This window comes from Pantoea sp. ABR1s, from assembly GCF_057812235.1.
Genome location: NZ_CM173823.1, coordinates 3,029,975 through 3,253,244, shown reverse-complemented (window position 1 = coordinate 3,253,244; position 223,270 = coordinate 3,029,975). Strand labels below are relative to the sequence as shown.

At 56.2% G+C, this 223,270-nt stretch carries 223 protein-coding genes, 2 tRNA genes, 1 other RNA gene, 1 pseudogene and 1 other annotated feature (2 of these 228 cut by a window edge); of the genes and pseudogenes, 133 read left to right on the top strand and 94 right to left on the bottom strand.

Annotated elements, in window-relative coordinates; all coding sequences use genetic code 11:
• Positions 1-472: the 5' portion of a hydroxyacylglutathione hydrolase gene (gloB, locus tag ACXKZD_RS15450; RefSeq protein WP_052272058.1), read on the bottom strand. It extends 284 nt beyond the left edge of the window; 472 of the gene's 756 nt are visible here — the first part of the coding sequence; its start codon is at positions 470-472; the stop codon falls past the left edge of the window.
• A gap of 42 nt (positions 473-514) precedes the next feature.
• Between gloB and ACXKZD_RS15445 the strand changes: the two genes are divergently transcribed.
• Complete coding sequence (locus ACXKZD_RS15445; RefSeq protein WP_010671138.1) at positions 515-1,252, top strand: class I SAM-dependent methyltransferase; 738 nt, start codon at positions 515-517, stop codon at positions 1,250-1,252.
• On the opposite strand, the gene rnhA is transcribed toward ACXKZD_RS15445, so the two are convergent.
• A complete protein-coding gene (rnhA, locus tag ACXKZD_RS15440) occupies positions 1,234-1,701 on the bottom strand; it encodes a ribonuclease HI (protein WP_010255125.1) in 468 nt (155 codons plus the stop codon). The two genes, ACXKZD_RS15445 and rnhA, sit on opposite strands and share 19 nt — an antisense overlap.
• A gap of 51 nt (positions 1,702-1,752) precedes the next feature.
• Here rnhA and dnaQ point away from each other — a divergent pair, with 51 nt between their 5' ends.
• Both dnaQ and ACXKZD_RS15430 read left to right on the top strand, forming a co-directional pair.
• Complete coding sequence (dnaQ, locus tag ACXKZD_RS15435) at positions 1,753-2,484, top strand: DNA polymerase III subunit epsilon (protein ID WP_010255127.1); 732 nt, start codon at positions 1,753-1,755, stop codon at positions 2,482-2,484.
• 134 nt (positions 2,485-2,618) lie between these two features.
• Positions 2,619-2,695: transfer RNA gene (locus ACXKZD_RS15430), tRNA-Asp, on the top strand.
• A gap of 49 nt (positions 2,696-2,744) precedes the next feature.
• On the opposite strand, the gene ACXKZD_RS15425 is transcribed toward ACXKZD_RS15430, so the two are convergent.
• Positions 2,745-4,253, bottom strand: coding sequence for an NCS1 family nucleobase:cation symporter-1 (locus ACXKZD_RS15425; RefSeq protein ID WP_111533462.1), 1,509 nt, complete (start codon positions 4,251-4,253; stop codon positions 2,745-2,747).
• A 144-nt stretch (positions 4,254-4,397) separates the two neighbouring features.
• Between ACXKZD_RS15425 and ACXKZD_RS15420 the strand changes: the two genes are divergently transcribed.
• The 3 genes from ACXKZD_RS15420 to puuE are packed head-to-tail and all read left to right on the top strand — an operon-like array spanning position 4,398 to position 6,834.
• Positions 4,398-5,120: a GntR family transcriptional regulator gene (locus ACXKZD_RS15420; protein WP_010671140.1), complete on the top strand. Its 723-nt coding sequence runs from the start codon at positions 4,398-4,400 to the stop codon at positions 5,118-5,120.
• A complete protein-coding gene (gene hpxA, locus ACXKZD_RS15415; RefSeq protein ID WP_010671141.1) occupies positions 5,117-5,848 on the top strand; it encodes an allantoin racemase in 732 nt (243 codons plus the stop codon). The genes ACXKZD_RS15420 and hpxA overlap by 4 nt, the downstream gene beginning before the upstream one ends.
• A 32-nt stretch (positions 5,849-5,880) precedes the next feature.
• Positions 5,881-6,834, top strand: a complete 954-nt coding sequence (gene puuE / locus ACXKZD_RS15410) for an allantoinase PuuE (RefSeq protein WP_010255138.1) — start codon at positions 5,881-5,883, stop codon at positions 6,832-6,834.
• Between the two features lie 50 nt (positions 6,835-6,884).
• Here the strand turns inward: puuE and hpxZ are convergent, their stop codons facing one another.
• Genes hpxZ through ACXKZD_RS15390 form a run of 4 tightly spaced genes read right to left on the bottom strand, consistent with a single transcriptional unit; the run spans position 6,885 to position 10,440 of the window.
• Positions 6,885-7,265, bottom strand: coding sequence for an oxalurate catabolism protein HpxZ (gene hpxZ, locus ACXKZD_RS15405; RefSeq protein ID WP_010255141.1), 381 nt, complete (start codon positions 7,263-7,265; stop codon positions 6,885-6,887).
• Positions 7,265-8,662, bottom strand: a complete 1,398-nt coding sequence (locus ACXKZD_RS15400) for an AtzE family amidohydrolase (RefSeq protein ID WP_488981715.1) — start codon at positions 8,660-8,662, stop codon at positions 7,265-7,267. The genes hpxZ and ACXKZD_RS15400 overlap by 1 nt, the downstream gene beginning before the upstream one ends.
• Positions 8,659-8,841 (bottom strand): oxalurate catabolism protein HpxX, encoded by a 183-nt coding sequence (gene hpxX, locus ACXKZD_RS15395; protein ID WP_033785390.1) that lies wholly within the window; start codon positions 8,839-8,841, stop codon positions 8,659-8,661. The genes ACXKZD_RS15400 and hpxX overlap by 4 nt, the downstream gene beginning before the upstream one ends.
• Before the next feature lie 12 nt (positions 8,842-8,853).
• On the bottom strand, positions 8,854-10,440 hold the full coding sequence (locus ACXKZD_RS15390; protein ID WP_033766591.1) for a gamma-glutamyltransferase family protein: 1,587 nt from the start codon (positions 10,438-10,440) through the stop codon (positions 8,854-8,856).
• Positions 10,441-10,578: 138 nt separating this feature from the next.
• Between ACXKZD_RS15390 and hpxU the strand changes: the two genes are divergently transcribed.
• The 9 genes from hpxU (at position 10,579) to uraH (ending at position 17,778) form a co-directional block, all read left to right on the top strand.
• On the top strand, positions 10,579-11,418 hold the full coding sequence (hpxU, locus tag ACXKZD_RS15385; protein ID WP_033771018.1) for a MurR/RpiR family transcriptional regulator HpxU: 840 nt from the start codon (positions 10,579-10,581) through the stop codon (positions 11,416-11,418).
• Positions 11,419-11,610: 192 nt separating this feature from the next.
• Positions 11,611-12,396, top strand: coding sequence for a transporter substrate-binding domain-containing protein (locus ACXKZD_RS15380; RefSeq protein ID WP_010255154.1), 786 nt, complete (start codon positions 11,611-11,613; stop codon positions 12,394-12,396).
• 10 nt (positions 12,397-12,406) lie between these two features.
• Positions 12,407-13,075 (top strand): amino acid ABC transporter permease, encoded by a 669-nt coding sequence (locus ACXKZD_RS15375; protein WP_010255155.1) that lies wholly within the window; start codon positions 12,407-12,409, stop codon positions 13,073-13,075.
• Entirely contained in the window at positions 13,075-13,731 is a 657-nt protein-coding gene (locus tag ACXKZD_RS15370; RefSeq protein ID WP_010255156.1) for an amino acid ABC transporter permease, read from the top strand. The genes ACXKZD_RS15375 and ACXKZD_RS15370 overlap by 1 nt, the downstream gene beginning before the upstream one ends.
• Entirely contained in the window at positions 13,712-14,443 is a 732-nt protein-coding gene (locus ACXKZD_RS15365; protein WP_010671147.1) for an amino acid ABC transporter ATP-binding protein, read from the top strand. Before ACXKZD_RS15370 ends, ACXKZD_RS15365 begins: the two co-directional genes overlap by 20 nt.
• A gap of 20 nt (positions 14,444-14,463) precedes the next feature.
• On the top strand, positions 14,464-15,699 hold the full coding sequence (locus ACXKZD_RS15360) for a pyridoxal-phosphate-dependent aminotransferase family protein (protein ID WP_346437982.1): 1,236 nt from the start codon (positions 14,464-14,466) through the stop codon (positions 15,697-15,699).
• Entirely contained in the window at positions 15,696-16,949 is a 1,254-nt protein-coding gene (hpxK, locus tag ACXKZD_RS15355) for an allantoate amidohydrolase (RefSeq protein WP_488981714.1), read from the top strand. Before ACXKZD_RS15360 ends, hpxK begins: the two co-directional genes overlap by 4 nt.
• A gap of 2 nt (positions 16,950-16,951) precedes the next feature.
• Positions 16,952-17,446, top strand: a complete 495-nt coding sequence (uraD, locus tag ACXKZD_RS15350) for a 2-oxo-4-hydroxy-4-carboxy-5-ureidoimidazoline decarboxylase (RefSeq protein WP_033756683.1) — start codon at positions 16,952-16,954, stop codon at positions 17,444-17,446.
• Positions 17,443-17,778: a hydroxyisourate hydrolase gene (gene uraH, locus ACXKZD_RS15345; protein WP_010671151.1), complete on the top strand. Its 336-nt coding sequence runs from the start codon at positions 17,443-17,445 to the stop codon at positions 17,776-17,778. Before uraD ends, uraH begins: the two co-directional genes overlap by 4 nt.
• 27 nt (positions 17,779-17,805) lie before the next feature.
• Here the strand turns inward: uraH and ACXKZD_RS15340 are convergent, their stop codons facing one another.
• Together ACXKZD_RS15340 and ACXKZD_RS15335 are read right to left on the bottom strand one after the other, a co-directional pair.
• Positions 17,806-18,573 carry an amidohydrolase gene (locus ACXKZD_RS15340; RefSeq protein ID WP_010255163.1) on the bottom strand — a complete coding sequence of 256 codons (768 nt, stop codon included), beginning with the start codon at positions 18,571-18,573 and terminating at the stop codon, positions 17,806-17,808.
• On the bottom strand, positions 18,561-19,721 hold the full coding sequence (locus ACXKZD_RS15335; RefSeq protein ID WP_033756685.1) for a pyridoxal phosphate-dependent aminotransferase: 1,161 nt from the start codon (positions 19,719-19,721) through the stop codon (positions 18,561-18,563). Before ACXKZD_RS15335 ends, ACXKZD_RS15340 begins: the two co-directional genes overlap by 13 nt.
• A gap of 298 nt (positions 19,722-20,019) precedes the next feature.
• On the opposite strand from ACXKZD_RS15335, the gene ACXKZD_RS15330 reads away from it, so the two are divergent.
• The 3 genes from ACXKZD_RS15330 to ACXKZD_RS15320 are packed head-to-tail and all read left to right on the top strand — an operon-like array spanning position 20,020 to position 21,858.
• Positions 20,020-20,634, top strand: a complete 615-nt coding sequence (locus ACXKZD_RS15330; RefSeq protein WP_010255165.1) for a methylthioribulose 1-phosphate dehydratase — start codon at positions 20,020-20,022, stop codon at positions 20,632-20,634.
• Positions 20,631-21,314 (top strand): acireductone synthase, encoded by a 684-nt coding sequence (gene mtnC / locus ACXKZD_RS15325; protein ID WP_425031882.1) that lies wholly within the window; start codon positions 20,631-20,633, stop codon positions 21,312-21,314. Before ACXKZD_RS15330 ends, mtnC begins: the two co-directional genes overlap by 4 nt.
• Before the next feature lies 1 nt (position 21,315).
• Positions 21,316-21,858 (top strand): 1,2-dihydroxy-3-keto-5-methylthiopentene dioxygenase, encoded by a 543-nt coding sequence (locus ACXKZD_RS15320; RefSeq protein WP_064690614.1) that lies wholly within the window; start codon positions 21,316-21,318, stop codon positions 21,856-21,858.
• 56 nt (positions 21,859-21,914) lie between these two features.
• Here the strand turns inward: ACXKZD_RS15320 and mtnA are convergent, their stop codons facing one another.
• Positions 21,915-22,937 carry an S-methyl-5-thioribose-1-phosphate isomerase gene (gene mtnA / locus ACXKZD_RS15315; protein WP_488981713.1) on the bottom strand — a complete coding sequence of 341 codons (1,023 nt, stop codon included), beginning with the start codon at positions 22,935-22,937 and terminating at the stop codon, positions 21,915-21,917.
• Between the two features lie 122 nt (positions 22,938-23,059).
• On the opposite strand from mtnA, the gene mtnK reads away from it, so the two are divergent.
• Positions 23,060-24,259, top strand: coding sequence for an S-methyl-5-thioribose kinase (gene mtnK, locus ACXKZD_RS15310; RefSeq protein ID WP_154209603.1), 1,200 nt, complete (start codon positions 23,060-23,062; stop codon positions 24,257-24,259).
• A gap of 192 nt (positions 24,260-24,451) precedes the next feature.
• Here mtnK and fadE read toward each other — a convergent pair whose 3' ends face one another.
• On the bottom strand, positions 24,452-26,902 hold the full coding sequence (gene fadE / locus ACXKZD_RS15305) for an acyl-CoA dehydrogenase FadE (protein WP_488981712.1): 2,451 nt from the start codon (positions 26,900-26,902) through the stop codon (positions 24,452-24,454).
• A gap of 253 nt (positions 26,903-27,155) precedes the next feature.
• On the opposite strand from fadE, the gene lpcA reads away from it, so the two are divergent.
• Positions 27,156-27,734: a D-sedoheptulose 7-phosphate isomerase gene (gene lpcA, locus ACXKZD_RS15300; RefSeq protein WP_010255178.1), complete on the top strand. Its 579-nt coding sequence runs from the start codon at positions 27,156-27,158 to the stop codon at positions 27,732-27,734.
• A 51-nt stretch (positions 27,735-27,785) separates the two neighbouring features.
• Positions 27,786-28,553, top strand: coding sequence for a class II glutamine amidotransferase (locus tag ACXKZD_RS15295; RefSeq protein ID WP_010255181.1), 768 nt, complete (start codon positions 27,786-27,788; stop codon positions 28,551-28,553).
• Here ACXKZD_RS15295 and dpaA read toward each other — a convergent pair.
• The gene (dpaA, locus tag ACXKZD_RS15290) at positions 28,524-29,267 is read right to left on the bottom strand and encodes a peptidoglycan meso-diaminopimelic acid protein amidase (RefSeq protein ID WP_010255183.1); all 744 of its coding nucleotides are present in this window, start codon (positions 29,265-29,267) and stop codon (positions 28,524-28,526) included. The two genes, ACXKZD_RS15295 and dpaA, sit on opposite strands and share 30 nt — an antisense overlap.
• Positions 29,268-29,511: 244 nt before the next feature.
• Here dpaA and dinB point away from each other — a divergent pair, with 244 nt between their 5' ends.
• A complete protein-coding gene (gene dinB, locus ACXKZD_RS15285) occupies positions 29,512-30,567 on the top strand; it encodes a DNA polymerase IV (protein WP_010255185.1) in 1,056 nt (351 codons plus the stop codon).
• Between the two features lie 36 nt (positions 30,568-30,603).
• On the opposite strand, the gene ACXKZD_RS15280 is transcribed toward dinB, so the two are convergent.
• From ACXKZD_RS15280 to pepD, 4 genes are all read right to left on the bottom strand, one after another.
• The gene (locus ACXKZD_RS15280) at positions 30,604-31,671 is read right to left on the bottom strand and encodes a sugar ABC transporter substrate-binding protein (protein ID WP_010255186.1); all 1,068 of its coding nucleotides are present in this window, start codon (positions 31,669-31,671) and stop codon (positions 30,604-30,606) included.
• A gap of 25 nt (positions 31,672-31,696) precedes the next feature.
• Complete coding sequence (locus tag ACXKZD_RS15275) at positions 31,697-32,698, bottom strand: ABC transporter permease (protein WP_010671160.1); 1,002 nt, start codon at positions 32,696-32,698, stop codon at positions 31,697-31,699.
• Entirely contained in the window at positions 32,695-34,200 is a 1,506-nt protein-coding gene (locus ACXKZD_RS15270) for a sugar ABC transporter ATP-binding protein (RefSeq protein WP_031292786.1), read from the bottom strand. Before ACXKZD_RS15270 ends, ACXKZD_RS15275 begins: the two co-directional genes overlap by 4 nt.
• A gap of 260 nt (positions 34,201-34,460) precedes the next feature.
• Positions 34,461-35,918, bottom strand: a complete 1,458-nt coding sequence (gene pepD, locus ACXKZD_RS15265) for a beta-Ala-His dipeptidase (protein ID WP_115758901.1) — start codon at positions 35,916-35,918, stop codon at positions 34,461-34,463.
• Positions 35,919-36,172: 254 nt separating this feature from the next.
• Between pepD and gpt the strand changes: the two genes are divergently transcribed.
• The 3 genes from gpt (at position 36,173) to crl (ending at position 38,529) form a co-directional block, all read left to right on the top strand.
• Positions 36,173-36,631, top strand: coding sequence for a xanthine phosphoribosyltransferase (gene gpt / locus ACXKZD_RS15260; protein WP_009091894.1), 459 nt, complete (start codon positions 36,173-36,175; stop codon positions 36,629-36,631).
• 116 nt (positions 36,632-36,747) lie between these two features.
• A complete protein-coding gene (gene frsA, locus ACXKZD_RS15255) occupies positions 36,748-37,995 on the top strand; it encodes an esterase FrsA (RefSeq protein WP_324700396.1) in 1,248 nt (415 codons plus the stop codon).
• A gap of 132 nt (positions 37,996-38,127) precedes the next feature.
• Positions 38,128-38,529, top strand: coding sequence for a sigma factor-binding protein Crl (gene crl, locus ACXKZD_RS15250; RefSeq protein ID WP_003851176.1), 402 nt, complete (start codon positions 38,128-38,130; stop codon positions 38,527-38,529).
• Between the two features lie 332 nt (positions 38,530-38,861).
• Here the strand turns inward: crl and ompC are convergent, their stop codons facing one another.
• Positions 38,862-39,974, bottom strand: a complete 1,113-nt coding sequence (gene ompC / locus ACXKZD_RS15245; protein WP_010255197.1) for a porin OmpC — start codon at positions 39,972-39,974, stop codon at positions 38,862-38,864.
• Between the two features lie 238 nt (positions 39,975-40,212).
• On the opposite strand from ompC, the gene proB reads away from it, so the two are divergent.
• The 10 genes from proB (at position 40,213) to ymcF (ending at position 48,406) form a co-directional block, all read left to right on the top strand.
• Positions 40,213-41,316 (top strand): glutamate 5-kinase, encoded by a 1,104-nt coding sequence (gene proB / locus ACXKZD_RS15240; protein WP_010255198.1) that lies wholly within the window; start codon positions 40,213-40,215, stop codon positions 41,314-41,316.
• Between the two features lie 10 nt (positions 41,317-41,326).
• The gene (gene proA / locus ACXKZD_RS15235; RefSeq protein WP_223566347.1) at positions 41,327-42,580 is read left to right on the top strand and encodes a glutamate-5-semialdehyde dehydrogenase; all 1,254 of its coding nucleotides are present in this window, start codon (positions 41,327-41,329) and stop codon (positions 42,578-42,580) included.
• A 360-nt stretch (positions 42,581-42,940) separates the two neighbouring features.
• Entirely contained in the window at positions 42,941-43,672 is a 732-nt protein-coding gene (locus tag ACXKZD_RS15230) for a S24 family peptidase (protein ID WP_010255201.1), read from the top strand.
• A 423-nt stretch (positions 43,673-44,095) separates the two neighbouring features.
• On the top strand, positions 44,096-44,374 hold the full coding sequence (locus tag ACXKZD_RS15225) for a transcriptional antitermination N peptide (protein ID WP_071785064.1): 279 nt from the start codon (positions 44,096-44,098) through the stop codon (positions 44,372-44,374).
• 204 nt (positions 44,375-44,578) lie between these two features.
• Complete coding sequence (locus ACXKZD_RS15220) at positions 44,579-45,046, top strand: glycoside hydrolase family protein (protein WP_010255203.1); 468 nt, start codon at positions 44,579-44,581, stop codon at positions 45,044-45,046.
• A complete protein-coding gene (locus ACXKZD_RS15215) occupies positions 45,043-45,390 on the top strand; it encodes a DUF7940 domain-containing protein (protein WP_010255205.1) in 348 nt (115 codons plus the stop codon). Before ACXKZD_RS15220 ends, ACXKZD_RS15215 begins: the two co-directional genes overlap by 4 nt.
• Entirely contained in the window at positions 45,387-45,680 is a 294-nt protein-coding gene (locus ACXKZD_RS15210; protein ID WP_010255207.1) for a hypothetical protein, read from the top strand. Before ACXKZD_RS15215 ends, ACXKZD_RS15210 begins: the two co-directional genes overlap by 4 nt.
• Positions 45,681-45,883: 203 nt before the next feature.
• Positions 45,884-47,638, top strand: a complete 1,755-nt coding sequence (locus ACXKZD_RS15205) for a glycosyl hydrolase family 28-related protein (protein ID WP_061704291.1) — start codon at positions 45,884-45,886, stop codon at positions 47,636-47,638.
• 381 nt (positions 47,639-48,019) lie between these two features.
• Positions 48,020-48,232, top strand: coding sequence for a transcription antiterminator/RNA stability regulator CspE (gene cspE / locus ACXKZD_RS15200; RefSeq protein WP_003854408.1), 213 nt, complete (start codon positions 48,020-48,022; stop codon positions 48,230-48,232).
• A 3-nt stretch (positions 48,233-48,235) separates the two neighbouring features.
• The gene (ymcF, locus tag ACXKZD_RS15195) at positions 48,236-48,406 is read left to right on the top strand and encodes a cold shock small protein YmcF (protein ID WP_085978710.1); all 171 of its coding nucleotides are present in this window, start codon (positions 48,236-48,238) and stop codon (positions 48,404-48,406) included.
• A 267-nt stretch (positions 48,407-48,673) separates the two neighbouring features.
• Here the strand turns inward: ymcF and ACXKZD_RS15190 are convergent, their stop codons facing one another.
• The 3 genes from ACXKZD_RS15190 to ACXKZD_RS15180 all read right to left on the bottom strand — a co-directional run bounded on the left by ACXKZD_RS15190 (position 48,674) and on the right by ACXKZD_RS15180 (position 51,743).
• Complete coding sequence (locus ACXKZD_RS15190; protein ID WP_010255214.1) at positions 48,674-50,251, bottom strand: methyl-accepting chemotaxis protein; 1,578 nt, start codon at positions 50,249-50,251, stop codon at positions 48,674-48,676.
• 299 nt (positions 50,252-50,550) lie between these two features.
• Positions 50,551-50,700 (bottom strand): hypothetical protein, encoded by a 150-nt coding sequence (locus tag ACXKZD_RS15185; protein WP_022625169.1) that lies wholly within the window; start codon positions 50,698-50,700, stop codon positions 50,551-50,553.
• Positions 50,701-50,780: 80 nt separating this feature from the next.
• Positions 50,781-51,743, bottom strand: coding sequence for a chemotaxis protein (locus ACXKZD_RS15180; RefSeq protein WP_488981711.1), 963 nt, complete (start codon positions 51,741-51,743; stop codon positions 50,781-50,783).
• 167 nt (positions 51,744-51,910) lie between these two features.
• On the opposite strand from ACXKZD_RS15180, the gene ACXKZD_RS15175 reads away from it, so the two are divergent.
• Positions 51,911-52,303: a YgiW/YdeI family stress tolerance OB fold protein gene (locus tag ACXKZD_RS15175; protein WP_033785405.1), complete on the top strand. Its 393-nt coding sequence runs from the start codon at positions 51,911-51,913 to the stop codon at positions 52,301-52,303.
• Positions 52,304-52,338: 35 nt separating this feature from the next.
• Here ACXKZD_RS15175 and dbpA read toward each other — a convergent pair whose 3' ends face one another.
• The 3 genes from dbpA to ACXKZD_RS15160 all read right to left on the bottom strand — a co-directional run bounded on the left by dbpA (position 52,339) and on the right by ACXKZD_RS15160 (position 57,336).
• On the bottom strand, positions 52,339-53,721 hold the full coding sequence (gene dbpA / locus ACXKZD_RS15170; protein WP_010255222.1) for an ATP-dependent RNA helicase DbpA: 1,383 nt from the start codon (positions 53,719-53,721) through the stop codon (positions 52,339-52,341).
• Between the two features lie 1,275 nt (positions 53,722-54,996).
• Positions 54,997-56,385 (bottom strand): amidohydrolase, encoded by a 1,389-nt coding sequence (locus ACXKZD_RS15165; RefSeq protein WP_033779690.1) that lies wholly within the window; start codon positions 56,383-56,385, stop codon positions 54,997-54,999.
• A 90-nt stretch (positions 56,386-56,475) separates the two neighbouring features.
• Positions 56,476-57,336, bottom strand: coding sequence for a LysR family transcriptional regulator (locus ACXKZD_RS15160; RefSeq protein ID WP_010255227.1), 861 nt, complete (start codon positions 57,334-57,336; stop codon positions 56,476-56,478).
• Between the two features lie 87 nt (positions 57,337-57,423).
• Between ACXKZD_RS15160 and ACXKZD_RS15155 the strand changes: the two genes are divergently transcribed.
• The 6 genes from ACXKZD_RS15155 to yniD all read left to right on the top strand — a co-directional run bounded on the left by ACXKZD_RS15155 (position 57,424) and on the right by yniD (position 63,127).
• Complete coding sequence (locus ACXKZD_RS15155) at positions 57,424-58,593, top strand: cyanate transporter (RefSeq protein ID WP_033771037.1); 1,170 nt, start codon at positions 57,424-57,426, stop codon at positions 58,591-58,593.
• Between the two features lie 205 nt (positions 58,594-58,798).
• Complete coding sequence (gene lldP / locus ACXKZD_RS15150; protein ID WP_488981710.1) at positions 58,799-60,454, top strand: L-lactate permease; 1,656 nt, start codon at positions 58,799-58,801, stop codon at positions 60,452-60,454.
• Positions 60,451-61,224 carry a transcriptional regulator LldR gene (lldR, locus tag ACXKZD_RS15145; RefSeq protein ID WP_010255231.1) on the top strand — a complete coding sequence of 258 codons (774 nt, stop codon included), beginning with the start codon at positions 60,451-60,453 and terminating at the stop codon, positions 61,222-61,224. Before lldP ends, lldR begins: the two co-directional genes overlap by 4 nt.
• Entirely contained in the window at positions 61,224-62,411 is a 1,188-nt protein-coding gene (gene lldD, locus ACXKZD_RS15140) for an FMN-dependent L-lactate dehydrogenase LldD (protein WP_022625165.1), read from the top strand. Before lldR ends, lldD begins: the two co-directional genes overlap by 1 nt.
• A 58-nt stretch (positions 62,412-62,469) precedes the next feature.
• Positions 62,470-62,898, top strand: coding sequence for an OsmC family protein (locus ACXKZD_RS15135; protein ID WP_010255233.1), 429 nt, complete (start codon positions 62,470-62,472; stop codon positions 62,896-62,898).
• Between the two features lie 121 nt (positions 62,899-63,019).
• Positions 63,020-63,127 (top strand): small membrane protein YniD, encoded by a 108-nt coding sequence (gene yniD, locus ACXKZD_RS15130; protein ID WP_022625163.1) that lies wholly within the window; start codon positions 63,020-63,022, stop codon positions 63,125-63,127.
• Between the two features lie 115 nt (positions 63,128-63,242).
• Here the strand turns inward: yniD and ACXKZD_RS15125 are convergent, their stop codons facing one another.
• From ACXKZD_RS15125 to ACXKZD_RS15115, 3 genes are all read right to left on the bottom strand, one after another.
• Positions 63,243-63,473 carry a hypothetical protein gene (locus ACXKZD_RS15125; RefSeq protein WP_029519422.1) on the bottom strand — a complete coding sequence of 77 codons (231 nt, stop codon included), beginning with the start codon at positions 63,471-63,473 and terminating at the stop codon, positions 63,243-63,245.
• Positions 63,474-63,572: 99 nt separating this feature from the next.
• Positions 63,573-63,743, bottom strand: a complete 171-nt coding sequence (locus tag ACXKZD_RS15120; RefSeq protein WP_003850083.1) for a hypothetical protein — start codon at positions 63,741-63,743, stop codon at positions 63,573-63,575.
• A 172-nt stretch (positions 63,744-63,915) separates the two neighbouring features.
• Positions 63,916-64,566, bottom strand: a complete 651-nt coding sequence (locus ACXKZD_RS15115) for a CPBP family intramembrane glutamic endopeptidase (protein ID WP_010255238.1) — start codon at positions 64,564-64,566, stop codon at positions 63,916-63,918.
• Between the two features lie 213 nt (positions 64,567-64,779).
• Between ACXKZD_RS15115 and ACXKZD_RS15110 the strand changes: the two genes are divergently transcribed.
• The 3 genes from ACXKZD_RS15110 to ACXKZD_RS15100 all read left to right on the top strand — a co-directional run bounded on the left by ACXKZD_RS15110 (position 64,780) and on the right by ACXKZD_RS15100 (position 68,428).
• On the top strand, positions 64,780-67,383 hold the full coding sequence (locus ACXKZD_RS15110) for a bifunctional diguanylate cyclase/phosphodiesterase (protein WP_400368534.1): 2,604 nt from the start codon (positions 64,780-64,782) through the stop codon (positions 67,381-67,383).
• 272 nt (positions 67,384-67,655) lie between these two features.
• Positions 67,656-67,952 (top strand): I78 family peptidase inhibitor, encoded by a 297-nt coding sequence (locus tag ACXKZD_RS15105; protein WP_010255242.1) that lies wholly within the window; start codon positions 67,656-67,658, stop codon positions 67,950-67,952.
• Between the two features lie 155 nt (positions 67,953-68,107).
• The gene (locus ACXKZD_RS15100; RefSeq protein WP_033756735.1) at positions 68,108-68,428 is read left to right on the top strand and encodes a hypothetical protein; all 321 of its coding nucleotides are present in this window, start codon (positions 68,108-68,110) and stop codon (positions 68,426-68,428) included.
• A 9-nt stretch (positions 68,429-68,437) separates the two neighbouring features.
• Here ACXKZD_RS15100 and ACXKZD_RS15095 read toward each other — a convergent pair whose 3' ends face one another.
• Positions 68,438-68,689: a biofilm development regulator YmgB/AriR family protein gene (locus tag ACXKZD_RS15095; protein WP_010255246.1), complete on the bottom strand. Its 252-nt coding sequence runs from the start codon at positions 68,687-68,689 to the stop codon at positions 68,438-68,440.
• Positions 68,690-69,123: 434 nt separating this feature from the next.
• Between ACXKZD_RS15095 and ACXKZD_RS15090 the strand changes: the two genes are divergently transcribed.
• Positions 69,124-70,398, top strand: coding sequence for a multidrug efflux MFS transporter (locus ACXKZD_RS15090; RefSeq protein ID WP_488981709.1), 1,275 nt, complete (start codon positions 69,124-69,126; stop codon positions 70,396-70,398).
• Here the strand turns inward: ACXKZD_RS15090 and ACXKZD_RS15085 are convergent.
• A complete protein-coding gene (locus ACXKZD_RS15085; protein ID WP_488981708.1) occupies positions 70,295-73,417 on the bottom strand; it encodes a beta-galactosidase in 3,123 nt (1,040 codons plus the stop codon). The two genes, ACXKZD_RS15090 and ACXKZD_RS15085, sit on opposite strands and share 104 nt — an antisense overlap.
• A gap of 253 nt (positions 73,418-73,670) precedes the next feature.
• On the opposite strand from ACXKZD_RS15085, the gene ACXKZD_RS15080 reads away from it, so the two are divergent.
• The 4 genes from ACXKZD_RS15080 to ACXKZD_RS15065 all read left to right on the top strand — a co-directional run bounded on the left by ACXKZD_RS15080 (position 73,671) and on the right by ACXKZD_RS15065 (position 76,420).
• Positions 73,671-73,814: a hypothetical protein gene (locus ACXKZD_RS15080; protein ID WP_164480391.1), complete on the top strand. Its 144-nt coding sequence runs from the start codon at positions 73,671-73,673 to the stop codon at positions 73,812-73,814.
• A 204-nt stretch (positions 73,815-74,018) separates the two neighbouring features.
• Positions 74,019-74,270: an anti-adapter protein IraP gene (iraP, locus tag ACXKZD_RS15075; protein WP_010255252.1), complete on the top strand. Its 252-nt coding sequence runs from the start codon at positions 74,019-74,021 to the stop codon at positions 74,268-74,270.
• Between the two features lie 115 nt (positions 74,271-74,385).
• Entirely contained in the window at positions 74,386-74,688 is a 303-nt protein-coding gene (locus ACXKZD_RS15070; protein WP_010255256.1) for a PsiF family protein, read from the top strand.
• A 205-nt stretch (positions 74,689-74,893) separates the two neighbouring features.
• Entirely contained in the window at positions 74,894-76,420 is a 1,527-nt protein-coding gene (locus ACXKZD_RS15065) for an FAD-dependent oxidoreductase (protein ID WP_488981707.1), read from the top strand.
• A gap of 67 nt (positions 76,421-76,487) precedes the next feature.
• Here the strand turns inward: ACXKZD_RS15065 and proC are convergent, their stop codons facing one another.
• Positions 76,488-77,300: a pyrroline-5-carboxylate reductase gene (gene proC / locus ACXKZD_RS15060; RefSeq protein ID WP_031590347.1), complete on the bottom strand. Its 813-nt coding sequence runs from the start codon at positions 77,298-77,300 to the stop codon at positions 76,488-76,490.
• A 168-nt stretch (positions 77,301-77,468) separates the two neighbouring features.
• Between proC and ACXKZD_RS15055 the strand changes: the two genes are divergently transcribed.
• Entirely contained in the window at positions 77,469-77,918 is a 450-nt protein-coding gene (locus ACXKZD_RS15055; RefSeq protein ID WP_010255266.1) for a YaiI/YqxD family protein, read from the top strand.
• A 2-nt stretch (positions 77,919-77,920) separates the two neighbouring features.
• Here the strand turns inward: ACXKZD_RS15055 and ACXKZD_RS15050 are convergent, their stop codons facing one another.
• Positions 77,921-78,637: a DUF2076 domain-containing protein gene (locus ACXKZD_RS15050; protein ID WP_033766611.1), complete on the bottom strand. Its 717-nt coding sequence runs from the start codon at positions 78,635-78,637 to the stop codon at positions 77,921-77,923.
• A 315-nt stretch (positions 78,638-78,952) separates the two neighbouring features.
• Here ACXKZD_RS15050 and aroL point away from each other — a divergent pair, with 315 nt between their 5' ends.
• The 7 genes from aroL (at position 78,953) to ppnP (ending at position 84,739) form a co-directional block, all read left to right on the top strand.
• A complete protein-coding gene (aroL, locus tag ACXKZD_RS15045) occupies positions 78,953-79,477 on the top strand; it encodes a shikimate kinase AroL (RefSeq protein ID WP_010255270.1) in 525 nt (174 codons plus the stop codon).
• A 111-nt stretch (positions 79,478-79,588) separates the two neighbouring features.
• Positions 79,589-79,780, top strand: a complete 192-nt coding sequence (locus ACXKZD_RS15040) for a YaiA family protein (RefSeq protein WP_010255272.1) — start codon at positions 79,589-79,591, stop codon at positions 79,778-79,780.
• 349 nt (positions 79,781-80,129) lie between these two features.
• Positions 80,130-80,882 (top strand): IclR family transcriptional regulator, encoded by a 753-nt coding sequence (locus ACXKZD_RS15035; RefSeq protein WP_033766612.1) that lies wholly within the window; start codon positions 80,130-80,132, stop codon positions 80,880-80,882.
• 288 nt (positions 80,883-81,170) lie between these two features.
• Positions 81,171-82,730: an OPT/YSL family transporter gene (locus tag ACXKZD_RS15030; protein WP_010671176.1), complete on the top strand. Its 1,560-nt coding sequence runs from the start codon at positions 81,171-81,173 to the stop codon at positions 82,728-82,730.
• A gap of 11 nt (positions 82,731-82,741) precedes the next feature.
• Entirely contained in the window at positions 82,742-83,674 is a 933-nt protein-coding gene (locus ACXKZD_RS15025) for a DUF1177 domain-containing protein (RefSeq protein ID WP_010671177.1), read from the top strand.
• Position 83,675: 1 nt separating this feature from the next.
• Positions 83,676-84,353: an AroM family protein gene (locus ACXKZD_RS15020; protein WP_010671178.1), complete on the top strand. Its 678-nt coding sequence runs from the start codon at positions 83,676-83,678 to the stop codon at positions 84,351-84,353.
• Positions 84,354-84,448: 95 nt separating this feature from the next.
• Positions 84,449-84,739: a pyrimidine/purine nucleoside phosphorylase gene (ppnP, locus tag ACXKZD_RS15015; protein ID WP_009091800.1), complete on the top strand. Its 291-nt coding sequence runs from the start codon at positions 84,449-84,451 to the stop codon at positions 84,737-84,739.
• A 644-nt stretch (positions 84,740-85,383) separates the two neighbouring features.
• Here the strand turns inward: ppnP and rdgC are convergent.
• Positions 85,384-86,295, bottom strand: a complete 912-nt coding sequence (gene rdgC, locus ACXKZD_RS15010; protein WP_124889734.1) for a recombination-associated protein RdgC — start codon at positions 86,293-86,295, stop codon at positions 85,384-85,386.
• Between the two features lie 146 nt (positions 86,296-86,441).
• On the opposite strand from rdgC, the gene mak reads away from it, so the two are divergent.
• Positions 86,442-87,353 carry a fructokinase gene (mak, locus tag ACXKZD_RS15005; protein ID WP_010671180.1) on the top strand — a complete coding sequence of 304 codons (912 nt, stop codon included), beginning with the start codon at positions 86,442-86,444 and terminating at the stop codon, positions 87,351-87,353.
• An 83-nt stretch (positions 87,354-87,436) separates the two neighbouring features.
• Here mak and eat read toward each other — a convergent pair whose 3' ends face one another.
• Complete coding sequence (gene eat, locus ACXKZD_RS15000) at positions 87,437-88,801, bottom strand: ethanolamine permease (RefSeq protein WP_010671181.1); 1,365 nt, start codon at positions 88,799-88,801, stop codon at positions 87,437-87,439.
• A 249-nt stretch (positions 88,802-89,050) separates the two neighbouring features.
• On the opposite strand from eat, the gene ACXKZD_RS14995 reads away from it, so the two are divergent.
• Both ACXKZD_RS14995 and qhpR read left to right on the top strand, forming a co-directional pair.
• Positions 89,051-90,055, top strand: coding sequence for a phosphotransferase enzyme family protein (locus tag ACXKZD_RS14995; protein WP_033785416.1), 1,005 nt, complete (start codon positions 89,051-89,053; stop codon positions 90,053-90,055).
• Positions 90,056-90,217: 162 nt separating this feature from the next.
• Complete coding sequence (qhpR, locus tag ACXKZD_RS14990; RefSeq protein ID WP_010671183.1) at positions 90,218-91,285, top strand: AraC-like transcriptional regulator QhpR; 1,068 nt, start codon at positions 90,218-90,220, stop codon at positions 91,283-91,285.
• Here qhpR and ACXKZD_RS14985 read toward each other — a convergent pair.
• Positions 91,282-91,674 carry a cell envelope integrity TolA C-terminal domain-containing protein gene (locus ACXKZD_RS14985; RefSeq protein ID WP_029519669.1) on the bottom strand — a complete coding sequence of 131 codons (393 nt, stop codon included), beginning with the start codon at positions 91,672-91,674 and terminating at the stop codon, positions 91,282-91,284. The two genes, qhpR and ACXKZD_RS14985, sit on opposite strands and share 4 nt — an antisense overlap.
• A 153-nt stretch (positions 91,675-91,827) precedes the next feature.
• On the opposite strand from ACXKZD_RS14985, the gene ACXKZD_RS14980 reads away from it, so the two are divergent.
• The 3 genes from ACXKZD_RS14980 to ACXKZD_RS14970 are packed head-to-tail and all read left to right on the top strand — an operon-like array spanning position 91,828 to position 93,526.
• Positions 91,828-92,505 (top strand): CsgG/HfaB family protein, encoded by a 678-nt coding sequence (locus ACXKZD_RS14980; RefSeq protein WP_033756751.1) that lies wholly within the window; start codon positions 91,828-91,830, stop codon positions 92,503-92,505.
• 11 nt (positions 92,506-92,516) lie between these two features.
• Positions 92,517-92,876 carry a DUF4810 domain-containing protein gene (locus ACXKZD_RS14975; protein ID WP_089414524.1) on the top strand — a complete coding sequence of 120 codons (360 nt, stop codon included), beginning with the start codon at positions 92,517-92,519 and terminating at the stop codon, positions 92,874-92,876.
• Positions 92,873-93,526, top strand: a complete 654-nt coding sequence (locus tag ACXKZD_RS14970; protein WP_488981706.1) for a DUF799 domain-containing protein — start codon at positions 92,873-92,875, stop codon at positions 93,524-93,526. Before ACXKZD_RS14975 ends, ACXKZD_RS14970 begins: the two co-directional genes overlap by 4 nt.
• A 29-nt stretch (positions 93,527-93,555) precedes the next feature.
• Here ACXKZD_RS14970 and ACXKZD_RS14965 read toward each other — a convergent pair whose 3' ends face one another.
• The gene (locus ACXKZD_RS14965) at positions 93,556-97,230 is read right to left on the bottom strand and encodes an AAA family ATPase (RefSeq protein ID WP_488981705.1); all 3,675 of its coding nucleotides are present in this window, start codon (positions 97,228-97,230) and stop codon (positions 93,556-93,558) included.
• Positions 97,227-98,426, bottom strand: coding sequence for an exonuclease subunit SbcD (sbcD, locus tag ACXKZD_RS14960; protein WP_010255305.1), 1,200 nt, complete (start codon positions 98,424-98,426; stop codon positions 97,227-97,229). The genes ACXKZD_RS14965 and sbcD overlap by 4 nt, the downstream gene beginning before the upstream one ends.
• Before the next feature lie 197 nt (positions 98,427-98,623).
• Between sbcD and phoB the strand changes: the two genes are divergently transcribed.
• The 6 genes from phoB to proY all read left to right on the top strand — a co-directional run bounded on the left by phoB (position 98,624) and on the right by proY (position 105,987).
• Positions 98,624-99,313, top strand: a complete 690-nt coding sequence (gene phoB / locus ACXKZD_RS14955; RefSeq protein ID WP_003852491.1) for a phosphate response regulator transcription factor PhoB — start codon at positions 98,624-98,626, stop codon at positions 99,311-99,313.
• 14 nt (positions 99,314-99,327) lie between these two features.
• Positions 99,328-100,641, top strand: a complete 1,314-nt coding sequence (phoR, locus tag ACXKZD_RS14950; protein ID WP_010255313.1) for a phosphate regulon sensor histidine kinase PhoR — start codon at positions 99,328-99,330, stop codon at positions 100,639-100,641.
• A 19-nt stretch (positions 100,642-100,660) separates the two neighbouring features.
• Complete coding sequence (locus tag ACXKZD_RS14945; protein ID WP_031293116.1) at positions 100,661-101,581, top strand: PstS family phosphate ABC transporter substrate-binding protein; 921 nt, start codon at positions 100,661-100,663, stop codon at positions 101,579-101,581.
• Between the two features lie 165 nt (positions 101,582-101,746).
• Positions 101,747-102,853, top strand: a complete 1,107-nt coding sequence (locus ACXKZD_RS14940) for a cobalamin-independent methionine synthase II family protein (protein WP_089414522.1) — start codon at positions 101,747-101,749, stop codon at positions 102,851-102,853.
• A gap of 391 nt (positions 102,854-103,244) precedes the next feature.
• Positions 103,245-104,564, top strand: a complete 1,320-nt coding sequence (gene brnQ / locus ACXKZD_RS14935) for a branched-chain amino acid transporter carrier protein BrnQ (RefSeq protein WP_157351629.1) — start codon at positions 103,245-103,247, stop codon at positions 104,562-104,564.
• Between the two features lie 70 nt (positions 104,565-104,634).
• Positions 104,635-105,987 carry a proline-specific permease ProY gene (gene proY / locus ACXKZD_RS14930; RefSeq protein ID WP_346451370.1) on the top strand — a complete coding sequence of 451 codons (1,353 nt, stop codon included), beginning with the start codon at positions 104,635-104,637 and terminating at the stop codon, positions 105,985-105,987.
• A gap of 513 nt (positions 105,988-106,500) precedes the next feature.
• Here proY and ACXKZD_RS14925 read toward each other — a convergent pair.
• The 3 genes from ACXKZD_RS14925 to ACXKZD_RS14915 all read right to left on the bottom strand — a co-directional run bounded on the left by ACXKZD_RS14925 (position 106,501) and on the right by ACXKZD_RS14915 (position 109,358).
• A complete protein-coding gene (locus ACXKZD_RS14925) occupies positions 106,501-107,757 on the bottom strand; it encodes a histidine-type phosphatase (RefSeq protein WP_346451368.1) in 1,257 nt (418 codons plus the stop codon).
• On the bottom strand, positions 107,758-108,570 hold the full coding sequence (locus ACXKZD_RS14920; protein ID WP_022626128.1) for an inositol monophosphatase family protein: 813 nt from the start codon (positions 108,568-108,570) through the stop codon (positions 107,758-107,760). It abuts the gene before it with no gap.
• Positions 108,571-108,776: 206 nt separating this feature from the next.
• A complete protein-coding gene (locus ACXKZD_RS14915; RefSeq protein ID WP_022626127.1) occupies positions 108,777-109,358 on the bottom strand; it encodes an ACP phosphodiesterase in 582 nt (193 codons plus the stop codon).
• 103 nt (positions 109,359-109,461) lie between these two features.
• On the opposite strand from ACXKZD_RS14915, the gene queA reads away from it, so the two are divergent.
• The 5 genes from queA to secF all read left to right on the top strand — a co-directional run bounded on the left by queA (position 109,462) and on the right by secF (position 114,943).
• On the top strand, positions 109,462-110,532 hold the full coding sequence (gene queA / locus ACXKZD_RS14910) for a tRNA preQ1(34) S-adenosylmethionine ribosyltransferase-isomerase QueA (RefSeq protein ID WP_488981704.1): 1,071 nt from the start codon (positions 109,462-109,464) through the stop codon (positions 110,530-110,532).
• Positions 110,533-110,610: 78 nt separating this feature from the next.
• Positions 110,611-111,759 carry a tRNA guanosine(34) transglycosylase Tgt gene (gene tgt, locus ACXKZD_RS14905; protein WP_010255351.1) on the top strand — a complete coding sequence of 383 codons (1,149 nt, stop codon included), beginning with the start codon at positions 110,611-110,613 and terminating at the stop codon, positions 111,757-111,759.
• Positions 111,759-112,091, top strand: coding sequence for a preprotein translocase subunit YajC (gene yajC / locus ACXKZD_RS14900; protein WP_010255353.1), 333 nt, complete (start codon positions 111,759-111,761; stop codon positions 112,089-112,091). Before tgt ends, yajC begins: the two co-directional genes overlap by 1 nt.
• A gap of 25 nt (positions 112,092-112,116) precedes the next feature.
• Positions 112,117-113,964: a protein translocase subunit SecD gene (gene secD / locus ACXKZD_RS14895; RefSeq protein ID WP_010255355.1), complete on the top strand. Its 1,848-nt coding sequence runs from the start codon at positions 112,117-112,119 to the stop codon at positions 113,962-113,964.
• 10 nt (positions 113,965-113,974) lie between these two features.
• Positions 113,975-114,943 (top strand): protein translocase subunit SecF, encoded by a 969-nt coding sequence (secF, locus tag ACXKZD_RS14890; RefSeq protein ID WP_010255357.1) that lies wholly within the window; start codon positions 113,975-113,977, stop codon positions 114,941-114,943.
• A gap of 61 nt (positions 114,944-115,004) precedes the next feature.
• Here secF and ACXKZD_RS14885 read toward each other — a convergent pair whose 3' ends face one another.
• Both ACXKZD_RS14885 and lysM read right to left on the bottom strand, forming a co-directional pair.
• Positions 115,005-115,574 (bottom strand): SadB/YajI family lipoprotein, encoded by a 570-nt coding sequence (locus ACXKZD_RS14885; RefSeq protein WP_022626125.1) that lies wholly within the window; start codon positions 115,572-115,574, stop codon positions 115,005-115,007.
• Between the two features lie 16 nt (positions 115,575-115,590).
• Positions 115,591-116,028, bottom strand: a complete 438-nt coding sequence (lysM, locus tag ACXKZD_RS14880; protein WP_010671197.1) for a peptidoglycan-binding protein LysM — start codon at positions 116,026-116,028, stop codon at positions 115,591-115,593.
• Between the two features lie 188 nt (positions 116,029-116,216).
• Here lysM and nrdR point away from each other — a divergent pair, with 188 nt between their 5' ends.
• The 6 genes from nrdR to pgpA all read left to right on the top strand — a co-directional run bounded on the left by nrdR (position 116,217) and on the right by pgpA (position 120,287).
• Positions 116,217-116,666, top strand: coding sequence for a transcriptional regulator NrdR (nrdR, locus tag ACXKZD_RS14875; RefSeq protein ID WP_009091750.1), 450 nt, complete (start codon positions 116,217-116,219; stop codon positions 116,664-116,666).
• A gap of 3 nt (positions 116,667-116,669) precedes the next feature.
• Positions 116,670-117,770 carry a bifunctional diaminohydroxyphosphoribosylaminopyrimidine deaminase/5-amino-6-(5-phosphoribosylamino)uracil reductase RibD gene (gene ribD / locus ACXKZD_RS14870; RefSeq protein WP_488981703.1) on the top strand — a complete coding sequence of 367 codons (1,101 nt, stop codon included), beginning with the start codon at positions 116,670-116,672 and terminating at the stop codon, positions 117,768-117,770.
• A 90-nt stretch (positions 117,771-117,860) separates the two neighbouring features.
• On the top strand, positions 117,861-118,331 hold the full coding sequence (gene ribH, locus ACXKZD_RS14865) for a 6,7-dimethyl-8-ribityllumazine synthase (RefSeq protein ID WP_010255369.1): 471 nt from the start codon (positions 117,861-117,863) through the stop codon (positions 118,329-118,331).
• A 19-nt stretch (positions 118,332-118,350) separates the two neighbouring features.
• A complete protein-coding gene (gene nusB, locus ACXKZD_RS14860; protein ID WP_010255372.1) occupies positions 118,351-118,770 on the top strand; it encodes a transcription antitermination factor NusB in 420 nt (139 codons plus the stop codon).
• 55 nt (positions 118,771-118,825) lie between these two features.
• Positions 118,826-119,803, top strand: a complete 978-nt coding sequence (thiL, locus tag ACXKZD_RS14855; protein WP_010255374.1) for a thiamine-phosphate kinase — start codon at positions 118,826-118,828, stop codon at positions 119,801-119,803.
• Positions 119,793-120,287, top strand: coding sequence for a phosphatidylglycerophosphatase A (gene pgpA / locus ACXKZD_RS14850; RefSeq protein ID WP_031293112.1), 495 nt, complete (start codon positions 119,793-119,795; stop codon positions 120,285-120,287). Before thiL ends, pgpA begins: the two co-directional genes overlap by 11 nt.
• 64 nt (positions 120,288-120,351) lie before the next feature.
• On the opposite strand, the gene ACXKZD_RS14845 is transcribed toward pgpA, so the two are convergent.
• The 4 genes from ACXKZD_RS14845 to xseB form a co-directional block, all read right to left on the bottom strand.
• Positions 120,352-121,326, bottom strand: a complete 975-nt coding sequence (locus tag ACXKZD_RS14845) for an aldo/keto reductase (protein ID WP_301249670.1) — start codon at positions 121,324-121,326, stop codon at positions 120,352-120,354.
• 81 nt (positions 121,327-121,407) lie between these two features.
• Positions 121,408-123,273 (bottom strand): 1-deoxy-D-xylulose-5-phosphate synthase, encoded by a 1,866-nt coding sequence (dxs, locus tag ACXKZD_RS14840; protein ID WP_346451363.1) that lies wholly within the window; start codon positions 123,271-123,273, stop codon positions 121,408-121,410.
• Between the two features lie 19 nt (positions 123,274-123,292).
• The gene (gene ispA, locus ACXKZD_RS14835; RefSeq protein WP_488981702.1) at positions 123,293-124,189 is read right to left on the bottom strand and encodes a (2E,6E)-farnesyl diphosphate synthase; all 897 of its coding nucleotides are present in this window, start codon (positions 124,187-124,189) and stop codon (positions 123,293-123,295) included.
• Positions 124,189-124,431: an exodeoxyribonuclease VII small subunit gene (gene xseB, locus ACXKZD_RS14830; RefSeq protein ID WP_010255382.1), complete on the bottom strand. Its 243-nt coding sequence runs from the start codon at positions 124,429-124,431 to the stop codon at positions 124,189-124,191. The genes ispA and xseB overlap by 1 nt, the downstream gene beginning before the upstream one ends.
• Before the next feature lie 235 nt (positions 124,432-124,666).
• Here xseB and thiI point away from each other — a divergent pair, with 235 nt between their 5' ends.
• Complete coding sequence (gene thiI / locus ACXKZD_RS14825; RefSeq protein ID WP_033766637.1) at positions 124,667-126,115, top strand: tRNA uracil 4-sulfurtransferase ThiI; 1,449 nt, start codon at positions 124,667-124,669, stop codon at positions 126,113-126,115.
• An 80-nt stretch (positions 126,116-126,195) separates the two neighbouring features.
• On the opposite strand, the gene yajL is transcribed toward thiI, so the two are convergent.
• Together yajL and panE are read right to left on the bottom strand one after the other, a co-directional pair.
• The gene (yajL, locus tag ACXKZD_RS14820; protein WP_010671202.1) at positions 126,196-126,792 is read right to left on the bottom strand and encodes a protein deglycase YajL; all 597 of its coding nucleotides are present in this window, start codon (positions 126,790-126,792) and stop codon (positions 126,196-126,198) included.
• Positions 126,746-127,666: a 2-dehydropantoate 2-reductase gene (gene panE / locus ACXKZD_RS14815; protein ID WP_488981701.1), complete on the bottom strand. Its 921-nt coding sequence runs from the start codon at positions 127,664-127,666 to the stop codon at positions 126,746-126,748. Before panE ends, yajL begins: the two co-directional genes overlap by 47 nt.
• Before the next feature lie 135 nt (positions 127,667-127,801).
• On the opposite strand from panE, the gene ACXKZD_RS14810 reads away from it, so the two are divergent.
• The gene (locus ACXKZD_RS14810; protein ID WP_003852530.1) at positions 127,802-128,293 is read left to right on the top strand and encodes a YajQ family cyclic di-GMP-binding protein; all 492 of its coding nucleotides are present in this window, start codon (positions 127,802-127,804) and stop codon (positions 128,291-128,293) included.
• Positions 128,294-128,817: 524 nt separating this feature from the next.
• Here ACXKZD_RS14810 and ACXKZD_RS14805 read toward each other — a convergent pair.
• The 8 genes from ACXKZD_RS14805 to ACXKZD_RS14770 all read right to left on the bottom strand — a co-directional run bounded on the left by ACXKZD_RS14805 (position 128,818) and on the right by ACXKZD_RS14770 (position 137,646).
• Positions 128,818-130,182 (bottom strand): MFS transporter, encoded by a 1,365-nt coding sequence (locus ACXKZD_RS14805; protein ID WP_010255391.1) that lies wholly within the window; start codon positions 130,180-130,182, stop codon positions 128,818-128,820.
• A 132-nt stretch (positions 130,183-130,314) separates the two neighbouring features.
• Positions 130,315-131,202, bottom strand: a complete 888-nt coding sequence (gene cyoE / locus ACXKZD_RS14800) for a heme o synthase (RefSeq protein ID WP_010255394.1) — start codon at positions 131,200-131,202, stop codon at positions 130,315-130,317.
• A 13-nt stretch (positions 131,203-131,215) separates the two neighbouring features.
• Positions 131,216-131,545 (bottom strand): cytochrome o ubiquinol oxidase subunit IV, encoded by a 330-nt coding sequence (locus ACXKZD_RS14795; RefSeq protein ID WP_008924889.1) that lies wholly within the window; start codon positions 131,543-131,545, stop codon positions 131,216-131,218.
• Entirely contained in the window at positions 131,545-132,162 is a 618-nt protein-coding gene (locus tag ACXKZD_RS14790; protein ID WP_009091720.1) for a cytochrome o ubiquinol oxidase subunit III, read from the bottom strand. The genes ACXKZD_RS14795 and ACXKZD_RS14790 overlap by 1 nt, the downstream gene beginning before the upstream one ends.
• Positions 132,162-134,144, bottom strand: coding sequence for a cytochrome o ubiquinol oxidase subunit I (gene cyoB / locus ACXKZD_RS14785; RefSeq protein ID WP_010255400.1), 1,983 nt, complete (start codon positions 134,142-134,144; stop codon positions 132,162-132,164). Before cyoB ends, ACXKZD_RS14790 begins: the two co-directional genes overlap by 1 nt.
• A gap of 4 nt (positions 134,145-134,148) precedes the next feature.
• A complete protein-coding gene (gene cyoA, locus ACXKZD_RS14780) occupies positions 134,149-135,075 on the bottom strand; it encodes a cytochrome o ubiquinol oxidase subunit II (protein ID WP_010255402.1) in 927 nt (308 codons plus the stop codon).
• A gap of 444 nt (positions 135,076-135,519) precedes the next feature.
• Complete coding sequence (ampG, locus tag ACXKZD_RS14775; RefSeq protein WP_163851329.1) at positions 135,520-137,010, bottom strand: muropeptide MFS transporter AmpG; 1,491 nt, start codon at positions 137,008-137,010, stop codon at positions 135,520-135,522.
• A 57-nt stretch (positions 137,011-137,067) separates the two neighbouring features.
• The gene (locus ACXKZD_RS14770; RefSeq protein ID WP_010255406.1) at positions 137,068-137,646 is read right to left on the bottom strand and encodes a lipoprotein; all 579 of its coding nucleotides are present in this window, start codon (positions 137,644-137,646) and stop codon (positions 137,068-137,070) included.
• A 286-nt stretch (positions 137,647-137,932) separates the two neighbouring features.
• Between ACXKZD_RS14770 and bolA the strand changes: the two genes are divergently transcribed.
• The 9 genes from bolA to ACXKZD_RS14725 all read left to right on the top strand — a co-directional run bounded on the left by bolA (position 137,933) and on the right by ACXKZD_RS14725 (position 148,348).
• Complete coding sequence (bolA, locus tag ACXKZD_RS14765; RefSeq protein ID WP_008924895.1) at positions 137,933-138,247, top strand: transcriptional regulator BolA; 315 nt, start codon at positions 137,933-137,935, stop codon at positions 138,245-138,247.
• A 293-nt stretch (positions 138,248-138,540) separates the two neighbouring features.
• Positions 138,541-139,845, top strand: coding sequence for a trigger factor (tig, locus tag ACXKZD_RS14760; RefSeq protein WP_010255408.1), 1,305 nt, complete (start codon positions 138,541-138,543; stop codon positions 139,843-139,845).
• A 336-nt stretch (positions 139,846-140,181) separates the two neighbouring features.
• Positions 140,182-140,805 carry an ATP-dependent Clp endopeptidase proteolytic subunit ClpP gene (gene clpP, locus ACXKZD_RS14755; RefSeq protein ID WP_010255410.1) on the top strand — a complete coding sequence of 208 codons (624 nt, stop codon included), beginning with the start codon at positions 140,182-140,184 and terminating at the stop codon, positions 140,803-140,805.
• Positions 140,806-140,939: 134 nt separating this feature from the next.
• Positions 140,940-142,211, top strand: a complete 1,272-nt coding sequence (gene clpX, locus ACXKZD_RS14750; protein WP_010671205.1) for an ATP-dependent protease ATP-binding subunit ClpX — start codon at positions 140,940-140,942, stop codon at positions 142,209-142,211.
• Positions 142,212-142,397: 186 nt separating this feature from the next.
• Positions 142,398-144,752, top strand: coding sequence for an endopeptidase La (gene lon, locus ACXKZD_RS14745; protein ID WP_010255415.1), 2,355 nt, complete (start codon positions 142,398-142,400; stop codon positions 144,750-144,752).
• Positions 144,753-144,966: 214 nt separating this feature from the next.
• Positions 144,967-145,239 carry a nucleoid-associated protein HU-beta gene (gene hupB / locus ACXKZD_RS14740; RefSeq protein WP_009091701.1) on the top strand — a complete coding sequence of 91 codons (273 nt, stop codon included), beginning with the start codon at positions 144,967-144,969 and terminating at the stop codon, positions 145,237-145,239.
• 247 nt (positions 145,240-145,486) lie between these two features.
• Positions 145,487-147,355, top strand: a complete 1,869-nt coding sequence (gene ppiD / locus ACXKZD_RS14735; RefSeq protein WP_010255421.1) for a peptidylprolyl isomerase — start codon at positions 145,487-145,489, stop codon at positions 147,353-147,355.
• Between the two features lie 140 nt (positions 147,356-147,495).
• On the top strand, positions 147,496-147,849 hold the full coding sequence (locus ACXKZD_RS14730) for a ComEA family DNA-binding protein (RefSeq protein WP_010255849.1): 354 nt from the start codon (positions 147,496-147,498) through the stop codon (positions 147,847-147,849).
• 100 nt (positions 147,850-147,949) lie between these two features.
• Positions 147,950-148,348, top strand: coding sequence for a YbgC/FadM family acyl-CoA thioesterase (locus tag ACXKZD_RS14725; protein ID WP_010671209.1), 399 nt, complete (start codon positions 147,950-147,952; stop codon positions 148,346-148,348).
• 50 nt (positions 148,349-148,398) lie between these two features.
• On the opposite strand, the gene queC is transcribed toward ACXKZD_RS14725, so the two are convergent.
• Positions 148,399-149,094, bottom strand: coding sequence for a 7-cyano-7-deazaguanine synthase QueC (queC, locus tag ACXKZD_RS14720; RefSeq protein WP_031592184.1), 696 nt, complete (start codon positions 149,092-149,094; stop codon positions 148,399-148,401).
• Between the two features lie 41 nt (positions 149,095-149,135).
• A complete protein-coding gene (locus tag ACXKZD_RS14715) occupies positions 149,136-150,854 on the bottom strand; it encodes an SgrR family transcriptional regulator (RefSeq protein ID WP_488981700.1) in 1,719 nt (572 codons plus the stop codon).
• A 92-nt stretch (positions 150,855-150,946) separates the two neighbouring features.
• Between ACXKZD_RS14715 and cof the strand changes: the two genes are divergently transcribed.
• Positions 150,947-151,768 carry an HMP-PP phosphatase gene (gene cof, locus ACXKZD_RS14710; protein WP_033779652.1) on the top strand — a complete coding sequence of 274 codons (822 nt, stop codon included), beginning with the start codon at positions 150,947-150,949 and terminating at the stop codon, positions 151,766-151,768.
• Between the two features lie 34 nt (positions 151,769-151,802).
• On the opposite strand, the gene ACXKZD_RS14705 is transcribed toward cof, so the two are convergent.
• Entirely contained in the window at positions 151,803-152,837 is a 1,035-nt protein-coding gene (locus ACXKZD_RS14705; RefSeq protein WP_010255863.1) for a PLP-dependent cysteine synthase family protein, read from the bottom strand.
• A gap of 117 nt (positions 152,838-152,954) precedes the next feature.
• Here ACXKZD_RS14705 and ACXKZD_RS14700 point away from each other — a divergent pair, with 117 nt between their 5' ends.
• The 5 genes from ACXKZD_RS14700 to amtB all read left to right on the top strand — a co-directional run bounded on the left by ACXKZD_RS14700 (position 152,955) and on the right by amtB (position 158,895).
• Positions 152,955-153,416 carry an Lrp/AsnC family transcriptional regulator gene (locus tag ACXKZD_RS14700; RefSeq protein WP_010671213.1) on the top strand — a complete coding sequence of 154 codons (462 nt, stop codon included), beginning with the start codon at positions 152,955-152,957 and terminating at the stop codon, positions 153,414-153,416.
• Positions 153,417-153,440: 24 nt separating this feature from the next.
• A complete protein-coding gene (locus ACXKZD_RS14695; protein WP_010255867.1) occupies positions 153,441-155,210 on the top strand; it encodes a SmdA family multidrug ABC transporter permease/ATP-binding protein in 1,770 nt (589 codons plus the stop codon).
• Positions 155,203-156,978 (top strand): SmdB family multidrug efflux ABC transporter permease/ATP-binding protein, encoded by a 1,776-nt coding sequence (locus ACXKZD_RS14690; protein ID WP_010671215.1) that lies wholly within the window; start codon positions 155,203-155,205, stop codon positions 156,976-156,978. Before ACXKZD_RS14695 ends, ACXKZD_RS14690 begins: the two co-directional genes overlap by 8 nt.
• Before the next feature lie 257 nt (positions 156,979-157,235).
• Positions 157,236-157,574: a P-II family nitrogen regulator gene (glnK, locus tag ACXKZD_RS14685; RefSeq protein WP_003850469.1), complete on the top strand. Its 339-nt coding sequence runs from the start codon at positions 157,236-157,238 to the stop codon at positions 157,572-157,574.
• Positions 157,575-157,608: 34 nt separating this feature from the next.
• Positions 157,609-158,895 carry an ammonium transporter AmtB gene (amtB, locus tag ACXKZD_RS14680; protein ID WP_010255877.1) on the top strand — a complete coding sequence of 429 codons (1,287 nt, stop codon included), beginning with the start codon at positions 157,609-157,611 and terminating at the stop codon, positions 158,893-158,895.
• Positions 158,896-158,947: 52 nt separating this feature from the next.
• Here the strand turns inward: amtB and tesB are convergent, their stop codons facing one another.
• Positions 158,948-159,811 (bottom strand): acyl-CoA thioesterase II, encoded by an 864-nt coding sequence (gene tesB / locus ACXKZD_RS14675; protein WP_010255880.1) that lies wholly within the window; start codon positions 159,809-159,811, stop codon positions 158,948-158,950.
• Between the two features lie 190 nt (positions 159,812-160,001).
• On the opposite strand from tesB, the gene ACXKZD_RS14670 reads away from it, so the two are divergent.
• Positions 160,002-160,559: a YbaY family lipoprotein gene (locus tag ACXKZD_RS14670; RefSeq protein ID WP_010255881.1), complete on the top strand. Its 558-nt coding sequence runs from the start codon at positions 160,002-160,004 to the stop codon at positions 160,557-160,559.
• Positions 160,560-160,598: 39 nt separating this feature from the next.
• Here ACXKZD_RS14670 and ACXKZD_RS14665 read toward each other — a convergent pair whose 3' ends face one another.
• Entirely contained in the window at positions 160,599-160,910 is a 312-nt protein-coding gene (locus tag ACXKZD_RS14665; RefSeq protein ID WP_031293095.1) for an MGMT family protein, read from the bottom strand.
• A gap of 175 nt (positions 160,911-161,085) precedes the next feature.
• On the opposite strand from ACXKZD_RS14665, the gene ffs reads away from it, so the two are divergent.
• Positions 161,086-161,182, top strand: an RNA gene (ffs, locus tag ACXKZD_RS14660) — signal recognition particle sRNA small type.
• Positions 161,183-161,316: 134 nt separating this feature from the next.
• On the opposite strand, the gene ACXKZD_RS14655 is transcribed toward ffs, so the two are convergent.
• The 3 genes from ACXKZD_RS14655 to ACXKZD_RS14645 form a co-directional block, all read right to left on the bottom strand.
• Complete coding sequence (locus ACXKZD_RS14655; RefSeq protein WP_003850458.1) at positions 161,317-161,532, bottom strand: HHA domain-containing protein; 216 nt, start codon at positions 161,530-161,532, stop codon at positions 161,317-161,319.
• A 24-nt stretch (positions 161,533-161,556) separates the two neighbouring features.
• Complete coding sequence (gene tomB, locus ACXKZD_RS14650) at positions 161,557-161,934, bottom strand: Hha toxicity modulator TomB (protein WP_003850455.1); 378 nt, start codon at positions 161,932-161,934, stop codon at positions 161,557-161,559.
• Positions 161,935-162,081: 147 nt separating this feature from the next.
• Entirely contained in the window at positions 162,082-162,435 is a 354-nt protein-coding gene (locus ACXKZD_RS14645) for a hypothetical protein (protein WP_010255885.1), read from the bottom strand.
• Positions 162,436-162,776: 341 nt separating this feature from the next.
• Between ACXKZD_RS14645 and ACXKZD_RS14640 the strand changes: the two genes are divergently transcribed.
• The 3 genes from ACXKZD_RS14640 to ACXKZD_RS14630 are packed head-to-tail and all read left to right on the top strand — an operon-like array spanning position 162,777 to position 165,175.
• The gene (locus ACXKZD_RS14640; RefSeq protein ID WP_488981699.1) at positions 162,777-163,445 is read left to right on the top strand and encodes a metal ABC transporter ATP-binding protein; all 669 of its coding nucleotides are present in this window, start codon (positions 162,777-162,779) and stop codon (positions 163,443-163,445) included.
• Positions 163,442-164,281 (top strand): metal ABC transporter permease, encoded by an 840-nt coding sequence (locus tag ACXKZD_RS14635; protein WP_010671217.1) that lies wholly within the window; start codon positions 163,442-163,444, stop codon positions 164,279-164,281. Before ACXKZD_RS14640 ends, ACXKZD_RS14635 begins: the two co-directional genes overlap by 4 nt.
• 15 nt (positions 164,282-164,296) lie before the next feature.
• Positions 164,297-165,175 (top strand): metal ABC transporter substrate-binding protein, encoded by an 879-nt coding sequence (locus tag ACXKZD_RS14630; RefSeq protein WP_022626109.1) that lies wholly within the window; start codon positions 164,297-164,299, stop codon positions 165,173-165,175.
• A gap of 45 nt (positions 165,176-165,220) precedes the next feature.
• On the opposite strand, the gene ykgO is transcribed toward ACXKZD_RS14630, so the two are convergent.
• The 4 genes from ykgO to ACXKZD_RS14610 form a co-directional block, all read right to left on the bottom strand.
• Positions 165,221-165,361 carry a type B 50S ribosomal protein L36 gene (gene ykgO, locus ACXKZD_RS14625; RefSeq protein ID WP_010255896.1) on the bottom strand — a complete coding sequence of 47 codons (141 nt, stop codon included), beginning with the start codon at positions 165,359-165,361 and terminating at the stop codon, positions 165,221-165,223.
• Positions 165,362-165,372: 11 nt separating this feature from the next.
• Complete coding sequence (locus ACXKZD_RS14620) at positions 165,373-165,627, bottom strand: type B 50S ribosomal protein L31 (protein ID WP_010671219.1); 255 nt, start codon at positions 165,625-165,627, stop codon at positions 165,373-165,375.
• 162 nt (positions 165,628-165,789) lie between these two features.
• The gene (locus ACXKZD_RS14615) at positions 165,790-168,945 is read right to left on the bottom strand and encodes a multidrug efflux RND transporter permease subunit AcrB (protein WP_010255902.1); all 3,156 of its coding nucleotides are present in this window, start codon (positions 168,943-168,945) and stop codon (positions 165,790-165,792) included.
• Between the two features lie 16 nt (positions 168,946-168,961).
• On the bottom strand, positions 168,962-170,155 hold the full coding sequence (locus tag ACXKZD_RS14610) for an efflux RND transporter periplasmic adaptor subunit (RefSeq protein WP_010255904.1): 1,194 nt from the start codon (positions 170,153-170,155) through the stop codon (positions 168,962-168,964).
• A 142-nt stretch (positions 170,156-170,297) separates the two neighbouring features.
• Here ACXKZD_RS14610 and acrR point away from each other — a divergent pair, with 142 nt between their 5' ends.
• Positions 170,298-170,936, top strand: a complete 639-nt coding sequence (acrR, locus tag ACXKZD_RS14605) for a multidrug efflux transporter transcriptional repressor AcrR (RefSeq protein ID WP_010255906.1) — start codon at positions 170,298-170,300, stop codon at positions 170,934-170,936.
• On the opposite strand, the gene rsmS is transcribed toward acrR, so the two are convergent.
• Genes rsmS through priC form a run of 3 tightly spaced genes read right to left on the bottom strand, consistent with a single transcriptional unit; the run spans position 170,933 to position 171,918 of the window.
• Positions 170,933-171,085, bottom strand: a complete 153-nt coding sequence (gene rsmS, locus ACXKZD_RS14600) for a pleiotropic regulatory protein RsmS (protein WP_010255907.1) — start codon at positions 171,083-171,085, stop codon at positions 170,933-170,935. The two genes, acrR and rsmS, sit on opposite strands and share 4 nt — an antisense overlap.
• Positions 171,086-171,093: 8 nt before the next feature.
• Positions 171,094-171,339 (bottom strand): GlsB/YeaQ/YmgE family stress response membrane protein, encoded by a 246-nt coding sequence (locus ACXKZD_RS14595; RefSeq protein ID WP_010255909.1) that lies wholly within the window; start codon positions 171,337-171,339, stop codon positions 171,094-171,096.
• A gap of 57 nt (positions 171,340-171,396) precedes the next feature.
• Positions 171,397-171,918, bottom strand: coding sequence for a primosomal replication protein PriC (gene priC / locus ACXKZD_RS14590; RefSeq protein ID WP_010671220.1), 522 nt, complete (start codon positions 171,916-171,918; stop codon positions 171,397-171,399).
• Between the two features lie 57 nt (positions 171,919-171,975).
• On the opposite strand from priC, the gene ACXKZD_RS14585 reads away from it, so the two are divergent.
• From ACXKZD_RS14585 to htpG, 6 genes are all read left to right on the top strand, one after another.
• Positions 171,976-172,365: a DUF454 family protein gene (locus ACXKZD_RS14585; RefSeq protein WP_010255914.1), complete on the top strand. Its 390-nt coding sequence runs from the start codon at positions 171,976-171,978 to the stop codon at positions 172,363-172,365.
• Positions 172,366-172,509: 144 nt separating this feature from the next.
• A complete protein-coding gene (gene apt / locus ACXKZD_RS14580; protein WP_010671221.1) occupies positions 172,510-173,061 on the top strand; it encodes an adenine phosphoribosyltransferase in 552 nt (183 codons plus the stop codon).
• A 158-nt stretch (positions 173,062-173,219) separates the two neighbouring features.
• The gene (gene dnaX / locus ACXKZD_RS14575; RefSeq protein ID WP_050680166.1) at positions 173,220-175,316 is read left to right on the top strand and encodes a DNA polymerase III subunit gamma/tau; all 2,097 of its coding nucleotides are present in this window, start codon (positions 173,220-173,222) and stop codon (positions 175,314-175,316) included.
• Positions 174,658-174,719 (top strand) — a sequence feature (DnaX frameshifting element). It overlaps the preceding gene by 62 nt.
• A gap of 55 nt (positions 175,317-175,371) precedes the next feature.
• On the top strand, positions 175,372-175,704 hold the full coding sequence (locus tag ACXKZD_RS14570; protein ID WP_003850423.1) for a YbaB/EbfC family nucleoid-associated protein: 333 nt from the start codon (positions 175,372-175,374) through the stop codon (positions 175,702-175,704).
• Positions 175,704-176,309, top strand: a complete 606-nt coding sequence (gene recR / locus ACXKZD_RS14565; protein WP_003850420.1) for a recombination mediator RecR — start codon at positions 175,704-175,706, stop codon at positions 176,307-176,309. Before ACXKZD_RS14570 ends, recR begins: the two co-directional genes overlap by 1 nt.
• Positions 176,310-176,406: 97 nt before the next feature.
• On the top strand, positions 176,407-178,281 hold the full coding sequence (gene htpG, locus ACXKZD_RS14560) for a molecular chaperone HtpG (RefSeq protein WP_488981698.1): 1,875 nt from the start codon (positions 176,407-176,409) through the stop codon (positions 178,279-178,281).
• Positions 178,282-178,363: 82 nt separating this feature from the next.
• Here htpG and ACXKZD_RS14555 read toward each other — a convergent pair whose 3' ends face one another.
• Positions 178,364-179,233 carry a LysR substrate-binding domain-containing protein gene (locus tag ACXKZD_RS14555; RefSeq protein WP_064689925.1) on the bottom strand — a complete coding sequence of 290 codons (870 nt, stop codon included), beginning with the start codon at positions 179,231-179,233 and terminating at the stop codon, positions 178,364-178,366.
• A 186-nt stretch (positions 179,234-179,419) separates the two neighbouring features.
• Here ACXKZD_RS14555 and ACXKZD_RS14550 point away from each other — a divergent pair, with 186 nt between their 5' ends.
• The 4 genes from ACXKZD_RS14550 to ACXKZD_RS14535 all read left to right on the top strand — a co-directional run bounded on the left by ACXKZD_RS14550 (position 179,420) and on the right by ACXKZD_RS14535 (position 183,487).
• Positions 179,420-180,280 carry a DUF6024 family protein gene (locus tag ACXKZD_RS14550; RefSeq protein ID WP_010255933.1) on the top strand — a complete coding sequence of 287 codons (861 nt, stop codon included), beginning with the start codon at positions 179,420-179,422 and terminating at the stop codon, positions 180,278-180,280.
• A gap of 129 nt (positions 180,281-180,409) precedes the next feature.
• Positions 180,410-181,054, top strand: a complete 645-nt coding sequence (gene adk / locus ACXKZD_RS14545; RefSeq protein ID WP_010255934.1) for an adenylate kinase — start codon at positions 180,410-180,412, stop codon at positions 181,052-181,054.
• A gap of 113 nt (positions 181,055-181,167) precedes the next feature.
• A complete protein-coding gene (gene hemH, locus ACXKZD_RS14540; RefSeq protein WP_060679599.1) occupies positions 181,168-182,127 on the top strand; it encodes a ferrochelatase in 960 nt (319 codons plus the stop codon).
• 58 nt (positions 182,128-182,185) lie between these two features.
• The gene (locus ACXKZD_RS14535; protein WP_010255936.1) at positions 182,186-183,487 is read left to right on the top strand and encodes an inosine/guanosine kinase; all 1,302 of its coding nucleotides are present in this window, start codon (positions 182,186-182,188) and stop codon (positions 183,485-183,487) included.
• Positions 183,488-183,792: 305 nt separating this feature from the next.
• On the opposite strand, the gene ybaL is transcribed toward ACXKZD_RS14535, so the two are convergent.
• Positions 183,793-185,487: a YbaL family putative K(+) efflux transporter gene (gene ybaL, locus ACXKZD_RS14530; protein WP_010259074.1), complete on the bottom strand. Its 1,695-nt coding sequence runs from the start codon at positions 185,485-185,487 to the stop codon at positions 183,793-183,795.
• Positions 185,488-186,017: 530 nt separating this feature from the next.
• Between ybaL and ushA the strand changes: the two genes are divergently transcribed.
• Complete coding sequence (ushA, locus tag ACXKZD_RS14525) at positions 186,018-187,784, top strand: bifunctional UDP-sugar hydrolase/5'-nucleotidase UshA (protein ID WP_187484277.1); 1,767 nt, start codon at positions 186,018-186,020, stop codon at positions 187,782-187,784.
• Between the two features lie 34 nt (positions 187,785-187,818).
• On the opposite strand, the gene ACXKZD_RS14520 is transcribed toward ushA, so the two are convergent.
• Entirely contained in the window at positions 187,819-188,250 is a 432-nt protein-coding gene (locus ACXKZD_RS14520) for a multidrug/biocide efflux PACE transporter (RefSeq protein WP_010671229.1), read from the bottom strand.
• 89 nt (positions 188,251-188,339) lie between these two features.
• On the opposite strand from ACXKZD_RS14520, the gene ACXKZD_RS14515 reads away from it, so the two are divergent.
• Positions 188,340-189,209, top strand: a complete 870-nt coding sequence (locus ACXKZD_RS14515) for a LysR family transcriptional regulator (RefSeq protein ID WP_010671230.1) — start codon at positions 188,340-188,342, stop codon at positions 189,207-189,209.
• Here the strand turns inward: ACXKZD_RS14515 and ybaK are convergent.
• From ybaK to copA, 3 genes are all read right to left on the bottom strand, one after another.
• Positions 189,206-189,685, bottom strand: coding sequence for a Cys-tRNA(Pro)/Cys-tRNA(Cys) deacylase YbaK (ybaK, locus tag ACXKZD_RS14510; protein WP_022626098.1), 480 nt, complete (start codon positions 189,683-189,685; stop codon positions 189,206-189,208). The two genes, ACXKZD_RS14515 and ybaK, sit on opposite strands and share 4 nt — an antisense overlap.
• Positions 189,686-189,859: 174 nt before the next feature.
• Positions 189,860-190,663 carry a TraB/GumN family protein gene (locus ACXKZD_RS14505; protein ID WP_010259069.1) on the bottom strand — a complete coding sequence of 268 codons (804 nt, stop codon included), beginning with the start codon at positions 190,661-190,663 and terminating at the stop codon, positions 189,860-189,862.
• A 71-nt stretch (positions 190,664-190,734) separates the two neighbouring features.
• Positions 190,735-193,248, bottom strand: coding sequence for a copper-exporting P-type ATPase CopA (gene copA, locus ACXKZD_RS14500; RefSeq protein WP_488981697.1), 2,514 nt, complete (start codon positions 193,246-193,248; stop codon positions 190,735-190,737).
• Between the two features lie 97 nt (positions 193,249-193,345).
• Between copA and cueR the strand changes: the two genes are divergently transcribed.
• Entirely contained in the window at positions 193,346-193,750 is a 405-nt protein-coding gene (gene cueR, locus ACXKZD_RS14495; protein ID WP_010671233.1) for a Cu(I)-responsive transcriptional regulator, read from the top strand.
• On the opposite strand, the gene ACXKZD_RS14490 is transcribed toward cueR, so the two are convergent.
• The 6 genes from ACXKZD_RS14490 to tesA form a co-directional block, all read right to left on the bottom strand.
• Positions 193,738-194,184: an NfeD family protein gene (locus ACXKZD_RS14490; RefSeq protein ID WP_010671234.1), complete on the bottom strand. Its 447-nt coding sequence runs from the start codon at positions 194,182-194,184 to the stop codon at positions 193,738-193,740. The two genes, cueR and ACXKZD_RS14490, sit on opposite strands and share 13 nt — an antisense overlap.
• Entirely contained in the window at positions 194,184-195,098 is a 915-nt protein-coding gene (locus ACXKZD_RS14485; RefSeq protein ID WP_010259065.1) for an SPFH domain-containing protein, read from the bottom strand. Before ACXKZD_RS14485 ends, ACXKZD_RS14490 begins: the two co-directional genes overlap by 1 nt.
• Before the next feature lie 58 nt (positions 195,099-195,156).
• Positions 195,157-196,014, bottom strand: coding sequence for a thioredoxin family protein (locus tag ACXKZD_RS14480; RefSeq protein ID WP_010259064.1), 858 nt, complete (start codon positions 196,012-196,014; stop codon positions 195,157-195,159).
• Between the two features lie 79 nt (positions 196,015-196,093).
• A complete protein-coding gene (locus tag ACXKZD_RS14475; protein ID WP_022626095.1) occupies positions 196,094-196,867 on the bottom strand; it encodes an SDR family oxidoreductase in 774 nt (257 codons plus the stop codon).
• 185 nt (positions 196,868-197,052) lie between these two features.
• Positions 197,053-197,502 carry a lysozyme inhibitor LprI family protein gene (locus ACXKZD_RS14470; protein ID WP_022626094.1) on the bottom strand — a complete coding sequence of 150 codons (450 nt, stop codon included), beginning with the start codon at positions 197,500-197,502 and terminating at the stop codon, positions 197,053-197,055.
• Positions 197,503-197,835: 333 nt separating this feature from the next.
• Positions 197,836-198,462 carry a multifunctional acyl-CoA thioesterase I/protease I/lysophospholipase L1 gene (gene tesA / locus ACXKZD_RS14465; RefSeq protein WP_010671236.1) on the bottom strand — a complete coding sequence of 209 codons (627 nt, stop codon included), beginning with the start codon at positions 198,460-198,462 and terminating at the stop codon, positions 197,836-197,838.
• Here tesA and ybbA point away from each other — a divergent pair.
• Together ybbA and ybbP are read left to right on the top strand one after the other, a co-directional pair.
• Positions 198,430-199,116 carry a putative ABC transporter ATP-binding protein YbbA gene (ybbA, locus tag ACXKZD_RS14460; protein WP_010259059.1) on the top strand — a complete coding sequence of 229 codons (687 nt, stop codon included), beginning with the start codon at positions 198,430-198,432 and terminating at the stop codon, positions 199,114-199,116. The two genes, tesA and ybbA, sit on opposite strands and share 33 nt — an antisense overlap.
• The gene (gene ybbP / locus ACXKZD_RS14455; protein ID WP_031592139.1) at positions 199,113-201,530 is read left to right on the top strand and encodes a putative ABC transporter permease subunit YbbP; all 2,418 of its coding nucleotides are present in this window, start codon (positions 199,113-199,115) and stop codon (positions 201,528-201,530) included. The genes ybbA and ybbP overlap by 4 nt, the downstream gene beginning before the upstream one ends.
• Before the next feature lie 275 nt (positions 201,531-201,805).
• On the opposite strand, the gene purK is transcribed toward ybbP, so the two are convergent.
• The 4 genes from purK to ppiB all read right to left on the bottom strand — a co-directional run bounded on the left by purK (position 201,806) and on the right by ppiB (position 204,715).
• Positions 201,806-202,870: a 5-(carboxyamino)imidazole ribonucleotide synthase gene (gene purK, locus ACXKZD_RS14450; protein WP_488981696.1), complete on the bottom strand. Its 1,065-nt coding sequence runs from the start codon at positions 202,868-202,870 to the stop codon at positions 201,806-201,808.
• A complete protein-coding gene (gene purE / locus ACXKZD_RS14445) occupies positions 202,867-203,373 on the bottom strand; it encodes a 5-(carboxyamino)imidazole ribonucleotide mutase (RefSeq protein ID WP_010259054.1) in 507 nt (168 codons plus the stop codon). Before purE ends, purK begins: the two co-directional genes overlap by 4 nt.
• A 131-nt stretch (positions 203,374-203,504) precedes the next feature.
• On the bottom strand, positions 203,505-204,221 hold the full coding sequence (lpxH, locus tag ACXKZD_RS14440) for a UDP-2,3-diacylglucosamine diphosphatase (protein WP_033766656.1): 717 nt from the start codon (positions 204,219-204,221) through the stop codon (positions 203,505-203,507).
• Positions 204,221-204,715, bottom strand: a complete 495-nt coding sequence (gene ppiB, locus ACXKZD_RS14435; RefSeq protein ID WP_022626088.1) for a peptidylprolyl isomerase B — start codon at positions 204,713-204,715, stop codon at positions 204,221-204,223. Before ppiB ends, lpxH begins: the two co-directional genes overlap by 1 nt.
• 212 nt (positions 204,716-204,927) lie before the next feature.
• On the opposite strand from ppiB, the gene cysS reads away from it, so the two are divergent.
• On the top strand, positions 204,928-206,313 hold the full coding sequence (gene cysS, locus ACXKZD_RS14430; RefSeq protein WP_033756820.1) for a cysteine--tRNA ligase: 1,386 nt from the start codon (positions 204,928-204,930) through the stop codon (positions 206,311-206,313).
• Positions 206,314-206,346: 33 nt separating this feature from the next.
• A complete protein-coding gene (locus ACXKZD_RS14425; protein WP_167429855.1) occupies positions 206,347-207,453 on the top strand; it encodes an AAA family ATPase in 1,107 nt (368 codons plus the stop codon).
• Positions 207,454-207,480: 27 nt separating this feature from the next.
• Here the strand turns inward: ACXKZD_RS14425 and ybcJ are convergent, their stop codons facing one another.
• Both ybcJ and folD read right to left on the bottom strand, forming a co-directional pair.
• Positions 207,481-207,693 (bottom strand): ribosome-associated protein YbcJ, encoded by a 213-nt coding sequence (ybcJ, locus tag ACXKZD_RS14420; protein WP_003849455.1) that lies wholly within the window; start codon positions 207,691-207,693, stop codon positions 207,481-207,483.
• Positions 207,694-208,560 carry a bifunctional methylenetetrahydrofolate dehydrogenase/methenyltetrahydrofolate cyclohydrolase FolD gene (folD, locus tag ACXKZD_RS14415; RefSeq protein WP_115387825.1) on the bottom strand — a complete coding sequence of 289 codons (867 nt, stop codon included), beginning with the start codon at positions 208,558-208,560 and terminating at the stop codon, positions 207,694-207,696.
• Positions 208,561-208,733: 173 nt separating this feature from the next.
• Here folD and ACXKZD_RS14410 point away from each other — a divergent pair, with 173 nt between their 5' ends.
• A complete protein-coding gene (locus ACXKZD_RS14410) occupies positions 208,734-209,237 on the top strand; it encodes a DUF1198 family protein (RefSeq protein ID WP_050680172.1) in 504 nt (167 codons plus the stop codon).
• Between the two features lie 94 nt (positions 209,238-209,331).
• Positions 209,332-209,408: transfer RNA gene (locus ACXKZD_RS14405), tRNA-Arg, on the top strand.
• 15 nt (positions 209,409-209,423) lie between these two features.
• Here ACXKZD_RS14405 and ACXKZD_RS14400 read toward each other — a convergent pair.
• Positions 209,424-210,127 (bottom strand): annotated as a pseudogene (locus tag ACXKZD_RS14400) (site-specific integrase); the annotation flags it as partial.
• 143 nt (positions 210,128-210,270) lie between these two features.
• On the opposite strand from ACXKZD_RS14400, the gene ACXKZD_RS14395 reads away from it, so the two are divergent.
• A complete protein-coding gene (locus tag ACXKZD_RS14395; RefSeq protein WP_033766659.1) occupies positions 210,271-210,564 on the top strand; it encodes a DUF2542 family protein in 294 nt (97 codons plus the stop codon).
• 1,029 nt (positions 210,565-211,593) lie between these two features.
• Here the strand turns inward: ACXKZD_RS14395 and ACXKZD_RS14390 are convergent.
• Together ACXKZD_RS14390 and ACXKZD_RS14385 are read right to left on the bottom strand one after the other, a co-directional pair.
• Positions 211,594-211,806, bottom strand: coding sequence for a hypothetical protein (locus ACXKZD_RS14390; protein WP_033766660.1), 213 nt, complete (start codon positions 211,804-211,806; stop codon positions 211,594-211,596).
• Between the two features lie 129 nt (positions 211,807-211,935).
• A complete protein-coding gene (locus ACXKZD_RS14385) occupies positions 211,936-212,163 on the bottom strand; it encodes a putative hemolysin (protein ID WP_488982089.1) in 228 nt (75 codons plus the stop codon).
• Positions 212,164-212,671: 508 nt separating this feature from the next.
• On the opposite strand from ACXKZD_RS14385, the gene ACXKZD_RS14380 reads away from it, so the two are divergent.
• Complete coding sequence (locus tag ACXKZD_RS14380; RefSeq protein ID WP_488981695.1) at positions 212,672-212,995, top strand: hypothetical protein; 324 nt, start codon at positions 212,672-212,674, stop codon at positions 212,993-212,995.
• On the opposite strand, the gene ACXKZD_RS14375 is transcribed toward ACXKZD_RS14380, so the two are convergent.
• The 3 genes from ACXKZD_RS14375 to ACXKZD_RS14365 form a co-directional block, all read right to left on the bottom strand.
• Positions 212,992-213,810, bottom strand: coding sequence for a DUF4225 domain-containing protein (locus tag ACXKZD_RS14375; protein ID WP_122889119.1), 819 nt, complete (start codon positions 213,808-213,810; stop codon positions 212,992-212,994). The genes ACXKZD_RS14380 and ACXKZD_RS14375 overlap by 4 nt on opposite strands.
• 971 nt (positions 213,811-214,781) lie before the next feature.
• Positions 214,782-215,108, bottom strand: coding sequence for a SymE family type I addiction module toxin (locus ACXKZD_RS14370; protein WP_488981694.1), 327 nt, complete (start codon positions 215,106-215,108; stop codon positions 214,782-214,784).
• A 302-nt stretch (positions 215,109-215,410) separates the two neighbouring features.
• Entirely contained in the window at positions 215,411-216,310 is a 900-nt protein-coding gene (locus tag ACXKZD_RS14365) for a LysR substrate-binding domain-containing protein (RefSeq protein ID WP_122889118.1), read from the bottom strand.
• A gap of 141 nt (positions 216,311-216,451) precedes the next feature.
• Here ACXKZD_RS14365 and ACXKZD_RS14360 point away from each other — a divergent pair, with 141 nt between their 5' ends.
• From ACXKZD_RS14360 to ACXKZD_RS14345, 4 genes are all read left to right on the top strand, one after another.
• Positions 216,452-216,775, top strand: a complete 324-nt coding sequence (locus ACXKZD_RS14360; protein ID WP_488981693.1) for a YciI family protein — start codon at positions 216,452-216,454, stop codon at positions 216,773-216,775.
• Between the two features lie 218 nt (positions 216,776-216,993).
• The gene (locus tag ACXKZD_RS14355) at positions 216,994-217,557 is read left to right on the top strand and encodes an NAD(P)H-dependent oxidoreductase (RefSeq protein WP_052272109.1); all 564 of its coding nucleotides are present in this window, start codon (positions 216,994-216,996) and stop codon (positions 217,555-217,557) included.
• Positions 217,558-217,637: 80 nt separating this feature from the next.
• Complete coding sequence (locus ACXKZD_RS14350; RefSeq protein ID WP_443485159.1) at positions 217,638-218,360, top strand: putative quinol monooxygenase; 723 nt, start codon at positions 217,638-217,640, stop codon at positions 218,358-218,360.
• A gap of 25 nt (positions 218,361-218,385) precedes the next feature.
• Entirely contained in the window at positions 218,386-219,189 is an 804-nt protein-coding gene (locus tag ACXKZD_RS14345) for a carboxymuconolactone decarboxylase family protein (protein WP_122459084.1), read from the top strand.
• Between the two features lie 347 nt (positions 219,190-219,536).
• Here the strand turns inward: ACXKZD_RS14345 and ACXKZD_RS14340 are convergent, their stop codons facing one another.
• Positions 219,537-219,773: a DUF2171 domain-containing protein gene (locus ACXKZD_RS14340; protein ID WP_003854080.1), complete on the bottom strand. Its 237-nt coding sequence runs from the start codon at positions 219,771-219,773 to the stop codon at positions 219,537-219,539.
• A gap of 355 nt (positions 219,774-220,128) precedes the next feature.
• Between ACXKZD_RS14340 and ACXKZD_RS14335 the strand changes: the two genes are divergently transcribed.
• The 4 genes from ACXKZD_RS14335 to ACXKZD_RS14320 form a co-directional block, all read left to right on the top strand.
• Positions 220,129-220,725 carry a DUF1349 domain-containing protein gene (locus ACXKZD_RS14335; RefSeq protein WP_022626070.1) on the top strand — a complete coding sequence of 199 codons (597 nt, stop codon included), beginning with the start codon at positions 220,129-220,131 and terminating at the stop codon, positions 220,723-220,725.
• Positions 220,726-220,829: 104 nt separating this feature from the next.
• Complete coding sequence (locus tag ACXKZD_RS14330) at positions 220,830-221,849, top strand: DUF481 domain-containing protein (protein ID WP_010259026.1); 1,020 nt, start codon at positions 220,830-220,832, stop codon at positions 221,847-221,849.
• 103 nt (positions 221,850-221,952) lie between these two features.
• Positions 221,953-222,918 carry a magnesium and cobalt transport protein CorA gene (locus ACXKZD_RS14325; protein ID WP_010259025.1) on the top strand — a complete coding sequence of 322 codons (966 nt, stop codon included), beginning with the start codon at positions 221,953-221,955 and terminating at the stop codon, positions 222,916-222,918.
• A 131-nt stretch (positions 222,919-223,049) separates the two neighbouring features.
• Positions 223,050-223,270 carry the 5' end (the start) of a hypothetical protein gene (locus ACXKZD_RS14320; protein WP_228379703.1) on the top strand. 289 nt of this gene lie beyond the right edge of the window, so 221 of the gene's 510 nt are visible here — the first part of the coding sequence; the start codon lies at positions 223,050-223,052; the stop codon falls past the right edge of the window.

The following is a 223,270-nucleotide window of genomic DNA, read 5'->3' as shown; positions in this document are numbered from 1 at the left end:
CACCTGGAAGCTGGTTAAGCTTTTGAAAAGAATCATACATCTGCTCTGCCGTGCCCTCAAAAAGGCGTCCGCAGCCGCCCGAAAAGAGTGTGTCACCGCAGAAAAGATAAGGTGAGCTGTAATATGAGATATGTCCTAAAGTGTGACCAGGGGTATGGATCACCTCAAACGTCAGGCCCAGTACCGTGACCTTATCGCCTTCGCTGACTATGGTTCTGGCCCCTTTAGCCGCAGTTTCCTGGGGACCATAGACCTCAAGCTGAGGGAAATGCTCGCACAGTGTTTTCACTCCGCCCGTATGGTCGTTATGGTGGTGAGTCAGCAGAATAGCGACCGGCTGCCAGCCGTTGGAGGCCATTTTTTCTAACACCGGTTGGGCTTCGCCGGGATCGACAATCAGGCATTTACCCTCATCATCAGTCAGCGTCCAGATGTAGTTGTCCTGCAACGCAGGAATACTGGTAAGATTCATCATCACCTCTCGCAGGTCGTAGGAAAAGGAAGAGCGTAAAGCATGAAGCCCGCTAAATCACGCCAGATTCTGAACGCACCGCTGTCATGGCGCGATATGCCGTGGGGAGATTATTTCCGCGATGCGCTAACGCAGCAGCTTCAGCCTTACCTTGGAAAGCTTTATGGCTTTCATATGCTTAAGCTTGGCAACCTCAGCGCAGAAATCAACACCGAAAACTGTGCTATTTCACATCAGGTCAATGTTGGCAGGGAAGGTGAGCTGTTACAGGTGCTGGCTGACCCGATGCAACTGCCGTTTGAGTCGAAGTCGATCGATGCCTGTTTGCTGGCCCATACGCTCGCCTGGAGCCAGGATCCTCACCGGGTGTTACGTGAAGTAGATAGGGTGTTAATTGATGATGGCTGGATGATTATCAGCGGCTTCAATCCATTCAGCCTGCTCGGCGTGAGTAAGATGGTGCCGGGCCTGAACCGCAAAGCCCCCTGGAGCGGACGGATGTTCAGCCAGGTGCGGTTAGTCGACTGGCTGGGACTGTTGAATTATGAGGTAGTCTATCGCACCCGCTTTCAGGTGCTGCCGTGGCATCGGCAGGGCGGAAAACTGATCAGCGCCCACTTACCGGCGCTGGGCTGTCTGAATATTGTGGTGGCACGTAAACGCACCTTCCCGCTGCTGCCGACCCGGGCTAAGAAGAGTATGAGCACCAGCAAGATCCGCCAGACGGTCAATGCCACACGCCAGTTCCGGCAGGCAGAGGATCAGGATTCGGTTTTATAACCGATATCCTCAAAAGCGGGATTTTCAGCCGCGCTGCGGGCCAGCACGTCGCAGCGCTCATTTTCCGGATGTCCGGCATGGCCTTTAACCCACTCCCACTGAATCTTATGGGTGCTGAGTGCTAAGTCGAGACGCTGCCAGAGATCGACATTCTTCACCGGCTTTTTGTCGGCGGTTTTCCAGCCACGCTTTTTCCAGTTATGGATCCAGCTGGTAATTCCCTGACGCACATACTGACTGTCGGTACTGAGCACCACATCGCACGGCTGGGTCAGCGCTTCCAGTGAGACAATCGCCGCCATCAGCTCCATCCGGTTATTGGTGGTAAGGTGATAGCCCGCGCTGAAGGTTTTCTCATGCTGACCGTAGCGTAAAATCGCCCCATAACCGCCGGGACCGGGATTTCCAAGACAGGATCCATCGGTGAATATTTCTACCTGTTTGCGCATCTCTGGTAGACTTCCTCTCAAAAACGCTAAGTCTGACATAAAACGGGTCTTATGAGCACTGCAAATAACCGCCAGATCGTTCTCGATACTGAAACCACCGGCATGAACATGATCGGGGTACATTATGAGGGGCACCGCATCATTGAGATTGGTGCGGTAGAGGTGATTAACCGTCGCCTGACCGGTAACAATTTCCATATGTATCTTAAGCCCGATCGGCTGGTCGATCCCGAAGCCTTTGGCGTACACGGCATTGCCGATGAGTTCCTGGCCGACAAGCCTGCCTTCAGCGAGATTGCCGATGAGTTTCTCGACTACATTCGCGGTGCTGAATTAGTGATCCATAACGCCCCGTTTGATATCGGCTTTATGGACTACGAGTTTGCAAAGCTGAACCGCGGCATTGAGAAAACCGAAACCTTCTGCAAAATCACCGACAGTCTGGCGCTGGCGCGCCGTATGTTTCCCGGCAAGCGCAACAGCCTTGATGCGCTTTGCTCGCGTTACGAAATAGACAACAGCAAACGAACCCTGCACGGCGCACTGCTCGATGCCGAGATTCTGGCTGAAGTCTTCCTGACGATGACCGGCGGACAGACTTCACTCTCCTTTTTATCGGAAAGTGAAAGCGCCCGACAGGCGCAGGGAGAGAGCATCCAGCGCATCGTGCGTCCCACCTCTGCACTGCGAGTGGTCACGGCCAGCGATGAAGAAGTGGTTGCCCATGAGTCACGTCTGGATCTGGTGATGAAAAAGGGTGGCAGCTGCCTGTGGCGCGGCTGAATTACGCATTTTTGTGGATAAAATCAACGGCAAGCTGAAAAAAACAGCAAACGATTTGTTCGCCTGGAAAAAGCGTTGACGTCGCAACAGGCTGCCATTACTATGCGCCTCGTTCCCGACGGGGAACAAAGCGCGGAGCGGTAGTTCAGTTGGTTAGAATACCTGCCTGTCACGCAGGGGGTCGCGGGTTCGAGCCCCGTCCGTTCCGCCAATCTCTTTAAAAAAGCCGATTCAGAAATGAATCGGCTTTTTGCTGTCTGCTATTCAGCGGCGGCCTGGTTCTTCTGCGGCATCACCTCGCCTTGCCAGCGGGCACCATCCTCCGCCTCACGATCTTCACGGGCAATAAAGCGATAGCAGCCTGCCGCCAGACCGGCACCAATAAACCAGCTGAAGTTCGCCACCTGATGCAGGGAAGGGATAAAGCTAATCACCAGGCAAATCGCCACCGATGGCAGCAGCGCGCCAATCGCTTTAGGGTTAAAGCCACCGCGATACCAGTAACGGCCTGCTGGCGTATCGTTAAACAGATCGTCGACCGAGATACGTCCACGTTTAATCAGATAGAAATCGGTCAGCAAAATCCCGAACAGCGGCCCGATAAACGATCCCAGCACATCCAGCGTGTAGTGAATCAGCTCTGGAGACTGGAACAGATTCCACGGCGTTAACAGCACCGACCCCACCGCAGCGATCATCCCGCCGGTACGGAAACTGATTTTCTGCGGTGAACAGTTAGAGAAGTCAAAAGCGGGTGAGACGAAGTTCGCCACGATATTGATACCGATGGTGGCGGTAATCATGGTCAGCAATCCAATCGCGACCGCCAGATCGTTGCCGACCATGCTTACGGTTTCGATGGGATCGGTAATCATTTTGCCAAACAGCGACTGGGTGCCCGACACAATCACTACGGTCACCACCGAGAACAGCAGAAAGTTAAACGGCAGTCCCCAGCGGTTGCCGCGACGGATCTCTGACATGCTTTTGCCGTAGCGTGAGAAGTCACCGAAGTTCAGCAGCGGCCCGGAGAAGTAAGAGACCACCAGCGCCGTCGCCGTAATCATCTGCCACGTCTGCTCGCCTGCGGTAAGCGATTTGCTGGCGAGGGTAAACGAGATCCCATCGAAGCCGGTCTTGTATACAATCCAGCCCGCCAGCGCGACCATCACCACATAGACCGCCGGTCCGGCGACATCAATAAACCGTTTGATGGCGTTCATGCCATGCCAGAACACCATCGCCTGCAATAACCACATAATGCCGAAGCAGCACCAGCCCAGCAGCGACAGACCAAGCCAGTGCGGCACGGTCATCGACGTCAGCGACGGCGCGAACTTCAGCAGCACCAGCATCAGCGCATTCGCCGCCAGATAGGTCTGGATGCCATACCAGGCGAACGCGATCAGGCCGCGTATCACCGCCGGGATATTGGCACCAAACACCCCAAATGCCTGACGGCAGATCACCGCATAGGGGACGCCCGCCATCTGGCTCGGTTTCGCCACCAGATTCGCACAGATCTGCACGATGCAGATCCCCGCCAGCAGGCAGAGCAGCACCTGCCAGCTGGCTAATCCCAGCGTGAAGAAGCTGGCCGCCACCACATAGCCGCCCATGCTGTGCACATCCGACATCCAGAAAGAAAAAATGTTGTACCACGACCAGTTCTGATCGCGAGTCGGTGCCAGGTCGTCGTTACAGAGTCGTGGGCTGTAACGGGCGTTGGCTTCAGAGGCCGTGCTGGCCACCGTTGATTGATTTGGCATGAAACCTGCTCCTCTACCCGAGAGTGGAATGAATAATCTGGTAAAGCGGTATTGCAGGATCCAGGCCAGATCTCTTTTCTTGTATACAATATTTATTTTTCACGTATACGATATGTGGCGTACAGCAAGCGACCGGAGCGGGTAATGACGAGTAAAACAGGACAGCGAGACGCCACCAGGCTGCAGGATAAAGATGAAGGGATTTACCAGGCATTGATGAACGCCATTGTTGAGCATCAGCTGCCGCCGGGCAGTAAATTGCCGGAAGAGGCGCTTTCCGGGGTCTTTGGCGTGAGCCGCACCGGCATCCGCAAAGTGCTGCAACGCCTCGCGGCGGTGCAAATGGTCACTCTGACGCCCAAACGTGGTGCGCAGGTCTCCACGCCCGGCGTTGAAGAGGCGCGGGATATCTTCTCAACCCGCAGTTTAATGGAGTGCGCTAATCTGCCAGTGGTCCTGGCCCATTTGCAGCCCCCGCATCTGGTGGCGCTGGAGCAGCTCATCGCGCAGGAGAATCAGGCGCACGCCGATCATGATGGCCCGGCAGCCATCCGGCTGTCAGCGGCCTTTCATATTCAGTTACAGGCGATCTCCGGGAATCAGGTGCTCACCGGCATGGTGACCAGTCTGACGCAGCGATCATCGCTGGTGATCGCCGCCTATGGCGCACCCTGGCAGCGTGGCTGCCGCTGTGACGATCATGCGAATCTGCTTCAGTTACTGCGCGCGCGTGCGCTGCAGCCGCTGACGCAGGCGCTACAGCATCACTTCGAGCACATCGTCTCCAGCCTGCACTTTGAGCGCAGCGGGGAAACGCTGCCCGACTTTTCCCGACTGTTTGCCGCAGGCTCTGGAGCGGCCTCATGAGCCTGATTCAGGTTATTAACCCTAATACCAGCCTGGCGATGACCGAAACTATCGGTCAGGCCGCGCGTGCGGTCGCCGCACCGGGCACCGAAATTCTGGCTGTTTCGCCGTCGCAGGGCGTGCCTTCCATTGAAGGGCACTTCGATGAGGCGATCGCCGCCATCGGCGTACTGGAGCAGATTAAACTGGGCAGAGCGCAGGGCGTCAGCGGCCACGTCATTGCCTGCTTTGGCGATCCGGGTTTGCTGGCGGCACGCGAGCTGGCCAGCGGACCGGTGATCGGCATCGCGGAAGCGGCGATGCATACCGCCACGCTGCTGGCGACGCGTTTCTCCATTGTCACCACGCTGCCGCGCACCCTGGTGATTGCGCGTCATCTGCTGCAGCAGTATGGCTTTACCCATCACTGTGCCGCGCTGCATGCCATCGATCTGCCGGTACTGGCGCTGGAGGATGGCAGCGGCCTGGCGCAGGAAAAAGTGCGGCAGCGCTGCATTCAGGCGAAGCGGGAAGATGGCAGCGGGGCGATTGTGCTGGGCTGTGGCGGAATGGCGACGCTGGCCGGGGAGCTGACCCGGGAGCTGGGACTGCCAGTCATCGATGGCGTCAGCGCGGCGGTGAAGATGGTGGAGTCGCTGGTGGCGCTTGGTTTTGGCACCAGCAAACATGGTGATCTGGCCTGGCCTTTGCAGAAACCTCTCTCAGGTGCGTTTCAGCATCTAAACTAACGGAACTTTCCCGAATCAAAACAGGTGGAGTGATGACTGACGCTGCAGAGAAGAAAGAGTACAGCTTTAACAAAAACTATCCGCGCGATTTAATCGGTTATGGCGCTCATCCGCCGCACGCCGCCTGGCCCAACAACGCCCGTGTGGCGGTGCAGTTTGTTCTGAACTACGAAGAGGGCGCAGAAAACAGCGTGCTGCACGGCGACACCGGCTCAGAGCAGTTCCTCTCCGACATCATCGGGGCAGCGAGCTATCCCGATCGCCACATGTCGATGGAGTCGCTGTATGAGTACGGCTCACGCGCCGGTTTCTGGCGTATCCACAACGAATTCCAGAAACGCGGTCTGCCGTTAACGGTTTTCGGCGTGGCGATGGCGCTGGCGCGTCATCCGGAAGTCGTCGAGGCGATTAAACAGGCTGACTACGATGTGGTCAGTCACGGCTGGCGCTGGATCCACTATCAGGGCATGGATGCAAAAACCGAACGCCAGCATATGCAGCAGGCGGTCGATGTGCTGGTTGATCTGTTTGGTAAAGCGCCGACCGGCTGGTACACCGGCCGCGACAGCCCGAATACCCGGCGGCTGGTGGTGGAGCAGGGCGGTTTTAGCTATGACAGTGACTACTACGGCGACGATCTGCCTTTCTGGACCCAGGTCACCTGTCAGGATGGAACGGTTAAACCGCACCTGATTATCCCCTATACCCTGGAGTGCAATGACATGCGCTTTGCCTCGCCGCAGGGATTTAATACCGCGGAACAGTTCTTTACCTATCTGCGCGACAGCTTCGATGTGCTGTATGAAGAGGGCGAAACCGCACCGAAGATGATGTCGATCGGTATGCATTGCCGCCTGCTGGGTCGTCCTGGCAAATTCCGCGCGCTGCAGAATTTTCTCGATCACATCCAGCAGCATGAGGATGTCTGGATCTGTACCCGTCAGCAGATCGCTGACCACTGGATCAACACGCACCCGGCACCTTAAGCCGGTTCCGGCGCTCGGCCCGCGTTGATCGGGCGAAGCGCCGGACGATGTCAGCTCATCAGGCTGACCTGCGCCGCCACGATGCACCAGCCGTGGGGCATGCGTACCCAGGTCTGCTGCTGACGGCCAATTTTATCGCTGCCGGTGCGGGTAAATTCGGTGCTGCAGACCGCATAATCCTCGCCAAAGGTGGTGATCACGGTGTTTCGCAGCGTCCGGTTCAGCCCGGCTGAAGGACGCGCGGCGCGGAAGGCCCGAATCTCATCAATGCCATACAGATTCTCACCTGCGCCGAGGCGCACGGTTCGCGGGTCGTGCCAGAACAACGCATCCAGTTCGGCCACGTCATTGCTGACCAGCGCCTGCTCGTAGCGGTAAAACTGCGCCGTCACCTCGGTGACCACCTGCGGTAAATTAATCTCTCTGTTCATCAGGCTCCAGCCATATTGATTTGCGGTATCGTGATGCCGCGTTGTTCCAGTGCCCAGGCGGCACGTAACACCGCCTCTTCATTAAATGGACGGGCGATAAGCTGTAATCCAATCGGCAGACCGCTTCGGGTCGCCAGCGGCACGGTACAGACCGGCAATCCCAGGAAGGAGATCGGCTGCGTCAGCATACCCATGCTCGCCTTAGCGGGCAGCGATTCCCCCTGAATCGACAGGGTCTGCTGACCGATGGTGATCGCGCTGCAGGGTGTCGCCGGCGCTATCAGCACATCAAACCGATCAAAAAGCGGCAACACCTGCTGCTGGAAATGGCGGCGGAAACGCTGCGCCTGCACGTACCAGGCACCTGGCATCATGGCACCGGCCAGCAGACGCTCGCGTGAATTAGGTTCAAACTGCTCAGGCGTCTGGCGCAGGGCGGGCAGATAGTGATTGCCGCCTTCTGCCGCGGTCATGATAAATGCCGCCGAGCGTGCCAGCTCAGCGTCCGGCATCAGCACCTCTTCCTGTGCATCAAGTGCTGCCGCGATCACCGCGACGGCAGCGCGGGCATCCTCATCGCACCAGCGGGCAAAAAAGCCACCCAGTACGCCGCAGCGCAAGCCTTCGCTGCTCTGTGACAGCCCCGGTAGCGTCGCGGCCAGCGGGCGATCGGCCTGAAACGCATCGGTGTGGTCTGCGCCCTGCAACAGATCATATACCAGCGCCAGGTCTTCAACCCGCCGCGCCAGAGGACCGATGTGATCGAGGCTGGCGACAAACGGATGGCTGCCGCTGCGTGATAACCGGCCAAAGGTCGGCTTAAGACCAAAAATACCGCACAGCGACGCGGGCACCCGAATCGAGCCGTTGGTGTCGGTCCCCAGCGAAAAGTGGACCAGACCGGCGGCCACGGCAGCCGCCGAACCGCCTGACGAGCCGCCAGCCACGCGGCTGAGATCGCGCGGATTGTGCGTCGCGCCGTAGTGGCTGTTTTCGGTGGTAAAACCATACGCGTAGGCATCCATGTTCAGCATGCCAGACAGCAGCGCACCAGAGCGACGCAGTTTATCGACAGCAAACGCATCTGCACGTGCCGCCGGCCGGTCGCTGAACAGGCTGGCACCGGCCAGGGTAGTGTGACCCGCCACATCAAACAGGTTTTTTACCGCATACGGGATGCCCGCCAGCGGTGGCAGGGTTTCGCCGCGCTGCCGCTGCGCATCAATCGCACGGGCTTCTTTTAACATGCGCGGCCCGGTCACTTCCGTCCAGGCATTCAGCGCCGGATTGTGCTGCTCAACCGCCTGCAGCGTGCGCTTTGCCACTTCCAGCGCACTGATTTCACCCTGCTGAATCGCCCGCTGCAGGGTCTGAATCGAAACGTCACCTAATCTCATGCCTGGTATACTCCTGCCACTTCAAGCCGGTCATCCAGCGGAAACGTCATCAGCGGCACGGCCATCTCCGCGATACGCGACAGCTGGATCAGCAGTTCAGCGCGGCGGGCGTCATCCAGTTCCAGTTGCAGTATCTGCTCCATATGGCCGATGTAGCTGGCCCAGTCGTGTTGATTCATGATTCGCTCCTGTTAAAAACCGGCGGCGCTGCCGTTACTGCGTGGATCGCTTGCGCCCTCAAACATGCCGTTGCTGTGGCGCACAATGGCGCCCGCATGGCCCACGGATTCGCTGAAGTCCGGCAGCAGCTCCACCTCATGTCCCCACAGACGCAGCATCAATACCGTTTCGTCGTCAAAACGGCCTTCCAGTTTCAGCGAGTCTGATGATTGCCCCCAGGTCCGGCCCAGCAGCCAGCGCGGCGCACTGACCGCCTGTTGTAACGGCAAGCCCTGAATCACATGGCGGGTAAAAATCGCCGCCTGAGTCTGCGGCTGTCCATCCCCACCCATCGCGCCATACACCAGCGTCCGGCCATCTTTCAGCCGTGCGGCGGCGGGATTCAGGGTATGAAACGGTTGCTTACCGGGTGCCAGGGCCAGCAGATGGTCAGGATCGAGGCTGAAAGCGGCGCCGCGGTTCTGCCAGGTGATACCCGTGCCGGGCAGCACCACACCACTGCCAAATTCGTGATAAATGCTCTGAATAAAGGAGACGGCCAGGCCGCTGCTGTCCATCACGCCCATCCAGACCGTATCGCCCGGCCCGCGTCCGTTTCCCCAGGCTGCCGCCTCTCCATCGGTGATCTGGCTGGCGAGTGTGGCAAGGTGATCGCTGTCCAGCAGCGCCTGCAAATCTTCCGTGACGTGACGCGGATCGGTGATGTGTTTGTCGCGCAGTGCAAACGCTTTTTTGGTGGCTTCCACGATACGGTGCACCGTCTGCGCATCGTCAGCCTCCGCCATCTCCAGCCGATCGGTGATGCCCAGGATCGCCAGCGACACCATGCCCTGCGTTGGCGGGGTGATATTCCAGATGTCACCTTCGCTGTGGGAGAGATGCAGCGGCGTCGTGCGGCGGGCGCGATGCTGCTGCAGATCGGCCAGCGTCACCGGCATGCCCAGCGTGGCCATCTCATCGGCCATATGGTGAGCCAGCGGGCCGCGATAAAAGCTGTCGAGCCCCTCTTCAGTAAGCTGGCTCAGGGTGTTAGCCAGTGCGGGCTGGGTAAAACGGCTGCCTGGCTGCGGCACGTTGCCGTCAGGCATAAAGGTGGCGCTGAAGCCGGGCTGATGCTGCAATTCACTGCGGAACGTCGCGGTGGCGGCGCTCTGTGAGGCAGTCACCGGAATACCGTCGGCGGCGTAGCGAATCGCATCGCGCAGCAGACGTGCCAGCGGCAGCGGTGGGGTGCCCATCTCAGCCGAGAGATTCAGTGCCTCCTGCCAGCCGCTGACCGTACCGGCCACGGTCAGCGCCGCTTTCGGCCCGCGATGCGGAATCTTAGGGTGATCGGCGTAGAAATCGTGATGAGCCAGCGAACCGGCTGCGCCGCTGGCGTCGATAGCGACAGGATCGCCGCCGGGCGGCAGAATCAGCCAGAAACCATCACCGCCCAGTCCATTCATATGCGGGTAGACCACGGCGATGGTCGCGGCAGCGGCCACCATCGCTTCAATGGCATTACCGCCATCACGCAGTACCGCGAGCGCGCTTTCACTCGCCAGATGGTGTGGCGTCACCGCCATCCCCTGCGGGGCCATATTGCTTTGAATCATCTTTTTCTCGTTATCCGGGGGACAGAACCGATAACAAAGCAAGAGCTGTTCCAGTTTTCACCCTGAGCTGACAATGCGCCGCTTAACCTGGCGCAAATTGTGCTAGCTTCTGCTGAAACAAAAGTTACAGGACGGGTTATGAAACAGCTTGATGAACGACTCAGGAGTCACTATTCCCAGCTCTCTCCGCAGGAGCAGCGCATTGCCGACTTCGTGTTTGACCACTTCGATGACCTGATCAGCTACAACAGTGCCGAGCTGGCGCGGCTCAGTGGCGTGTCGAAAGCCACGGTCAGCCGGCTGTTTAAGCGTCTGGGCTATGAAAAATACAAGGATATGCGTGATGAGTTACGCATCCTGCGCCAGAGCGGCATGCCGCTGACCGACAACCGGGATGCGGTGCAGGGCAATACACTGCTGGCGCGACACTACAAGCAGGAGATGGCTAACCTGACGCAGTGGGTGAACAGTCTGGATGCCCGGCACTTTAATGAGGTTATCCAGCAGCTGGCGCAGGCAAAACGCGTCTTTATCATCGGCATGCGCAACGCCTATCCGGTGGCACTGCATCTGCGACAGCAGCTGGTGCAGGCGCGTTCGCAGGTACATATCCTGCCGCAGCCGGGCCAGACGCTGGCTGAGGAGCTGGTGGATATTACGCCGGAGGATATGGTGGTCGTGATGGCCTTCCGTCGTCGTCCCCGCATCATTCGCCCGCTGATGCAGCAGTTGCAGGCGGCCGGTATCCCGCTGCTGGCGCTGTGTGAGCCGCAGGCGCAGACGGTGATTGCGCTGGCGCGCTGGCAGCTCTGTACGCCGCTGGACAGCGTTTCCGCCTTCGACAGTTATGGCTCCGCCATGAGTCTGGTTAACCTGATTGCCAATGCACTGCTGCATGAAATGCTGGCACAGGGACGCCAGCGCATTCATCAGATCGCCGACCTTTACCAGCAGTTTGACGAGCTGGAGCACCGCTAAAAGGCACCGTTTTGGTGCTTTGCCCCATTTCAGAACAGACCTTCCCCCGGCGTAGTCGTCCCGATTACGCCAGATTTCAGCTGAATGCTTTGCCGCTTAACCCTTTTTCTGTGGCCGTCCGGATTGGCACATTAGTTGCAGATTGCATCTCAAAGAATCTTTTGTTTCACGTTAATCTCACCGGGGTGCATAATGAAAAAAGTTTTGATGGCGGTTGCGACAGCGGCATTACTGATGGCACAAGCGGGAAGCGCGCTGGCCGATCAACTGCAGGACATCCAGAAACGCGGCGTCATTCGCATCGCCGTGCCGCAGGATTTCCCGCCGTTTGGCTCGGTTGGCACCGATCTGCAGCCGCAGGGGTATGACATCGACACGGCCAGATACCTGGCAAAGCAGATGAAACTTAAGTTGCAGCTGGTGCCGGTCAGCAGTGCCAACCGCGTGCCTTATCTGCAAACCGACAAGGTCGACCTGGTCATCTCCAGCATGGGTAAAAATGCCGAGCGGGAAAAAGTGATCGACTTCACCCGCGCCTATGCGCCGTTCTTCCTGGGTGTATTCGGGCCGAAAGGCGATGAAATCAAAGCGGCGTCTGCCCTGAGCGGCAAATCGATTGGCGTAACACGTGGTGCAGTAGAGGACATGGTGCTCAGTGACGTTGCGCCGAAAGATGCACAGGTGAAACGCTACGAAGATAACAACACTACCTTGTCTGCGTATCTCTCCGGTCAGGTGCAGTATGTGGCGACCGGCAACCTGGTGGTCGCCGCCATTGCCCGTCAGAATCCGGCTAAAGCGCCGGTGGCGCAGTTTATGCTGAAAGATTCTCCCTGCTATATCGGCCTGAAGAAAGATCAGCCGGCACTGAAAGCGAAAGTGAATGCGCTGATTGAGCAGGGCATCAAAGATGGCACCCTGAATAAACTGTCAGAAGAGTGGCTGAAAGCGCCGCTGCCCGCCAACCTCGGCGCCTGAGGAAAGATTCATGACCGGGCAACTTAACTTTCCCGCCCTGTGGCCCTACTGGCCGGAGCTGCTCTCCGGTCTTTGGGTCACCATTCAGCTGACGGTGCTGGCGACTACCGGTGGTGTGGCGCTCGGCATTGCGGGCGCGGCGCTGCGCAGTGGCAGACCCAGCTGGATGAGCCGCCTGTGGGGCATCTATGTCGAGCTGATCCGCAACACGCCGTTTGTGGTGCAACTGTTCTTTATCGTTTTCGGTCTGCCTGCGCTGGGGCTGAAACTCACTGCTGGCGAGGCGGCGCTGTTGGCGATGCTGATCAACCTTGGGGCATATAGCACCGAGATTATTCGTGCCGGAATACAGGTAACACCCAAAGGGCAGTGGGAAGCGGGACGGGTGCTGGGATTAACCCGCAGCCAGACGTTTTTGCGGGTGGTCTTGCCGCCCGCGCTGCAGCGCATTTATCCGGCGCTGGTGAGTCAGTGCATCATCGTGATGCTGGGTTCGTCGGTGGTGTCGCAGGTCTCCTACGAGGAGCTGACCTTTGCCGCCAACCTGATCCAGTCGCGCACCTTCTTAAGTTTTGAGGTCTATCTGGTGACCACGCTGATCTACCTGGCGTTGTCGATTGCAATGCGCCATCTGCTGCTGGCGATTGGCCGTAAATGGTTTGGAGTGCAGCCATCATGATGACGACCTTTACCGACTGGGACATCCTGCGCAACCTGCTGCTGGCGGCACGCTGGACCCTGTTGCTGTCGCTGGTGGCCTTTGTCGGCGGCACACTGGTGACGCTGCCGCTGCTGTTTATGCGCCTGCTGCAACGCAAATGGTTAACGCGGCTGGTACGCGGTTACACCGCGCTGTTTCAGGGCACGCCGCTGCTGATGCAGCTGTTCCTGGCGTTTTTCGGCGTCGGCCTGTTCGGCATTGATGTTGCACCCTGGACGGCAGCCTCGCTGGCGCTGACCTTCTACACCAGCGCCTTTCTGGTCGATATCTGGTACGGCAGCATCCGCGCCCTGCCAAAAGGCCAGTGGGAAGCGTCGCGCTGTCTCGGCCTGACCTTTGGTCAGACGCTGTGGCGGGTCATTGCGCCGCAGGCGATCCGCATCGGTATTGCCCCGACTGTGGGGTTTGCTGTCCAGGTGATCAAGGGCACCGCGCTGGCGTCAATTATCGGTTTTATCGAGCTGACCAAAGCGGGCACCATTCTGAACAACGTGACCTATCAGCCGTTTAAAGTCTTTGGGCTGGTGGCGCTGGGCTACTTCCTGATGTGTTATCCGCTGTCTCGCTACAGCCAGTATCTGGAGAAAAAATTCAATGCCGCTCATCACCATTAATCAGGTGCAAAAATATTACGGCGACAACCATGTGTTGAAAGGCGTGGATCTGGATATCGACATGGGCGAGGTGATCTCAATCATCGGTCGCAGCGGATCGGGCAAAAGCACGCTGCTGCGCTGCATGAACGGGCTGGAAGGCTATCAGGAGGGCAGCATCAAGCTCGGCGGTATGACGATTACCGATCGCGACTCGCAGGCGCGTGAAATCAGCCGCTCGGTCGGGATGGTGTTTCAGAGCTTCAATCTGTTCCCGCACATGACGGCACTGGAGAACGTGATGCTGGCGCCGCGCCGGGTGCTGAAAAAAAGCGAGGCCGAGTGCCGGGCGCTGGCGGCGCAGATGCTGGAGAAGGTCGGGCTGGGCGAGCGTCTCAACTACTATCCTGCCAGCCTCTCCGGCGGTCAGCAGCAGCGCGTAGCGATCGCCCGTGCACTGGCGATGACGCCGAAAGTTTTACTCTGTGATGAGATCACCTCCGCGCTCGATCCCGAGCTGGTGGGCGAAGTGCTCAAAGTTCTGGAGCAGCTGGCATCAGAAGGGATGACGCTGATCCTCGTCACGCATGAAATGAGCTTCGCCCGCGACGTGGGCGATCGTGTGGTCTTTATGCATCAGGGGCGCGTATGGGAGCAGGGCGACAGTAAGACGCTGTTTGCTCAGCCGCAGTCACCGGAGCTGAAGCAGTTTATCTCTTCGGTTCGCCTCTGATTCTGAAAAAGGAAATTACGATGGATATCAATCAATACCCGCAACTTAACCCGCCACAGCGTCTGCTGATGGGGCCTGGACCGATCAATGCCGATCCACGGGTGCTGCGCGCCATGTCGAGTCAGCTGCTGGGGCAGTACGATCCCGCGATGACCCACTACATGAATGAAGTGATGGCGCTCTATCGCGGCGTGTTTCGCACAGAGAACCGCTGGACACTGCTGATTGACGGCACCTCCCGCGCCGGTATCGAATCGATTCTGCTGTCGTCGATCCGGCCTGGCGACAAAGTGCTGGTACCGGTGTTTGGCCGCTTTGGTCATCTGCTGTGCGAAATTGCCCGCCGCTGTCGGGCGGAAGTGCACACCATTGAAGTGCCGTGGGGCGAAGTCTTTACTCCCGACCAGATCGAAGATGCGATCAAAAAAGTGCGGCCGCGCCTGCTGCTGACCGTACAGGGCGACACCTCAACCACCATGCTGCAGCCGCTTGAGCAGCTGGGGGCGATCTGCAAACAGTATGGCGTGCTGTTCTACACCGATGCCACCGCGTCGCTGGCGGGTAACGCGCTGGAAACGGACGCCTGGGGGCTTGATGCCGTATCCGCGGGGATGCAGAAATGCCTGGGCGGTCCATCGGGTACCTCGCCGATCACGCTGAGCGCAGAGATGGAAGCGGTGATCCGCAAACGCAAATGCGTAGAGCAGGGGATCCGCACCGAGGCGCATCAGGATGGCGAAGAGGAGATGATCTACTCCAACTATTTTGATCTCGGCATGATCATGGATTACTGGGGGCCGGAGCGGCTCAACCACCATACCGAAGCGACCAGTGCGCTGTTTGGCGCGCGCGAGTGCGCCCGTCTGATCCTGCAGGAGGGGCTGGACAACGGCATCGCCCGCCACAAGCTGCACGGTGAAGCATTGCTGAAAGGCATTCAGGGGATGGAGCTGGAGACCTTCGGCGACCTGAAACACAAAATGAACAACGTGCTGGGCGTGATGATCCCGTCTGGCGTAAACGGCGATCAGGTGCGCAAGCTGATGCTGGAAGATTTCGGCATTGAGATTGGCACCTCGTTTGGCCCGCTGCATGGCAAGGTGTGGCGCATCGGCACCATGGGCTACAACGCGCGTAAAGATTGCGTGATGCAGACTCTCTCCGCGCTGGAAACGGTGCTGACCTATGTCGGCTATCGCACGCCGCAGGGTGCCGCGGCGCAGGCCGCCTGGGATCACTACGGGAGCCACGCATGATGATGAGCGCCAGCGAAGCCCAGGCCGCTGCACAGCGCGTTATGGCGCGCTGCGATGCGCTGGCGGCGATCAGCGAAACGGCCGAGGGGCTGACCCGCGTCTACCTCTCACCCGAACATCTGCGCGCCAACGCCTGTGTCGGTGAATGGATGCAGGCGGCGGGGATGCAGGTGTGGCAGGATGAAGTCGGCAATATCTGTGGGCGCTACGAGGCGGCAGAAGCGGGTGCACCCGCTTTACTGCTTGGCTCGCATCTCGACACGGTGCGCAACGCCGGTCGCTACGACGGCATGCTGGGCGTGCTCAGCGCGATTGAAACCGTGCAGTGGCTTAACGAACATCAGCGCCGCTTACCACTGGCGATTGAAGTCATTGGCTTTGGCGACGAAGAGGGCACCCGTTTTGGCATTACGCTGCTCGGCAGTCGTGGCATTACCTGCAGCTGGCCGCAAAGCTGGGTGACGCATCCTGACGGCAACGGCATTACCGTGGCGCAGGCGATGGCGGATGTCGGGCTCGACAGCAGCCAGATCCAGGCAGCTACGCGTCGGGTTGAGGATATCGTCGGTTATCTTGAGCTGCACATCGAGCAGGGCCCCTGCCTGGAGCAGGAGGATCTGGCGCTCGGTGTGGTCACGGCCATCAACGGTGCGCGCCGCCTCAACTGCCGTTTCACCGGTGAAGCGGGCCATGCGGGCACGGTGCCGATGACCCACCGCAAAGATGCGCTGGCTGCCGCTGCCGAGTGGATGGTGTTTATTGAGCAGACCACCCGTGAGCAGGATCCGCAACTGGTGGCTACCGTCGGTACGATTAACTGCGCGCCGGGAGCGGTAAATGTAATCCCTGGCGAGGTATCGCTGTCGCTGGACGTGCGCGGTCCGCTGGATAACCCACTGGAGACACTGCTCTCCAGTCTGTTAACCCAGGCGGAGGCGATTGCGCTGCGGCGTGGACTCCGCTTTGAGTCGAACGAATATTATCGCATCGGTGCCACCGCCTGTGACTCCGCGCTGCAGCAGGCGCTGAGTCATGCGGTGGAAACGGTGCAGGGTCGCAGCCTGTCACTGCCGAGCGGCGCCGGGCACGACGCCATCGCTATCGCTGAACGCTGGCCGGTCGGCATGCTATTTGTGCGTAACCATCGTGGTATCAGCCACCATCCGGCAGAGTCCGTGGCGGTGGCTGATGTGGCGCCCGCGCTGCAGGCTTATTTACAGGCGGTCTCGCTGATTGCTGAACGGAGCTGAACATGGAATTAGCCGCATTTAATCAGCTGACAGCTGATGAGGCGCAGGCGGCCATCCGGCATTGTGTTGCCATCCCGCACTGGCAGCAGTCGCTGGTGGCAGCCCGGCCTTTTGACACCCTGGATGCGCTACGGGAAACCGCCGATGCGCTGGCCCGCCAGTGGCAGCAGCCTGAGCTGGAGGCAGCACTGTCGGCGCATCCCCGCATTGGCGAACACGCTAACGGTGCGGATAAAGAGGCGGCCCTGTCGCGTGGAGAGCAGTCTGCGATGCAGCAGGCCGACAGCGCTTTGCAGCAGGCGATGCAGCAGGGGAATCAGGCTTATGAAGCCCGTTTTGGCCGGGTGTTTCTGATTCGCGCTAAAGGGCGCAGCGGCGAGCAGATGCTGGCAGAGTTGCAGCGTCGGTTGCAGAATAGCGATCCTGCCGAGCAGCAGGAGGTGCTGGATCAGCTGCGTGAAATTACCCTGTTACGCCTGAAGGAGACGATTCAATGAGTACTGTTACCACCCATATTCTGGACACGGCGCTGGGCAAACCGGCCAGCGGTGTAGCGATTTCACTTGAGCAGAACAGCCCGGAAGGGTGGTTTCCGATTTCACAGGGTGAAACCGACAGCGACGGGCGTCTGAAAGATCTCACGCCCGAGCCGCTGACGCCGGGCCACTACCGTTTAACGGCAGAAATCGGCGACTATTTTGCCGCCGCCGGTCGGGATGCACTCTACGTCAGCGCGCAGATCGATTTTATGATTGCCGAAGCGGGCAGCCATTTTCATCTGCCGTTTCTGATTTCGCCCTGGTCCTGGTCAACCTATCGCGGCAGTTAATGGGCGGGCTGACTGCCCGCCCGCCATTCACAGCGAAAAGCGATCCGCATCCTGCCAGGCCGGGAAGCGCTCGCGATAAGCATTCAGTGCGTCCAGCGACAGCTCTGCGTCCAGCCTGGCGCGCTGGTGCGGCTCAGCCGCGCTGAGGATCTCACCCTGCGGTGAAATAATCTGGCTGTCGCCGCTGTATTCATGCTGATTGCCATCACTGCCGACGCGGTTACAGCCTGCTACATAAGCCTGATTTTCAATTGCCCGCGCCAGCAGCAGCGCCTGCCAGTGCAGTGCACGCGGTGCAGGCCAGTTGGCGACATAGAGCGCCAGATCGTAATCGTTGCGGTTGCGCGAGAAGACCGGGAAACGCAGGTCGTAACAGATTTGCGGCAGGATGCGCCAGCCGCGCCACTCAAACACCTGACGCTGTTCGCCTGGCAGATAGTGGTGATGCTCGTCCGCCATGCGGAACAGGTGGCGCTTGTCATACTGATGCAGCGTGCCGTCCGGCTCCACCAGCAGGAAGCGGTTTACCGCGCCGTGTTCGGTCTGAATCGCCGCGCTACCGCCGACCAGGGCATCGTTGCGACGGGCATGCTGATGCAGCCACTCCACCACCTGCGCCTGAGGCAGCGAGCTTTTCGCCGCTTCCATTGCAAAGCCGGTGGTAAACATCTCCGGCAGTAAAATCAGATCGCGCCCGTTGAGTCCATCCAGCTGCTCGTCAAAATGGCGCAGGTTGGCCTCGCCATCCATCCAGCTCAGCGTCTCCTGCAGTAACGTGATTTTTAAAGCTGACATAAGCGCTCCGCGGCGGCATCTAATGTCGCCGGTTGTTTGGCAAAACAGAGGCGGATCAGTTTATGAGGAAAGGGATCGGCGCAGAACACCGACAGAGGAATCGCGGCAACGCCCACTTCGCGGGTCAGCCACTGGCAGAAACTGACATCATCCAGATCGGAGATGGCGCTGTAATCGACCAGCAAAAAGTAGGTACCTTCGCAGGGAAGCACCTTAAAGCGGCTGCTGCTTAGCGCCGTTGCCAGCCGATCGCGGCGGTCGCGATAAAACGCCGGCAGTTCAAGATAGTGCTCCGGATGCTCACGCAGCATATCGGCAATCGCCAGCTGCGCCGGCGTATTCACCGAGAAGGTCAGATACTGATGCACCTTGCGCAGTTCCGCGCTGATCGCGGCAGGGGCAATGCAGTAGCCCACTTTCCAGCCGGTCATATGGAAGGTCTTACCAAACGACGACACCGCGATAGCGCGCTGGCGCAGTTCGGGATGTGCCAGCACGCTGGCGTGGCCTGCCTGATCGAAGCAGATGTGCTCATAGACTTCGTCGCTCAGTACATAGACCGGTCGCGCAGCAATCGCCTGCCATAGCGCGGTGAAATCCTGCTGCTGCCAGACGGTGGCGGAAGGATTGTGCGGCGTATTCAGGATCACCAGCCGGGTTTTATCACTCAGCAGCGCAGCAAACGCCTGCCAGTCCACCCGGAAAGCGGGCGGCTGCAGCGTAATGCGTTTCATCACGCCGCCCGACAACTCTACCGCAGGCGCATAGCTGTCGTAGCTGGGATCAAAGCAGATCACCTCATCGCCTGGCCGCACCAGCGCGGTAATCGCCGCATAGAGCGCTTCGGTTGCGCCCGCCGTCACCGTAATCTCCGTTTCGACATCAGGACGATAGTCATAGAGCCGCGCGGTTTTCTCTGCAATCGCCTCACGTAACGGCAGCGCACCGGTCATCGGCGCATACTGGTTCGCGCCCTGGCTGACGTGATACGCCAGACGCTGCTGCAGATAGTCCGGGCCGCTAAAATCAGGAAAGCCCTGAGAGAGATTGATAGCGTTATGCTGCTGCGCCAGCGCACTCATCTGGCTGAAAATGGTGGTGCCGAGCAAAGGGAGTTTACTCTCGGGGATCAGGTTGTGCTGCGTCATGATGTCAGGCCTTAAGCGCGAAGATTGATGCGGTGTCACCCGGTGTTTGTGCCACTATAAACAGGATGGTAGTATTTGGCAATCAAGACGCTTAGATGGCTAAATGCGTCATGCTCCGGGCGATAAGCGCTTGCCGCCTTGCTGAGATGCGGATCATCTGGCAGGACCCGGAGAGTATGGTTCAGCAGTCGGGCACGTTTGCTAACTGTTTAAGATTTTCAACCTGTTGTAATTTTATAGCCATTATCGTTATCTGGGCTGAGCCACCCGAGATCATATTTCACCGCAAGGAAATTTTATGTCGCAGAGTCTTCCATTAGATCAGCTGGTCGCCGCCTGTCACTGGATTGGCGCGAAAGGCTGGGCACCGGCCACCGGCGGGAATATGTCGGTGCGCCGCGATGAACATGTCTGCCTGCTGAGTGAATCGGGCAAAGATAAAGGCACGCTGACGCGGGATGACTTTATTGAGGTCGATATTGCTACCAGCCAGTCGCTCTCAGGCCGTAAGCCGTCGGCAGAAACCGGTCTGCACACGATGATCTATCGACTCTTTCCCGAGGCGGGCGCGGTGCTGCATACCCACACCGTAAATGCGACGGTGCTGTCGCGAGTGGAGCAGGGCGCGGCGCTGCTGCTGCACGGCTATGAGATGCAAAAATCGTTAAGTGGACAGCACACCCATCTGGATACGCTGGCCATTCCTGTGTTCGACAACAGCCAGGACATTGCGGCGCTGGCGTCAGAAATTGAAGATTACGCCGCCCGCTTTCCGCTGCGTTACGGCTTTCTGCTGCGCGGCCACGGCTTGACCTGCTGGGGCCGGGATGTCAGCGAAGCACGCCGTCATCTGGAAGGTCTGGAATTTTTATTTGAATGTGAACGTCAACGTCGCCTGCTGGAGAGAGCATGATTCGCGCCATTGTTACTGATATCGAAGGTACCACCAGCGATATCCGTTTTGTACATAACATCCTGTTTCCCTACGCCCGTCAGCATCTGGCGAGTTTCCTGCGTGAAAATGCGCATCAGCCCGATGTCGCTGCAGCACTGCAGTCGGTGCGTGAGGAGGCCGGTCAGCCGCAGGCCGACCTGAATGCGGTCACGGAGATTCTGTTAGGGTTTATGGACCAGGATCGCAAATCAACCGGCCTGAAAGCGCTGCAGGGCATGATCTGGCGCGAGGGTTATGTTAGCGGCAGTTTTACCGGTCATCTCTACCCCGACGTCCTGCCTGCGCTGAACCGCTGGAAGACGCAGGGCATTGAACTGTATGTATATTCCTCCGGCTCGGTTGCGGCGCAGAAATTGTTATTTGGCTACAGCGACGAAGGTGATATTACTGACCTCTTCAGCGGCTATTTTGATACGCACGTGGGTGCCAAACGCGAAGTCGCAGCCTATCGCGCTATCGCCGCTGAAATTGATCAGCCAGCGGAGCAGCTGCTGTTTCTCTCCGATATTCATCAGGAGCTGGATGCCGCCGCTGAGGCGGGCTGGCAGACGCTGCAACTACTGCGTGGCGATGCAGACGGCGAGAGCCGCCATCGTCAGGTGACCGATTTTTCCCAGATTAACCCGGAGTCGATTTAGGATGAGCGCACTGACTATTTTTACCGACCGCGAAGCCAGCCAGCCGGTGTGGCACAGTACCGACGCGGAAGAGATTCGTGAACGCCTGAGCGCCAAAGGCGTCCGTTTTGAGCGCTGGGAAGCCGATCGCGATCTGGGTGAAAATCCGGATCCCGAAACAGTGATCAACGCCTATCAGCATGCGATCGATCGGCTGGTGGCAGAGAAGGGCTATCAGAGCTGGGATGTGATCAGCATGCGCGCCGATAATCCGCAGAAAACCGTGCTGCGCGAGAAGTTCCTCTCTGAACATACACACGGCGAAGATGAGGTGCGTTTCTTTGTTGAGGGTGCCGGACTCTTTTGTCTGCACCTGGATGGCGAGATCCTGCAGATCCTCTGCGAAAAAAACGATCTGATCTCGGTACCAGCGGGAACACCACACTGGTTTGATATGGGATCGTCACCGCACTTCACGGCTATCCGTATTTTCGATAATCAGGAAGGCTGGGTAGCGAACTTTACCGGCGATAAGATTGCGGATGCCTATCCGCGTCTGGCGTAAACCGCCCGTCGTTTTCGCAAGGCGTTTGCCGCTCACGGTAAACGCCTTGCAGACCGTTATTGTGGCTGGAAAATGCCACCCTGAACCTGGTCAGGCGTAACTACCCCGGTGTCCAGTACCCAGCCGCTGATCAGGCTGGCGGGCGTGACATCAAACGCCGGGTTATAGACCTTCGCCGCTTCCGGCGCCCACTGCACGCTGCCAAAACTGCCGGCAACGCCCGTTACTTCACTGGCGGCGCGCTGTTCAATAGGAATCGCTGCGCCGTCCGGACAGCTGCGATCCAGCGTGGTATGCGGGGCCGCCACGTAAAACGGAATCTGATGATAATGGGCCAGCACCGCCAGGCTGTAGGTGCCGATTTTATTCGCCACATCGCCGTTGGCGGCAATGCGGTCAGCGCCTACCCATACGGCATCGACCTCTCCACGGGCCATCAGGCTGGCGGCCATGGAATCGGTAATCAGGGTGTAAGGAATCGCCAGCTCGCCCAGCTCCCAGGCGGTTAACCGGCCGCCCTGTAACAGCGGACGGGTTTCATCAACCCAGACATTCTTAATCAGCCCCTGCTGATGGGCGCGGGCAATCACGCCAAGGGCGGTGCCTACACCGGCGGTGGCGAGTCCGCCGGTATTACAGTGGGTCAGCAGCTGGCTGCCGGGTTTCACCCGCGTACAACCCGCGTCAGCAATGGCGTCACACAGCTGCTTATCTTCCTGCACCAGTCGCCAGGCTTCTTCTGCCAGCGCGGGGGCAAAGTCCGGCTGCGCCAGCGCCAGTTTCATCCGGTCCAGATTGTTCATCAGATTGACCGCGGTAGGGCGGGCGGCGCGCAGGGTCTCCAGTGCCTGCGCCAGTTCAGCGCGCGTCTGCCCCTGTTCTGCCAGCAACGCCAGCAGCAGCGAGGCGGAAAGGCCGATCAGCGGCGCACCGCGCACCCGCAGCGCATGAATATGTTCAATCAGCTGGGGCACGCTGTGCGCGGACAGCCAGTTCTTTTGCTGCGGCAGTGCCTGCTGATCCAGAATCCAGAGCTGATTGTCACGAACCTGTAAGCTGGTGGTTTGAAGTGTCTGCATTGTGGGTGAAATCCATGTTGCGTTAATGATACCTATTGTGCCAACATGCTGAACGGATGTATAGACGTCTGAACGGCTTATTACACCCAGGTTATCCCCCTTCGATTGATGAGGAACAGGCAATGTCGCAATACCGTACCTTTACTGCTGCTGATGCTGTGGAATATGCCCGACAATTTGGCGGCGTGGACAATCCTGCCGCGCTGAGCAGCGCAGAAGAGATTGGTGATGGCAACCTCAACCTGGTGTTTAAAATTTATGACGATCAGGGCAACAGCCGGGTGGTGGTCAAGCAGGCGCTGCCCTATGTGCGCTGTGTGGGTGAGTCCTGGCCGTTGACGCTGGATCGGGCGCGGCTGGAAGCGCAGACCCTGGTCGAACACTACAAATATTGTCCGCAGCACACGGTGAAGATCACCCATTACGATGCGGAGCTGGCGGTGATGGTAATGGAAGATCTCTCCAGTCATCGCATCTGGCGCGGCGAGCTGGTGAAGGGCGCTTACTACCCGGAAGCGGCTCAGCAGTTAGGCGACTATCTGGCACAAACCCTGTTTCATACCTCCGATTTCATCCTGCATCCGCACCAGAAAAAAGCGGAAGTGGCGCGTTTTATTAATCCGGAAATGTGTGAAATCACCGAAGATCTTTTCTTTAACGATCCCTATACCGACCATGAGCGCAATAGCTATCCCGAAGCGCTTGAACCGCTGGTCGCCAGCCTGCGTAATGACGATGCACTGCGCATTGCGGTAGGCGGTCTCAAGCATCGTTTCTTTGCCCACGCTGAAGCGCTGCTGCATGGTGATATTCACAGCGGCTCGATTTTCGTTGCTGATGGCAGCCTGAAAGCGATTGATGCGGAATTTGGTTATTTTGGCCCTATCGGTTTTGATGTCGGCACCGCCATTGGCAACCTGCTGATTAACTACTGCGGCGTGCCGGGTCTGCTGCCACCGCGTGAGGCCGCCGATGCACGCGAGCAGCGTCTCAGCGATGTACACACCCTCTGGACCACCTTTGCCGCGGGCTTTCTGGCACTGGCGGCAGAGAAAACCCGCGATGAGGCACTGGCTTATCCAGGCTATGCAGAGGCGTTTCTGCGTAAAGTATGGGCCGATACCATCGGTTACTGCGGCACCGAACTGATTCGCCGCACGGTGGGGATGTCACACGTGGCGGATATGAAGCTGATTGCCGATCCGGCGATGCGTACCGACTGCATCCGTAATGCAATTAATCTGGGACGCACGCTGATTCTGGCGGCCGATCATGTAGAAGATGTGGATGCGCTGATTGCCCGCATCCGTCAGGCGGGATAAAAAAAGCCGACGTGATGTCGGCTTTCAGGTAAATCAAAGGCTGGCTGTAAGAGTGTGCCCGCGCCGGAAACAGGGGCAGATCGGAAAGTCGCTAAAGCCATCCCTGGCTCGCTCGGCTCGCGTTGTCCTGACGCGGGACGCTTTCCTCTTCTGACCCTGTTCCTGCGCCGGTGATGCAGGCTAACGCTAACCCTATGCTGCCTCACTCGCCCGCGACGCAGCCTGAGGGGCTTTCTCTGGCACCGGCACTGCCAGCGCATCCGCCTCAAACTCATCGACGTTAATCGAACGCAGGCGGCTGGCCTCAGCACGCTGCAACACTTCAGCCTCTTTAGCATCAATCCAGCCCTGCTCCAGCGCGCGCTTCGCCAGCGCATCCAGCCGGGTAAAGGAGAGGTGCTGCTTCGTCTGTTTGCACAGCCTGTCATGGATCACTTCTGCCGCCATCACATCCTGCAACGCCTGTTCCAGCTGACCGGCAGGGTTGTGCTCGCTGGGCGTCAGGTACATGCCACGGCCCAGACGGCTGCGGGTAGCTGACGGCTGTTGCAGCAGTTTTGCCAGCTGATGGTCCAGACGGTCAGACGGAGCAGGGCAGTGATGACCGCCTGCAAAAATAGTCATCCGCAATGCGCCCGCGACCAGACGGTTCGGGAAGTTACGCAGCAGATCGTCCATCGCGACTTCCGCCTGATGTAACGCATCCTGCACGCCCCAGTGCACCAGCGGCAGATCGGCTTCGTTGCGGCCTTCATCGTCATAGCGTTTCAGCGTCGCCGAAGCGAGATAGAGCTGGCTCAGCACATCGCCCAGACGCGCCGAAATACGCTCACGACGTTTCAGGCTGCCGCCCAGCACCGCCATCGACACATCAGAGAGCAACGCCAGGTTGGCACTGATGCGGTTCAGATGCTGATAGTAACGACGGGTGCCATCGCGGGTCGGGGTGGCGCTGGTGCGTCCGGCGGTTAAGCCCAGCCACAGGCTGCGGATGGTGCTGCTGCCGACATGACCGATGTGGCTGAACAGCGCCTGATCAAACGCGTTAACATCGTTGCTGGCTGCTGCCGCCATCTCCTGCAGTACATAAGGATGGCAGCGAATCGCACCCTGTCCGAAGATAATCATGCTGCGGGTCAGAATATTAGCGCCTTCTACCGTGATGGCGATAGGCGCACCCTGATAGGCGCGGGCCAGGAAGTTGCTGTTACCCAGCATAATGCCTTTACCGCCGGCAATATCCATGGCGTCGATGATGGCGCGCTGACCGCGATGGGTGCAGTGATATTTCACAATCGCCGACAGCACTGCCGGTTTTTCACCCTGCATAATACCGGCGGTAATCAGCGTAGCCGCCGCATCCATCACGTAGGCGTTACCGGCAATGCGCGCCAGCGGCTCTTCAATCCCTTCCATCTTACCGATTGAGACGCGGAACTGACGACGGATATGGGCATAGGCGCCTGTCGCCAGCGCCACACTTTTCAGGCTGCCGGTTGAGTTCGATGGCAGCGTAATGCCGCGACCCACAGACAGACACTCCACCAGCATCCGCCAGCCCTGACCGGCCATTTGTGGGCCGCCAATAATATAGTCAATCGGCACAAAGATATTGTTGCCGCGTGTCGGCCCGTTCTGGAACGGCACGTTAAGCGGGAAGTGGCGATGACCAATCTCCACGCCGGGCGTGTTGGTCGGGATCAGCGCACAGGTAATGCCAGGATTTTCGTTATCGCTGAGCAGATGATCCGGGTCGGAGAGTTTAAATGCCAGCCCCAGCACGGTGGCGATCGGCGCCAGCGTAATATAGCGCTTGTTCCAGGTCAGCCGCATGCCCAGCACCTGCTGACCCTGCCACTCGCCCATGCAGACCACGCCGGTATCGGGGATGGCTCCGGCATCTGAGCCCGCTTCCGGACTGGTCAGCGCAAAGCAGGGGATCTCATCGCCGCGTGCCAGCCGGGGTAAATAGTGATTTTTCTGCTCTTCAGTGCCGTAGTGTTGCAGCAGTTCGCCCGGACCTAATGAGTTAGGCACGCCTACGGTAATCGCCAGAATCCCGGAGACGCCCGACAGTTTTTGCAGCACGCAGGCCTGCGCATAGGCGGAGAAATCGAGTCCGCCATACTCTTTTTTGATAATCATCGCGAAGAAACGATGCTCTTTCAGATAAGCCCACAGTTCCGGCGGCATATCGGCCAGCTCATGGGTGATCTGGAAATCGTTGGCCATGCGGCATGCTTCTTCAACCGGACCATTGAGAAAAGCCTGCTCGTCGGCAGTCAGGCGCGGCTGCGGATAGTTGTGCAGCTTCTGCCAGTCTGGTTTGCCCTGAAACAGATCGCCTTCCCACCAGGTGGTGCCCGCATCGATCGCTTCTTTTTCGGTGCGTGACATCGGCGGCATCACCTGCTGGAAGCGCTGAAACATCGGCTTTGAAAACAGGCTGCGGCGCAGTGACGGCAGGTTGAACGGCAGCAGGATGATCGCCAGCGGCAACAGTAACCATGGCGTCCAGAGGTGAGCAAAAGCCATCGCAGCAGTCCACAGCAGCAGAATCGCGCTGCTGAGCCGCAACGACAGGCGGTGATAGAACAGGGCGCCAATCAGCGCCACCGTGGCAAGTATCGAGACAACCATCATAATGAACCGCTCCAAGTAGTAAGAGGTCTGACCTGTTATGTAGAGAGGTTTAGAGCAGTTGGGTTGATTTATCAATTTGTTTACATCGCAATTACAACCTGCCTCACAAAAACCGATTTCTGTCCATTTTTGCATCACCCGCTGCAGTGATAATCGCCGCCACTGCCTGGCCAGCCATGGCATGACGCTTTGCGCTGACCGGCCATTCCGTTAAACTTGCTGCGATTAACCTCTCCTAAAAAAGGACATCCCTATGTACCAGGACATTATCCGCTCTGAGCTTAATGAAGCTGCTGATACGCTGAATAAATTCCTCAGCGACGAGGCCAATATCCATGCGATCCAGCGTGCGGCGGTGCTGCTGGCTGACAGCTTTAAGGCGGGCGGCAAGGTGCTTTCCTGCGGTAACGGCGGTTCACATTGCGATGCGATGCATTTCGCTGAAGAGCTGACCGGTCGCTACCGCGAAAATCGTCCTGGCTATCCGGCGATTGCCATCTCTGATGTCAGCCATCTCTCCTGCGTCAGTAATGATTTTGGTTATGACTATGTCTTTTCACGCTATGTGGAAGCGGTAGGGCGTCCGGGCGATGTGCTGCTGGGCCTCTCAACTTCCGGTAACTCTGCCAATATCATTAAAGCGATTGAAGCTGCCCGTGCGCAGGGGATGAAAGTGATCACCCTGACCGGTAAAGATGGCGGTAAGATGGCAGGCAGTGCCGACATTGAAATCCGGGTGCCACACTTTGGTTATGCCGATCGCATCCAGGAGATCCACATTAAAGTGATCCACATCCTGATGCTGCTGATCGAAAAAGAGATGGTGAAGTAACTGCGCTGGCCTCCCGCCTGACGGGAGGCCGCTTACTCTAAGGCGGTGGCTATGTGCGAATTGCTCGGGATGAGCGCCAATGTTCCCACGGATATCTGTTTCAGCTTTACCGGTCTGGTTCAGCGTGGCGGTGGAACCGGGCCTCACAAAGATGGCTGGGGCATTACCTTCTACGAAGATAAAGGTTGTCGTACGTTTAAAGATCCGCTGCCGAGCTTTAACTCGCCGATTGCGCGTCTGGTGCAGGAGTATCCGATCAAATCGCATTCGGTGGTGGCGCACATCCGCCAGGCGAATCGCGGGCAGGTGTCGCTGGAAAATACCCACCCGTTTACCCGTGAGTTGTGGGGCCGTAACTGGACCTATGCGCACAACGGGCAGCTCAGGGGCTATCGGCAGCTGGAGACCGGCACATTCCGGCCGGTGGGCGAAACGGACAGCGAGAAGGCGTTCTGCTGGATCCTGCATCAGCTGGCGACGCGCTATCCACGTACGCCAGGCAACTGGCCTGCGGTATTCCGTTTTATCGGGGAGCTTGCCGGCACGTTGCGGCAGAAGGGCGTGTTTAACATGCTGCTGTCAGACGGCCGTTATCTGATGGCCTTTTGCTCCACCAATCTTTACTGGATCACCCGTCGCGCACCCTTTGGCCGGGCGCAGTTACTGGATCAGGATGTGGAGGTCGATTTTCAGCAGCACACCACGCCGCATGACGTGGTGACGGTGATTGCTACGCAGCCACTGACGGCCAATGAAACCTGGCAGCGGATCGTGCCAGGTGAATGGGCGTTATTCTGCCTTGGAGAGCGCCAGGAATGAACGTGAAGCCGCTTCGGGACTGGCTAAAACCGGTGCCGGGCTGCTGTTCATCACATATTTACCGCTGGCGACATTAACCATCGGCGGCTGATGATATTTAGCAAAGTAAGCGTATCCCGGCTGCAGCTGCTGCCAGAAACTGGCATAGGTGGAGTAGCGGTGACGCTGCATATTGCTGTCGGTCATGCGGAATGGATAGATGCTGATGCTGATATCCTGCTGGCCGTTACGCAGCGCGGCATTCACATAGGTAAAAATCTCATCCATATAGGCGTTAGTCATGGCATAGCAGCCAATCGACTTACAGTCGCCATGAATCATCAGGTAATTGCCGCTGTAGCCCTGATTACGATCGTACTGATTCGGAAAGCCGATGTTGATCGCGCGATAAAACCGGCTATCCGGCTTCAGCTGATTCAGCTTCACGTTGTAAAAACCTTCCGGGCTTTTGAAATCGCCTTCACGGCGTTTCGGGCCGAGGCCGCCAGAAAAGTTACAGATGCGGTAGGTGTCCAGCAGGCGGTATTCGTTACCGATTTTGCCGTAGAGTTCGAGCGTGCGTTCTTCCTTGAAGATCTGGATATAGACCGGGGTGCCAAGTAACTGCTTCTTTAATTCTTTGCTGACCGGTGCCGTTGAGACGGGTTCGGGTGTCATTGCCATGCTGAGGGCTGGCAGTAAAATCATCGCAAACAGGAGTGCGATTTTGCCCATGCTGTGTGTACCTTGAGGTGAAGAGAACATGACGCAAAATGTGCGTCTCTGTTTGCATTATCGGAACTGTCCGCTACCGCAGCGCAACATTAAACATTGTCTGTTTTTTTAGCAAGACGGCGTCAGCCAAATTCGCGATTTACTGAAAGATATTCGGCCAGAAATTTGTAAACTTTAATCGTCAGCGCGACAAATATTGCAGTTACCCCTGCCAACTGTATACTTATCCAGTGCCGGAGGGGGTATGCGTAAAATCATTCATGTCGATATGGACTGCTTCTATGCCGCGGTGGAGATGCGTGATAATCCCCAGCTGCGCGACATCCCGATCGCCATTGGTGGCAGCCGCGAGCGTCGCGGCGTGATCAGCACCGCCAACTATCCGGCGCGCAAATTTGGCGTGCGCAGCGCGATGCCAACCGGCATGGCCCTCAAGTTATGCCCGCATCTGCGTCTGCTGCCAGGACGCTTCGACGCCTATAAAGAAGCCTCCGCGCAGATCCGCGACATCTTTACCCGCTATACGCCGCTGATTGAACCGCTCTCCCTTGATGAAGCTTACCTGGATGTCACCGACAGCCCCCACTGTCACGGCTCTGCCACGCTGATGGCGCAGGCGATCCGTGCCACCATCTACCGTGAAACCGGGCTTACCGCCTCAGCGGGCATCGCCCCGATTAAATTTCTGGCGAAGATCGCCTCTGACCTCAATAAGCCGGACGGCCAGTTCGTGATTACCCCGCCGGAGATGTCCGGTTTTCTGCTGACCCTGCCGCTGGCGAAGATCCCTGGCGTCGGCAAGGTCTCGGCCAAAAAGCTGGAAGAGATGGGGCTGGTAACCTGTGGCGACGTGCAGAAGGCAGACTTAGCGCTGCTGTTAAAGCGCTTTGGCAAGTTTGGCCGGGTGCTGTGGGAGCGCAGCAATGGCATTGATGACCGTAGCGTGATCGTTGAGCGCGAGCGTAAATCGCTGGGGGTTGAACGGACGCTGGCGGAAGATATCAGCGACTGGGATGCCTGCCTGGAAATTATTGATTTTCTCTACGCCGAACTGGAACGCCGGCTGACGCAGATCCGACCTGACAAGCAGGTGGCGCGTCAGGGCGTCAAACTGAAGTTCAGTGATTTTCAGCAGACGACCCAGGAGCATATCTGGCCGGTGCTGAACAAAGAGGACATGATTGCCATCGCCCGTAAAACCTGGGATGAGCGTCGTGCCGGGCGCGGCGTGCGGCTGGTGGGATTACATGTGACTATGGTGGATCCCCAGCTGGAGCGTCAGCTGCTGCTGGGTCTGTAACCGTCAGCCTCACCGACCGGCAAGGCTGACATCCGATTACTTCTTATATTTCGCCGCCAGGGTCGCAAACCACGGGGCAACGAAATCCTCATTGCTGCCCCAGCCCGGAATGATCTTGTTCAGTGACGCGACGTTCACCGCGCCAGGCTGGCTGTTAAGCTGCTGCTGAGAGATCGATGCCGCTTTAAACTGATAAGTCGCTGGCGTCTCTTCACCGGCAATTTTCTTCGCCACCAGACGCATATTCACCGCGCCAATAGTTTTAGGATCCACCGCTACCGTCTGCACCCACGGGCTGTTTTTCTCGCGCATCAGCTGCAAATCCTGGTTCGAAACATCAATGCTGTAGAGTTTGATCTCGGTACGGCCATTCTCCTGCAGCGCTTTGTAAGCGCCCTGGCTGAAGGCGTCCCAGGCACCCCAGATGGCGTCGATTTTGCCTTTCGGGTATTTCGCCAGAATCGCGCCAATTTTATTGGCGGTGTCGCCCTGAACGTCAGTTGAAACCGCACCAATCGACTCAAGCTGATGAATGCCCGGATTCTCTTTCAGCAGTTTTTCATACACCACCTGACGGCGTTCCATCGGCGGGAAACCGGCAACCCATAGCTTGACGATGTTCGCCTTGCCGTTGAAATCATGGATGAGCTGGCCCAGCGACAACTGCGCCAGTGAAGCGTCATCCTGCGCGGTGACGGTGACGCCCGGGATCGGGCTATCCACCGGCGTATCAAACACCGACAGCTTAATGCCTGCATCGGCAATGCGCTTCACCAGTCCGCTGGCGTAGGGCGCTTTACCGTGCGACAGCACGATGCCGTCATATTTCTGGCTGATCGCCTGATTCACGAAATCCTGGAAGCGCGCATCGTCGCCGTTGCTGAGAAAGGTGCTGACCTTGAAGCCAAGCTGGCGACCCTGCTGAATGGCACCGGCAACAAACTGGGTGGTGTTGTCATCGGAGCCGAGATTGCGGATCACCGCAATGCGGATCGGGCCATCATGACTGGCGATAGCCGCAGGCACCGGCGTGACCGTATCCGCGAAGGCGGCGCTGGCGTTCAGCAGGCTCAGGGCCAGCAGCGAGAGTGTTATTTTTTGCATTGTTATCAACTCCGGTAAACGCGCCTCAGCGGCGCTGGATATAGGTGATCGCCAGTGCTAAAGCCAGCACCAGCCCTTTAATAATGTCCATGGCGTAGTAGGGAACAGAGAGCATCACCAGACCGTTCTGCAGCACGCCGAGGATCACCGCACCGACCAGCGTGCCCAGCGCATTCGGCTTGCCGGAGCCCGCCAGTGAGAAGCCAATCCACGCCGCCGCGACCGCGTCCATCAGGTAGCCGCTACCGGCGTTCACCTGCGAGGAGCCGATACGCGAGGCGAGCAGAATGCCGCCCAGACCGGCCAGCAGTGAGGCGATCACATAAGCCAGCACCCGATAGCGGGTGGTGCGGATGCCGGAGAGGCGCGCCGCTTCCGGATTGCCGCCCAGCGCATACATCCGGCGACCATGTTTAGTCAGTGAGAGCGCCAGCTGCGCGGCGACGGTGACGACCAGCATGATGATGACGATGGTGGGCACCTGGCCGAGCAGGCCAAACGCCGCCGGAATGGTGCCTTCCGCCATATCACCGCTCGGCAGCACCATGTTCTCGGTGATCGATCCGCCAAAGCTGTAGGTCATCGCCACCCCCTGAATCACAAACAGTGTCGCCAGCGTTGCCAGCATGTCGGGGATGCGCAGGATCACAATCAGAAAGGCGTTAAACAGCCCGACCAGGGTGCAGAGCGCCAGGGTGAGCAGGATGGCGGTAGTAGTGCCGAAGCCGTACCAGACAAACAGTGAAATCACCAGTGCATTGGCCAGCGAGGCGGTCGATCCGACCGACAGATCAAAGCCGCCAACGGTCAGCGAGATCGAGACGCCGATCGCAATCACCGTGACAATGGCAATTGAGCGCAGAATATTGATGATGTTGTTGGGTTCAAGGAAGCTGTCGGAGGCGAGACCAAAAGCGGCGATCAGGATCACCACCGTGAGCAACATGCCCCATTTATAGAGAAAGTCGAACAACTGGTGACGCCACGGCGAGGCTGTCAGATTCAGGCTGGTTTCTTTGCTGCTCACGCAGGGGTTCCTCCGGTGGAATAGAGCAAAAGCGTCTCTTCGGTGACGTCGCGTGCAGCCAGCTCGGCCACAATGCGTCCATCCCAGAGCACGCAAATCCGGTCGCATAAACCGACCAGTTCAGAAAACTCTCCCGACGCGTAAATGATGCCTTTCCCCTCGCGCGCCAGGTTATCGATCAGGGTGAAGAGTTCGGTTTTGGCTTTGATATCGACGCCTTTCGTCGGCTCATCGAAAATCAGCACGTCGGCGTTGTTGCGCAGCCATTTGCCTATCGCCACTTTCTGCTGATTGCCGCCGGAGAGACGGCGCAGCGTCTGTGCCGGACCGGTGGTGCGCACCTGCAATTGCTGGATAACCTGCTCCGCCCAGCGCCACGCCTGGCGATGACCAAACAGGCTCCAGCGCGAAAAGCTGTCGTCTGCGCTGACGCTGAGGTTCATTGCCACCGACTCATCAATAAAGATCCCCTCTTTGCGCCGCTCCTCCGGCACCAGCGCCATGCGGCGACTGACGGAGTCATGCGGCGAACGGGGCTGCCACGGCTGGCCATGCAGTTCACCGCGACTGACGCGGCTTTTGCTGGCACCAAACAGCGCCTTACAGAGTTCGGTTTTACCGGCACCGGCCAGGCCTGCAATGCCCAGAATTTCCCCTTTGTGCAATCGTAGCGAGATATCCTGCAGCAGTTGCTCATCATGAAGACCGTCAATCGCCAGCAGCAGCGGCTGAGTCTGCTGCGCACGACGGGCCGGGAAGATATCGGTGAGCTGATGCCCCAGCATCTTCTCCACGATCTGCTCACCGCTCAGTGCCGCCATCGGGCCGGTTTCGATCAACCGGCCATCACGCAGCACCGTCAGCTGGTCACAGATTGCTTTCAGTTCATGGATGCGGTGAGAGATAAACACCACACCGATGCCGCTGGCCTGCAGGCGACGCACCACAGCAAACAGCCGCTCACTTTCATGCTGATCCAGCGGGGCAGTGGGTTCATCCAGAATCAGAAAGCGGCAGTGGTGCGACAGCGCGCGCGCCAGCAGAATTTGCTGCTTTTCAGCCAGGGTACAGCGCTCCACCAGCCGGTTGACGTCCAGCGCCACGTCGAGCTGAGCCAGCAGCGCCCGCGCCTGACGCCGAACCTCGCCCCAGCGATAGCGGTGGCCAGGCTCTGCCAGCCGATCCAGCAGAATGTTTTCCGCGACGCTGAGCTGCGGCACCAGCGCCACGTCCACTTCCTGCTGAACCAGATGGATACCCAGCCGTTTCGCATCACGCGGCGTACGGATGGAGACCGGCTCACCATCCAGCAGGATCTCGCCGCTGTAGTGGCTGTGCGCACCGGAAAGGATCGCCATCAGTGTTGACTTACCCGCGCCGTTAGCGCCGGTCAGTGCATGTACTGAATGGCCGTCACTGCGGAAATCCACCGACGATAGCGCGGCAAACCCGCCAAAAGCGATGGAGATGTTACGCATCTCAAGGCAGTTTAACCCTGGCATGTCATTACTCTCCTGAAGAAACACTGGCCGCATTTTTTCCTGAACCTTCAGGCGCGGCAACAGCCGAAAGCGCATAAGCTAGCACGAAATCTTATTAGCCATCCAGACATCTGGACATAATGGCGGCTACAACCAGCGAAGCGCGGGAAAGCGGCGGAATAGCGGGGGAAAGGGCGGAAAAGGCAGCGAATTATGCTGGGGGAAAGTCACAGGCATAAAAAAACCAGGCCGGAGCCTGGTTTACTTTTTTTGTGACAGAATTACTTTTCTGGCACCACATTCAGCAGGGTGGTCAGCAGTTTCCAGTAAAGGCCAACGCTTTCGATGTGAACCTGCTCATCCGGCGAGTGCGGCCCGGTGATGGTCGGCCCAATCGATACCATATCCATCTCCGGATACGGTTTTTTGAACAGACCACACTCCAGACCGGCGTGGATCACCTGAATGTTCGGGGTCTTATCAAACAGCGCGATATAGGTCTGACGGGTCAGCGCCATAATGGCGGAGTCCGCATCAGGCTGCCAGCCTGGGTAGCCGCCTTTCGCTTTGGTCTGTGCACCGGCCAGCTGGCCCAGTGAGGTCAGCATCTGCACCACATAATCGCGGCCGGTGTCGATCAGCGAACGGATCAGGCAGTTGATCTCTGCATGATCGGCTTCCATGGTCACCACACCGATATTCAGTGAGGTTTCTACTACGCCTTTCGCCACGTCGGAGTTGCGGATCACACCGTTTGGCATGCTGTTGAGCAGGTTCAGGAAGCGATCGCGGCTGTCAGCGTTCAGAGCATCACCCTGATGCGCCAGCGGCTCAGTGACCAGGGCGATGTTCGGCTCTTTGATGCCGTGCTCATTTTTGATGGCGCTCAGGAAGTGCGCCGCCGCTGATTTCAGCGCATCCGCTTTGTGGCTCTCGACCGCCACGGTAGCGAAGGCTTCACGCGGGATCGCGTTGCGCAGCGTACCGCCACTGAAGGCCAGCAGACGCAGATCCAGTTCAGCAGCGTGTGCCGCCAGGAAGCGCGCCAGCAGTTTGTTGGCGTTGCCGAGGCCCATATGAATATCGGCACCGGAGTGACCGCCACGCAGGCCTTTCAGCGTCAGCTTCAGGGTCTGGAATTCAGCAGGCACCGCTTCACGGGTCAGTGGCAGGGTGGTGACGAAGTCGATACCGCCCGCGCAGCCCATGTAGATCTCACCTTCTTCTTCGGAGTCGGTGTTGATCAGGATTTCTGCCTGCAGCCAGTTGGGTTGCAGACCGAATGCGCCATCCATACCGGTCTCTTCAGTCATGGTCAGCAGCACTTCCAGCGGGCCATGTGTCAGGCTGCTGTCAGCCAGTACTGCCAGCGCAGAAGCCATACCGATGCCGTTGTCCGCGCCCAGCGTGGTGCCGCGCGCTTTCACCCACTCGCCGTCAACCCAGGGCTGAATCGGATCTTTGGTGAAGTCATGAACGGTGTCATTATTTTTCTGCGGCACCATATCCAGATGCGCCTGCAGCGCAACCGGGGTACGGTTTTCCATGCCTGCGGTGGCGGGCTTACGAATCAGGATGTTGCCGACCTGATCGCGCTCACACCAGAAGCCTTGCTCTTTGGCCCAGCCGACGATGTAACTCGCCAGCGCTTCTTCGTGAAAAGAGGGATGGGGAATAGAGCAGATCTTAGCGAAAATATCCCACAGCGGCTGTGGAGAGAGTTGAGACAATTCAGACACGACAGGTCTCCTGTGTCAGTGTACCGGCGAGGCCGGACATCGCGAGTTTCCAGTGAAAAATCGCCGTCAGAGAATCTGACGAGCCAGGCCCGAGAATATCACTGTTTTCTACCGGGTGCGCTCTCAGACGCGCTAAAAAGCCGCAACCAGTGCGCGGGTGCTGGTTTTTAGTGCGTCAACTCCTTATAATCTCGCGCAACCTTTTCCCCGTTGCACATTTTTACGCCACCTCGGTTGGCTGGGATTTCTATTCTATGAGCGAAAAATACGTCGTTACCTGGGACATGCTTCAGATTCATGCCCGTAAACTGGCCCAGCGCCTGCTTCCTGTTGAACAGTGGAAAGGCATTATCGCGGTGAGCCGCGGCGGTCTGGTACCGGCTTCGCTGCTGGCACGTGAACTGGGTATCCGCTACGTCGATACCGTCTGCATCTCCAGCTATGACCACGATCATCAGCGCGAAATGAAAGTTCTGAAGCGCGCAGAAGGCGACGGTGAAGGCTTTATCGTGATCGATGACCTGGTGGATACCGGCGGCACCGCCCAGGCGATTCGCGAGATGTACCCGAAAGCGCGTTTCTGCACCATTTTCGCTAAACCGGCCGGTCGCTCACTGGTTGATGATTATATTGTCGATATTCCGCAGGATACCTGGATCGAGCAGCCGTGGGATATGGGCGTGGTCTACATCCCGCCGATTGTTAAAAGCTGATTGATATGCATCAGACAACGCCCGGTTTTCCGGGCGTTGTGCTTTCTGTGCCTCGCACCCCGAATTGCCGTACAGTACACTTAGCCATCGCCGTTTCTGTTGCAGGAGAAGTGAGTATGTCGAGCAAAAATCTCAGCGAGGAGTTGTTCAAACCGCGCTTTAAACATCCTGAAACCTCAACCCTGGTTCGCCGCCACCATCATGCTACTTCGGATGTCCACTCAGCCCTGGATGGTGACAGCCAGCGTGGCTGGTATCGTATGCTGAATAAGCTGATGTGGACATGGCGTGGCCTGTCGCCGCAGGAGATCAGCGAAGTACTGGCACGTATTGCCATCAGCAATGTTGAACATACGGATGAGACGCTGCTCGACACTGTAATCGGTTTTCGCGGCGGCAACTGGCATTTCGAATGGTGTAAACAGGCGGGTATCTGGCAGCAGAAAGCGCTGGAGGCCACCGACGACAGCGAGGCGGGCGACTACTGGCTACACGCGGCGCATCTCTACAGCGTTGCGGCCTATCCCTATATAAAAGGGGATGAGCTGGCCGACCAGGCGCAGACGCTGGCGAACCGCGCCTATGAAGAGGCGACTCAACGCCTGCCGGGCGAGCTGAAACCGCTGACGTTCGCCATTCAGGGTGGCAGCCCGGTTAACGGCTTTCTGCACATGCCGCCTGACGTTGAAGCGCCTTATCCCACCGTGCTGTTCTGTGGCGCGCTCGACTCATTACAGAGCGATCACTATCGCCTGTTCCATGATTACCTTGCCCCGCGCGGCATCGCCATGCTGACCATTGATGTGCCGTCGGTAGGCAACTCGGTGAAATGGACGCTGAGTCAGGACACCAGCTTTTTGCATCAGCAGGTGCTGCGCGATCTGAAAAACGTGCCCTGGATCGACCATACCCGCGTGGCGGCGTTTGGTTATCGCTTTGGCGCTAACGTGGCCGTACGACTGGCCTATCTGGAATCGCAGCGGCTGCGTGGGGTCGCCTGTCTTGGCCCGATTGTGCATGCGCTGCTGACGCAGACAGCGTTGCAGGATGAGATCCCGGATATGTATATGGATATGCTGGCGAGCCGGCTGGGCATGGCAACCGCCTCTGACAGTGCGCTGCGTACCGAACTCAATCGATATTCGCTGAAAACTCAGGGATTGCTGGGCCGCCGGACGCCGACACCCATGCTGTCGGGCTACTGGCAAAACGATCTTTTCAGCCCGGAAGAGGAGAGCAAGCTGATCGCTAACTCTTCGTCAGATGGCAAAGCGTTGCTGATTCCGGTGAAGCCGATGATGGCCAGTTTCGACAAGGCGCTGAATGAAATTTGCGACTGGCTGGAGAAGCGTTTAAAAAGGTAACTGGCAAAATTTACAGTATTTGCTACAACTAGTAGCGGAATTCTTCCGGGCTGCCGTTAAGCGAAACATGACATTCCCTGGCCGTCCGGAAAATCAAGGCTGTATAGCGGTCAAAATCTATGGAGATTCAGCATGACGTTACCAAGTGGTCATCCCCGCAGTCGCCTGCTTAAGCGCTTTACGGAGCTTGGGCCTTATATTCGCGATGGGAAATGTGGCGAAACCCGGTTCTTTTTCGACTGCCTGGCTGCCTGCGTTAATGTGAAACCGGCACCGGAACTGCGTGAGTTCTGGGGCTGGTGGATGGAGCTGGAAGCGCAGGCTGACCACTTTACCTATGTCTACCATATCGGTCTGTTCGATAAAGAGGGTGACTGGTCGGTGGCAACCATCAAAGGCAAAGAGAATACGGCGCGCGTGGAAGAGACCTTACGGAATTTCCATACCCGTCTGAAAGCGATGCTGAAAGAGTTCGAGCTGGATCTGATTCCGGCCAGCGATTTCGATGAGAAACCGGTAAAGCTGAGCGCCTGATTGGGTGTTTAGAGATTAAAGGGTGAGTTAAAACGCTTGCCCACAAACTGCTGACAAATCTCAAGTAGGGTGAATCTGGCAGCAACGAATAAGCTCAACGCGCAGGGAACACGGGCAGAAGAGGAAAGCGTCCCGCGCCAGGGACGGCGCGGGTCGAGCGTGTCAGGGATGACGTCTTTTGCGTCTTTCCGATCTGACCGTGTTCCCTGCGCAGCTCGATCTCATAGCAGAGCGGGCCAGATGTTGTTAACAAGCAAAGGGCGCGTTGAAAAACGCGCCCTTTTTCATGCTCATACATTCTGTAGCTTATGCTGTGCGGCATTAGCCTGAAATCAGAACTGGTAAGTCACACCCATCGCGACCACGTCATCGTTGTTAATCGACAGCGCGTTGTCATCATCCAGCTGGTTGATTTTGTAATCAACGAAGGCGGACATATTTTTGTTGAAGTAGTAGGTCGCGCCCACGTCGATATATTTCACCAGATCCGCATCGCCGATACCGTTTTCGATATCTTTGCCTTTTGTCTGTACATAGCCAATAGAAGGACGCAGGCCGAAATCAAACTGATACTGCGCCACCAGTTCGATGTTCTGCGCTTTGTTGGCTGCGCCCGCGACGGTAGCACCGGTGTTACGGTTGGTGCCGCTGATTGGTGTCATGTTGCGGGTATCGGTATAGATCGCCGCCAGGTAGACGCTGTTGGCATCATACTTCACGCCTGCGCCCCAGGAATCCGCACGGTCACCGCCGCCATAGGCACGTGCCTGCTGCTGGTTGGTACGGTCAGAAGAGGTGATGGCACTCATCAGGCTCACACCGGAATCACCCAGGGCATAGCCCAGTGAGGCACCGTAGCCGTCGCCATTCTGACGGTTGATGTCGGTGCGGGTGTTGGCGCTGGTGGCGTCGTTTTTACCCTGATACTGCAACGCAAACTTCAGCCCATCGACCAGACCAAAGAAGTTGTTGTTACGGTAAGTCGCCACACCGGTTGCACGCTGAGTCATAAAGTTATCGGAACGGGCTGTACCGTCACCGCCGAATTCCGGGAACACGTCGGTCCAGGCCTCAACGTCATACAGCACACCGTAGTTACGACCGTAATCGACCGAACCATACTGCGAGAATTTCAGACCAGCAAACCCAAGGCGGGTTTTGTTGCCATTGTTGGCGTCGCTGCCTTCGGAGTTATTGACGTTGTACTGATATTCCCACTGACCATAACCGGTCATCAGGTCGTTAATCTGTGTCTGACCCTTAAAACCGATACGGGTATAGGACTTGTCTCCATCCTGGCTGGCATTATCGCTGATGTAGTGCTCAGCTTTAACTTTGCCGTATAAGTCCAGTTTGTTGCCATCTTTGTTATAGATTTCGGCAGCCTGCGCGGCAGATGCCAGCGTCAGCGTGGAGAGGATCATGGCCAGTGTGCTTTTCTTCATTTGCTATCAATCCCAATGTGAACGCCGTAAAAAAATGAAAGTTTTTGTAAAGCACGGACTTTTTACCCGTCAGCGATGAACTTTTTATGACACTTTTCATGATTTCTTGTTAACCCTGAACTTTTGGTCTACGTCCTTGTCCGCGTAAATTCGTGCTTTTCCCCCGCTGGCTGTTGGCTTCCTTATCGACTCCTGTTAAAACGTCCTTTCGTAAAAATTTTTCACTACGGCAGGAAATATGAGTGGCAGTCAGACCTTAGTGGTCAAGTTGGGTACCAGCGTTCTCACCGGCGGCTCCCGTCGGCTGAATCGGGCGCACATGGTGGAACTGGTTCGTCAGTGTGCGCAGCAGCACGCGGCGGGCCACCGCATTGTGATTGTGACCTCTGGCGCGATGGCCGCCGGACGCGAACATCTGGGTTACCCCGAACTGCCACCCACCATCGCCTCAAAGCAGCTGCTGGCTGCGGTGGGGCAGAGCCGTCTGATTCAGCTGTGGGAACAGCTGTTCTCAATCTACGGTATCCATATTGGTCAGATGTTGCTGACCCGTGCCGACATGGAAGATCGCGAGCGCTTCCTTAATGCCCGCGACACGCTGCGCGCGCTGCTGGATAACCACATAGTGCCGGTGATCAATGAGAACGATGCCGTCGCCACCGCTGAAATCAAAGTGGGCGATAATGACAATCTCTCAGCGCTGGCGGCGATGCTCGGCGGTGCCGACAAGCTGCTGCTGCTGACCGACCAGCAGGGACTGTTCACCGCCGATCCGCGTAACAATCCTGAGGCTGAGCTGATCAGTGATGTCCATGTGATCGATGATGCGTTGCGTGCCCTGGCGGGCGACAGCGTATCGGGTCTCGGCACTGGCGGCATGTCGACCAAGCTTCAGGCGGCGGATGTCGCCTGCCGCGCCGGTATCGATGTGATCATCGCCTCAGGCAGTCGCAGCGGTGTGATCAGCGATGTCATTGACGGTAAGCCGGTCGGTACGCGCTTTCATGCGCAGCAATCGCCGCTGGAAAATCGTAAACGCTGGATTTTCGGTGCGCCTCCGGCAGGTGAACTCACCGTCGATGATGGTGCACTGGCGGCAATTATTGAACGCGGCAGTTCGCTGCTGCCGAAAGGGATCCGTGCTATTCAGGGGAATTTCTCACGTGGGGAAGTGATCCGTATCCGCAGTTTGCAGGGCAGGGATATCGCGCATGGTGTTTCACGCTACAACAGCGACGCGATGCGGATGATTGCCGGTCATCACAGCCAGCAGATCAGCGAAATCCTGGGCTATGAATATGGCCCGGTGGCGGTTCACCGCGACGACATGATCGTCAGTTAAGGAGCGGACAATGCTTGAAGAGATGGGAAAAGCGGCGCGCGCCGCAGCTTACACCGTGGCCGATCTGTCGACGGCAGAGAAAAATCAGGTTCTGATGACCATTGCCGACCGTCTGGAGGCGGAAAGCGCACACATTCTGGCGGCCAATGAGCTGGATTTAGCCGATGCGCGTCAGAACGGCATGAGCGCCGCGCTGCTGGACCGGCTGACACTCAATCCGCAACGCCTCGGCAGCATCGCCAGCGATGTGCGCCAGGTCTGTCAGCTGGCCGATCCGGTGGGGCAGTTAATTGACGGCGGTCAGCTCGACAGCGGGCTGCGCATTGAGCGTCGTCGCGTGCCGCTGGGCGTGGTGGCTGTGATCTACGAGGCGCGTCCCAACGTCACGGTGGACGTCGCCACTCTGTGCCTGAAAACCGGTAACGCCGCCATTCTGCGCGGTGGTAAAGAGACCTGGCGCACCAATGCGGCCACCGTCCGGGTGATCCAGAACGCGCTGAAACAGCACGGTCTGCCTGCGGCGATCGTTCAGGCGATCGAAAATCCGGATCGCGAGCTGGTGAATCAGCTACTGAAGCTGGATCGCTACGTCGATATGCTGATCCCGCGTGGCGGAGCCGGGCTGCATAAGCTGTGCCGGGAAAACTCCACTATTCCGGTGATCACCGGCGGCATCGGCGTTTGTCATATCTATATTGATGAGACGATGGAGATCGAACCTGCACTTGATCTGATCGTCAACGCCAAGAAACAGCGTCCCAGCGCTTGTAACTCACTGGAGACGCTGCTGGTGGATCAGGCGATTGCCGATCGTTTCCTGCCCGCCTTCAGCGCGCGTATGGCACAGGAAGCGATTGCGCTGCATGCTGACAGCAACGTGCTGGCGCAGCTGCAGCAAGGCCCGGCATCGGTCACGCAGGTGAATCCGCAGCAGTACAATGATGAGTGGCTGTCGCTGGATCTTAACGTCAAATTAGTGGCGGATATGGATGAGGCGATCGATCATATTCGTACGCATGGCACGCAGCACTCGGATGCCATCCTGACCCGTAATACCCGTAACGCCGCGCGTTTTGTCCGTCAGGTCGACTCCTCAGCGGTCTATGTCAACGCAAGCACCCGCTTCACCGATGGCGGACAGTTTGGCCTGGGTGCCGAAGTGGCGGTCAGTACCCAGAAACTGCATGCTCGTGGCCCGATGGGATTAGAGGCGCTGACGACCTATAAATGGATAGCATGGGGCGACGATACGCTCCGGCCATAACTGCCATAATTTTTAACAAAGCGGGAGTCTTTCAGAGACTCCCGTTTTTTTTAGCTCCATTTTCCGGTCCAGTGAAAGATAGAGTTTTCTGCGCATCAGCTTAATTTCCGTTCCGGTCTCGTCACTACTGGCCATTATTCTGGCTGATATTCACGCAATTTTTTACGGAACATTCCTGAAAGCCGGGGCTGTACGCGGCCTGAGGCAATATTTTTTGTCCAGCCGCGGGCTGAAGCGGATAATGATTATCAGGAATGCTTGATAAAGCGGTTAGGTAGTAAACGAGCGGTAATATAAAATGAACTGGTAGCAATAATGAAAATAACATCCAGTATCTCTTCTATGGCTGATTATTAACTAATGGTTAAAAAAGAAAGTACAAGACAAGCTTTCACCGCCAGGCTGATAGCGGCCTGTGAGAGTGCCGGCATTGCCGGACATGGACGAAACAAACAGGTTGCCAGGGCTCTGCAGCAGCAAGGCTGTAAGATTTCAACGCCGGGAGTGTGGAAGTGGTTTAACGCGCAGTCAGTGCCGGATGGCGGCAATTTACTGGCTCTCAGCCAGCTGCTGGGCGTCAGGGTTGAGTGGCTGCAATACGGTATGGAACAACCTGCTGAACCGGTGACGCTAAGTGCGCTCACCGGTCAGAAGAATGTGTTTCGGATTGATAGCCTCGACATTGGTCAGCGAAGTGCTGCAGGCCTGCCTGCGCGTGATGAGTTTGTCGAGACTATCCAGGCGATCGAATATGGTCTGGATGAGGCGCGGGTGCTGTTCAACGGGCGCCCGGCGGAAAACATCCGGTTAATCGCTATCAACAGTGACTCCATGGCTGACACCTTTGCGCCGCGCGATCAGCTGTTTGTGGATATCAGCGTGCGGATGTTCGACGGCGACGGCATCTATATTTTCACCCTCGATGAGCAGCTCTATCTCAAGCGCCTGCAGCTGCAGCATAAGAAAATCGCTGTGATATCAGACAATAAGCGCTATGAAACCTGGTATCTCAATCATGATGACGTCACCAGCCTGAAGGTACTGGCCAAAGTGATCATGAGCCAGGCGCGACATTATCAAATCCTCGGTTAAGGCCACTTCTGCCGGTTTTTTCAGGAAGGCTGAAAAAAAAATAATCGGCATAAATTCATAAATTTAACCAGCGGTAAATAAAAAATTAACCAACAGTGTTTGATAAAGCATAAGAACCTGTTAATAATTTGGATATGGATGAACGAAGCAGTTCTTTCAGGGACGAGCCGCTCTTAAACAATTGAGGCGCTGCACAAGCGCGAATCATACCACCCCAAAGTTAGTGAACTTTGGGATGGGGTGGATGCGCAAAATGCAGCGTCGTCAGATGCCGTTTATTTCCCCTCGCTTACTTTCCACCTGACTGCTAATGCAGCCGGGCGGTAAGCGTGCGACCGTGATACGCGACATTCGGGCCCGTTCGGTTCGCCGAAAGCTCGCGCCTGCCACCCCATCGCCAAAGACTCATTCACAGGAGGAGTTATGGCGATAATTCACTATGGCAAAAGCGTTTTTATAGGCAACGCACGTACTCGTCGCCACCGGCGGCGCCAACCTCTCAGCAGCCTGACACAGAGCATCGACGAGGCCCTGAACTTCCCAACTGAAACACCCACCCTGAGACGTGCAGAGCAAATCTGCCAGCGTCAGGTCGCCCCGCGCGTTGACCGCGCAATTACTGCACCCCGCGTCACCAGTCAGGAAACACCCAGCTTCGACAATTGCTGTCTTCCGCACGTTCATCTCTACGCCGTGAGCTGAAACGCGCAGAAAACGCATTTTTCCGTTCCGGCTAACTCTTCGCTTTCTCCAGTTCTCACTGGGCGCAATTTGCTGAATTACTGTTCAGTTTTGCTGCAGGGTCAGTAAGGCCTTCTGCTGCGCCGTGCTGAGTAATGATCAGCGAGCGTTATGTATTTCTTTTCACAAGGCTGAGTTGCTTTAACCCGTCATTGAGGAGTCGTTATGAGCCAGATAATCGCAGTACTGAATTTTGAAGAGGGGTATGTCGACACGCCCTATCTCGACACGCTGGGCTTTCCCACGGTGGCCGGCGGCATTCGCATTGGACCCAAGGGGGCGTCTCTGAGTAATTACGCTTTCCGCGTGCCACGGCGCGTCGGTGATGTCTGGAAGCAGTGCATTCTTGAAAACAAAATTCAGGAGATGCAGGGCAGGGAGCTGCTGCGTAATGCGCTGGCGAAGTGCAACGACGCCCGCACCGACGTGCTGCTGAGCATGGCTTATCAGCTGGGCGTCGAGGGCGTCCTGCAGTTCAAAAACATGCTCAGCGCGATCGTGGCTGAACAGTTTAATGATGCGGCTGACGCGATGATGAACAGCCTCTGGGCCCGTCAGACGCCGGGCCGCGCCAGACGTCACGCGGAGATGATGCGCAGCGGAACCTATGCGGTTTACAGGGGGTTGCTATGAGATGGCTCATGTTTCTCACCGCCGTGCTGACGGCAATCATCATTCTGCTGCTGCTGCAGCGCTTTACCACCCTCCAGTTTGTCTCTCATGCCCGTCTGCTTTTCAAAACCTGGTCTGTCTGGCTTGCGTCGCTGGGTTCCATGCTCAGCGCCTGGGCGCAGTCGTTTCCTTCGGCCGCCGTTGATGCCTGGAGCGCACTGCCCGAAGACGTTAAAGCGATTCTGCCGCACAACTACCTCGGGCTGGTGGGCGCCTTCATGGTGGCGATGGGGGTGATTGCACAATTTGTTCGTCAGAAAAACCTGCTCAATGCGAAGGAGCAGTCTGAAGGAGCGAAGCCATGACTCTGATTACCACCTTACTGGGCGGCAGCTGGCACTGGATCGCCGCGCTGGCTGCGGTCATCGCGGCGCTGGGCGCCAGTTATTTCGGCGGCAAGAAAATCGGCAAAGTGCAGCAAAAAGCGCGTTCTGACGTCGATAACGCGCAACAGGAGGCGTCCCGCGTCACCGCGGTAGCGCAACAGCAACAACATAATCGCGAGGAGGCTAACCGTGTGGCGACTGACAACCATAGCCTTGATGACGCTGCTGCTCGCGACAAGCTGCAGCAGTCGAAATACCACAAACCCTGAGCCGGTGGCGATCACCGACTCTGCCTGCGTACTTTTTTCCCCTCTTTATACCTACGGCGATGACGCGCAAAAAATGGACGTTCGTACGGTGCGCGCCATCAACACCCACAACGACATGTGGGACTCCCTTTGCGGCCATCCGGCTGCGGCTAAGTAGTGCGCTGATTTCAGCGCGATATCTCTATGATCCTGAGGAGGATTCTATGATCGAAGTTAACTCTTTTGCTGAACTGCGTACCACTGTTCCACCAAAATCAGGTGAAGTCGCGAGCCTTAAACGCTATTACGATAAGGACTCCAGCTTCCGTGGCGGCGCAGACTTTGTCGGTTTTCTCAGCACCACTCCGCTGAAAGATGATGGCGGTACGGTGGCGGTGGGTAACGGTTTCTACTGGAAGCGCACCATCAACGATCCCGCCGAAGTGAACATTCTGCACTTTGGCGCGAAAGGGGATGGCGTGACCGATGACACTGAAGCCTTTAAGCGGATGCTGGCATGGACACAATCCTACAACGCCTACGCGAAAGCGATTCCGGTGCGTTTTCCGGGGGGCCGCTTCCTGATTTCACCCATCGATATCAGCGATACGGAGTTGTCGTTTTTTGGTCTGGCAGGCGATGATATGGAGCTCGGGTCGGCACCGCGCACCACCATTGTTTCTGATAAAAGCGCGAATACCGTGTTTAAGGTTAATGCGCGTCGAATCGTTATTAAAGGTATCTGCTGGCATGGACAGGCTAACGCCGGGACTGTCGACACCGCGGCCAAAGTCACCGTCACGCCTGAACAGTGTAGTAACACGCAGCCGTTCTTTGAAAATACTATTGTCGGAGGCCAGATCGTCAATATCTTCTGCTTCAAGGCGCAAAGTACCGGGGGAACCGTCTTTAAGCTGCAAGATACGCTCGACAGTAAGTTCGATCAGATTTACAGCTCCAATACCTTTTCACGGGTGTTTGATGTCGGCTGGTCAAACACACCGAAGGGGAACTGGGACCACTCAACCGCCATTGAGCTGTGTAATGCCAACTTCCAGTCGGGCTATGGCGACGCCACGCTCTATATGCCACGCGTCACACAGGGAGTGATGCGCAACGTCTGGATTGAGCACACGACTAACCCAGGGGATCTGTCGGATGGTGGCTGGAACATCGAAACGCTCAACATTGAAGATTGCGCCACGCCGCTCAATCTCAATAATGCCCGCGTGGTGATGCGCCATATCAACCTGCAGGCGGGGGCGAAAATCACCAATGATCTGGCCGGAAGTAAGTGGTTATCGACCTTCGAATATGGCTATCGTCGGGATGAGAACTACGGCACGTTCATGACCGGTTCGCTGCGTGCCGGCTACTACAGCGGCTATAAAGTGGTGAACAACACCGATACCGACAACTGGTATCGGCTGGGGCAGCTCTATTTCCCGGCGCCTAACCAGCAATGGGTAATGGAGCTGATCGGGAAAGCGGATGCGACCACGCCCTCCGGCACTGCCGGTTCACCGGTAAATATGCCGGCTACAGGTAAAACCCTGATCAACCTCCAGCGACTGGAGACGGTCTGGGCGGATGCTTACCATATGGGTCAGCCTTCCGTGCTGGACATTCGTTATGGCCGGGTAGGGACCACCTATGCCGTAATCTGGGTCAAGCTGAGAGCGAACAGCGGCGAGACCATGTTCAACCTGAAGACGACCGGTCCGACCCGCTTCGATACCGGTTCCTGCTCGCTGTTCCAGGCTGATATGTCGGTGGTTACGGACATCACCAAAATCAGCAACCTGAAACCCGCTGCACGTTTTGGCATGCACAACGGGCTGGCGGGCATCGGGGCCAACGAAAAAGGGGTGGTTACGCTGGCTACTGCTGCGGGTACGCCGACCAATAAGACCGCTCCGACCGGTTTTGTGCTGATCAATATCAACGGCGTTGACCGTAAGGTTCCTTACTACGATTGATGATCGGCATGTTTTGGGCGAGGCTCCGGCCTCGCCCTTTTTTGATCTGACATTATCTCCGCTTCTTTTTACGTCGCCAGAAAAGTCACCGCTGCACTGTGAAGCCAGACAGTCTCCCTGACACCGCCTTTCGCCTTCATCCTCGTCAACGGGCTGATTGCGATTAATTTGAATTACGGCTTGCGTCACTTTAAGAAGTGTGGCCTAATGAATCGTCGGTTTGATTAACAGACACTATCAAAGTAAGTAACCAAAGCAGTTCTCATCTCTAAGTTTGTCGCGAGACATCCCTTCTTTTTGAGTCTTCTCTTACGTTCTGATTAAAATCTGTTCTCAGGCCATTATGTATGCCGGAAGGCTCGATATATTAAGGATTTAAGCATGTCTAACAAAATTCGCGGTACCGTTAAATGGTTTAACGCAGAGAAAGGCTTCGGTTTCATCTCTCCTGCAGACGGCAGCAAAGATGTATTCGTACATTTCTCTGCAATCCAGGGCACCGATTTCCGTTCATTAGATGAAGGTCAGCAAGTTGAATTCACAGTAGAAAATGGCGCCAAAGGCCCAGCTGCTGCGAACGTTGTTGGTCTCTAAGGACTGAAAATTACTTTTAAATGTCCTCACTGTAGTGGCTCACAGTTTCGTACATCACATTTTGATGTTACAAGAGCCAACCCGCATGGAGCGAAATGCATTTTCTGCAAATCTGTCGTGGTTCAGGTGAACCTGGCAAGGATTGCAATTCAGAGTCAGCTTCGCGCTCTCTGATTAAGGCTAGTGAGCTTTATAGCGTTGTTGCATTTACAGTAATAAAAGGCTGCCTCTGGCAGCCTTTTTTGTTTCTGCGTTTCCTCCTTCTCAAACCTCACGCTTTATTCTTGTAACCTGCCTGTTTACTTTCACTTTCCCTGTATATTTGCAATTCCCTGGTATAACGCTAACCGCTAACCGCTAACCGCTCTGTTGCCTGTAACCTATCCGCCCTTATCGTCATCATTCTTAAACTGGCCCGCCGAAGCAGGCCGTTGAGAGGGATTAACGCAGTACGGGTTGCAGTGAGAGCTTGCCGGTATTAAACACGCTCATCGCCTGCGCCATACGCTCTGCCTGATCCTGCAGCGCTTGTGAGGCGGCTGACGCTTCCTGTACCAGCGCGGCGTTCTGCTGCGTCACCGCTTCCATCTGGGTAATCGCCTGATTGATTTCATTGATGCCGCTGCTCTGCTCGCTGCTGGCAATGGTGATTTCGCTCATGATGTTTGCCACGCTCTGCACGCTGTTCACCACTTCGCCGATAGTTGAACCGGCGTGTGTCACCAGCTTGCTACCTTCATCGACTTTAGCGACGGAATCTTCAATCAGTACCTTAATCTCTTTGGCCGCTGAGGCTGAGCGCTGCGCCAGATTACGCACCTCACTCGCCACCACCGCAAAGCCACGACCCTGTTCACCCGCGCGTGCCGCTTCAACCGCGGCGTTCAGGGAGAGAATATTGGTCTGGAAGGCGATGGAGTCGATAACGCTGATGATATCGACAATTTTTCGTGAGGAGAGGGCGATCGCTTCCATCTTCTCAATGACCTGCTCCATTACCACGCCACCTTCACGCGCCACGCTGGAAGTGGTTGAAACCAGGTGATTGGCTTCACGCGCGTTGTCGGCATTGTGTTTCACGGTCGACGTCATCTGCTCCATGGCAGAGGCGGTCTCTTCCAGCGAACTGGCCTGCTGTTCGGTTCGGGTCGAAAGATCAAGGTTCCCGCTGGAGATCTGATTAGAGGCCACCGCAATAGTGTCGGAGCCGGTACGCACTTCGGTCACAATCGACAGCAGATTATCGTTCATCCGTTGCAGCGCCTGCATCAGGACGCCGGTTTCATCGCGTGAGGTCACCTGCATCTGTGAACTCAGATCGCCTGCGGCAACGCGTTCAGCAACGTCAACTGCTGCAACCAGCGGACGCACAATAGAACGGGTCAGGAAGTAGCCCAGCAGAATAGACGCCAGAATCGCCAGCGCGGAGAAAATCAGCGTAATGGAGATAGCCGACTGACCATTTTCCACAATACCCTGGCCTTCACTGCGCAGCTGTGCGTCCTGAGAGTTGGCAAAATCTACGGCATCCTGAAGGAATTTGTTCTGGGTGGCGGTCATCGATTTCAGGACATAGGTGCTGGCAGCCTCAAAATCGCCCGCTTTCACCAGGGTGATCAGCTCTGCTTTAACCTTCTCAAAAGCCTGGGAAGAGGCCAGCAGACCGGCGATCTTTTTCTTGCCGACCGGCGTGACCTGAATATCTTCGATCCTTTTCATTGCGCTGTTGGTGCGTTGCGTGGCTTCATCCAGCTGACCATAACGCTTCACATTCATTTCCGGACGTGTCGTGTCGATCACCATGCCGCGCAGGTATTTGATCTGATCGTTGACGCCATCGCGCACATCAAATGCCAGTCGTACTTTCACATAACGATCGTCAACGATCGAGGCGATCGCCGTATTAATGCTGTTAATCCTGGTTATGGATGTCACGCCAATCACTATCAGTAACGTCACAATAATACCGAAGGCTGCTGCGAGCCGCATTCCCACCTTCATATTCTTGATACTGAACATGTTCTCTTCCCCGTTTTATTATTAATCAATTTGTTAGCAACACTCAGGTTTCCTGCTGTTGTGCGCAGTGCCTTGCTGATGTCTGTGGTCACAGCCTCAGGCAAAAAGGTGATCTCGCGCATACTGTTATCGGAGAACGAAGTTGTACCTTTAATAATTTTTAAGTAATAACGCCGGGTGAATAAATAGTCAGTAAAAATCATCAGAAATGGTTAAGTAATAACCAGAGGAAATTCAGACAAAAAAAAGGGCTGTCAGCAGTGATGCTGACAGCCCGATCCAGACAAGGATGAATGGATTCAGAAAACTAAGAAGTAGAGGCCTGTCCAGAACGCGACGCTTAATGTGACGGCGCTAATCCAGGCCAGCTGGCGTAAACGGCCACGCAGCACCTTTTGACGGGAAGGCGTAGCAGGTGCAGGCGTAACGGGTAAAGTTTCAATGTGCATAGTCGGTTCCTGATCAGGTCAGCCATTCTGCTGGCTAAAAAGTAAAAGCGTGCCGGGCATTCTTAGCGGCCCGCATTCGCTTAGCGGGCAGTGTCGAGAACGTTGAAAATCACGTCTGACAGCTCATTCAACTCAAACTTTGCCACATAGCCATCGGCACCCACTTTGCGCACGTGATCTTCGTTGGCGCTGCCAGAGAGTGAGGAGTGAATGACGACCGGCAGAGCCTTGAGGATCGGGTCACGCTTGATGTTGCGGGTCAGCGTAAAACCATCCATCTCTGGCATTTCCAGATCGGTCAGCACCAGGGCGATTTTGTCATGAATCGATTCGCCGGCAGCCTGCGCTTCCTGGCTCATCAATTTAATTTTTTCCCAGGCATCCAGACCGGTGTTAAACATCAGCGCCGGAATGCCCATACTCTTCAGACCCTGCTCCAGCAGCTGACGCGCGACTTTGGAATCTTCTGCCACAATCGCCACCGCACCTGGGCTGTAGTTGAAGGCACGCGGTCTGGCTGCTTCCGGTTCGACGCCGCGCACCGATGGGATGATGTCATAAAGGATTTGCTCAACGTCCAGCACCATCGCCAGCTCGTTGCTCTGCTTGTCACTGTCCAGGCAGGCGATGCTGGTAATGTTGCGGCCGCCGATACCGGCTTCGGCGGTATGCACCTGGCTCCAGTCGAGACGCACAATGTTCTCAACTGACTCCACGGCAAACGCCTGGGTGTTACGGGCATACTCGGTAACCAGCAGCAAGTTAAGACCGGTTTCCGGCACACAACCCGCCACGGCAGGCAGGTCGATGACCGGAATGAACTGGCCACGAATACTTGCCATACCCAGCAGCGGCGAACGCATGCCTGCGGCTTTGGTGATAGTTGGCATCGGCACAATTTCACGCAGCTTGAAGACGTTAATGCCAAACAGTTCAGACTTGCCTTTCAGCTGATCGGAACCTAAGCGAAACAGCAGCAGCTCAAACTTGTTCGATAACGCGAGGTTCGCTCTCTCATCGATCTCTTTCTGAAAATTATCCATGGTTGCCTCTGCATTAACGCAGCTGGTGAAATAGGGTGTGAACAGGTTATCGGCAGCAAACGGAAAAAGGTGAGAAGAGAAGGGTGAAATAAAACGGACGCCAATTAATGTGCCAGGATTAACCCTGAAGGTTCAACATGGACACCTTTCCAATAAAGGAGTGTGAAATGAAAAAAGTGATTCTGGCGTCGTTGCTGGTGATGATGAGTGCGGGTGTTTCGGCCGAAGAGGGCGGATACAAAGCAGGCGATACGCCACCACCGCAACACAAGCAGGATGCCGGCTATAAAGGTTCAGAAGATACCGGTCAGACACATATTGATCAGATCCGCGATTTCCGTCAGGGCGGATATGTGACGCTGGAAGGTTACATCCTGAAGAAAGAGCAGGGCGAACGGTATCAGTTCCGTGACAACACCGGCACCTTACCGATTATCGCGCCGAAGAAGACCTTTGATGGTAAAACCTACACCGCAGAAGACAAAGTACGCGTCAGTGGCAAGGTACAGGGCAAAGGGGATAAAACCACGCTGCATGTGACCCAAATCGAAGAGCCGTAACAAACCGGGCGAGATAATCTTCTCGCCCGTTTTATTTAGTCCTTCAGCAGAATCGCCCGGCAGGTTTTGCCTTTGATTTTGCCCTGCTTGAGTTTAACCAGCGCATTTTTGGCCTGATTCGCCTCAATCGCCACGTAGGCGTGGGTCGGCGTCAGGACAATTTTGCCGATCTGCTCGGCACGATAACCCGCTTCACCCGTCAGCGCGCCCAGAATATCTCCCGGACGTATCTTGGCTTTACGGCCACCATCAATGCACAAAGTCATCATAGCTGCAGGCAGCGGCTTGCTGCTGCCCTTTTTCAGCGTGCTGGCAGAGACCCACGGCAGCTTCTGCTGCAGGAAATCTTCCAGCGCATGCGCGCGAGCCATCTCATCGGCAGCAACCAGGCTGACCGCAACGCCATGTTCGCCCGCACGCGCCGTACGACCAATGCGGTGCAGGTGGATTTCAGGATCCCAGGCGAGCTGATAGTTAACCACCATCGCCAGCGATTTGATGTCGAGTCCGCGTGCAGCGACGTCGGTGGCGACCAGCACGCGACCACTGCCGTTAGCGAAGCGGATCAGCACGCGTTCGCGATCGCGCTGCTCCAGATCGCCATGCAAAGGCAGGGCGCTGATATCACGCGCGTTAAGCGCCGCGGCGACATCATCACATTCACGTTTGGTGTTGCAGAAGACCACACAGGATGAGGGCTGACGATCGCTGAGCAGGGCTATCAGCAGACCCAGTTTTTCATTGTGGCTGGCTTCGAAAAACTGCTGATCGATTGAAGGCAGTTCGCTGACATCTTCTGTCACCACGCTCAGCGCATCACGCTGAAAGCGGGTGCTGATGGCCGTAATGCCGTCTGGCCAGGTGGCGGAAAAGAGCAGCGTCTGGCGCGAAGCGGGCGTCGCTTCAATGATCGTTTCCATATCATTCAGGAAACCCATCTCCAGCATCCGATCGGCTTCATCCAGGACCAGCGTGCTGAGCTGGTCCAGCTTGAGGTTTTCGCGGTTAATGTGGTCGAGGATACGACCCGGCGTGCCGACCACGATATGGGGCGGATGCACCAGCGAATCACGCTGTGCGCTCATCGGCTGTCCGCCACACAGAGTGAGAACTTTGATGTTGCGGGTGAAGCGCGCCAGCTGGCGCAGCACATTGCCTACCTGATCCGCCAGTTCACGGGTCGGACAGAGAATCAGTGCCTGGGTCTGAAAGCGGGCGCTGTCGATATGGTGCAGTAAACCAATACCAAAGGCAGCCGTTTTACCGCTGCCGGTTTTCGCCTGCGCGCGCACGTCGCGTCCCTGCAGAATGGCGGGCAGCGTGGCGGCCTGCACGGGCGTCATGCTGGTGTAGCCCATCTCGCGCAGGTTTTCGAGCTGGCTGTCGGGAAGCGAATTGAGGGTAGAAAAAGCGGTCACGGGCGCGGCCTCTGAGGCTGAAAGTGTAGGGCATTATTGCGGGGCAAGTCTGGCAGAAAGCACGCCTGACAGCAACGGGAACCTCGATGGTTAGCAGTATGAAACTATATCTGTCAGAGGGCTTAGGAATAGACTGAAGTTTACGGGAAAAAGGTGGTTTATTTTTATAGATTAACCCCGACTCAATATGATTGTTCCAGGATGACGATCCTTTGAGGCCAGTGGTTATTTGATAAGTAGCCGTTTTTAAATATTTATTTCATTGTTAATCAGATAAATCCTTAACTACTACTCCAGTAATAGAATTAATCATTAAAAAATATCACCACTGGTGCCGATAAAAATCCTGAGCTAATTGCTTTATATTTAGCGCGCCATATTCCTGGTACAACGACCGGTAGAGGGTATTTGCATTGAGTAATCGCATCCAGGGACCACATGAAAATGTGCTTAAAATAGTAGGCCGCGCCGTACTGACACTGCATGTTCATGGAGAGAGCTTATCGGCTGATAAGATCGCTTCGATGATTGCGTGTTATGCGGAAGATGAGCCCTGTGATCAGGAAGATCGTCGCTTATACGCGCTGGCAATGGAACTAATGTCGAATGATAAATGGGCCAAAAGCGCGTAACCCGCACTCCGCTCAGGTAAATGCAGAGCCTCCCTTGTGGAGGCTCTGTTGTTTTTGGGGGAGTAGGTTTGCGTTGTGGGGCAGGTACTGGCTCCCGGCGCTTTAGGTAAGGTGGTCGTCTGTAACCGGGCCTGAGCCGGCTCGATCTCTCCGCATTTGCTGAGAAGGCTCAGCGCGGGCGATTACGCACCTCATCCCTGAGGTGCGCCCGTAGCCGGGCCAACGCGTTGCGTTGTTCAAAAATGCTCCCGGCGTTTTTGTCCGTGGCCCGTGATGCTTTGCTACAGGCATATGCTACCTTCGCTTCACGTCCGGCAGATGCTTCCCGTTTCAGGACCGTCGCTGCTGGTAAACCACGGGTACTGAGAATCTATCAGCAATAAACAAGCTTAAAGCGCAGGGAAGCCGGTCAGAAGAGGAAAGCGTCCCGCGCCAGGGACGGCGCGGGCCGAGCGGCCATGGATGGCTTAAGCGCCTTTCCGATCTGACCGGTTTCCCTGAGCCGGCTCGATCTCTCCGCATTTGCTGAGAAGGCTCAGCGCGGGCGATTACGCACCTCATCCCTGAGGTGCGCCCGTAGCCGGGCCAACGCGTTGCGTTGTTCAAAAACGCTCCCGGCGTTTTTGTCCGCAGCCCTGCTGTTTCAGGCTGATGCCAGCGCAAACACTGGTTTACCGCGCGAGAAGGTCGCGACGACCGGCGAAATCCGTGCCACGGCTTCGGCGGAACAGCTCGCCGCTACCAGCATCATGCTCGCTTCATCGCCCGGTACTGGCCACTGGCGGTCACCCTGGGCTGTCAGCGGCAGCCGATCGTCTGTGGCGATCGCCAGCGCCCGCGACAGCGAGAACTCATCCGATCCCCGATAGAGCTGCGCATAGAGATTCGCTTTTTCCAGCATGCTGCCGGTGCCAAACGGTGACCAGTGATCGATAACGCTGTCGGTGCCGGTCATCACCTTCACGCCCGCTGCCTGTAATTGCGGAATCGGCATGGTCAGCTTGCCGATCGGCAGCGTAGAGGCGACGCTGAACTGCTGCTCCGCCAGCCCTTCGATCATCTTATCCAGCGTACTGCCGGTCAGGGTCGCCAGCGCAAAACCGTGGCTCAGCGTCACTTTGCCCTTCAGCGCCGGATTCTTTGCCACGGTGTCAATCATGTACTGAATCGCCGCCACGCCAGCAGGTGAGGTTTCATGCAGATGTATATCCACGCCGCGCTGATAGTCGAGCGCAATCTGGAACATCGCATCCAGTGACTTCTCCATGGCACCATCGACATTGGTGGGGTCCAGGCCGCCGACATACTCAACGCCGTGCTGCATCGCCTCGCGCATCAGCCCATCGACCTGCGAGTGCAGCAGGCCGTGCTGTGGAAAGGCCACAATCTCGCAGGGAAAGGCGGGATGACGGGCTAATGCCGCCTGCAGATGCTCCAGACTTTGCAGGCCGCTGACCGGATCGATATTGCAATGGCTGCGGGCGCGGGTGGTGCCTTTGGCGTGCAGCAGGGCGATCAACCCTTCGGCGCGCGCCTGAGAGTGCGGCAGCAGTTGCGGAATCAGCACCTGTTCACGCGCAATCATGTCCATGATGGTTTTGCCCTGACGGGGACGCGGAGCCTGCCACGGGCCGCCGTAGAAGGTTTTATCAAGGTGGATATGCATATCCTGGGTGGCGGGCAGCAGCAGGGCATCCTGTGCATCCCACGACGGCAGGGTGCTGTCACCCTGACCCGCGGGTGTCAGCTGGTCAATTTTACCGTCGCGCACGCTGATGTCGTAACGCCCGGTGCGGGTCGCAACGATCTCATCATCCTCACGGATAAAGCCCTCCTCCAGCCGCACATTGCGCAGCAGATAGTGATCCTGCCGGGGCAGGGCGGCGGGCTGGTCGGGATTGATGGAGGACAAAGGTGATGGCGTGGCGGCACTGGCCTGGCCGAGACCGGCGGCCAGCAAGCCGCCTGCGGCGGTCCAGCGGACGCTCTGCCCAAGGAAATCACGGCGGCTCGGCGAAGAGGAAATAGGCATCAGAGGCTCCTGCAAAGTGAACAAGGTCTTAATCTGACAAACGACGCTCCACCCTGCTGCGTTATTTTCCACTGACGACTATTCGATATCTCACTGCCAGCGCAGCTGGCTGAAGGTTGCCAGGGATTCCGCCAGCTCGCGCTGCAGCGGATCCTGCGGATGACGACAGAACAGCGCCAGTTCGAAGGTATCAATCACCGGCAGACCCTGTTCCGGGCCCAGTACCCGATGTTGCGGCAGGCGGCAGCTGGCGGGCAGTAATGTCAGCCCCAGACCCTGCGCACTGGCGGCGGCCAGCGCGACCAGGCTGGCGCTGCTGTAACTAATGCGCCAGCTACGGCCCAGTGCGTCGAGCGTCTGACACACCTCATCGCGATAGAGCCCCTGCTGGGGAAACAGCACCAGCGGTACCGGCGTCTGCTCAAAGCAGGGCCACTCTGCGCTATCGAGCCACAGCAGGGGTTCAGGACGCGACGCCAGCGGACGCTCGCCAGCGGGCTGTTTAATCAGCATGATGTCGAGCTCTTCACGCTGCCAGGCGCGACGCAGCTCCACCTGCATGCCACTCATCACATCCAGCCGAAGTTGCGGATGGTCGCGACTGAAGTGCGCCAGCAGACCGGCCGTGGGCGCGGCGAAATCTTCCGGCACGCCAAGACGCAGCACACCGTCGCGCCACTGGTCACTCAGCACATCGTGCGCTTCCCCATTCAGGGCGATAATCCGCCGGGCGTAGCCTAAAAGCTTCTCGCCCTCTTCGGTGATCTGCACCTGATGCGAGGAGCGGTTCAGCAGCTCTTTGCCGACCATCTCCTCCAGCCGTCGCACCTGCTGGCTGACGGTGGATTGCGACAGGTGCACCCGGTCGGCGGCGCGTGTAAAGCTGGCGGTTTCGCACACCGCGACAAAGCTGAGCAGCTGCTGCGGAGTAAACATCGGCTGACGATTCATATTTCCACTACCTGGCAGAGTAATATTTCATTTCCAGATAGTAGCGACTGCTGCCAGGCTGGCAACTTTTAACTGTGTGGATCTCAGATGAAGAGAGAGAACAACCTGCTGCTGGCGGCGCTGGTGCTGGCCGGGCTCAATATGCGACCGCTGATGACCTCGGTCAGTCCGTTACTCGGCGAGCTGCGGCAGAGCATCGGTCTGTCGCCGCTGGCGGCATCGCTGTTGCCTGCGGTGCCGATGATGATGATGGGTGCCATTGCGTTAGTCAGCGCCCCGCTGATGCAGCGCTTTGCGGTACGTAAACTGCTGCTGGGTGGCCTGTTGCTGTTGCTGCTGGCGCTGGTGAGTCGGCTGTTTGTGGCTGACGGAGGCTGGCTGGTACTGAGTACTGTGCCGGGAGGGGCGGGCATTGGCATTGTGCAGATGGCGATGCCGGGATTGATCCGTCAGCGATTTGGCAGCCGCAGTGCCGGCGTGACCGGACTGTGGGCAGCGGCGCTGATGGGCGGCGGCGGGATTGGCGCGGCGATCTCGCCGTGGCTGAATGGGCAGCTTGGCTGGCAGGGCGCGCTGAGCAGCTGGGCGCTGCCGGTGGTGCTGGCCATCCTGCTCTGGCTGTTTATCACCACCCCACGTGCAGCCCGGACGGAGGCCGCCGCTCTGCCTTCGCTGTGGCGGAAAACCCGCGCCTGGACGCTGGCGTTGAGCTTCGGTCTGGTGAACGGCGGATATGCCATCTGTGTCGCCTGGCTGCCCGATTTTTATCATCAACTCGGCTGGAGCGCGCAGGCGGGCGGTTCACTGCTTGGCATGATGATCGGCTGTCAGGTCACGGGTGCGCTGCTGCTGCCCTTGCTGGCGCGGGGCCGCGATCGCCGTCCGCTGCTGCTGCTGACACTGGCGATGCAGTTCAGCGGCATGCTCGGTTTCCTGTTTGCGCCACAACTGGCGCCGTGGCTCTGGGCGGGGATTGCGGGCTTCGGGCTGGGCGGGGCATTTCCGCTGGCGCTGGTGCTGGCGCTGGATCATCTGGAGCAGCCGCAGGCTGGCGCGCGGCTGGTGGCTTTTATGCAGGGCGTCGGCTTTATTATCGCGGGCAGCATGCCGTTTATCGCCGGGCAGTTGCATGCGCTCACCGGTCACTTCACCAGCGTCTGGTTATTGCAGGCGGCGGTCACGCTGCTGTTAATCGTGCTTAATCTGCGTTTCCATCCGCGCAGCTATCAGCACGCCTTTCCTGAGGTGAATCGCTGATTTTGGTCCGACCAATTCCGGCAATATTTTTCTCTGGTTCACACTCCGGGAAAATTCGCGCATCTTCTGTTGCCATAGGTTAACAATGCGTTAACTATCTGTTGCCATAAGCCCCGACAGAGCGGTTTGGTCTGACCAATCCGGGGCAGATGGCACCAGCGCTGCGGCTGCGTGCCACGTCACCTTTTCCTCTGGAGATACTGGCATGCAGATCTGGCAACAAAACTACGATCCGCTGGGTAATATCTGGCTTTCAAGCCTGATCGCACTGATCCCGATTCTCTTTTTCTTCTTTGCGCTGATTAAGCTGAAGATGAAAGGCTACCTGGCGGCCACCACCACCGTGGTGCTGGCGCTGCTGGTGGCGCTGTTTCTCTATCAGATGCCGGTTGCACAGGCGCTGGCCGCCGTAGTGTATGGCTTTCTCTATGGCTTGTGGCCGATTGCCTGGATTATTGTCGCCGCGGTGTTCGTCTACAAGATCTCAGTCAAAACCGGCCAGTTCGACATTATCCGCGCCTCTATCCTGTCGATTACTCCCGATCAGCGTCTGCAGATGCTGATTGTCGGCTTCTCGTTCGGGGCGTTTCTGGAGGGGGCTGCGGGCTTTGGTGCGCCGGTGGCGATTACCGCCGCGCTGCTGGTGGGACTCGGCTTTAATCCGCTCTACGCCGCCGGGCTCTGCCTGATTGTGAACACCGCGCCGGTGGCCTTTGGCGCGATGGGCATCCCGATTATTGTGGCGGGGCAGGTGACCGGGCTGGACAGTTTTGCCATCGGCCAGATGGCCGGACGCCAGCTGCCGCTGCTGACCCTGATTGTGCTGTTCTGGATTATGGCGATCATGGATGGCTGGCGCGGAGTGAAAGAGACCTGGCCGGCGGTGGTCGTGGCAGGGGGATCGTTTGCCATTGCCCAGTTCCTCAGCTCCAACTTCCTGGGTCCGGAGCTGCCCGATATTATCTCGTCGCTCGCCTCGCTGATTTCGCTGACGCTGTTCCTGCGGGTCTGGAAGCCGGTGCGCATCTTCCGCTTTGCCGATGCAGAGGCGAAACAGGGCGATCCGTTGCTGCCACCGCAGAAGTATCGGCTGGGGCAGGTGATCCGCGCCTGGATGCCGTTCCTGTTTCTCACCGCCACCGTCACGCTCTGGAGTATCCCGCCGTTTAAAGCGCTGTTCGCCAAAGGCGGTGCGCTCTATGAGTGGGTGCTGGCTATGCCGGTGCCGATGCTGAATGAGCTGGTGGCGCGGATGCCGCCCGTGGTCGGCACTGCAACCCCTTATCCGGCCATCTTTAAGCTGGATCTGGTGTCCGCCACCGGCACCGCCATTTCAATTGCGGCGATCATGGCGATGATTTTCCTGCGCATGAAGCCAAAGGCGGCATTGCAGACTTTTGGTGAAACGCTGAAAGAGCTGGCGCTGCCGATCTACTCTATCGGGATGGTACTGGCCTTTGCCTTTATCTCGAATTACTCCGGGCTGTCTGCGACGCTGGCACTGGCGCTGGCTCACACCGGCCACGCTTTTACCTTCTTCTCACCGTTCCTGGGCTGGCTGGGCGTCTTCCTGACCGGATCAGACACCTCATCGAATGCGCTGTTTGCTGCTTTACAGGCCACGACCGCGCAGCAGATTGGCGTCTCCGATATTCTGCTGGTGGCGGCCAACACCACCGGTGGCGTGACCGGTAAGATGATCTCGCCGCAGTCGATCGCTATCGCCTGTGCGGCGGTCGGGCTGGTGGGTAAAGAGTCCGACCTGTTCCGGTTTACCGTTAAACACAGCCTGATTTTCACCTGTATGGTCGGTGTGATAACCACGCTTCAGGCCTACGTCTTCCCCTGGATGATCCCATGAGCAGCAATGCTGATCCGCTGGTGACGCGCCTGCGGGCCTATATCACCGAACATCAGCTCGAGCCGGGCATGCGCCTGCCCGCCGAGCGTCAGCTCTCTGCGGAGCTTGGCGTCTCGCGCTCCTCGCTGCGTGAAGCCATACAACAGTTGATCAGCAACGGCATGCTGATTAGCCGACGCGGCGGCGGCACCTGGATCCGTCAGCAGCTGGCGCCCTGGTCGGAACAGCGCATCGTCGAGCCGATTCGCCAGCTACTGCGCGACGATCCCGACTACCGCTACGACATTCTGGAAGCGCGCCATGCCATCGAGGCCAGCACCGCCTGGCACGCCGCACTGCGCGCCACCGACGCCGACAAAGAGAAGCTGCAGTACGCTTTCGACGCCACCCTGAAACTGAAAGAGAGTGACGATCCCGATCTCGCCGCCCAGGCTGATGTGCGCTTCCATCTGGCGATTGCCGAGGCGTCGCACAACGTAGTGCTGCTGCAGACCATGCGTGGTTTTTTTGAGCTGCTGCAATCATCGGTAATGCAGAGCCGTCAGCGCATGTATACCCAGCCCGCGATTTTTGCCCGCCTGACTGAACAGCATCAGGCGCTGCTCGATGCGATCCTCACGGGCGATGCCGACGCTGCGCGCCAGGCGGCGATGCAGCATCTGGGATTCGTGCACACCACCATGAAAAGCCTGCATGAAGATGAAGCGCGTCAGGCGCGCATCACCCGCTTACCGGATAACGACACACGCAACCCAAAGGAATCTGACTGATGATTATCTCCGCTGCCAGTGACTATCGCGCGGCCGCGCAACGTATCCTGCCGCCGTTCCTGTTTCACTATCTTGATGGCGGTGCCTATGCCGAGCACACCCTGCGTCGCAACGTAGAGGATCTCTCGGATGTGGCGCTGCGCCAGCGCATTCTTAAAAATATGTCGGAACTGAGTCTTGAAACCAAACTGTTCAATGAAACCCTGTCGATGCCGGTTGCGCTGGCACCGGTCGGCCTGTGCGGCATGTATGCCCGCCGGGGTGAAGTACAGGCGGCGCGCGCGGCAGACCTGAAAGGCATTCCGTTTACCCTGTCGACCGTCTCGGTCTGCCCGATCGAAGAGGTGGCCCCGCAGATTAAGCGTCCCATGTGGTTCCAGCTCTATGTGCTGCGTGACCGCGGCTTTATGCGCAACGCGCTGGAGCGCGCCAAAGCCGCCGGTTGCTCTACGCTGGTGTTTACCGTGGATATGCCCACGCCGGGCGCGCGCTATCGCGATGCGCACTCCGGTATGAGCGGCAATCACGCGGCGCTGCGTCGTTACTGGCAGGCGGTCACCCATCCACAGTGGGCGCTGGATGTGGGTCTGCAGGGGCGTCCTCACGATCTGGGGAATATCTCCACGTATCTGGGCAAGCCTACCGGGCTGGAAGATTACATCGGCTGGCTGGCGAATAATTTCGATCCCTCTATCTCGTGGCGCGATCTGGAGTGGATCCGCGAGTTCTGGGATGGACCGATGGTGATCAAGGGCATTCTCGATCCGGAAGATGCGCGTGATGCGGTGCGCTTTGGCGCCGATGGCATCGTGGTCTCTAATCACGGCGGACGCCAGCTGGATGGCGTGCTCTCCTCGGCGCGTGCGCTACCGGCCATTGCCGATGCGGTAAAAGGTGACATCGCCATTCTGGCGGACAGTGGCATTCGCAACGGGCTGGATGTGGTGCGGATGATTGCGCTGGGCGCAGACAGCGTGCTACTGGGACGGGCATTTATCTATGCGCTGGCAACCCACGGTCAGCGCGGCGTAGAAAACCTGCTGACGCTGATTGAAAAAGAGATGCGCGTTGCCATGACCCTGACCGGCGCGAAGTCGATCGGTGAAATTACCCGCGATTCGCTGGTGCAGGCGGAAGCGTTACTGGCACCGCAGAGCACACCGCCACGTCCCCGCGCGGTGAGTTGAGCCTGCGAAAATGAATGTATTGTCTATACTTAGCTTCTTTACCAACAGGAGGAACGACATGACCATTCATAAGAAAGGTTCGGCGCATTGGGAAGGCGATATCAAAGGCAAAGGCACCGTCAGCACCGAGAGCGGCGTGCTGAGCCAGCAGCCTTATGGCTTTAACACCCGTTTTGAAGGCGCCAAAGGCACCAACCCGGAAGAACTGATTGGTGCAGCGCATGCAGCCTGTTTCTCTATGGCGCTGTCGCTGATGCTGGGCAACGCAGGTCATCCACCGGAAAGCATTGATACCACGGCCGACGTGTCGCTGGACAAAAAAGGCGATGGCTTTGCCATCACCAAAGTGGCACTGACCAGCACCATCTCTCTGCCAGGCATTGATGAGTCGACCTTCGACGAGATCATCAATAAAGCCAAAGCGGGCTGCCCGGTTTCTCAGGTACTGAACGCGGAAATTACGCTGGATTACACCCTGAACAACTGATGCCGGTAACGGGTCGCCTTTTGGCGGCCCGGGCGTTATGCTATGCCTCACCGGTCCTGTTGCTGACCGGAACAGATGCGCCTTCTGGCGCATCTTCGCTTTCTGATCAGAGGAAACTGAGGTGACGAGATACCGGGCAGCCAAAAAATACTGGAAGATGGTGCTGGTTCTGTTGTGCATCTGTGGCGCGCTGCTGCTGATCCGCTGGGCTGCCATGATCTGGGCCTGAACAGATGAAGGGGATTGGCCGCCACACGCTGGGCATATTATTAATGGTGATTATTGTGCTGGAAGCGGTTCACTATCTGCTTACTGCCTCATGGCTGCCGTGGCGATAAACGCGCTCAGACAAAGGCATCCTCGCGCCTTTTAGCCCGCACATCGCTGCGCGCAATGCGATAAGCCTTGCGCGGATCGCCCACCACAAACTCAAAGGTTGGCGTGTAGTAAAATGGCAGCCAGCCGCCATAGCTGCTCTCCCACTCCCAACGGACGGGGCAGGGCCACAGAATGCCATCATACAAAAGATAGTAAACCCAGCGTCCACCAGGACGACGGGGGCGTGATGTTTTCATGGGATTCACAACGATAATGGTTAACAACAGCTTATATTTTGTACGCTAAAGCGTCAGCTTGCAACGTTACAGCCCTGCTTTATTGAACCTGGCCCTGAATTAGCGATGTACTTCGCCGCACAGCAGTACCACATTCGGTCTGACTTTATGAATGCGGTTCGCCATCGTTTCACAGTCGACCTTCGTCGGATAGATGCGCTCTGATACCGGCAGCGCCTCGCAGGCATCGTAGCCGCATGCGCTCACTAACAACACAAATCCTATCAACATAGATCCTCTCCTTTACACGGTCTGGTGGTCCGGACTGTGGTGCTTTTTATCCCTTTTTAACATCCAGTATAGACAAACGTGCCGGGGCGGCATTGTCAGTGTGAGCTATGGTCCGCCAGCCAGGATGTGATGCGGCGGCCTGTAAGGTGTGTCAGAAGGGGCGGGCCTGGCGCTAGCCTGCGAAATACCAGGCGGGCAGCAGCGCAATCAGGTTATTCAGCGTGTGCAGGAAGATGGGCAGCGCCAGACTGTTACTCCGCAGCCGGGCGTAACAGAGCAGTAGCGAAAACAGCGTCAGGGCGATAAGGGTCTGCCAGTGCACATACTGCGTATGCATCACCGCAAACAGCAGTGAGGTCAGCAGCATACAGGCAAAGCGGCTCCGTGGCGCCCACAGCAGAAAGCCCTGCAACAGAAAACCGCGGAACAGCACCTCTTCAAACACCGGTGCGAGCAGCACGGCGGTGAGCAGCAGGATCAGCAGCGAATTACGTCCCTGCTGGGCCTGCATCACCAGCCATCCTTCCGGCTGCATGAACTGCATCTGTGCGGCCATCAGAACAAATAGCGCGCCAGTAAACAGCAGAGTTTGCAGCGTGCAGAGTTCACCCAGCGGCAGGTCTGTACGGCGCTGGCAGTAAAAGCGGTAAAGCGGATAGATAACAGCAAATTCAAACAGGCAGAGCACCGGCACCAGCAGGCCGTCATTACGCAGCACGCTGTAATTAGGGAACAGCGTGATCAGCATGGTAACCAGGTAATAGACCACAAAGCTGCCGACGTAGAACAGCGTCAGTGTCACTCTGTCGGAATTGGTATTCATAGGCGACTCTGCCAGCGAAGGTTAGCGCATAGTAGCAATGCACCAGATCGCTGTCGAGTCAGCCTGTAACACAATATTTAAGCGCAAAATGTTTACCGCAGACTAAACACCCGCGCGCGTGAGCCGATAACTGAGGAAACTAATCTGGTCAGCACTGCATGTTGTATTGCAGGCCCGTCATCTCAAACTCTGACTGTGTAGTGAGCACTCTTAATGACTTCTAACCCTCCGGCGCCACCCTCGCCTCCATTCAGTCATGCCGCTGAAGACCGCACTGTCCGCTTTACGCGGCGCAGCCTGCGCACGCTTTCGCTGCTGCTGTTTGGCGTGCTGGTGCTCTCGATGCTGATGGTGCTGACGATTGCGCAGCGGCAAAACAGCGTATCGGTTGAGCATGACCAGTTGCTGATGCAGCAGGCGTGGAAAAATCGTCAGGAGGCGATGGTCACGGATATCCGGGATTATGCGTTCTGGGGCGAAGCCTGGCGCAATCTCCATGTCAGGGTCAACAAAGTCTGGGCTTATGACGAAGAGAACTTTGGTCCGGGCCTCTACGAAGAGTATCACTATGAGGGCGTATTCGTGGTCGACGGCAACGGTCACACCACGTACAGCGTCATTAATGGGCAACTGGTGGATACGCCGCTGGAAGCCTGGCTGGGAAAAGAGGCTCCAGCGCTGATTGCGGCGGCACGTCAGCGCAACGACGCGGCGATAACCCGTGATGCGCTGATTAATCATCTGCCCGCCATTGTGGTTGCCGCCCCCATCGGCAGCGGCAAACTGACGAATATGCCGCCGATAGCGGGGCCAGCGTCAGTCATGGTGTTTGTGAATCTGTTCACCCCTGCCAAATTACAGGCGCTGGGCGCCACGCTGGATGTGCGCGAACTGCGCCTGCCCGTCAGTGCAGGGGATGCCCTGCGTGAACCGCGGATGGTGCAACCGTTACCCGGCGGCGATCTGATTGTGCTGCGCTGGACGCCAAAGATGCCTGGCATGGGCCTGGTCTGGTTTCTGTTACCACTACTGATGCTCATGGCGATCATCATTGGCATAATCACCCATCGCGTCAGCCGCCATGCGCTCTCTAATGCGATTCTTTCTGACCGGCGCTTTGCCCTGCTGGCGATCAGTCAGCAGGAGCTGGCCAACAGTGAAGCGCGGTTTCGCGATCTCGCTGAGGCGGCGTCAGACTGGATCTGGGAAACGGATGGAGAGGGCCGCCTGATCTACCTGTCAGCGCGCTTTCAAACCGTGACCGGCCACGATATTACACACTGGCTGGGCCGTCACATCGATCACCTGCTGACGCATCCCAGCCATTCGCTGGTCGCCTGGCTGCAGCGTCAGGAGGAGGAGGGGCAACGGATGCCACTGCGCTGTCAGTTTATGTCGGCGCACGGCAACCGCCGTATCGGCCAGCTGGTCGCGAAAACAATCTGGCATGATGCGCGACGTATCGGGTTTCGCGGCACGGTGTCGGACATCACTCAGAGCATGGAAGCCGAGGCGCGCATTCATTTTTTGTCGCGTCATGACGTCTTAACCGGCCTGTCGAACCGCGTACAGCTGCAGGAGTTTCTGACGCTACACCTTGAGCTGCCTGATGGCGCTGCGCCGCTGACGCTGATTACCCTCGATCTCGATCAGTTCAGGCCGATTAATGAAACCTGGGGCCATGCGGCGGGCGATGAAGTGCTGAGCCAGATAGCGCAGCGTCTGAAGCGCTGTATCGGCCCGCAGGAGCTGGTGGCGCGGCTGAGTGGCGATGAGTTTGTGCTGGTATTGCGTGAAACGAACCGTGAGCGGGTCGATCAGCGTTGCGCACAGCTGGTGCACGAGGTTCAGCAGCCCATCAGCACCGGCCAGCATGTCCACTATCTCACCGTCAGCATGGGGATTGCCTGTGTACCGCAGGATGCCAGCCATCCGGAAGCGCTGCTGCAAATGGCGGATATCGCCCTGAATGAAGCACGTGAAGCGGGACGCAATCAGTGGGTCTGGTATGCCAATGAGATGGCCAGTCAGCGTGAGGATAAGCGTGAAATGGCGCGGCGGATTGAGAAAGCGCTGAAGAACAATGAATTTCGCCTGCACTACCAGCCCCGTTATCAACTGCTGACGGGGCAGCTGGCAGGTGCCGAGGCGCTGATTCGCTGGCAGATTGCGCCGGATGAGTGGATTACCCCCGATCACTTTATTCCGCTGGCGGAAGAGAGCGGTCTCATCGCCACCATCAGTGACTGGGTGTTGATGCGCGCGTGTGAGGATGCGCTGGGATGGGGGGGCGATCGCTATGTTTCGGTTAATATTTCGCCCATGGAGTTCCGCACCAGCGATTTAGTGCAGCGGGTTGCAGATGTGCTGGCGAAAAGTGGCCTGCCGGCTACCCGGCTGGAGCTGGAGATCACGGAGAACGTGACCTTTGAACATCCGCAGCATGCGCTGGAGGTGATGCAGGGTTTACGGTCACTCGGGGTAAGGTTAACCGTTGATGATTTCGGCACCGGCTATGCGGCCCTGGGCTACCTGAAGACCTTCCCGTTTAATGGGCTGAAGATCGATCGCTCCTGGATGAAAGATTTCCCGGAGTCGCAGCAGGCACAATCGGTGGTCGCGGGGATTATTGCGCTGGCACGCGCCTTTGCCCTGACAATTACGGCTGAGGGGATTGAAACAGAAGCGCAACTGAACCAGCTAAAACAGCTCTCGTGCGAAGAGGGGCAAGGCTACTTCCTCGGTCGACCGATGCCGCTGGCTGCATTCAGTACGCTTCTGGAAAGAACCGCGCAGAACCAGGCTGAACCCATTTAACGGACTTTGACCGCCACGGCGGTCATCAGCATTGCGCAGACGACAAAAATAATCAGTTCCATCATGACCTCCACAGGACTAAGACTATTCTTAATATTGTAGTTTCCTGGAGTGCTTTTTTTAGGCAATGAGTGCGATTAATCTTAAAAAATGATCGGTGCCGCGACCCGTTTAATGCTGCTGTAACAACTTTACTTTTTAGGGGTTCAGGTCAGCAGGTGCGCTTTGCTACTCTTGGGGCAGGGTTTTACACGTCCAACAGGAGAATAAACGTGAAATTTTATGGAAAAGGGCTGCTGGTAGTGGGGCTGTTTGCATTAACCGCCTGTCAATCTGCCTCTAAGCCCGATACCGCCAGTGTGGCGCAGGATCCCGAAGCTGACCGCTGTGGTGCCTCTCAGTTTCAGAATTATGTCGGTAAACCGTTAACCGCGCTGCAGGGTCAGCACTTCGAACAGAAGGTCCGCGCCATTCCCTATAATTCTGCCGTCACCATGGACTTCAACCTTAACCGGCTGAACTTCCTGGCTGACAAAAATGGCAATATCAGCTCAGTTTATTGTGGTTAACGGCAAAGATGTCATAGGTTTGTCATAACGGCAGGCGAGGATAGCAGCGCGTTTAAGAAACTTCCTCGTCACACAATAGATAGTGCTCGTCTTGTTTATTCCCGCCCCGGCGGGAATTTTTTTAGCGGCTTCGGGCCGTAACAGGAGCAGAGAAGATGAAACGCATAATCGGGGCACTTCTGCCCGCATTGTTACTCAGCTGCACACTGGCGCAGGCTTCCAGTGAAGAGGCCTGGCAAAAGAGCCGTCAGGTGATGGTGCAGGCCTGCATTAACGCCAGTCATCTGAGCAAAGTAAAGGTGCTGGGCGAGGCGATCGAGTATGACGACAACACGGGCTACAGCGCACTGTTGCTGGAGGGACGCTATCCCCAGCCGCAGATGAAAAATAAGCGTGGACGGGAGCTGTGCCTGTTTCAGCGCAGCAGCGGACGGGCCAGTATCAGCGAAGCGGATAAATTGCGCTGGGTGAAGTAGGTGGTGGGTTTACGCCTCCGGCTGCGTGTCGATTAACTGCGCCAGCAGGGTGCGATAACGCTGCAACTGCGTCTCGTCGCCTTCCACTTCCAGTTTATCGATCACCCGCGCAATAAGGGCTTTATTGGTGGCGGGTTCTCCCGCTTCCATTATTTCACGCAGAATCACCGCCAGCAGATCGGACTCAGGCGGTATCCGCCAGTCCGGGCTGTTAAAATAGTCGCTGATAGCACGGCTGGCGCTGTCAGGTTGTACTCTCATTACCCACCTCCGCTAAAACAAGACCCCCTCCCTTACACCTGAGCATAAGGGCGTTTAACCATGAAATAAGCTGGTTCGCCTCAGCGTAGCCGGACGGTCTGCACCGTTTTTTGCGGAGGATGTCGCGCCGATTAAAAAGATTGCTATACCGCCGCGGCTGGCGGTTTTTTAAACATAGAAGCGGGGTGAAGAGTTGTCAGTAACAGAATGACATATTTTTCTATATTGACGGGCCGGATTGAGGGAGATCGGGTCTGGCCAGACCATCGCCCGCGTGCTTCGCGCTAAAAACCCGGTGGGCTGGAAAATTTGCGCCGGTGATTGCGCTGAATCAAAGAGGAAACCGGTCTTTTGCCATTTGTGCCATGTTTTGTCGGTCACGCTGAGAATAGCCGCGTTAGACTGAACATTCCCTCTCTTTAAAATATCTGCTCATGCCACGCACTATAGAACCCTGGAAGATAAACCTGATCTCGGTCTGGTTTGGCTGTTTTTTTACCGGCCTGGCCATCAGCCAGATTATCCCGTTTCTGCCGCTCTACCTTGAGCAGCTTGGCATAACCGGTGGCGAATCACTGAGCCTCTGGTCGGGTCTAACCTTCAGTATCACCTTTGTGGTTTCGGCGGCCGTAGCCCCGCTGTGGGGCAGTCTTGCCGATCGTAAAGGCCGTAAGCTGATGCTGCTGCGCGCCGCTTTTGGCATGGGCGTGGTAATTCTGCTACAGGCTTTTGTCACCGAAGCTTGGCAGTTGCTGCTGCTGCGTGCCCTGATGGGGCTGACCTCCGGATATATTCCCAACGCCATGGCGCTGGTGGCCGCTCAGGTGCCGCGTGAACGCAGCGGCTGGGCGCTGAGCTGTGTCTCAACCGGTCAGATTGGCGGGGTGATTCTGGGGCCGATGCTGGGCGGGCTGCTGGCAGACTGGGTCGGTTTGCGTACGGTGTTTATTGTCACCGCAGCGCTGCTGATGGTCAGCTTTCTGGTGACGCTGTTCCTGATCAAGGAGACCGGTTACACCCCGGTGAGTAAAAAGGAGAAGCTCAGCGGACGCGAGGTTTTCCGCTCGCTGGATAATCCAAAACTGATGCTCTGCCTCTTTTTCACCACCATGGTGATTCAGATGTGCAACGGATCGGTGAACCCGATCCTGACGCTCTTTGTGCGGGAACTGGCACCCACCGCTGAGAATATCGCTTTTCTTAGCGGGGTCATTGCCGCGCTGCCTGGCGTCTCTGCACTGCTGGCCGCGCCTCGTCTGGGACGACTGGGCGATCGCATCGGCACGCAGCGTATCCTGCTGGCAACGATGGTCATCTCGCTGCTGCTGTTTATCGCCATGTCGTTTGTCACCAGCACGACACAGCTGGGGGTATTACGTTTTCTGCTGGGCTTTGCCGATGGCGCGATGATGCCCGCGGTGCAGACCCTGCTGGTGCGTCACTCGCGTGACAACATCACCGGCCGGATCTTCGGCTATAACCAGTCCTTTATGTATCTCGGCAATGTCGCGGGTCCGCTGCTGGGCGCCGCGGTGTCGGCGGTGGCCGGTTTCCGCTGGGTCTTTTTTGCCACCGCCGTGGTCGTGCTGATTAACGTGCTGTTTCTTAAGCGCTTTTACCGGCGTCCGAAGACAGCGCTGCCCGCGTCGGCTGGCAAATCGTCAGTTCAGCCTGCCAGAGCTGCTGAGTCAGTAAAAACTCAGGACTGACGCTGGGGCTCCAGGAGTCATCGCCGCCGACACCCATGTGGCAGGCATCCAGATGCAGCCAGCAGCCCGCTTCCGGACGCAGATGGTGGCGGTGTGATGCCTCCCGCAACTGCTCCAGGCTAAAACGGCTCAGTGAGAATGCGAAATCGCCGCTGACCTGCCAGCTGCCGCTGTCGAGCTGACGGGTGCCGCAGCGCAGACCGTTCTCACCCGGGAAAACATAAGGCGTTGAGAGCTGATCCAGCGGCAGCTCCCAGCGGGAAAACTGCGCGGCCAGCTGGCGATCGGGATAGTTTTCATGCGGACCCAGGCCGAGCCAGCTCACCTGTTGTGGTATCTGCGTCAGCTCACAGCGTAATCCGATGCGCGAGGGCGGGGGCAATCCGCGCGACTGCTCAACGGAAAGCTGCAACTGCAATTCACCCTGCGCATTGATCAGATAACGTTTACGGCTGATAAAGGCGATCTGGCCATGGGCGAGCCAGCTGTGCAGCGTCTCAATCTGCACCGCCTGTGGCAACGCATTCGCCGTCATCGACACCAGCTGGCTGCTCATCTGGTCATAACCCGCTGCTTTCCAGCGCTCGACCCAGGCATTGGGATCAACGCGTTCCGCTTCGCTGGTGCCGATGTCATTGTCCAGCGGGGCGCGAATAAAGCAGTCCTGAAGCGGTGAAAGCAGTGTGGGCTGTTCATCCACAAACCACTGCGTCAGTTCGCCGCTGTGGCGTGAAAAATGCCAGCGTTGCTGCTGATGGGTGATGACAATCTCACGGGTATCATCGTGCAGGCCCGGTGCGTGGCCGCTCTCCGGCTTTGATGGCAGCGCCAGCGATGAGGGCAGCGCCCATTGGTGCCAGGCGACACGCCAGCCAGCGGTGCTCCATTGGGTCGGTTGAATCTGATGAACCGCGACGTTCAGCCAGCATTCGCCCTGTAATGCTGGCGGTGACGGCAGCGTGATCCGCTGCTGGCCCTGTGGAACGATATCCAGCGGCACTTCTCCTTCCGTTACTACACGACCCGCCTGTTCGATGCGCCAGCGCAGCACTTCGTTGTCACTGTGGCGGAACAGATAGTCGCTGCTGACCGTAAAGCTCAGCGGATCGCCGGGATCGACGGCAAACTGCCAGAACTGCTGGGCGCACTGCGCCTCATAAAGCGCCGGATGCGGCGTGCGATCGGCAAATACCAGCCCGTTCATACAGAACTGACGATCGTTGGGTTTATCGCCAAAATCGCCGCCGTAGGCCTGCCAGGGTTCGCCCTGATCGTCATAGCGGGTCAGGCTCTGATCAACCCAGTCCCAGACGAAGCCGCCCTGCAGACGCGGGAACTGGCGGAAGGCCTGCCAGTACTTAGCAAAACCGCCAAAGCTGTTGCCCATGGCATGCGCGTACTCACACAGGATCAGCGGACGCGTCTCACCCGGCAGACCGATCCACTTTTTCAGCGACCATTTCGGCACCGCCGGGAAGGGCTGATCTTCATCAACCCTGGCATACATCGGGCAGATGATATCGGTAGCAGCGGTATCCGCACCGCCGCCTTCATACTGAACCGGACGGGTTGGATCGCTGCTTTTTACCCAGCGGTAGAGCGCATCGTGTGTGGCACCATGTCCTGACTCATTGCCCAGCGACCAGATAATAATGCTGCAGTGATTACGATCGCGCTGCACCATGCGCGTCACGCGTTCGCTATAGGCGGCAAACCAGCGGGGATCATCGGAGAGCCGGTTCATCGGCTGCATACCGTGGGTTTCGATATTGGCCTCATCCACCACATAAAGCCCATACTGATCGCACAACCGATACCAGAGCGGATGATTAGGATAGTGTGAACAGCGCACCGCATTAAAATTGTGCTGCTTCATCAGCTCGATGTCGCGGCGCATTGTCGCCTCATCCACCACCTGACCGCGCTCCGGATGATGTTCATGACGGTTGGTGCCGCGGATCAGCAGCGGTTTGCCGTTCAGGCAGAGCAGGCCGTTATCGATGGTGACCTGACGGAAGCCGACATCATAGGCTTCCACCTCGATCAGCTGTTGATTCTCATCCAGCAGCGCCAGCGTGGCGCGATAGAGATGGGGTGTTTCGGCACTCCACAGCGCAGGCTGTTCCACCGGCAGGCTGAGCAGGGCGCGTTCGGGATAGTGACCCCGCTCGTCAATAATGGCACTGCCCAGCGGCTGCTGACACTGAGCAATCTGCTGGTCACCCTGCCACAGCGTCAGACGCAGCTGATAGCGCGAACTGACGTCAGCTGGCAGAGCAACACGAACCCGGGCACGCAATTCGGCATGGTAAAACTCCGGGCTGAGCCGGGTTTCCAGCTGAACATCTGCCAGATGCACCTGCGGTTTATGCATTAACGTGACATCACGGAAAATACCGCTCATTCGCCACATATCCTGATCTTCCAGATAACTGCCGTCGCTCCAGCGCAGCACCATTACTGCCAGCCGGTTTTTGCCCGGCCGCAGATAAGGCGTCAGGTCGAATTCAGCGGGCAGACGACTGTCCTGAGAGTAGCCAATCCAGTGTCCGTTGCACCACAGGTGAAAGGCCGAGTTTACGCCGTCAAAAATGATGCGTGTCTGCCCATTATCCAGCCAGGCTGCGTCAGCGCTGAATGTGAGCGAGTAACATCCGGTTGGATTCTCTGTGGGTACCAGCGGAGGAGTAACCGGAATCGGATACTGCACGTTGGTATAAATGGGCGCATCGAAGCCGTGCATCTGCCAGTTGGCCGGAACCGGAAGGGTCGTAGTGTCCGGCAGATCCTGCAGTAACCAGCTGGCCGGGACCGCTTCAGGCTGCGTAAAATAACGGAAACCCCACTCTCCGTTGAGGCTCTGCAGTGACGCCGAGGGGCTGTCATCCCGCGCGGCTGCTTCATCTCGCCAACTGGCGAATGGCGGGTGCGCATCCAGCCGATGCAGCGAGGTCACGACCGGATTTTCCCAGTCGCGCCGGGAGAGGATGTCACTGAAAGCAGCCTGAGAGAGAGTCATGTTTATATCCTGTAAATGTAATGCGCTCACAATGCGCAAAATTACGCCGCCTGTAAAGTGTTCACCCTCCCGATTTGCACAAATAATTTGTGCTGTAATCCAGCCGGGATGTTGAGATTGTGCCGCCTTAATGGTGGTAAATCGTTAAGTCTGGTCAGCAAAGATGAATAGTCGCCGGATGCGGAAGAATCTCACTTGTCGCCATGCAGGTGGCTCCATACACTCAGCCCGATTTCATCACCCTGAGGTAGATATGGTACGAATCTTTAAGCTGGCTGCCGTTGTGGCATTGGTTACTGCATTAAGCGGATGTATTTTCCCGCCTCCAGGCGGCGGCGGCGGTGGCTGGGGCGGACACGGCGGCGGACCAGGCCGCGGATTTGTCGATCCTCGCTAAGCGAAAGACCGATTTCGGGCGGGCGAAACGTTTAACCATAGCGTTGATTGCAGGGAAAACGTTTCGCTCGCAAGGTTAGCCGAAATCGTCTGAGCAGACGGTGAGGAATGCGGGCTAACTCACTGAAAAAAGTAGCGGTTACCCTCTGTTTTTTTAACCAGCGTGGTGATAATTTCAGCTTTTCTCCACCGCTGAGATAACAGCATGAAAAACCTGATTGCTGAATTGCTGGTAAAGCTGGCTGAAAAAGAGGCGACAGCCAAAGAGCAGATGGCGCAAATCGAAGCGCTGGAGATTGTTGTTACCGCGCTGGTTCGCAAGCTGGAGCCGCAACAACATCTGGCTATAACCACCAGTATTGAGACCGCAATAGACAATGTGGCCGATGCCGGAGATGAAAATGCGCAACTGCTGCGCAATTACATCGAAAAGTTACTCCGCCATCCTCGTCAGTAACAATCCCAGTGCCAGACTGGAATGGGATCTTCACATCACTTTGACCTGAAACATTTTCCGCTTTGCTTATTCGCTGCCAGAATAACAAAGGACAATCCACTGTGGAGATAACAAGATGAAAGTCGGTTTAATGGCGATGATGATGGCGGGCCTGCTGGTCAGTGGACTGGCCGGTGCGGCGGAAAAGACCCCGCAGCAGGAGAAGATGACGATGTGTAACCAGCATGCTAAATCACAGGATCTTAAAGGAGATGCGCGCAAAACCTTTATGAGTGAATGCCTGAAAAAGGACAGCAAGCTGTCGCAGATGTCACCGCAGCAGATGAAAATGAAAAGCTGTAACGGCGAAGCTGGTGATAAAAAACTGGCGGGCGATGCGCGTAAAACCTTTATGAGCCAGTGCCTGAAAAAAAGCTGATTATCCCCACGGCCACGCAGGTGGCCGCTTCTCCTTCCCGCGCAATGCTGATTAAATTCCATTCTATAACAGCATGTTAACCTTCTGATAAGCATTCATCGCCAGGCTTCCCGGTTCTTTTGCCACACTTAATGTTTGTGGGGATTTGCGCAGCACTCTGTTTTGCCGCGCAGCACAAGACAAGAACCGTTAAAGGAGCCATGTCGTGAACTATCAATTTACCGTCAACCTGAACGATCTGCCCCAGCGCCAGCCGGTTAAAAAAACGCTCGGCGAGGTGGAGGTGTTGCTGATCCGCGAAGGTGACAACGTACGTGCTTATCAGGCGAAATGCCCGCACGCAGGCGCGCCGCTGGAGCAGGGCGCGATTTGTGGCGATCGGCTGGTCTGTCCGTGGCACAAAGCCGCGTTTAATCTGGCCAGTGGAAAAATGTGTGAACCGCTGGCGTTAGCCGATCTCAAACAGTATCCGCTGCGCATTGAAGAGGGCCGGGTGCTGGTGAATCCGAAAGCGATGTCGCCCGCGGCGCCGATTGGCAGTGGGGCAGCCGCACCGGTCTATGTGGTGCTCGGTGGTGGGGCAGCGGGCAGCGCGGCGCTGTGGCGTCTGCGCCATGAAGGCTTCAAAGGCCGTGTGATTCTGGTTGAGCGGGAAGCGGATGCGCCTTACGACCGCACCGCGCTGACCAAATTTGTGCCGTCGGGCAAAATGGATATCAGCGAGGTGCCGCAGCTGCTGAAAGCGGATGTGATGGACCACGTTGAACGGCTTCAGGCTACCGTGAGCCGCCTGGATGCCCAGCAGCAACGGCTGATCTTCGAGGATGGCGAGACGCTCGCCTTCGACAAACTGCTGATCGCCAGCGGCGCGACGCCAGTCCGCCCCGATTTGCCGGGCAGCGATCTCGATGGGGTCCATCTGCTGCGCAGCAAAGCGCAGACCGATGAGCTGCTTCAGGCGGTGGATGCCAGCCATAAAATCGTGATTATCGGCAACAGTTTTATCGGCACCGAACTGGCGTCGGCGCTGCGTAATCGTGACATTGACGTGACGATAATCGCCCGACAGGCGTTGCCCTTTGCTAAACAGTTTGGCGATCAGATTGGCCGCTATTTCTATCAGCTGCATGAGCAGAACGGCGTGAAGTGGGTGCAGGGCGAGATCGAAGCCTTACAGGGCGACCAGCAGGTGAGCGGCGTGCAGCTCAAGGGTGGACGGTTGCTGGACGCGACGGTGGTGCTGTTTGCTACCGGGGTTAAACCGGCTACCGACTTTATCCACGATCTCCCGCTGGCAGAGGATGGCAGCCTGCAGGCGGATGAGCAGTTGCGGGTCGCTGACAATATCTGGGTGGCGGGAGATATCGCCACGTATCCGTCGGCACAGGGGCCGCTGCGCATTGAGCACTATCGCGTCGCGCATCAGCAGGGACAAACCGCCGCATGGAATATGCTGGACCAGACCGTCGCGTTTGATCGTGTGCCGTTCTTCTGGACTACGCAGTATGGCACCCGTTATGAGTATCTGGGCCATGCTAAAGAATGGGATTCATTCCAGCTGCTCGGCTCGCTGGAGGATAAAAAGTTTATGGCGTTTTATGGCCAGCAGGGGAGGCTGGCGGCAATCTGCTCATGCGGCATGTATACGCTGACCGCTGAGCTGGTGGAGCGGATGCAGCAGCCGATGACGTTTGCCGACGCGGTGGCGCTCTGTCAGGAACAGATCCGTTAATATCAGTTAAGGCGTAGGCAAGGCGGGCCAGCATACGGGGCCGCCTTGCACATCCTTTGTTGAGCGGTTAGCTGCGGCTCAGTTTTTCTGACTTCGCCATGCACTGCAGCATCGCTTCCATCACCGCCGAGCGCATGCCTTTCTCTTCCAGCACTTTCACCGCTTCGATGGTGGTGCCGCCCGGAGAGCAGACCATATCTTTGAGTTCAGCCGGATGTTTACCGGTGGTCAGCACCATCTGCGCCGCCCCTTTCACCGCCTGTGCAGCAAACTGATAGGCCTGAGCGCGTGGCATGCCGCCCAGCACGGCCGCATCGGCCATCGCTTCGATAAACATAAACACGTAGGCCGGCGCAGAACCGCTGACGCCGACCACGGAGTGAATCAGATATTCATCCACCACGGCCGCTTTGCCGAAGCTTTCAAAAATCGCCACCACCTCGTCGATTTCCGCCTGCTCAACCAGCACGTTGGGCGTGACCGAGGTCATGCCTTCGCTGACCAGCGAGGGAGTATTCGGCATCGCACGGACAATTTTACGATCGTAACCCAGCACCGATGAGAGCGAATCGAGCGTCACCCCAGCCGCAATCGACACCACCAGCGCCTCTTTTTTGAGGCTGCCTGTCAGCTCTTTTAAGACTTTCAGAATGACATTGGGTTTGACCGCGCCGAACAGGATGTCCACTTCACGCGCCAGCGCTTCAGCGCTCTCCGCTGCGTTAATGCCATACTGCTCTGCCATCGCCTGGTTGGTCTCTGCTTTGCGATCGTAAACGAAGATATCAGACGGGGCGATTTTGCCGCTGTTGACCAGTCCGCCGATAATGGCTTTCGCCATATTTCCCCCGCCGATAAACCCGATTTTCTTTGCCAGCATCGCCATCTCCTTAGGACATTATTCGTTTTTCTCAGTGAGCTAGCTTACTTCAGCCAGCCTGAATAACAAGTCAGCCGGGCGCAGGCTGGAAAGCACGCCGCAAATAAAATTTGCCATTTAGGGGGAACCCGGCAAGATCTTACTCTTCTCTGACTGTAAGGAATCATGATGTTTATCTGGGTCGATGCCGATGCCTGTCCGAATGTAATCAAAGAGGTGCTCTACCGCGCAGCCGACCGCACCGCAACTACCATCACTTTTGTGGCGAACCAGTTTCTGCGTGTGCCGCCCTCACCGTATCTGCGCACCCTGCAGGTGCCTGCCGGATTTGATGTGGCGGACAATGAGATCGTCAGACGTTGTCAGCCAGGCGATCTGGTGATCACCGCCGATATTCCGCTGGCAGCAGAGGTGATTGAGAAGGGTGCGGCGGCGCTGAATCCGCGCGGCGAGCGTTACTCACCGGCGACGATACGTGAACGCCTGACGATGCGGGATTTTATGGATACCCTGCGGTCAAGTGGGGTGCAGACCGGCGGCCCCGCGGCGATGAGTCCGCGTGACCGCCAGCAGTTTGCAAATGAGCTTGATAGCTGGCTCACCCAGCAGAAACGCTGAAGTTAAACGAAGCTGTCGTCGTCGTAATCGTTGCCGCCAAAATCATTGAGATCGCTGTTGTCGGCATAATTACTGTCCCAGCCTGTATTCTGGTCGAGGAAGGCGTTGTCGTTACCGCCGTTAAAGGTATCGGCATTGTCATCGCCACCGTTGAAGGTGTTGAGATTGTCATTCACATCGGGCAGGGGTGGCTCATTGATGATGTTCACAATCTCTTCCGGCTGTGAATGGTGGAACATGCTGGTCAGCATATCGGCCATCACCACACCGCCCGCCACACCCACAGCTGTCTGCAGTGCGCCGCCGAGGAAACCGGTGCCGCGTGGTGCAGGCGCTTGTGCAGGCGCATATTGCGGCTGAGCCGGTTGCTGTGCCGCACTGTTCCACGGTGACGATTGCTGTTGCTGCTGCACAGGCGGCTGCTGACGCGAACCGCTGCCAAACAGCCCGGACAGAAAGCCGCCGCTGCTCTGTGCAGGTTGCTGCTGCTGTTGCTGGGCCAGCTGGCTTTCCAGCGCCGATACTTTCTCATTGAGTTTTTTCAGCGCCGCTTCCTGAATCAGGATCGCCTGTGCCATGTAGTAAGGCGCGCCCGGCTGCGCCTGCAGATGCTGGTTAATCAGTTGTTCGGCAGCGGCATCGCGTGCCACGGTCTGGCTTTCAGCCTGTTTCAGACGGCTGAACAGCCCTTCGATCAGTTGTTGTTCTTCGCGTTGCATGATGACTCTCCTGTGGCGATTGTTACCAGTATATGTGGGCGCCAGCGTGAAAAGTAAAATCGGGGCAGTAAGCAAATATTGCCGACGCATTTTAGCCGCTCTTTTGCGGAGTTTTTATCGCTCTGTTACGGCCCTGATGCACAAAACGTGCATGCATTTCCCCTTGAAAACACAAAGATTGTCACTGTTCAGGGGACGAAAATGCGTAAATCGTGCCTGACAGGTAGAGGCCATAATAATTTCCAGTTATTATGCGTCGCATTAATAAGCTCATCATGCAGCCGCATCGCGCGGTCAGGCGGAGGAACGGCCCTGATGTCACTACCCATCTTTTTGATTGGCGCTCGCGGTTGCGGCAAAACCACGGTCGGCGAGGCGTTGTCGCGGGCGCTGGGCTACGCCTTTACGGATACCGATCACCATCTGCAACTCAGCACGCAGCGGAGCGTGACGGAGATTGTGGCGGAGGAAGGCTGGGAAGGTTTCCGCGCCCGTGAAACGGAATCGCTTAAAGCGGTGACGGCACCCGGAACCGTCATTGCCACCGGCGGCGGCATGATTCTGGCTGAAGAGAACTGTCGTTTTATGCAGGAGCAGGGCCAGGTGATCTGGCTTAGCGCGTCCCCCGAGGTGCTGGCAGAGCGGCTGGAAAGTGAACCTGAAGCGGCCCAGCGTCCGACCTTAACCGGCCGTCCGATTGCTGATGAGATGAGTGATGTGCTGCGTGAACGTGCGCATCTCTATCAGGCTGCGGCCCATCATCAGGTGAATGCGATGCAATCGCCTGAGTGCGTGGTAGAGGAAATTCTGCTGTCACTCTCTCTGGCGCGCGCCAGCTAACCCTCAGATTTTTCCCGCTTTGATCCCGCTTCAGACGGCATTGTCTATACTTATCCTATGACAGGCAGCGGCCTGTCCTGTGGAATGTTATTCAGACAAGAGGGACACAGTATGCCGACCAGACCACCGTATCCACGTGAAGCGAAAGTTGTGCCTGTTGAAAAGGGCACTGAAGGTAATAAAGTAACCTCTTACGAATTGCGTGCTGATCATCCCAAACCGAATTCATTAATCAGTGAGCACGAAACGGAAGAAGAAGCGCGTGACGCTAAAGCGCGCTACGAAGACGTTGAAAAAGAGTAAAGCTTCACTGCTGGCAGGGACGCCAGCCTGTTACACCGGATAACTGCTTATTACTGACCCGCCTGACGCTGTGCCTGAACCACGCCTTTTTTTACTCCCACCTGAAGTCGATCGGGTTATTTAAGAAGCGAAATTGACGCAGATTTACTGTCGAATGCTCTCTGCGTATGCTTCTGTTCTGCACTCTCCTTGTCTCACCAGATAAAGCCCCGCTAATCATTTTTATCCCCTTATTTTCTCTGCTGCCGATCTCTGTGTGAGTCAAATTGTCGCTTGACCGATTCAGCGCCACGCTTTATTTTCATCAAACCAACAGAGGAACTTAGTTCCATATAGTGGAACACGTAACATGACCACACTTGAAAATGCTGCCGCCGTACTTCGATTGTTTCAGCACAAAGGTGTGACGCAGGGGCATGTTGGTCTCTCATTCAGTGAGGTGGTTGAGGCGTTAAACCTGCCAAAAAGCACCGTTTCGCGTCTGCTGGCCACCATGGAAAGTCAGGGGCTGCTGGAGCGGAATGCGGATACGCGCGGTTATCACATTGGTCGCGTATTGCTGGCTGCCGCCGGACATTATCTTTCGGCACCGCTGGTTGACAGCGTTTCAGCGGCGATGGTCAGGCTGGCTGCGAAGACCGGCTGCATGGGTTACGTGTCGAAGCTCGACGGGCGGGAAGTATTAGTGATGCGTATGTTTCATGGGCGTCACTTTACGCAGATGGTCACGCCACCGGGCAGTCGGATGCCGGCTGCCGCGACCTCGACCGGCCGGGCGCTGTTAGCGCAGTTAAGTGATGAAGAGGTGCTGGCGCGCTTCTATGATCAATGGCAGGTCGCATCAGCGAACTCGCCGCAAAGTCCTGAGGCACTCTGTGCCAGACTGGCTGAGATCCGCCAGCAGGGCTGGTCACTGGCCCGAAATGAATCGCTGCCAGGCATCAGTTCGCTGTCAGTTATTGTTCATAACAAACATCATGGCGAAACGGTGGCACTCTGCCTGTCGTTTCCGTCTATGGAGTCTGAACCGGGTTTCCCGTCAGAGCTCCTTGAAGCATTACGCGCAACGGCCACTGAGATGACCGAAAAATATGGCGCGTAACTTCACACCGTTTTTATCGGCGTAGTACTTTCGCCACACCAGGGAAAACAAAGGCCTTCGGGCCTTTTTCTTTCAATCTGATCGCCACGCTTTACGCAGCACTCCGGTTGCCTGTGTCCGTCTCTCATTGCCTCCTGTATCGGTTCAGCATGCGGAGGGACGACCATCTGCAATGGCTGTTGCAATCTCTGTGCGCATCAGAGCAGTGAAACTGATAACCGGCGTAAACCGGCCAGCGGGCGGGTAGACGTTATTTCATTTCTTCTGGACAAGGACTGGCGGGGACATATGGAACGGGTAAATCCGATTAAGCACGTTGGCGTGGCACTGGTTTTAATTCTTCTCTCCATCGCGGGTGCCATTATTGGCATTCAGCTGATTACCACCATTGGCGTAACGCCTAACACCTCTATTATCGGCGCGCTGTTTGCCATGCTGCTGGCGCGTATTCCGCTGCAGGCATTCCGCCGTTATCGTTCGATTGAAATCCAGAACCTGGCGCAGACCGCTATCTCTTCAGCCACCTTTGGGGCGGCGAACAGTCTGTTGATGCCGATTGCCGTGCCCTGGGCGCTGGGTGAACCGCAACTGGTCCTGCCGCTGTTCTGTGGCGTCAGCGCCGCGATGCTGCTGGATGCCTGGCTGCTCTATCGGCTGTTTGATACCCGCGTCTTTCCGGCCAGTAATGCCTGGCCACCGGGCGTTGCAGCAGCAGAAGCGATCAAAGCGGGAGATAAAGGCGGACGCCAGGCGTGGCTGCTGGTGCTGGGCATTGTGGGTGGCGTCGTCGGTGCCATGCTGAAGATCCCGATGTCCGCCTTTGGCACCGCGTTTATCGGCAATATCTGGGCACTGTCGATGCTCGGCATCGGTTTTCTGCTGCGTGCCTATGCGCAGCCGGTGGCCGGTATTGATATTAATGCGCTCTATATTCCGCATGGCGTGATGGTCGGTGCCGGTCTGGTAGCGCTGATTCAGGTCGTGATGGTGATTCGCAGCCGCAAAAATGATGCGCTGGTGGTGAGCCGCAATGGCAATGAGGTGCAGCGGGCGCTGGGTTTCGGCAGCGTGGGTTACATCGTGATTTCGGCGCTGCTGGCGCTGGCGGGCGGCCTGTGGAGTGAGATGGGCATCGCGATGCTGCTGCTGTTTGTTCTTTATGCCGCGTTTGCTGCTTTCGCCCATGAACTGATTGTCGGCATTGCCGCTATGCACTCCGGCTGGTTCCCGGCCTTTGCCGTGGCGCTGATTACGCTGATTATCGGCATTCTGATCGGCTTCCCACCGCTGGCGCTCTGCCTGCTGTGCGGCTTTACCGCCGCCACCGGTCCGGCGTTCGCCGATATGGGTTATGACCTGAAGGCAGGCTTTATCCTGCGCGGCAACGGTGCCGATCTGCAGCAGGAGCTCTGGGGACGTCGTATTCAGCTCATCGCAGCTATGATCGCCTTTGTTGTGTCGATTCCGCTGGTCTGGTACGCCCATACCTTCTTCTTTGCTGACAACCTGCTGCCGCCTGTAGCGCGGGTGTATGCCAAAACCATTCAGGCGGGTGCTGAGCCAGGTATCGCCGGTAATCTGCTGATGTGGGCGATTCCGGGGGCCATTATCCAGCTGATCGGCGGACCCAAACGCCAGCTGGGCGTGCTGCTCGCCACCGGTTTATTAATTAATAACGCCATGGCGGGCTGGGCAGTGGTGGTGGGGATCGCCTTACGCATTGTAATCATCCGGATCTGGGGCGAGCGGGGCCGGTCGCCTATGGAGGTGATGGCGGCAGGCTTTATTGCCGGTGATGCCCTCTACAGCTTCTTTCATTCGCTGTTTGCCAGCAGCAGCAAGAAATAAAAGGATAAAGCATGAGTTTGCAGCAGACCCTGGCGGTTTTTGAGTTACTGGATAGCGCCCACATTGACGGACAGCAGGTGGTGGATCTCTTCGCGGCGTATCCTGATGTTGATGCCCGCTTTACCCGTGTCTCCGGTCCCAAAGGCCGCACCGATTTTGTGCGCATTGATATTCCGGGGACGCAGGGCAAATCAGGCGGCGGCAGTGCACCGACGCTGGGGATTATTGGTCGCCTTGGTGGCATCGGCGCTCGTCCTGGTCGTATCGGCATGGTGTCAGATGCGGATGGCGCGATCGCGGCCGTTGCCAGCGCGCTTAAACTGGCGCAGATGCAGAGCAAAGGCGACAGGCTCGATGGCGACGTCATCATTACCACTCATATCTGCCCGGATGCGCCAACGCGGCCGCATCTGCCGGTCGATTTCATGGACTCGCCGATTGACGATGTCACCATGAATGATAATGAAGTGGTGGCGGGTGTGGATGCGATTCTGTCAATCGACACCACCAAAGGTAACCGCATTATCAACCACAAAGGCTTTGCCCTGTCGCCGACGGTGAAAGAGGGCTACATCCTGCGGGTTTCGGAGGATCTGCTGCGCATCATGGAGATGACCAGCGGCCGTCCGGCGGTGACCTTTCCCATCACCACGCAGGATATTACACCTTACGGCAATGGGGTTTATCACCTCAACAGCATTCTGCAACCTTCTACCGCCACGGATGTGCCGGTGGTGGGGGTGGCGATCACTGCCGAGTCGGTGGTGCCGGGCTGCGGAACCGGCGCCAGCCATGAAGTGGACATTGCGGCAGCGGCGAAGTTTGCCATTGAGGTGGCCAAGGAGTTTGGTCGTGGAACCTGTCACTTCTACGACGCCGAAGAGTATGCGCGGCTGATTTCACTCTATGGCAGCCTGGCGCATCTGCGTCACCGGAATCACTAAGATGACGAAACCACTGGTAACGCTGACTATCGGCCAGTCTCCGCGCAGCGATATTCTGCCGCTGCTGCGGCAGCATCTGCCGGATGCGCTGACCGATCACGCCGGTTTACTGGATGGACTCAGCGCGGCAGAGATTGCCGCACGCTTCGCGCCAGCAGCGGGCGACCGGGTTCTGGTGTCGCGGCTGCAGAGTGGCGAACAGGTGCGGCTGGCGGCCTCGAAAGTGGAGCAGGGATTGCAGCGCAAAATCAGTGCGCTGGAACAGGCGGGCTATGCGACCATTCTGCTGCTCTGCACCGGTGAATTCAGCAGGCTCCGCACCCAGCGTGCGCTTCTGCTGGAGCCGGATCGCCTGATTCCACCGCTCATCTGCGCCATGGTGCAGCAGCAGCGGGTCGGCATTGTCGTGCCGGTTGAGGAGCAGATTGTTGAGCAGGCAGGTAAGTGGCAGCAACTGCCTGCGCAGCCCTGCTTTGCGGTCGCCAGTCCCTATCAGGGCGATCAGGCAACCTTCGCCGATGCCGCAAACAGTCTGAAAGCGCAGGGCGCAGCGCTGGTGGTGCTCGACTGTATGGGGTATCACCAGCAGCATCGGATAGGGTTACAGCAGCGGCTGGGCGTACCGGTTCTGCTCTCTAATCAGCTGGTGGCGCGCCTGGCGGCGGAGTTGCTTCCCTGAGGAAAGAGATCACAAACGGCCATCATTTCGCGTGACAGATCAGCGGGTTCCCTTCTACACTGCCAGACACACAACATGTGCTCTGGAGAACTATTATGCTCAACGTTAGTGAGTATTTTGACGGAAAAGTTAAGTCTATCGGTTTTGACAGTGCGAGCACCGGACGTGCCAGCGTGGGCGTAATGGCTGAAGGCGAATACACATTCGGTACCGGCCAGCCGGAGGAGATGACCGTGGTCAGCGGCTCGCTTAAGGTATTACTGCCAGGTGAAACCGAGTGGAAATGGTTTGAAGCGGGTTCGGTGTTTAACGTGCCGGGTCACAGCGAATTTCATCTGCAGGTTGGCGAGCCAAGTTCCTATCTCTGCCGTTACCTGAAAGATTAAAAACATGGCCGCTTAGCGGTAATGCTGGTCAGTTAAGATTAGATTTGTAAAGGCTGCCACGGTCAAACGTGGCAGCTTTTTTCTGGGCGAGCGAGCCGCAGTGCGGGCCAGCGCACCTCTGCTGCTGCCGGGCCGTCCTCGCGCCGCTCACGCGGTACCTTCGGCTTTGACGTCGTGCCGACGAACCGTTCGGGGATCGGCCCTCCCTGGCCGGCCCCGAACTGTCCACGCTTCCCGGCGTGGACTTCTGGCCCGGCGTCACGCCTCAGCGCTGCGGATAGCCCTTTCAGCAGCAGAGGCGCTCAGGCCTCCACTCTCGTGCCCTTTTTAACAGCACGCACCAGAAGCTTAAGAGCAGACTGGTGGCGATCAGGAGCAGGCAATCCGCAGCGCTGAACAGAATGAGTCTGCCAGGAGAGCCCGCAGGACGCGGGCGAAAGGCGGGGCGGCACAGGATGTGCCATCCCCGGCGGTCCGTCAGGCAGGCGAATGAAGTGAAGGAACCGCGCAGCGGCGCGAGGACCGCAAGCCCCTGCCCGATACCAGACTGCGGTATCACCTGTCGCTTAACTGGCTGGCATTAACGCTTAGCGGCCATTTTTTTGGCGAATATCGTCTGTCAGGATGATTCTGCCGGTGACTGATTAACGCTGGGCTTCGCCGCCCAACGCTTCTACCAGATTGCTGGTCAGTGCGGCCAGTTCGCTGGTCATCAGAATAAAATCCGCATCAAAGCGCTGTGCAAAATCTTCGCGGTCAATATCGTCGTTCTGGTCGCGCAGCGTGTCGCTGAACTTCAGGCGTTTGATTGAACCGTCATCGGCCAGCATAAACTGAATGCGCTCCTGCCAGTCGAGCGCCAGTTTGGTTACCAGCTTGCCCGCTTCGATGTGGTTGGCGATCTCATCGCACACCAGATCCTGTTTCTTGCAGCGGATAACGCCGCCATCTTCCAGCAGCGCTTTCAGCTCCGCTTCATCCATCAGGGCGAATCCGGCAGGCAGCTCGCCTGAACGTACCCATTCTGTCAGGGTCAGTTCAATCGGGCTTTCCAGCGTCAGCGGCACCACCGGCAGTGAGCCCAGGCTTTTACGCAGCAGCGCCAGGGTATCTTCCGCTTTTTTTGCGCTGGCACAGTCAACCATAATCAGGTTGTTGACCGTGTCGATCCAGAGGTAGGTCTGGCTGAAACGGCTGAAGGCGCGCGGCAGCAGGCTGTGCAGCACTTCATCTTTCAGCGAATCTTTTTCGGTCTTTTTGAGCTTGCGGCTCTGCTCAGATTCCAGCTTGTCGATTTTCGCTTCCAGCGCCTGTTTCACCACTGGCGAAGGCAGGATTTTCTCTTCTTTGCGGGCGCAAATCACAATCTGGCCTTTGTTTTCATGGGTCAGCGCATCGCTGCGGTTGCCCATCGGCGAGACCCAGCCGGTCTTGCTCATATCCTGACTGCCACACGGTGAAAACGTGAAGGCGTCGAGCTGCTTTTCCATCTCATCTGCGGACAGCGGAATGTCACGATTCAGACGATAAACCATCATATTTTTAAACCACAACATCGGGATTCCTTACCGTGGCGCGATCGGGCGCACAAGTCTGCGAGAGTCAGCGCGCATGATAGCGAAACATCGGAGTGGTTTCATTGCCTTTCCGGCAGACGCCTTTTACTGTATCTCTCACCTGAACGAATAACGAGGACGTAATCTTGCGCATAGGCATAGATCTGGGTGGCACCAAGACAGAAGTGATCGCATTGTCGGATAAAGGAGAGGAGCTGTTCCGCCACCGGGTGAATACCCCGCGTGATGACTATCAGGCAACGGTGCAGGCGATTGTCGATCTGGTCACGCTGGCGGAGCAGAAAACCGGCGCAACCGGCACGGTCGGCCTCGGTATTCCCGGCACGCTTTCGCCCTACAGTAAGCGAGTAAAAAATGCCAACTCCACCTGGCTCAACGGTCAGCCGCTGGATAAAGATCTGGCGCAGGCGCTGAACCGGGAAGTGCGTATCGCCAACGACGCCAACTGCCTGGCGGTGTCGGAAGCGATCGACGGTGCCGGTGCCGGACAGTCGCTGGTGTTTGCCGTGATCATCGGCACCGGATCGGGCGCCGGTGTGGCGATCAACGGTGAGTCGCGTATCGGGGGCAACGGCAATGCCGGTGAGTGGGGCCACAATCCGCTGCCGTGGATGGATGAGGATGAGCTGCGCTACCGTCAGGAAGTGCCCTGTTATTGCGGGCAGCAGGGCTGTATTGAGACCTTTGTTTCAGGCACCGGTTTTGGTATCGACTATCAGCGGCTGAGCGGCGTACATCGCAAAGGTGCGGAGATCGCCTCGCTGCTGGCGCAGCAGGATCCGATCGCCGAACTGGCGATGAGCCGCTATGAGTTGCGGCTGGCAAAATCGCTGGCGCAGGTGGTAAACCTGATCGATCCCGATGTGATTGTACTGGGCGGTGGGATGAGCAATGTGGATCGTCTCTATCAGACCGTGCCGGTGCTGATGAAGAAGTGGGTATTTGGCGGGGAGTGTGAAACGCCGGTGCTGAAGGCGCAGCATGGCGACTCCAGCGGCGTACGCGGTGCGGCGTGGCTCTGGCCGCTTAACGGCTGAGTTACCCGAGCATCCGCTGACGATTCAGCGCCAGAGAGACCCGGCGCTGAATCGTTAACCCAAGGCACTCACCCGCGCCGCTTTTATTCGCCGACCAGCATACTGTCCTGCGGCGCCCGATCGCGCTGCGCTTTGGTGGCGAGGAAGTAGAGATAGCCTGCCAGCATGATGGCGAAAAACAGCGCGCCTATCACCGGATTAAACCACAGCATCGCCAGCAGACAGACCACCGACAGCAGCAGGGCGATGCCCGGAACAATCGGATAGCCCGGCGCGCGGAAACTGCGGACCATCTCCGGCGCGCTGCGGCGCAGTTTAAACAGGCTCAGCATACTCATGATGTACATCACAATCGCGCCAAATACCGCCATGGTGATCATCGCCGCCGTCAGCGTCATCCCCTGCAGATTAATCACACCATCGCTGTAAATTGCCGCGATACCCAGCACGCCGCCGAGAATAATCGCCCGATGCGGGGTCTGGAAACGCGAAAGTTTGGCCAGAGAAGGCGGCAGATAGCCCGCGCGTGCCAGGGCAAAAAACTGCCGCGAATAGCCGAGGATGATGCCGTGGAAGCTGGCAATCAGGCCAAACAGTCCAATCCACACCAGCATATGCATCCAGTTAGAGTGTTCGCCGACAATCATTTTCATCGCCTGCGGCAGCGGATCGTTAATATCGGCAAGTTTGCGCCAGTCGCCCGCGCCGCCCGCCATCAGCATCACACCTATCGCCAGCACCACCAGCGTCAGAATTCCGCTGATGTAGGCGCGGGGAATGGTCCGGGTCGGATCTTTCGCCTCTTCGGCCGCCATCGCCGCGCCTTCAATGGCCAGGAAAAACCAGATGGCAAAAGGAATGGCGGCGAAAATGCCGGAGAAGGCGGGCAGTCCGAAGCTGTCACTGCCTGCCCAGCCGTGTGCGGCGAAGTTCGCCAGGCTGAAGCCGGGTGAAACCACACCCATAAACACCAGCAGTTCAATCACCGCCAGCACCGTCACAACCAGTTCAAACATCGCCGCCAGTTTTACGCCGAGAATATTCAGCGTCATAAACAGCAGATAGGCGCCGACCGCCGCAGTCTTCGGGTTCAGTTCGGGATACTGCACGTTGAGATAAGCCCCAATCGCCATGGCAATCGCCGGTGGCGCAAAGACAAACTCAATCAGCGTCGCCAGACCGGCAATCAGTCCGCCGGTTTCGCCAAAGGCGCGGCGACTATAGGCAAATGGCCCGCCTGCATGGGGGATCGCGGTGGTCAGTTCGGTGAAGCTAAAAATAAAGCAGGTATAGAGCGTGGCGATTAACGCGGTGGTGACCAGAAATCCCAGCGTGCCCGCCACGGCCCAGCCGTAACTCCAGCCAAAATATTCGCCTGAAATGACCAGGCCAACCGCAATCCCCCACAGATGCAGGGTGCCCAGAGTGGGCTTGAGTCTGTTTGTCATTCTGTTATCCCCGTCGTTGTTGGTCTCACGCGGCGTTACACCGCCATTACGCTACAGTAAGGGGATAATGCCGTTGCATTACTCGCCACGACTTGACGCGGGCGCAGTGACTTCTGTCCTCCACGGTCAACTCACAGGCAACAACCGGGCCAGCTGCACGCTGCGGTCAACTTTGTCTCTTCCGGAGTCAAGCAGCTCACCTTCTGGCAACGCATGCTGAGATAACGCAAGTGACAAGGAGCCGGACTGATGAGCGCTAAACAATATGACAACCTGACTGATTCCCAACTCACCCTGATGGCGCAGCAGGCGCTGGCCTGTTATCCCGCCGCGCTGCAGGGCCAGCTCAGCCTGCTGTGCCGCTCAGAGAACGCCACGTTTCTGCTGCAGGCGGCAGGCCGGCGTTATGCGCTGCGACTGCATCGCGGCGATTATCATCAAAAAGCCGACATCGTCAGCGAACTGCTGTGGCTCAATGCGCTGCGCGAAACCGGCATTATGGTGCCGGAAGCGGTGCCGGACAAAGAGGGCGAAACCGTGCTGACGCTGCGGCTGCCGGAGGGCGGTGAACGCTACGTGGTGCTGTTTCACTGGATCGACGGAGAGATGCCGACCACCGACGTCGATCCCCGCGCTTTTCAGCAGCTCGGCCAGATCACCGCGCGGCTGCATCAGCACAGTAAACAGTGGCAGCCGCCTGCGGGTTTCCAGCGCATCATCTGGGATCACCACACCATGACCAGCGCAGAGAGTCACTGGGGACGCTGGCAGGATGCGCCGGATCTGAATCCTGCCGATCACGGCGTGGTAGAGCAGACGATAAGCCAGGTCGGCGCGGCGATGGCGCAGTTCGGTAAAGGATCGGATCGCTATGGCCTGATCCACGCCGATCTGCGGCTGACCAATCTGCTGCTGCACAAGGGCGAAACGCGGGTGATCGATTTCGATGACTGCGGGTTAGGCTGGTATCTGCACGATCTGGCGGCGGCGATCAGTTTTGTTGAGCATCATCCGCGCGCGCCAGAGTGGATCGATCACTGGATCCGCGGCTATGAGCAGGTGGCGCATATCAGCGATGCGGAGATGGCCATGCTGCCCGCGCTGTTAATCCAGCGTCGTATCCAGCTCACCGCGTGGGTGGGATCACATGCCGAAACCGAAATGGCGCGCAGCCTGGGATCGGCGTGGGCCAGCCACTCGGTCCGCCTCTGCCGCCGTTATCTGGAAGGTGAGCAGCTGCCGGTCGGCGTCTGATGCACCAGCGGCGGGCGTCGCTGCGCCGCCGCAGTGCCCTGCGCGTAACCTGCACGCCGCCCGGACAGCCCGCAGGCGGAGCGTCGGGCATCAGGGACCTGGTATGGAAATTGCTCGGATAGAAGTGACGGGTGATCCACCTGAATTCTGACTGAGGCGACCATGAATCCGACACTGATAAAGCCCGATGCGTTTGCGGCCTGCTCGGCAGCGGCGGGGGCAGGCAATCACGGCGTGCTGGCAGCAGCGGCGACTGGCTTAGGCGACTTTATTCATACCCAGGGCGGCGATGTTGATCGCATCTTCGGCATCAGCGGCATCGATCCGGAGCGCCTGGCCAGTCCGACGCTCAGCCTGGGGCTGGTTAACTACTGTCGGGTGCTGGAAGAGGCGGCGCGTCACTCCGGTTTTGATAACTTCGGTTTGCACTACGGCAGGCAGTTTAAACCGCAGTCATTAGGCCTGATCGGCTACATCGGTTTGTGCTCCGCCACGCTGGAACAGGCGCTGCATAATGTGGTCAACGCATTTCCCTGGCATCAGCACGACACCTTAACCCGGCTGGTGGATAAGGGAGAGTGCTGGCGGCTGGATTATCAGGTGCGACATGGCGCGATCCTGTCGCGCCGTCAGGATGCGGAGCTGACGCTGGGGATGTTTATGAATCTGATCCGCCACGTGGCGGGCAGACACTGGGCACCGCGCGAAGTCCACTTTGAACATCCGCGTCCCGGCCAGTGGCACGATCACTGCAAAGTGTTTGATGCGCCGGTCTGGTTCGATCAGCCGTTTAATTCACTGGTGATCCCCAAGCGCGATCTGCTGCGCGCCATGCCGGAGAGCGATCCGATCCTGTTAATGGTGATGCAGGATGCGATCCGGCGGCTTAACCGTGTGACGTCGCAGCAGAGCATGATTGAGCAGGCGCGTTCGCAGGTTAATTTATCGCTGATGCAGGGTGAGCCGGTGCTGGAAGAGGTGGCGGATAAGCTCGGACTGTCGAGTTGGTCACTGCAGCGGCGGCTGCGCGAAGAGGGCAGCAGCTTTACCGCGCTGGTCGATCAGGTGCGCTGCGAAATGGCGACACACTATCTGCAGCAGAAGCAGCTGCCCATCTCTGAGATGGCGCTGCTGCTGGGCTACTCGGAAGTCAGCGCGTTTTCACGCGCGTTTCGTCGCTGGTTTGGCATCAGTCCGCGCCAGTGGCGTCAGGAAGGTCTGGCCAGCTAACCGCGCGGCGCAAAGCCGAACCACGCCGGTTGTCCAGGCTCCGGCGGCGGCGGCAGATCGCGGGTCTGCGCGACCAGTTGCCAGGCGCGCAGGCAGAGCGCTTCATCACCCTGCGTCTGGGTCACCGCATAATGTCTGCTGTGTGGTTGCCACTCCATCCGTACCAGACATTGCTGACCGGCGTAACGCGCCGCATCGCTGAACTGCCGGTTCAGTACTGGCTGCATTTGATTAGTCCAGTGACAGGATTGGCTGTCAGGATCTTTCGACGGCTGACAGAGGTTTGCCACGCTATCCCGTTGCTTTGTCACAGGTTGCTGACAGGCGCTGAGCGACATTGCAATAATCACCCCCGGCAACATTCTCATCGTTATATTAATTAAATTCATTTAACTGGCCAACTTTCCTTAAAGATCTTCCGGTCTGCTGCCGACAGTCTACAGACCGGCATCATGAATGCTATGGCATTACTCCGACTGTCGACAGAACCAGAATTTACCGCCCTGGCGCGGGTTACATCTCTTTCACTTCATGGATTAGAAATGCAGAAAAAATATGCCTTTGCGGCACTCTCCCTGTTAACGGCCTCGCTCATCAGCGGCTGCGCCACTGAATCTTCCCGCGCTATTCAGGCCCCCCAGGTTCGCGCGGCCAGCCAGCCGGTTTATCAGGGCGTGCGCAGCCCGATTGCGGTGGGGCAGTTTGATAACCGCTCCTCCTATATGAACGGCATTTTCTCTGATGGTGTCGATCGGCTGGGCAATCAGTCAAAAACCATTCTGATTACCCATCTGCAGCAGACCAACCGGTTCAGCGTGCTGGATCGCAGCAACCTGAAAGAGCTGCAGCAGGAGTCGGACTTCAAACGCAGCCAGCAGAATATCAAAGGCGCGAACTTCATCATCACCGGTGATATCACCGAGTTTGGCCGCAAAGAAGTGGGCGATCAGCAGCTGTGGGGCATTCTGGGCCGCGGCAAAACGCAGATCGCCTATGCCAAAGTGAATCTGAACGTAGTGGATGTCACTACCTCAGAGGTGGTCTACAGCACCCAGGGCGCGGGCGAGTATCAGCTCTCCGCACGTGAGGTCATCGGCTTTGGTGGCACCAGCAGCTATGACTCTACGCTGAACGGCAAAGTGATGGATCTGGCGATTCGCGAAGCGGTCGATCATTTAGTGGATGGAATCAACAACGGCGCATGGCGTCCGGCTAAATAAGGAAGCAGTAAATGAAGATAATGACACTGAGCAGCCTGCTGATTGCAGCGGCGTTGCTGGCTGGCTGTGCGCCAAAAGCGCCGAAAACGATCTACTACTGGGGCGATTATCAGCAGCAGGTCTATAGCTACTATCAGCCGGGCAGCGATCCGCTGAAGCAGATCGATGCGCTGAATCTGGACATTGAAAAAGCCCGTGCCGTTAACCAGCCGGTTGCGCCTGGCCTGCACGCCCAGCTTGGCCTGCTCTATGCCAAAACCGGCGATACCAATAAAGCCTTTGGTCAGTTTGCCACCGAGAAGCAGCTGTTTCCCGAATCGGCACCTTACATGGATTTTCTGATGAGTAAAAAACAAGGAGTGGTACGGTGAAAAAACTGATTGCCCTCGGCGGCGTGCTGATGATGCTGCTGCTGACCGGTTGTGCGACGAAAAAACCGTATGACTACAGTGCGTTCCGTGCCAGCAAGCCCGCCTCGATTCTGGTGCTGCCGGCCGATAACACCTCGCCGGATATCAATGCCGCTCACAGTCTGACCTCGCTGGTGACGCACCCGCTGGCCGAAGCCGGTTACTACGTCTTCCCGGTGGCAGTGGTTGAAGAGACCTTTCAGCAGAATGGCCTGACCAGCGCCAGTGACGCCCAGGCCGTCAGCGCGAAGCGTCTGAATGAGATCTTCCACGCCGACAGCGCGCTCTATATCTCGATCAGCGAATATGGCAGCAGCTATCGGGTCATTGACAGCGTGACGATCGTGACCGCCAAAGCACGGCTGGTGGATCTGCGCAGCGGCAAAGAGATCTGGCAGGGTAAGGCCAGTGCCAGCGACAGTGAAGATGGCAACAACAACAACGGTGGGCTGGTCGGTATGCTGGTCAGTGCGGCAATCAAACAGATTGCCAGCAATGTGACTGACAAAGCGCACACCGTGGCCGGACTGACCAGCAATCGTCTGCTGGCACAGAACGAGCAGGGCGGGTTACTCACCGGCCCTCGCTACAAGCTCGTCAGCGCCCGCTGATTGCACGTAAACGGGCGCTCTGGCGCCCGTTATCCCTGCGGCAGTTCCAGCTGGCTGTAACCCAGCCCATTCATTTTGCGTACTTTAATCTGTACCGGAATGCGCTCCTTCATCGCTTCCACGTGGCTGATCACCCCAATGGTTTTGCCGCTGGCGTTGAGTGCATCGAGTGCGTCCAGCGCGGTGTCGAGCGTCTGCGCATCCAGCGTGCCAAATCCCTCATCCAGAAACAGCGATTCGATGCGCGTTTTGTGGCTGACCAGATCCGACAACGCCAGCGCCAGCGCCAGACTCACCAGGAAGCTCTCACCACCGGAGAGCGTGCGGGTATCGCGCGCCGCATCGGCCTGCCAGGTATCGACCACATCCAGCTCCAGCAGATCCTGCGCCCGTCGCTGCAGCAGATAGCGGCCATGCAGCCGATCGAGCTGACGGTTAGCCAGGGCCACCAGGTGATCCAGCGTTAAGCCCTGGGCGAAGCGCCGGAATTTATCGCCGCTGGCGGAGCCAATCAGATCGTTGAGCAGGCTCCACTGCGCCAGCGTCACACCATCCTGTTCAATCTGTGTCATCAGGCTCTGCTGGCGCACACGAAGGCTGGCATCGCTGTGCAGCTGCTGCTGAATCTGACCCTGCTGGCTGGCGTTGTCGCGCAGTGCCAGCCGTAACTGCTCCAGCTGTTGCGCCAGCGCCTCGGCGGATTCCGGCATCGCAGCGGGTTTCGCCTGCTGATGGAGACTGAGCCGCTGACGCAGATCCGCCAGTCGCGCCTGCTGCTGCTGGCATTGCTGATCGAGCTGCTGCAACTGCTGACGCAGTTGCACTGCGGTCTGCTCATCCAGCAGCGCCGCGCGCAGGCTGGCTTCATCCGCGAATCCGGCGCTCTCGAGTGCCTGCTGCAGCGCGCTTTCCGCCTCTGCCAGTTTGCTATTGAGCGTCTGCCGCTGATTTTCCAGCCCCGAAAGCTCACCTTGCAGGCGACTGACCTCGGCCTGCGCCTGTTGCAGGGCCGTGAGCTGCTGTGCCAGTTGTTCATCAGCCTGCTGAACGCGGGCCTGTATCTGCTGACGGGCGTGGGTGACCTCGCGGTCGCCAAACAGCGCCTGACGGGCACGGCGCATCTCGCTGAGCTGCGTCTGGCGCTGGTTTTGCTGCTGCTGACGAGTGGTGAGCTGCTGCTGCTCCAGTTCTGCCTGCTGTTGCAGGGCAGTGAGCTGGGTTTCCCCCTTTAACAGCTGCGGTTGCAGATTAGCGAGCAACCGCTCACTTTCCTGCCAGCGCTCCCAGCGCCGCTGCTGTTCTGTCAGCCACGCCTCGCGATGGGCGGCGTCGGGCAGGGCAAGGTTGTGTGCACTGAACTGCTGCTCCAGACGACTCTGCAATTGCGCCATGGCCTGCTGTTCCTGCTGCTGACGCTGTTGCAGCGCATCCAGCGCCTGTTGCAGGCTGGACAGCGACTGCTGCGCCAGCTGTTCTGCCTGCAAATGCTGCTGCCAGGCCTGTGACTGCTGAAGATGGTAATCCTTTGCGGCCTGACGCGCCTGTTCGGCGGCTTCCTGCGCCTGTCGCTGTTGCTCAAGCTGGCTTTCACGTTCGCTTTGCTGCTGCTCCCACGCGGTTAAGGCATCCCGATCGGCGAGCGGGAAGGTAAGTGCCAGCTCACTGCTCAGCGCCTGCCATTGCTGCTCAAGCCGATCGAGCTGTTGCTGCATCTCCGCGATCTCATCGCGCAGGGTCTGCTGCTGCACGGCTGACTGTTTCAGCTGTTCGCTTTTTGCCGTGTCCGCTTCGCGCAATGCCTCGGTTTGTTGTTGCAGTGCAGCCCGGCGCTGCTGGTTAGCACTTACTTCCAGCGTGCTGTAGGCCTCAACGGCGGGATGCGTGCAGGAGCCGCACAGCGGACAGGGCTGATCGGCGACGAGCCGGGCGCGGTAATCGCTGAGATCAACAATCTGCTGCTCCAGCGCGCAGATTTTTTCGACATCATCCAGTTGCTGTTTTTCGCGTTTCCACGTCTCGCGTAGGGCCTGGAGTTCCGCTTCACTCTGCTGATGCGCTTTTGCGAGCGCGATAAGCCGCTGCTGGCGCTGGCCCAGCTGCTGGTGCAGCGGCTGCCACTGGGTTGAAAGCAGCAGCAGTTGCTGACGAGCCGGACGGCTGTTCTGCAACTGGCTTAATGCCTGACGCAGTGCGGCAGGCGGATGCTGTTCCTGTAGCGAAGTTAGTACTTGCTCCGCCTGCGAGAGCGCCTGGCGGGCCTGTTGCTCCGCCTGCTGGCGCGGGAGCGCCTGTTCTGCCTGCTGCTGCTGTTCCGCCTGCTGGGCAGCGATCTGTCGCTGCTGCTGCTCGCGCTGTTGCGCCAGTCCGGCCAGGGTCGCTTCACGCTGCGCCAGCAGGGCAAAGTTCTCCTGCCACACCGGCAGCGAAGCGCCCCATTGGGCGAGATCGGCAAGCTGCTGGCGTAACTGATGCTGTTCGGCAATCGCCTGCTGCCATGCCTCAACCTGGCGCTTCTGCTCTGCCAGGCTGGCCTGTGTCTGATCAGCATGCTGCTGCTGCCGGGCGTTTTCCTGCTGCTGCTCCGCAAGCTGCTGCTGCAGTGCGCTGATCCGCTGATCCAGCGGCAGCACCTGCTCTGTCAGCAGGCTCTCCTGCTGCTGCTGTTCCTGCAGCGCCTGCTGGCGGGCACTCTGGGTCGCCGCGTAGTGCTGCTGATGCTGCTGCTGTTGGGTCTGCGCCTGCTGCTGCGCCGCCGTGAGTTGCTGACAGCGGCTCACGACCTGCTGCTGTTCGGTGCGTAACGCGTCGCGCTGCTGCAGTTTTACCCGCAGCTTTTCAGCCGGTTCGCTGCGTGCAAGACGCTGACGATCGGCCTCTGCCGCCTGGGATGCAGCCTGGGCCTGCTGCAGCGCGACGTCAGCCTGCGCATTTTCCTGCTGTAACTGCTGCGCCTGCTGTTGCCACTGCTGCTGTTGCTGCGCCTGCTGATAGTGCGCGCTGAGCTGCTGTTCCGCATCGGTCAGATCGGTGAGCTGCTGTTGCAGCGCGTCGCGTGCGTCGCTATCCAGCAGCGCCATCGCTCCCGCCTGGCTGCGCAGCAGATCCAGCTGGGTTTTTGCCTCTTTGTGGCGCTCGTAGATGGCGGCGGAAATCAGACCGTAAATTTCGGTGCCGGTCAGCTCCTCAAGCAGTTCTGCGCGCTCACTGGCTTTGGCATTGAGAAAGGCGGCGAACTGGCCTTGTGACAGCATCATCGAGCGGGTAAACCTTTCGAAATCGAGCCCGGAGAGGGTTTCGATCAGCTTCAGCTTGTCACCGACTTTATCGGCAACAATAGTGTTGTCAGCGCAGCGTGCCAGCTCAACGCGCGGTGCCTGAAGTTTGCCGTCGGCAGTGCCGCGCGCGCGGTTCTGGCTCCAGAAGGCGCGCCAGGCTTCTCCTTTGATCTCAAACTCCACCTCGGCCAGACATTCGGCACAGTCGCGGGTCATCAGCGCATTCTGGCTCTGTGAAATCGCGCCCAGGCGCGGTGTCTGGTGATAGAGCGCCAGGCAGATGGCGTCCAGCAGGGTGGTTTTACCGGCGCCGGTGGCACCGGTAATGGCGAACAGGCCGTTGCTGGCGAAAGGTTCGGCGCGGAAGTCGATGAACCATTCACCGCGCAGGGCATTGAGGTTTTTGAACCGTAGCGTGAGGATCTTCATTGGGTCTCTTCCATGGCGGCCAGCGTCTGGCGGAACAGGGTGGTCATCTCGGCAATTTGCTCTGGTTGCAGCTCCTCATCCAGCGCCAGCCGGCGGGCAAAGACCTCCTCCACCTTCAGCTCACTCAGGGTTTCGTTGTCGAGCCGCGCCAGGCTCTGTTGCCGCTGTTCACGGCTGCGGCGGAGCAACAGGACTTCGACCGGCAGCGTGGCGGTCAGGGTTTCTACCTGACGCTGCAGATCGCTGAGGTACTCCTGGGTGGTGACTTCGATGTCGAGCCAGGTCGGCTTCTCCTGCTCTGCCGTGCTGAAGGCATTTAACTGTTCTGCAATCTGCGCCAGCGATCCTTTCAGCACCTGCATCGGCTGCGCCTGTGGCACCACCAGCGGCGTGACCGATTGCAGGCCGCTGGTGGTGAGTTCCAGCAGGAAGACGCTTTTTTCTGTGCCCAGCTCGTCAAAGCTCAGCGGAATCGGTGAGCCGCTGTAGCGGATATGCTCGCTGCCCGCGACGCGCTGGGCGCGATGAATATGCCCCAGTGCGATATAGTCAGCCGCGGGAAACGCGCTGGCCGGGAAGGCATCCAGCGTCCCGATATAGATGTCGCGCACCGAATCGCTCTGGCTGACGCCGACGGTGGTGAGATGGCCGGTGGCGATAATCGGCAGTGCATGGCCCAGCGCCTGGGCGGCGGTGAATCGCTGCTGATAGTGGTGGGCGATCGCTTCCAGCAGCGAGGTCTGCTTGTCGCGTCCCGACTGACCCGCCCGGCTGCGCAGGATATCGCGCGGCCGCAGATAGGGAATCGCACACAGCAACGCGCCCGGCTCGCCCTGGCGGGTGTTGAGCAGCAGCACATCATCCTTCTCCTGCGGGGTGGCGATCACCCGGGTATTGAGACAGGCGAGCAGCTCACGCGACTCATTCAGCGTGGCAACGGAATCGTGGTTGCCCGCCAGCACAATCAGCTGACAGCCGCTGGGCTGCAGCGCCACCACAAAGCGGTTGAACATTTCGCGGGCGTAGCTGGGCGGTGTACCGGTATCAAACAGATCGCCTGCGATGATCAACGCATCCACCTGATGCTGTTCAATCTGGATCAACAGCCAGTCGAGAAATGCCTGATGTTCGGCTGCCCGACTTTTGTTGTAGAAGAACTGCCCCAGATGCCAGTCCGCAGTATGAATGATGCGCATGATGAGTCCCTGCCGTTGTGATTCGCCCGGCGATTATACTGGCTCTGCGGCCAAAGCAAAAAATTGTCGCTGCGCTGTCATAAATGATTACCAGTGAGGTTACAGGCAGGTTATGTTTTTCATAAAAGTGTCACAAATCTGACGCATAATGGCGCCGCGAATCTCAGTGACATCCGTCATAATCAGCAGGAGTAATAATGGCTAAGCGCATTTTGGTTGTGGAGGATGAAGCCCCCATCCGTGAAATGTTGTGTTTTGTTCTGGAGCAGAACGACTATCAGCCAATCGAGGCGGAAGATTATGACAGCGCCGTTGGCAAGCTGATTGAACCCTGGCCCGATCTGATTTTGCTGGACTGGATGTTACCCGGTGGCAGCGGTATTCAGTTTATCAAACATCTGAAACGCGAGGCGATGACACGCGATATCCCGGTGATGATGCTCACCGCGCGCGGCGAAGAGGAGGATCGGGTGCGCGGCCTGGAAGTGGGTGCCGATGATTACATTACCAAACCCTTTTCACCTAAAGAGCTGATGGCGAGGATCAAAGCGGTGATGCGCCGTATTTCGCCGATGGCCGTGGAAGAGGTGATTGAGATGCAGGGGCTGAGTCTGGATCCCTCCTCACATCGCGTGATGTCCGAAACCACGCCGCTGGAGATGGGTCCGACAGAATATAAGCTGCTGCACTTCTTTATGACCCACCCGGAACGCGTTTACAGCCGCGAACAGCTGCTGAACCACGTCTGGGGCACCAATGTGTATGTGGAAGATCGTACTGTCGATGTTCACATCCGCCGTTTACGTAAAGCGCTGGAAGTGTCCGGCCACGATCGCATGGTACAAACCGTTCGCGGAACAGGGTATCGTTTCTCTGCCCGCTACTAAACGGAGCCTTAACCGTGCTGGAACGCCTCTCCTGGAAGAGATTACTGACAGAACTGCTGCTGGTCTGTCTGCCCGCAGTGCTGCTGGGCCTGCTGTTCGGCGGTCTGCCCTGGTGGCTGCTACTGAGCGTGCTGACGGTGCTGTTGTGGCATTTTCACAATCTGATGCGGCTGTCGCACTGGCTGTGGCTCGACCGCACCATGACGCCACCGGCCGGGCGTGCCAGCTGGGAACCGCTGTTTTATGGTCTTTACCAGATGCAGCTCCGCAACCGGCGGCGACGGCGTGAACTGGGCAATCTGATTAAGCGTTTCCGCAGCGGTGCCGAGTCGCTGCCGGATGCGGTGATTCTGACTACCGAAGAGGGCACCATTTTCTGGTGTAACGGCCTGGCGCAGCAGCATCTTGGACTGCGCTGGCCGGAAGATAATGGCCAGAACATCCTCAATCTGCTCCGTTATCCGGAGTTCTCGCGCTATCTTCGCCAGCGCGATTTCGACAAGCCGCTGACGCTGGTGCTGAACAACAAACTTCACATGGAGTTCCGCGTCATGCCCTACAGCGAAGGGCAGTGGCTGCTGGTGGCGCGTGATGTCACGCAGATGCATCAGCTGGAAGGGGCGCGCCGCAACTTCTTTGCCAATGTCAGCCATGAATTGCGCACACCGCTCACGGTGCTGCAGGGCTATCTGGAGATGATGAACGACTCGGTGATGAGCGAGCCTTCGCGCAGCAAAGCGCTGCACACTATGTCGGAGCAGACGCGCCGCATGGACAGCCTGGTCAAACAGCTGCTGACGCTGTCGCGCATTGAAGCCGCGCCCGCAATCGATCTGAAAGAGAAGGTCGATGTGCCGGTGATGCTGAAACTTCTGCAGCATGAGGCGGCAACGCTGAGTGGTGGCCGTCACGACATCCATTTCCATACCGATCCCCATCTGAAAGTGTTCGGCAACGATGAACAGCTGCGCAGCGCCATCTCCAATCTGGTTTACAACGCGGTAAACCACACACCGGATGGCACGCGAATTGATATCAGCTGGCTGCGCGGCAAACAGGGGGCCATTTTCCGGGTGTGCGATAACGGGCCGGGCATCGCCTCAGAACATATTCCGCGTCTTACCGAGCGTTTCTACCGGGTCGATAAAGCGCGTTCGCGTGCGACCGGCGGCAGCGGGCTGGGGCTGGCGATAGTGAAACATGCTCTGAGCCACCATAACGCCCGGCTCGATATCACCAGCGTGCCGCACAAGGAGACCTGTTTTACCTTTACGCTGCCAGCGAGGTTGATTGTCAGCAGCGTGATGCAGGAGAATGCCGTTCATTAATCGCTGCCGGATCTCCCTGATGCGCATCCTTCTTTTGTTGATCGTTACTCTGCTGCCGGGCCTGGCACTGGCCCAGCCCGGCGCGCTCTCCGGCAATCTCAGCAGCGTCGGATCCGATACGCTGGGTTATCTGATGACGCTGTGGGGCGAAGATTTCAGTCGCCAGGCGCCGGGCGTCAATGTCCAGGTTCAGGCCTCCGGCTCTTCTACTGCGCCGACCGCGCTGGCGGCGGGTGCAGCACAACTCGGTCCGATGAGCCGCCCGATGCAGGCAGATGAACGCCAGGCCTTTGAGGCGCGCTACGGCTATCCGCCGCTGGCGGTTCCGGTGGCTATGGATGCGCTGGTGGTAGTGGTGAATCAGCGCAATCCGCTACAGCAGATTGAACCGCGACAGCTCGATGCCATCTTCTCGATTACCCGTCTGTGTGGCGCACACAGCGTGCCGCTGCGCTGGGGCGATCTCGGCTTAACCGGCGCGCAGTGGAGCAAACGGCCGATTCAGCGCTATGGACGTAACTCCGCCTCCGGCACATGGGGTTTCTTCAAGCAGCAGGCGCTGTGTAAAGGTGATTTTCGCAGCGACGTGGCGGAGTTTCCCGGCTCGGCCGCAGTGGTGCAGGCGGTGGCCGGTAATTCACGCAGCATCGGCTACGCCAGTTTTGGCTTTCATCTCAGCGGCGTAAAAATGCTGGCGGTGATGAATGATCAGGGGCAGGCGATTACCCCGGATGCCGATGCCATCCGCAGTGGCCGTTATCCCTGGGCGCGCCCGCTCTATCTCTACGTGAATAAAGCGCCCGGCAAACCTTTGCCGCCGCTGGTGGCCGCGTTTCTGCAGCAGGTACTTTCGGCGCAGGGACAGCGGCGGGTCAGTGAAGCGGGCTATCTGCCGCTCTCTGACAGTCAGATGACGCAGGCGCGCGCCGCGCTGCGTTAATCTCCCACACGTGAATTTTTTTCATCATCACTGAATTTTCTTCAGTTGCAGAAGAAAGCCGCTCATGCCACTCTGTGTTCAGACATGTAGCCATCCAGATGGCTATTTATATCAGGATGCAACTATTTCCTGCCGTCATTAATGGCAGGAGAGACAGGAGTGATCATGCAAAGAGAAACCGCCCCGTTCCGTGCCGATACCGTTGGCAGCTTTCTGCGTCCCGCCGCCATTAAGCAGGCGCGCGAACAGTTTGCAGCCGGAGAGATTGATGCGGCGGCCCTGCGTCAGGTTGAAGATGATGCGATTCGCGATGTGGTGGCGAAACAGCGGGAAAATGGCCTGAAAGTGGTCACTGATGGCGAATTTCGTCGCGGCTGGTGGCACTTCGACTTCTTCTATGGCCTGAATGGCGTAGAGCGCTATGAAGCGGAGCAGGGCATTCAGTTTAATGGCGTGCAGACCAAAGCGCATGGCGTGAAAGTGGTGAGCAAACTCGGTTTCCCGGCGGATCATCCGATGCTGGCGCATTTCCGCTTCCTGCAGAGTATTGCCGGTGATGCGGTGCCGAAGATGACCATTCCCAGCCCCAGCGTGCTGCACTTCCGTGGTGGCCGTAAGGTGATCGACGCGGAAGTCTATCCCGATCTGGCAGACTACTTCGACGATCTGGCGCAGACCTACAAAGCGGCTATTCAGGCGTTTTATGACGCGGGCTGCCGCTATCTGCAACTGGATGATACCGTCTGGGCTTACCTCTGTTCTGAAGATCAGAAGCGTGATATCCGTGCGCGTGGCGACGATCCTGACCAGCTGGCACAGACTTATGCTCAGGTGTTGAATAAAGCGCTGGAAGGTAAACCTGCCGATCTGACCGTGGGTCTGCATGTCTGTCGCGGCAACTTCCGCTCAACCTGGATCTCTGAAGGCGGCTATGGGCCGGTCGCAGAAATCCTGTTCGGCAGCGTCAACGTGGATGCCTTCTTCCTGGAGTATGACAACGCCCGTTCCGGCGGTTTTGAACCACTGCGTTACATTAAGCCAGGTCATCAGCAGGTGGTGCTGGGTCTGATTACGACCAAAGTGGGAGAACTGGAGGATCCAGCGCAGGTGAAAAACCGGCTGGAAGAGGCGGCGCAGTATGTCAGCCTGGATCAAATCTGCCTCAGTCCGCAGTGTGGTTTTGCCTCAACCGAAGAGGGCAACAGCCTGACCGAAGCGCAGCAGTGGCAGAAGATTCGCTTAGTGGTCGATATCGCGAATCAGGTCTGGTAGTGCTGTAACGTTGTGCAGACAGGCGCGTAAAACGCGCCTTTTGTGTATCTTCAGGCCCGTTTATGCGGGGATTTCTCGCGCTCTGTCTATTATTTAGGCACATCATCTTGTGTGCCTGCTGCAAAAATTAACGCTATCCACTGCCTTTTGAAAAAATGGCGGCATAACCTTCTGGTTTTCCGATCCCGTATTGCCTTTCACCGCTATAAACGTTTTACTTAGCGCCGTTGTCGATCCATCCCTCTGTGAACAGAATAAAAGCAGCTCAAATCACCTGTGCTTTACCCTGCGACGAGCATAATGCGCTGACATTTTCAGCCTGGTCGCGGTTTACACGCAGCGAGGGGACAACACTAACCCAACTTCCACCGCAACATCAGTGACAGGCCGTATGACACATCGTTTAACTTCGAAGGACATTCTCGCGCTGGGCTTTATGACATTCGCCCTGTTTGTTGGCGCGGGCAACATCATTTTCCCGCCCATGGTCGGTATTCAGTCTGGCGAACACGTCTGGACTGCCGCGATTGGTTTTCTGATTACCGCAGTCGGTCTGCCCGTGATGACCGTGATCGCGCTGGCCCGCGTCGGCGGCGGCGTGGATGCGCTCAGCACCCCGATTGGCAAGGTCGCTGGCATCGTGCTGGCCACCGTTTGCTATCTGGCTGTCGGGCCGCTGTTTGCCACACCGCGTACGGCCACGGTCTCGTTTGAGATGGGTATTGCCCCGCTGACCGGTGATGGCGCGCTGCCGCTGTTTATCTATAGCCTGATTTACTTCACGCTGGTGATTGGCGTATCGCTCTATCCCGGCAAGCTACTCGACACGGTAGGGCACTTCCTTGCGCCATTAAAAATTATTGCGCTGACCGTGCTGGGCGTTGCTGCCCTGGTGTGGCCTGCTGGCGGCACGGTTCCGGCTACCGCTGATTATCAGCGTGCGGCCTTTTCCAGCGGTTTCGTCAATGGCTATCTGACCATGGATACGCTGGGCGCGCTGGTATTTGGTATCGTAATTGTCAACGCCGCCCGTTCGCGTGGCGTCGATAATGCCGCGCTGCTGACCCGTTATACCGTGCTGGCAGGGTTAATCGCCGGTCTGGGCCTGACGCTGGTCTACCTCTGCCTGTTTAAGCTGGGCGCGGGCAGCGGTGCGCTGGTGGATCAAAACGCTAACGGCGCAGCGATTCTGCACGCGTATGTTCAGCACACCTTTGGCAACATGGGCAGCTTCTTCCTTGCCGCGCTGATCTTCGTCGCCTGTATGGTGACCGCCGTAGGCCTGACCTGTGCCTGTGCGGAATTTTTTGCGCAATACCTGCCGTTATCGTATAAAACGCTGGTGTTTATTCTGGGTCTGTTCTCCATGGTGGTGTCGAATCTCGGCCTGAGCCACCTGATTCAGATCTCCATCCCGGTACTGACGGCGATTTATCCGCCCTGTATCGTGCTGGTGGTGCTGAGTTTCACTCTCAACTGGTGGAATAAGAGCAGCCGGATTATCGCGCCAGCCATGTTAATCAGCTTGCTGTTCGGTATTGTTGATGCGATTAAAACCACCGGGTTTAAAGATTTGCTGCCCGCTTTCAGTCAGAATCTGCCGCTGGCCGATCAGGGTCTCGCCTGGTTGCCGCCGTCGCTGGTGATGCTGCTGATTGCCGCTGTTATTGATCGGGTGAAAGGGCCGGAACAGGTGACCGTTCACTCGTAGCAGAGAGCACTGATTTTTCTTTAACCACGGGCCTGCCCGTGGTTTTTTCATTTCACAGGTACAGGTTGTTATGCAAGAAACCAACAAGCTCAAACGCGGACTGAGCACGCGCCACATCCGCTTTATGGCGCTGGGATCGGCGATTGGCACCGGGCTGTTCTACGGTTCCGCTGACGCGATAAAAATGGCCGGACCGAGCGTGCTGCTCGCCTATATCATCGGCGGGGCAGTGGCTTACATCATCATGCGCGCACTGGGTGAGATGTCCGTTAATAATCCTCAGGCCAGCTCCTTCTCACGTTACGCGCAGGACTATCTTGGGCCGATGGCAGGCTACATCACCGGCTGGACGTACTGTTTTGAAATCCTGATCGTGGCGATTGCGGATGTCACGGCGTTCGGCATCTATATGGGCGTCTGGTTCCCTGAGGTGCCGCACTGGATTTGGGTGCTGAGCGTGGTGCTGATCATCGGTGCCGTCAATCTGATGAGCGTGAAGGTGTTCGGCGAAGTGGAGTTCTGGTTCTCCTTCTTCAAAGTCGCCACCATTATCGTGATGATTCTGGCCGGTTTCGGCATGATCATCTGGGGTCTCGGCAACGGCGGCCAGCCGACCGGCATCCACAATCTCTGGACTAACGGCGGCTTCTTTGCGCACGGCGTAGTCGGTATGCTGCTGTCGCTGCAGATGGTGATGTTTGCCTATGGTGGCATCGAAATCATCGGTATCACCGCCGGTGAAGCGAAAGATCCGGAGAAGTCGATTCCGCGCGCCATCAACTCGGTGCCGTGGCGCATTCTGGTGTTCTACGTCGGCACGCTGTTTGTGATTATGTCGATCTACCCGTGGAATCAGGTGGGCACCTCGGGCAGCCCGTTTGTGCTGACCTTCCAGCATCTGGGCATTGCGGCGGCCGCCTCTATCCTCAATTTTGTGGTGCTGACCGCGTCACTCTCGGCGATTAACAGCGATGTGTTTGGCGTGGGCCGCATGCTGCACGGGATGGCGCAGCAGGGACATGCGCCGAAGGTCTTTATGAAGGTCTCTTCGCGCGGGATTCCGTGGGTGACGGTGGTGGTGATGATGTTCGCCATGCTGATTGCGGTTTATCTCAACTACCTGATGCCGGAAAAAGTCTTCCTGGTGATCGCCTCGCTGGCGACCTTTGCAACAGTGTGGGTCTGGATCATGATTCTGCTGTCGCAGATCGCGTTCCGTCGCAAAATTGGCAAAGAGGCTGCCAGTAAGCTGCAGTTTGCGCTGCCAGGCGGCAGCTGGACTGCTGGCGTCGGCATAGCCTTTCTCTGCTTTATTATCGGTCTGATTGGCTATTTCCCCGATACCCGCATTTCCCTCTATGTCGGTATGGTGTGGATAGTGGTGCTGCTGCTGGGCTATAAGCTGGTTCGTAAAGTCCGCTAATCTCCTGTTCTGCTCTCTCATTCGTGGGGGAGCAGAACACGCTATTTCCCGCGCTTTTATATTCCTGCTCATCTGATTATTTATGTGACCCAATCCACAATATGGAATCCTGTTATCAGGAGCAAAACGCCTGCCTGCGAAATAAGTTTATGTCCCGGTTTATATCCATGAATGCGTATTTTAATTGGCAGTGAATGTGGCCGATAGTGATAACCGGGCAGGGGCGATAAGGGAGATTCAGAGAAGTGAGCGTGCAGTCACACAGGCGCTGGCGGGCAGCAGTAGCGGGGCGTGTAAGAAATAAAAAACGGCGAAACCAGTCGCCGAAATACTCAAGAATTACAGGAAAATAGTTAATAAAGGGATGATTGACGGGTCTATCGTAAAACAAAACGAGTGGCGCTGATAGTCAGGCGATTTAAATAAGAAAAGGTCGGAATGGCGTTAATTAACAGCGGTTAACATTATTCAGGCCGCGTTGATGCTGCGGCCTGAATTTGATTAGCCACAGACTCAGGGCAATATAACCGAAACCGGTAGCACAGCGCTGTCATCCAGCTTTTTCCGCAACTGAATCAGCGTGGATTGATAAGGGCAGAGCACGCCGACATCGGTGATTCTGCAGTCGGGCTGATGCCACTCCTGACGTAATAACGGATGTTTATCATCAATCGGTTGTAACTGACGAATCCCATCCAGACTCTGCGCCTGGAAATAGAGCCGCAAAAAACGTTCGCCGCTGTGGGTGTCGCGCCAGCGCTCCAGCACCAGACTACTGCCCGGTGGAATGTTGCCGCGCGAATAGCCAGGCAACTGCCAGCTAAAGCCCATCAGGGTGCGCACCATCGCAATATTAGTGTCATGTGCCACCAGAATCAGCCAGCGGCCCGGCGCGCTATCGGAAGCAATCGCCTCCAGCAGGGCGTTGAGCAATATTGAGCCACGGCGCTGTGCCTGATAGAGCACGTCGTTGCTGAGATCGTAGTTTGCGGTCAGCAGCGGCAGCAGCGTGGTGATCTGCGCGGCCGATATGATGTGTCCCCAGGCGAGCTGATCCCACGGCAGGTTTTCGCTGTAGCCCAGTCGCAGCGTCTCCACCATGCTTGCCATCACACTCAGCCCGTAAACGTATGTGTTGCCGTTACGGGTTTGCCGGAACGACCAGGGCGCATCAAAGAGGGGGCAGTCAGTCGCGGGCGGGCAGACGGCGGCTTTCAGCTGCTGAATGGCGGGTTGCAACTGCTGTTGCAGCCGCGCCAGATCGCCCGCTTTCTGCTGCTTAGCTGCCAGCTCCTGAGCAGGATCGGTGTGGGTGACCGTCAGCTTTTCACTCTGGAACAGCGGATCGACATCGCCCGCGACGTGATGCACCGGCACGCCGCAGCCGGGAAAGGTCCCGTCAGTCAGCGCTGCGGCCGTGGCACGGGTGCGCTGCAGCGGACTGGCGCGCACGTAGACCTGTGCTGCATCAGGACAGCCCGCGCCCAGCAGGCCGAGATGGCGATAGTGCTCGCCTTGCCAGCGTCCTTTATTGACCACCGCGCTGTAGCCATGACCGGTCAGCTCACCATCGGCGGTGGTCCACTGCGTCCAGGGTTGCTGGCTGGCGGCTTCAATCTCTTTGCGATTACCGGGGGTGGGCGGACGGACACCGTGACGGCTCAGTTCGACCACCTTCTCCAGCTGGTAATCCGCCGCCTGTGACACCGGACTTAACAGCCAGAGAGAACAGAGGATTAGCGCGCAGCGGTACAGGCCTGGCAGCGTCATTTACTCCTCCAGCGCGCGATTACCGGTCAGCGCTTTGATTTTTGGATAAAGAGTCGCATTGGCCAGCAACACCGGGTTGCCGTTTTTTAGCCCCTCGTTGCGCAGATAATCATTAGTGACGCCGCCCGCTTCGCGCATCAGGACGATGCCCGGCAGACTATCCCAGGGATGCATATGCGCTTCATAGTAGCCAATCAGTCGCCCGGCGGCCGCCCAGGCGCTGGTCAGCGCGCCAGAACCGATGCGAATAAACATGCCACCCTGTTCAGTTAAGCCGCTAATCAGGCGCGAGACGCTTTCGGCAGGGGTGCGACTGGAGTTGCTGATGCCGAGCAAACCCTCGTTGAGATGCGTCGCGCCATGAACCTGGAGACGGCTCTCATTAACCCACGCACCCTGACCTGCTCGTGCGTGAAACAGCTCCTGATGATTGGGATCGCAGACCACGCCGATCACCGGTTCGCCGTCACAGACCACCGCCAGCGAGACGCACCAGTTAGGCAGGCCGTTGACGAAGCAGGCGGTGCCGTCGATGGGATCGACCACCCAGATAAAGGGCGCGCCCTGAACCTCACCACCGCTCTCTTCGCCATAGACAGCATCGTCAGGAAAGCGCTCAGCGATTAATGTCTTAATCAATGCCTCAACGTTACGATCAGCCTCGCTGACCACGTCCTGCAAATCCCTTTTGTGTTCCACCACCAGTGTCTGACGCTGCTGATACCACGAATAAGCCCGGCTGGCCGCCGCACGGGCGATGTCGCAGGCGTAACGGTAACGCGCGTCAATTTCAGAATGCGAAGCGGATGACATCTTTTCCTCTTATGTCTTTTTGTCAAAACGAACGGAAGGCACGCCTGAACAGGCGGTCTGGCTGTGATATTTACTTAACTATTGTTAAGAAAGGCTTCATTAAGCCGCAGATAGGCAGCAATGGCAAGATGGTGCGGGGTCGGGTGAGGCGCTTTCCCGGCGGGCGAAAGCTGGCGTCCGCCAGCCCGGCAGCAGAGGATCGGGTTTTACAGGGTTCTGCTGGTCGCCAGCGCCATTAAACGCGGATAAAAAACAAAAAACAGCGCTTCCAGCTGATCATAGTGTTGCGTGAAATCGTGGTAGGAGTCGCGCAGGGCTGCCAGGCGTGGACGGCGGCTGGCCATGCCGTGCAGCACCCGCTCCAGCCGCGCGGGCTGGGCATAATGCTCAAACCAGCGCTCGCGCCACATCACCGCGTTGAGTTCCTGAAACTCGATGGGGGTGTCTGCCAGTTGCGGCATGATCTCGCGCTCGGCGGCGGCAGAAAAGTGCACCAGCGTCTGGCCGGGCGTGAAGTGCTGCCAGTGCCGGGCCAGAAAATGGTCCCAGATGACGTCCAGCGTAATGGGTGCCACGCGATAGGTTTCGGCACGGAATAGCTGACGGGCGCTGCGCACTTCCGGCAGCGCATCGGTCATCACATCGAGACGACGGTGCATCAGAATGCCGTCCGCGACGGGCGCAGACCAGTGCTGGTGCGGGTTGCCACGCACAAAATCGGCCATTAAATTGCCGAGTAAGGAGCTGTCGGCCAGCTTAGCCAGATGGAGATGAGCAAGAAAGTTCATGCCGCATTATAGGCTGAACTGCCTTTGCGCAGCCAGTTGTTCAGAATTGGTCGATTTTCCGCTAAACTGTGCCGCCTGTTTTTGCCTGAGAAAGAACTCTTTCATGCGTGTCGCCGATTTTGCTTTTGAACTGCCCGAATCCCTGATTGCTCACTATCCCCAGGCGCAGCGCAGCGGCTGTCGTCTGCTGTCGCTCGATGGTCCCAGCGGGACGCTGTCGCACGGTGTGTTCACCGACGTGCTGGATAAGCTGAATCCGGGCGATCTGCTGGTGTTCAACAACACCCGTGTGATTCCGGCGCGCGTCTTTGGCCGCAAAGCCAGTGGCGGCAAAATCGAGATGCTGGTGGAGCGGATGCTCGGCGACAAGCGTGTGCTGGCCCATGTGCGCGCCTCGAAAGCGCCGAAGCCGGGAGCAGAACTGCTGCTGGGCGAAGACGAGAGCGTGAAAGCGACGATGGTGGCGCGTCACGATGCGCTGTTTGAGATTGTGTTTGATGATGAGCGCGCGGTGCTCGACATCCTCAACAGCGTCGGCCATATGCCTCTGCCGCCTTATATCGACCGTCCGGATGAAGAGGCGGATCGCGAGCTCTATCAGACGGTTTACAGTGCCCGACCGGGTGCCGTTGCGGCACCGACCGCCGGTCTGCATTTTGATGAACCGCTGCTGCAGGCGCTGAAAGAGAAGGGCATTGAGATGGCGTTTGTGACGCTGCATGTCGGTGCGGGAACCTTCCAGCCAGTACGCGTCGACAACATCGAAGAGCATCACATGCATGCTGAATATGCCGAAGTGCCGCAGGAGGTTGTTGATGCGGTGCTGGCCTGTAAAGCACGCGGCAATAAGGTGGTCGCTGTCGGCACCACCTCTGTCCGTTCGCTGGAGAGCGCCGCCAAAGCGAGTCAGGATGCCCTGATTGCGCCGTTCTTCGACGATACCCAGATTTTTATCTATCCGGGCTATGAGTATCAGGTGATCGATGCGCTAATCACCAATTTCCATCTGCCCGAATCGACTCTGATTATGCTGGTCTCGGCGTTTGCCGGTTATCAGCACACCATGGCCGCGTACCGCGCAGCCGTGGCTGAGCAATATCGTTTCTTCAGTTATGGTGACGCGATGTTTATCAGCAAAAATCCGCAGGCGCCGCTGGAAAAAGTGGGCGACTGATTTATTAACCGATAGCCGGAATCGACTGAGAGCGACTGAAGGTTATCTGCATCGGACTGTTTCTCCGATGGAGGCTTTGTGAAATTTGAACTTGATACCACAGACGGGCGCGCACGCCGTGGCCGTCTGATTTTTGATCGCGGTGTGGTGGAAACCCCTGCGTTTATGCCTGTTGGCACCTATGGCACCGTTAAAGGCATGACGCCGGAAGAAGTGCAGGAGACCGGCGCGCAGATCATTCTGGGCAATACCTTCCACCTCTGGCTGCGTCCGGGCCAGGAGATCATGAAACTGCATGGCGATCTGCATGACTTTATGCAGTGGAAAGGGCCGATCCTGACCGACTCCGGCGGCTTCCAGGTCTTCAGCCTGGGCGACATCCGTAAAATCACCGAAGCGGGCGTGCATTTCCGTAACCCGATCAACGGCGACCCGATCTTCCTCGATCCGGAAAAATCGATGGAGATTCAGTACGACCTCGGTTCCGACATCGTGATGATTTTCGATGAATGTACGCCCTATCCGGCGGACTGGGACTACGCCAAACGCTCGATGGAGATGTCGCTGCGCTGGGCGCAACGCAGTCGTGACCGTTTTGACAGCCTGGGCAATAAAAATGCGCTATTTGGCATTATTCAGGGCTCGGTTTACGAAGATTTACGAGATGTCTCGGTGAAAGGTCTGGTAGAGATTGGCTTTGATGGGTACGCTGTGGGCGGCCTGGCGGTGGGTGAGCCTAAGCAGGACATGCACCGTATTCTTGAGCACGTCTGTCCGCAGCTTCCGCAGGATAAACCGCGTTATCTGATGGGTGTCGGCAAGCCAGAAGATCTGGTTGAGGGCGTCCGTCGCGGCGTCGATATGTTTGACTGCGTGATGCCGACCCGTAATGCCCGAAATGGTCATCTGTTTGTGACTGAGGGTGTGGTGAAAATCCGCAACGCCAGATACAAAGATGACACTGCGCCACTGGATGCGGAGTGTGATTGTTACACCTGTCGCAATTATAGTCGTGCCTACTTGTATCATCTCGACCGTTGTAACGAAATACTGGGCGCGCGTCTGAACACTATCCACAATTTGCGCTATTACCAGCGCCTGATGGCAGGTTTACGCCAGGCCATCGAAGAGGGTAAATTAGAGCGCTTTGTAAACGAGTTCTACCAACGGACGGGCAAAGAAGTTCCGCCTTTAACGTCTGATAATTCATCAATGAGGGAAATTTAATGAGCTTTTTCATTTCTGACGCCGTGGCCGCAGCAGGCGCACCGTCTCAGGGAAGTCCGTATTCTCTGGTGATCATGCTGGTGGTGTTTGGTCTGATTTTCTATTTCATGATCCTGCGTCCGCAGCAGAAACGTGCGAAAGAGCACAAGAAGCTGATGGATTCTATCTCTAAGGGTGATGAAGTGCTGACCAGCGGTGGCCTTGTAGGCCGCGTAACAAAAGTCTCTGACACGGGCTACGTAGCTATCGCGCTGAATGACACCAATGAAGTCGTCATTAAACGTGATTTCGTCGCCGCCGTGCTGCCTAAAGGCACTATTAAGGCGCTGTAATTCTTTCTTCCCTAAGGGAACTGCCGTGTTAAATCGTTATCCTTTGTGGAAGTACGTGATGCTGGTCGTCGTGATTCTCGTCGGCCTGCTCTATGCGCTTCCCAACCTGTATGGTGAGGATCCGGCCGTTCAAATCACTGGTGCGCGCGGAAGCGCCGCCAGTGAGCAGACGTTGGATCAAATTCAGTCCGCATTAAAACAAGACAATATCCAGAGCAAATCAGTTGCGCTGGAAAATGGTGCGATTACCGCGCGCTTCAATAATACGGATGTGCAGTTACGCGCCCGTGAAGCGATCATGAAAGCGCTGGGTGAAAACTACGTTGTTGCGCTGAACCTCGCGCCAGCCACGCCTCGCTGGCTGTCGATGCTGTCAGCAGAACCGATGAAACTCGGTCTCGATCTGCGTGGTGGTGTGCACTTCCTGATGGAAGTGGACATGGACACCGCACTCGGCAAACTGCAGGAGCAGAATGCTGACTCGCTGCGTAGCGACCTGCGCACTAAAAGTATCCCTTACACCACCGTCAACAAAATCGCGAACTACGGCGTGGAAATTCGTTTCCGTGACGCAGCCAGCCGCGATGCGGCGATCTCCTGGCTGACCTCGCGTCATCAGGATCTGGTGATCAACAGCAGCGGCAGCGATGCCCTGCGTGCCACCATGAGCGATGCTCGTCTCAGCGAAGCGCGTGAATATGCGGTTCAGCAGAACATTACTATTCTGCGTAACCGTGTGAACCAGCTGGGCGTGGCCGAACCGCTGGTACAGCGTCAGGGTTCCGATCGCATCGTAGTTGAGCTGCCGGGTATTCAGGATACGGCACGCGCTAAAGAGATTCTGGGTGCAACGGCGACGCTGGAATTCCGTCTGGTAAACACCAGCGTGGATCCAACCGTAGCGGCCAGTGGTCGTGTACCGGGTGACTCTGAAGTTAAAGACATGCGTGATGGCCAGCCGGTGGTGCTCTACAAGCGGGTGATCCTGACCGGTGACCACATCACCGACTCGACTTCCAGCATGGATGAGTACAACCAGCCACAGGTGAACATTTCACTGGATGGCGCAGGCGGTAACATCATGTCGAACTTCACCAAGGACAACATCGGCAAGCCGATGGCGACCCTGTTTGTGGAGTACAAAGACAGCGGTAAGAAAGATGCCAATGGCCGTTCAATTCTGGTGAAACAGGAAGAGGTGATTAACGTCGCTAATATCCAGTCTCGTCTGGGGAACAGCTTCCGTATCACCGGTATCAATAACCCGAACGAAGCGCGTCAGCTCTCGCTGCTGCTACGTGCCGGTGCGTTGATTGCGCCCATCCAGATTGTGGAAGAGCGTACTATCGGGCCGACCATGGGTCAGCAGAACATTACTCAGGGTCTGGAAGCCTGCCTGTGGGGTCTGCTTGCGTCGATCCTGTTTATGGTGGTGTTCTACAAGAAGTTTGGTCTGATTGCGACCAGCGCGCTGCTGGTTAACCTGGTGCTGATTGTCGGCATTATGTCGCTGTTGCCGGGTGCGACCCTGACCATGCCGGGTATTGCCGGTATCGTGTTAACGCTGGCGGTGGCGGTGGATGCCAACGTGCTGATTAACGAACGTATTAAAGAAGAGCTGCGTAACGGGCGCTCGGTTCAGCAGGCAATTCATGAGGGCTATAAAGGCGCCTTCTCCAGTATTGTCGATGCGAACGTGACCACCCTGATCAAAGTTATCATTCTTTATGCAGTCGGCACCGGTTCGATCAAAGGCTTTGCTATTACCACCGCAATTGGTATCGCAACCTCAATGTTCACCGCGATTGTCGGTACCCGTGCCATTGTTAACCTGGTTTACGGTGGCAAACGCATCAACAAGCTGTCTATCTGAGGAGTGCGTTGTGGCACAGGAATATAACATTGAGCAGTTGAACCACGGGCGTAAAGTCGTCGACTTTATGCGCTGGGATAAGCTGGCCTTCATCATTTCGGGACTGCTGATTCTCGCCGCGATTGCTATCGTGGGTGTGCGTGGTTTTAACTGGGGCCTCGATTTCACCGGTGGTACGGTGATTGAGATCGCGCTGGAAAAACCGGCCGATCTTGAAGTCCTGCGTGGTGATCTGGTGAAAGCGGGCTTTGACGAGCCGCTGGTGCAGAACTTTGGCAGCAGCCGTGACGTCATGGTGCGTATGGCACCGGTTACCGGCCCGGCGGGCACCGAGTTAGGCAATAAAGTGGTGTCGGTCATTAACCAGACCACCCAGCAGAATGCTACCGTTAAGCGCATTGAGTTCGTGGGTCCGAGTGTGGGCAGCGACCTGGCGCAGGCGGGTGCGATGGCGCTGTTGTCCGCGCTGATTGCGATTCTGATCTACATCGGTTTTCGCTTTGAGTGGCGTCTGGCGCTGGGTACCGTGCTGGCGCTGGCGCATGACGTGATCATCACCTGCGGCCTGCTGGCGCTGTTCCGCATTGAAATCGACCTGACGATTGTTGCCTCACTGATGTCGGTGATTGGCTACTCGCTTAACGATAAAATCGTGGTGTCGGACCGTATTCGTGAAAACTTCCGCAAGATCCGTCGCGGCAGCTCTTATGATATTACTAACGTGTCACTGACCCAGACGTTAAGCCGTACGCTGATTACCTCGCTGACCACGCTGGCGATGATCCTCATCCTCTTCGTGTTTGGTGGTGCGCTGCTGAAAGGCTTCTCACTGACCATGCTGATTGGTGTGACGATTGGTACGATTTCATCGATTTATGTCTCTTCGGCGCTGGCGCTGAAGCTGGGCATGAAGCGTGAACATATGCTGGTGCAGAAAGTCGAGAAAGAGGGCGCCGATCAGCCTTCTATCCTGCCTTAATCGCCGCAGAGAAATAAAAACGGGCAGCCATGTGGCTGCCCGTTTTTTTTTGCACCTGTGATCAGGGTGCAGCAGGGGAGGTCTGGGCAGGTGCGTCGCCGGTGACGTTATGCACGCGGACATAACCTGATTGATCCGGCGTGAGGCCGCTGAGTTGCAGCGGTATGCTCACCGAATGCTGGGGCAACAGCGAGGCAGGGACCGCTATTGTCTGACTCAGACTGCCGTTACTCAGTGGTTTACCGGTTGCCGGATCGAGTTCGCCCCAGTTCACCGTAGCGTGCAGGGCGGGCAAAGGGCGATCGTCCATTGAGCGAACCGTCAGGGTTGCCCGCGAGCCGCTGGCTTCAGCGGTGACAGGCGAGAGCGTCAGTCGCAGCGTGCCGAGCTGGGTTTGCAGCGCCACCGGCGTGTTCGCCTGCGGGATCAGCCACGCGCCTTGCTGCGAATGGCTGTTTAGCTGCCCCTGAATCTCCAGCGCGCTGGCCTGCGTGGTCAGGTGCTGCATCTGCTGATTAAGCTGACTCACTTCCTGATGCAGCTCTCTGACCTGCGGGTTGCTGGCGCTACTGCTGCAACCGCTCAGCATCACCAGAGAGAGCGCCACCGGAACCCAAACCATCCTGCTCATAAGTTATCCTTGTCCGTTATTTTGGAATACGTAAAACCTGGCCAGGATAGATCTTATCAGGATGAGAGAGCATTGGCTTATTTGCTTCGAAAATCTTGTTGTATTCGTTGGCATTTCCATAAACCTGTTTGGAAATTGCGCTCAGCGTGTCGCCTTTTTTCACGGTGTAAAGTTCTGACTCGGCCGCGCTGTCTGTCACGGTCACCTTATCTTCCACTTTGGTGATGCCTGCAACGTTACCGGCTGCGATCAGAATCTTCTCTTTCAGCTCCTGGGAAAGGCCATCGCCCGTCACGGTCACGGTATCGCCATTGACCTTCACATCCACTTTGTCGCTGTCGGGTAAACCGAGCTTGTTGATGTGATCCTGCAGCTTTTTATTCTGGTCATCGCCGCCATTCACGGCATCCCATAATTTTTCACCGGCTTCTTTCACAAAATTAAACAGACCCATACAACCTCCAGTGTGTTAGTGGATATACGCCGTCTTTCGGCTCTATAAGCGTAGACCCTTTTGCCGTCGCTGATATTTAACATCATTTATGCTGTGCGTGGTGGCACAGGAAAGGCACGGAAGAGATTTTGTTGATTCGCAGTTCGCGTTACACTGTCTGGCCCATCTCTCTCGCGTCAGGAAACGTCATGCATTGCCCATTCTGCTCCGCTGTGGACACCAAAGTGATTGATTCTCGTCTGGTTAGTGAAGGCTCTTCGGTGCGCCGCCGCCGCCAGTGTCTGATGTGTCATGAGCGTTTTACCACCTTCGAGGTGGCGGAACTGGTGATGCCACGCGTGGTGAAAAGCAATGACGTGCGCGAACCCTTTAATGAAGACAAAATGGCCAGCGGGATGATGAAAGCGCTTGAGAAGCGTCCGGTCAGCGCCGATGCGGTTGAAAGCGCCGTAAACCATATTAAAACCCAGCTGCGTGCCACCGGTGAACGTGAGATCCCCAGTAAACTGATTGGCAATCTGGTGATGGATGAGCTGAAGAAGCTCGATAAAGTCGCCTACATCCGCTTTGCCTCGGTTTACCGCAGCTTTGAAGACATTCGTGATTTTGGCGAAGAGATCGCCCGGTTACAGGATTAAACCATGGATGAACTTTACATGGCGCGTGCGCTGGAACTGGCGCGACGCGGCCGCTTTACGACGATGCCGAACCCCAATGTGGGCTGCGTGATTGTGCGCGATGGCGAGGTGGTCGGTGAGGGCTGGCATCAGCGCGCCGGTGAACCGCATGCTGAAGTCCACGCCCTGCGCATGGCGGGCGAGAAAGCGCGTGGCGCAACCGCCTATGTCACGCTGGAACCCTGCAGCCATCATGGCCGTACGCCACCTTGCTGTGATGCGCTGATCGCCGCTGGCGTTACCCGTGTCGTGGCCGCCATGCAGGATCCGAATCCGCAGGTAGCGGGTCGCGGACTGCACCGTCTGCATCAGGCGGGCATTGAGGTCAGCCACGGTCTGATGATGCCCGAAGCGGAGGCGCTGAATCGCGGTTTCCTCAAACGCATGCGCACTGGCTTCCCCTGGATCCAGCTCAAGCTGGGTGCCTCTCTGGATGGCAGAACGGCAATGGCCAGCGGCGAAAGTCAGTGGATAACCTCGCCGGCTGCCCGTCGTGATGTGCAGCGCCTGCGTGCGCAGAGCGCCGCCATTCTCAGCAGCAGCGCCACGGTGCTGGCGGACGATCCTTCCCTGACGGTACGCTGGTCTGAACTCAATGCAGAGAGCCAGGCACTGCTTGATGAGCAGCAACTGCGTCAGCCGGTGCGGGTGGTTATCGACAGCCAGAATCGCGTGACGCCGCTGCATCGGCTCATTGAGCAGCCAGGCGAAACCTGGCTGATGCGTCATCAGCCCGATCAGCAGAGCTGGCCCGCTGACGTGACGCAAATCGCTGTTCCGCTGCGCGAACAGCAGCTGGACCTGGTGGCGATGATGATGCTGCTGGGACAGCGACAGATTAACAGCGTCTGGGTTGAAGCGGGCGCCACGCTGGCCGGTGCCCTGTTGCAGGCCGGACTGGTCGATGAACTGATTGTTTATCTGGCGCCTAAGCTGTTAGGTCATGAAGGACGCGGGCTGTGTCAGCTGCCGGGACTAAGCCAGCTGGCTGACGCACCTGCCTTCCGTTTCAGTGATGTCCGCCAGGTCGGTGACGATTTACGCCTGACCCTGACACCACAATAACACGGTCGGAAAAGCGAGAGCACGCCGCCCAAGAGTATGATAGAATCCGCCCCCCTGCGCGGGGCCAACCAAACCCCTGAAAGGATAAGTATGAAAGTTATCGAAGCTGCTGTTGCAACGCCTGAGGCCAATGTTGCCATCGTTATCGCGCGTTTTAACAACTTCATTAATGACAGCCTGCTGGATGGCGCAGTTGATGCCCTGAAACGTATCGGCCAGGTCAAAGATGACAATATCACCGTAGTCTGGGTGCCTGGTGCATACGAACTGCCTCTGGCAGCACGCGCGCTGGCCAACACCGGCAAATATGATGCGATTATCGCACTCGGTACGGTTATTCGTGGTGGCACTGCGCACTTCGAATATGTGGCGGGTGAAGCCAGCTCCGGTATCGCCAGCGTTGCCATGAACAGCGAGATTCCTGTCGCGTTTGGCGTGCTGACCACTGAAAGCATCGAGCAGGCCATTGAGCGTGCCGGCACCAAAGCGGGTAACAAAGGTGCTGAAGCGGCTCTGACTGCGCTCGAAATGATCAACGTATTGAAAGCCATTAAAGCCTGATTTTTGTAAGGGGAATTTTGTGAAACCTGCTGCTCGTCGTCGCGCCCGTGAGTGCGCTGTTCAGGCGCTTTACTCCTGGCAGTTGTCGAATAACGACATTGCCGATGTGGAATACCAGTTTCTGGCGGAACAGGACGTCAAAGACGTCGACATTACCTACTTCCGCGAACTGCTGTCCGGTGTGGCGACCAACAGTGCGTATCTGGATGGACTGATGAAGCCCTATCTGTCGCGTCAGCTCGAAGAGCTGGGCCAGGTTGAAAAAGCTATCCTGCGCATCTCGCTGTATGAGCTGAGCAAACGTAATGATGTGCCTTATAAAGTGGCCATCAACGAAGGGATTGAGCTGGCGAAAGTCTTCGGTGCCGAAGACAGTCATAAATTTGTTAACGGCGTGCTTGATAAAGCCGGTCCACAAATTCGACCCAATCGCAAATAAACAAAAAGGCCGGCTTGCCGGCCTTTTTTCATGAAGGGTTAAGCGGAACGCAATTATGTCTTGTGGTGAATTTGAACTCATCGCACGCTACTTCAACCGCAGAACACGCAGCCGCCGTGATGTCGAACTCGGCATCGGTGACGATTGTGCGTTACTTAGCGTGCCGGAAAAACAGACGCTGGCGATCAGCACCGATACCCTGGTCGCGGGTGTGCACTTCTTACGGGATATCCATCCTGCCGATCTGGGTTACAAAGCCCTGGCTGTGAATCTCAGCGACCTTGCTGCCATGGGCGCCGATCCCGCATGGCTGACGCTGGCCTTAACGCTGCCGCAGGTCGATGAGAGCTGGCTCTCTGCCTTCAGCGAAAGCCTGTTTGAACTGCTGGAATATTACGACATGCAGCTGGTCGGTGGCGACACCACCCGTGGCCCGCTGAGCCTGACGCTGGCGATTCACGGTCTGGTGCCGCAGGGCCGCGCCCTGAAACGTTCAGGCGCGAAGCCGGGTGACTGGATTTACGTGACCGGTACGCTGGGTGACAGCGCGGCGGGCCTGGCGCTGCTGCAGCACCACTGCCGCATCAGCGATCCGGCGGTGCATGAAGCGCTGATTAAACGTCATCTGCGTCCTATGCCGCGCATTCTGCAGGGCCAGGCGCTGCGTTCGCTGGCCTCCTCAGCGGTGGATCTTTCCGACGGCCTGATTTCCGATCTCGGCCACGTGCTGAAAGCCAGCGGCTGTGGCGCACGGCTTAATCTGGATGCGTTGCCCCTTTCGGCTGCGCTGCGCGACCATTTCGACCCTGAGCAGGTCCTGCGCTGGGCGCTGAGTGGCGGAGAAGATTACGAACTCTGCTTTACGGTGCCCGAGGTCAATCGCGGCGCGCTCGATGTGGCGCTGGGTCATCTGGGCGTGCCCTATACCTGCATCGGGCAGATGGCACCGGAGTCGGAAGGCTTAACGCTGCTGGATAATGGCAAGCCCGCCACATTCCGTCATAAAGGGTTTGATCACTTTGATGCTAAATAACGACGTGGCGAAGAGTCGCCTGCGGATGAGCAATCCCTGGCATCTGCTGGCGACCGGTTTCGGCAGCGGATTAAGCCCGGTCGTGCCTGGCACCATGGGATCGCTGGCGGCCATTCCGTTCTGGTGGCTGATGACCTATCTGCCGCAGGATCTCTATTCGCTGGTGGTGCTGGTCGGTATCTGCGTTGGCGTCTATCTCTGCCATCGCACCGCTAAAGATATGGGCGTACACGATCACGGCAGTATTGTCTGGGATGAGTTTATCGGCATGTGGATCACGCTGATGGCGATTCCGGTCAACAGCTGGCAATGGGTTCTGGGTGGCTTTGTGCTGTTCCGTATTCTTGATATGTGGAAGCCGTGGCCGATTCGCTGGTTTGACCGCAATGTGCATGGCGGCATGGGCATTATGGTGGATGACATTATTGCTGGCGTGATTTCCGCTGCCATGCTGTATGGCTTTGGGGTCTGGCTGGCGGGTTAACTGCCAGGGCTTTTAACACCGCGACAGAAGGTGACGCCCGGGCAGGGCGTCTCCTTCTCTGATTTTATTCGAATCCTACCGGCTGATGCGGCTGATAGACCTCTTCCAGCAGTGCAACTTCCTCATCACTCAGCGTGACATCCACCGCCTTCACCAGATCCTCAAACTGCTCAGCACGCGACGCACCAATAATCGGTGCCGTGACGGCAGGCTTGCTCAGCAGCCAGGCCAGAGCCACCTGCGCCCGCGTTACACCTTTATCTTCCGCCACCTGCGCCAGCCGCTCTGCAATCACAGCATCATTCTCTTCGGTATTGTCGTAGAGCGACGCCATCACTTTGTCAGAAGCGGAACGTGCGGTATTTTGCCCCCACGGGCGGGTCAGCTTACCGCGCGCCAGCGGACTCCATGGCAGCACGGCAATCTGCTCTTGCAGGCAGAGAGGATGCATTTCACGCTCCTCTTCGCGCTGAATCAGGTTGTACTGATCCTGCATGCTGACAAAGCGATGCCAGCCCTGTTCCGACTGCATCTGCAACGCCTGAGCAAACTGACTGGCGTGCATCGAGGAGGCACCGATATAACGTGCTTTGCCAGACTGCACGACTTCATGCAGCGCTTCCAGCGTCTCTTCCAGCGGCGTCTCATAATCCCAGCGGTGAATCTGCAGCAGGTCGACATACTCCATGCCGAGGCGCTGCAGGCTGTCATCAATGGATTGCAGAATATTCTTGCGCGACAATCCCTGTGACAGATTGGTCAGCGGGAAATAGACTTTGGTGGCGACCACGATCTCTTCACGGCGGGCAAAGTCTTTCAGCGCCCGACCCAGGATCTCTTCACTGCTGCCATCTGAATAGCTGTTGGCGGTATCGAAAAAGTTGATCCCTGCGTTCAGCGCCTGCTGGATCAGCGGACGGCTGCTCGCTTCCGGCAGCGTCCAGGCATGGTTGCCGCGCGTGGGTTCGCCATAAGTCATGCAGCCAAGACAGAGACGCGACACCTGCAGATCGGTGGTACCCAGTTGAATCGTTTTCATGGTGGAGGCTCCTGCGAAAGTGCAAAGGTCTTAGCATAGCAGGATGTTGCGCTCCCCGAGGGGGAGCGCAGCGAGAGGAGGTTACTGCGCCAGCCAGCGGGCGATCTGCTGCTGAATGCCCTCCGCGTCCAGCAGATAGTCATGACGCACTTCGTCCTGCGTCCCCTGCGGGATGAACTCATCAGGCAGACCGATGTTCAGCACCGGAACAGCCAGACGTTTCGCCATGACAAATTCATTGACGCCACTGCCGGCACCGCCCTTGATGGCGCCTTCTTCCAGCGTAATCAGCGAGTCGTGCGTGGCGGCGAGCTCGGTGATCAGCGCTTCATCCAGCGGCTTCACAAAGCGCATGTCGACCAGAGTCGCATTCAGCGCTTCCGCCGTGGCGGCCGCTTCCGGCAACAGGGTGCCGAAGTTCAGAATCGCCAGCTTTTCACCCTGACGTTTCACCACGGCTTTACCCAGCGGCAGGCTCTGCAGCGGAGCCAGTGGCGTACCGACACCAGTGCCGCGCGGATAGCGCACCGCACTTGGACCATCCTGATAGTGATAGCCGGTGTAGAGCATCTGCCGACACTCATTTTCATCGCTGGGGGTCATGATCACCATATCCGGCACGCAGCGCAGATAGGCGAGATCAAACGCGCCCTGGTGAGTCTGCCCATCCGCGCCAACAATACCACCGCGATCGATAGCAAACAGGACCGGCAGTTTCTGGATGGCGACGTCATGGATCAGCTGATCGTAGGCGCGCTGCAGGAAGGTGGAGTAGATAGCAACAATCGGTTTATAGCCGCCAATCGCCATACCGGCAGCGAAGGTCACGGCGTGCTGCTCGGCAATCGCCACATCGAAATATTGTTTCGGGAATTCGCGTGAGAAGGCCACCATGCCGGAGCCTTCGCGCATTGCTGGCGTAATCGCCATCAGTTTCGGATCGTCGGCGGCCATTTCGCACAGCCAGTTGCCGAAGATTTTAGAGTAGCTTGGCAGACCTTCCGCGCTTTTTGGCAGTTCGCCAATCGCAGGATCAAATTTAGGCACGGCGTGCCAGGCAATCGGATCTTCCTCTGCCGGGGCGTAGCCTTTACCTTTCTTCGTCATGATATGCAGGAACTGCGGCCCTTTCAGGCTGCGCATGTTGCTCAGCGTATTGACCAGCGTCAGCACATCGTGACCATCTACCGGGCCGATATAATTAAAGCCCAGCTCTTCGAACAGCGTACCCGGCACGACCATGCCTTTGAGATGCTCTTCGGTGCGTCTTACCAGCTCTTTAATCGGTGGCAGGCTGGTCAGCACACGCTTGCTGCCTTCGCGCAGTCGCGCGTAGGTTTTACCCGACAGGATCTGCGCCAGACGGTTATTCAGCGCGCCGACGTTTTCGGAGATCGACATTTCGTTGTCGTTGAGGATCACCAGCATGTCCGGCTTGATATCACCGGCATGGTTCATCGCTTCAAACGCCATGCCAGCGGTGATGGCGCCATCGCCAATAATACAGGCGGTGCGACGACCCTGACCTTCACGTTCTGCCGCCGCGGCCATGCCGAGACCGGCACTGATGGAGGTTGACGAGTGTCCGACGCTCAATACGTCATATTCACTTTCGCCGCGCCATGGAAACGGGTGTACGCCATTTTTCTGACGAATCGTACCGATGCGATCGCGGCGACCGGTCAGAATTTTATGGGGATAAGCCTGATGACCCACATCCCATACCAGATGGTCGAAGGGGGTGTTATAGACATAATGCAGCGCAACCGTCAGTTCGACCACGCCCAGACCCGACGCAAAATGGCCGCTGGAGCGGCTTACACTGTCTAACAGATACTGACGCAGTTCATCACAGAGCGCAGGCAACTTCTCTTTCGGCAGGGCGCGCAGCTCCTGAACCGTGTTTGCCAGCGCCAGTGTCGGGTATTTAGCAATATCAAAACTCATCAGAGACTCATTATGGAAGTTATTTGTCGCGTTCAATTATGAAGCTCGCCAGCGCCTGCAGTGCTGTAGTGTTATAAGAGTGCGCAGCGAGCATTTCTAACGTATCAAGTGCTTCCTGATACAAATCCCGCGCTTTAGCTTGGGCATTTTCAAGGCCTAACAGTGAAGGATAGGTGCTTTTTCCCAGATGCTGATCGGCACCCTGGCGTTTTCCGATCACCGCTGTGTCACCGATCACATCCAGAATGTCGTCCTGCACCTGAAACGCGAGACCAATGGCCTCTGCATAGCGGTCGAGCAGCGGCAGGGCTTCCCGGCCAGCATCGCCCGCCGTTAAGGCGCCTAACCGTACCGCTGAACGGATCAGCGCGCCGGTTTTATGACGATGGATCTGCTCCAGCTGGTCCAGATCCACAGATTTACCTTCCGCCGCTAAATCAAGCGCCTGTCCGCCACACATGCCGGCCACGCCGCTGGCTTTCGCCAGTTCAGAGAGCATCATCAGACGATATTCAGCGCTGACACCGGGCATCGCCTGGTCGGCCAGAATTGAAAAGGCCAGCGTCTGCAGGGCGTCGCCCGCCAGAATCGCGGTATCTTCGCCATATTTAATGTGACAGGTTGGCTGCCCGCGACGCAGTGCATCATCGTCCATTGCGGGGAGATCGTCATGAATCAGAGAGTACGCATGAATGCATTCAACCGCGGCGGCGGCATCCAGACTCGCCGGGTCGGCGTGGAGCATTTCGCCGGTAGCGTAGACCAGAAAAGGACGCAGGCGTTTACCGCCTAATAATGCCCCATAATGCATGGCATTCACCAGAGGAGAACTCTGAAAAGGGAGTGGCTCTATAAAACGCGTCAGTGCGGCATTAACCTGCTGCTGATACGCGTCGAGTAATCGGGCGAAATCCATTAGCTGTTTTCCGGCGTGAAAGCAGTGAGGTCGGCATCTTTATCATCGTTCAGCAGAATACGGACCCGCTGTTCAGCCTGCTGCAGCGTCTGCTGGCCAGTCCGCGCCAGCTGCACGCCGCGCTCAAATTCGTTCAGGGCTTCTTCCAGCGGCAGTTCACCACTTTCCAGACGGCTGACAATCTGCTCCAGCTGCTGCAATGACGTTTCAAAGCTGGCTGGCTGTTCGGCTTTTTTCGGCATATTTCGTGTCGACTCACGGTTGGGACATTATCTCGCAATCGGTCATGGTAGCTGAGACCCTATGATTAGCAAAATAATCAATGCGGCGGCTGATGAAGAAGCAGTCACCTGACAAAGGTGATATACTCCCGCGCCTCGGATGCGGTTGCGCCTTGCAGCCCGCAATTTTGTGATTTTACCAGCTAAGTGCTGCCTGTTTTAGCACTTATTTGCCCAACGAAGCTGTGTCGCCGCCATGAAGTTTATCATCAAGTTATTTCCTGAAATCACCATCAAGAGTCCGTCGGTGCGTTTGCGCTTTATCAAGATTCTTGCCAGCAATATCCGCAACGTCCTGAAAACCGTTAGCGACGAAATCGCCGTTGTGCGTCACTGGGATCACATTGAAGTGCGTTCGAAAAATCCGGTGCTGCGGGACATTATTCCCGATGAGCTGACGCGCATTCCGGGGATTCATCACGTTTTAGCGGTTGAAGATCGTGAGTACACCGATATTCATCACATCTTTGAACAGACTTTAGTGCAGTATCGCGACAGCCTTGAAGGGAAGAGCTTCTGCGTACGTGTTAAACGTCGTGGTAAGCATAGCTTCAGTTCACAGGATGTGGAGCGCTATGTTGGCGGCGGTCTGAATCAGCATATTGAAAGCGCCCGCGTACAGCTTAAAAACCCGGACGTGACGGTGAATCTTGAAGTTGAAGAGAATCGTCTGACGCTGGTGACTGCGCGCTACGAAGGTCTGGGCGGTTTCCCGATCGGCACGCAGGAAGATGTGCTGTCGCTGATTTCCGGTGGCTTTGACTCCGGCGTCTCCAGCTATATGCTGCTGCGTCGCGGCAGTCGCGTACATTACTGCTTCTTTAATCTTGGCGGTGCCGCCCATGAGATTGGCGTCCGTCAGGTTGCGCACTATCTGTGGAATCGTTTTGGTCGTTCACACCGCGTGCGGTTCGTGGCGATCAATTTTGAGCCGGTAGTGGGTGAGATCCTCGAAAAAGTGGATGACGGTCAGATGGGCGTGGTGCTGAAGCGCATGATGGTGCGTGCCGCTTCGACGATTGCTGAGCGCTACGGCGTGCAGGCACTGGTTACCGGTGAAGCGGTGGGTCAGGTGTCGAGCCAGACGCTGACCAACCTGCGCCTGATTGATAACGCCTCTGATACGCTGATTCTGCGTCCGCTGATCTCTCATGACAAAGAGCACATCATCAGGATTGCCCGTGAGATTGGCACCGAAGATTTCGCCAGCACCATGCCGGAATATTGCGGTGTCATCTCAAAAAGCCCGACCGTGAAAGCGGTGAAAGAGAAGATCGAGGCTGAAGAGCAGAATTTCGACTTCACGATTCTGGATCGGGTCATTGAAGAGGCGACCAACGTCGATATCCGTACCATCGCTGAGCAGACAGAAGAGGAGGTGGTTGAAGTTGAGACCGTCGCCATGCTGAGTGAGAACGACGTGGTGCTGGATATCCGCTCTATTGATGAGCAGGAAGAGAAGCCTCTGGCACTGAAAGCCACGGAAGTGAAGTCGCTGCCGTTCTACAAACTCAGTACGCAATTTGGCGATCTCGATCAGAACCGGACCTGGTTGCTCTACTGCGATCGTGGTGTGATGAGCCGTCTGCAGGCACTCTATCTGCATGAGCAGGGCTTTAAAAACGTCAAAGTCTACCGCCCGTAGTGACAGTTTAGAGCCAGTCAGCGCCTGTTCAGGTCTGACTGGCTGCATTGCCTTAAACAGAGCGTTTTAACTCAGCGTGTTTACGCCTGATAGTCATAAATGCCGGGAGCCAGCACCAGCTGTGCGGCCACCTCGCGCGCCATCTCTTTTCCCACCAGCAGATCGATCAGCTTCAGCGCAAAATCCATTGCCGTGCCAGGTCCCTGGCTGGTCAGCAGATTGACGCGCGGATCCCAGACCACACGCCGCTCCATCCACTTGTCTGACGGAATGGTCTCTTTTAAGCCGGGAAAGCCGGTCATGTTACCGACCGGGAAGAGATCGTGGGGGATGAGTACCGTGCCTGCTGCTGCGCAGATAGCGGCGACGATCCTTTCATTGAGGTGAAACTGGCGTACCGTTTCGACTAACAGCGGACTGTCACGGAAGGTTTCGGCGCCTTTCAGGCCGCCGGGCAGGACGATGGCGGCGAAATCATTGTCGGCGACTTCAACCAGCGTCACGTCAGCCAGCAGACGAACACCGCGTGAGCAGACGATCTCCCGGTTGCCGTCGCTTTCGACGCTGGCGGTGACAACGTTCAGCCCGGCGCGTACCAGCAGGTCGATGGTGGTGACAGCTTCGGTTTCTTCACTGCCATGTGCCAGGCAAACCAGCACTGATGCGTTCGCGGTCATAATGGGACTCCTTGCGTTTTACAATGTCATACAGACGGGTATTCTCCGTCAGCACCAGGCCGTGCGTCCGGGCGCGGCGCAGCAGAAAACCGCTGATATAGTCGATTTCGCTAAGACGCTGGGCGCGTATGTCCTGCAGCATCGAAGATGTGTTGGCCGCGGTGCTTTCAATCACGTCGAAGATGATGTCCTGCAGGCTTTCGCTGGCAACGTTCTGACCTTCGCGCTCCATGACCCAGCTGATCTCTTCGCACAGTTGCGCGATCTGCTCCGGATAAGCGCGCAGGGCACCGTTCTGGCACTCATACTCCACGCTTAGCGGATTGATGATGCAGTTCACTGCCAGCTTGCGCCAGCAGGCCGCCCGGATGTTGTCATGCCAGGCGACGTCAGGCAGGGCATGATGCAGGATATCGGCGAGATCGCTGTAAGCGGCGCTTTTGCGGTTACCGGGGCCGATGTGGGTAATGCCACTGGCAATGTGTTTAATAACAGTGCCGTCGCGCATCGCCGCATGGGTGGTGACGCCGCGCAGCAGCGGCTGAGTCAGCCCTTTCAGCTCTTCCAGCGTCCCCATGCCGTTGTGCAGCAGCAGCACCGGGCAGTTTTCTGGCAGCACGCTTTCCAGATTTTTCACCGCGGGCGAGACCTGCGGGGCTTTGAGCGTAACCAGCAGCAGCTGGCTTTCTGCCAGAAACAGCGGATCGTTGGCGATAAACGTGCGGTTCGAAATGTTACCCTGTGGATCAATCACATTGGCTGAACAGTAGGGCTGCGGCACCCGCAACCATCCCTGCACCTCATGTCCCTGGCGGGCAAGGGCTGTCATCCAGATCTGACCCAGAGCACCGCAACCTAACACGGTAATTTTCATGCTGCCTCCCGCTGGCGGGCTATCCATCTATTATTTACTGTCACACTGTCATTATAGCGTTGTGTGCAGCCTGATTTTATTTAGCACCTTAAGACGCGTATTATGCATGTCACTTTAGCGTCAGGAGAAGAAGAGATGCCATCTTTCGATATCGTTTCAGAAGTCGATCTGCAGGAAATTCGCAATGCGGTGGAAAATGCCAACCGTGAAGTGTCTACCCGCTTCGATTTCCGCAACGTGAGCGCCGAGTTTGAGCTCAACGAAAAGAATGAAACCATCAAAATCACCAGCGAGTCCGATTTTCAGGTTAAGCAGCTGGTGGATATTTTGCGTGAGAAGTTACTGAAGCGCGGGATTGAAGGCGGTGCTTTAGAGGTGCCGGAAGAGATTGAGCACAGCGGCAAAAGCTGGGCGGTCGATGCCAAACTGAAAAAAGGCATTGAAAGCGACGTGGCGAAGAAGCTGGTGAAGCTGATCAAAGACAGCAAGCTGAAAGTGCAGACCCAGATTCAGGGTGAAGCATTGCGTGTAACCGGCAAAGCGCGTGATGATTTGCAGGGTGCGATGGCAATCGTGCGCGGCAGCAATCTGGGGCAGCCATTCCAGTTTAAAAACTTCCGCGATTAAGCGGGGGCCGGCTGAATTTCAGCATGAATGCAGTGATAAAAACCCGGCTAAGGCCGGGTTTTTTGTTGTTGAGCGAGAGGTCGTCTGGATGATAGCGTTCTGGCTCAGGCACCCATCGCCTTGGATTTATGAGTCGTCTGTAAGAAGGCTTGTGCCGGGTTTGGCGCGGTTGAGCCTATGCTGGCCCCCCTTGCTTTGAGTTTATAAGCTGTCTGAAACCAGGATTGAGTTGGATTTGAGTCTGTTAACAGATTCAAATCCTGGGGGAACTTAGCAGCAACTCAAAAGCTCAGGGGCGCAGGGAACACGGTCAGAGGAGGAAAGCGTCCCGCGCCAGGACGGCGCGGGCCGAGCGTGCCATGGATGGCGGCTTTTGCGACTTTCCGATCTGACCGTGTTCCCTGAGCCAGCTCGATCAAATAGCGAAATGGGCTAACGGTTATCTGAGCGAGCAAGCCGGTTTCCTCTACACGCAAGATCCCACGGCTAACCGGCCAGATTTAACCAGCACAACCCATTTTAAACTAACAACTACCCAGCAGAGCTTCCAGCTCAGGGCGGCTGGTAACCTTGCTATCAATTTTGATGTAGGCGCTTTTCTCTTCGGGCACGATAAACACAGAGTTAACGCCCGGCTGCGCTTTCAGGCGCTGCTCCAGATTCGGCACGGCCAGTGCGGCATCACTCAGCACGATGCGCAGGCTGCTGACATAAGGCGGTTCCTGCATTGTCATGCTGACAAACAGCCAGGCTGCGGCTACCATCGCGCCAACCAGGAATACGGTCTGCGCATCGAAATGACCAAATACCCAGCCACCCATGCTGCCGCCAACGGCCACGCCCAGGAACTGGCTGGTGGAGTAGATCCCCATCGCCGTGCCTTTGTAGCCTGCGGGCGACTCTTTACTGATCAGCGAAGGCAGAATCGCTTCCATAAGGTTGAAGGCGAAGAAGAAGAGCTGAACACCCACCACCAGCGTCCAGAAATGTCCTTCCGCGCCCCACAATACGATCTCAGCAATGACAATCATCCCGACGCAGCCGACAAAGACACGCTTCATGCGGCGCTTCACTTCGGCATAAATAATGAAAGGTACTACGCCGGCAAAAGCGATCAGCATGGTGGAGAGATAGACTTTCCAGTGTTCGGGAGCCGGGAAGCCTGCCTGCTCAAACTGCCCCGGCAACGCGACAAAGCTCGACATCAGCAGGACGTGCAGGCAGAAAATACCGATATTGAGCTTCACCAGACGTGGGTTAGCCAGCACTTTGCGGAAGCTGCCTTTAACCATGCCTGATTCACGGTTCAGAACATGATGGGAGGCCGATGGCACCACCAGCAGGGTGATCACGATACCCAGCGACGCCAGAATCGCAATCATCCAGAACAGCGCATGCAGGCCCAGTGCGTGAGTAACAATCGGGCCGACCACCATGGCGATCGCGAAGGTAACGCCAAAACTGATGCCGATAAACGCCATCGCTTTGGTGCGGTTCTGCTCACGGGTTAAATCGGATAACAGCGCCATCACGGCAGCGGCAATCGCGCCTGAGCCCTGAAGTGCACGGCCCAGAATAATGCCCCAGATGGAGTCAGTGCAGGCAGCAATAATACTGCCCAGGACAAACAGCAACAGTCCGCCAACGATCAGCGGCTTACGCCCGATGCGATCGGAGAGCAGACCAAAAGGAATCTGAAATATCGCCTGGGCAAGGCCATAAATGCCGATTGCCAGGCCAATTAAGGTTTCACTCGCGCCCTGTAATGCCATGCCATAAGTGGTCAGTACCGGCAGGACCATAAACATTCCCAGCATGCGCAGGGAAAAGACCGTACCGAGGCCCCATGTGGCGCGCAGCTCCACCGGAGTCATTTTATTATCGTTCATTCCAACCTCTGTTAATGTGCTGCATTTATTCTAGGGGGCGGGGCAGGGCGGGTAAAACAATAGTTTTTAAGCAGTGGTAACAAAAAGAAAGGGCGCGAAAATCGCGCCCTTTTCATGCTGTATCGGTGCCGGTTACCAGACGTAAGTCAGCAGGTCCTTCGAGGCCGGAGCCATCGAATCCACCGACATCATCACGCTCAGTGCGGTGATGGTCACGATAGAGAAGACAAACAGTTTACGCGCCCAGACACGGTCATCAGCGGTTTTATAACCCGATAACGCCATGCCCAGCCACCAGACGCTGACCGCAGCAGCCACCACCAGATATTTGTAGCCCGCGTAGCCTCCCAGCGTCAGCATCAGCGTGGCAATCATAAACGCCAGGATATAGAGCGTAATATGATTTTTAGCCACGGAAATGCCTTTCACCACCGGCAGAACCGGGATGTTCGCTGCCTGGTAATCTTTAAAGCGGAAGATGGCAATCGCGTACGAATGCGGCATCTGCCACAGGCTAAAGATCGCCAGCAGGATTAATGCGCCAGCATCAAACTGGTTAGAGACCGCGCAGTAGCCGATAACCGGCGGCGCAGCACCCGACAGACTGCCAATCAGCGTACCGTAAACGGAATTACGCTTCATGTAGAGACTGTAGATGCCCACGTACACCACGAAGCCCATCACCGCCAGCCACATGGCCAGCGGATTAGCACCGAAGTAGAGCAACGCAAAGCCAGCAATACCCAGCACAGTGGCATAAACCAGGCTTACTTTCGCGGAGATGAGGCCTTTTACCAGCACCCGATTCCTGGTTCTCTCCATCTTGATGTCAATGTCGCGGTCGATCACGTTGTTAAACACACAACCCGATGCAACCACCAGTGACACGCCCACCAGGGTGATGAGAAACAGGGCGTAATCCGTGTTGCCTTTGGAAGCCAACAGAAATCCGCCGATCACAGAAATTAAATTCCCGAAAATAATTCCTGGTTTTGTAACTTGCAGGTATTGCTTAAACATTACGCGTGACTCTTTAGTGAGGCATCATGTTGTAGTTGAGGTTCCACATGATCCACAGTGAGCCTACTACGACAATCAGGATGATGATGGCCGAGAAGACAATGGCTACCATGTTCCAGCCACCCTCAGATTTGCTGTCTAAGTGCAGGAAGTAGACCAGGTGAACCAGCACCTGAATCACCGCACATACCAGAACAACACCAAGGATAGTACCGTGAGATGCACTGCCATCCATTACCATCCAGAACGGGATCGCCGTCAGGATGATAGAGAGGATGAAGCCGATCATGTAGGACTTCACGCTACCGTGTGAAGCGCCATGTTCGTTAACAGAATGACTCATTACATGGCTCCCATCAGGTAAACAACGGTGAAGACGCAAATCCAGACCACGTCCAGGAAGTGCCAGAACAGGCTCAGACACATGATACGGGTGCGATTAGTCGCGTTCAGGCCACGTTTGGAAATCTGGAACATCAGAACCAGCATCCAGATCAGACCTGAGGTCACGTGCAGACCGTGGGTACCGACCAGCGTAAAGAAGCCAGACAGGAAGCCACTGCGATCCGGACCAAAGCCTTCAGCAATCAGGTGATGGAATTCATAGATTTCCATTCCGATGAAGCCCAGACCGAACAGGAAGGTCAGCGCCAGCCAGCCGATAACGGCACCTTTTTGCTCCTTATTCATGGAGATAACAGCCATGCCGTAAGTGATCGAACTCAACAGCAGCAGGGCGGTTTCTACCAGAACAAACGGCAGCTCAAAGATATCTTTACCTGCCGGGCCACCGGCAGTGTTGTTGACCATGACAGCATAGGTCGCAAACAGGGTTGCGAAGATAATGCAGTCACTCATCAGGTAGATCCAGAAGCCAAAGACTTTATTGGCTCCTGCATCGTGATGCCCATGCTCCGCATGGGCGTCGTGGTGATGTTTAATCAGAGTTTCAGTTGACATTATTTCAGACCTGCTTTGCTGATTTCGTCAAAGTGCTGGTTCTCAATCTTCTGAACTTCGGCAACCGGAACGTAGTAATCCACGTCTTCGTCGAAGCTCTTCACGATCCAGGAAACGATCATGCCGAGGAATGAAACACCCGCCAGCCACCAGATATGCCAGATCAGCGCGAAACCCATTACCGTTGCAAATGCGCAGATGATAATTGCGGCACCGCTGTTTTTCGGCATATGAATCTCTTCATAAGATTCCGGCTGTTTGTACGCTTCGCCTTTCTCTTTCATTTCCCAGAAAGCGTCACGCTCATGCACATGCGGGATGACAGCAAAGTTATAGAACGGTGGTGGTGAAGAGGTTGCCCACTCCAGCGTACGACCGCCCCATGGGTCACCCGTCACATCACGGTTCTGATCGCGGTCACGTACCGAGACGTAGAACATGGTCAGCTGACACAGAATACCCAGCGCAATCAGACCGGCACCGCCCGCAGCTACCACCAGCAAGGTGTGGAACTGTGGATCGATATCCTGGCTCAGACGACGTGTCATACCCATGAAGCCCAGTGCGTACAGCGGCATAAAGGCAACGAAGAAGCCAATGATCCAGAACCAGAATGCGCGCTTGCCCCAGGTTTCGTTCAGGGTGAAGCCAAATGCTTTCGGGAACCAGTAGGTCACGCCCGCCATACAACCGAACACCACACCACCGATGATAACGTTATGGAAGTGTGCAATCAGGAACAGGCTGTTGTGCAGAATAAAGTCAGCACCCGGAACGGCCAGCAGTACGCCGGTCATACCCCCTACAGAGAAGGTTACCAGGAAGCCAACGGTCCACAGCATGGCAGAGTGCATCTGAATGCGGCCCTGATACATGGTGAACAGCCAGTTAAAGATTTTAACCCCTGTCGGAATCGCGATGATCATCGTCATGATACCGAAGAAGGCGTTAACGTTGGCACCCGCACCCATGGTGAAGAAGTGGTGCAACCAGACGATAAACGACAGCACGGTAATGGCGATGGTCGCCCACACCAGTGAGGTATAACCAAACAGACGTTTTTTGGAGAAGGTCGCAGTAATTTCTGCGAACACACCAAACACCGGCAGTACCAGGATATACACTTCCGGATGGCCCCAGACCCAGATCAGGTTGACGTACATCATCATGTTCCCGCCCATTTCATTGGTGAAGAAATGGAAGCCGAGATAACGATCAAGGGTCAACAGCGCCAGGGTCACGGTCAGAACCGGGAACGCAGCGATGATCAGGACGTTGGTGCACAGCGCGGTCCAGGTAAATACCGGCATTTTGAACAGGCTCATGCCCGGTGCACGCATCTTCAGGATGGTCACGAAGAAGTTAATACCGGTTAAGGTCGTACCAATACCTGAAAGCTGAAGGCTCCAGATCCAGTAATCGACCCCGACCCCGGGACTGTACTCCGCGCCGGAAAGCGGCGGATAAGCCAGCCAGCCGGTCTGTGCGAACTCGCCCACACCCAGAGACAGGTTAACCAGGATCACACCGACCGCAGTAAACCAGAAGCTCAGGTTGTTCAGGAACGGGAACGCAACGTCACGTGCACCAATCTGCAACGGAACCGCGATGTTCATCAGGCCAACCACGAACGGCATCGCCACGAAGAAGATCATAATCACGCCATGCGCGGTAAAGATCTGGTCGTAGTGGTGCGGTGGCAGAATGCCCGCTTCACCGGCCGAAGCCATAACCTGCTGGGTACGCATCATAATGGCATCAGCGAAACCACGAATCAGCATGACGAACGCCATGATGATGTACATGATACCCAGGCGTTTGTGGTCGACTGACGTCAGCCATTCAGACCACAGATATTTCCACTTACCAAAATAGGTGAGCGCAGCAACCAGCGCTGCACCACCTATCAGGATAGCGGCAACCGTAACCATGATAATCGGCTCATGGTACGGCACTGCATCAAGTGTTAATTTTCCGAACATCGTATTATTCCTCGGCTCCCGCGGAAGCGGCGTGACTCATGTCCATACCTTCATGTTTTGGCATGTCCATTTTCCCGTGGCTCATCTTGAACTTGTCGATGACTTGCATGAACAGTTTCGGATCAGCTGAAGAGAAATATTCCACCGGGTGATTTTCGCTTGGCACAGCCACTTTCTCGAAATCATCCATAGTGTTCAGCGTGTTAGGGGCTGCTTTAACTTTAGCCACCCACTGCTGGAATTCCGCATCGTCTTTGGTTGCAATGGCTTTAAACTTCATGCCAGAGAAACCACGACCACTGAAGTTCGCAGAGATACCGTCGAAAATTCCCGGCTCATTTGCAATCAGATGCAGCTTGGTCTGCATACCAGCCATCGCATAAATCTGGCTGCCGAGCGTTGGGATGAAGAAAGAGTTCATGACGGAGTTAGACGTGATTTTGAAGTTCACCGGAGTATTTGCCGGGAAGGCAATCTGGTTCACGGTCGCAATACCCTGTTCCGGGTAAATGAACAACCATTTCCAGTCCAGTGCAACCACATCGATCTCAACCGGTTTCACATCAGATTGCAGCGGTTTGCTGGGCTCCAGTGCGTGGGTTGATTTCCAGGTCAGCACGCTGAGGAAGAGAATGATCAGGATCGGAATGGTCCAGACCACGGCTTCCACTTTGTTAGAGTGTGACCAGTTAGGGCTGTACTTCGCATTCGTGTTGGACGCCCGATATTTCCAGGCAAACACCACGGCCATCAGGACTGCGGGGATGACGACGATCAACATCAGGCCAAAGGCAGTCAGTATCAGCGAACGTTGCTCCAGTGCAATCTGTCCTTTGGGATTTAACAATGCACTATCGCAGCCACTCATTAATAAAGTGCCTGCAATTAATGACAAAATCCCCAAACTTTTATTGTATTTACTGAGTCTCATTTAACGACCTCAATGACAAAGGGCTCTATTGTCGTTTAAGTGTGCGCGCATTTTACGGGAAGGTTTATGCAGTGTAAACCAGCTTAAGGATGTGTCAGATACGTGTTGACACCTTTTGCTAAGGGTGTCACAGATGTTGCGCCAGGTGACAAATAATTAACGCAGACAAGCAGTTGGCATCAATATAACAAAAACCAATGGAAGTAACCGTAAAAAAATCAGGGAAAGGAATAACCCTTACTTTTAACTCCCAAATATTTAACAAGTCTGCATCATTTGCGCGATGAAATTTAACTAAAGTAATTGCTCACCGGTTTTTAGTATTTCCGCTACGCCTCCTCAGGTCACATTGTTATTTTTAAAAAATAACACGCGATGATAAATGGCGGCGACTTATCGGGGTGTCATAAAATAAGCCGCAGCCCGTAAACCTATCGATTTCACTTAAGCATCTGATGCAGGCAACGCAGGGGTTCTCTTCAGGGCCCGATAGTCCAGCAACACTCCCGAAAGCACCGCCAGCAGGGAGAGTGTCATACCCAGCTCAAACAGCCGGGTAAGCAGCGGTGTCAGCGCCGTCACGCCCAACGCATTCAGTGCCAGAGCCACCAGCCAGAGCGCCAGCACGCCGCATCCGGCTGCAAACAGACGATTAGTCCAGCGATAGCCATGAGGATAGTAGCTACGTGTCAGAAAATTGCCACTTTGCTCGACCTGATTCAATGTTTGTCGGCAAAAAGCCAGCAGCACCAGGCCCGGCAGACCCGCCATCACCGTGAATGCATAAAAGGTCGGCCAGCCCCAGAGTTCCACCAGCCAGCCCGCCGCCGGGCCCACATAGACCCGACCCACCGCTGAGAGCGCCGACAACAGGGCGAACTGGGTAGCGGAGAACGACTTATTGCACAGCGTCATTAACAGCGCCACAAAGGCCGCGGTGCCCATGCCGCCACAGAGATTTTCAACAAAGACCGCGCTGGCCATGCTCCACAACTGTTTATCGGTCACCGCCAGCAGCCAGTAACCAAAGTTCGAGACAGCCTGCAGCAGACCGAAAATCATTAGCGCCCGGAACAGGCTCAGACGCTGCATCAGTACGCCGCCATAGAGCGCGCCGATAATGGTCGCCAGCAGACCCAGCGTCTTGTTGACCAGACCGACGTCACCGGCGTTGAAGCCCACGCCGCGAATCAAAAAAGTGGTGGTCAGCGAGGCGGCAAACGCATCGCCCAGCTTGTAAAGAATAATCAGGGTAATCAGCAGCCAGGCGTTGTTGCGCTGAAAGAAATCTTTTAGCGGATTGACCACCGCCTGACGCAGTGAATGGGGTGTGGAGATACGGGTATCTGGCTCGCTCGCCACCAGCGTGGCGATAATGCCCGGCACCATCATCAGCGCCATCAGCCAGTAGGTTGCCTGCCAGCCGAGGTAGCGGTCAGCCAGCCACAACGCCAGCCCGCCGGAAATCAGCATTGCCAGTCGATACCCCAGCACGGTAATCGCCGCACCGCTGCCACGCTCTTCAGGCGGCAGGATGTCCGTTTTCCATGCGTCAAAAACGATGTCCTGTGAGGCGGAGCAGAAGGCAATCAGCACGGCCAGCGCGGCCATCAGGGTAAGATCGCGTCCCGGTTGCAGAAATCCCATCGCGATTATCCCGCCAACCAGCGCCAGCTGACTGACCAGTAACCAGCCGCGACGCCGGCCCAGAAACGGCGGCGTATAGCGGTCCATCATCGGTGACCAGAGAAACTTAAAGACATAGGCCTGGCCGACCAGCGAAAAGAAGCCGATGGTTTTCAGGTCGACATTTTCCACCGTCATCCACGCCTGCAACGTGCCCGATGTCAGGGCCAGCGGCAGTCCGGAAGCAAAACCAAGAAGCAGCAATACGGCGGCGTTTTTCTGGCTGAAGAGGCGAAGATAGTGGTTCATGCGGATCCTGCAGATAACAAAAAGCCCTGCGCAAGGCAGGGCAGAGGAGAGACTGAATTAACGGGCGTTCTGCTTGATGAAGTCGTTGACGCTGGTGTCCTGAGCCATATCCGCGATCACATCGCTCATAGTGGCGTTCACCGCGTTGGTAATCTTCTGGTTATTGGCGTTGAACGCGCCTTCTACGCTGTAAGTCTGGCGGTAGTTTTTAACCTGTTTGTTGCCGTTTTTCGCTGTTGCGATAATAGAGATGTCCGCTTTGGTGGTGATGCTGTAGCGCACATTGCCCTGAGTGACGTCGGCATAGAGGTTGTTCACCACAATCTGCAGATCGACCGCGCCATTAGGACCAATCATATAGCCGCGTGCTGTCATCTGCTTCTCCAGCACTTCCTGCAGCAGGAAACGCAGGTCGCGCGATGACGTTAAGGTCACTAACTGACCATCACGATTTACTTTTGCCAGCGCCTGATCTTTACGCTGGTCGGCACCGTTGATGCTGACAGTCACGCCCATCAGGCCTGGGTCCTGCTGCGGTAACTGAATTTTAGGCTGGATAGTCAGGGTATTATTGCTGGTTGCACAGCCGGCTAAAATGAACGCAGCCAACAGTGGGAATAACAGTTTTTTCAACATACTTTTTCTCGTTGGTGTCAGGGGGTTGGTTTGCAAAAACTGCGGTTATCATAGCATTGCCCGGCAGTGAAAAAAGCCCTGTTGCCGGGGAAATTGTGTCTGAAACCGTTTTAAGCCTCTTCTCTGACAGGCCGGTTTGCTGTTCGTTTCAGCTGCGTTATTATGCGTGCCGGAAGCGGCCTGACATAAAATGCAATATTTAGCGTCGGCTGACGGGTAAGCGCACTAAAAGCGACTAAGATTGAATGAGATGGGGCACTGCGCTCGCCATTGAGGAGTAATAGCCATGATCCGCGAACAAATAGAAGAAAAGCTGCGTGTGGCGTTTCAGCCAGCTCATCTGGAAGTGCACGACGAAAGTTACCGGCACAATGTTCCTGCCGGATCGGAAAGTCACTTCAAAGTGGTCATCGTGAGCGACTGCTTTGCAGGCCAGCGCTTTCTGGCGCGTCATCGCCTGATTTATGGCGAACTGGCCGCTGAGTTAGCGGGCAGCGTACACGCCTTAGCCCTGCATACTTACACCCTGAAAGAGTGGGAAGGGTTGCAGGATACCGTACTGGCTTCGCCTAACTGTCGTGGTGCCGGAACACTCGCCTGATCTCCCTTCTCTGAAACGGCCTGCGGGCCGTTTTTTCTGTTATTTAGCGAAAAACGCGATCCCTGGCTCAAAAAAGCAGCAAACCTGCTGAAAAGTGGTGAGTTAGCATCCTCGACTCATTCCAGCGATGCCGCTATAATGCTGCGTCTATTTTTCCGGAATGTCTTCGGGACGCTTCTGGTAACAGGGATCAGGTTCTCTTCACGGAAGCCGTCCCGGTTGTTGGATACGGCGCATTTCACTATGTGTGGTGTCTGAAGTTGACCGAGCACGTGATTTTTTGAGGTAACAAGATGCAAGTTTCTGTAGAAACCACTCAGGGCCTGGGCCGTCGCATTACGATTACTGTCGCTGCTGACAGCATCGAAAGCGCTGTAAAAAAAGAACTGGTTGACGTTGCCAGGAAAGTTCGCATCGATGGTTTCCGTAAAGGCAAAGTGCCGATGAACATCGTGGCACAGCGTTACGGCGCTTCTGTCCGTCAGGACGTGCTGGGCGAGCTGATGACGCGCAACTTTGTTGACGCCATCATCAAAGAAAAAATTAATCCGGCTGGCGCACCGAACTACGTGCCAGGCGAATACAAAGAAGGTCAGGATTTCACCTACGCGGTTGAATTCGAAGTCTATCCGGAAGTTGAGCTGAAAGGCCTGGAAAACATCGAAGTCGAAAAACCTGTCGTTGAAGTAACTGATGCTGACGTTGATACCATGCTGGACACTCTGCGCAAGCAGCAGGCCAACTGGATCGAAAGCGACGCTGCAGCAGGTCCGGAAGATCGTGCCACTATCGATTTCAACGGTTCTGTGGACGGTGAAGAGTTCGAAGGCGGCAAAGCCTCTGATTTCGTTCTGGCCATGGGCCAGGGCCGCATGATCCCAGGCTTTGAAGAAGGCGTTGTGGGTCACAAAGCGGGCGAAACTTTCACTATCGACGTGAAATTCCCGGACGACTACCACGCAGAAAACCTGAAAGGGAAAGATGCGAAGTTCGAGATCGTGCTGAAGAAAGTTGAAACGCGCGAACTGCCAGAGCTGACTGAAGAGTTCATCAAACGTTTCGGCGTTGAAGATGGTTCAGTTGCCGGTCTGCGTACTGAAGTGCGTAAGAACATGGATCGCGAGCTGAAAGGCGCTATCCGTAATCGCATCAAAACTCAGGCAATCGACGGTCTGGTTGAAGCGAACGAAATCGACGTGCCAGCTGCGCTGGTTGACAGCGAAATCGACGTTCTGCGTCGTCAGGCTGCACAGCGTTTCGGTGGCAACGAACAGCAGGCGCTGGAACTGCCACGCGAACTGTTCGAAGAGCAGGCTAAACGCCGTGTGGTTGTCGGTCTGCTGCTGGGCGAAGTGATTCGTACCCACGAGCTGAAAGCTGACGAAGCGCGCGTAAGCACCATGATCGAAGAGATGGCTTCTGCGTATGAAGATCCGCAGGAAGTGATCGAGTTCTACAGCAAGAATAACGAGCTGATGAACAATATGCGCAACGTTGCGCTGGAAGAGCAAGCGGTTGAAGCGGTCCTGGCGAAAGCTAAAGTGACCGAGAAAGAGACCAACTTCCAGGATCTGATGAATCAGACCGCTCAGGCCTGATCACGCATTTAACCGTCTGTGCTAAGCCCGTGACTGAAAAGTCGCGGGCTTTTTTGTGTTTTGCGTCCGGATAGCCACTCTTCGCCGCTATTTGTTTAATAAACAGGCGAATTATTCACGCATCGCTTTTTCCGGGTTAGCGAACAGGGAAAAGATTGTTATGCTTGAAACATGCGTGCAGCATCCCCAGATACAGGGAGTATGCAGAAATAAGAGTGAGGCTGGCTGATTAACCGTCCTGAAGGTGTCGGAAAAAGGCGCGGCGTGGAGTTTCCCGCGCGTCTTACGTAGAATCGGTACAGAATGTTGCCAATGAAATTTATCCAGGAGACGGTAATGTCATACAGTGGCGATCGTGAATATACAGCACCGCACAATGCGCTGGTGCCAATGGTGGTTGAACAAACTTCGCGTGGTGAGCGTTCTTACGACATCTACTCCCGTCTGCTTAAAGAGCGCGTCATTTTTCTGACTGGCCAGGTCGAAGACCACATGGCTAATCTGATTGTGGCGCAGATGCTGTTTCTGGAAGCTGAAAACCCGGAAAAAGATATCTATCTCTACATTAACTCGCCAGGCGGTGTCATCACGGCCGGTATGTCGATCTACGACACCATGAAATTTATCAAACCGGATGTCAGCACTATCTGTATGGGACAGGCCTGTTCTATGGGCGCTTTCCTGCTGACGGCGGGGACCAAAGGCAAACGTTTCTGTCTGCCAAACTCACGTGTGATGATCCACCAGCCGCTGGGCGGTTATCAGGGTCAGGCGTCAGACATCGAGATCCACGCGCGCGAAATCCTTAAAGTTAAGCAGCGTATGAATGAGCTGATGGCTGAGCACACCGGTAAAACGCTGGAAGAAATTGAGCGTGACACCGAGCGTGACCGTTTCCTCTCTGCAAATGAAGCGGTAGAGTATGGATTAGTCGATTCAATTCTGACGCATCGCCAATAAGACCCGACTTACCGTTGTCCCTGGTCTATAGTTAACAGGACAACGGTACTATTATGGGTTGAATGAATTTCGGCCGTCTCTGCACGGCCTGAGCCGTACGCGGGTATGGCCTGAGAACAAGAAGAGGTTAACTGATGACAGATAAGCGCAAAGACGGTTCAGGAAAGTTGCTGTACTGCTCTTTTTGCGGCAAAAGCCAGCATGAAGTGCGAAAGCTGATTGCCGGGCCGTCAGTGTATATCTGCGATGAGTGTGTTGACCTGTGCAACGACATCATTCGCGAAGAGATTAAGGAAGTTGCCCCGCATCGTGAACGTAGTGCGTTGCCAACCCCACATGAAATTCGCCATCACCTCGATGATTATGTCATCGGTCAGGAAAGAGCGAAGAAAGTGCTGGCGGTTGCGGTTTACAACCACTACAAGCGTCTGCGCAACGGCGATACCAGCAATGGTATCGAGCTGGGCAAAAGCAACATTCTGCTGATTGGCCCGACCGGTAGTGGTAAAACGCTGCTGGCAGAAACGCTGGCACGCCTGCTGGATGTGCCGTTTACCATGGCTGATGCCACCACGCTGACTGAAGCCGGTTACGTGGGTGAAGATGTTGAAAACATCATCCAGAAACTGCTGCAGAAATGCGACTACGACGTACAGAAAGCACAGCGCGGCATCGTTTACATCGATGAAATCGACAAAATCTCACGTAAGTCTGATAACCCGTCGATTACCCGTGACGTGTCAGGCGAAGGCGTACAGCAGGCACTGCTTAAACTGATTGAAGGCACCGTGGCTGCCGTTCCCCCGCAGGGTGGACGTAAGCATCCGCAGCAGGAATTTTTGCAGGTTGATACCTCTAAAATTCTGTTTATCTGCGGCGGCGCATTTGCCGGCCTGGACAAAGTGATTGCCCAGCGTGTTGAAACCGGATCCGGTATCGGCTTCGGCGCGACCGTGAAAGGGAAATCGCAGAAAGCCAGCGAAGGCGAACTGCTTGCGCAGTGTGAACCAGAAGATTTGATCAAATTTGGTCTGATCCCTGAGTTCATCGGTCGTCTGCCTGTTGTTGCGACCCTGAGCGAGCTGAGCGAAGAAGCGCTGATTCAGATTCTGCGTGAGCCGAAGAACGCCCTGACCAAACAGTACCAGGCGCTGTTTAACCTGGAAGGCGTTGAGCTGGAGTTCCGTGACGAGGCGTTAACCGCCATTGCTAAGAAAGCGATGTCACGTAAAACCGGTGCACGTGGTCTGCGTTCAATTGTAGAAGGCGCGTTACTGGAAACGATGTATGACCTGCCTTCCATGGACGACGTGGAAAAAGTAGTGATTGATGAATCAGTTATTGAAGGTCAGTCTGAGCCCATGTTGATCTACGGTAAGCATGAAGCCCAGGCATCTGGCGAATAATTAAACAGATCGTCCATCTTGTCGTAATAAAAAAGGGGAAAATGTTTCCCCTTTTGCTTTTCTCGCCTCTGTGACGTTGAATGTCGGACAATCATCCCCATATACTCAGATACCTGTGGGTTTAACTGCATACCTGCCTGATGCGGTTCCCATCACCTGGCGGACATTAAACAAAGAGAGAGCTCTATGAATCCTGAGCGTTCTGAACGCATTGAAATCCCCGTGTTGCCGCTGCGCGACGTGGTGGTTTATCCGCACATGGTAATTCCGTTGTTTGTTGGCCGGGAAAAATCAATTCGGTGCCTTGAAGCCGCAATGGATCATGATAAAAAAATCATGCTGGTCGCACAGAAAGAGGCTTCAACGGATGAACCTGGCATTAACGATCTCTTCTCAGTAGGGACCGTTGCATCAGTATTACAAATGCTGAAACTGCCGGATGGCACCGTCAAAGTCCTGGTCGAAGGTTTACAGCGCGCCCACATTACGACGCTGGCCGATAACGGTGACCATTTTGTGGCACAAGCTGAATATCTGGTTTCGCCAGAGATCGAAGAGCGCGAGCAGGAAGTGCTGGTGCGCACGGCGATCAATCAGTTTGAAGGCTACATCAAACTCAACAAAAAGATCCCACCCGAGGTTTTAACCTCGCTGAACAACATTGACGATGCGGCCCGCCTTGCCGACACCGTCGCAGCACATATGCCACTGAAGCTGGCAGACAAACAGTCTGTGCTGGAGATGTCCGACGTCAACGAACGTCTGGAATATCTGATGGCGATGATGGAATCTGAAATCGATCTGCTGCAGGTTGAGAAGCGCATTCGCAACCGTGTTAAGAAGCAGATGGAGAAGAGCCAGCGCGAGTACTATCTGAATGAGCAGATGAAGGCGATTCAGAAAGAGCTGGGCGAGATGGACGACGCGCCCGACGAGTACGAAGCGTTAAAACGCAAAATCGATGCGGCAAAAATGCCGGAAGAAGCGCGCGAGAAAGCGGAAGCTGAGCTGCAGAAGCTGAAGATGATGTCCCCGATGTCCGCTGAAGCAACCGTGGTTCGCGGCTATATCGACTGGATGGTGCAGGTTCCGTGGAACGCGCGCAGCAAAGTGAAGAAAGATCTGCGTAAAGCGCAGGAGACGCTGGATACCGACCATTACGGGCTGGAGCGCGTGAAGGATCGTATTCTTGAGTATCTTGCGGTTCAGAGTCGCGTCAGCAAAATCAAAGGGCCGATTCTGTGCCTGGTCGGACCGCCAGGGGTAGGTAAAACCTCTCTCGGTCAGTCGATCGCCAAAGCAACCGGACGCAAATATGTGCGTATGGCGCTGGGTGGCGTGCGTGATGAAGCTGAAATCCGCGGTCACCGTCGTACTTACATCGGCTCTATGCCGGGTAAATTAATCCAGAAAATGGCGAAAGTCGGGGTTAAAAACCCACTGTTCCTGCTGGATGAAATCGACAAAATGTCCTCTGACATGCGCGGCGATCCGGCTTCAGCGCTGCTGGAAGTGCTTGATCCTGAGCAGAACATTGCGTTCAACGACCACTATCTGGAAGTCGACTATGACCTTTCTGATGTGATGTTCGTTGCCACATCGAACTCAATGAACATCCCGGCACCGCTGCTGGACCGTATGGAAGTGATTCGTCTGTCGGGTTACACCGAAGATGAAAAACTGAACATCGCTAAGCAGCATCTGCTGACCAAGCAGATTGAGCGCAACGCCCTGAAAGCCAATGAAATTACGGTTGAAGACAGCGCGATTGTGGGCATTATCCGTTACTACACCCGTGAAGCCGGTGTGCGTAGCCTTGAGCGTGAGCTGTCGAAACTGTGCCGTAAAGCGGTTAAATCGCTGCTGATGGACAAGACGAAAAAGCACATCACTATCAATGGCGAAAACCTCAAGGATTTCCTGGGCGTTCAGCGCTTCGACTACGGTCGTGCGGACAGCGAAAACCGTGTGGGTCAGGTAACGGGTCTGGCATGGACCGAAGTGGGTGGCGATCTGCTGACCATCGAAACCGCCTGCGTACCAGGTAAAGGCAAGCTGACTTACACCGGTTCTCTGGGTGAAGTGATGCAGGAGTCGATTCAGGCTGCGCTGACCGTGGTGCGTGCCCGTGCCGAGAAGCTGGGCATCAATGGTGACTTTTACGAAAAACGTGATATTCACGTTCACGTACCTGAAGGCGCTACGCCAAAAGATGGTCCAAGTGCCGGTATCGCCATGTGTACTGCCCTGGTCTCCTGTCTGACCGGTAACCCGGTGCGGGCGGATGTGGCGATGACCGGTGAGATCACCCTGCGTGGTCAGGTGCTGCCGATTGGCGGGCTGAAAGAGAAACTGCTGGCAGCGCACCGTGGTGGCATTAAAACCGTGCTGATCCCTGACGACAACAAGCGCGACCTGGAAGAGATTCCACAGAACGTGATTGCCGATCTGGAGATTCATCCGGTGAAACGCATTGAAGAGGTGCTGAATCTGGCACTGGAAAATGCGCCATACGGTATGCAGGTTGTAACAGCAAAATAGTGATTAACGGCAAAAACCGTTAAAAAGCGGAGCTGGCAAGGCAATTGGCGCTTGCCAGCTTTTTTTTGTGCCGTTAATTTAGGTGGCTGCCGACGCGACGTTCTCAGAGAAATTCCGTTGTTTCGGCTCCACAGGCTTGATATAACTTGCTGCGCGTTCGCACCCTGCCGGATGCAGGGTACGATGTGAAATAATAAAAGAGGGGATGAAGAGAGTGAATAAGTCACAATTGATCGACAAAATTGCTGCCGATGCTGATATTTCTAAAGCTGCAGCGGGACGTGTTTTAGATGCATTTATGGGCTCAGTTTCAGATGCGCTGAAAGACGGTGATGAAGTGGCTCTGGTAGGTTTCGGCACATTCTCTGTGCGTGACCGCGCTGCACGTACCGGCCGCAACCCGCAAACCGGTAAAGAGATCACCATCCCGGCCGGTAAAGTACCAGGCTTCCGTGCTGGTAAAGCATTGAAAGACGCTGTCAATTAATAACAACGAATAGATTCATTGACGCATTTTCTTCAGTGGATTAGAGGACGATTAACCCGTTCTCATGTAACATACGGGCACATCAATCAGATGTGCCTTTTTTGTTTTAACCGGTGAGAATCGGGCCGTAAGATGGACCTGGACCGGATTGAGACTGCCAGCTAAGCCAGCAGTTGCGTGAGTCGCCAGCCAATGGCGAATTGCGACCGAGCTTTACATTCACACTACAGCGGAGTGTTGCCATACCATGATGGACAATTTACGCGCGGCGTCGAACCATGTCGTGCTCAAGATTATTTTGGGGCTGATTATCCTCTCCTTTGTGCTGACGGGCGTTGGCAACTATCTGATTGGCGGCAATAACGACTATGCGGCCAAAGTTAACGGCCAGGAGATTAGCCGGGGACAGCTGGAGCAGGCGTTCAACAGCGAGCGCAGTCGTCAGCAGCAGATGCTGGGCGATCAGTTCTCACAGCTGGCCAGCAACGATGGCTACATGCAGCAGATTCGCCAGCAGGCGCTGTCGCAGCTAATCGATCAGGCGCTGCTTGATAGCTACATCAAAGATCTCCACCTCAGCATCAGCGACGATCAGGTGAAGCAGGCGATCTTCAATCAGCAGGCTTTTCAGACCAACGGTAAATTCGACAATGCCAAATATCTGAGTCTGATCAGCAATATGGGCTTCAGCGCCGACCAGTATGCCGAAGCGCTGCGTAAGCAGCTCTCCAATCAACAGCTAATCAATGCCGTGGCTAACACCGACTTCACGCTGAAAGGCGAAGCCAGCAAACTGGTGGACCTGGTTTCACAGCAGCGTGAGATTCGTCAGGCGACGCTGGACGTCAATGCACTGGCGGCGAAGCAGGCCGTTACTGACGACGAAATCAGTCAGTATTATCAGCAGCATAAAACCAGCTTTATGGCACCAGAGCAGTTCCGTGTCAGCTACCTCCTGATGGATGCGGCCAGCATGCAGCAGGATGCCAGCGAGGCCGATATTCAGGCCTGGTACGACCAGCATAAAGCGGACTATTCGCAGCCACAGCGTACGCGCTACAGCGTCATTCAGACCAAAACTGAAGCCGATGCCAATGCGGTCCTGGCGCAGCTGAAAGCGGGTGCCAGCTTCGCTGACGTGGCAAAAGCCAAATCCATTGACCCGATCTCGGCGCGTAAGGGCGGCGATATGGGCTGGCTGGAACCCTCTACGACGCCGGATGAGCTGAAAAATGCCGGTCTGACTGAGAAAGGCCAGATGTCAGGCGTGATCAAATCTTCAGTGGGCTTCCTGGTGGTTCGTCTTGACGATATTCAGCCAGAGCAGGTTAAGCCACTGGATGAAGTGCGCAGCGCCATTGCAGCGAAAGTGAAGCAGGAGAAGGGCGTTGATGCCTTCTACAAAGTGCAACAGAAAGTCAGCGAAGCGGCCAGCAATGACAATGAGTCACTGGCGGGTGCAGAGCAGGCTTCTGGTCTGAAAGCGAAAGAGACTGGCTGGTTCAGTCAGGATACGCTGCCAGATGAGCTTAACTTTGATGCGGTGAAGCAGGCGATCTTTAATGGCGGTCTGGTCGGGCAAAACGGCGCGCCGGGCAACAACTCCGATATCATCACTGTCGATGGCGACCGTGCCTTTGTGCTGCGTATCAGTGAGCATAAACCGGAAGCGGTAAAACCGCTTGAGCAGGTTAAGGCGCAGATCACTGACACGCTTAAGCATGATAAAGCGACGCAGCAGGCGAAAGCTCAGGCCGATAAGCTGCTGGCCGATCTCAAAGCCGGTAAGCAGGATGCGCTGACTGCCGCAGGTCTGACGCTGAGCGCCAGCAAGACCGTTGATCGCAATGCGCAGGATCCGGTGGCACAGACTGCCTTTAACCTGCCTCAGCCTGCGGAAAATAAACCTTCCTGGGGTGTCAGCGAAGATATGCAGGGCAATGTGGTACTGGTGGCGGTTGATAAAGTTAAAACCGGCAGCATGCCGCAGGCGCAGATTGACGAAATGGTCAAAGGCGTTACGCAGAATAATGCGCAGCTGGCGTTTGAAGCGTTACTGCAAAACCTGCGTAAAGAGGCCAAAATTAAGTACGGCGCTGCCGCACAAATGCAGTAAGCCTCGCAGAAACTGCGCAACGACTGTAACAATCAAAGGCCGCATTCGCGGCCTTTTCCATTTCTGAAATCCCGCTTTTGAGCCTTGCGTGCAGTAGTGCCACTCTGTCGCTGCTGTTTACACACAAGGAGAAACACAGCATGGCTAAACCTAAACTCGTTGCCTTTTATCTTTCACTCGCGCTGGGCGGCGCACTCTGTCACAGCAGCGTCTCTGCGGCACCTGAACCTGTCAGCGCAGCCGTCACGCAGAGCTCACATCCTGCGTCGAAGCCGGAAGCCGCCGCGCAGCCACAGCAGGAGCAGGTCAGCATCAATGAAGCAACAGCCGAACAGCTCTCTGCCGTTATGAATGGGGTGGGGCTGAAAAAGGCGCAGGCAATTGTGAGCTATCGCGAACAGTACGGACCGTTTAGCGCAATTCAGCAACTCAGTGAAGTGCCGGGCATCGGCAATGCGTTGATAGAGCGAAATGCGGCCCGGCTGAAATTGTGAAGCAGTACACATCTGTGATGCTTAACCCACGATAGACAGGCGACTCTGCTAAAGTGAACAGGTCCAACCAGTTAATTCACAGCAGCAGGAGAGCATGATCATGCAGACCACCATAAAAGTGCGCGGCTATCATCTGGATGTCTATCAGCACGTCAATAATGCGCGCTATCTTGAGTTTCTGGAGGAGGCGCGCTGGGAATGGCTGGAAGAGGTGGAAGCATTCCACTGGTTGCAGGAACAGAAACTGGCTTTTGTGGTGGTAAACATCAACATCAACTACCGTCGCCCGGCCGTGCTGGGCGACGTACTGACTATCGACAGTGAGATCACGCAGTTGAATGGCAAAAGCGGCATTATTGCGCAGCGGGTTTTGCTGGCAGGGCAGGAGACCGTGGTGGCGGATGCCGCACTCACTTTTGTCTGTATTGATTTACGGACTCAGAAGGCGGTTGCGCTGGAAGGGGAGTTGCGCGAGCGACTGATGCGTCTGATGGCATGAGTCGATAAAAAGGCGGCAACCCGGATTCTCTGCCGCCACCTCAGACACTCTTAGTTAAGACCGCTTTTTGCTTTCATTGCCGCCATTACGCCAGCACGATCGTTGAGATAACCCTGCAGGCCATTGGCCCGTAAATGACAGGCTGCACACTCACCACATCCATCACCTTTCACGCCGTTATAGCAGGTCAGCGTCTGCTCGCGTACCAGCGCAAGCTGCTGCCAGTAATCCGCCAGCGCCCAGGTTTCCGCTTTATTGAGCCACATCAGCGGCGTCTCAAAACGAACATCGCGCGCCATGCCAAGCGACACCGCATGGTTCAGCGCTTTGACAAACTCATCGCGACAATCGGGATAGCCGGAGAAATCGGTCTCACAGACGCCAGTGATCACCGCTTCCGCTTCGACCTGATAAGCGTAAACCGAGGCCAGCGTCAGAAAGAGAATATTGCGTCCCGGCACAAACGTACTGGGTAATCCACTGGCCTCGGGATTATAAGCCGGCACCGGAATGTTATCCCGCGTCAGGCTGCTGACGGCGAGTTCGTTCAGCATGGTGACATCCAGCACTTTATGCGCGCGCGCGCCCAATTTAATCGCCAGGTCGCGGGCCACATCGATCTCTTCCCGATGGCGTTGTCCATAGTCGAAAGTGACGCAATGAACGTCATCATATTGTTCTAAGGCCTGAATCAGGCAGGTAGTGGAGTCTTGTCCACCGCTGAAAACTACAACAGCGCGTTTCATGGTGTTTTCCTGATAATTAATTTTGCGCTTATGGTAATGCCTCAGTCCGCCGCTGAACAGCTGCATGGCAGATCAATGGGCGGCGGGATCCATGCGCGGCTGAAATCGAACCAGCCCAGCGTATTCAGTTCAATCCCTTCAACGCCCGGCGGCGCGTAAATTTGATAGCGATAATTGAACAGTGGCAGCAGGATGCCGCCCGTCATCAGCTGATGATAAAGCTGATGCAGCGAGCGGGCACGGGTTTCGTCGTCAGCAATTTGCTGGATAGCCAGCAGTTGCGCCTGAATCTCTTCGCCCTGCAGTGTGGGCCACAGCGGCCGCCATAGCGGGTCAGTCTGCAACCAGCTGGCCAGCGTAAAGACCGGCGCATCACCAATCAGTCTGTCGCCCATCACGATATCTGCCTCATCAAGCGGGTCGATGCCGTGCCAGTTTTTTACCGGATGAAAAACTACCTTCAGGGTGCAGCCGTGCTGTTTTAACAGTGCAACCAGCGCCTGTGACATCTGGTGTAGCTCAACCGGCAACTGATAATGCAGCGTCAGGGTAGACGGTAAGGGAACCGTGACAGCATCAATCAGCGGCACACTCCAGCCAGGTAATAGCTCTTTACTGGGAGTGATGAGTCCCTCATCCAGAGGCAACCGGCTGACAATGCCGCTTTGCTGGATCAGCTGGAAAAGCGTGCGCGCCTGATCAGCGGTAAATCCGGCTCGCGGTCGGCAGACCAGATAACAGAAGCCGAGGCTGATACTGCTGCTGACCGGTTGCAGCGTCCTGAGCTCTGTGGCATCGCCTATCGCAATCTGCACCGGATGACGACAGCTGCTGCCGAGAGCGGGATCAAACAGCTGAGGGGTAATCCAGTACTCTACTGCCTGCAGCAGAGGGCGCTGCAGATGCCAGCGCGCGTGACTTTCAATCCTGACCAGCTCGGTGCTGAAGTGCCTGAGTTTCCACGGCCCGCTGCCCGTGGCGAGATCGATGGGATGGGGCAGCAGGCACAACAAGTGGGCGAGCCGATGGGGCAGCCAGAAATCAGGGCGTCGCAGTACGAAACGCACCGCAAGCGGATGGGGCGCATCCACGCTGACCACATCGGCCAGTAACATACTGACGCGCCTATCCCGCAACAGCTGGTGGAACTGCGCCACCAGTTGTGCGGCCTGCACAGGTTCGTCGTTGTGCCACATCAGCTGAGGCCGTAACCAGAATAACCAGCCAGATGACGCCTCGTCATGTTGCCAGTGATGCGCCAGATCGCCGACCGGCTCATCCTGCTCAAAGCGAGTCAGACCGGAATAGATCTGGCGAGCCAGGTGCTGCTCGGCCCGACCGGTAATCTGGCGCGGCTCTGTGCTCTCCATCGGACGATAGTAGGGGATGCGCAGAACCGGCGTATCGTTCTGCCACTGTCCACCCATTAATGGCCGCAGCATATTGATCAGCCTTTCCGGCGGCAGATCCAGCAGCTGCAAGGCCTCAGCGGCGTCTCCGGCGTCGAGCTGTTGTTGCAGCAACTGCTGCCGTAATTGTTCAGGTGAGCGCAGAAACACTATCTGTCCCTGTTTGCCACGGCCAGGCTCGCCGCGCCAGCTGAGCCAGCCTGCATGCTGCCACTGTGACAGCAACGTGCGCAGATGACGCTCGCTGCAGATACAGTGGCGGGCCATCTCCGCCACGCAGGTTTGCTGTGGGGCGCCCTGACTCTGCTGCCACAGACGCTGGAACTGATTAAGACGGTTAAGCTGGCGCATGTTAAACCCGGAACAGTTTTTTAAAAGTATTCACTATTAGTTCCGCAATTAACAGGCAATAGTGGAGTTCATCTTTCAGCAGGAGGTAAATCATGGTGCGTTTAGCCGCGTTCGATATGGATGGCACATTATTGCTGCCGGATCATCAACTGGGTCAGCAGACGCTGGATAGCCTGCAGGCGTTGCATCTGCGTGGCGTTAATCTGGCGCTAGCGACGGGCCGCCATCTGCTGGAGATGCAGATCTTACGGGAAAAAATGACACTGCCCGCGTGGCTGATTACCGGTAATGGTACCCGTGTACACGACAGGCAGGGCAATCTGATCTTTGCGCGTGATCTGCCCTCTTCGGTCGCCGAAGAGGTGATCCACCGCCGCTGGGATACGCACGCCACCCTGCATGTTTTCAACGATCAGGGGTGGTTTACCGATCACCCACAGCCTGAACTGCTGGTGGCCCATCAGATCAGCGGATTTGGCTATCAGCTGTGCGATCTTAAAAGATTGCCCGCGCATCAGGTGACAAAAATCTGCTTTATCGATCAGCATCAGCGCCTCTGTCAGCTAAAAACAGAGCTGGATGCCGCACTGGGCGAGCAGGCTAACATCTGCTTCTCTGCCGTGGATTGTCTGGAGGTGTTACCCGCCAGCTGCAATAAAGGCAGCGCGCTGGCACTGTTATGTGACCATCTGTCGCTGACCATGGCGGAGTGTATGGCGTTTGGTGATGCGATGAACGATCGCGAGATGCTGGCGCAGGCCGGACAGGGTTTCATCATGGGCAATGCGATGGCGCAGCTGAAAGCCGCGCTACCGCATCTGCCGGTATTAGGGCATTGCGAGACACAGGCGGTGTCTCACTATTTAAATCACTGGCTGGCAACACCCGACCTCGCGTATTCCCCCGAATGCTGAGGATTGCCGTGAACCGGACAGGATGTCCGGTTTTTTATTCCAGCTCGCGCTGCCATGGCGTGATATCGCCAATATGTTTTGCCACCCACTCAGGCTGATAGTAGCTATCGGGATAACGTTCGCCGCTGTCGCACAGCAGTGTCACCAGAGCTCCCTGCTGATTCGCTGCCCGTAGGCGTTTTGCCACCTGCATCATGCCCCAGAAATTGGTGCCGGTAGAGGCGCCAGGCTTGCGTCCCAGAATCTTTTCCAGTTTCAGCATGGCGGCCAGCGTTGCACCATCCGGCACTTTGATCATTTCGTCGATCACGTCTGGCATAAACGACGGCTCCACTCGCGGACGGCCAATTCCTTCGATCATGCTGCCGCGCGCGCTGGTCAGGGTGGCATCACGCTGCTGCCAGTAATCAAAAAACACCGAATGCTGCGGATCAACCACCAGTAGTTTGGTTTCCAGTCCCTGATAACGGATATAGCGGCCCAGCGTGGCTGAGGTGCCGCCCGTGCCCGCACTCATGATTATCGTATGGGGAATCGGATAAGGTTCATGCTCCATCTGACGGAAAATGCTCTCTGCAATATTGTTATTGCCGCGCCAGTCGGTGGCACGTTCAGCATAGGTAAACTGATCCATAAAATGGCCATTGAGCTCCCGTGCCAGCCGTTCAGATTCAGCATAGAGCTGGCAGGGATCTTCAACAAAATGGCACTGTCCGCCATAAAAAGTGATCTGCTCGATTTTACGCTTCGCCGTGCTCGCCGGCATCACCGCAATAAAGGGCAGACCCAGCAGCCTTGCGAAGTACGCCTCAGAAACGGCAGTGCTGCCTGACGAGGCTTCGATAATCGGCGTATCCTGTTTAATCCAGCCGTTGGAGAGGCCGTAGAGGAACAGGGATCGTGCCAGCCGGTGTTTAAGACTGCCACTGGGATGGGTACTTTCATCTTTCAGATAGAACCAGATACCGGGAAAGTCCGCCAGATCGAAACGGATCAAATGGGTCTCAGCCGATCGTTGAAAATCAGCGTTAATTTCGTTGATAGCGTGGCGAATCCAGCAGGTGTGCATCTCAGGTGTCCGGTAAAAAAGTGATGCGGCTATTTTATGGCACGTGCAGGAAAAAGAGATTGCACAATTACCGCTAAAATGGCGGTAATGGAGAAAATGATTCTCCCGGAGCCGCGAATGTTAGATAAAACTGACCTTAAATTGCTCTCACTGCTGCAGCATGACTGCACGCTGTCGCTGCAGGCGCTGGCGGATGCCGTCAACCTCACCACCACACCCTGCTGGAAGCGCCTGAAAAAGCTTGAAGATGATGGCATTATTCGCGCACGGGTGGCGCTGCTGGATGGAGATAAAATCGGACTGTCACTGACGGCGTTTATGTTTGTTAAAACGCAGCAGCACAGCCGCGACTGGTATCAGGCATTTGTCTCGGTGGTGAGCAGCATGCCGGAGGTAATGGCCTTTTACCGTATGGCAGGCGAGTATGATTACCTGCTGCGCATTCAGGTGGCCGACATGAAAAGCTATGATGCTTTCTACAAGCGATTAGTGAATGGGGTGCCTGGCCTGATTGATGTGACATCCAGCTTCGCCATGGAAGAGATTAAATACACCACGGCTTTACCTGTTGCCCCCTGAGGGCCTGAGATTGAGAGCAGCGTTGTGCGATTATTCAGTCAATTAAGTTGGTATTTTCTGCGGGAGTGGCGGCGCTATCTGGGCGCGGTCCTCCTGCTGATTGTTATTGCTATTCTGCAGCTGCTGCCACCGCATGTGGTCGGGGTGATTGTCGATGGCGTGACGCGTGACAACATGAGCACCAGCCGCATCATGATGTGGATTGGGATCATGCTGGCAACGGCAGTGGTGGTCTATCTGCTGCGCTATGTCTGGCGCGTGCTGCTGTTTGGTGCCTCCTACCAGCTGGCGGTTGAGCTGCGCGAAGATTTCTATCGCCAGCTGAGTCGTCAGCAACCGGCATTTTATCTGCGTCACCGCACCGGCGACCTGATTGCGCGCGCCACCAACGACGTGGATCGGGTGGTGTTTGCGGCCGGGGAAGGAGTACTGACGCTGGTCGACTCGCTGGTCATGGGCTGCGTGGTGCTGCTGGTAATGAGCACGCAGATCAGCTGGCAGCTGACGCTGCTTGCGCTGGTGCCGATGCCCATTATGGCCATCGTGATCCATCGCTACGGTAATCAACTGCACCATCGCTTTAAGCTGGCACAGGCCGCCTTCTCCAGTCTTAACGATCAGACGCAGGAGAGCCTGACCAGCATCCGGATGATTAAATCCTTTGGCCTTGAACAGCATCAGTCGCAGCAATTTTCCGATATCGCCCGCGATACCGGTGAAAAAAACCTGCGCGTGGCGCGGGTCGATGCCCGTTTCGATCCCACTATCTATATCGCTATCGGCTTCTCAAACCTGCTGGCGATTGGTGGCGGCAGCTGGCTGGTCTGGCATGGAGAGATGACGCTGGGGCAGCTCACCAGCTTTGTGATGTATCTCGGCCTGATGATCTGGCCGATGCTGGCGCTGGCGTGGATGTTTAATATTGTTGAACGCGGCAGCGCCGCCTGGAGCCGTATCGGCGCGCTGCTGGCGGAAGCACCAGCGGTGGAAGATGGCGATAAGTCACTGCCATCTGAACCGGGCACGCTGCAGGTCGCGATTCGTGCCTTTAACTATCCGGCCAGCGTGGGTCCGGTCTTAAGCGATGTCAGCTTCCAGCTGAAACCCGGCGAGATGCTGGGGCTGTGCGGACCAACCGGCAGTGGCAAAAGTACGCTGCTTAGCCTGATTCAGCGCCACTTTGATATTCAGCAGGGCGACATCCGTTATCATCAGATCCCGCTGCCGCAATTGCGGCTGGACAGCTGGCGCAGCCGTCTGGCCGTGGTCAGCCAGACACCGTTCCTGTTCTCAGACAGCGTGGCGAACAATATTGCGCTGGGAAAACCGGGCGCAACCCAGCAGGAGATTGAGCATGCCGCCACGCTGGCCTGCGTTCATGACGATATCCTGCGTTTGCCGCAGGGCTATGAAACGGAAGTCGGGGAGCGCGGTGTGATGCTGTCGGGTGGGCAGAAGCAGCGTCTTTCGATTGCCCGGGCGCTGCTGCTGAATGCGGAAATCCTGATTCTGGACGACGCGCTTTCCGCGGTCGATGGCCGTACCGAACACGAAATCCTGCATAACCTGCGCATCTGGGGGCAGGGACGCACGCTGATTATCAGCGCGCACCGCTTATCGGCGCTGACGGAAGCCAGTGAAATCCTGGTCCTGCAGCAGGGCAGAGTGGCGCAGCGGGGCGACCACGACGCCCTGACCGGCAGTGCTGGCTGGTATCGGGACATGTACCGTTACCAGCAACTGGAAGCGGCGCTGGATGATGATGAAAATGAGAAAGGAGTGCCGCATGGCTAAGTCTGCACGCTTGTGGCCTACCCTGAAGCGTCTGCTGAGCTACGGTAAGCCGTGGCGTAAATCCCTGTCGCTGGCGGTAGGGATGCTGTGGATCGCTGCCGCGGCGGAAGTGACCGGACCGGTGCTGGTCAGCTACTTTATCGATAACCTGGTGGCGAAACATCAGATGCCCTGGGGAGTGGTCGCCGGACTGGTGGTCAGTTTTATCCTGCTACAGCTGCTGGCCGCCGGGCTGCACTACTGGCAGGCGCTGTTGTTTAACCGAGCCGCTATCGGCGTGGTACAGCGGTTACGCAGTGACGTGATGAATGCCGCACTCTGTCAGCCGCTGAGTGCCTTTGATACCCAGCCGGTCGGGCAGATTATTTCACGCGTGACTAACGACACCGAAGTCATCCGCGATCTCTACGTCACGGTGGTTTCAACCGTGCTGCGCAGTGCCGCACTGGTCGGCGCCATGATGGTGGCGATGTTCAGCCTTGACTGGCGTATGGCGCTGGTGGCGATGATGATCTTCCCGCTGGTACTGGTGGTGATGTTCATCTATCAGCGTTACAGCACGCCCATTGCCCGTCGGGTTCGCAGCTATCTGGCAGACATCAATAATGGCTTTAACGAAGTCATCAGCGGTATGAGCGTGATCCAGCAGTTTCGTCAGCAGGCGCGATTTGGTGAGCGAATGGGCGAAGCAAGCCGCTCTCACTATCTGGCGCGAATGGAAACGCTGCGTCTGGATGGTTTTCTGCTGCGTCCGCTGTTGAGTCTGTTTTCAGCGATGGTGTTGTGTGGGCTGCTGATCCTGTTTAGTTTCTCGATGCCTGGCGTGTTTGAAGTGGGGGTACTCTATGCCTTTATTACCTATCTGGGGCGTCTGAATGAGCCGCTGATTGAGCTGACCACTCAGCAATCGATGCTGCAGCAGGCGGTAGTTTCAGGTGAGCGTATTTTCGAACTGATGGATGCTGCACAGCAGCAGTATGGTGCCGATCAGCAACCGCTGGCTTCAGGTCGTATCACCCTGAACAATCTGAGCTTTGCCTACCGTGAAAACCGCGATGTGCTCAGTGATATCAATCTTGAGGTTGCCCCACGCGAGTTTGTGGCGCTGGTGGGACATACCGGCAGCGGTAAAAGCACGCTGGCGAACCTGTTAATGGGTTACTACCCGGTGACGCGCGGCGAGATCCGCATTGATGATCGACCCATTAGCGACCTGAGCCATGCCGTGCTGCGGCGCGGTATCGCGATGGTGCAGCAGGATCCGGTGGTGCTGGCCGATACGCTGCTGGCGAATGTGCGGCTGGGACGCGACATCAGCGAAGAGGCCGTCTGGACGGTGCTGGAACAGGTGCAGCTGGCTCCGCTGGCGCATGCGTTGCCGGAGGGAATACATACCCGGCTGGGCGAGCAGGGCAATAATCTGTCGGTCGGGCAGAAGCAGCTGCTGGCACTGGCCCGGGTGCTGGTTGATCTGCCGCAGATACTGATCCTCGACGAAGCGACGGCCAATATTGATTCCGGCACCGAGCAGGCTATTCAGCAGACGCTTGAGACGCTGCGCCAGCACAGCACGCTGGTGGTGATTGCTCATCGCCTCTCAACGATTATTGAAGCAGACAAGATTCTTGTGCTGCATCGTGGTCGTGTGGTTGAGCAGGGTACGCATCAGCAACTGCTGGCGATGCAGGGACGTTACTGGCAGATGTATCAGCTGCAGCAGGCAGGTGAAGATCTGGTATCGGGCGTCGCTGTAACAACTGAAGGCTGAGTTGCACCTTTTTTGCGCACCTTTATCAGATTAATCTGTATAAATGCACTCCTTTGACGCCTGAAGCACCAAAGGAGTGCAGCCCTCCGCTGCAATTTCCCCTGTACGGCCTCTCTGTTTCTCATCCTCTTTAAAGCATCCCTTGTCGCGTCTCGCCTGAACAACGTATTACCGTCATTTTCACACTCTGGCACAGGCTTTGCTTATATCCCTGCGTGTCCGTAAACGTTACCTATTTACTCGCTGGAGGGGATCCAATGAAGCTGGTTACCGTCGTAATTAAGCCATTCAAGCTGGAGGATGTACGTGAAGCTTTATCCTCTATCGGCATTCAGGGACTGACCGTCTCCGAAGTGAAAGGTTTTGGCCGTCAGAAGGGCCATGCAGAGCTTTATCGTGGCGCAGAGTACAGCGTGAACTTCCTGCCTAAGGTCAAAATTGATATCGCTATTGCCGACGATCAGTTAGACGAAGTGGTGGATGTCATCAGTAAAGCGGCTTACACCGGCAAAATTGGCGACGGTAAAATTTTCGTAGCTGAACTGCAGCGCGTCATCCGTATTCGTACCGGCGAGACCGACGAAGCCGCTCTGTAATAAAGACTCAGTACTGTGATGGGATGGAATAAAAATGAATAAAATTTTCGCTAAGTTGGGCCTCACCAGCCTGGCACTGTTACCCTCACTCGCAATGGCTGCGCCTGCCGTTGCGGACAAGGCTGATAACGCATTTATGATGATTTGCACCGCGCTGGTGCTGTTTATGTCAATTCCAGGTATCGCGCTGTTTTATGGTGGTTTGATTCGCGGTAAAAACGTGCTGTCGATGCTGACTCAGGTTGCCGTCACCTTCTCACTGGTCTGCGTATTATGGATGGTTTACGGCTATTCACTGGCGTTCAGTGAAGGCAACGCCTTCTTTGGCAGCTTTAACTGGGTGATGCTGAAAAACATTCAGCTGACCGCCGTCATGGGCAGCTTCTATCAATATATTCATGTCGCGTTCCAGGCCTCGTTTGCCTGTATCACGGTGGGCCTGATTGTCGGTGCTATCGCAGAACGCATCCGTTTCTCTGCCGTACTGATTTTTGTCGGCGTCTGGCTGACCCTGGCTTACCTGCCTATCGCGCACATGGTGTGGGCTGGCGGTTTCCTGGCACAGGATGGCGCGCTGGACTTTGCTGGCGGCACCGTGGTGCATATTAACGCCGCTGTCGCCGGTCTGGTGGGCGCTTATCTGGTGGGCAAACGTGCCGGCTTTGGTAAAGAGGCCTTCAAACCACACAACCTGCCAATGGTATTCACCGGCACCGCCATTCTGTATGTCGGCTGGTTCGGTTTCAACGCCGGTTCTGCTTCTGCAGCAAACGAAATCGCGGCGCTGGCCTTCCTGAACACCGTTGTCGCAACAGCGGGCGCCGTGTTGTCATGGACCTTTGGCGAGTGGGCGGTACGTGGTAAGCCTTCGCTGCTGGGTGCCTGTTCAGGCTTTATTGCCGGGCTGGTAGCGATTACGCCTGCCTGTGGTTATGTCGGCGTCGGCGGTGCATTAATTATCGGCCTGGTTGGCGGACTGGCGGGACTGTGGGGCGTGACCACCCTGAAAAAATGGCTGCGCGTGGATGATCCCTGCGATGTGTTCGGCGTGCATGGCGTGTGCGGCATTGTCGGCTGTATCCTGACTGGCGTGTTTGCCTCCTCTTCACTGGGCGGCGTAGGCTACGCAGAGGGGGTCACCATGGGCCATCAGGTCTGGGTACAGCTCTTCAGCGTGGGCCTGACTATCGTCTGGTCGGGCGTTGTCGCCTTCATCGGCTTCAAGCTGGCTGATTTGATTGTCGGTCTGCGCGTTCCGGAAGAGCATGAGCGTGAAGGTCTGGATGTAAACAGCCACGGCGAGAATGCTTATAACCAGTAACGGATGGGCAGTGAAAAGATCAACCGGGGGCGAGGAATCGCCCCCTTTTTTTTTATTCGCTGCGCTGACGCATCACCCCTTCCTGAACCGTTGAGGCCACCAGCACACCCTGCTGATTGTAGAACTCGCCCCGGACAAAACCCCGTGCGCCTGACGCCGAAGTACTGACTACGCTATAGAGCAGCCATTCACTGAAGTCGAACGGGCGGTGGAACCACATTGAGTGGTCGATAGTGGCGACCTGCATGTCCGGCTCTAAAAAGCCTTTGCCGTGCGGCTGGAGCGCGACCGGCAGGAAATTGAGATCGGAAGCATAGCCGAGCAGATACTGATGGATACGCAAATCGTCGGGCAGTGGGCCGGTGGCACGGATCCAGACCTGGCGTTCAGGCTTATCCACATGGCCCCGGAGAGGATTGTGAATCTGTACCGGGCGGATCTCCAGCGGACGCTCAGCAATGAATTTTTCACGTAGCTTTTCTGGCAGCAGATGCGCCATTTTCTGCGCCATCGCCTGTTCAGTTAACAGATTCTCTGGCCCCGCCACCTGTGGCATCGGATTCTGATGTTCAAAGCCGCTTTCCGGTGACTGGAACGAGGCGGTCATATAAAAAATCGGCTGCCCATTCTGAATGGCACTGACCCTACGTGCGCTGAAACTTTTGCCATCACGCAGCGTTTCAACATCGTAAATAATCGCTTTCTGACTATCGCCGGGCCGCAAAAAATAGCTGTGAAAAGAGTGAATAATTCGATCTTCCGCCACAGTTTGCTTTGCGGCATACAGCGCCTGACCCACCACCTGACCGCCAAACACCTGACGAAGGCCAATATCTTCGCTCTGGCCGCGATATAAACCCTCTTCCAGTTTTTCCAGATTTAATAAATTCAGCAGATTTTGCAGTGCCTGACTCATGGCGCATTCCTCAATATAGTGACCTCCTCAGTGTGAAAGATCGGACCAGTTGACGTCAATCAGACTTTCTACATTGTCGGTGCCAGGCAAAATTTCATTTTTGTGCCAACATTAAGGACATACGGCGAGTGAAGCGCTGTAAGCAGGATTCGCTGCCGACAATCATTTTGATCAAATGGAGACGACATCAATGAAACTCAGGCATGTGTTCAGTGGAGTAGTTATGGCGGTTGCTGTTGTAGGATGCGCCGACAAGAGTAAACCCGTGCCAACGCCAACTCTGGGTTCTGCAGTTGCAGGACAGACGGCGGCGATTGCGCAGCCTAACGTAAGTGGTTCAGTCTTTATCCGCCAGCGCATTGCGCTGCCGCCGGATGCGGTATTAACCGTGACGCTCTCTGATGCGTCCGTCGCCGATGCACCCTCAAAAGTGCTGTCGCAGCGCGTGGTGCGAACCGAAGGCAAACAGGCACCGTTCCAGTTCGTGCTGCCGTTTAACCCAGCCGACATCAAGCCTGATGCACGCATTCTGTTAAGCGCAGCCATCTCAATCGACGGTAAGCTGGCCTTTATCACTGAAGGCGTGAAGCCAGTGATTAACCAGGGTGGCACCAAAGCAGAGCTGCTGCTGGTACCGGTACCGTCTATGGCGATGCCAACCCAGCCGGGCGCAGCGACCACCGTTCCTTCGACCTCACCGACTCAGGTGACGCCGTCTGCTGCGGTTCCTGCTCCAACTCGTCTGTAAACTCATTTCGGGGCGACATTGTCGCCCTTTTTACCCTGTCTAAAATCGCCAGCGATAAGTCTCGAGATCGAGCTGTCCGTCGTCACTCACCTCTATGCCTTCCGCCTCCAGTGCATCCCGCTGCCGCAACAGACGGTCACCCTGAAGAGAAATTGTGCCGTGTCGGTTTACGACGCGATGCCAGGGAAGGGTAGTGCCCTCGGGTAAGCGACTCAGCACGCCACCAACCTGACGCGCCGCGCGCGGAGAACCGGCCAGTAGCGCCACATCGCCATAGGTGGTGACGCGGCCAGCCGGAATAGCGGCAACAATTTGCCAGATGCGTTGCTGGAAAGTGTCTGGCTGATTCATGTACTTATTTCATCAGGAAAAAGGGTTTTAACTTTAGCACGGGGAAAAGGCGGAGAAAGCGTAAAAGCGGTGGTTGTTCAAGAAAACAACGGTTGTCCCGACTACGCTTGCAATTGCCACCTCCTTCCCAGATAATGCCCCCGCTCTCGTAAAGAGGGCTTGTCAATGGGGGCCCTGTTGGTTCTCCCGCAATGCTAGCTTGTGAACTCGGTCAGATCCGGAAGGAAGCAGCCGTAGCAGGTGACGCGTGTGCCGGGATGTAGCTGGCAGGGCCCCCACCACTTTCCCCCTTCGATATTCTCCCCCTAAGCTGCAGACAGGCAAAACCCGCCTGGGCCGATCCTTTGCCGGCAGGCAGGATTATCCGGTACTTTATTGGGGTAAAACTGAGCCGTAAGCGATCAGATTAACGGACAAATTTCCATACTGAACCCGGGACTTTATCGTAGAGCTTGTTCATCGTCAGTTCCGCCAGGCGATGGTCAGCTGCTGAGTAAAATACCGCTAATTCATCTTCCGGTAATTCATACTTATTTTTTTCAATCACCCTTTCCAGGGTATCAAGAGAGCGGCAGCGCCGCAGTCGCATCAAATAATCGGTTTTAGTCAGGGTTTTGTTCATAAATAAACCGTTCTCATGTCTTTACTATAATGAATGGCTCGGTTGCTGGAGAAAAGCGCACTCTTCAGTGAACAGATTAAATAAGCGTTTTGCTGAACGTTGCCACCGCTGAAGATCCGGACTATTGACACCATAATTGCTGAATAGCATAAAAGTATCATCAAGATATTCATCGATTTGCGAAATCAGCGCTTCATCTTCAACGTGCTTAATTTTGTAATTCATGGTGAAAGAGGCGATATGCTCAATCAAATCGTTAAGCTGTAGATTGCTTTCAGAAGTGGGATCATTAACCCAGCCATGATGACTGTCGGTTAATGTTGCCATGCTGTCGTCAAACAGACTCTCACAAAGGTATTTAAGCTGGGCAATATCATGCCGTTTCGGTGAGTATTCGTCCATCTTTTTCCCCTCCATAGCTAGCACAGTTGCCGCAGGGCGGCGAGAGAAGATCACGCGGCCAGGAAGCGATTATTCGGGCAGTTATTAAACGGGATACCTTAAAGATAGTGTAAAACCATTAGTTCTGCTCACCTCCATTACTAAATATTACAATTCATCGCCAGGGGAGGGTTGCTCATTGTCGATCACATCAAACTCAAGTGCACCGGGCTTAATGTGAAAGTTTACCTGTTCTGACTGCGTCACGGTTTCATTTAGATCCAGGCAGGGACTAAATAAATTCCAGTCAAAATCGTAAAGTAATTTAAAACTATTCAGATCCTGGTATTCAACCGAAATGATTTTTAAACTGCCTGGAACTAACCGGGCATTTTGTGAGTACCAGCGTAAATCCCCTACCAGCAAATCGGTTATTTTGAGAATATTCCGCTGAACAATCTCTGCTATTTTTGCGCAGTCCGATTCACCCGCGGCAATATCACATTCAATGCGTGACAGCATATCTGTTCCACTTATAACCGTTAATAAACCTATCATTGGTTTTCTGCAACTGGTTTGCAAGTCAGTTGAGCACAAAACTCTCAGTTTCTGAGATTTGCCAGACGCAGCCGCAGGCCTTATCGCCAGCGCGGGTCTGCCAGTGTGTGCAGCTGGTATTTATCTTTTGATACACAATCCCACATTCAACAGAGAGCAACATCAGGTATCTTTACTGTTATGTTATAACATTATGGTGAAGTAATGCGTCAGAGTGGACTACTTATGTCACTGGGCGGGCGGCTGGGAGTAGCACTGCTATTTATCACGCTGCTTGCTGTGGCAATAAAATGGGGGATCAGCGCATGATCCTGTTTAACGCGCTTCGCGCGGGCTACCAGGGACAGGTTGTGACCCCGGTGATTACCGGCCAGCTCGAAGCCGGCTCGATGACCGCGCTGGTCGGCGCGAACGGTAGCGGCAAATCAACCCTGTTAAAAACCATTGCTGGCTTACTGCCACCGATAGCCGGGCGCTGCGAGCTGCAGGTTGCACGCCGGGATATCGGCTGGTTGCCGCAGCGCACCGAACTTGAGACCCGCTTTCCCCTGACGGTATTTGAACTGGTCTCTATTGGCTGCTGGCCACGCTGCGGCTGGTTCGGCGGCATTAACCGGATACTGCGTCGGGAGATCTGGCTGGCGCTGGAAGCGGTTCAGATGAGTGATTATGCGGATGCGCAGCCCGCGACGTTATCCGGCGGACAACTGCAGCGGGTATTGTTTGCGCGGCTGATGCTGCAGCGCAGCCAGCTCTGGCTTCTGGATGAGCCTTTTAACGGCATTGACAGCCAGACGGTGACGCTACTGATGTCGATCCTTGAGCAGCAGCAGCAGGCCGGAACAACCCTGCTGGTGGTGCTGCACGATCGTCCGCTGGTGGCGCGCTACTTCAGTAACGTGATGTCGATGGATGAACGTGAGGTTAACTGCACCTGCCTGCCAGCTTCCTCTCTGCGGAGTCGTGCGCCGTGACTCTCATTCAACCCTTTATTGAGTTTGGTTTTATGCGACGCGCGCTGGTGGCCTGTCTGGCGCTGGCCGTCAGCGCCACGCCGCTCGGGGTATTCCTCTCCCTGCGACGTATGAGCCTGATTGGCGATGCCTTATCACACGCGGTGCTGCCCGGTGCCGCCATTGGCTATCTGATCTCCGGATTGTCACTGGTCGCGATGGGTGTTGGCGGCCTGATCGCTGGTTTAGCCGTGGCGCTGCTCTCTGGCGCGGTCAGTCGCTACACGCCGCTGAAAGAGGATGCCAGTTTTGCCGGGTTCTATCTGGGTTCACTGGCGCTGGGCGTCACGCTGGTTTCATTACGCGGCTCAAGTGTGGATCTGCTGCACGTTCTGTTTGGCTCGCTGCTGGCGGTAGACAACGCAGCGCTGTTGCTGGTGGGCGGCATCGCTGCCTTTACGCTGATTCTGCTGGCGGTGATCTATCGTCCGCTGGTCATCGATGCGTTTGACGGCGACTTCCTGCGTGCGCAGGGAAAATGGAGCGCGCCGCTGGTGCATGGTCTGTTTTTAATGCTGGTGGTGCTGAATCTGGTGGCGGGTTTTCAGGTGCTGGGCACCCTGATGTCAGTGGGTTTAATGATGTTGCCCGCCGCCAGCGCCCGCTTCTGGAGTCGCCATCTCGCCGCGATGCTGGTTATCGCCATTTTCATGGCAATGATTTCGTCGCTGGCCGGGCTGATGCTCTCCTGGCACTTCTCATTGCCGGCGGGTCCCGCTGTGGTGCTGAGCGCCGCCATGCTGTTTTTTTTCTCCATTCTTACAGGGCCGTGCGGCGGAATTTTACGCCGCCATTAATCTTAAGGGGTATCTATGAAAAAATTACCGGTTAGCCTGGCGCTCGCTGCGCTGTTTGCCACGCCTCTGGCGATGGCCAAAACGGTGGATGTCGTGGCGAGCTTTACCGTGCTGGCTGACATCGCTAAGCAGGTCGGCGGCGATCATGTAAAGGTTAAAAGCCTGGTGGGGCCGAATGGCGATCCTCATACTTTTGAACCGACACCGCAGGACAGTCAGGCGCTGGCGAAGGCCGATCTGGTGTTTGTCAGCGGACTGGGACTGGAAGGGTGGATGGATCGGCTGGTCAGCGCCTCAGGGTATCGCGGTCAGCCGGTTGTCGCCTCAACCGGTGTCACCACCCGCAGCATGGAGGAGGAGGGTAAAACCGTTACCGATCCTCACGCCTGGAACAGCATGCAGAACGGCGTTATCTACGCGACCAACGTGATGAATGCGCTGGTCAAAGCCGATCCTGAAGATGCTCCGGCCATTCGTCAGCGTGGACAGAATTACATTCAGCAACTGCAGGCGCTGGATCGCTGGGCAAAAACCGCCTTTGACGCTGTGCCAGCCGATAAGCGTAAAGTGCTGACCAGTCATGATGCGTTTGGTTACTTTGGACAGCGATATGGCGTGACTTTCCTGGCGCCGGTAGGGTTCTCTACTGAGGCGGAAGCGAGTGCCAGCAACGTGGGTAATTTAATCACTCAGCTGAAGCAGCAGCACATCAATCGCTATTTCATTGAGAACCAGACCGACCCGCGTCTGGTAAAACAGATTGCCAGCGCCACCGGGGCAGAGCCGGGTGGTGAGCTCTATCCGGAAGCGTTATCCACGGCCTCTGGCCCGGCAGCCACCTATCAGGCGGCTTTTAAACACAACGTGAATGCGATGCTGAAGAGCATGCACTAAGCATAAAAAAGGCCGGGCAAGCCCGGCCAGTCATCACGACACAAACTAGCGTTTTTTCTTTCTTCCCTGTACTGCTTTAAACCGCGGGTTCGATTTACAGATAACGTAAATACGGCCTTTGCGGCGGACCACTTTACAATCCCGATGGCGATTTTTTGCTGAACGCAGCGAGCTTAATACCTGCATGATCCTCTCCTCTATTTCTTTCCAAGAAAGCGCCCGAAACGCTGGTTAAAGCGCGCGGTGCTGCCCTCTTTGGCAAAATCTTTCTGTTTACCGGTGTAGAACACATGTGAGGCAGACGACACATCCAGGGTGACGTAGGGCAGCGTTTCGCCTTCAAACTCCACGGTGCGATCGGTTTTGATGGTTGATCCGATTTTGAACCAGACATCAGCCGATGTGTCATGGAAAACCACGTGACGATAGTGAGGATGAATATTCGCTTTCATAATGCACACCTATGTAATGTTATACTATAACAATATTATGCGATGCACAGGCCAGGATTGCAACTGTCCGTGAGACAGGAAAAGCAAGGGGACAGGAAATGAGAAGGGCTGAATCGCAGGCATAAAAAAAGGCCGCTTGCGCGGCCTCAGATGATTTACAGCTTAGTGAGTCTGGTTATGCTCAACCGGATGACTATTCGCTGATTCTTCTTTTTTCTTGCCAAAGCGGCGGCGTACCACCACAAAGAACACAGGAACGAAGAAGATCGCCAGTATGGTCGCGGTGACCATACCACCGATAACGCCGGTACCTACGGCGTTTTGCGAACCGGAACCGGCACCGGTACTGATCGCCAGCGGCAGTACCCCGAGAATAAACGCCAGTGACGTCATCAGGATAGGACGCAGACGCATACGGCACGCTTCCAGCGCAGCTTCAATCAGCCCTTTACCCTCTTTATCCATCAAATCTTTAGCAAATTCGACGATAAGGATGGCGTTCTTGGTGGAGAGGCCGATGGTTGTCAGTAACCCCACTACGAAGTAGACGTCATTACTCAGGCCACGCAGGGTGGTAAAGATCAGTGCACCAATGACCCCGAGCGGGACAACCAGCATAACCGAGAATGGAATCGACCAGCTCTCGTACAGTGCGGCGAGACACAGGAAGACCACAATCAGCGAGATGGCATAGAGCGCAGGGGCCTGGTTGCCTGACAAGCGTTCCTGATAGGACATACCGGTCCAGTCATAGCCGATACCGGCAGGCAGTTTCGCCGCCAGCTCTTCCATCAGGTCCATTGCCGCACCCGAGCTTTTGCCTGGCGCAGCCTGTCCCAGGATTTCCATCGCAGGCAGACCGTTGTAACGCTCAAGGCGCGGTGAGCCATATTGCCATTTCGCTGACGAGAAGGCAGAGAAGGGCACCATGGTTCCGCTGCTGTTGCGCACGTACCATTTACCAATGTCGTCCGGCAGCATGCGGGCGTCCGCTTTACCCATGACGTAAACTTTCTTCACGCGACCGCGGTCAATGAAGTCATTGACGTAGGAACCGCCCCAGGAAGCCGCCAGCGTGGTGTTGATATCACTCAGTGATACGCCCAGCGCCTGTGCTTTCTCCTGATCGATGGTCAGCTTGTACTGCGGGGTATCTTCCATCCCGTTAGGACGGACGCCAACCAGCGTATCAGGATGCTGCGCAATCATGCCGAACAGCTGATTACGCGCTTCCGTCAGCTTATCGTGGCCAAGGTTATTCTGGTCGATCAGCTCAAAGTCGAAGCCGGTCGCGTTACCCAGTTCAATAATGGCTGGCAGGTTGAAAGGAATGACCATTGCATCTTTGATCGCGCCCAGCGCCTGCATGGCACGGCCAGCAATCGCCGGTACTTTCATGTCGCTGCCGGTACGCTCATCCCACGGCTTGAGACTGACGAAGGCGATACCAGTGTTCTGTCCACGACCGGCAAAGCCGAAGCCGTTAACGGTAAACACCGATTTAACCGTGTCTTTCTCCTGGGTCAGGAAGTAATCCGTCACCTGATCCAGCACTTTCTGCGTACGCTCCTGGGTTGCACCAGCAGGCAGCTGCGCCTGAGCCAGCAGCAGACCCTGATCCTCTTCCGGTAAGAATGAAGAGGGCAGGCGCACAAACAGAAACGCCATACCGACCACGATCACCAGATAGATCACCATATAGCGACCCGTACTGCGAACCATGTGACCCACACCATCCACATAGTGGTTGGTGCTTTTGTCGAACATGCGGTTGAACCAGCCGAAGAAACCGGTGGTTTTACCGTGCTCGCCTTTTTTAATCGGTTTCAGCATGGTGGCACAGAGTGCCGGCGTCAGAATAAAGGCGACCAGCACCGACAGCGCCATTGCCGAAACGATAGTGATGGAGAACTGACGGTAGATAACACCGGTCGAACCACCAAAGAACGCCATCGGAATAAATACGGCAGCCAGCACCAGCGCGATACCGACCAGTGCGCCCTGGATCTGCTCCATAGAACGCTTAGTCGCTTCTTTTGGCGGTAATCCCTCTTCCGCCATCACGCGCTCAACGTTCTCGACCACCACGATGGCGTCATCCACCAGCAAGCCGATAGCCAGTACCATCCCGAACATCGTCAGAGTGTTTATCGAATAGCCAAAAGCGCTGATAACGGCAAACGTACCCAGCAATACCACAGGGACCGCGATGGTAGGAATGAGCGTGGCGCGGAAGTTCTGCAGAAACAGATACATGACCAGGAACACCAGCACGATCGCTTCGATCAGCGTTTTCACCACTTCGAAAATCGAGATCTTAACGAAAGGCGTGGTGTCATACGGATAGACCACTTTCAAACCGGCCGGGAACGTCGGCTGCAATTTGGCCAGTTCTTCTTTCACCGCATTGGCGGTATCCAGCGCATTCGCACCGGTGGCCAGCTTGATACCGATACCGGAAGCAGGCTTGCCGTTATAACGGGCAACGATCTCGTAGTTTTCCGCACCAAGTTCAATCCTTGCCACATCACGCAGACGAACCTGAGAACCATCTTCATTCACTTTCAGCAGGATTTTGCCGAATTCATCGGTAGAGGTGAGACGGGTTTGCGCAATGATAGAGGCGTTAAGCTGCTGTCCCGGAACCGGAGGCGTACCGCCCAACTGACCGGCAGCGACCTGGGTGTTCTGCGTATTCAGGGCGCTGATAACATCAACCGGCGTCAGGTTGTAGTTGTTAAGCTTGTGCGGATCCATCCAGATACGCATCGCGTACTGCGCACCGAATACCTGGGTATCACCCACGCCTTTGGTACGGCTGATCGGATCTTTGATGGACGATGAAATAAAGTCAGAAATATCATTCTGCGTCATATTGTCATCGTCGCTGATGAAGCCCGCTACCATCAGGAAGCTACTGGAAGATTTCTTAACCTGAATCCCCTGTTGCTGTACTTCCTGCGGCAACAGCGGCGTCGCCAGCTGCAGTTTGTTCTGCACCTGAACCTGCGCGATATCGGCATCTGTTCCTGACTCAAAGGAGATCGTCAGGGTCAGCGTACCGGATGAGTCGCTGCTTGAGGACATATACATCAGTCCATCAATGCCGTTCATATTTTGTTCGATGACCTGGGTCACCGAGTCCTGCAGCGTTTTAGCATCTGCACCAGGGTAGGTGGCCTGAATCTCAATCGCCGGCGGTGCAACATTGGGATATTGCTCAATCGGAAGTTTGAGAATCGATAGCGCACCGACCAGCATAATGATGATGGCGAGCACCCACGCAAAGATGGGCCGATCGATAAAGAACTTAGCCATGAATCAACGGCTCCTGTTATGACGATGACTTGTCAGACTGCGGCTTTGAATCGGGTGCCGCTTTCGCATCGTCTGAGACTTCTTGTGGGGTAACCTGTGCGCCCGGCTTGGCTCGCTGCAGACCCGTGCTGATCACACGTTCACCCGCTTTAACACCGTCGGTGACTAACCACTTGTCGCCAATCGCCTGAGAGGTGGTGACCTGACGAGCTTCCACTTTGTTATCTGCACCTACCACCATGACCGTTGCCTGACCCGTTGGGGTGCGGGCTACCGCCTGTTGCGGAACCAGCAACGCATTAGGATTGGTACCTTCATCCAGACGAGCGCGAACAAACATGCCCGGTAACAGCGCATGGTTCGGGTTCGGGACAATGGCGCGCAGGGTGATAGAACCCGTGGTTTCATCAACGGTAACGTCAGAGAACTCCAGCGTACCTGTCTGTGGATAGCTGTTGCCGTTCTGCATCAGCAGGGTCACGTTGGCTTTGCCATCGTTCTGCTTCAGCTGACCCGACTCCAGTTCTGAACGTAAGCGCATGAAATCTTCGCTCGACTGGGTAACGTCGACATACATCGGGTCAAGTTGCTGCACAGTGGCCAGGGCGGTGGTTTGTGCGTTTTGTACCAGCGCACCTTCCGTTACTGACGATTTGCCGATGCGGCCACTGATAGGCGAGGTGACTTTGGTATAAGCCAGGTTAATGCGGGCCGTTTCTACATTGGCTTTTGCTACCTGAACCGCAGCATCGTTTTGCGCGGCCGTGGCAACGGCGGTGTCGTAATCCTGCTGACTGATATATTTGGTGCCGAGTAAAGGCTTATAACGTTTGACGGTCAGCTGAGCGATGCGTGCATTGGCCTGCGCCTGAGTTAAATCACCTTTGGCGCTGTCATAGGCGGCCTGATAGGTAGCAGGATCGATCTGATAAAGAGACTGACCCGCTTTGACATCGCTGCCTTCAACAAAGTTACGCTTCAGAATGATACCGGAAACCTGCGGACGGACTTCGGCGACACGATATGCCGAGGTGCGGCCAGGTAATTCAGTCGAGATTTTCAGGGGTTCAGTTTTCAGTGTTACAACCCCCACTGCTGGCGGTTGCTGGGCGGCTTGTTCGGATTTATTGTTGTCACATCCTGTTAACAAAAAGCTGCCTGATAGCATCAGGACGGCCGCCAGAGGCGATAATCCTCTGATTTTATTCATAAATAAACCTCTAGTGTCCGATATCAATTGGTCAATGGATCACAAACTGAAAAACCCATTGCTGTGTCAAGTCGCAGGTCATGCTATGGTACATACATTCGCAAATGTATGTAAACTTACCTGTTTGTAAAAAAAGCCCCTTATGGCACGAAAAACCAAAGCGCAAGCACTTGAAACGCGACATCAAATTCTTGATGCCGCCATTGTTCTGTTTTCGCAGCAGGGCGTTTCAGCCACTTCTCTGGCGGATATTGCAACCGCTGCCAGCGTCACGCGAGGGGCCATCTACTGGCACTTCAAAAATAAAGCCGATGTATTACATGAAATATGGCTTCGTTGTGATGCTGGTCTGGACGATGTGGAACTTGAGTATCAGACAAAATACCCTGGCGATCCACTCTCTGTGTTGCGAGCGATGCTGGTCTATATCTTTGACGCGACAGCAAAGGATCCGCAGCGCCGCGCCTTGATGGAGATCATTTTCCACAAATGTGAATTTGTGGGCGAAATGTCGGCGCTGAAGAATATGCAGCAGAGCTTACTGCTGGAATGCTACGACAAAATTGAAGATGTGCTGCGCCAGTGTATCGAAGCCGGACAACTTCCGGGCAGTCTCAGCACGCGTCAGGCCGCTCTTATCCTGCGCGGTTACGTCAACGGTATGATGGAAAGCTGGCTGTTTGCGCCGGACAGTTTTGATTTAGCCGGAGACGCGCCGACGCTGGTCAATGCCTTTATCGATATGCTGCGCCTCAGTCCGACGCTGACTGCCCACCACTAAGCCGATGGGCGATCACGCTTGTTTTCGAAATCGCGCTGCACCATGGCCAGCGCTGAGAGCACGGTTTCTACTGGCAGTTGATGCTCTTCCAGTAGCTGAATCAGATCAACTGCCAGTTTGACGTCGTCAGGGGCATTTTCCAGTGACATCTCTTCTCCTAAATACGTAGTCGGGCCGCGACCAGCAGCATCACTAATGCACCGAGAATCGCCATGCCCAGTGCGCCGATATGCAGCGTAGCCAGGGTGCCCAGATCAAAATAGGTGGCGATATAGCCGCCAATCAGTGCCCCGATCATCGACAGCGTCAGGGTAGCAACCAGGCCGCCCGGTGGTCCCGGCATCAGCAGACGCTTCAGCAACCCCAGCAGTAAACCGCTTAACAGCCACACAAGTAAAGCCATGGTTCTTCTCCGCGCCGAATCACACCCAGTATAGGAGCGCTTTTGTCACGCTGCGCTTTATTCGCTGCCGCGCAACGAAGAGGCCCATTCGACAGAGCGAATCGCCTGCCGACAGCGTGCCAGTCGCTGCTCTAACGTTTCCAGATCCTGTTTCAGCTGATGCTGTACCGCCAGCGTTTCGGCCAGCGCCAGGCGCTGCTCACGCTGATCGATCATTGCCAGTAAACGCCGTTCAAATTCACGGTACTCCTGATATTTTGCGGCGCGTGGGTTCCTGATGGGCTGTTCGCGTCGGGTACGCAGCTGTTGCGTACTCGCCTCGCGTTGCAGGGCGGCAATCTGATCGACCAGGCGTTCAGCCAGCCACGCACTACGGGCCAGATCGTGGCTGCTGTCGCACAGCCGGGCAAAATTCTGTTCCACTTCCAGCAGGTAATCAGCCAGCCGCGTGCCTTTGGTGCGAAACAGCTGAGTATCAAAACGTGGCAGACGGCAAACCCCATCTGAATGGCAGGCGAGTTCCTGCCGCAGGGCGATAAGGAGCTGTTGCAGGCGCTGTTGTATGGCGATCGCACTCATCGCGTGACGCTCAATTGTGCTAACGTACGCTGATGAGGAAAGAGTTGGGCGGCATTCATGCAACGCATTCTGTTATTAACCCTCGGCTGGCTGGCGATTGTGCTGGGGACGCTGGGCATTGTATTACCTTTATTACCTACCACGCCATTCATGCTGCTGGCGGCCTGGTGTTTTGCCCGTTCATCGCCGCGTTTTCATCACTGGCTGCTGTGGAAATCGCCATTTGGCCGCTATCTGCGTCACTGGCAGCAGCATCGCGCGATGCCGCCAGGGGCTAAAGTACGCGCTATCTGCCTGATAGTCGCCACCTTTAGTCTCTCACTCTTCCTGGTGCATCAGCTCTGGGTACGCATCATGCTGCTGATCATGCTGGCGGCGCTGCTGCTGTTTATGTGGCGTATTCCGGTGGTGGCAGAAGCAGCGGACGCACCGCCGCCGCCGCGATAAAGTTGCATTTAGCCGGTCATTTGCTTAGATTTGGGCGTCTTCGTGCGTGGCTTCCCTTTGTGAATTGACTTCCGCTGAGCCTGTTATCAGGTATTAGCGCTTTTGAAGCTGCGCGAAACAGAATTTTTTACCAGGCGTATCATTATGACCGACACTGCGCAGCAGCTTGAATTCATTAAAAACAGCATTAAAAGCATTCCCGATTATCCTAAGCCAGGCATCCTGTTCCGCGATGTCACCAGCCTGCTGGAAGATCCCAAAGCCTATGCCGCGTCGATTGCGCTGCTGGTTGAGCGTTACCGTAATAAAGGCATCACTAAGGTGGTGGGGACGGAAGCGCGCGGTTTCCTGTTTGGTGCACCGGTGGCGTTAGGCCTCGGCGTCGGTTTTGTTCCGGTGCGTAAGCCCGGCAAACTGCCCCGTGAAGTCTACAGCGAATCCTATGAGCTGGAGTACGGCACCGATAAGCTGGAATTGCACAAAGATGCCATCCAGCCAGGCGATCTGGTGCTGGTGGTTGACGACCTGCTGGCGACCGGCGGGACGATTGAAGCGACCGTTAAACTGATTCGTCGTGCAGGCGGTGAAGTTAAAGACGCGGCTTTCATTATTAATCTGTTCGATCTGACCGGAGAAACGCGTCTTAATGCCATGGGCGTTGAGAGCTACAGCCTGGTTAAATTCCCCGGCCACTAAGCCACTCTTTCGGCCTTGCCATCCGGCGAGGCCGTCACGCCTTCGGCGTCAAGATAACGAGTGCCAGCCAAAAGCGTAGCTGATAGACTACTGCAATCTTATACAGGGGTTGCAGAGCGTCTGCGCTCATCTTTCCATCCAACTTCGTCGAACTCCACATGAGCTATCAGGTACTTGCGCGAAAATGGCGTCCCCAGGCTTTTGCTGATGTTGTCGGTCAGGAACATGTTCTGACGGCGCTGGCGAATGGATTGTCTCTGGGACGCATCCATCATGCTTATCTCTTCTCCGGCACCCGCGGAGTAGGGAAAACCACTATTGCGCGTCTGCTGGCCAAAGGCCTTAACTGCGAAACCGGTATCACTGCCACCCCCTGTGGTCAGTGTGATAACTGCCGTGAAATTGAGCAGGGCCGCTTTGTCGATCTGATTGAGATTGACGCCGCATCGCGTACCAAAGTTGAAGATACCCGCGATCTGCTCGACAACGTGCAGTACGCCCCGGCGCGTGGCCGCTTCAAAGTCTATCTGATCGATGAAGTGCATATGCTGTCGCGTCACAGCTTCAATGCGCTGTTAAAGACGCTGGAAGAGCCCCCTTCACACGTTAAATTCCTGCTGGCGACCACCGATCCGCAGAAACTGCCGGTGACCATTCTCTCGCGCTGCCTGCAGTTCCACCTCAAAGCGCTGGATGTGGATCAAATCCGTCAGCAGCTTGAGCATGTTCTGAAGCAGGAACAGATTGAGAGTGAAACCCGGGCGCTGCAGCTGCTGGCGCGGGCTGCCGATGGCAGTATGCGCGATGCGCTGAGCCTTACCGACCAGGCCATTGCCATGGGGCAGGGCGCGGTGACCAGCAGTACGGTCAGCGTCATGCTCGGCACGCTGGACGATGAGCAGCCGCTGGGGCTGCTGGAAGCGCTGGTCGACGGTGACGGTCAGCAGGTGATGAGCCTGTTGAGCCAGGCCGCGTCACGGGGTGTGGAATGGGAAGCGCTGCTGGTAGAAATGCTGCGCCTGCTGCACCAGATTGCGATGGTGCAATTGCTGCCGACCTCGCTTAATGACGATGATGAGAGTAACGCCCTTCGCTTGCGTGAACTGGCGCGCGTGGTGCCGCCCGCCGATCTGCAACTCTATTATCAGACCCTGTTGATGGGCCGCAAGGATCTGCCTATTGCGCCCGATCGTCGCATGGGTGTGGAGATGACGCTGCTGCGTGCACTGGCGTTTCATCCTAAAGCTGCCGTGGCTGAACCCATTGCGCGTCCCGCATTAACTCAGCAGACGGCGCCTGTCGCCCCTGCGCAGACGTCACCGGCAGCATCCGGGCCATCGCCGTTAGCACGGCAACCGGCAGCACAGCCAGCCTCACCGTCACCTGCCGCTGCGCCGCCGTCGCACACCGCGTCGCCCGTCGCGCAGCAGACTCAACAGCAGATGCCGGAGCAGACGCAGCAGCAGGTTGCTGCTCAGCCGCAGATGGCCGCGCCCGATGCTGCACCGCAGCATTCGCCGTCGCCTGACGTTGCACCTGACACCGCACTCTCCAGTTCCACCAGTCAGCTCCTGCAGGCGCGCACTCAGTTGTTGCGTCAGGGAGCGAACAAGCCAAAAAAGCGTGAGCCGGCAGCGCCAGGTGCGCGGCCGGCCAACTCCGCGCTGGAGCGGCTGGCCTCGGTCACCGAGCGCAGTCAGCAGCGTATCCGCGATCGCGAGCCTGCCGCCCCGGTAAAAGAGGAAGCGTACCGCTGGAAAGCGGTTAATCAGCCGGTGGAAGTGGCGGAGCCGGTGGCGACGCCAAAGGCCTTGCGTTCTGCGCTGGAGCATGAGAAAACCCCTGAGCTGGCGGCGCGTCTGGCCGAAGAAGCGCAGCAGCGCGATCCCTGGGCCGCAGAGATTGCGATCCTGCCGCTGCCGAAACTGGTGCAGCAGCTGGCGTTAAATGCCTGGAAAGAGACCACCGAAACTGGGGTCTGCCTGCATTTGCGTAGCAGCCAGCGTCACCTTAATTCACCGTCGGCGCAGCAGGTATTAAGTGATGCGCTGAGTGAGCATGCCGGGCAGAGAGTTGAACTCTCGGTAGTTGAAGACGATAATTCATCGGTGTTGACGCCACTTGAATGGCGTCAGGCCATTTACGAAGAGAAACTGGCGCAGGCGCGTCAGTCAATCACCTGTGATACCCACATCCAGACGCTGCAGCGCTTTTTTGATGCCGATCTGGATGAGGAGAGTATCCGACCTGTTTGAACACGCTGCTGCTATCTTAACGATAGCGTTGTAGCCTCAGCTGAGAGAGAAAACTATGTTTGGTGGTAAAGGCGGATTGGGCAACCTGATGAAACAGGCCCAGCAGATGCAGGACAAAATGGCCAAGGTTCAGGAAGAGATTGCCGCGATTGAAGTGACCGGTGAGTCTGGTGCTGGCCTGGTAAAAGTCACCATTAACGGCGCGCACAACTGCCGTCGCGTGGAAGTCGATCCCAGCCTGCTGGAAGATGACAAAGATATGCTGGAAGATCTGATTGCAGCCGCGTTCAACGATGCGGCACGTCGCATTGATGAAACCCAGAAAGAGAAGATGGCTTCTGTCTCTTCAGGCATGCAGCTGCCACCAGGCTTTAAGATGCCGTTCTGATGCAAACCAGTCCACTGCTTGAATCTTTGATGGAGTCGCTGCGCTGTCTGCCCGGCGTTGGGCCGAAGTCGGCGCAGCGCATGGCGTTTCAGCTGCTGCAGCGCGATCGCAGCGGTGGCATGCGGCTGGCGCAGGCGCTGACCCGGGCGATGTCGGAGATCGGACACTGCGCCGATTGCCGGACATTCACCGAGCAGGAAATTTGCACCATCTGCGCCAATCCAAGGCGTCAGCAGAATGGTCAAATCTGCGTGGTGGAAAGCCCGGCGGATATTCACGCCATTGAGCAAACCGGCCAGTTTGGCGGTCGCTACTTTGTGCTGATGGGACATCTCTCGCCGCTCGACGGCATCGGTCCGGCTGATATTGGCCTGGATCGTCTGGAGCAGCGACTGGAGAGTGAAACCCTGCAGGAAGTGATCCTCGCCACCAACCCGACGGTTGAAGGCGAGGCGACCGCGAACTACATCGCGGAACTCTGTGGTCAGTATGGCGTCGACGCCAGCCGTATCGCGCACGGCGTGCCGGTGGGCGGTGAGCTGGAGATGGTTGATGGCACCACGCTGTCCCATTCACTGGCGGGCCGCCAGAAGTTTAAATTTTAATCACTTGCCGGTGTTGTGACAGACACCGGCTTGAAAATCTCCCTGTCACCCCCACATCAACCTCAACGTTTGTTCAACCTGTTTTGTTGAGGTAGCAATGACCATGAAAGGACAAGAGACCCGTGGCTTTCAGTCGGAAGTAAAACAACTTCTGCACCTGATGATCCATTCTCTCTATTCAAACAAAGAAATTTTCCTGCGTGAGCTGATCTCCAACGCCTCGGATGCGGCAGACAAACTGCGCTTCCGTGCCCTGTCAGATTCCAGCCTGTATGAAGGTGATGGCGAGCTGCACGTTCGTCTCTCTGTTGATAAGGACAACCGTACCATTACGCTCAGCGACAACGGTATCGGTATGCGTCGCGATGAGGTCATTGAGAACCTCGGGACTATCGCCAAGTCAGGCACTAAATCCTTCCTTGAATCGCTGGGCTCCGATCAGGCGAAAGATAGCCAGCTGATTGGTCAGTTCGGTGTCGGTTTCTATTCTGCATTCATCGTGGCGGATAAAGTCACTGTGCGTACCCGTGCCGCGGGCGCGTCAGCCGAAGAAGGCGTGTTCTGGGAATCCGCAGGCGAGGGCGAATATACCCTGGCTGAGATTGAGAAAGCCGATCGCGGTACCGAGATCACCCTGCATCTGCGCGAAGGCGAGGATGAGTTCCTGGATGCATGGCGCGTGCGCAACATCATCAGCAAATATTCCGATCACATCGCGCTGCCGGTTGAGATCGAAAGCAAAGATGAAGAAGGCGAAGGGACACACTGGGAGAAGATTAACAAAGCCCAGGCGCTGTGGACCCGCAACAAATCTGAGATCAGCGACGAAGAGTACAACGAGTTCTACAAGCATATCGCCCACGATTACAGCGATCCGGTCGCCTGGAGCCACAATCGGGTGGAAGGTAAGCAGGAATATACCAGCCTGCTCTACATTCCGGCGCGTGCGCCATTTGATATGTGGAACCGCGATCAGAAACATGGCCTGAAACTCTACGTACAGCGCGTCTTTATCATGGATGACGCTGAGCAGTTTATGCCGAACTATCTGCGCTTTGTGCGTGGCCTGATTGACTCCAACGATCTGCCGCTGAACGTTTCCCGTGAGATCCTGCAGGATAGCCGCGTGACCCAGAGCCTGCGCGCTGCGCTGACGAAGCGGACCCTGCAGATGCTGGAAAAACTGGCGAAAGATGACAACGAGAAATATCAGACCTTCTGGAATGAGTTTGGTCTGGTACTGAAAGAGGGCCCGGCGGAAGATCACGCTAACCAGGAGACGATCGCTAAGCTGCTGCGTTTCGCCACCACCCAGAGCGAAGGTTCGGCACAGACCAGTTCGCTGGAAGATTACGTCAGCCGCATGGTGGAAGGTCAGGAGAAGATTTACTACATCACCGCTGACAGCTATGCCGCCGCGAAGAGCAGCCCGCATCTGGAACTGTTCCGCAAAAAAGGCATTGAGGTGCTGCTGCTCTCCGATCGCATCGACGAATGGATGATGAGCTATCTCACTGAGTTCGATGGTAAAACCTTCCAGTCAGTCAGCAAAGCGGATGAATCGCTGAGCAAGCTGGCGGATGAAGAGACCGAAGAGCAGAAAGAGGCGGAAAAAGCGCTGGAGCCTTTTGTTGAGCGGGTGAAAACTCTGCTGGGCGAACGCGTGAAAGAGGTGCGTCTGACGCATCGCCTGACTGATACTCCGGCGATTGTCACCACCGACGCCAACGAGATGACCACGCAGATGGCGAAGCTGTTTGCCGCGGCCGGACAGGAAGTGCCGGAAGTGAAGTACCTGTTCGAAATCAACCCGGATCATCCGCTGGTGAAACGTGTTGCGGATACGCAGGATGAAGCACGCTTCGGTGAGTGGATTGAGCTGCTGCTGGATCAGGCCTTGCTGGCCGAGCGCGGCACGCTGGACGATCCTAACCAGTTTATCCGCCGCATGAACCAGTTGCTGACCGCATAATGGTAACAGGCCGGTGGTTTTCACCGGCCTCAGACGGCTGATAAAGCCACAGCATCAAGCCGGTGACCCTCACCGGCTTTTTTTATGGTTTTGCGGCATCCTGCAGCCAGTCGCGAAACAGGCTGATCTCCGTATCATGCCGACGGCTCTGTTTTGTCATCAGCCATGTGGCCCGCTCAACGCGTACAAAGCCAAGCGGCGCAAGCAGCGTGCCATCCTCCAGCTCTTTGCGTACCAGCAAACGCGGTGCCATCAGGACGCCAAGACCACTTCGTGCGGCCTGAATCCCCAGTGTCAGACTCTCAAAATGCTTTCCGCCGTTAAAGCGGCCGCTGACCCCTGCTTTGTCCGCCCACTCTGACCAGGCGTGCAGCCGGGTATCCGCATGCAGCAGGGGCATCGCGGCCAGATCCTCGCCGACCCGCAGTTGCGAAGCAAAGTGAGGTGCGCAGAGCGGTCCAATCTCATCCTCGCTGACCAGCGTGGCGTCTATGTCAGATTCAGGTGGCTCGCCGTGACTGAGGATCAGCACATCCACATGTTCGCTGCGCAGTTGCGAGATCTGCGTCAGCGGCTGGAAGTGAACTTCAATCTCCGGATAGCGTTGATAAAAGCTGGCGATACGGGGGATCAGCCATTGCGACAAAAAGCTGGGGGCGCAGGAGACCCGAATCTGCTGAAGCAGCCCGGTACGAATGCTTTCGCAGCTGCTGCGCAACTCACTGAACGCCTGCTGACAGCTCAGCAGCAGACGTTCACCGTGTGAGGTCAGTTTCACGCGGCCATGGCTGCGGACAAAAAGTGGTTTGCCCATCCAGCTCTCCAGCTGGCGAATCTGATGGCTGATGGCGCTGTGCGTAACATGCAGATGTTCAGCCGCCACGCTAAAACTGCTGTGTAAGGCTGCCTGGTGAAAATAGTGCAGCGCTCTCAGTGGCGGCAGTCCGTTCATCCTCTTCCCCTGTGCAAAAATCTAACAGGGATTGTCAATTTATATCATTTTAAAGTCCAGCCGCATTGACCTACTCTGTAGGGCAAATTCTGGCGGGTTGACTCAGCCTTATATCTGTGATTTTTCAGGGTATTCCGCCTCGCTTAACCAGCGTTCACGCCGCACACTCCCCGAAGCGAGACAACCATGGCACACCGCTCTTTATCCTCTGAAACCTCAGCAGAGGCGCGCCATCGGTTACGCCTGGCGCTCTCACGTTTTTACCGGCTGGAGCAGTTCGATCTCTTCTTCGCGCCCTCGCTGCATGTGGCGCAGGTCCTTCTTTCTCAGCTCTTTCTGCGGCAGGAGCAGGCGCGCAATCAGCACCGTTACGCCTCGCACTTTCCGGTAACCGAACTCAACATCCTGCCAGCAGTTCCGCTGATCGCGGGCAGCATCATGCTGGTACCACATGTCGAATTGCCCAATGGCCGCGTGCGTCCGCTGCGGGATTGCCAGAACCAGGGCGTGACGGAGGCGAGCGAGAGTTTTGCCAGCGTGCTGCATCAGAAACTGATCGACGAAGCCCATCTGTTTGTCACCCGACTGGATCGCCACGCCGAGATCTGCAGCGATCTGGTGCTGGTGGCGTTGCGGACACATGACTTCAGTACGCTGGTGCGCAGCGAACTGCGGCTTTTCGAACAGGGGCTGACCCTGACCGCCACGCATGAGGCACTGCGCCGCTTCGACGATCCGCACTGGCGGCCTTACAATGCCGCCACCGTCGATGCGCTCTCCCTGTCAGACCCGCTGCCGCTGAACTCCTGCCATCAGCCCGGTTTGCCGTTTGCCAGCTTTAATGTCCCGGCCTCCGTGATCACATCGCTGTCAGATGCGGAAGATGTGGTGAAATGGCCGCAGCAGGCGCGGCTGCTGCTGAATGCTAACGTGCGCGGCAGCGGCAAAAAAAGCGTGAATATGACCCATCATCTGAGCCGACGACTGCAATTCCTGCTCGGCTCAGGCGGTAAATCTGAAAAAGCGTCCGGCAGGCCGGGCGGGTAGGGGGCAGGGCCAAAAAGCAGCTCAGGTCGCCCTGCGCGATCCGCGCCCTTCCTTGTGATGAGCGGGTCATAATGGTATGTTCTTTCGCTTCTAAGATAGATCAATGCGATTCGCAAGGGGATTTACGCAATGCGTATTATTCTGCTCGGAGCTCCGGGCGCAGGTAAGGGGACTCAGGCCCAATTCATCATGGAGAAGTATGGCATTCCGCAAATCTCCACCGGCGACATGTTGCGTGCAGCAGTAAAAGCAGGCAGCGAGCTGGGCAACCAGGCGAAAGCCATCATGGATGCTGGCAAACTGGTGACCGATGAGCTGGTGATTGCGCTGGTCAAAGAGCGTATCACCCAGGAAGACTGCAAAAACGGTTTCCTGCTGGACGGTTTCCCGCGCACCATTCCTCAGGCAGATGCAATGAAAGAGGCCGGGATCACCGTTGATCACGTGCTGGAGTTCGCCGTACCGGATGAACTGATCGTTGAGCGTATCGTGGGCCGTCGCGTTCACACGCCATCAGGCCGCGTTTATCACGTCACTTTTAATCCACCGAAAGTGGAAGGCAAAGATGATGTGACCGGCGAAGAGCTGACCATGCGTAAAGACGATCAGGAAGAGACCGTGCGTAAGCGCCTGGTGGAATATCATCAGATGACCGCGCCGCTGATTGCTTACTACAGCAACGAAGCGGAAGCGGGCAACACTGCCTATCACAAAATCGACGGCACCCGTAAGGTGACCGAAGTCAGTGCCGAGCTGGCTAAGATCCTGGGCTAAGTTCACAGGGGCCGGTATTACTGGCCCCTTTTGCAGTAATCGCTTTTACCTCCCACTAATTCCGCTACAATTTCCCCGTTTTCACGCATCCCCGTTGTTATCAAGGAACTCAAATGAGGCAAGATAAGGCCGGCGTGTTATTGGTTAATTTAGGTACGCCAGACGCGCCCACCACACCTGCAGTTAAACGCTATCTGAAACAGTTTTTAAGCGATCCGCGCGTGGTCGATGCGCCGCGCTGGCTCTGGTGGCCGGTTCTCAATGCCGTTATTCTGCCGTTTCGCTCGCCGCGCGTCTCTAAGCTCTACGCATCGGTCTGGATGGAAGGCGGTTCACCGCTGCTGGTTTACAGCATGCGTCAGCGCGATGCGCTGGCGGCACGGGTCGATATGCCCGTCGAGGTGGGCATGAGCTACGGTAATCCCAGCCTGAAAAGCGCGGTTGATAAGCTAATGGCGCAGGGCGTGACCCGCCTGATTGTGCTGCCGCTCTATCCGCAATTCTCCTGCTCCACCGTGGCGGCAGTGTGGGATGGCCTGACCGCGGTATTCAAAGATTACCGCTCGCTGCCTGATGTGCAGTTTATCCGCGACTACGCCGAACATCCGGCCTATATCGCCGCGCTGAAAGCGACGGTGGAGCGATCCTTTGAGCGGCACGGTCAGCCCGATCTGCTGGTGTTATCCTTCCACGGCATTCCGCAGCGTTTTGCTAACGAAGGCGATGACTACCCGCAGCGCTGTGCGGATACCACGGCGGCCCTGGTCAAAGCGCTGGGCCTGCGTGACGATCAGTATATGATGACCTTCCAGTCGCGTTTTGGTCGTGAGCCGTGGCTGATGCCCTACACCGATAAAACCATGGAAAGCCTGCCCGCTAAAGGGATCAAACATGTTCAGGTGATGAGCCCGGGCTTCTCGTCAGACTGCCTGGAGACGCTGGAAGAGATTAGTGGTGAAAACTGCGAAATCTTTATGCATGCCGGGGGTGAGAAGTTTGAGTATATCCCTGCGCTGAATGCCGATGAGGCGCATATCGACATGATGGTGCAACTGGTCGACGCACGCCGTTAAAGCTCAGGCGGAGAGTGTGATATCATTCTCCGCCTGTTTTTCCAGACGGCACCTCCCGATGAAATTTCCCGGCAAACGCAAATCCAAACACTACTTTCCCGTCAGCGCACGCGACCCCCTGTTACAGCCCGCCCAGCACGATGTTGATGCAGGCAGCTGGGTAGTGGGTATCGACCAGACGCTGGTGGATATCGAAGCCAAAGTCGATGACGCTTTTCTCGCACGTTATGGCCTGAGTGCCGGGCACTCGCTGGTTATCGATAATGCCGTCGCGGAAGCGTTGTACAACGAACTGATGCAGGAAGCGCTGATCACCCATCAGTTTGCTGGTGGCACCATCGGTAACACGCTGCATAATTTCTCGGTGCTGGCCGATGACCGCTCCGTGCTGCTGGGCGTCATGTGCAATAACATCCAGATTGGCGGCTACGCCTATCGCTATCTCTGTAACACCTCAAGCCGGGTCGATCTTAACTATCTGCAGGGCGTGGATGGCGCCATTGGTCGCTGCTTTACGCTGATTGGCGAACATGGCGAGCGAACCTTTGCTATCAGCCCCGGCCAGATGAACCAGCTGCATCCGGATAACGTACCGGAAGAGGTGATCGCCGGAGCCTCTGCGCTGGTACTGACCTCCTATCTGGTGCGCTGTGCCGAAGGTGAACCGATGCCTCAGGCAACGTTACGGGCGATTGAGTATGCCAAACGCCACAACGTGCCGGTGGTGCTGACGCTGGGCACCAAACATGTGATTGGCGACAATCCTCAGTTCTGGCGCGATTTCCTGCGCGAGCATGTCAGCATCGTGGCGATGAATGAAGAGGAAGCGCTGGCGCTGACCGGCGAAAGCGATCCGCTGCTCGCCGCCAATATGGCGCTGGACTGGGTCGATCTGGTGCTGTGTACTGCTGGCCCGATTGGGCTCTATATGGCGGGTTACACCGAAGAAGAGTTCAAACGCAAAACCAACCATCCGCTGCTGCCTGGCGCGATTGCTGAATTCAACCAGTATGAGTTCAGCCGGGTGATGCGCCAGCAGGATTGCCAGCAGCCGCTGCGCATTTTCTCGCACATCGCGCCTTATATGGGCGGACCGGAAAAGATCATGAACACCAACGGCGCCGGAGATGGTGCGCTGGCGGCGTTACTGCATGACATCACCGCCAACAACTATCACAGCCTGAATGTGCCAAACTCCAGCAAACATGCGCGTCCTTACCTGACCTACTCATCGCTGGCGCAGGTATGTAAATATGCCAACCGCGTCAGCTACCAGGTGCTGAATCAGCATTCGCCGCGTCTGACCCGCGGTCTGCCGGAGCGGGAAGACAGTCTGGAAGAGTCTTACTGGGATCGGTAAAGCTGGCAGCTGCCGCGCATAAAAAAGCCCTTCTGAAGAGAAGGGCCTTAGAAGACTGGCAATGTCTGGCTCGGTTAGCGATGAGATCGAGCCTGCTCAGGGAACACGGTCAGATCGGAAAGTCGGTTAAGCCATCCCTGGCCAACGCTTTGCGTTGTTCAAAAACGCTCCCGGCGTTTTTGTCCCTGTCGGCGGGACGCTTTGCTCTTCTGTCCGTGTTCCCTGCGTATTGAGTTTATTCGTTGCGGTAAAATTCACCCTGATTTTGATAGAGCAGAAGCCTGCCAGGCTTTGCTTAACACGAATCAGCGCACGACATCGCAGGGCTGTAAATCTTCGCCCTGGGTCATCTCATCCTGCAGGATTTGCAGCATACTGCTGGCGATCTCACGTTCGCCCATCACCACACGGGTGGCACCCCGTTCCATGATGTACTCGACTTCATCGTCATAGTGGGCGCGGGCGATAATCTCGATATTCTGATGTTTTTCACGCGCGGCGGTGACCACTTCACCCGCTTCATAGCCATTCGGAATAGTCAGTAACAGCCAGCGGGCGCAGTCGAGTCGGGCCAGTTCCATGGTGTCAGCGCGGGCTGCATTACCCAGCACCGCCTTAATACCGCGCTCGCGCAGCGCTTCAACACGGGCGCGGGAGTTTTCAACTACCACCAGCGGAACATTGGCTTCAAGCAGCTTCTGACCAATCAGACTGCCCACCCGGCCGTAACCCACAATCACCGCGTGATTGCAGAAATCCACCGGGATCTGCTTCTCTTCTTCAATCGCCTCTTCCAGCGTCTGCTCTTCCATCGTCTCCGTTTTCGCCAGGAAACGCTCCAGCAGGGTAAACAGGATCGGATTAAGCATAATCGACAGGATGGCGGCGGCCAGCACCAGGTTGCGGCCCTCGTCAGTCAGCAGGCCCAGCGAGATACCCAGACCGGCCAGAATAAAGGCGAATTCACCAATCTGCGCCAGACTGACCGAAATGGTCAACGCCGTACGACGTGAATGGCCGAGCAGCGACACCAGCAGCCAGGCGGCGACCGATTTACCCACCACAATAATCACCAGCGCGCCCAGCACTGCCAGCGGCTGCGTCACCAGAATCGACGGGTCAAACAGCATGCCGACCGAGACAAAGAACAGCACGGCAAAGGCATCACGCAGCGGCAGCGTATCGCGCGCGGCGCGGTGGCTCAGTTCCGACTCGTTCAGCACCATACCGGCAAAGAAAGCGCCCAGCGCAAACGAAACATCAAAGAATTCAACAGCACCAAAGGCGATGCCCAGCGCCAGCGCTAATACCGCCAGAGTAAACAGCTCACGCGAGCCGGTGGCGGCGCTGCGGGCGAGGATCCAGGGGACGGCACGCCGTCCCACCACCATCATCAGCACCATAAAGGCGGCGACTTTGCCGATGGTCCACAGCAGGTCCCAGGCCAGCAGTCCGGCGCTGGCATTGCCCTGTTCCATCATGCCGGCAATCGCAGGCAGCAGCACCAGTGTCAGCACCATCACCAGATCTTCAACAATCAGCCAGCCAATCGCAATCTGCCCGCGCTGGCTATCGATCAGTTGCCGCTCTTCAAGCGCGCGCAGTAACACCACGGTACTGGCGGTAGAGAGGCAGAGACCAAACACCAGGCCGGTCATCCACGACCATCCCAGCGTCCACGACAAGCCCATTCCCAGTAACGTCGCGACCGCGATCTGTGCGATGGCACCGGGAATGGCTATCGACTTTACCGACATGAGATCTTTCATTGAGAAGTGCAGGCCGACACCAAACATCAGCAGAATCACGCCGAGTTCTGCCAGTTCAGGAGCCAGATTGGTATCGGCAACAAAGCCGGGAGTAAAAGGTCCAGCCAGCACGCCTGCCATCAGGTAGCCAACCAGGGGCGAAATACGCAGGCGGTTCGCCAGCATCCCAAGGAGAAATGCCAGAACCAGTGCTCCGACAATGGTAGTGATCAACGGTGTGGTGTGATGCATGCCTGTCTCCTTGTATACAAATGTATCCGCTTGTAACAAATGAGTTTAAAACAAAATCTATTCTTTCGCTGAGCAATTTGCGGGAATACCCTAAAAAAGCAGGAAAAAAAGTCAAATGCACAATCGAAAGGGTGTTTTTGTTCATTATCCATAATATTGGCTGATTTGACGGTTTAAAGCGGTCCGGGTAAATAAAAATTAGCATCCCTAAATGCCGTGGGTATGACACAAATAAGGGTTAAATGCGCGCACAGACAGGGTAAAGCCCGTCAGCGGCACTTTTGCAGGGGTAAACAACTGGTTAACATCAGGCCTGGCTACCCGTTCTGGCTTATCCGGAACAAACCAGTCTGACGCGGGCGCGGCCTTGCGGCTATTGTCATGCTCAGCAAAAGCGGTCCGGAGATAAAAAGAGCGGCATACAGAGACAGGCGAATGTGCGTTGGCCTTGAGTTCGCCGGGGGAATGTGCGACACAGTGGGGCAAACCGGCAGAAAATCGGGCCAGACGGCAAATTAAGGAGAATCACAGTGTTGTTATCTAAATGGACAGGGGCGGGCGTGGCACTACTGGTGGCCCTGATGCCGCTGTTTTCACAGGCCGCCCAGGCCGATCGCACCTATCGTTTCAGCCTGCTGCACACCAACGATGAGCATGGTCATTTCTGGTTTACTGAGCAGGGTGAATATGGTCTGGCGGCGCAGAAAACCTTAATGGATACGATGCGCTACGATGTGCAGTCCAGAGGCGGCGGCGCATTGATTCTCTCTGCCGGTGATGTGAACACGGGCGTACCGGAGTCCGATGAGCTGGACGCTGAACCCGATTTTCGCGCGATGAACCTGATTGGCTATGATGCCATGGCGCTGGGCAACCATGAGTTCGACAAGCCCATCGCGGTCCTGCGCAAGCAGGAGAAGTGGGCGCGATTCCCGCTGCTCGCCGCCAACGTTTATCAGAAAAGTACCGGTCAGCGCCTGTTTAAGCCCTGGGCGGTATTCAATCGTCTCGGGCTGAAAATTGCGGTGGTCGGGCTGATCACCCCGGATACGGCGAAACTGGCCAATCCGGCGGGCCTGACGGATACCGAGTTCCGCGATCCGATTGCGGAGGCGGAGAAGGCGGTGGCTGAACTGCGCGCCACAGAGAAGCCGGACGTGATTGTCGCGCTGACCCACCTTGGTCACTATGACGACGGTAAGCATGGCAGCAATGGCATTGATGACGTCACCCTGGCGCGCAGCCTGCCTGCCGGCACCATCGATCTGATTGTGGGTGGTCATTCGCATGATGCGGTCTGCATGGAAAAAGAGAACGTCAGCGTTAAAAATTATCAGCCGGGCCAGCCCTGCAAACCCGATCAGCAGAACGGGATCTGGATTATGCAGGCGGATAAATGGGGCAAATATGTCGGACGTGGTGACTTCACCTTCCGTAACGGGCAGGTGACGCTGGAGGCTTATCAGCTGGTGCCGGTCAACCTTAAACATCAGATAAAGAACGCGGATGGCAGCGAAACCTGGCTCACCTGGCAGGAAGAGATCCCGAAAAACACCGCCATGATGAAACTGCTGATGCCATTCCAGAAACGGGCTGAGGCGAAGTTAACCGTGAATGTCGGCAGCGCCGACGGCAGCTTCAGCGGTGAAAAAGAGCAGGTTCGCTTTGAGCAGACGAATCTCGGCCAGCTGATTCTGCGCGCCCAGATGGCGCACACCAAAGCCGATTTTGCGGTGATGAGCGGCGGTGGTATTCGCACCTCGCTGAAATCGGGCAAGCTGAGCTGGCGTGACCTGCTGCAGGTCCAGCCGTTTGGCAATCAGGTGGTCTCGGTCAGCCTGACCGGGGCGGAGATCAAAGAATATCTGGATGTGGTCGCTAATATTCAGCCTGACTCAGGCGGCTACGCCCAGTTTGCCGGTATCAGCCTGACCGCAGACGGTAAACATGTCAGCGACGTCAGCATTAACGGTAAACCGCTGCAGGATGCACAGCATTATCGCATGGCAACCAACAGCTTCAATGCGGCTGGCGGCGACGGTTATCCGCGTCTGGATAATCATGCGGGTTATCTCAACAGCGGGGCAGTCGATGCGCAGGTGTTACGTGACTGGATCAAGACGCACTCGCCGGTCAAAGCCAGCGACTATCAGCCGAAAGGGCAGATTGTGCATCTGACCGATGAGCAGATCCGGGCGCGGGATGAAGCTGCGGAAAAAGCGCGGAAGCGTAACTATCCAAAAATGATCCTGGCGTGGATCTGGCCGTGGGGGAACGAAACAGCCGCCACGCATTGAACTGACCGGGAGGCGCTTGCGCCTCCCGTTTTTCTTACGCCCGGCAGGCGTGACGTCTGATCCAGCGCTCGCGCAGTTTGTCCCACACCCAGTTGTAGGCCATGGTGTAGGGCAGGAAGAAGAGGAAAAAGGCCACTTCGACCAGGAAAGCCTGACCCAGAGAGATATCCAGCATCCAGGCGGCAATGGGCAGACCAATCAGGATAAATCCACCTTCAAACCCCAGCGCATGTAATACACGCACGCCCGGGCCACGTTTCTGGCCTGGCGCATAGAGGCGATCAAATCCGCTGTTGTAAATCATGTTCCATAGCATCGCGACCGTAGAGAGCATAATCGCCAGCGATCCCATCTGAAACAGCGGTTTATTCATTGCCCATGCCGCCAGCGGCGATACGGTCAGAATCGCCAGTGTTTCAAAGCAGACAGCATGAAGAATACGTTCTTTAAGTGAGCGGGTACGCATTGTGAGTTCTCCTTCAATAATGCGGCGCATTTTCACACGTCAGAATGCTAAGATAAAATGAACACCTATCGAAAAAAGCGATGGTTCAGATGCGTTACTCCCCGGAATCCCTTGAGGCTTTTATGCAGACTGTGGCGAGCGGTTCTTTCTCTGCCGCTGCGCGCGCGCTGGGTAAAAGTCAGTCCACCATCAGCGCGGCGGTAGCCAGTCTTGAAGACGACCTTGGCTTTGCGCTGTTTGAACGGGCAGGTCGGCAGCCGGTCCTCACCGAGCAGGGACGCCGCGTTATTCCTCAGGTTCAGCAGATCCTGGCGGCCAGCGAGCGGCTGGATGCGCTGGCAATACGGTTGTCGCAGGGCGTTGAACCCCGGCTCAGTTTTGCCATGTCAGACTTCTGGCAAACCGATCATCACGAGCATCTGCTCAGGCAATTTGATGCCCGTTATCCGGAGATTGAACTGGAGGTCATGATTGCCGAGGATGGTGATGTGCTGGATCTGTTGCAGGCCGGACGGGTACATCTGGGCGTGGTGCGGGCACAGCCCAATCTGCCGGTGGATATTGCCGTGGCGCGACTGCAGGTTGAAGCGCAGATGGCGGTCTTTTTACATCGCGATCATCCGCTGGCCCAGCTTAAGACCCTGAGCGAAAGCGAGCTGGAAGGGGTTCGTCACCTGCGGTTAAATACCTGGGTTGAAGCATCTGAACCCGCGCCAATGGGCCGCATCTGGTCGGCACCGACCTATCTGTTACTGCTGGAGATGGCGGAGCAGGGATTTGGCTGGACGATTCTGCCGCGCTGGCTGGTGAAACAGTTTGGTCATGGCGTTCTGAAAGAGTTGTCGATGCCGGGCTGGCCGCAGCATATCGCCATTGAGGTGGTCTGGTCACGCCGTACGCCACCCGGTCCGGCGGGTCGCTGGATGATCGATCAGCTCTGCGCCCAGCCACGGGTTTAGTCGTGGCGGGCGATATCCGCAAACGGAGCGTCCAGCAGTCGTGAAAGATCCTGGGGAGCCAGTTCGATATCCAGCCCACGCTTGCCGCCTGAGATAAACATGGCGTCAAACGCGCTGGCAGAGTGGTCGATCACCGTAGGCAGCCGTTTTTTCTGGCCCAGCGGACTGATGCCGCCCACCAGATAGCCCGTGACCCTCTGCGCCAGCTGTGGGTCGGCCATATCCGCTTTCTTCGCGCCCAGCGCTTTTGCCACTTTCTTGAGATCCAGTTGCGTCGATACCGGCGTAATCGCCACTGCCAGCTGTTTCGCCTCGCCATTCAGCGCCACCAGCAGCGTCTTATAGACCTGGCGCGCATCCAGATTGAGTTTACGTACCGCTTCGTCACCAAAATGGGTTTCGCTGCTGTCATGCTCATAGGGATGCAGGGTGAAGCTGACTTTTTGTTTTTCCAGCAATTTTACGGCGGGCGTCATACAGGTTCCTTACTAAGAATAATCTTATTACGCAGAATCGTGGAAAAAGGTGGCGAAACTTTGTTCTTTGAGTGAAAATTAGCCGCGCGCCAGCAATCTGATTGCTGAGCGATAACCAAAATCATAAACAAATTCCTCTTTGACGGGCCGATAATATTATCGGCTCTCTTTTTTTCAGGGCTTCTTCAGCATCTCAGGCAGGTTATCTTCGCCGTAGAGATGCAGAGCACCGACCGCCACCACATAGTTTCCTGCTGATAATCCCTGAAGCCGGTCACACCACTGCGCATTTCGCTGACCGATCAACGTATCATTCAGCGCCTGGCTGAAGGTGGCGGGCAGGGTGATTTCCGGCTGGCGTGGCGGCGTATCGAGCCACCAGCTCACCATCATCTGCAGCAGGCGCGCATTGGTGTGCCAGTGCAGCAGCGTATCCTGCAACAACGCCATGCCGTCATCCGGCAGCGCAGTCAGCAGGGCGATCTGCGCCTCTGCGCCTTCCAGTTCAATCACCGGTTTGTTCAGACCTTTCGCGGCCTGCAACAGCTGATAATCAATGCCGTAGTCAGGTCGCAATCCCAGCCTTTGTGCCTGCTGCGCCTGTAACATCAGCGCCACCTGCCAGGCGGGCAGATTATCAAACAGGCTCAGATTGAGGCTCATCTCCTGACAGAGTGCAGTGAGCGTTTGCATCGCGTGGCTATCCAGCCGGGTGGAAAGCGCGGGACGATCGCCGTGGTGATCAAAGGGTGAACCACCCTGCGTAATATCCGCTTCCACAATCAGTGCATCCGCCTGCTGCAACTGACGCAGCAGACGGGCGGGCAACGGCTGCATGTCGCGCGTTCCCATATGGATGCTGCCGACCAGATGCAGCTGACGATCGCCAAGCCGGACATCCATCGCAGGCCAGCGGTAACTGGCGGGAAAAAGTTGGCTGATAAAGCCGCGCAGTGAGCGCCAGATGTTGCCTGTCATTCCCGGTCCTTTGCGATTCAAAACCCCATGCTAGCGACTTCAGCGCGTGAAAAACAGCGCTGAAACGGCGATCACTCGCGTGGTGGCCGGTAACGCAGCAGGCGGTTAGCATTGCTGACCACGGTAATGGAGGAGAGCGCCATCGCTGCACCCGCCACAATCGGGCTGAGCAGGGTACCGGTCAGCGGATAGAGCACACCCGCTGCCACCGGAATGCCGATGCTGTTATAGATAAATGCCCCAAACAGATTCTGCCGGATATTGCGCAGCGTCGCGGAAGAGAGCGCTAACGCGTCCGCCACGCTGTTCAGGTCGGCACGCATCAACGTAATGCCCGCGGTTTCCACCGCCACATCGCTGCCGCCACCCATGGCAATGCCCACATCGGCCTGCGCCAGTGCGGGCGCGTCATTGATGCCATCACCCACCATCGCGACGCGACGGCCCTGCTGCTGTAAGTGTTCAATTGCGGCCGCTTTGCCTTCCGGCATCACGCCCGCAATCACTTCATCAATACCGACCTCGGCAGCAATGGCGCGCGCGGTATTTTCATGATCGCCGGTCAGCATAATCAGGCGATAACCCTGCTGATGCAGTCGCTTCAGAGCTGCGCCGCTTTCCGGCCGAAGCTGATCGCGCAGCGCGATAAGCCCGGTTAGCTGGCCCTGCTCAGCCAGTAACACCGGCGTTGCACCCTGTTGCGTCAGCCGCGCAATCTCTGCTTCCGCCGCCTGGTAATCGACGCCGTTATCCTGCATCAGCGCGGCATTACCCAGCAGCAGCGTTCTGCCATCCAGACTACCGCTGACCCCTTTGCCGCGTATTGTACGAAATTGCGCTAACAGAGGCGGCTGGGTCAGTTTCGCTTCGGCGACAATCGCTTTTGCCAGCGGATGACCCGAGGCGAACTCCAGCGCAGCCGCGGTCGCTAACACTGATTCACGGGTGGCATCGCCCCAGACCTGCACGTCACTGACCTGCGGCTTGCCGGCAGTAAGTGTGCCGGTTTTATCAAACACCAGGGTGTCGATTTGGCTGGCGCGCTGCAAGGCATCGGCGTCGCGCACCAGCACCCCCAGCTCGGCGGCGCGGCCAACACCAGCAATAATCGACATCGGCGTCGCCAGGCCCAGCGCACAAGGACAGGCGATAATCAGCACGGTTGTCGCGATCACCAGCATGTAGGCAATTTGTGGCTGCGGTCCGAACAGATACCACACTGCGCCGCTGAGCAGTGCGATCAACACCACCACCGGGACAAAAACGGCGGAGATGCGATCCGCCAGACGGCCCACATCCGGTTTACTGCTCTGCGCCTGACGCACCAGCCGGATAATGCGCGACAGGGTGGTGTGATTACCCGTCGCCCGGGCGATAAATTCTACCGAGCCATCCTGCACCAGGGTGCCGGCAAAGATGGCTGCGCCCGGGGTCTTGCTTTGCGGCACCGCCTCACCGGTCAGCATCGCTTCATCAAACCAGGCTTCACCCGAGGCGATTTCGCCATCGACCGGCACCCGATCGCCGGTGACCAGGCGCAGCGTCATGCCGGGCTGCACATCGCTGACCGGAATCAGCCTGTCGCCCTGTTGATCAACCTGCCGCGCCTGGGCTGGCGTCAGATCCAGCAATCTTTCCAGCGCTTTAGAAGATCGCTGACGCGCCCGCTGTTCCAGGGCATGCCCCAGATTGATCAGGCCCAGGATCATGACGCTGGCTTCGAAATAGAGATGGCGCGCCTGTGGCGGGAAAAAGTCGGGCCACAGCACCACGCTAAAGGAGTAAATCCAGGCGGCGCCTGTGCCGAGTGCCACCAGCGTATCCATGGTGGCGCTGCCATTGCGTAAACTGCGCCAGGCACTGCGATAAAAATGGCTGCCGGTGACGATCATGATCAGCAGAGTCACGATGCCCAGCGTCAGCCAGACGCCGTGGTTGTGGTCGGTGAGCATCATGTTGTCGCCCACCATGCCCCAGATCATCAGCGGCAGGCCAAACGCCAGGGCAACAGCAGCCTGCCAGCTGAAACGCCGCATCGCGCTGCGGGCGCTGAGCTGCTGCTTCTCTCGTCGCTCCTGCTCGTCATCCACCACCTGTGCGCCGTAACCCGCGGCATCGACGGCCGCTACCAGCTGCTGCGGATCAGCGTCGCCCAGCACCAGCGCACTGCGTTCGCCGAGATTAACGCGCGCCTGGCTGACGCCTGCGACCTGCTGCAGCGCTTTTTCCACCCGGCTCACGCAGCTGGCGCAGGTCACGCCCTCAATCAGCAGCATATGGGTGGGGAGGGTTGTTCCTGCCGGACGGGAAGCAGTCTCCGTTGTCAGCGCCTCCGGCGGCGGCTCTGATGCTGTCAACGGTTCAGACTTTGGGGAAGCGTCCGCGGTTTTCAGCGTCGCGTGATAACCCGCCTGCTCCACGGTGGCGATCAGCGCGGCCGCATCTGCGTGACCGGAAACCTGCGCTTCCTGTTGGGTCACTTCGGCCTGGTCAACATCATCGCGTTGTTCCAGTGCCTCTTTGACACGTTTGACACAGTGGCCGCAGGACAAGCCGTCCAGTGCCAGAGAAATAGTGTGTGACATAATCAACTCCTTCTGTAATCCCATTTGACCGATTGGTCATTTTCGATTCATGCTTAAGCATAAACCTTCCATCAAGGGGAAGGTCAAGGGGACGAAAATGAACATCAGCGATGTGGCAAAAAAGACCGGGCTGACAAGCAAGGCGATACGTTTTTACGAAGAGAAGGGGGTGGTGACGCCGCCGTTGCGCAGTGAAAATGGCTACCGCAGCTACAATGGACACCATCTTGAGGAGCTCAACCTGTTACGTCAGGCGCGACAGGTTGGCTTCACGCTGGATGAGTGTCGTGAGCTGGTGGCGCTGTTTAACAATCCGTCGCGCCACAGTGCCGATGTAAAAGCCCGTACTCTGCAGAAAGCGGAGGAGATTGCGGCGCATATTGAAGAGCTGCATGTCATGCGCGCTCGCCTGCTGGCGCTGGCAGAGGCCTGTCCCGGCGATGACGGCGCCGAATGTCCGATTATCAACAATCTGGCTGGATGCTGCGGTCAGCGTGGCTGAATACGCAGCGTAATCCCCTCAATGCCGGTTACGACCACTGCTGTGCCCGCAGGCAGATCCTGCTCCGCCTCGACCCGCCAGCTGCTGTCCCCGATCCGCACATGGCCGGTGCGGTTATGCAGCGCGGTATCCAGCGTCAGCTGCAACCCGATCATCTGACTGCCGCGCTGGTTCAGGGCATTGGGTTTCTGACGCGCTTCACGGTGGCGCATCCAGCGATACCATAAAAAGACGCAGATCAGCGTCAGCACGGCAAACAGAGAGCCCTGCGCCGTCCAGCTTACCGGCACAAACCACTCAATGAGGCCGACGATGACCGCCGCCAGCCCGCTCCAGAGCAGGTAACCGCTGGTGCCCAGCATCTCAGCCGCCAGCAGTAACCCACCCAGCGTCAGCCAGAACCAGTGCGGATGCGCGATAATATCGACCAGCATCAGCGTTTCGACTCAGTGCGTGATTCCTTCAGCAGTTCACCGATGCCCGCAATCGAACCCAGCAGACTGCTCGCCTCCAGCGGCATCATCACCACTTTGCTGTTATTAGCTTCACCGATTTTTTGCAGCGCATCGGTATATTTCTGTGCCACAAAGTAGTTAATGGCCTGAATATCACCTGATGCGATCGCTTCCGAGACCATCTTAGTGGCGTTAGCTTCCGCTTCCGCCTGACGTTCGCGCGCTTCTGCCTGCAGGAACGCCGAGGTCCGTTCACCTTCTGCTTTGAGGATTTGCGACTGCTTATCCCCTTCAGCGCGCAGGATAGCCGCCTGTCGCACCCCTTCGGCTGTCAGAATATCGGCGCGTTTAGTTCGCTCCGCTTTCATCTGCGCATTCATCGCGCCAATCAGCTCCTGCGGCGGACGCACATCGCGGATCTCGATGCGGGTGATCTTGACGCCCCACGGATTGGTCGCTTCATCCACGATATGCAGCAGGCGGGTGTTGATGCTGTCGCGCTGTGACAGCATTTCGTCCAGCTCCATGCTGCCAAGCACGGTACGCATATTGGTCATGGTGAGGTTAAGAATCGCCTGCTCAAGATTGCTGACTTCATACGCGGCACGCGCCGGGTCAACGACCTGAATAAAGCAGACCGCATCGATGGTGACGTTGGCATTGTCTTTGGAGATGATCTCCTGCGAGGGAATATCGAGTACCTGTTCCATCATGTTGATCTTACGACCCACACGATCCATGAACGGCACCACCAGGCTTAATCCTGGCTGCAGGGTGCGGGTATAACGGCCAAAGCGCTCAACGGTCCATTGAAAACCTTGTGGCACGATCTTGACGGTGGCCCAGACCGCCACCAGCGCCAGAATAATCAGGGCAGGAATTACAGTTATCATACAACCTCCGCGTTGTCAGATTAACGGGCCGAGTCGCTTCGGCCCGGGGTGCTGCCGCTTAGTAGAGCAGGGAATAGAGCTGACGACGATAACGCGCGGCAAGTGCATCGCCGGTACCCAGCGCCGCCAGAATCTCCTGCAGCATTTTACGCGCCTGGCCATCAGCGGCATTGAGATCGGATTTCAGGAAGCTGAACAGCAGTTCCAGTGCTTCTTCATTACGACCCACCTGATGCAGCTGTAACGAGAGTTTAGCAGCCAGCCCGGCGTTAGTCGGGTCAGCCTCCAGCTGGGATTGCAGCTGCTGAATCTCCGGCGTATCCGCTGCCTGTTTCAGCAGATCGATCTGCGCCATCAGGCTCTGATAGCGGGTATCCTGATCCTGCAATGGCACCACTTTCAGCACCGCTTCCGCTTCATCGCTGCGGTTCAGGGTAATCAGTACGTCAGCCAGCAGGAAACCGATCTCGCTGGACTGGTTGCTCAGCTGCCACGCATCTTTTAATAACGGCAGCGCCTCCAGCGGTTTACCTTCCTGCATCAGCGCCATCGCCTGCTGCGCTTTCAGCTCTTCTTCGCGCGGCAGGACTTTTTCCAGCAGGGCGCGGATCGCTTCTTCCGGCTGTGGACCCTGGAAACCGTCAACCGGCTGACCATCCTGGAACAGATAGACGGTCGGGATTGAACGCAGACCAAACTGCGACGCCACCCTTTGCTCTTTGTCGCAATCCAGTTTTGCGAGAATAAACTGACCCGCGTACTCCTGCGCCAGGCGCTCCAGCACGGGCGTCAGATCCTGACAGTGCTGGCTACGCTCAGACCAGAAGTAGAACAGCACCGGCAGCTGCATCGACTGCTCAAGGGTCTGCTGCAGGTTAGATTCGTTGATGTCGATGATCGAAGCTTGTGGTGACATGGATAAGTCTCTTTGCAAAAAGTGTTCTAAGAATATGGGGCCAACTGGCCCGGCTTCAAGCGCTATTGCGCATGGCTGATTAATGGCTGCGCAAAATGCGATCCAGCATCCAGCCGGGGAGTAACCGTTTCAGCAGGCTCATTATGTGTGCGACCAGTGTCACCGGATAGCGTAAACGCGGGTGTTTACTCTCGAGTGCATGACGAAGTTTAGGCAGAATGGCTTCCGGTGGCAGGGTAAAACGTGCCGCGATGCCAGGATTGCGCACCGGGTTATGCTGTTCGCCCTGCGTCACATTGTCGGTAAAACGGGTCTGAATCGGACCCGGTTCAATCAGGCTGACCCGGATGCCGCGGCTGCGCACTTCAAGCCGCAATGCATCGCTCCAGGCTTCCAGCGCATATTTACTGGCGGCATAGGCACCCCGGCCTGGTGTGGAGATCAGCCCCAGCACCGAGCTGGTATTAATAATGCGGCCATCGCCGCTGGCCTGCAACGCGGGCAACAGACGCAGTGTCAGCTGATGGACGCCGAAAAAGTTGCTGGAAAACTGCTGTTCCAGCTGCTGGCGGGAGAGGGTGTGCAGCGGGCCATAGAGACCGAATCCGGCGTTGTTAAACAGCGCCGTCAGACGGTTATCGCAGAGCGCGAGCACTGTGTCGGCGGCCTGATCCACACTTTGCGGATCGTCGAGATCCAGCTGCAGCCCGGTAAAGCCCAGTGTTTCCATGCGGGCGACATCCTCTGCTTTACGGCAGGCGGCGATCACCCGGTAGCCCCGCGCCAGTAAATCGTGAGCGGCAACCAGGCCAATACCGCTCGAACAACCTGTAATCAGAATGGTTTTTTGCACAAATTCACGCCTTGAATAAGATTTAATAATCAATAAGTTAAGTTATGTTCGTTAATGCTTTTATGTTGTGGATTGACAGTTTGTCGCCCGAACCGGCTGACAGAATGGGCGGTAAACGGGGCTATACAGCCCCGCAAAAAATGCCCGATTTCAGATTTTACGTCTGAGCAGTGAGACCAGTGTGCTTAATTGACGGGTGGCAGTCCCATTTGTGTGATTTCAGCAGAATGGTTTTTGTTCAGATTAATTTGGCACTGGTCGATATATGACTGGTAGTCGTATGCGTCCTCGTTAAGCTCTGTAGCTACAGACAGGCAAAGTTGAGTCCGGTAATCCTTCCATTTTTTTTGCGCATCCAGAAAGCGCCGAGAGTAAACGTCTCCGGACGTTTCTTTGCTGGACTCTTTTCCATTAAAAGGGCCGACATTGTTGGCTTTGATTCTCTTAACTGTATCCGCTATTAGCGCATCCAGCGCTTTATTGCTGTTGTCTCTTTTGGCAGACAGACAGTTATATGCAGTTGGTATGTCTTCATTCTGTTTGAAGCAGGCGTTACGTTCTGGCCCTGATGATAATTCAGCCTGCGCCATAGCAGGTGCAATAAGAGCAACCATTAGAATTAAGACTTTTTTCACTGTAGATACCTTATTCTGTTTCTGTGGTTTTCGTAGGTCATGTATGCAGGACTACTTTTAATATGGGCTATTAATGCGGGCTTACCTTCAATTGCGGCCTGAAACAGTGCTCTGGCATTGTGAACACCCTGATAGAAAATATCGGTTACGACATCTCGAATTTTGGGGTCTAACTGTTCCCATATTGGGGCGGAATTATCTTTTCGCATTGATATTGTTTAGAGAGTAAGCCTGGACACTTAGAGATGGCAAAGCGGTCGAAAATCTCCGTCGCCACCTTGCCGTTATTTAGTGCTTTTGCATTTCTTTACCCTTTTGGCACATCCAGGCGCGCTACGGCTGCTTAACTAAGGGGGCCAGGTCTTTTGCCATTAACTGGGCGATAAAAGGCTGGGCATCAGGATTAGGATGAATGCCATCCTGCTGCATCCACTCGGGTTTCAGATAAACCTGTTCCATGAAAAAGGGCACCAGAGGAATGTTATGCTGCTGCGCTAATCCGGGATAGATGCCGCTGAACGCTTCGGTGTAGCGGCGGCCATAGTTGGCAGGCAGACGAATCTGCATCAGCAGCGGCTTCGCATTGGCGGCTTTAACATCGTCGATAACTTTACTCAGATTCTGCGCGATAGCGTCGGGCGGGAAACCGCGCAAACCATCGTTACCGCCCAATTCGATTAACACCCATTGCGGCTGATGCTGTTTTAATAGTGCGGGCAGGCGCGCCAACCCCTGTGCAGCCGTATCACCGCTGATACTGGCGTTGATCACTTTAGGTTTTTGCTGCCACTGCTTATCAAGCAGGCTGGGCCAGGCCGCGGTGGCAGACATGCGATAGCCCGCACTCAGGCTGTCGCCCAGCACCATCAGCGTATCTGCAGCAGCAAGACGCGACACCAGCAGAAGAATCAATAACAGGAAGGGATAATGCCAGCGGAAAACATTGTTGAAGTTCATCATCTTACTAAGTCCGTCGGTCAGGGAGAGCATCAGCTAACCATCCTTACCGGAGTTGAGTTGGTTGTCAAACCAGCTGAGACCATTGCGCTGATTGGCGAGTCCGGCTCCGGCAAGTCAACCCTGCTCGGAATTCTGGCCGGGCTGGACGATGGCAGCAGCGGCGAAGTCCATCTGCTGGGGCAGCCACTGCACCAGATGAACGAAGAGCAGCGTGCGGCCCTGCGTGCCCGGCAGGTCGGCTTTGTATTCCAGTCATTTATGCTGGTGCCAACCCTGAATGCCCAGGAGAATGTGCAGCTGCCATCGCTGCTGCGCGGCGACAGCGATCGCCAGAGCCGTGAACAGGCGAGAGAGCTTCTGACGCTGCTCGGACTGGGTGAACGTCTGCATCATCTGCCCGCCCAGCTTTCAGGCGGCGAGCAGCAGCGGGTGGCGCTGGCCCGCGCCTTCAGTGGCCGTCCTGGTCTGCTGTTTGCCGATGAGCCGACCGGCAATCTCGATCGTAAAACCGGTGACCGCATTGCTGATCTGCTGTTTTCCCTTAACCGCGATTTCGCCACCACGCTGATTCTGGTGACGCATGACGAGCAACTGGCGGCGCGCTGCGATCGTCGCCTGCGGCTGCGCGACGGTAAATTGTGGGAGGAGCAATGATCTGGCGCTGGTTCTGGCGCGAGTGGCGTTCGCCCTCGCTGCTGATTGTCTGGCTTGCGCTGACGCTGGCGGTGGCCTGCGTGCTGGCGCTGGGGTCGATCAGCGATCGCATGGAAAAAGGGCTGAATCAGCAGAGCCGTGATTTTATGGCCGGCGACCGTACGCTGCGCAGCAGTGATGCAGCGCCAGAAGCCTGGCTGGCAAAAGCAGCTGAAACCGGTCTGACGGTCAGCCGTCAGCTGACTTTTATGACCATGACATTTGCCGATCAGTCACCGCAGCTTGCCTCAGTAAAAGCGGTGGATGATCGCTACCCGATGTTTGGCACGCTGCAGACGCAGCCACCGGGGCTGAGGCCGCAGGCGGGTACTGCGCTGGCAGCACCGCGCCTGATGGCGCTGCTGAACCTGAAAGTGGGCGACACGCTGGAAGTGGGTGACACCCAGCTGCGCATCAGCGGCGAGGTGATCCAGGAGCCGGATGGCGGCTTTAACCCGTTTGAGATGGCGCCGCGTCTGCTGATCAATCTGGCGGATGCCGCCAAAACCGGTGCGATTCAGCCAGGCAGCCGCATCACCTGGCGCTATAAGTTTTCCGGTAATCCCGATCAGCTGGCCAGCTATGACCGCTGGATTGAACCACAGCTGAAAGCGGACCAGCGCTGGATCAGCGTGGAGAACTCGGAAGATGCACTGGGCCGTTCGATGCAGCGGGCACAGCAGTTCCTGCTGCTCTCGGCCTTGCTGACGCTGATGCTGGCGATTGCGGCCGTGGCGGTCGCCATGAGCCACTATTGCCGCAGCCGCTACGATCTGGTGGCGGTGCTGAAAACCCTGGGTGCGACGCACGGCGCGTTGCAGCGGCTGATCATCGGTCAGTGGCTGGCGGTTCTGCTGCTGGCGGCGATTGCCGGTGGACTGGTGGGGCAGGGCGTTGAAGCGATCCTGATGGCGATGCTGAAACCCGTGCTGCCTGCCAGCTTACCGGCGGCGAGCGTCTGGCCGTGGATCTGGGCGGTGGGATCGTTGTTTGTGATTTCGCTGCTGGTGGGTCTGCGTCCCTATCGTCTGCTGCTGGCGACGCAGCCGCTGCGGGTGTTGCGACGTGATGCGGTGGCGAACCTCTGGCCGCTGAAGATCTATATTCCGGTGATGATCGCGGTGGTGGTGACGCTGTTAGCGCTGCTGGTTGGCGGCAGTAAAATGCTCTGGGCGCTGCTGGCGGGTGTGGTGGTGCTGGCCGGATTGCTGGCACTACTCGGCTGGGGAACCCTGCTGCTGCTGCGTCGGCTGGTAGTGCGCAATCTGGCGTTACGACTGGCGATCAACCGGCTGCTGCGCCAGCCCGGCATGACGCTGAGCCAGCTTGCGGCCTTTTCGCTGTCGTTCATGCTGCTGGCGCTGCTGCTGGTAATGCGTGGCGATCTGCTGGATCGCTGGCAGCAGCAGTTACCGGCGGATAGCCCGAACTTCTTCCTGCTGAACATGACGGCAGATCAGGTGCCGCAGGTGCGTGATTTCCTGCAGTCGCATCAGATCACGCCCGGGACCTTTTACCCGATTGCGCGGGTGCGGCTCAGTGAACTCAACGGCAAACCGGCCGATCCGAAGCTGGATAATGCCCTGAACCGTGAGCTCAACCTGACGGAACTGGCCGATCGCCCGGATCATAATCCGCTGGTGGCAGGCAACTGGCCACCTAAAGCGGGTGAAGTGTCGATGGAAGTGGAACTGGCCGATCGGCTGGGGCTGAAGCTCGGCGATACCCTGACGTTCGATGGCGATACGCAGACCTTCAGCGCGCGCATTACCAGTTTGCGTAAAGTGGACTGGGAAAGCCTGAAGCCAAACTTCTTCTTTATCTTCCCGCCGGGCGCGCTCGACAGCCAGCCGCAGACCTGGCTCACCAGCTTCCGCATGGAGGCGAATCCTGTTCTGCTGGCGCAGCTTAACCGTGCTTTTCCGGCGCTGAGTCTGCTGGATATCGGCAGCATTATGCGGCAGATCGGCCAGGTGCTGGCGCAGGTCAGCCAGGCGCTGGAGATCATGGTGGTGCTGGTGACCGCCTGTGGTGTGTTACTACTATTGGCGCAGATTCAGGTCGGTATGCGCCAGCGGCGTCAGGAGCTGGTGGTCTATCGCACGCTGGGTGCCGGTAAACGCCTGCTGCGTACGACGCTGTGGTGTGAGTTTGCCCTGCTCGGCGTGGTCTCCGGCGTGGCGGCGGCGATGGGGGCAGAAGCGGCGCTGTGGGGATTACAGACTAAGATTTTCGACTTCCCGTGGCAGCCTGACTGGACCCTGTGGCTGGCGCTGCCGTTGTGTGGCGCGCTGCTGTTATCGCTGTGCGGTGGCTGGCTGGGGATCCGATTACTCAAAGGGAAAGCGTTGTTCAGGAAGTTTGATGCGGCGTGAGTTAGCACCCGTAGCGCTCGACGGTAAGGTGCTGGCTCAGGGAGCATACGCCCTCCGCAAAGACGCAAAAACGCCATCCATGGCAGGCTCAGCACGGGCGATTACGCTCCTCATCCCTGAGGTGCGCCCGTAGCCGGGCCAACGCTTTGCGTTGTTCAAAAACGCTCCCGGCGTTTTTAGCCGGGCGGCCCGATGCTTTGCTCCAGGCGTATGCTCCCATCGCATTAAGCTTCTGAGCTGCCTGGTAAAGCCATTACCAGACTCAGGTGCGGGGATTACAGTTTTTCAACCGCCCAGGCGATGCCGCTGGCGTACGCTTCCGGTAGCTGCGGCACCAGCGCATTAAGGGCAGCCCTGAGCCGCTCTGTATCGCTGTCGGTCAGATTCAGATGGCCCACTTTACGACCCGGACGCACCTCTTTGTCATACCAGTGCAGATGCACCAGCGGCTGCTGCAGCCAGCTGAGATTCACGTCAGTGCCGATCAGATTGACCATCGCCGACGGCGCAAACACCACCGGCTGCGGTAATGCCAGACCAAGAATGGCGCGCAGATGCAGCTCAAACTGGCTGATCGACGCACCGTTCTGCGTCCAGTGCCCGCTGTTATGGACGCGCGGCGCCAGCTCATTGATCAGCAATCCAGCTGGCGTAACGAAACACTCCATCGCCATTACGCCGACGTAATTCAGTTCCTGCATGATCGCACTCAGCATCGCTTCGGCCTGCTGCTGCTGTGCCTGATCCGCCTGCGGCAGCGCAACGCTGGTGCGCAGAATGCCATCCTGATGCAGGTTATGCGTCAGCGGATAGAACACTACCTGGCCATCGTGACCGCGCGCCCCCACCAGTGAGACTTCACCGGAAAAGTTGATGCCCTGCTCAACGATGCATTCGCCGTAGCACGCCTCCGGCAGGGTGTGAGTATCATCGGCACGCAGACGCCACTGACCCCGGCCGTCGTAACCGCCGGTGCGGCTTTTCACAATGGCTAACTCGCCCAGCGAGTCAAACACTGCTGGCCATTCGCTTTTATCTGCCAGCAACTGCCACGGCGCGGTGGCCAGTCCCAGCTGATCCAGCAGCTGTTTCTGCGTCAGACGATCTGCCAGACGCGGAAAGATATCGCGGTTAACAAAGGCCGGATGGCTGGCCAGCTCACGCGTCAGCGCCGTCTCCGGCCAGCGTTCGATTTCGGCGGTGATCACGCTGTCGGCGATAGGGAGCGCGGTGGGATCGGCGTCTAAGCCTACCGGATACACCGCGATGCCCAGGGGTTCACCCGCCTGACGCAGCATACGACCTAACTGGCCGTTGCCCAGTACGCAAACCGGCTTCATGCATCCACCCGCGGATCGGGATGGTTCAGCACCTCATCGGTCTGGCTCTGACGCCAGGTGGTCAGGCGTAACGCCAGCGCACTGTCATGCAGCGCCAGAATCTGCGCCGCCAGCAGCGCGGCATTGGCTGCGCCTGCCTTGCCAATCGCCAGCGTACCGACCGGAATACCGCGCGGCATCTGCACAATCGAATAGAGGCTATCGACGCCGCTCAGTGCTGCGCTCTGCACTGGCACACCCAGCACCGGCACCAGCGTTTTTGCCGCCAGCATACCCGGCAGATGTGCCGCGCCACCTGCGCCAGCAATAATCACCTGAAGACCCTTGTCGGCTGCCGTTTCGGCGAAGCTGAACAGTTTATCCGGGGTGCGGTGCGCAGAGACCACTTCAACATCAAAAGGGACGTCCAGGCTGGAGAGGATTTCAGCGGCGAACTGCATGGTGGCCCAGTCACTTCTGGAACCCATAACAATGGCGATGCGGGCCGGGGCGTTGGATGACATGCGGTCAACTCCTGTGAATGAACAAACAGACCTGGCCGGGCGGACAGGTTTTGAAGGGCACCGAGAATAGCATGAGAAGCACGCAAGGAAAACGGTTGCGTCGGGCTTAAGGTCGTGGATTTAACCGCAGATTAAAAGTCGAAATGGATAAGCTGAATGCCACTGGCGTCGAGCTGGATCATGGAACCCCGGCTGTGCCAGGCACCCAGCACTGCGCGTTGCGCCGTTTCACCCTGGAGGCTCAGCGTATGAATCGCCGGGCGATGAGTGTGACCGTGGATTAACAGCGGCACCTGCTGGCGCAGCATAGTGGCGACGACCGCTTCCTGATTCACATCCATGATGGTCTGGGATTTATGCTGGTTGGCCTGTTTACTGTCGGCGCGCATCCGGGCGGCAATACGTTTACGTATCCATAACGGCAACGCGAGAAACAGCCGCTGGATCCAGGGATTATGCACTTTGGCCCGAAAACGCAGGTAACCCGCATCGTCGGTACAGAGCGTATCGCCATGCATGATCAGCAACCGATGGCCGTAGAGCGTCAGCACCTGCTCTTCCGGCAGCAGCGTCATGCCGCAGGCCTGCGCGAAGCGTCGGCCAATCAGGAAGTCGCGATTGCCATGGATAAAGTAAACCGGAACCGGCAGGGCGCGCAGGGCGCGGGCAACCTGCTGATGCAGCGGATTGGGATCGTCGTCGCCAATCCAGGCTTCAAACAGATCGCCGAGAATATAGAGCGCGTCGCAGTGGGGCGCTTCGCGCTGTAAAAAATGCAGAAAACCGGCGGTAATCGCCGGTTCTTCCTGACACAGATGGAGATCTGCGATAAACAGCGTGCGCGACATTACTCGCTGACGGTCACTTTCTGGATAACGACGTCGTCTTTTGGCACATCCTGGTGCATGCCGCTGCGGCCGGTAGAGACCGCTTTGATCTTCTCGACCACATCCATACCTTCAACCACTTCAGCGAATACGCAGTAGCCCCAGCCCTGAACGCTTTCGTCACGGAAGTTCAGGAAGTCGTTGTCAGCTACGTTGATGAAAAACTGTGCGGTCGCAGAGTGCGGCGCAGAGGTACGTGCCATTGCCAGCGTACCTTTGGTGTTTTTCAGGCCATTGCTGGCTTCGTTCTGAATTTCGGCTTTGGTTTCTTTCTGCTTCATGCCCGGCTCGAAGCCGCCGCCCTGAATCATAAAGCCGTTGATTACGCGGTGAAAAATGGTGTTGTCGTAAAAACCTTCACGGCAGTAATCCAGGAAGTTCTTTACGGTTGCCGGCGCTTTATCATCGAAAGTTTTGATTACGATATCGCCATGGTTCGTCTGGAAAGTTACCATTTTTGTCGTCCTGTAAAGGTTGTCATCAGTTGCTGAGGTCGCTCTGTCGATGGGCGTCCCCCTTTTTGTCGACCGTTCTTATATCATAATTTCCAATGACGCGTCAGCAGCGCGGCGCAGTTGGCTTGCTTTGCGTCGCGCGAGCGATAAAAATACGGCACAATGTCTGGATACTTAAAAGTGCCAACCACACGCGAAAACGGAACCGTTCAATGCTTAAGATTTATAACACCCTGAGTCGACAGAAAGAGGAATTCAAACCCATTCATGCCGGTAAAATCGGGATGTATGTTTGCGGCATCACGGTGTATGACCTCTGTCACATTGGTCATGGGCGGACGTTCGTGGCGTTTGACGTGGTGGCGCGCTACCTGCGTTACCTCGGTTATCAGCTTAATTATGTACGTAACATCACCGACATTGATGACAAAATCATCAAGCGCGCCAACGAAAACGGCGAGAGCATCGAAACCCTGACTAACCGCATGATTGGCGAGATGCACAACGACTTCGCCGCGCTGGGGATTCTGCCGCCCGATGAGGAGCCGCGCGCTACCCGTCACATCGCTGAGATTATCGAGCTGGTGGAGACGCTGATCGCTCGCGGTCACGCTTATGTGGCGGAGAACGGCGACGTGATGTTCGATGTGCTTAGCGACACCGATTACGGCGCGCTGTCGCGTCAGGATCTGGAGCAGTTGCAGGCGGGCGCGCGTGTTGAAGTCGCCGACGTGAAACGCAATCCGATGGACTTCGTGCTGTGGAAAATGTCCAAAGCGGATGAGCCAGCCTGGTCATCGCCGTGGGGCAACGGTCGTCCTGGCTGGCACATCGAGTGCTCGGCAATGAACTGCAAACAGCTGGGCACCCATTTCGATATCCACGGCGGCGGCTCCGATCTGATGTTCCCGCACCATGAAAACGAAATCGCTCAGTCGAGCTGCGCCCATGACGGTCCTTACGTCAACTACTGGATGCACTCCGGCATGGTGATGGTTGATCGCGAGAAGATGTCCAAATCGCTCGGTAACTTCTTCACCGTGCGTGACGTGCTGCAACATTATGATGCGGAGACGGTGCGTTACTTCCTGATGTCCGGTCACTATCGCAGCCAGCTTAACTACGGCGAAGATAACCTGAATCAGGCGCGTGCGGCGCTGGAGCGTCTCTATACGGCACTGCGTCACACCGACAGCAGCGTGCCTGCCCACGGCGGCGAAGCGTTTGAAGCGCGGTTCCGCAGCGCAATGGATGATGATTTCAACACCCCGGAAGCCTATTCGGTGCTGTTCGACATGGCGCGTGAAGTGAACCGCCTGAAAAGTGAAGATGGCGCTTCAGCGCATGGGCTGGCGTCGAAGCTGCGCGAGATGGCCAACGTGCTGGGCATTCTGCAGCAGGATCCTGAGCTGTTCCTGCAAAGCGGCGCGCAGGTCAATGACGAAGAGGTTGCCGAGATTGAGCACTGGGTGAAAGCCCGTGCCGATGCGCGCGCCGCCAAAGCCTGGGCGGAAGCGGACATCGCGCGCGACAAGCTTAACGCGCTGGGTGTCATCGTCGAGGATGGGCCGCAGGGCTCCAGCTGGCGTCGAAAATAAACCGGAGAGGGCGAGCAATCGCCCTTTTTTATTATGGCGATTGAACAGATTCAGATCCGCGGCTTCCGCTCGATACGTAACCTGACGCTGTCGCTGCAGCAGCTGAATGTGGTGAGCGGTCCCAACGGCTGCGGTAAATCCAACCTCTACAAAGCGGTGCGGCTGCTGCATGAGGCGGCCAGCGGTCGTCTGGCACTGGCGCTGGCTGAAGAAGGCGGCATTCAGAAAGCGATGTGGGCGGGCGGTTTACGTCGGGGCGATCGCCGACACGATCCAAAGCGGCTGGAGCTGGCCGTGGTGATGGATGACATGGATTACCAGCTGGAGATTGGCTTTCCCGAGCCGCTGGTGACCAGCCTGTTTAATCTCGATCCGCTGGTGAAGCAGGAGCGACTCTGGCTGAGCGGTCAGCAGCGCCGTCCTTCCGCCTGTATTATGCAGCGCGAAAATCAGACCGCCTTTCTGCACAACGTTGAGGGCGAGCGCGTCGCCTATCCGGCGGTGCTGCATCCCGAAGAGTCGCTGTTTGGTCAGCTTGGCGAACCGCATCGCTATCCGGAGCTTTCGCAGTTGCGCGAACGTCTGCAGCAGTGGCGCTTTTACCATGAGTTTGCGGTCTGGCCTGGCTCACCGATACGGGCACCGCAGATTGGCGTGCGTGCGCCGGTGCTGAGCCATGATGGCAGCAATCTGGCGGCGGCCTGGGCGACCATTGTTGAGCGCGGTCATTCCGAACTCCTGTCTGAGGTGATGGAACAGGCGTTTCCCGACAGCCAGTTTGATGTCGATGTGCAGAATGGCCGTTTCCAGATGCTGATGTCGCGCCAGGGCATTCTGCGTTCGCTGGAGAGCGCGGAGTTTTCTGATGGCACGCTGCGGTTTCTCTGTCTGGTTGTCGCACTGCTCAGCCCGCGTCCGCCCGCCTTTATGGCACTGAATGAGCCGGAAAACAGCCTGCATGAAGATCTGTTGCCTGCGCTGGCGCGCTTAATCGCCGAAGCCAGCGAGTTCAGTCAGCTCTGGATCACCAGCCATTCACCCCGGCTCGCGACGTTGATAGCGCAGCATACGGCGGTGAATCATATTGCACTGGAACAGCGGGAAGGGGAGACGTGCGTAAAGGGGGATGAGCGGGTGTAACAGCGTCCCCGCAGGGACGCCCGTAAATTACTCGACCACAGTAATGCGGAAACCCGCGAATTCCACGGTCTGACCGGCTACGATTTTGCAGCGCTTGCGGGTTTCTACCGCACCGTTGACCTTCACTTCACCCTCGGCAATCACGACTTTCGCCTGTGCGCCGCTCTGAACCCAGCCTTCCAGTTTCAGCAGGTCACACAGATCGACGTGCGGGAATTTACCCAGTGAAAAACTTGTCATTTATACTACCTCTTTATCATGAAACTCTTCGCACGCCTGCAGCGTGTTTTGAATCAGTGTTGCTACTGTCATCGGACCAACACCGCCCGGCACCGGGGTAATGTAGGAGGCGCGCTCGGATGCACTGTCAAAATCAACATCGCCCACCACTTTGCCGCTCTCCAGCCGGTTAATGCCCACGTCGATGACGATGGCGCCCGGTTTGATCCATTCACCCGGAATAAACCCTGGCTTACCCACTGCAACGACCAGCAGATCGGCATGCTCAACGTGATGGCGCAGATCTTTGGTAAAGCGATGAGTGACGGTCGTGGTGCAGCCCGCCAGCAGCAGTTCCATACTCATCGGACGACCAACAATGTTGGATGCGCCAACCACCACGGCATTCAGGCCGTAGGTGTCAATGTTGTAGCGCTCCAGCAGCGTCACGATACCGCGTGGCGTGCAGGGACGCAGGGTTGGCGCACGCTGACAGAGGCGACCGACGTTATAAGGGTGGAATCCATCGACATCTTTATCAGGCGTGATGCGCTCCAGCACTTTGACGTTATCAATGCCGGCTGGCAGTGGCAACTGCACCAGGATGCCATCGATTTCGTCGTCCTGATTGAGCGCATCAATCAGCTCCAGCAGCTCAGCTTCGCGGGTCGTAGCAGGCAGATCGTAAGAGCGGGAGTGGAAACCGACCTCTTCACAGGCGCGGCGTTTGCTGGCCACGTAGATCTGCGATGCCGGGTTTTCACCCACCAGAACCACTGCCAGACCTGGCGCGCGTTTTCCGGCGGCCAGGCGCTGCTTCACTTTTTCCGCAACCTCAACGCGCACCTGCTGCGCAATCGTTTTACCGTCAATAATTTTTGCTGCCATCAGAGAGGAAATCCACTGTGTTGTGTTGAATCGGGGAAGGGGGGTATTTTGTCAGAAGCGCGGCGCGCTGTCAGTTACAGTTTCAGCCGCGTATGTGCTTTCCGGCTTTTTCGTCGCGACGAGTGCCAGCCTGCATGCGTATGATATCTGCAGGACAATCCGGGGACGATGTTATGATTTGGATAATGCTTGCTACTCTGGCGGTGGTGTTTGTCGCTGGATTTCAGCTGCTCACCGCTGGCTCACGCCACGCCGCTCAGCGGCTCAGCAAACGGCTGCAGCTGCCACCGGTACAGGTGGAATCAATGATCTCTATGATGGGGAAAGAGGCGGCGAAAGAGTTTACCGACTATCTCAGCAAGGATAATGAAACGCACCTGCATAATGGCGCAGCGGTACTGCTGATCTGGCAGGTGTTCATTGTTGACGGCAGTGAGGAGAATAGCCAGCGCTGGCATGCGATTCTCAGTCGAGCCGGTTTTCCACCGCTTATTAGCCGCCAGCAGCTGCTGCTCGCGCTGGGCTTTCTGCGCCAGCTGGAACCGGACATCCAGGAGCTGCATGCACTTCGTGAGCAATTCAATGCGCGTTTCACAGCACAAGGGATTGAGCTGGAAGGAGAATTTACCGACAACGGTAAACTCGTGTCGCTCAGCGAATGGCGCAGGCGTCACTGACGCCAATTGGTCATTACCGCAGCACTTCGCTGCGGAGAAACGGCAAAAACGTTGACGTACCCGCTTCCCGACGTATAATCCGTGCCATCTCCATGCGCCCTTAGCTCAGTTGGATAGAGCACCGGCCTTCTAAGCCGTAGGTCACAGGTTCGAATCCTGTAGGGCGTACCAAATAAAATCATCGGTTTACGCCAGCTTCAATCCTACCTGATTATCTTCTTGTGTCGTATTTGTGTCGCTCTCACCCAAAAGTGAGTCAATTTTGCGCGCATGTTCGGTCAGGTGGTTAGGTGCGAGGTGAGCATACCGACGCACCATTTCAATATTTTCCTATCCACCCATTTCCTGCAGCGCGGAAAGCGGAACACCAGACTGGATTAACCAGCTCGCCCACGTATGCCGTAAGTCATGAAAGCGGAAGTCTTCTATGCCTGGCGCTTTTAGACCGATATTCCACGCCGTGTTATCATCACTGCGCATTTTCCTGCCTGCCGGTGCCAGCGTTCCATCGCTGCGATGCTTCGCCTTGGTTTGTACGAACACCTAACGTGACTGCTTATCTATCTGCCCCTTCAGCACTTTGCATGTCGTATCATTCAGAGCCACGCCAATAGCCTTGCCCGCTTTGGCGTTCTCCGAATTAATCCAGGCGACCTTCCTTTGCATATCAACCTGCGTCCATTCCAGATCCAGAATGTTTGAAAGGCGAAGGCCGGTAGCCAGCGCAAATATGACCACTGGTTTTATGCTTTCCGGCATGCAATCAATCAGCCGGTTCGCTTCCTCTCGCGTTAACAGCGGATGCGCTAGCTGACAGGCTTCTTTGTTTTGATAACCGGCGCTGTCTTTATCCAGCCCCATTCATTTGCTGCTGCACGCAGCAGCGATTGCATAAGGGCTGCATGGATGAGGTTATTGAGGCATTCAATATGCAGACACTTTTGAGTGAGTGGCGAAATATTACGCCACCCTTACTGGAATCTTATATAGCTGTGTAATAATGAACCTAAAAAATTGGCTGGGATGAAAAATAATGGGATTTCAGTATTGGTTCACAGTATGTGCCGCCTTTATAGTTGGTCTAATAACGCTGGCTGAGTCTTTCATTTACATGCATCGGGGAATCTATACCAAAACCTTTAAGGGAACGAGTCGCAAGGAATTCATCTACAAGGATGCCAAACCTATTGAATATTGGATCAGCACTATTCTTCATTTTGGAATTAGCATCATGATGATTGGGATCGGCTTCTGGTTCTTACAGGAAATCCCCGCAGTTAACCATTGGTACAATGAAATCCGCACAATGCCAGCATTTTGGTTTTAGGTCTCGTTCGCAGTTCAACCTTTGCTTAGGAAAAACAACCTCATCGTTTACCCAATCTTAAACCTCTAACTTGCGGTTTTTTTATTGCCCGGAGAAAGCTATGGGCATTCAAGTAAAAGGCATTCAACTGGCTCAGTAGAACCTCAACCCTCTGATTGGAGACATTTAGGGCTGAGCAGCGAGAAGTGTTTGAAAGGAATTAAAATTTGAATGGGTAATCCATATTTCGCATGATGGTTATAATCTTCAGGTAGCTATACCATTTTTGCTGCACACCTTTTAGGTGGCGATGATGAGATTCTTGTTAGTCTGGGGGAGCACTCAGGGAGTATTGGGCTCGAAGAGCCAGAATTTATGAAAAGACTAATGAAGTTGTTGCAACAAAGAATCGCTAGTGCCTTTCCATAAATTCATAAAGTGCATAATGGCATAGCCCACTCAGGTGGTTTTTTTGCTATCAGGTCTCAAGCATTGGGCAGATTGGGCCACTTCTTATAAGCGAAGATATAGAGTGTAAAGAAATGCAAGCCGGGGAATGATAGTAACAGAGCCATTTTCCATCCGAATCCCGCCTTTTGAGCCATACGAAAGCATGGAATAAACATAAAAAACCAGATTATGAACGTCATCGCTGCGAGTGGGTTTGGGTGTTCCATTGTGATTTCTCCGTGATTTGCGTTCTCTGGCTTATCGGCAGGCGCGCTATGACTTTTAGCAAAATTGATCATTTTCCACTTTTTTTCGACTACTCCATGCGAGGATTTATCCCGTCTATTATTTTGGGTATAGGGATATGAAGAAGCTGATTTTTGGTGCGGTTATTGCAACATTGCTTTCCGGCCGCGTCTACACAGGCACTAACTTCGACGAATCAAAGCTGAAGAAATGGATAAAGTAATTACCATTTCTCAAAACGGCTTAGCCGCTTTGTCTGACAACTACACCAACCTTGCGTGAATGAATGCTCAGGCTAAGCCCCTGAGGTCCTTCTGTTGGCCGTCGATGAACATCTTCTTGAATGTCGCTTCGTTATCGTTGGTTAGCTTTGCGATATAGCCAGACACCGATAAAGGCCAGCAGAACCGAAAGCACCGCCTTAAGTGCAATCACTGTGAATTCGAAACTATCCATAGCGCCTTCACCGTCACCGCTAATGTGGCCTTCTACCAGGGATCTGATGATCCCTTCAGGTATGAGAAACCAGGTTGCGGAGAAGATTAAAATAAATATCAGTATTTTCATCGCACTACACACTTTGTGAAATCAGGAACATCAATGCGGCCGTATGCTGGTAATCCTCCTTTCATAAAGCCACGTCCCATTCTTACGGCTCCTTGATCGCTGCCCTGATATGCCTTCCGACTAACGAGTCTATTGGTTATCCCTTCTGTACAGTGCCCACTCCTCGATGCGCTCTCCGCCTGGCAGAGTACAGTAACCTGATTCACCATCCGGGCCCTTAACTATGTCCAGCTTGCCGCCCCTCTTTTCACAATGCACAGAGGCTGGGTTAGCCATGCCCACAGCGTGTTGTCTGTCATTATGGGGTACACAGGCTGTGAGTAATAAAATGGTCGCTGCGATTGTAATTATTTTCATTTTTAACCTTATCTGAAGAGATTGATGAGGGTTAATCGTTATATCCACGCTGCTTCATCTCGCGCTGGTTTTTCTGTTTAATTAAACGGCTATTGTGACCCTGTGTAGCCATTGAAATCAGATCATAACCTGGGCTTAATCCCGGCAGTTAGTGTGGATTTATACATACATCGTGTTCATTAGGTGCATCACCTCTATCCCTTACCTTTGGGATCGCATCTCATCAGGGTACAGCCAGAGCTGCGTTGGTCACATAAACCGGCTACAGGCGCTGCTTCAGCAGCTGCATTGCTGGCCGCTTATTCGCCAGTTGCAACAGTCGCATTGATAGACCACTTAAGGAGGAGAAGCCATCGCGGGATTAACGGGTACACCACAGCAATGACAGCAGCGCAGACAATGTCATTTGGCGGTACCGGTGTCGGCTACGTAAAGAGGTGGGTTAGCATGGGCCGGGTTCACTGTGCTATATTTCGCACGTATCACAACGTCATTCAGGATGAATCAGATGAACGAATTTGAGAAAGAACTTCTTAATAATGGTTTCTCTGCTAAAGAAATCGGTAAACTCAAAATTATTATAAAAAAAGACGAGTCAAAAAAAGATACACTTCAGAGCCTCGTGATTGATCTAAGTAAACGCTTCTGGGGCGGAGTTATTGCTCTTATTATTTTGATGCTTATTGGACTGGATGGCATTTTCAATGCAGATGCTTCAAATGCCATTCCATATATTGTTGTTCTGACGTTTGCATTCCTTGTGGTCTATTTTGTTACGCCTATGAGACTGGCATGGAAATCCTACAAATTTGTCAGAAAAACCAGAAGTTAGTTTTGAGAGGAGCTATTTTGCATTTGATAAAGGTTGATACCTATTCCACTCCCCTTATAGGCTGCTCCAGCGCCTTTTAAAGCAAGTGCTGGTTTACTCATAACCTGTACTTTGCGGTAATAGTCAGTTGGCAGATATTTGTATAGCCTCCAGGCCTCTGGCTTCAAAGTCAGCTTGAAAATGCCATAGTATGAAGTGGTCAAATCAACGACCTGATAGGCTAGCAATCCCAGTCGCTTATCAAAGCCAAAGAAATCTGCAACATCTTCATATTTATCTCTTATTGGGTTAGATGGATGAGCCACACCGCTAAGTCTACCTATGCTCTCAATCCCTGATCCCACTCCATTCATCACAAGGGTGGAACCCGCTACAACACCTAAAATATTACCCGTGGTGACAGAACCCACAATCAGACCGACCCCAGCCACGATTTGTAAGCCACTCAACACCACGCCGATGCCATTGATTACATATCCAATGACCTTTTCATGGTCATAGTAAAACTGCACCGAAGACGATACGACAGCTTCACCGGTTCTGAGCATTCGGTCCTGAATCTTAAGATACTGGCTTTCCTGCTTCAGATTCTGGATACACTCCTGACACTGATCATCCGAAGTCGAATTGCGAATCGTATGGAGCTGTAGTCGAGCGAATCCACGCACTTCATCCTGAAATTTCACTCTTAAAAGAGCATCTTTAAGATGAAAGTGAGAGAGAGAGGTTGCTACATTAACTAACTGATTAGCTTCCAAATTTGCCATCGTTAGAAAGTAGTTTGAGAGTCTTTTCGTGTCCCAATAGTTGTCCATAACAATACCTTTATATAAACGTCGTTCTCACCAGACATGGTTAATCAGATCCTAAAATAGCTGGAGTTTTTAGAGATTACAAATTGAAGATTTTAAGGAGTGGAGACAATTTTAGTAAGGGGTGCCTCAGGAGCATGCAACAAATTCAGATAAAGAAATTTTTAGATCAATATGCTTTCTAACAGGAGTAAATCCTTTAGGGCACCCAATCCTATCTTCTGTTTAGCATCCACATATTCTTTGTTTTCTTACTGACGTCATAATACCTCAATAGTTTGCTTTCGTTCGTACGAACGTATTTAATAGCCGTACTTTGATTATGTGGTGGTTTGGATATGGCACCTATTTATGGCTTTGTCTGGAGCTTAGTAAAGTCAAAACCTGTTTATTGACAGTTCTGATGTTTGCATTCGCCGATTAATTTCTGGCGCTGTAGGATATTCAGCAAGTTTAAAAAAGGTTCATCCAGGGTAGATAAACACTGATGGCGGATTAGATTATATAAAAAGGTTGGTCAGGATGGTATCTTCGTACGCATATAAACATCCTTCAGGAGGAATCTGATAAACAAATTTGAGCAAAATTTTCTTCAAATATTTTCTCAGCTAAAGATCTCATAAAACTAAAAGATATGCTTACCAGAGAATGTAAGTGTTAATTTTTTGTCCATTTTTAATTGCCTGCTTTTTTTTTACTCATTTAGAGTAGTGCGATTCTTACAAAAGCATAGTGTGTACATCGATAATCTGTATTTTGCGATAGCAATCTGATAATAAACATTTAATAATTCTTCAGAAATAATTCCAATCTATAGATTATCTTTAATCTCATTATAAAAGGCGATTAAAACGGGGGGGAGCTACGTTGGCGGGGCAAAAGATCCTTTAAATATAGAAACGCGGATAATTATTGCCAGCAATACTGATCTGCCGCTTCCCAACCAGAAGCGGCATCCTTTTACCTCAACGCCACTACCCCGCAACCACACCTGACAAAGCCAGAACCTGCTTCTGTTTCCTGGCGGGCAGCTTATTCAGCTGCGCTAACGCGTTAACCAGCTGCTCATTGACCGGCTCTGGTGGTTTGACCGTCAGCACAATACGGCCCGCCGTGACTTTTACTTCTACTTCGGTGCCGGTGGTAAATCCGGCGGCAGCCAGCCATTGGCCTTTCATGATAATCGACGGAATACGCGCGTAACTGGGATACCGGCTGGCGTAACTCACCGTTAATTTGCGCTGGGAAATGGAAGGGGCTTCTGAATTTAAACCAACTGCATTACACTCTGAATCAGTCATGATCTCTATTCCTTTTCAATAGTGATTGTGATTAGCGATACATGGGTGCTCCAACACCTCTGTATCGCGCTAAATACCTGTACATATAATCAACTATTGCAGGAAAAGTCCAGCTGAAAATCGATGTAAATCAGTGGCTTTAATCATCTGATAAACAGCAAGTTTTAGGATAACGATCTCAAAAAAATGCAATTAACTGAAAGCATTCATTGTTCGGAATATAAGGAAAGTCACAGATGATATCTCGTCATAAATATCTGCCATTAGCCGTATTCAGTAAGCACGCTATTAGTAAGCGGTGCTTAACCCGCAGTGTGCTTAAGCAGAAAGTCGATTAACGTTTTTACTCTTTTCGTTTTACCCGCGCTTTTAGGATAATAGAGATAAACCGGCGGATAAGTTTTCCAGTAACGCTCCATCACCGGAATAAATGCCTCTTTATCCGGCTGTAAATTATGAACCGGTTCAAACAGTCGCCCGATACCCAGCCCGTTGCGAATGCCATCAGCCATCACCTCAATATCATTACTCATCAACTGACCCGGCATCTCAACGGTCAGCTGTTCGCCATGATGATCCAGAATCAGCGGCAGAATACGATTATTGGTGATAAACCGGTAACCGATAAGCCGGTGCTGATGCAGGTCAGACGGAGACTCTGGAATACCGAACGCTGCCAGATAGGCAGAAGAGGCATACAAACCTTCGCGAAACGGCTTCATCAGCGGGCGCGCCACCACGCCACCTTCCAGAATGTCGCCAAACCGGATCCCCAGATCAAAACGTTCATCAATGATGTTCACGGTGCCATCGTATACCGAAATTTCCAGCTGAATACCGGGATATTGCTGGCAGAAATCGGCCATCGCAGGTTTCAGCACCAGCAGATAGGCAAAGCGCGAAAGGGTGATTCTGACCAGTCCCGACGGTTCCTGATTCTGGTCACGGATGCTTTCCAGCGATTTTTCCAGCGAGGCTACCGCTGCTGAAGTTTGTTCCAGCAGCTGCTGTCCGGCATCGGTCAGCTCAATCCGGCGCGTGGTTCGCACAAATAGCGGATGACCGATGTGCGCTTCAAGCAGCTTCAGCGCCTTACTGACAGAGGGGGGAGTAATCTCCAGTTTGCGCGCTGCCGATGAAATATTCCCTTCGCGGGCGATGCTCTGGAAGATGCGTATTTGGTTATAGATGGCGTTGTTCACGGGATAATCCTGACACAATCGGGCTGCTTATTATTAGCCACAGACTAAATATCTTTGAGTCAATAGTGGCCTAATCTTCACTAAATCGCGAGCATATACTCCTTATCAGTTCCCCCTGGCCGTGAATCTCAGGAGATTGATATGCGAATTTTGTGTCTGGATAAACCCGTACCCGATGCCACGCTGGAAAAGTATCACCCTCATCTGGCTGACGAAGCTTTCCATGCCTGGAGTCTGTATAAATCCGGTGCGCTACGCGATATTTACTACCGACAGGATCGACCCGGCGTTGCGATCTTCCTTGAATGCGACTCGGTGGAACAGGCCCAAAGCCTGCTGGCTGACTTTCCGCTGGCAAAAGCCGGTCTGCTGAGTTTTGACTGCATCCCGTTAGGTGCATTCACCAACTGGGAAAGCCTGTTCGCTGCAGAGTATAAGCCTCAGCAAGAGGGCGCCACCCAATGATCAGTCGCAAACCGCTACCGTGTGTTGTCACCAGTCATCAGACAGGTGTCAGGCAGGCGGCGCAGTAAAAACGCCGCGTGAAGCGCTGGCTGCAGGAAAGGCGGAAGCCGTAGCGAGTGGATTTGATTAAACGGTGCCGGACGGCAAAAAGTACCCAGCGCGTGATGGCATCGCCAACGCCTTGCCATCTGTTAAAAAAAGATGATTAAAAACTGAAAATGAAAAATATATTAATTATTTCCGGTCATCCTGACCTGAGCCATTCGGTAGGTAATGCTACCATTCTTAATGAAGTCGCTTCTGCGCTGCCTGATGCTGAAATCCGTCGTCTGGATGCACTTTATCCGGACAACAACATCAATGTCAGCGCCGAACAGGATGCACTGCTGAAGGCAGATATTATCGTCTGGCAATTTCCCTTCTCATGGTATTCGCTGCCAGGGCTCATGAAGTTATGGCTGGATGACGTATTTGTTCATGGGTTTGCGCACGGATCGACGGCCAGACTCGGCGGTAAAAAACTGATCCTCTCCTTCACCACTGGCGCACCGCAGGCGTTATACGCGGCAGATGGCGTCTTTGGTCATCAGCTGGAGGATTATCTGATTCAGTTTGAAACCACCGCCCGGCTCTGCAATCTGGAGATGCAGAAACCGGTTTATACCTGCGGGATAAGCTATGCCAGTCGTAATGAAACTATTATCACGCAGCAAATTGCTGCAGCAAAGCAACACGCGTCGCGACTCATTGCTCAGCTCAATACGGAACTCACAACGGCTTAATAGCCAGATGAAACAGAAATCGCGCCGGTTAATACACCGAATGAATCGCAAATCACCTCATCCGATAATTAAGGCAGACCGTGAACAATATTACCGCTCTGACTCTGACTCTGCTGATGGCCGGCCCGGCATCGGCAGCCGCTTTAACAGAACCCACAAATCGTGTCATTAATCTGCATGAAATGGAAATTAAGGCCGGGAAAAACGGACAGTACGATGAAGTTGCCACAGATAATATTACCCGTTCGCTGGCAGAGCAACCAGGTACGCTGGCGATGTATTCACTGAAACATAAAGAAAATGCTCATCAGGCTTATATGATTGAAATTTATGCGAGTGAAGAGGCATACCAGCAACATCTCAGTTCTGAGCCGTACCGGTCTTTTATTACACGCGCACCTGATCTTATCGGCCAGAAAAAGAGCACCGTGCTGGAGCCGCAGTTTCTGGGCGATAAACCCTTCGTACAGAATAAAGGAACCATCAATAACCTGGTGATTGTTGACGTGAAACCGGCCGATCAGCAGGCATTCCGCGATATTGTGCTGCCTGAAATGGCGGAATCACTGAAGGTGGAACCGGGCGTACTGGCGATGTATGCCGCGACCGATGCAAAAAACAGATATCGCTGGTTCTTCTATGAAATCTACGCGAGTGACGCCGCCTATCAGCAACACCGCGAAACGCCCCATTTTCGCGACTATATCCGGCTGACAGCTGAGATGACCGACCGCAAAGAGGCGATCCCCGTGGTGCCAGCTCTGCTGAAAAACCGTGGCGCTCTTAACTCTTTTGTTAACTGACCTTTACCAGGAAGCTGATCAGAGGATGAAAAAAGTGATTGCCGCCGCCGCGATCTCCATGATGTTGGCCGACCTGGCCGCTGCTGAACCCAAAAGAGGTGAAACTATGTTGAACGTTAATCCATCCAGCCTTTCGGTTGCCGACATTGAGTCCGTCTCTCCCGCACTGGCTCGTTTCGGACGTGAAGCGATAACCGACGATCTCTGGAAACGCGACGCACTTTCGATCCGAGACCGCAGTATCGTCACGCTTGCCATTCTCATCGCCCGCAACCAGCCTGCTGAGTTACAACATTACGCCGGTGTGGCGCTCGACAGTGGCGTGACGCCTGCTGAAGTCTCCGAAATAATCACTCACCTGGCGTTCTATTCCGGCTGGCCCAATGCGATGTCCGCAATTGCGGTGACCAAAAATGTGTTTCAGGCGCGAGGTATTGGTGCCGATCAACTGGCCGAAGCCTCTCCGGCACTGCTGCCACTGAATCAGGCAGCCGAACAGCAGCGTTCTGCAACGGTGGAGAAAAATGTGGGGCCGATCTCGCCCGGGCTGGTCAGATTCACCGCCGATCCGCTGTTTCTCAATCTGTGGCAGCGGCCAGCGCTACAACCTCGAGACAGAAGTCTGGTGACGGTCAGCGCGCTGATTGCTTCGGGACAAAGTGCGCAAATTAGCTACCATCTCAACCGGGCGATGGACAACGGATTGACGGCTGAAGAAGCGGGCGAGATTATCACTCAGGCCGCGTTCTATGCTGGCTGGCCAAATGCCTTTTCAGCGGTTCCGGTGGTGGGTGACGTGCTGCGGGATCGCGCAGCAAAACAGGAATAACCCGCAGCGGGTGAGGAGCTCAGGTTTTACTTCACCCGCCGTTTCTTATGCCCGCCGGATACCGACAGAGATCCGGCAAAGTGCTGCGCCATTCTGGTGGTTTTTTCCCTCCCGGCGCAATGCCATGATGACCGCTCCAAAACCTCCGCTCACGACCAACCCGCCACCGGGCATAAAAACAGAGAGCACCGCGTCATGGAAAGTAAAAATCTGACAGATATTGCTGAAGACGTTTCAGGCGGTGTGAAATATAAAGCAGTAATAAATTAAAGATGGGCAGGGAAGGACGCAGAAATTACATCGCGGAATAAATTAAATAAGCCGTGGCGGGCGCCACGGCTAATGTTTTATGCAGACTGCCACTCACTTTCAACATCCGCTTTGGCTTTAGAAAGGATGACTTTATTATCATCAACTTCTTTCACCCAGCTGAATGGAATAATGTGGTGTTTGCCGCCCGCTTCAGGATCGCTTTTCGCCAGCTTAATTTTGTCGTCGCCTTCGAAGTGGTCGACAATCCCGACATGTTCGCCATTCACATCTACAACCTGCGCGTGATCTAAAATTTCTGATTTATCTACCATGGTGGCTTAATCCTTATATTTAATGAGTTCAGTTGCCCTCAGACAAAACAAGCCTGGTTGTTAAATGCTGTTTTCGCCAGGGGATTAACAAAATGAAATAGTTCAGTGAACTGGACCTGGTCGCAGTTATTTATTTGCGGCAGGAGAATAAAGGGCATATAAGCGAAACCGCAAACAGAGCCGGAGTATCTGCAGCCACGGGTCTGCTGACCTCACTGCCTGCCACATCGGCATCATCAGATTTGCCGCAATCGTCTGCCGCCCGTTCACCAATCAACGCTATGATAATCAGGTCAATCGCCACGCCGCAGATCGGCCAGCACGCGGGCGGTTTAACTTACCCAAAGGAGTGCCTATGACAGCAGTCAGTTCCATTACCACTGAAGGTGGCGTCTGGATTAATCAGCCGCCGGTACACAGCCTGGATGGCGATACGCTGAGGTTCGAAACCGCGCTGAACAGCGATTTCTGGCAGCGTACCTGGTACGGTTTCGAACGGCACAGCGGCCACGCTTTCGGCTTCTGGGTGGAACACGACTTTACCGTTCAGGTGCAGGTAAGGGCGGATTTCAGTCAGCTCTACGATCAGGCCGGGCTGTTTATTCAGGATAACGAAACGCACTGGGTTAAGGCGGGCATTGAGTTTAACGATGACCAGCCCGCAATTGGCAGCGTGGTGACGCGAGAGTTTTCCGACTGGTCTACCGGTGTGTTTCCCGGCGATGCGCGCCAGTTCTGGCTGCGCGCCACGCTGGAAAATGCGGCCTTAAGAATTCAGTACTCTACCGACGGCGTGAGCTGGCCGCTGTTACGGCTCTGCCCGTGGCCCGGTCAGGCGCGGCGGTTTGTCGGAGTGATGGGCTGCTCGCCTGAACGTGAAGGGCTGGCGATGAGTTTTACGGACTTCGCTATTACTCCACCGCTCGGCAAAGCACTGCACGATCTCTCCTGAGCCAGGCGGCGCATTGCATGTCGTCGCAGAATCGGCTTAATTGTCAGGTCAGAATTTGCGGTGACGCGTCGCCCGTGCAAGACGACGCCTTTACAGGGAAAGCTATGCGTTGCGCCACCTCGTTTATCCCGCTGCTGGTCATCAGTTGCTGCGCCGGATGGGCACAGCAGGCCACTGCCGATACCGTCTGGCTGAATAATGGCGATCGGCTGACCGGTACGATTCGTTATCTCAGCGACGGCAAGCTGGGGATAGAGACACACTACGCCGGTACCGTCACGCTGGACTGGAGTGCGGTCAGTACGCTTGCCAGCGAGAATCCGGTGAATGTCGAAAACAAAAAGACCGGCGAACATTATCAGGTGCGGCTCTCCTCATCCGATCCCGGCTATGTCTGGGTGGAACGCAACGAGCAGGAGCAGCAGGTTTCGCTGCGACGCATTGATGAGTTTATGAAAGCCAAAGTCCGCAGCGATCAGCTTGCCTGGACCGGCAACATCGATGCGGGCGTGAAAGTCAAAAAAGCCTCGACCAAAACTGACGACTACAGCTTCGCGCTCAACACGAAACTGAACCAGGGAAAATGGCGTCACGATATCGGTGCGACCTACAATCGCGAGCAGGAAAACGAGAACATCAATACCGATAACTACAGCCTGCGCTACGCCTTCGACTATCTGGTCAGGGAGCAGTTCTTCTGGCAGACCCGCGCCACCTACAAGCGCGACTGGGTGGAGAATCTGTCACGTCAGGCGCTAATCGGCACCGGGCCTGGTTATCAGTTGTGGGATACCGAACTCAGCGCGTTCTCACTCTCGGTGCTGGGTGGTGCCTTTGAGTATGGCTACAGCGATGACCGGGAAGAGCGGCACTTTGGCGGTTCGCTGCGCTGGAACTATCAGCGCTATCTGCTGGGCAAGTCGGTCACGCTTTACAGCAATGGCGATGTTGGCCATTCGCTGGATGATGACGGCGTATTTATGCTGGATGCTGAAGTCGGGCTGCGCTACAGCCTGACTTCGTGGTCAACGCTGCACGTTGGCTATCACCGTAATCTGGTCAGCGGCATACCCGATACCCTGAACGAAGGCATTTTCTCCACCGGATTAGGGCTGAAGTGGTAAGCCGCTGATCGAACAGCGTCGCAGCAAATCCTTACGGTTTTTATCCGGTTACAGGCGCGGGATTGGCTAAGCTGCATGTATTGTCACAACGGGAAAGCAGAAGATGATCGTAAGCAGCAGGGTGTATCGTCCGGGATGCGCGGGCGAAGAGGTTGAAGTCGATGATATCAGTGAAGTGATCAAAGAGCCGGAGGCGTTTATCTGGCTCGGGTTGTGGCAGCCAGACGCTGAGTTTATGGCGAAGATTAAAGAGGAGTTCGGACTTCATGAACTGGCGGTTGAGGATGCACTCAATGCCCATCAGCGACCTAAAATCGAACATTATGGCGAATCGCTGTTTATCGTGGTGAAAACGGTGTGCGCTAAGGATGACAGCTGCGAACTGGGCGAAACGCATCTTTTTGTCGGAAAAAACTTCCTGATCAGCATCCGTCACGGCGCCTCTGAAAGCTACACCCCAGTGCGGCAGCGGGCGGCTGAAAACCCGGCGCTGCTGAAGTTTGGTCCCGCTTATCCGCTCTACTGCCTGCTCGATTTTATTGTTGATCGCTATGCCGAATTGTCCACTTCACTGAATGAACGGGTCGGGCAGATGGAGAACGATCTCTTCACCAGTGAATTTGATCGCAAGTCGGTGCAGTCGGTCTACACCGTGCGGCGTCATCTGCTGAAACTGCGCAATGCGGCGCTGCCCGTGGAGGAGATCTGTAATCAGCTGATCCACCTGCATGAAGATCTGATCCCGCGTCCGCTGCGCGCCTACATCCGCGACGTGCAGGATCACGCCCGGCATGTCGTCACCGACGCGGAAGATATGCGCGAAATGCTGACCAGCGCCATGCAGGTCAATCTGGCGCTGGTGACGGTGCAGCAGAATGAAGTGGTGAAAAAGCTGGCAGGCTGGGGTGCGATCCTGGTGATCCCGACCGTGGTCTTCAGTATGTATGGCATGAACTTCGAGCATATGCCGGAGCTGAAGTCGCTGTATGGCTATCCGCTGGCGGTTGGGCTGACCCTGCTGGCCTGCGGCGGGCTTTGGGCCAAACTGCGTCGCTCCGGCTGGCTGTAAACGGCAGGATGCGGTGCCAGATTGTCCCGGTGAAAAGGTCACGACCCGCCAGATAGTGAACCGATACTGTCTGGCTATGCTTAACGCAGCGTGCAGTTTTTGTTCCTGAGCCAACAGTGTGTGAGGTCACGGTGAAAAAAGAGGATAGCAGCGGTCAGGCAGTACCGATTCAGGAAAACCTCCGCTGGATACGTCGTGAATGGCTGATTCAGCGTATAGGTGAATACGTCCTGATTGCGCTGGTGATTCTGGGGGCATGCGGACTCTTTTCCAAAGGCGTGCTGAGTAACGGCAGCGCCCGCTCGCCGGATGGGACCATTCAGGTGGAGTATGAACGGTTTGGCCGGGTTGA

What these genes read in the sequence shown, in the direction of transcription:
- ACXKZD_RS15445 (WP_010671138.1), top strand. Translation starts at nt 515, where the DNA reads ATGAAGCCCGCTAAATCACGCCAGATTCTGAACGCACCGCTGTCATGG.
- rnhA (WP_010255125.1), bottom strand. Translation starts at nt 1,701, where the DNA reads ATGCGCAAACAGGTAGAAATATTCACCGATGGATCCTGTCTTGGAAAT.
- dnaQ (WP_010255127.1), top strand. Translation starts at nt 1,753, where the DNA reads ATGAGCACTGCAAATAACCGCCAGATCGTTCTCGATACTGAAACCACC.
- ACXKZD_RS15425 (WP_111533462.1), bottom strand. Translation starts at nt 4,253, where the DNA reads ATGCCAAATCAATCAACGGTGGCCAGCACGGCCTCTGAAGCCAACGCC.
- ACXKZD_RS15420 (WP_010671140.1), top strand. Translation starts at nt 4,398, where the DNA reads ATGACGAGTAAAACAGGACAGCGAGACGCCACCAGGCTGCAGGATAAA.
- hpxA (WP_010671141.1), top strand. Translation starts at nt 5,117, where the DNA reads ATGAGCCTGATTCAGGTTATTAACCCTAATACCAGCCTGGCGATGACC.
- puuE (WP_010255138.1), top strand. Translation starts at nt 5,881, where the DNA reads ATGACTGACGCTGCAGAGAAGAAAGAGTACAGCTTTAACAAAAACTAT.
- hpxZ (WP_010255141.1), bottom strand. Translation starts at nt 7,265, where the DNA reads ATGAACAGAGAGATTAATTTACCGCAGGTGGTCACCGAGGTGACGGCG.
- ACXKZD_RS15400 (WP_488981715.1), bottom strand. Translation starts at nt 8,662, where the DNA reads ATGAGATTAGGTGACGTTTCGATTCAGACCCTGCAGCGGGCGATTCAG.
- hpxX (WP_033785390.1), bottom strand. Translation starts at nt 8,841, where the DNA reads ATGAATCAACACGACTGGGCCAGCTACATCGGCCATATGGAGCAGATA.
- ACXKZD_RS15390 (WP_033766591.1), bottom strand. Translation starts at nt 10,440, where the DNA reads ATGATTCAAAGCAATATGGCCCCGCAGGGGATGGCGGTGACGCCACAC.
- hpxU (WP_033771018.1), top strand. Translation starts at nt 10,579, where the DNA reads ATGAAACAGCTTGATGAACGACTCAGGAGTCACTATTCCCAGCTCTCT.
- ACXKZD_RS15380 (WP_010255154.1), top strand. Translation starts at nt 11,611, where the DNA reads ATGAAAAAAGTTTTGATGGCGGTTGCGACAGCGGCATTACTGATGGCA.
- ACXKZD_RS15375 (WP_010255155.1), top strand. Translation starts at nt 12,407, where the DNA reads ATGACCGGGCAACTTAACTTTCCCGCCCTGTGGCCCTACTGGCCGGAG.
- ACXKZD_RS15370 (WP_010255156.1), top strand. Translation starts at nt 13,075, where the DNA reads ATGACGACCTTTACCGACTGGGACATCCTGCGCAACCTGCTGCTGGCG.
- ACXKZD_RS15365 (WP_010671147.1), top strand. Translation starts at nt 13,712, where the DNA reads ATGCCGCTCATCACCATTAATCAGGTGCAAAAATATTACGGCGACAAC.
- ACXKZD_RS15360 (WP_346437982.1), top strand. Translation starts at nt 14,464, where the DNA reads ATGGATATCAATCAATACCCGCAACTTAACCCGCCACAGCGTCTGCTG.
- hpxK (WP_488981714.1), top strand. Translation starts at nt 15,696, where the DNA reads ATGATGATGAGCGCCAGCGAAGCCCAGGCCGCTGCACAGCGCGTTATG.
- uraD (WP_033756683.1), top strand. Translation starts at nt 16,952, where the DNA reads ATGGAATTAGCCGCATTTAATCAGCTGACAGCTGATGAGGCGCAGGCG.
- uraH (WP_010671151.1), top strand. Translation starts at nt 17,443, where the DNA reads ATGAGTACTGTTACCACCCATATTCTGGACACGGCGCTGGGCAAACCG.
- ACXKZD_RS15340 (WP_010255163.1), bottom strand. Translation starts at nt 18,573, where the DNA reads ATGTCAGCTTTAAAAATCACGTTACTGCAGGAGACGCTGAGCTGGATG.
- ACXKZD_RS15335 (WP_033756685.1), bottom strand. Translation starts at nt 19,721, where the DNA reads ATGACGCAGCACAACCTGATCCCCGAGAGTAAACTCCCTTTGCTCGGC.
- ACXKZD_RS15330 (WP_010255165.1), top strand. Translation starts at nt 20,020, where the DNA reads ATGTCGCAGAGTCTTCCATTAGATCAGCTGGTCGCCGCCTGTCACTGG.
- mtnC (WP_425031882.1), top strand. Translation starts at nt 20,631, where the DNA reads ATGATTCGCGCCATTGTTACTGATATCGAAGGTACCACCAGCGATATC.
- ACXKZD_RS15320 (WP_064690614.1), top strand. Translation starts at nt 21,316, where the DNA reads ATGAGCGCACTGACTATTTTTACCGACCGCGAAGCCAGCCAGCCGGTG.
- mtnA (WP_488981713.1), bottom strand. Translation starts at nt 22,937, where the DNA reads ATGCAGACACTTCAAACCACCAGCTTACAGGTTCGTGACAATCAGCTC.
- mtnK (WP_154209603.1), top strand. Translation starts at nt 23,060, where the DNA reads ATGTCGCAATACCGTACCTTTACTGCTGCTGATGCTGTGGAATATGCC.
- fadE (WP_488981712.1), bottom strand. Translation starts at nt 26,902, where the DNA reads ATGATGGTTGTCTCGATACTTGCCACGGTGGCGCTGATTGGCGCCCTG.
- lpcA (WP_010255178.1), top strand. Translation starts at nt 27,156, where the DNA reads ATGTACCAGGACATTATCCGCTCTGAGCTTAATGAAGCTGCTGATACG.
- ACXKZD_RS15295 (WP_010255181.1), top strand. Translation starts at nt 27,786, where the DNA reads ATGTGCGAATTGCTCGGGATGAGCGCCAATGTTCCCACGGATATCTGT.
- dpaA (WP_010255183.1), bottom strand. Translation starts at nt 29,267, where the DNA reads ATGGGCAAAATCGCACTCCTGTTTGCGATGATTTTACTGCCAGCCCTC.
- dinB (WP_010255185.1), top strand. Translation starts at nt 29,512, where the DNA reads ATGCGTAAAATCATTCATGTCGATATGGACTGCTTCTATGCCGCGGTG.
- ACXKZD_RS15280 (WP_010255186.1), bottom strand. Translation starts at nt 31,671, where the DNA reads ATGCAAAAAATAACACTCTCGCTGCTGGCCCTGAGCCTGCTGAACGCC.
- ACXKZD_RS15270 (WP_031292786.1), bottom strand. Translation starts at nt 34,200, where the DNA reads ATGCCAGGGTTAAACTGCCTTGAGATGCGTAACATCTCCATCGCTTTT.
- gpt (WP_009091894.1), top strand. Translation starts at nt 36,173, where the DNA reads ATGAGCGAAAAATACGTCGTTACCTGGGACATGCTTCAGATTCATGCC.
- frsA (WP_324700396.1), top strand. Translation starts at nt 36,748, where the DNA reads ATGTCGAGCAAAAATCTCAGCGAGGAGTTGTTCAAACCGCGCTTTAAA.
- crl (WP_003851176.1), top strand. Translation starts at nt 38,128, where the DNA reads ATGACGTTACCAAGTGGTCATCCCCGCAGTCGCCTGCTTAAGCGCTTT.
- ompC (WP_010255197.1), bottom strand. Translation starts at nt 39,974, where the DNA reads ATGAAGAAAAGCACACTGGCCATGATCCTCTCCACGCTGACGCTGGCA.
- proB (WP_010255198.1), top strand. Translation starts at nt 40,213, where the DNA reads ATGAGTGGCAGTCAGACCTTAGTGGTCAAGTTGGGTACCAGCGTTCTC.
- proA (WP_223566347.1), top strand. Translation starts at nt 41,327, where the DNA reads ATGCTTGAAGAGATGGGAAAAGCGGCGCGCGCCGCAGCTTACACCGTG.
- ACXKZD_RS15230 (WP_010255201.1), top strand. Translation starts at nt 42,941, where the DNA reads ATGGTTAAAAAAGAAAGTACAAGACAAGCTTTCACCGCCAGGCTGATA.
- ACXKZD_RS15225 (WP_071785064.1), top strand. Translation starts at nt 44,096, where the DNA reads ATGGCGATAATTCACTATGGCAAAAGCGTTTTTATAGGCAACGCACGT.
- ACXKZD_RS15220 (WP_010255203.1), top strand. Translation starts at nt 44,579, where the DNA reads ATGAGCCAGATAATCGCAGTACTGAATTTTGAAGAGGGGTATGTCGAC.
- ACXKZD_RS15215 (WP_010255205.1), top strand. Translation starts at nt 45,043, where the DNA reads ATGAGATGGCTCATGTTTCTCACCGCCGTGCTGACGGCAATCATCATT.
- ACXKZD_RS15210 (WP_010255207.1), top strand. Translation starts at nt 45,387, where the DNA reads ATGACTCTGATTACCACCTTACTGGGCGGCAGCTGGCACTGGATCGCC.
- ACXKZD_RS15205 (WP_061704291.1), top strand. Translation starts at nt 45,884, where the DNA reads ATGATCGAAGTTAACTCTTTTGCTGAACTGCGTACCACTGTTCCACCA.
- cspE (WP_003854408.1), top strand. Translation starts at nt 48,020, where the DNA reads ATGTCTAACAAAATTCGCGGTACCGTTAAATGGTTTAACGCAGAGAAA.
- ACXKZD_RS15190 (WP_010255214.1), bottom strand. Translation starts at nt 50,251, where the DNA reads ATGTTCAGTATCAAGAATATGAAGGTGGGAATGCGGCTCGCAGCAGCC.
- ACXKZD_RS15185 (WP_022625169.1), bottom strand. Translation starts at nt 50,700, where the DNA reads ATGCACATTGAAACTTTACCCGTTACGCCTGCACCTGCTACGCCTTCC.
- ACXKZD_RS15180 (WP_488981711.1), bottom strand. Translation starts at nt 51,743, where the DNA reads ATGGATAATTTTCAGAAAGAGATCGATGAGAGAGCGAACCTCGCGTTA.
- ACXKZD_RS15175 (WP_033785405.1), top strand. Translation starts at nt 51,911, where the DNA reads ATGAAAAAAGTGATTCTGGCGTCGTTGCTGGTGATGATGAGTGCGGGT.
- ACXKZD_RS15165 (WP_033779690.1), bottom strand. Translation starts at nt 56,385, where the DNA reads ATGCCTATTTCCTCTTCGCCGAGCCGCCGTGATTTCCTTGGGCAGAGC.
- ACXKZD_RS15160 (WP_010255227.1), bottom strand. Translation starts at nt 57,336, where the DNA reads ATGAATCGTCAGCCGATGTTTACTCCGCAGCAGCTGCTCAGCTTTGTC.
- ACXKZD_RS15155 (WP_033771037.1), top strand. Translation starts at nt 57,424, where the DNA reads ATGAAGAGAGAGAACAACCTGCTGCTGGCGGCGCTGGTGCTGGCCGGG.
- lldP (WP_488981710.1), top strand. Translation starts at nt 58,799, where the DNA reads ATGCAGATCTGGCAACAAAACTACGATCCGCTGGGTAATATCTGGCTT.
- lldR (WP_010255231.1), top strand. Translation starts at nt 60,451, where the DNA reads ATGAGCAGCAATGCTGATCCGCTGGTGACGCGCCTGCGGGCCTATATC.
- lldD (WP_022625165.1), top strand. Translation starts at nt 61,224, where the DNA reads ATGATTATCTCCGCTGCCAGTGACTATCGCGCGGCCGCGCAACGTATC.
- ACXKZD_RS15135 (WP_010255233.1), top strand. Translation starts at nt 62,470, where the DNA reads ATGACCATTCATAAGAAAGGTTCGGCGCATTGGGAAGGCGATATCAAA.
- ACXKZD_RS15125 (WP_029519422.1), bottom strand. Translation starts at nt 63,473, where the DNA reads ATGAAAACATCACGCCCCCGTCGTCCTGGTGGACGCTGGGTTTACTAT.
- ACXKZD_RS15120 (WP_003850083.1), bottom strand. Translation starts at nt 63,743, where the DNA reads ATGTTGATAGGATTTGTGTTGTTAGTGAGCGCATGCGGCTACGATGCC.
- ACXKZD_RS15115 (WP_010255238.1), bottom strand. Translation starts at nt 64,566, where the DNA reads ATGAATACCAATTCCGACAGAGTGACACTGACGCTGTTCTACGTCGGC.
- ACXKZD_RS15110 (WP_400368534.1), top strand. Translation starts at nt 64,780, where the DNA reads ATGACTTCTAACCCTCCGGCGCCACCCTCGCCTCCATTCAGTCATGCC.
- ACXKZD_RS15100 (WP_033756735.1), top strand. Translation starts at nt 68,108, where the DNA reads ATGAAACGCATAATCGGGGCACTTCTGCCCGCATTGTTACTCAGCTGC.
- ACXKZD_RS15095 (WP_010255246.1), bottom strand. Translation starts at nt 68,689, where the DNA reads ATGAGAGTACAACCTGACAGCGCCAGCCGTGCTATCAGCGACTATTTT.
- ACXKZD_RS15090 (WP_488981709.1), top strand. Translation starts at nt 69,124, where the DNA reads ATGCCACGCACTATAGAACCCTGGAAGATAAACCTGATCTCGGTCTGG.
- ACXKZD_RS15085 (WP_488981708.1), bottom strand. Translation starts at nt 73,417, where the DNA reads ATGACTCTCTCTCAGGCTGCTTTCAGTGACATCCTCTCCCGGCGCGAC.
- ACXKZD_RS15080 (WP_164480391.1), top strand. Translation starts at nt 73,671, where the DNA reads ATGGTACGAATCTTTAAGCTGGCTGCCGTTGTGGCATTGGTTACTGCA.
- iraP (WP_010255252.1), top strand. Translation starts at nt 74,019, where the DNA reads ATGAAAAACCTGATTGCTGAATTGCTGGTAAAGCTGGCTGAAAAAGAG.
- ACXKZD_RS15070 (WP_010255256.1), top strand. Translation starts at nt 74,386, where the DNA reads ATGAAAGTCGGTTTAATGGCGATGATGATGGCGGGCCTGCTGGTCAGT.
- proC (WP_031590347.1), bottom strand. Translation starts at nt 77,300, where the DNA reads ATGCTGGCAAAGAAAATCGGGTTTATCGGCGGGGGAAATATGGCGAAA.
- ACXKZD_RS15055 (WP_010255266.1), top strand. Translation starts at nt 77,469, where the DNA reads ATGTTTATCTGGGTCGATGCCGATGCCTGTCCGAATGTAATCAAAGAG.
- ACXKZD_RS15050 (WP_033766611.1), bottom strand. Translation starts at nt 78,637, where the DNA reads ATGCAACGCGAAGAACAACAACTGATCGAAGGGCTGTTCAGCCGTCTG.
- aroL (WP_010255270.1), top strand. Translation starts at nt 78,953, where the DNA reads ATGTCACTACCCATCTTTTTGATTGGCGCTCGCGGTTGCGGCAAAACC.
- ACXKZD_RS15040 (WP_010255272.1), top strand. Translation starts at nt 79,589, where the DNA reads ATGCCGACCAGACCACCGTATCCACGTGAAGCGAAAGTTGTGCCTGTT.
- ACXKZD_RS15035 (WP_033766612.1), top strand. Translation starts at nt 80,130, where the DNA reads ATGACCACACTTGAAAATGCTGCCGCCGTACTTCGATTGTTTCAGCAC.
- ACXKZD_RS15030 (WP_010671176.1), top strand. Translation starts at nt 81,171, where the DNA reads ATGGAACGGGTAAATCCGATTAAGCACGTTGGCGTGGCACTGGTTTTA.
- ACXKZD_RS15025 (WP_010671177.1), top strand. Translation starts at nt 82,742, where the DNA reads ATGAGTTTGCAGCAGACCCTGGCGGTTTTTGAGTTACTGGATAGCGCC.
- ACXKZD_RS15020 (WP_010671178.1), top strand. Translation starts at nt 83,676, where the DNA reads ATGACGAAACCACTGGTAACGCTGACTATCGGCCAGTCTCCGCGCAGC.
- ppnP (WP_009091800.1), top strand. Translation starts at nt 84,449, where the DNA reads ATGCTCAACGTTAGTGAGTATTTTGACGGAAAAGTTAAGTCTATCGGT.
- rdgC (WP_124889734.1), bottom strand. Translation starts at nt 86,295, where the DNA reads ATGTTGTGGTTTAAAAATATGATGGTTTATCGTCTGAATCGTGACATT.
- eat (WP_010671181.1), bottom strand. Translation starts at nt 88,801, where the DNA reads ATGACAAACAGACTCAAGCCCACTCTGGGCACCCTGCATCTGTGGGGG.
- ACXKZD_RS14995 (WP_033785416.1), top strand. Translation starts at nt 89,051, where the DNA reads ATGAGCGCTAAACAATATGACAACCTGACTGATTCCCAACTCACCCTG.
- qhpR (WP_010671183.1), top strand. Translation starts at nt 90,218, where the DNA reads ATGAATCCGACACTGATAAAGCCCGATGCGTTTGCGGCCTGCTCGGCA.
- ACXKZD_RS14985 (WP_029519669.1), bottom strand. Translation starts at nt 91,674, where the DNA reads ATGAATTTAATTAATATAACGATGAGAATGTTGCCGGGGGTGATTATT.
- ACXKZD_RS14980 (WP_033756751.1), top strand. Translation starts at nt 91,828, where the DNA reads ATGCAGAAAAAATATGCCTTTGCGGCACTCTCCCTGTTAACGGCCTCG.
- ACXKZD_RS14975 (WP_089414524.1), top strand. Translation starts at nt 92,517, where the DNA reads ATGAAGATAATGACACTGAGCAGCCTGCTGATTGCAGCGGCGTTGCTG.
- ACXKZD_RS14965 (WP_488981705.1), bottom strand. Translation starts at nt 97,230, where the DNA reads ATGAAGATCCTCACGCTACGGTTCAAAAACCTCAATGCCCTGCGCGGT.
- sbcD (WP_010255305.1), bottom strand. Translation starts at nt 98,426, where the DNA reads ATGCGCATCATTCATACTGCGGACTGGCATCTGGGGCAGTTCTTCTAC.
- phoB (WP_003852491.1), top strand. Translation starts at nt 98,624, where the DNA reads ATGGCTAAGCGCATTTTGGTTGTGGAGGATGAAGCCCCCATCCGTGAA.
- ACXKZD_RS14945 (WP_031293116.1), top strand. Translation starts at nt 100,661, where the DNA reads ATGCGCATCCTTCTTTTGTTGATCGTTACTCTGCTGCCGGGCCTGGCA.
- ACXKZD_RS14940 (WP_089414522.1), top strand. Translation starts at nt 101,747, where the DNA reads ATGCAAAGAGAAACCGCCCCGTTCCGTGCCGATACCGTTGGCAGCTTT.
- brnQ (WP_157351629.1), top strand. Translation starts at nt 103,245, where the DNA reads ATGACACATCGTTTAACTTCGAAGGACATTCTCGCGCTGGGCTTTATG.
- proY (WP_346451370.1), top strand. Translation starts at nt 104,635, where the DNA reads ATGCAAGAAACCAACAAGCTCAAACGCGGACTGAGCACGCGCCACATC.
- ACXKZD_RS14925 (WP_346451368.1), bottom strand. Translation starts at nt 107,757, where the DNA reads ATGACGCTGCCAGGCCTGTACCGCTGCGCGCTAATCCTCTGTTCTCTC.
- ACXKZD_RS14920 (WP_022626128.1), bottom strand. Translation starts at nt 108,570, where the DNA reads ATGTCATCCGCTTCGCATTCTGAAATTGACGCGCGTTACCGTTACGCC.
- ACXKZD_RS14915 (WP_022626127.1), bottom strand. Translation starts at nt 109,358, where the DNA reads ATGAACTTTCTTGCTCATCTCCATCTGGCTAAGCTGGCCGACAGCTCC.
- queA (WP_488981704.1), top strand. Translation starts at nt 109,462, where the DNA reads ATGCGTGTCGCCGATTTTGCTTTTGAACTGCCCGAATCCCTGATTGCT.
- yajC (WP_010255353.1), top strand. Translation starts at nt 111,759, where the DNA reads ATGAGCTTTTTCATTTCTGACGCCGTGGCCGCAGCAGGCGCACCGTCT.
- ACXKZD_RS14885 (WP_022626125.1), bottom strand. Translation starts at nt 115,574, where the DNA reads ATGAGCAGGATGGTTTGGGTTCCGGTGGCGCTCTCTCTGGTGATGCTG.
- lysM (WP_010671197.1), bottom strand. Translation starts at nt 116,028, where the DNA reads ATGGGTCTGTTTAATTTTGTGAAAGAAGCCGGTGAAAAATTATGGGAT.
- nrdR (WP_009091750.1), top strand. Translation starts at nt 116,217, where the DNA reads ATGCATTGCCCATTCTGCTCCGCTGTGGACACCAAAGTGATTGATTCT.
- ribD (WP_488981703.1), top strand. Translation starts at nt 116,670, where the DNA reads ATGGATGAACTTTACATGGCGCGTGCGCTGGAACTGGCGCGACGCGGC.
- ribH (WP_010255369.1), top strand. Translation starts at nt 117,861, where the DNA reads ATGAAAGTTATCGAAGCTGCTGTTGCAACGCCTGAGGCCAATGTTGCC.
- thiL (WP_010255374.1), top strand. Translation starts at nt 118,826, where the DNA reads ATGTCTTGTGGTGAATTTGAACTCATCGCACGCTACTTCAACCGCAGA.
- pgpA (WP_031293112.1), top strand. Translation starts at nt 119,793, where the DNA reads ATGCTAAATAACGACGTGGCGAAGAGTCGCCTGCGGATGAGCAATCCC.
- ACXKZD_RS14845 (WP_301249670.1), bottom strand. Translation starts at nt 121,326, where the DNA reads ATGAAAACGATTCAACTGGGTACCACCGATCTGCAGGTGTCGCGTCTC.
- dxs (WP_346451363.1), bottom strand. Translation starts at nt 123,273, where the DNA reads ATGAGTTTTGATATTGCTAAATACCCGACACTGGCGCTGGCAAACACG.
- ispA (WP_488981702.1), bottom strand. Translation starts at nt 124,189, where the DNA reads ATGGATTTCGCCCGATTACTCGACGCGTATCAGCAGCAGGTTAATGCC.
- xseB (WP_010255382.1), bottom strand. Translation starts at nt 124,431, where the DNA reads ATGCCGAAAAAAGCCGAACAGCCAGCCAGCTTTGAAACGTCATTGCAG.
- thiI (WP_033766637.1), top strand. Translation starts at nt 124,667, where the DNA reads ATGAAGTTTATCATCAAGTTATTTCCTGAAATCACCATCAAGAGTCCG.
- yajL (WP_010671202.1), bottom strand. Translation starts at nt 126,792, where the DNA reads ATGACCGCGAACGCATCAGTGCTGGTTTGCCTGGCACATGGCAGTGAA.
- panE (WP_488981701.1), bottom strand. Translation starts at nt 127,666, where the DNA reads ATGAAAATTACCGTGTTAGGTTGCGGTGCTCTGGGTCAGATCTGGATG.
- ACXKZD_RS14810 (WP_003852530.1), top strand. Translation starts at nt 127,802, where the DNA reads ATGCCATCTTTCGATATCGTTTCAGAAGTCGATCTGCAGGAAATTCGC.
- ACXKZD_RS14805 (WP_010255391.1), bottom strand. Translation starts at nt 130,182, where the DNA reads ATGAACGATAATAAAATGACTCCGGTGGAGCTGCGCGCCACATGGGGC.
- cyoE (WP_010255394.1), bottom strand. Translation starts at nt 131,202, where the DNA reads ATGTTTAAGCAATACCTGCAAGTTACAAAACCAGGAATTATTTTCGGG.
- ACXKZD_RS14795 (WP_008924889.1), bottom strand. Translation starts at nt 131,545, where the DNA reads ATGAGTCATTCTGTTAACGAACATGGCGCTTCACACGGTAGCGTGAAG.
- ACXKZD_RS14790 (WP_009091720.1), bottom strand. Translation starts at nt 132,162, where the DNA reads ATGTCAACTGAAACTCTGATTAAACATCACCACGACGCCCATGCGGAG.
- cyoB (WP_010255400.1), bottom strand. Translation starts at nt 134,144, where the DNA reads ATGTTCGGAAAATTAACACTTGATGCAGTGCCGTACCATGAGCCGATT.
- cyoA (WP_010255402.1), bottom strand. Translation starts at nt 135,075, where the DNA reads ATGAGACTCAGTAAATACAATAAAAGTTTGGGGATTTTGTCATTAATT.
- ampG (WP_163851329.1), bottom strand. Translation starts at nt 137,010, where the DNA reads ATGAACCACTATCTTCGCCTCTTCAGCCAGAAAAACGCCGCCGTATTG.
- ACXKZD_RS14770 (WP_010255406.1), bottom strand. Translation starts at nt 137,646, where the DNA reads ATGTTGAAAAAACTGTTATTCCCACTGTTGGCTGCGTTCATTTTAGCC.
- bolA (WP_008924895.1), top strand. Translation starts at nt 137,933, where the DNA reads ATGATCCGCGAACAAATAGAAGAAAAGCTGCGTGTGGCGTTTCAGCCA.
- tig (WP_010255408.1), top strand. Translation starts at nt 138,541, where the DNA reads ATGCAAGTTTCTGTAGAAACCACTCAGGGCCTGGGCCGTCGCATTACG.
- clpP (WP_010255410.1), top strand. Translation starts at nt 140,182, where the DNA reads ATGTCATACAGTGGCGATCGTGAATATACAGCACCGCACAATGCGCTG.
- clpX (WP_010671205.1), top strand. Translation starts at nt 140,940, where the DNA reads ATGACAGATAAGCGCAAAGACGGTTCAGGAAAGTTGCTGTACTGCTCT.
- lon (WP_010255415.1), top strand. Translation starts at nt 142,398, where the DNA reads ATGAATCCTGAGCGTTCTGAACGCATTGAAATCCCCGTGTTGCCGCTG.
- ppiD (WP_010255421.1), top strand. Translation starts at nt 145,487, where the DNA reads ATGATGGACAATTTACGCGCGGCGTCGAACCATGTCGTGCTCAAGATT.
- ACXKZD_RS14730 (WP_010255849.1), top strand. Translation starts at nt 147,496, where the DNA reads ATGGCTAAACCTAAACTCGTTGCCTTTTATCTTTCACTCGCGCTGGGC.
- ACXKZD_RS14725 (WP_010671209.1), top strand. Translation starts at nt 147,950, where the DNA reads ATGCAGACCACCATAAAAGTGCGCGGCTATCATCTGGATGTCTATCAG.
- queC (WP_031592184.1), bottom strand. Translation starts at nt 149,094, where the DNA reads ATGAAACGCGCTGTTGTAGTTTTCAGCGGTGGACAAGACTCCACTACC.
- ACXKZD_RS14715 (WP_488981700.1), bottom strand. Translation starts at nt 150,854, where the DNA reads ATGCGCCAGCTTAACCGTCTTAATCAGTTCCAGCGTCTGTGGCAGCAG.
- cof (WP_033779652.1), top strand. Translation starts at nt 150,947, where the DNA reads ATGGTGCGTTTAGCCGCGTTCGATATGGATGGCACATTATTGCTGCCG.
- ACXKZD_RS14705 (WP_010255863.1), bottom strand. Translation starts at nt 152,837, where the DNA reads ATGCACACCTGCTGGATTCGCCACGCTATCAACGAAATTAACGCTGAT.
- ACXKZD_RS14700 (WP_010671213.1), top strand. Translation starts at nt 152,955, where the DNA reads ATGTTAGATAAAACTGACCTTAAATTGCTCTCACTGCTGCAGCATGAC.
- ACXKZD_RS14690 (WP_010671215.1), top strand. Translation starts at nt 155,203, where the DNA reads ATGGCTAAGTCTGCACGCTTGTGGCCTACCCTGAAGCGTCTGCTGAGC.
- glnK (WP_003850469.1), top strand. Translation starts at nt 157,236, where the DNA reads ATGAAGCTGGTTACCGTCGTAATTAAGCCATTCAAGCTGGAGGATGTA.
- amtB (WP_010255877.1), top strand. Translation starts at nt 157,609, where the DNA reads ATGAATAAAATTTTCGCTAAGTTGGGCCTCACCAGCCTGGCACTGTTA.
- tesB (WP_010255880.1), bottom strand. Translation starts at nt 159,811, where the DNA reads ATGAGTCAGGCACTGCAAAATCTGCTGAATTTATTAAATCTGGAAAAA.
- ACXKZD_RS14670 (WP_010255881.1), top strand. Translation starts at nt 160,002, where the DNA reads ATGAAACTCAGGCATGTGTTCAGTGGAGTAGTTATGGCGGTTGCTGTT.
- ACXKZD_RS14665 (WP_031293095.1), bottom strand. Translation starts at nt 160,910, where the DNA reads ATGAATCAGCCAGACACTTTCCAGCAACGCATCTGGCAAATTGTTGCC.
- ACXKZD_RS14655 (WP_003850458.1), bottom strand. Translation starts at nt 161,532, where the DNA reads ATGAACAAAACCCTGACTAAAACCGATTATTTGATGCGACTGCGGCGC.
- tomB (WP_003850455.1), bottom strand. Translation starts at nt 161,934, where the DNA reads ATGGACGAATACTCACCGAAACGGCATGATATTGCCCAGCTTAAATAC.
- ACXKZD_RS14645 (WP_010255885.1), bottom strand. Translation starts at nt 162,435, where the DNA reads ATGCTGTCACGCATTGAATGTGATATTGCCGCGGGTGAATCGGACTGC.
- ACXKZD_RS14640 (WP_488981699.1), top strand. Translation starts at nt 162,777, where the DNA reads ATGATCCTGTTTAACGCGCTTCGCGCGGGCTACCAGGGACAGGTTGTG.
- ACXKZD_RS14630 (WP_022626109.1), top strand. Translation starts at nt 164,297, where the DNA reads ATGAAAAAATTACCGGTTAGCCTGGCGCTCGCTGCGCTGTTTGCCACG.
- ykgO (WP_010255896.1), bottom strand. Translation starts at nt 165,361, where the DNA reads ATGCAGGTATTAAGCTCGCTGCGTTCAGCAAAAAATCGCCATCGGGAT.
- ACXKZD_RS14620 (WP_010671219.1), bottom strand. Translation starts at nt 165,627, where the DNA reads ATGAAAGCGAATATTCATCCTCACTATCGTCACGTGGTTTTCCATGAC.
- ACXKZD_RS14615 (WP_010255902.1), bottom strand. Translation starts at nt 168,945, where the DNA reads ATGGCTAAGTTCTTTATCGATCGGCCCATCTTTGCGTGGGTGCTCGCC.
- ACXKZD_RS14610 (WP_010255904.1), bottom strand. Translation starts at nt 170,155, where the DNA reads ATGAATAAAATCAGAGGATTATCGCCTCTGGCGGCCGTCCTGATGCTA.
- acrR (WP_010255906.1), top strand. Translation starts at nt 170,298, where the DNA reads ATGGCACGAAAAACCAAAGCGCAAGCACTTGAAACGCGACATCAAATT.
- rsmS (WP_010255907.1), bottom strand. Translation starts at nt 171,085, where the DNA reads ATGTCACTGGAAAATGCCCCTGACGACGTCAAACTGGCAGTTGATCTG.
- ACXKZD_RS14595 (WP_010255909.1), bottom strand. Translation starts at nt 171,339, where the DNA reads ATGGCTTTACTTGTGTGGCTGTTAAGCGGTTTACTGCTGGGGTTGCTG.
- priC (WP_010671220.1), bottom strand. Translation starts at nt 171,918, where the DNA reads ATGAGTGCGATCGCCATACAACAGCGCCTGCAACAGCTCCTTATCGCC.
- ACXKZD_RS14585 (WP_010255914.1), top strand. Translation starts at nt 171,976, where the DNA reads ATGCAACGCATTCTGTTATTAACCCTCGGCTGGCTGGCGATTGTGCTG.
- apt (WP_010671221.1), top strand. Translation starts at nt 172,510, where the DNA reads ATGACCGACACTGCGCAGCAGCTTGAATTCATTAAAAACAGCATTAAA.
- dnaX (WP_050680166.1), top strand. Translation starts at nt 173,220, where the DNA reads ATGAGCTATCAGGTACTTGCGCGAAAATGGCGTCCCCAGGCTTTTGCT.
- ACXKZD_RS14570 (WP_003850423.1), top strand. Translation starts at nt 175,372, where the DNA reads ATGTTTGGTGGTAAAGGCGGATTGGGCAACCTGATGAAACAGGCCCAG.
- recR (WP_003850420.1), top strand. Translation starts at nt 175,704, where the DNA reads ATGCAAACCAGTCCACTGCTTGAATCTTTGATGGAGTCGCTGCGCTGT.
- htpG (WP_488981698.1), top strand. Translation starts at nt 176,407, where the DNA reads ATGACCATGAAAGGACAAGAGACCCGTGGCTTTCAGTCGGAAGTAAAA.
- ACXKZD_RS14555 (WP_064689925.1), bottom strand. Translation starts at nt 179,233, where the DNA reads ATGAACGGACTGCCGCCACTGAGAGCGCTGCACTATTTTCACCAGGCA.
- ACXKZD_RS14550 (WP_010255933.1), top strand. Translation starts at nt 179,420, where the DNA reads ATGGCACACCGCTCTTTATCCTCTGAAACCTCAGCAGAGGCGCGCCAT.
- adk (WP_010255934.1), top strand. Translation starts at nt 180,410, where the DNA reads ATGCGTATTATTCTGCTCGGAGCTCCGGGCGCAGGTAAGGGGACTCAG.
- hemH (WP_060679599.1), top strand. Translation starts at nt 181,168, where the DNA reads ATGAGGCAAGATAAGGCCGGCGTGTTATTGGTTAATTTAGGTACGCCA.
- ACXKZD_RS14535 (WP_010255936.1), top strand. Translation starts at nt 182,186, where the DNA reads ATGAAATTTCCCGGCAAACGCAAATCCAAACACTACTTTCCCGTCAGC.
- ybaL (WP_010259074.1), bottom strand. Translation starts at nt 185,487, where the DNA reads ATGCATCACACCACACCGTTGATCACTACCATTGTCGGAGCACTGGTT.
- ACXKZD_RS14520 (WP_010671229.1), bottom strand. Translation starts at nt 188,250, where the DNA reads ATGCGTACCCGCTCACTTAAAGAACGTATTCTTCATGCTGTCTGCTTT.
- ACXKZD_RS14515 (WP_010671230.1), top strand. Translation starts at nt 188,340, where the DNA reads ATGCGTTACTCCCCGGAATCCCTTGAGGCTTTTATGCAGACTGTGGCG.
- ybaK (WP_022626098.1), bottom strand. Translation starts at nt 189,685, where the DNA reads ATGACGCCCGCCGTAAAATTGCTGGAAAAACAAAAAGTCAGCTTCACC.
- ACXKZD_RS14505 (WP_010259069.1), bottom strand. Translation starts at nt 190,663, where the DNA reads ATGACAGGCAACATCTGGCGCTCACTGCGCGGCTTTATCAGCCAACTT.
- copA (WP_488981697.1), bottom strand. Translation starts at nt 193,248, where the DNA reads ATGTCACACACTATTTCTCTGGCACTGGACGGCTTGTCCTGCGGCCAC.
- cueR (WP_010671233.1), top strand. Translation starts at nt 193,346, where the DNA reads ATGAACATCAGCGATGTGGCAAAAAAGACCGGGCTGACAAGCAAGGCG.
- ACXKZD_RS14490 (WP_010671234.1), bottom strand. Translation starts at nt 194,184, where the DNA reads ATGCTGGTCGATATTATCGCGCATCCGCACTGGTTCTGGCTGACGCTG.
- ACXKZD_RS14485 (WP_010259065.1), bottom strand. Translation starts at nt 195,098, where the DNA reads ATGATAACTGTAATTCCTGCCCTGATTATTCTGGCGCTGGTGGCGGTC.
- ACXKZD_RS14480 (WP_010259064.1), bottom strand. Translation starts at nt 196,014, where the DNA reads ATGTCACCACAAGCTTCGATCATCGACATCAACGAATCTAACCTGCAG.
- ybbA (WP_010259059.1), top strand. Translation starts at nt 198,430, where the DNA reads ATGCCAGCGGAAAACATTGTTGAAGTTCATCATCTTACTAAGTCCGTC.
- tesA (WP_010671236.1), bottom strand. Translation starts at nt 198,462, where the DNA reads ATGATGAACTTCAACAATGTTTTCCGCTGGCATTATCCCTTCCTGTTA.
- ybbP (WP_031592139.1), top strand. Translation starts at nt 199,113, where the DNA reads ATGATCTGGCGCTGGTTCTGGCGCGAGTGGCGTTCGCCCTCGCTGCTG.
- purK (WP_488981696.1), bottom strand. Translation starts at nt 202,870, where the DNA reads ATGAAGCCGGTTTGCGTACTGGGCAACGGCCAGTTAGGTCGTATGCTG.
- purE (WP_010259054.1), bottom strand. Translation starts at nt 203,373, where the DNA reads ATGTCATCCAACGCCCCGGCCCGCATCGCCATTGTTATGGGTTCCAGA.
- lpxH (WP_033766656.1), bottom strand. Translation starts at nt 204,221, where the DNA reads ATGTCGCGCACGCTGTTTATCGCAGATCTCCATCTGTGTCAGGAAGAA.
- ppiB (WP_022626088.1), bottom strand. Translation starts at nt 204,715, where the DNA reads ATGGTAACTTTCCAGACGAACCATGGCGATATCGTAATCAAAACTTTC.
- cysS (WP_033756820.1), top strand. Translation starts at nt 204,928, where the DNA reads ATGCTTAAGATTTATAACACCCTGAGTCGACAGAAAGAGGAATTCAAA.
- ACXKZD_RS14425 (WP_167429855.1), top strand. Translation starts at nt 206,347, where the DNA reads ATGGCGATTGAACAGATTCAGATCCGCGGCTTCCGCTCGATACGTAAC.
- ybcJ (WP_003849455.1), bottom strand. Translation starts at nt 207,693, where the DNA reads ATGACAAGTTTTTCACTGGGTAAATTCCCGCACGTCGATCTGTGTGAC.
- folD (WP_115387825.1), bottom strand. Translation starts at nt 208,560, where the DNA reads ATGGCAGCAAAAATTATTGACGGTAAAACGATTGCGCAGCAGGTGCGC.
- ACXKZD_RS14410 (WP_050680172.1), top strand. Translation starts at nt 208,734, where the DNA reads ATGATTTGGATAATGCTTGCTACTCTGGCGGTGGTGTTTGTCGCTGGA.
- ACXKZD_RS14395 (WP_033766659.1), top strand. Translation starts at nt 210,271, where the DNA reads ATGGGATTTCAGTATTGGTTCACAGTATGTGCCGCCTTTATAGTTGGT.
- ACXKZD_RS14390 (WP_033766660.1), bottom strand. Translation starts at nt 211,806, where the DNA reads ATGAAAATACTGATATTTATTTTAATCTTCTCCGCAACCTGGTTTCTC.
- ACXKZD_RS14385 (WP_488982089.1), bottom strand. Translation starts at nt 212,163, where the DNA reads ATGAAAATAATTACAATCGCAGCGACCATTTTATTACTCACAGCCTGT.
- ACXKZD_RS14380 (WP_488981695.1), top strand. Translation starts at nt 212,672, where the DNA reads ATGAACGAATTTGAGAAAGAACTTCTTAATAATGGTTTCTCTGCTAAA.
- ACXKZD_RS14375 (WP_122889119.1), bottom strand. Translation starts at nt 213,810, where the DNA reads ATGGACAACTATTGGGACACGAAAAGACTCTCAAACTACTTTCTAACG.
- ACXKZD_RS14370 (WP_488981694.1), bottom strand. Translation starts at nt 215,108, where the DNA reads ATGACTGATTCAGAGTGTAATGCAGTTGGTTTAAATTCAGAAGCCCCT.
- ACXKZD_RS14360 (WP_488981693.1), top strand. Translation starts at nt 216,452, where the DNA reads ATGCGAATTTTGTGTCTGGATAAACCCGTACCCGATGCCACGCTGGAA.
- ACXKZD_RS14355 (WP_052272109.1), top strand. Translation starts at nt 216,994, where the DNA reads ATGAAAAATATATTAATTATTTCCGGTCATCCTGACCTGAGCCATTCG.
- ACXKZD_RS14345 (WP_122459084.1), top strand. Translation starts at nt 218,386, where the DNA reads ATGAAAAAAGTGATTGCCGCCGCCGCGATCTCCATGATGTTGGCCGAC.
- ACXKZD_RS14340 (WP_003854080.1), bottom strand. Translation starts at nt 219,773, where the DNA reads ATGGTAGATAAATCAGAAATTTTAGATCACGCGCAGGTTGTAGATGTG.
- ACXKZD_RS14335 (WP_022626070.1), top strand. Translation starts at nt 220,129, where the DNA reads ATGACAGCAGTCAGTTCCATTACCACTGAAGGTGGCGTCTGGATTAAT.
- ACXKZD_RS14330 (WP_010259026.1), top strand. Translation starts at nt 220,830, where the DNA reads ATGCGTTGCGCCACCTCGTTTATCCCGCTGCTGGTCATCAGTTGCTGC.
- ACXKZD_RS14325 (WP_010259025.1), top strand. Translation starts at nt 221,953, where the DNA reads ATGATCGTAAGCAGCAGGGTGTATCGTCCGGGATGCGCGGGCGAAGAG.